Origin of the sequence: Arsenophonus sp. PmNCSU2021_1, from assembly GCF_036919435.1 — a bacterium.
GTDB lineage: Bacteria > Pseudomonadota > Gammaproteobacteria > Enterobacterales > Enterobacteriaceae > Arsenophonus > Arsenophonus nilaparvatae.
Genome location: NZ_JAZHPL010000004.1, coordinates 115343 through 346028 on the forward strand (window position 1 = coordinate 115343; position 230686 = coordinate 346028).

Genomic DNA, 230686 nt, shown 5'->3' on the forward strand with positions numbered 1-230686 from the left:
CGCAATACTTCGGGTGTAACAGCATGAACATCTGTGGCAGTTAGCTGCACATCCTGAGTGAGAGTTTTGCCGTTAATTTTACGCTGATTGGGTGTGGCATTTTTTGCACAATCTACCGTTTCCGTTAAACCAACGGTTTTTGCTGTAACGGGGAAAATAGTTAAGCCACTTCCGGCAACAGGAGCAAGGGGTAAGATATGCTCTCTGACTTTGGTTAAGATTTCCTGTGTGGGGGCAGGATGGTCTACATCATCACTCGCCACCATCACCCCAACCGTGCCGATACCGTTTTTATGTCGATGTGTCCATGCGCGACTTATGCCTAAAACTTCTTTCGCCCAGCGAACATAATCACTATCCGCACCGCCTTGTGGCGTATCGTACCAGCGCGCCATGATGCGTTGTCGCCAACTATCCAGGTCTTCAATATCGGTTCCCGTCCTGATGCTATCGGCATAGCCGGTCGATGATAAACCAGAAATAGGCGTAGCAAGTCGTAGCGCAATGCCGTCCTCACAATTGCCAACCTGACCGCTGCTTTTTGCAACGATGGGCACGCGAAGGACACCCTTTGCTGATGGTGTTGTGGCCGTTGTGGTGTAGATTTGACCATCATCACGGTGTATTTCAGTGTCAGCGGGCATCGATAGGGCATTTTGTACACCTTCCCAGCGAACAAATCCGTTCGCCCTGGTTGCCCCTTTGCGGGGACAACGCTTGATATTACCGTGTCGGGTCAACCAGTCTTCATCGGCTAAATCCGGCAAGATATTGCGCGCTAAATAATCGATATAGCCGTATAGGGTATGAATAGCGGCGGCCTGTACTCTTGCGTAGACTTCGGCATCGAGACGGCGCAACACGCTATCTTCCACGAGTTTCGCACCAATAAAAAAACGCTCTATTTTTAAGTTTAATTCAGCATAATATGTAAATAGATAAAACCTTATAAATTAAATATAACTTATTGTAAATTAAGTGAATTTATGCATTTCAGTAACTTGCAGATTAATCATTACTTTCAAGCCATTTCTAGAATTTTATAGGCCTGTGCGAAACTCGTGTCTTCATTAAATCGCGTGAGCAAATCACCGCGAATGGTGTCTATCAGTTGTGGCAGGGTCGGGCGCGAAAAACCGCTATTTTGCATGGATCACGCTCCACAAATTCTTGATGGTCATCGTTTTTATGTTATGGTCAGGTAGTGTAAGGATAACGGTTGCGGTTAATTTATCGATACCAGAGGGCACCACGTCGACATCAACCCGAAGCGCGATACCGTCGTCTATCATCCAGTTGAGCGCCTGAGCGATATATTCCTTCGCCTTTTGTGCCGTCTGATGCGTTAAGGTCGTGCGTTTCAGCAAATGCAATCGAGAGCCAATCCGGTCATTTTGTACCGTCGGCCAGGTATCACCCCACCACCCAAATGGTGTATCGGTGTCATCATCCGGTTCAGCGCGTCGCCAGGTGAACAGCGAGATAATCACCGCACGGTTTAATCGGTCATCATGTTGAATAGGGATGCCTGTCATCATATTATTTCATGCCTTGAGTGGGTGTGCCGGTCATGCCGCCGCTATCGCCTGAATGAGCATGGCTGTTGTACTGTTTCCTCATTGTGCTTAATGAACCGACTTTATCCTGCACCTCCGCAGCAGACGTAATTGATTTCTCCGCCTTGATTGCACCAGGTGTTTCAATTAATGCGGTATTAAGTACCACCTTGTTTTTAGCATTCAGGATGAACGTTTCTGTTGTCGCTTCGATTAACCGGCCACGCTTAAGCACGATGCTATCGCCTTCGTCGGTATAGATAGCCACTTCACCGCTTTTGAGACCCTTGAGCCGATAGCGTCGGTCTGCAACGTTAATGACAATGCCGTGTGACCGATCGCCAGCGAGAAATAGCGCTACACCTTCTGCACCGGAATGAGCCGTTGAAGTAAAGCCGTAAGGTTCGAGATATTCCATGCCCGCTTTTGTATCGCCTGCTATCATTGCAACATCTACTTGTTGACAGGCTGGCGTACTATTCGGCCTTTGAACGACTGCCCGTGACCAGAGACGCGCAAGGCCACGCTGCAAAGTAGAAAAAATATTTTGCATAATTCACTCATTAATAGGTTAAACTAAGAAAAACAGGAGATTGTGGAATGGGCCAAGTTGCATTTGATACACTACAAGCATCAGAAGAGCTTCAAACCGTTGGACTTACCAGTCAGCAAGCCAAGGCTATCTCGCTTGTCGTACGCAAATCCCATGAGGTTGCTGATGTGGCAACTAAAGCGGATATTGCAGAAGTTAAGCGTGATATATCTGATGTTAGAAAAGAAATAGCTGATGTCCGTAAGGACATGGACCATCGCTTTGAAAAGGTTGAATTACAAATACTAGATGTACGTAAAGATATCAGCATAATAAGCAAAGATTTACTTTTTAAACTGGGTGGGTTGATGGTTACACTGTTTGGCTTGACCATTGCTGCGATGAAGTTTCTTTAAATATCAGCTTCTTCCTCTAGTGCTTTCAATTTCTCAAGTGGTGGAATATAAGCGGCTTCTGGCCCGACTCGCAGTTCACATAACGTACCGCCTTCATCCTGCGTATAAACAACTTCGCTAATGACCAGTTCCCGATTGTTAAAGCTGAGCACGGGATCAAAAACAATAACCCTCTGGTTAGGTTTCCACAGACTGCCGTCACCTTGCCGCCAACCTTGCACCGTATAGGTGGTTTCTTCGGTTCTGGCTGCCCGCTGCCTGGCTTCAAATTCGCTCCGTGCTTTGCAACTGGCCCCGGTGGCATTGCCGGATTGTTGTATATGTTGAGGGCGATAGCGCCTGATTTCGCTATCCCTGGCTCTGGCACGGATTGCGGTTAATGTTGCTTCCCCGAAGTCGTCGTCATCACCCGAGCGTTGGCCTGCAACCTGATATTCCGAAAAACGTTCACGAATACTCTGCTCGGTGTCACAGCTCAGAATATTTTCGCCCCAGACCAGCGCGGTAGTGGCTTTATCATTGCCAACCAAACCAATTTACGAGTTTCGCTCGGGCATATAAAATTCTAGAAATAGCTTCAGAACAATAATTAATCTGTAACTTGCTAAGACGTATAAATTTACTTAAATTACAATAAGTTATTTTTAATTTATGAGATTTTTTCTATTTATATATTATGCTGAATTAAACTTAAAAATAGAGCGTTTTTTTATTGGTACGAAACTCGTGCAATTAACAAATTGCTGTCTTCGTCATCCCAGGCGAGCGCCTGCTGGCTTCCCAGAGCCTTGTTTAATACTTCGTGTACTGTTTCGCCGTAATCGGCCTGAAAAGCCTGTAGCGGCGTTTTGGGGGTCTTTTGGCTAATGACCTTAATGCTAAACGGTTTGGCCAGTTCTGACGCGATTTGATGTAAGGTTTTGCCCGTAAAAAGCGTCGTATTCGCAGCACAGTCGATTAAATCTGCTGTTTTACTACGACCACTGATACCAACCTGGATACTTTTAGCGTCATAACGTATCGGGGTGGCTTCAATCCAGCCGGTGAGGACTTTATCCTGACCGATGAGGACTTCGACAAGTTCACCTTTTTTAATTCACGAGTTTCGCACAAAACTAATTTGGGTACGCTAATAAAACACGGATTTGCTCAGTAATAGCACTTTTGATTACGTCCCAATTTTGTTGATAAAGGGTTATTTTTTCAGATATACGACGTTTATGTTGTTCAAACCACGCAGAAATAGCGAGAAAAATATGATTTCTTTGCGCTCGGCTCGTGCGAGCCTGACAGCGTTCAATACCACAGTTTTGTTTAACTTCTCGATGATAAACTTCAACAGACCAACGGGCATCCATGATAGATTTGAGGTATTGACGGGTGGGATTCTCTTTGTTTGTTACTATGTAATCAATACGGCCGTTTTTGGCTGTAAATTTGAAAACGGTTACCCAACCATATCCTCGCAAGTGTATTGACGTTCCTTCTTCTGAGATGTCTAACTTGTTCAGTTGTTTGTTATGGTTAACAATCCTATTTTTCCTCAGCGTGGTTACCCAGATCCAACCATGAGAGCGAATTGATTTCAGGTTATCCAGGCTAGAATACCAAGCATCCATCACTACGGCTTCTGGCATGATCCCTCTTTTTTTAGCAAGAGTGAGCATTTCGGAAAAGTGCGTGTTTTTTGTTTTTCCATCAGAATCTTTATCATAAATACGATAATTGATAGGAATTGATTCAACCTTCGTCAGATCATGCCAAAGCAAATTAACTAAACCTATGCCAGCAATAACATCATGTTCATTACCTGAATATTGATAATGGACCATCTCTATTTTTTTACTACCACGAGTTTCGCACCAATAAAAAAACGCGCTATTTTTAAGTTTAATTCAGCATGATATATAAATAGACAAAACCTTATAAATTAAATACAAATTATTGTAATTTAATAAAATTTATGTGTTTTAGTAACTTACAGATTAACCATTGCTTTTAAGCCATTTCTAGAACTTTATATGCCTGTGCGAAACTCGTGTAATTCTGGGCTGTAGTGGTACGCTTCCTGATTCCCCAGGCCATTGGCGGGTGATTTCTACATTGAAATCGCGTGAGAGCCGCTCTATGCCTGCTGAAATCTGTACCCGCGTCCAGCCCCCCATTCGCGCCCGTTGACGCGCAATATCACGTGATTACTCATCTTGCGGGTACTCTCAAAGGTTTAACTGGCATAAAGCCAGGATGATTAACTATATTTCGGCTGGTGATATCGGTTTCCCGTGCCGCATTGTCATACCAGTTGGCCGCCAGAACCAGGGCAGGTAGCACCGTTTCGGGTGTTCGAGTAACCGTTTTTTCAACTTGTGCCAGTCGTGTTGCAATATCCCGGTTGGCATCGGTTTTCACCTGTTGCAAGGCAAGGAACAGCGCATCATCAAGCGTTAATGCCTGTTCGTGCTCGATAGTCTGATTCAGGGTTTCTCGCACCGTGACCAATGCATCCCACGTGACCGCCGCGAGTCCTTCTGTGTGGCTGCCTGCCGCATGAGAAACCGCGTGTAATGCGGGATGGGAAATATTGACGTGTATCTGACGTTTCTCACGTTGATTAACCAGTAACATGGCGGTACGTGGTGGTGGGAGTTGTGTTAATCGCCACGTCGCCTCATGGATGGCCGTGGCACGCAACAAAGTGGCAATACGATTACTGCGCCTACGTTCAGACTGTATACTTGGCCTGTCGCTTTTCCAGACGCCGCGTGGCGCTAAATCATGCCCCAGCGTCACACCGGATAACGTCTTGATTTGCTGTGCCAGTGTTGCGGCATCCTGAATAGTACGCCTGCCAGAACGCCACATCCGCTGTATCGCTTCCACAACACTTTTACCGGGTGAGCCAGATTTCAAGAGTACCGAAATATCACCGTGTAGCAGTCTTGATGCTGCGGTAATGCCGCTATCAATAGTGTCAAAAGCTTTGGTGACGTTGTTAATCATGCTTTTAGTCCGTGCTAACACGCCAGCCTGTGCAAAATCCGGTAAACCTTTTAAGCCCACATTAACAAACGTTTCACCAATGCGATCGTTTAAGGCTGAACTGGAAAAAATTAGCGTTTGTCCCGTCGCAATACCTGCTGTTGGGAAAGAAAGCTCGCCAGCCTCAACTACACTAAAACTGACGCGGCACATGCGGCCTTCGCGTCCGCTATGGCTCACTCTCACTTCACCATCGATACAGACCGCGATTTCACCGTAATAGGGATGCACCAACGTTCCAGGCCCTGGCGTGTCGATAGCCGCAATAAGCCGATCTCTGGTCTCGAAAAAATCATCACCGACCAGATAGGCATTGATAGTGAAGCGCCGCGTTGCTCTGCCCAAATCTTCGGTATAGGGCTTATCCCGATTGTGGTATTCGTGAACTTGTACTCGCCGTCCAAAAGTCCCCTCGTCGTCTTCCACCTGAAACGGCACGCCGCGAAAAGATGCTGGTCGTAGTTTATCTTTCCAGTGACTCATCACCCCTCCTTAAAAAGAAAAACCGCCGAAGCGGTCACTGTCTGGAAAATCGGTTATAGCCGACATCGTAACTCAGCCAGGGTAGGGCATTACCAACTGGGGCGACACGCATGTCCTGTGGGGTATTTTCAAAGATAAGCCTAACTTCACCGTCTCTTGTCTCGTTTTTGCCAAATGAATCAAGGGTATTAGGGGGATCTTCCTTAAATTGCCAGTTACCCTTATCATCTTTAAGTAAATGACTGTTGCCAATAATTGAACGGCCAAACTCGCTCCAATCCCGTGCTGTCCTGAGGTTTTGAAACCATTCATTACCCCCAAATACCGCATTAAGACCCTTGTCAACAAGCGGTTCGACGCCCATAGATATCCCCCAAATCAGCCCGGCTTTTCCCAGTACGCCCTTGATGCCAGAAGGACTGTTTTTAGCCAATGTTTTCATCTCACGGGTGACATGCCGAATCGATTTCACCATATCGACAGCCCATTTTGTTGTAACAAAAACCAGAATACCGGCGAGTACGGTTTCCCAACCGCCGATTGCCTGAATAACGCCATCAATATCTTGCCAGACTGCTTTAATAATCGGGCCGATCGTTTCCCAGTTGTCGACAATAAGTCCACCGCCTATGACCATTAACGTGACCAGTTTACCTAGCCTCGACATTTTCATCACACTGTTAAAAAGCCTGAAAGCACGGGTGACAACGCCTACCGCCGTTGCGCTGCCCAGTAGATAAACACCCCACTTAGTGAAGGATTTAATCAGTTCTGGATTGGCTTTTACCCAGGTGCGAAATTGTTCAATCAATGGCTGGATTTTCTTTGTCATTTCGACAATAGTGGGTAAAAAAATTGACCCGATGCTGACACTTGCAACATGCATCTGATTTTTAAACAGTTGGATAGCATTTGCCGTGGTTGCCGCACGGCTAGCATATTCCTTCTGCATCGAGCCGCCGTACTTTTGTTTATCGGCGACGCGATCCAGGTTAACTTCCAGTAATTTAAGGTTGGTGAGTAGTGGCGCAATGGCTCCAAGGGATTCAGAGCCAAACAAATCATTTAATAATGCCATCTGATCTTTTTTAGGCAATTTTTCAAGGGCTTTCAGCACCATCAACATGGAGCCTTTCGCATCTTTCTGCATCTGTGCGGCCAGTTTTTTGGGCTGATTTTTAAGGTGTGTAGCGCGACTTTTTGTGATTTTGTCGCTGATTTCCCTTTGGTTAACGCCAGCATAAAGTTCTTGATGCCGGTTGCCGCCACGTCTGACTCAACACCCATCCCTGCAATGGTTGCGCCAAGTGCTGCAATTTCGCCAGACGCAAGACCGCCAACTTCACCCAACGGGCCAATCCGTGTCACAATTTCAGAGATTTTCGCGGCATTGGCTGGCCCGTTGTTGCCAAGGTAGTTGATTTTATCGGCCAGCGAGACGACATCATTTTGCGTCAACCGAAATGCCGTCCGCCACTGTGCCATCATCTGCCCAGATTGCTCAGCCGTCTGGTCAAAGGCGATACCCATTTTTACAGCGGATTGAGCGAAGGACATTAATTCTTCTTTCGCTATCCCTGCCTGACCGCCTGCGGCCACAATCTGACCAATGCCATCTGCGGCCATCGGCAATGCTGTCGATAGCTTAAGAATATCTTCCGACATCTGTTTAAACTGTACAGGCGTATCAAAATCAACCACCTTGCGGACATCAGCCATCGTCGACTCAAAGTCTATTGCCTGCTTGATAGGGCCAGCCATTGCGGTAACAATCCCTGCCCCTAATGCCGCCGCCCCTGCCATTCCCGCGCTAAACTCCTTCTTGAAGGACTTCATTTCACGCCGCATTCCCTTTAACGGGGCAGAGAGTTTATCGACGGCAGTGATGATTGCTTTTAACTCAAAACTATTAGCCACCCTGTCGCTCCTCGTTGATGCGAACAGCCTCCGCTTCCAGATCAAAGAACTGGCTTAGCGGATGCTGGCGTAATTCAAGGGGATTTAGTCGCCAGAATCAGGCAACGTTATAGAATCGTCGTCTGAGAGAGCCAAGTTCTGGGCACCGGTAAAAAAAACCACGATGATCATCGAGGCGACAAATACATCATGTAGCGCTAGCTGTTGTGCCGAGGAGCGAGGTATCCCCGTCAGTTCAGGCAGATAAGACAGCGCTGAACGCCTATCCAGCCGCATATCGCCTCGTTCAGAGTAACTAAAAGGAATGCCGTATTTTTCAACCTGATCAAACGTGGGTTCATGAATTTCCAATACGGTTACCTTGTTATTGTGTACCTGAATCGGCTTACTCAGTGCTATTGATTTCATTGATAAAATCCTTCGTCTCCGTGAAATTCCATCTCGACCGTGCCTTCGTCAGCATTATGTGAAGATTCGCCGGATAGCCACGCGCCTGACAACACATAGACCCTACCGTTAGCTAATTCAGCGGTAATAGTCATTTCATCTGCTGTCGTGAGTTTTTCTATCGGAAAACTTTGCTCAACTTTAAATTCTGCTTTGATATAAGGCGCTCGATGGATTTCTTTGTAATGTACACCGCCATCAATACCCACTAGATCTTCCCGGATAACCGTATTCATCGGCACTTCTACACTGCCATTCAGTGAGAGTTGTTGGCTGTCCACCTTAAAATAGCAGGTGCCACCTATTTTTCTTTTGCCCGTCATCACACCACCTCACCCTAGTTATATTGCAGCCTGAATTGATTCGCTAACGCAAATACCCGCAGGTGATTGATATAATCCGCCGGAAAGACGACATCAATTCGATTAGCGTCATTTCCGTTACGTTCAACGATAAGATTTTTACGAAAAGCATCAAAATTCTCGACAATGCCTTCTTTTTCCAACTGACGATAAACCGCACAGAGTTCGCCTTTAATCACCGTTGGTGTAGCGATCGCTTGCCCTGCACCGAATCGGGTACCGTCATCAGCCAGTTTTTGCCGCCCGTACTTGCTGGTGATCACCGACTTCAATCGCCGCAAAATATAAGCGCTGGTATAGAGTGTTTCACTGTCCAGATAGCTGTTATCGGCCACGCCGTAACTATTTTTCTGGTAGGTCGTCACATCGCGCTGAATGCGTAATACGCCGCCTTCGACATTGGCGGTGGCGATACCGTGTGAAAGCAGGGATTGCTGCTCCGTCAAGGTGAAGCGTTTGCCCGACGGTGCGGGTAACACCCCGTTTAACTCGCCCGTGTGGGTCGGTCTGGCTGGGTCATTACGCAAAAATATCGCGCACCGTGCCAGTCGTGCCGCAACCAGTTCATCCAGCGCAGTTTGGGTCGCTTTCTCATAGCCTGCAATGGTGAGATGCGGATCATTAAGCGTGTCGCCAAAAGCGACCAGTTCACCGACCGTCCCTTTTTTTGCGGTACAAACATGTCCATATAACTGCTGATAGGGACTCCAGCGCCCGTTCTTGTCGTTCATCGCCGCGCCCATCTTTTGCAAAGAGGCAGCATCAGAGAAAGGCAGCCCAATAAAATCAAATAATAAGTCACCCATTGCGCTGATAACGCTATCCATATCGGGTGAGCCAGCGCCGCCACTCATGGCAGTAATGGTAATATTAACCTGAGTTCGGGATAAGCATTATCAATTATACTTGAAGATACGTACCTGCAACAGGTATCTTTGGTTTAGATGGCATTAAACAATATGCAACCAGTCCGCCTAATAAATTCACTACAAAGTTAGCCGGAGAGCGATGTCGCGTATGCTCTATTTGACAAAGATTTTTTAACTCATCAAATACCGTTTCAATGACAGAACGATGACGCAAGATGGCTTTGTCGAAACAAGTCTGTTTAATAGGCTTCATTTTCTTCTTGATATTCGTTATAAGGCTAATTCCCATCGTTTTGAGTTGCTGTTTCAGTGAAGCCGATAAATACCCTTTATCTGCGTACAAACAACCAGAAAGATCCTTTGTCAGCTCAGGCAATGGTTTCCGATCATCGGTGTTTCCTGGTGTGAGTCGAAAACTGAGTATTTCCCCCAAATGATTGATAATTACATGAAGCTTGAAATCAAAGAACCAACCTGTTGAATTTTTTCCCCGTTCAGCTATCCCATTGAAGACTTTATGTCTGCGGATCCGTAAGTTATCACACACCGCTATCGGAGTAGAATCGGCAACCGATAGCCCCGTGCATTTTCCCTTAATTGACTCAAACAGTGCCGTTAACGCTAAGGCACTACGCGGAAGTAACTCTACACAGCGTGAATAGGATGGCAAGTTAGGAAATTTCTTCCGGAGATATAAGCGGACATAATAGAGATAAAATACCTTGAATTGCCTGAATCGGAGTTGATGAAACAACACAACCAGTGTCATCATTTCCGCCAACGAAAGCTGAGTAGACCGTCTACGACGCTTAGTACCGTTAGTCAGCAAATATTCATGCATTTTTGGCTCGAAGTCTTTGCAAAAATCATCCATCAGGCAATAAAGTTCAGTAAGATTTTCCATAATTGTTTAACAATGCTCTACTCTTTAACCAGACTGTTAGAGTATTTTAACAAAACAGGCTCATTCAACTATTTGAATATCAAGACTTTCTCTTTATTTCTTATCCCGAACTCAGGTTATAGCTAATGTTCTAATTCATAATCAATATGTTTTTAGCGGTTAAATTTTATTTTTGAAGTTTATCAAGTTCATCATCAGATAAACCCGTAGAAAGTTTTACTATATTAAGATCTACGCCATTAGCTAAAAATTGTTTAGCTAACTCAATCTTTGTTTTTTGTATACCTTTTTGTAATCCCTTTTGAATCCCTTCCTGTCTGCCTTCTTGTCTTAATGCTTGAGCAATCGTCATAAGTGCTCCTTCGTGTTTCTCTGATTGTTTGGCTATCTCAGTGATAAATTCCATTGGTTTTTGAGCATTCCCTTCTTGGATGAGATAATTAAACATAGTGATAACTTGATTATCGGTATAATAATTATACGACAACAGTTTAACAATGCTATCCAGTAGCTCGGTCATATCTCGTCTTCGAATGTGTTTTTGGAGTAACTCAAGCAACGCTATTTGCTTGTGTTGCATGATTTCACCATCATCAAGCGTGGTGACATCCGCTAACTTAAAGGGATTGGTGTAGATATGCTCTGCCAGTTTTCTGTCATGAAAACAGTCCAGCCAATTCGTGCTATAGGGGTGAGGGCTTTGCTCACCACAATAAAACAGGATAGGGAAAACTAACGGTAATTGCTTATTTCCCTGTTCTAAATGTTTCTGCATGGCAGCAAGACTATAGCGCATGAGTCGCCATGCAATGAGCTTATCAGGGGTGGATTGGTGTTTAATCAAAACATAGATATATCCGCTTCCTTTCGTGGTGCTGACTGAATACAGGATATCGTTTTGGTAGTTTTTCATCTCACTATCGATGAATGAGCCAGATTCCACTTTTAGGCTGTCTAAATCACACAATGCCTTAATCTCATCTGGTAACCAGATATCGAAGAAATCTTTAGCCGTCTCTTTCTCACTTAAAAACTGCTTGAATACGGCATCATGGGGCGTAGGGGTAAATTTTTTAGTCATTAAGGTTAATGCCTTGTGTTACCTAAAAACTTGATTGACTAGATTATCACAACATCATAATATATTTTTGTTGAGAGTAATTCTCATCTTCTTCCAGTTTCTTTTTAGTAAATTATAGAAAATAGTGTTATTCAATGCGCTGTCATCATTTACGGCGCATTTTTACTGTTCTCCTTCACGCTGGCATCAGAAATCAATTTTAAGCGCCCTAGAACGCCCTATACGGCATTTTTGTTCTTTTAGAATTGCGTACTAACCATGCGTACTGCGTTGCGTACCAAACATTTAAAACCTAGCAAAACTTCACAATAATTGTAAAAATGGTATTCATAACGTACCCGAAAAGCATGTTAAGAGATGACAGGCATAAAATTTCTTACAATGTCAGAAAAGTGTTTTAAATGTGGAGTTTTGATGGGTTCTCATTACAACTTTTTAATTTTGAATGTCTAGTTTTGTAACATTCTCACAACCTGTTTATGTGCTGTTTTTCACTGTATTTACTAACTTCTAACGACATCCTGTTTAAATATTTTTCATCGCGTAATGATGATGGCTAAACCTTCAATGTGTTTAAATTCTTTTTTCAACCTTAACATTTACTAACAACGCATTCACTATTCCAGTATAGTTACAACTTTCATCAGTTTTCTTCTTCAAAGATACACAGTTCCTCGCTAAAGCTGCGGTACGATGTAGCTTCTCATCATCAAACTTCTTGCAGTCATAAATAAATAGGAATAATCAATAGGCAGAATTTATAAAAACACTAGGAGTCTCTTTTAACGTCTACTGCAAAATGGTATATTCTTATATAACGTATACTCCATCAGCTGAAAATTTTTAATAAAAATGGTGAACAGGTTTCAAGTTTATTTGATATCCTGTGAAACGTTCAACAAACAAAGTGCGTTGGAATTTTAAAACAAAATTAGGCATATTATCGCCCCAAAAGCGTAAAAATCTTTTCACTCACATTCATATAATTACTTTCAAATTCACCGCCCCCAATCCGCTTTTTCTACCACTTAACAACACAACACACAAAATAAATTTTGCATAATTATCCCTTTTAATCACGGGTTTCGCACAGGCGTATAAAATACTAGAAATGGCTTAAAATCGATGATTAATCTTCAAGTTACTAAAACACATAAATTTTATTAAATTACAATAAGTTGCTTTTGATTTATAAGATTCTGTCTATTTATATATTATGCTGGATTAAACTTAAAGATAGAGCGTTTATTTATTGGTGCGAAACTCGTGTTAATATGGGATTATATGCAAAAAAAGTATATTTTTTAACCTCTGGGATTAGATGCTCATAAGCTGTTTTCTAGATAGTTATAAACATCTCATTGATATAAAACAAATAAGTCACAAAAGACGCTTATAAAAATCTTTAAATAGTCTTTAAAACATCTTATAAGATGATTATAAATTTCAAAAAAAGATTAAATTTTGAACTAATAAATTCATAACTTGCTCATAATATTCTAATTAGCATTTCATAACTTTATTTTAACTATATTGAAATTTGTAAATTTTTATCAATAAAAAAAATGAAAAATAGCATTTTCAAAATACAAAATTTTAAGTTTTCAAAAATCCTTTTTTAACTCGAAAATCCGCTATCACCTTTTTTGAAACGTCGATATTGCTTATCACGAGTGCGCCAGTTAAAAACAACTCTCACTTTAGCATCATCGTCAGAAGGCTCAGATTCACCATCAACATGAATCAATGACTCATCGGTTTCTGGTTCAGTCGATTTAAATATATTCTTGAGTACACCACCTGATGCAATAAATTTCAGATAGTGAACCTGATTAAAATACTCGAGCATCCACTCACGATTATTAACTAATGTCTCTGGCTTAACCGAATAATTAAATGCCTTTAAGACTTCCACTGCTGCTGTATCTGGAGTTCCTTTCACAGCTCTAACATCAACAATCGGCGTAGTATCCAATTTCATGCATTCACCCCAGATTTCTGACCAGCGAGATTGTCTTGTGTAATTATCTCCACGAAACCAAGAAGAAGATACCATCAAGAAACAATGGAAATGGGGATGAGCATAATCTTTACGCTTAGCTTCACAAGTCACTTCTGTTTTGCGTATCCACCCTTTAACGGGCTTAAACTCTTTACGTTTAGCAAATTTATTCCAAGCCTTACTCATCAACCGTAATTCATCACGTAAAGAGTCAACAGGAACATTCGGCACTGTCAAAGACATAAACACCCAACGGGCTTTAGGATAATCATTCAGAATTTTAGGGAGTGATTTTCTAAACATAGCCATATGCCTCAATGATCTTCTTCCATCACATACCGGACAGTGGCGACAGTGACAGAAATAAACCTCGACTAATTTTATAAGAAATTCACCTGTCTCTTTATCAATATGAGGATAATACTTCAAAATATCAGCACAAGAACTTATTCTTTCTGACCACTTATCGAAATCAGTACCCAATAAAACCTCAGAAAGTAATTCACTTGCTCCCTTCATTTTATCAAATTTAGCATCTTTTGGACTCATTTCTGAAAGTGATATATCATTAGATCTGTCTTTAGTATTTACAGAATTAAGCGGTTCGCATATGCTATACGAACTTCTGACAATGAAGTTAGACATTTAAAAAGCCTTGTTTGGTTTGTTTTTAGCACATACAAATCTACAAGGCTTCTTTATACTTGTCAAATAGTCAATTAAGCCAGTAACTACAAGGGATAATAGACAAAATTACAGCGTGGAATACGTTTCTATATTATTAAATCGCTTAAAAAATAGGCTAAAATTTCAACCCTCAAATCGCTTCCAAATTTAAGGCAAAAATATAGCCAACTGGATAAGCTGGCTAAACGTCGAGGTAAAACTTTTTTAATTATATATTATTTTAGACTCAGTAGTATGAGCACATCCATAGTACGCCTACTCATCAAATTATCAACAAACCTTGTTTCAATACCTCATCTTCGACAATTAACATCATCATCGCTATTATATCGTGCCAATAGGCTTTGCAGGGATGCTACGCATGGGTTATTTGCAATATATCAATCTCTCACCGCTTCGCGGGCTTCGGCGATTTAACTATTGTTATTCTCTGTCACTATTGAGTATCGCCTTCCATGCCTGACGGCATTAAAAATAATAAGACTTAACGACCATTCTTATGCTTAAATTAGATAAAATTAAATGTTTATTTATTGTTAAAAAAGGCGGTATATATTATGGAGAGCAAATGTATGAAATTCTCAATCAATAAAGATCTAGATATTCATTCTAATAGCTTCGATGCTTTCATTGCATACATGGAGCAAAGTAAAGATTTTTGGATTATAAAAGATCATGAATCAAGATTTGTCTACGCTAATGAAACTATGATCCATTATAGCGGACTCCCTAAAGGATTTAACATAGAAGGTTTACTAGACAGTGAATGCCCCGCCCCTTGGTCTGAATTCGAAGACGTTATACAAGCAAACGATAAAAATGTAATGGAAAATAAAAAAACAATTCCAGTACTTAACACATTTGTTTATGGTGGTCGGGATAAAATAGTACAACCATTCATGCTTGAAGTGACACCACTAATCAAAGAAGGAAAATCAATCGGAATAGTGGGAAGAGGTAAAAAATTAGAAATCTTCTCTATGTATCATCTAGAAAATAATAAACTTCCTGACTCGCTATCTTTTGGTAAGCCTACTGATTTATTCACTGACAGAGAATTTGATGTTGTATTCTTCGCTCTACAATCGTTAAGCGCTAAAGAAATTGCTAAGCGATTAAATATATCCCCTGGAACAGTAGAAAATTACCTACATAGCATTTATGAAAAAACAGGCGTTAGCGCATTAAATCAGCTGATAGAATATTGTAGAAATAACGGTTATGATAAATATGCCCCTAACAAATTTATTAATCCTAATCCGTATATACCTTTAGCATAATAAAAAACCAGCCCATGAAGAGTAAGCTGGTTTGAGTTTCCCTGATGTTGGTTAAGTATTTACAAGCATGAAGAATATAATTAAAAATTTTTATATAACGCATTAATACTATTAGCAGCTCACTAAAAAATAAGCACTATGCAAAATATCTACTTGTAACCTCTAAAAAATTCAAAACTGACCAACATTATAAAAACAATACACAAGAATGAATTCCTAACGTATTCAAAAAGTATTTTTAAAGTTAGGCTTACCAACAGTACCAAAAATCAATTTTAAGCACCCTAGAACGCTCTGTGCAGCGTTTTTGTTCTTTCAATCATAAAATCGTATTAACTCAATCTCAAAATTGCTTACAGAGGCTAATATTGAGTTTACATATGACACAAGTATCAGGTACGCATTTCTAGCTACGTACTAACTATGCGTACCAAACATTTAGAACCTAGCAAAACTCAACATGAACATTAGGTTTTATAAGGTTCTACTCTTAGTCTTACCTATAATTTTTTCCTCGCGTAGTGACCTCAATAAAATCTTCACAGCTATTGTAAAAACGGCATTCCTAACGTGTTCAAAAAGTCTTTTTAATGTTGGGTTTTGGTGGGTTCTCATGACAACTTTTGACAACCTATTAGTTTTAGATGTCAAGTTTTGTAACGTTCTCTTTGCTTCATTTTTCAAGGAATGTGAGTAAATAATATTTACGTACAAAGTTCTTTTTAACCTTAACATTTGCTAACAACCCTCTAACCCTTTGATCTACTACAAGTGGTTAAATTGACCCCTGCTAAGATATTCAATTTATCAAGAAAGTTGTAATAACATAGTGGGTAATCCATTGATTTGATTACTGCCGGTCAAATTGACCGTTTGGGATATTCATCCAATAAAAATTTGCATAAAAAAACCAGCAAGGAAGAAGCTGGCTTGAAGTTTTCCCTGGTGCTAGCATGAAGCGGCGGAAATTTTATAATTTTAAATTTGTACTATGATGTCTTGAGCGATTGATACTAATCGGTAGTTACATTTTTCGTACTCTGAATTATTCAGATAGATATCATTTTTGAAACGTGTTAAGGCTCAAAGAATATTGAGCCTTTGAAGTGATTTACTCGTTAATTTTTTCGATACTCAACCTTGCATTTTTCTAGAGCAAAAATAAACAAATGTACTTGAAACATCGCAAGCAAGTTATTGAGTGAGTAAAAATCCAACTTAATTTTTATATCTTCCAAGGTCTGTTTTATTGCTGGATAGCTAACAGAACGTAGATGAGCAATTTCCCCTTGAGATAATCCAAGACAAAACAGTATTGCCGTTTCAAATTGTGCTGGCGTTAGCTCTGGAAACACGTCATGTAATTCAGTAATGTTAGTTAAATCGAACATTCTCATGCTATTCCTTCCATCACGGGCTTACGTCCAGCCCATATAAGCCGATCTTCTTTGAATAGCACGTTGAATATACGACGGTCATTACGGGTGAATGAGACTTTGCTAGAAGGCGTGTTGGAGTTTCTAGGAATGATCCAGTAGGTATTAATGAATTTAGAGCAAGGTTTGGTAATAGCCATAGTTTTGGTCTCTTGTACAAGTTATAAAACCTCACCAATCCGAGATCAAACGGGGTGGTGAGACGTAACAAGGTTGATCTACCGGCGTACAAGAAACCAGCGAACCTTACGGCTCCCTCATTACGTCTCACCATTATCAGGATGTAATTTAGGTTTTCAGACATAAAAAAACCGCATTAAGCGGTAGTCCGCTTGTACATTCAGGAGATCAAACCCGATGCTAGATTTTTCTAGCTAATTGCTACTATAGCTAACCTGAGTTCGGGATAAGCATTATCAATTATACTTGAAGATACGTACCTGCAACAGGTATCTTTGGTTTAGATGGCATTAAACAATATGCAACCAGTCCGCCTAATAAATTCACTACAAAGTTAGCCGGAGAGCGATGTCGCGTATGCTCTATTTGACAAAGATTTTTTAACTCATCAAATACCGTTTCAATGACAGAACGATGACGCAAGATGGCTTTGTCGAAACAAGTCTGTTTAATAGGCTTCATTTTCTTCTTGATATTCGTTATAAGGCTAATTCCCATCGTTTTGAGTTGCTGTTTCAGTGAAGCCGATAAATACCCTTTATCTGCGTACAAACAACCAGAAAGATCCTTTGTCAGCTCAGGCAATGGTTTCCGATCATCGGTGTTTCCTGGTGTGAGTCGAAAACTGAGTATTTCCCCCAAATGATTGATAATTACATGAAGCTTGAAACCAAAGAACCAACCTGTTGAATTTTTTCCCCGTTCAGCTATCCCATTGAAGACTTTATGTCTGCGGATCCGTAAGTTATCACACACCGCTATCGGAGTAGAATCGGCAACCGATAGCCCCGTGCATTTTCCCTTAATTGACTCAAACAGTGCCGTTAACGCTAAGGCACTACGCGGAAGTAACTCTACACAGCGTGAATAGGATGGCAAGTTAGGAAATTCCTTCCGGAGATATAAGCGGACATAATAGAGATAAAATACCTTGAATTGCCTGAATCGGAGTTGATGAAACAACACAACCAGTGTCATCATTTCCGCCAACGAAAGCTGAGTAGACCGTCTACGACGCTTAGTACCGTTAGTCAGCAAATATTCATGCATTTTTGGCTCGAAGTCTTTGCAAAAATCATCCATCAGGCAATAAAGTTCAGTAAGATTTTCCATAATTGTTTAACAATGCTCTACTCTTTAACCAGACTGTTAGAGTATTTTAACAAAACAGGCTCATTCAACTATTTGAATATCAAGACTTTCTCTTTATTTCTTATCCCGAACTCAGGTTATCTTTAAACTCAGCGGCTTCTGTGACAACAACGGGTAAGCCCCACAACGTCGGTGTCGTCAGGGCTGCCGGATTGGAGAGGAGATAACGCCCCAGCGTATCCTTCTTGGCATTATTGGTAAATCCTTTCTGCTTCACGTAATAAATCGTGTTACTTTGCGTCTTTCCACTGGCAATCAAATCACGAATAAACAACCGTTGCTTCGGCTTGGTCAATATGTCTGATTGACGGTCGGGGGCGACAATCGTTCCGGTGACATCCGATGAAATAAGTGCGGCGTTAATCGGTGCTATCACCCGCTTACTGGATTCCATGCCCGAGCCTAAAGCCTGCACGACCTCCATGCCAACCACCTGTTGACCGATAGAACTCACCACGTTCAACGCATTGGCGACCGGCATTTGGGCAAGATGTTGTTCAACTTCGCCTACCTGGGCTTTCAGGGTTTTTTCTGCTTCGCGTAAGGCGTTCAATTCGACCGCCATTTTATCAACGGCTGCTTTGGTTTCTGTGGAAAGCTCACCCGATTTTTGCGCTTCCTTCAGGGCTTTCTCGGCCTGGGCGCTATATTTGCTGCTGGCTTCTTCAATAGAAGCCGTTACTTTCTTAAACATTTCATTAATATCAGACATATTGTCTCCAGTTTAATGGGGTATCGACACCAGACGACGCAAGGCATTATCCAATTGTGTCAAGGTCTCGGAGGAAAGATCAGGGGTAGCGCACAGCGTACCGTGAGAGGGCGTGATAGCGCCCGGCATATCACCCCGTAAAGCTTTAAATAATCGTCGCCGTTCAGCGCGAGGCGTATTGGCTTTCGCCAACAGGGCATCCAGTTTTCTCAGTGCGGCGGTAGGCGAATCGTTATCCTGTTGTGTGCTATCAGCGGGCAGGAAGGCATCCGCAAACCCTTTCTCCACCGCTTCGCCGCCATTAATCCAGGTTTCACTATCCATCATCGAGGTGATCGTTTTTTCATCCATCCCGGTTCTGGCGACGTAAATATCCCGCATGGCAAAATCAAAGGGGGTCATTTTTTCGGCAATGTCGGCAAAGTCATGGCGATTACCGACGGCCATACCCCAGGTGTTGTGGATCATCAGAAAAGCACTTCGCCCGATTTGTATCTCATCGCCTGACATGGCAATTATTGAAGCCGCAGAAGCCGCTAATCCCAATATTTTCACGGTCACTTTGCCAGCATATTCACGGAGTTGATTAAAGATAGTCAGCCCTTCAAACAGAACGCCACCCGGCGAATTGATACACGAGTTTCGCACCAATAAAAAAACGCTCTATTTTTAAGTTTAATTCAGCATAATATATAAATAGAAAAAATCTAATAAATTAAAAATAACTTATTGTAATTTAAGTAAATTTATATGTCTTAGCAAGTTACAGATTAATTATTGTTCTGAAGCCATTTCTAGAATTTTATATGCCCGTGCGAAACTCGTGTGATATTGACGGTAATATCTTTACCTTCCAGTGACCGCAAGATTGCGCCAATCCGTTTAGCGGTGATCCCTTTGCCTGCCCAATCCTGCCCAATCGTCTGAAATATCGATAGCGTATTATCATCCTGGCTTGACGCCCTGATGCTACTGTTCCATTTTGCTAATGCTGACGGGGAAATTTCACTGGTCATTTTCGGACAGGGAAAAACCGCCGGTAATACCGGAAGTGCATTTTTTTTCATCGGGAAAAACTCCAGTTATTCGTTGTCTTGCGTGACGCCAGTTGGGGTCTGAGAAGATGCTTTGTCAGGAAATAATCAGGCATTTATCGCCGCTAGTGCTTTTTCGCCGTCATTTGTCACCGATCATGCAAAACTGATCCACTAACGATCATCTAAAACTGATCCACTTGGTATTATTCGCACATTTTTGTACGGATAATTTATGTTAACCAAGGAGATATTTGTGGATATTCATGTTCGCTTTGCACAAGGACAAAGCCTTCGAAAAATTGCCCGTGAATTGGGCATATCGCGTAACACCGTAAAACATCATTTACAACAACAGACAATGCCAACTTATGCTAAAAGAAGTCAACAACCGACTAAATTAGCACCCTTTAAACCTTATTTGCTTCATCGAATTGAACTGGCTAAACCTGATTGGATCCCTGCAACAGTCTTATTTGATGAAGTAGTTGAAAGCGGCTATCAAGGCGGTATTGCTCAATTACGCCGATTTGTTTGTCAATTTAAACCAAGCATTGTTCCCGAAGCTGTCGTCCGTTTTGAAACACAGCCAGGTCAACAAATGCAAATCGACTTCACCAGCATCCGGCGAGGTAAAAAATCACTAAAAGCGTTTGTTGCAACGCTAGGCTATTCGCGTGGAGTTATGTAAAGTTCTTTGATAATGAACGAGCAGAATCCTGGCAACAAGGTTTACGAGAAGCTTTCGACTATTTTGGTGGTGTACCACAGGAAATATTGTGTGATAACGCAAAATCCCTCATCATCGAACGGGATGCTTATGCAGAAGGTGAACATAAATTACATGTCGAAAGATTACGGGTTTAAATTGTGTGCTTGCAAGCCCTACAGGGCAAAAACTAAAGGGAAAGTAGAGCGCTTTAACCACTATTTAAAAAACAGCTTTATCGTACCATTAAATACCGACCTTCGTGCTCATAATCTTGAACTGGATATTGAGATAGCTAATGCAAGAGTGGGGCCCTGGTTACAACGCGTTGCCCATCAGCGGATTCATGGAACAACGTTAGAGAAGCCAGCAGATAGACTAGCTAAGGAAGTTAAGTATCTTCTACCCTTACCAGCAAGGGTTTGCCAATCTATCCCGCAGACTGATACGCTTAATATCCGTATCGTACCGCCGCTTGAATCTGTCAGTTTGCAACACTCAATCAGCGTATACGAAGCATTGCTGGGAGGTGAACATGTTATTGCATGAACAAATTGAACACCTGTGTGAGTCATTGAAATTAAATTCTATTCCGACTCATTGGTCATCACTTGCCGAACAATGCATTGCCCAAGACAAAAGCTACGGAGAGTTTTTACTGTCCCTATTAAAATGTGAGCAACAACAACGAGATGAACGAACCCGTAATCTTTTGAGTCGGATGGCAGGATTCCCAGCACATAAAGAACTTAATACGTTCGATTTTAAGTTTGCAACGGGGATCCCCAAACAACACATACAGGAATTAAGCGCATTAACGTTTATTGAACGTAATGAAAATGTCGTGTTGCTTGGCCCAAGCGGTGTAGGCAAAACGCATTTAGCTATTGGGTTAGGATTAAAAGCAGTACAGGCCAAGAAGAAAACCCGCTTTACCACGGCAGCTGAACTGATGTTGCAACTCTCAACTGCCAAACGACAAAATAAGCTCAAACAATATCTATCACGTTCGGTGATGGCCCCGAAATTGTTGATTATCGATGAGATTGGATACCTGCCGTTTGGGCGAGAAGAAGCAAACCTGTTTTTCAATGTGATTGCCAAGCGTTATGAGCATGGCAGTGTCATATTGACGAGTAACTTATCATTTGGGCAATGGCCAAATGCTTTTGCTGATGACGCAACATTAACTGCCGCTATGCTTGATCGTTTACTTCATCATTCGCATGTACTGCAATTAAGCGGTGAAAGCTATCGATTGAAAGATAAGCGGCGCTCAGGAGCAATGACTGAGTAAAAGTGGATCAATTTTGATTGATCGGATTTAGCTAAAAAGTGGATCAGTTTTCGGTGATCGTTGACAATTCTCTTGCCCCAGTTGATCGAGGGGCGTCAGGTTCAACTGAACGGTATACAGGTCTCCGCCCCAATCGGCGGCAGATTTTCCAGTCTCCTCACATCATTGCGACTCATCCAGCCATTTTGTCGCGCAGTCGTGTAATAGGCTGCTCGGCGCGTGCTATCGGTTCTGAGTAGTCCTTCAACCGAAAACTCTGCAAAATAATCGTCGTCATTATCCAGCAGGCAGCGGGCGATTTCCTGTTCAATATTGACCAGTAAGGGCCGTAAGGTATTGGTCAGGAAAATCAGGTTCATCCCTTCCACGCTCGAAGCCCAACTGCTTTGTTTTGTAATATGGCCGACCATAAACGGCGGAACGCGATACCAGCGGCAGATTTCTTCGACGCTATGATCGCGGCTTTCCAGTATTTGTGAGGTTTGTGGATCGAGGGTGATACCATTAAATTTCATTCCAGCTTCCAGCAGCATCACTTTGCCGGTATTTTCTGAGCCAGCAAAGGTTTCAAGATGCTTATGAAATCTTTCACGCTGTTCTTCTGTTAAAGACTTTTCAAACGAAATAAAACCGGATGCCGACATGCCTTTCTGGAAATACCGCGCTGCCGTTGTTTCGAGTGACATCGCGGAGCCAAACACCTCACGACCGGTTTTTAACGGCATCATGCCGCAAATGCCGTCTAATCCGAACCCCCGTATGTGCATCATGTCATTATCTGCGATAACTCGCGGTTTTAATGAGGAATAACCGGGCTTGCTGTCGTGGGTATAATGGTATTCTAGTCGCCCGTTATCACGCCGTTTAACAATGATGTTTTGGGGTAATAGTGGGAAGAGGGAGAGCAGACGCTGACCGACCTTCTTTTTTTCAACAAAGGCATTACCGCGTAAACACAAGCTGGCAACAATCATTTGGATAAAACGCGAAGGTGTCATTTCCAGGTTGGGACGACGACACAAGACAGGATAAGCCGGGTGTTGCTGTGCGAGGCTGCGTGAACCATCCGACTCACGGTGATAGAGTTTGAGCGGTAACGTGGATATCGATTCACTCAACAGACGCACACAAGCCTAAACCGCAGAAAGTTGTAGGGCTTTATCCGTTGTCACCACTTGTCCGCTCTTACTCTGGCTATAGTCATGAAACGATGACAGCGTATCCGTTAAATTCTGTGGCACCCCTAGCCAGGTGAGCACCGCGCTTTTAATTTTACCGGGAGATTGATGTTTTTTCACTACAGTCCTACCATAATCGGATTGGTTAAAAAGCCATCCAGATCGCCGCTTTCTTCCTCAACAACCTCGGCGGCCCCGATGGCCATCGCCAGTGCTACCACACCGTCAATACGTCCGTTGCTGCGGCGTTTGCTAAAAACACGATTGCCGTTTTTATCTTCTTCAATAACCATATTCGCGGCGTTCCAACGTAGGCAGGGGTTGAAATCAATACGTAATTCGCCACCGAGAAGACGCTGCTCAAACAATTCAATGGATCGCGGCATCCAAAGTCCGGATTGTTTTGATTTGCCGAAGCCTTGTCCGTGCGGCGTTAATAGCGTATTCACCCCTTCGTTTTCCAGTTCTGGCCGTAAATAATCAATATGATACGCATCGTAGGCAATATGATTGAGGGTATAGCGTGCGGATAATTCGGCTATCCGTTGGGCAACAAAGCTCAGATTAATCGCATTCCCTGGCGGGGCGTTAAGATAACCCGCTCGCAACCAGGAATCGTAAGGCACTCTGTCGACCCTGGCACGTTCCAGTAAGGTGTCTTTCGGTGTCCAGAACTCGACATAAGCCACTTTTTCTTCCGGCCAATAAAGCGCCAGCGCCGTTAAATCCTGCTTGCCGGATAAATCCAGGCCACCGTAGCAGGGGGAGTTTGCCAGCGCCGCTAAATCCAGCGAGGTTTTCTCACACGCCATTCAACTATCACTATTAATCCAGGGATTCTCAGCATCGACCCACTGACAGAAATTAAGACGACGAACCAGGCTTTCTTTGGCAGGCATCCCCCGCGCTTGCGTGACTTGCTCCTGTAAGTAACGGTCGCTGAACGTATGACCGAGTGAAGGATTGGCTTTTTTCCAGCAGCTTGTCTCCTTGAACGGATCATCACCTTCATCCAGCGAACAAATGAACGCGAAAAAGCTATCATCCTCAATGCTACCTTCTGCCACTTTACGGCCGTATTCGTGATAGTCGTAGCACACACTGGTTTTGTCGTGTCCGCTGTTGGTTATCATGAAAATCAATGCCTGTTGGCGGCCTTTTGTGCCCGCCCGCATCATTTCCACGACCTGATTACTTTTGTGTTCGTGAATTTCGTCAATCAAGGCACAGTGAGGACGCGGCCCGGATTGCCCATCATCGGCACTGATAGGCCGGAAAAAAGCACAGGCTTGTAAAAAAGCCAGATTCCACTCCTTACCCGCCCCACCTGATTTCTGAATACGTTCGGCCAGCTTTGGCGATTGGTCTACCATCGCGACGGCGTCACGAAACAGGATCATCGCCTGGTCTTTTTTGGTGGCAGCGGCATAGACTTCGGCTCGCGCTTCATTATCGGCAACCAGGCAATATAGCCCTATCCCCGCTGCAAGTGGCGATTTTCCCGATCCTTTTCCGGCTTCAACGTAGGCCATACGAAAACGGCGTTGTCCTTCGTTGTTTCGCCAGCCAAAAAGGGCACCAACGATAAAACACTGCCAAGGGAGTAAAGTAAACGGCTTGCCTTCATAGATACCGCAGTTCAATTTCAATACGTTGGAAAAAAAACGGATGGCACGCTGTGCGGATCCGACATCCCACAACAGACCCCGCGTATTACCCGTCGATAAATCCCGCAAGTGACGTTGACAGGCATGACGAATATAAGGCCCGGCAAGCTCCTGACCTGAAACTACCGCAGGGGCATAGTCTGTGGCTAAATCAGTGAGCGAAGAATTCGTCGAGTTCGTCCGGGTTTTTTTCTTTGTCATGCGTCCTCACCTTGGTTCTTGCTGCGGGTGTTAAGCCAAATTCAACCAGATAACTTTTAAAGCGTTTATCCGCATCCGACAGCATCGAAACGGCTGGATTCGCCTTGATTAATACGCCGTTTTGAGAATGCACCTCAAACGTTTCACCGTTGCTCTCTATCAAGGCGCGATACCGCAGGATATCAACGTAAATATCACACAGCCTTTCCAGTGCAAAAGCATCGGCAATCGTTAATACGCCCATGCTATTTAACAGCAGCGTTAGCCGCTCCCAGGTTTCTTTTGCCGTATTGGATAAGTGTTTTGGGGGAGGGGCTGAATAGGGTGGTGGGGTAGGCTCTGCGCTATTGAGAGGTCTTCTTCCTGGATTGCCGAATAAATAACCATTTAATTTGACACCGCGTTTTTTGACCAACTGTTCGCCATACTGTTTAATACGTAATAATGCTTGCTTTTCGGTATAGGGATTAAAAAAACCAATATCAAGCCAAGAATAATAGTGTAAATAAGGATGATAAGGTCGAGCACGAACAAAATTTAAAAACTGATTGACATTACGCCGTAATTGGCCAGCTGCATAAATGCCAATATAAGTTTTGTAACTAAGTGTATGGCCTGGCTGTAAAGGAATGGCCTGGGCTATTTTTTGTGTGGCTCCGCCTTCATAAGCTATCATATTGGTTAACGGATTTTCTGGAATGACAAAAAATGAATCACTAATAATTGGAGAACTGACAACCGAACCATAAACAAAAGGCGCCTGCGTCTTAAAAGGCATTAATGACACCATACTCATGTTTAGGGGATTATTTTCAGCGCTGATTTGGATTTCATAACGGCCAAAATTAGCCCGGTCACATAAACACGAGTTTCGCACAAAACTAATTTGGGTACGCTAATAAAACACGGATTTGCTCAGTAATAGCACTTTTGATTACGTCCCAATTTTGTTGATAAAGGGTTATTTTTTCAGATATACGACGTTTATGTTGTTCAAACCACGCAGAAATAGCGAGAAAAATATGATTTCTTTGCGCTCGGCTCGTGCGAGCCTGACAGCGTTCAATACCACAGTTTTGTTTAACTTCTCGATGATAAACTTCAACAGACCAACGGGCATCCATGATAGATTTGAGGTATTGACGGGTGGGATTCTCTTTGTTTGTTACTATGTAATCAATACGGCCGTTTTTGGCTGTAAATTTGAAAACGGTTACCCAACCATATCCTCGCAAGTGTATTGACGTTCCTTCTTCTGAGATGTCTAACTTGTTCAGTTGTTTGTTATGGTTAACAATCCTATTTTTCCTCAGCGTGGTTACCCAGATCCAACCATGAGAGCGAATTGATTTCAGGTTATCCAGGCTAGAATACCAAGCATCCATCACTACGGCTTCTGGCATGATCCCTCTTTTTTTAGCAAGAGTGAGCATTTCGGAAAAGTGCGTGTTTTTTGTTTTTCCATCAGAATCTTTATCATAAATACGATAATTGATAGGAATTGATTCAACCTTCGTCAGATCATGCCAAAGCAAATTAACTAAACCTATGCCAGCAATAACATCATGTTCATTACCTGAATATTGATAATGGACCATCTCTATTTTTTTACTACGTGTTTTGGCAATCAATGTATCATCGGCAATTAGTACGCAAGGGCTTTTTTTGTCTATAGAAGGTTCAACTAATCGCCATAGGTCTTTAGGTCTAAAACATCCACGAGTTTCGCACCAATAAAAAACGCTCTATTTTTAAGTTTAATTCAGCATAATATGTAAATAGATAAAACCTTATAAATTAAATATAACTTATTGTAAATTAAGTGAATTTATGCATTTCAGTAACTTGCAGATTAATCATTACTTTTAAGCCATTTCTAGAATTTTATAGGCCTGTGCGAAACTCGTGACATCTACTTTTTAGCCATCGGCTAACAGTGTCATGAGATAAAGGCGATGGGCTTACTTCTGATAACGCTAAACCAGAGTATCTTAAACTGCTTACTTGTAAGAATGTTTTATAGATATCTTTAATACATGGATAACCCGACAAAATATGAACACCCTGATTTTTTCTTGTTTTTAAATTTATACTTCTTTTTTGGAGATTGCGAAACTCGTGATAAAGACAATATCGTGGTGACTTTGATAGTATCTCTAATATAATTTATTGTGATGGTATTTTTATCCCGCTTAATATCTTGCAGGTTAAAATCTTTTTCCGTTAATTTTTTTCCTGACACGAGTTTCGCACAGGCCTATAAAATTCTAGAAATGGCTTAAAAGTAATGATTAATCTGCAAGTTACTGAAATGCATAAATTTACTTAATTTACAATAAGTTATATTTAATTTATAAGGTTTTATCTATTTACATATTATGCTGAATTAAACTTAAAAATAGAGCGTTTTTTTATTGGTGCGAAACTCGTGCCTGAATTAAAATTAATTTCAAATAAATTATCAGTTTTAATTGCATCATTATTTCTGTTATTTTTAAACCAAAGTAATATACCTTTCTTATTATTGGATAACAGAATTTTTATATTTTTACCCGTCAGTTGATACTCTTTTACCTGTAAAGATTTTACTAAACATAATGACATAAATATACTCAATATAATAACGCTCAATGCTCTCATGCAATAAACTCCTATTGACTGCTAAATTATTTTATTTTGCAAAAATCAAGTCCTAAAGCATGTAACATGGCTTATTACAGCAAAAACCATATCAAGAAAGTGTGAACTGGTTGGCAGTTGTTGGTTTATATGACTAACAGTAAGCAACTAAAGCATCATTTAGCGATATAAAAATAGATAAAAGCACGAGTTTCGCACAGGCGTATAAAATACTAGAAATGGCTTAAAATCGATGATTAATCTTCAAGTTACTAAAACACATAAATTTTATTAAATTACAATAAGTTGCTTTTGATTTATAAGATTCTGTCTATTTATATATTATGCTGGATTAAACTTAAAGATAGAGCGTTTTTTTATTGGTGCGAAACTCGTGAAAAGGTGAATTTCTTAACCAAAAATTCTATTATTAAAATATTTAACAAATGCTTCAATATTTTCTCCAGCTTAAAATTTAATTTATAACATTCAATTTCTTCATAAAATTTCTCTATTTATTTACGACTAGCTAACACTGTTGTTTAGTAGGAGTTTTTATACTAAATAACAGTTGCTAAATTTTATTTACTATATTTTTTATTGGTTGAAATATTATCTTATTGCAATATTTGATATAAAAAAGTTTTACTTTAACTAACTATTTATATTAGTTAATACCACAATGAAAAATTATCCAATATTATATTAATATCTAATAAAATAAATTTTTATATCAATATAAATCGATGTAAAATTACTTTAAGTAAAATATAGTGGGTATTTTTATCGATTATAAGCGGCGATAAACCTTCTCGGCGTCCATCGCAAACAAATTTGACCCAAAAAATAAAAAGACTATTATATATCTCTCGCTTGCTGTTATTATTAGCCCTATTATCGATTACTATAAAAATTTGCAACCATGGATAAATTTACCCGTCCTAAACTAACGCTGCCTAATGGCGCAAATAAATTATTACTGCATTCTTGTTGCGCTCCTTGCTCAGGTGAAGTAATGGAAGCACTAAGTGCTTCAGGTATTAATTATACTATTTTTTTCTATAATCCAAATATTCACCCACAACGAGAATATGAGATCCGCAAAAACGAAAATATTCGTTTTGCCGAGCAGCATAATGTGCCGTTTGTTGATGCTGATTATGATAGTGATAACTGGTTTGCACGTGCCAAGGGGATGGAGCAAGAACCTGAGCCTGGAATTCGTTGCACTATGTGTTTTGATATGCGATTTGAGCGTACCGCTCTTTATGCTGCCGAGCATGATTTTAGCATTATCTCCAGTTCATTAGGTATTTCTCGTTGGAAGAATATGCAACAGATCAATGATTGCGGTAAGCGTGCCGCCAGCCATTACGATGGCCTAACTTATTGGGACTATAATTGGCGTAAACAAGGTGGTTCCGCAAAAATGGTGGAAATTAGTAAGCGCGAACAATTTTATCAACAAGAATACTGCGGTTGTATCTATTCTCTGCGTGATACCAATAAACATCGGCGCACACAAGGGCGGGAGATTATCCGCATCGGAGTTAAATATTATACTGACGACAAACAACCCTAATGAGGCAAGCTATTTCAATAAGCAGGCAAGCGTTAAATACTATATTGGCGACAAATAATAGCAGTGCCTGGCTTCAGCCAGGCACTATTTATCCAATTTGCTAAACTATTTACCAGGCCGTAATGCTGGAAACAGAATGACATCACGAATTGTATGACTATTGGTTAATAGCATGATCATCCGATCAATACCAATACCTAAACCAGCCGTTGGTGGTAATCCATGCTCCAGTGCAGTGATATAATCCTCATCATAAAACATGGCTTCATCATCACCCTCATCTTTCTGACGAACCTGCTCAGCAAAGCGTTCAGCTTGATCTTCTGCATCATTTAGCTCAGAAAAACCATTACCAATTTCACGACCACCAATAAAGAATTCAAATCGATCGGTAATAAATGGATTATTATCATTACGACGAGCCAACGGAGAAACTTCTGCCGGATATTCAGTAATAAATGTCGGTTGGATCAAATGGCTTTCCGCCACTGCCTCAAAAATCTCACACTGCAGACGGCCTAATCCCCAGCCTTTTTCTACCTCTATATTGAGTGATTTTGCGATGATTGTCGCTTTAGCCAGATCATCCAAATCAGCCGGATCAGTTTCGGCCCGATATTTGACTATCGCTTCTTTCATCGTCATTTTGCTAAAAGACTGCCCGAAATCAAATGAATGCTCACCATATGTTACCTGGGTTGTGCCTAATACTTCTTGCGTTAACGTTTTAAATAACTCTTCGGTTAACACAATAAGATCTTTATAATCAGCATAAGCCATATACAGTTCCATCATGGTAAACTCTGGATTATGCCGCGGCGAAATGCCTTCATTACGAAAATTACGATTAATTTCAAAAACTCGCTCGAATCCGCCAACAACTAAACGTTTCAAATAAAGTTCTGGCGCAATACGCAGATACATATCAATATCTAACGCATTATGATGAGTAATAAATGGACGTGCCGCTGCACCACCCGGTATAACCTGCATCATGGGTGTTTCGACTTCCATGAAATCTTTACTAACCATGAAGTTACGTAAAGCCGACAACACACGTGAACGCGTAATAAAAGTCTGGCGCGATTGTTCATTAGCAATAAGATCGAGGTAACGTTGGCGATAACGCGTTTCCTGCTCTGCCAGCCCATGGAATTTATCTGGCAGAGGTCGTAATGCTTTGGTTAATAAATAGACTTCATGCGCATGGATGGTTAACTCACCTGTTTGGGTCTTAAATAATTTACCCTTAACACCAAGAATATCGCCCAGATCCCATTTCTTAAACTGTTCGTTATAAATACCTTCTGGTAAGTCATCGCGAGAAACATAAATCTGAATCCGACCGCCCATATCTTGTAAAGTCGCAAAAGAGGCTTTACCCATGATACGGCGTGTGATCATTCGGCCGGCAACAGAGACGTCAATATTCAGTGCAGTAAGTTCTTCCGCATGGTTCTCATCATATTTACCATGCAAATCGCCAGATAAATACTCACGGCGAAAATCATTAGGAAAAGCAATGCCATTACCACGCAATCCGGCCAGTTTTTCACGCCGAGTTTTTAATTCATTATTTAAATCAAGGGACCGCTCAGTACCCTGTTGTTGTTGAGACATCTTTTTTCCTCATAGGCCAGCTTTTAAGCTTGCTTCAATGAATTTGTCCAGATCACCATCCAGCACAGCTTGGGTATTGCGATTTTCAACACCGGTTCGTAGATCTTTAATTCGAGAATCATCCAGCACATAAGAACGAATTTGGCTACCCCAGCCAATATCAGATTTATTTTCTTCTAATGCTTGTTTATCGGCATTTTTCTTTTGCATCTCTAGTTCATATAATTTTGCTTTTAGTTGCTTCAATGCCTGATCTTTATTCTTATGTTGAGAACGGTCATTCTGACATTGGGTAACAATGCCAGTTGGAATATGGGTTATACGTACCGCTGACTCTGTTTTATTAACATGTTGGCCTCCAGCCCCTGACGCCCGATAAACATCAATGCGTAAATCCGCCGGATTGATTTCAATATCTATATCATCATCTACTTCAGGATAAATAAACGCTGAGCTAAATGAGGTATGGCGGCGACCACCAGAATCAAAAGGACTTTTACGCACTAATCGATGAACACCGGTTTCAGTCCGTAACCAACCAAAAGCATACTCACCAATAATCTTTATCGTGGCAGATTTTAAGCCTGCAACATCACCATCTGACGCTTCAATAATTTCTGTTTTAAAACCTTTTGATTCTGCCCAACGAAGATACATGCGCATCAACATGCTAGCCCAATCTTGCGCCTCAGTTCCCCCTGAGCCTGCCTGTAAATCAAGATAACAATTAGCACTGTCATACTGCCCTGAAAACATACGACGAAACTCTAATTGTCCCAGTTTTCCTTCCAGCTGCGTTAACTCCGCGACCGCCTCATGAAAAGTTTCTTCATCATCAGCTTCAATTGCCAAATCGAGCAAACCAGATACATCGTCTAAACCTTGTATCAAGGCATCAATAGTTTCTACTATTGCTTCAAGAGAAGAACGCTCCTTACCCAATGCTTGGGCTCGCTCTGGTTCGTTCCACACATCAGGCTGCTCAAGTTCTGCATTTACTTCTTCCAAACGTTCTTTCTTGGCATCATAGTCAAAGATACCCCCTCAAGATCTTCGTCCGCTCAGACAGATCCTGAATTTGATTTTTTATTGGATTAATTTCAAACATACCCTTATATCTTATTTATGTTATTTTCATTAAAAGTCATAAAAATATAAACCGCCTATTGTAGCGGCTCTGATTGCTGGATTATAGTTTTTCAGTCAATATGCTTCATGATAACTCATTTTACCAACCAAATAGCCGCTTTTAGTCAGTAAATGCCACTATAAGAATAATGCTTGAAATCTAACTAGTTGCAATTAGTGGCAGAAAAATAGTGATTATAATAAGGGAAATCATAACTATACCTACCACTGTTGATGGTCAAAATAGGCTAAATACTATTCGCAAGGCCATAAATGCTGAATGAGTAACTGGATGTTACGATTACCACGATACTCATTCACATCTAGTTTATAAGCCAATTCGACCATTTTAATACTATTGTCAGGCCAATAAGCGGTATCAATATTAAAGGCGATGCCATCTATCATCGGACCACCAGCCAGTGGTTCTAACATCACTTTTAGATGACAATTACCGACGAGACGTTGTTGCAGCAGGTGAAATTTGCCATCAAAAATTGGCTCTGGAAAAGCCTGTCCCCATGGCCCGCCATTTCTAATTAGTTCAGCAATATCCAACGACAACTCTTCATTATTTAGTTCACCATCACTCCAAATAACCCCTTCAAGCATATCGTTATCCAGTAGTTCTGCCATCAGATTAGCAAAGTTCTCTTGAAACTGAGTAAACTTCTGCTCCTCCAGCGTTAATCCTGCCGCCATAGCATGGCCCCCAAACTTTAAAATTAATCCCGGATTAAGCGTATCTAAGCGTTCAAGGGCATCCCGTAAATGCAAACCATAGATGGAACGCCCTGACCCCTTCAAAATCCCTTCACCAGCCGGCGCGAAAGCAATAACCGGACGATGAAATCGTTCTTTGATCCGAGAAGCCAATATTCCTACTACTCCCTGATGCCATTCAGGATGATAAAGTGCAAGACCACTGGGTATTTGATGACGTTTTTCTTCTATTTGCTCAAAAATCTGCCAAGCCTCTTGCTCCATATCCTGTTCAATTTCGCGGCGGGTACGATTTAAACTATCTAATTCATTAGCCAATTTTCTAGCGTGAACGATATCATCAGTCAATAACAGTTCTACACCGATTGACATATCATCTAATCTTCCCGCTGCATTAAGCCGTGGCCCAATTGAGAAACCTAAATCATTAGCAACCAGACGACTAACATCACGTTTGGAAACTTCAATCAAGGCTTTGATCCCGACACAGCTTCGTCCCGCCCGAATACGGTTTAAACCTTGATAGACTAAAATACGATTATTACTATCCAAGGGAACAACATCGGCTACCGTACCTAATGCAACCAAATCTAATAATTCAGCCAGATTAGGCATCTTACGTGCTTGTTGCTCAAACCAACCAGTCTGGCGCAACGCAGCACGTAATGCTGACATCAAATAAAAACTGACACCAACCCCCGCTAATGCTTTTGATGGAAAGTGACAATCAGCTAAATTAGGGTTAATGATTGCTTCTGCACAAGGCAGGGTTTCTCCTGGTAAATGGTGGTCGGTAATAATCACTTTTATACCGTGTCGTTGAGCAACAGCAACGCCTTCATAGGAAGATATACCATTATCAACGGTAATAATGAGTTGCGCTTTTCTTTTAATTGCTTGATCAACAACCTGCGGGCTAAGCCCATAGGCATCTTCAAATCGGTTAGGAACCAAATAATCAAAATGACGATATCCCATCGCACCCAGCGCTCGCAGTGTCAATGCCGTACTGGTTGCACCATCGGCGTCGAAATCACCGACCACTATAATTCGCCAATGTTCATTCAGAGCAGTGATTAATAACTGAACCGCTGTTTCAATACCATTAAGTGATTGGTAATTAAGCAATCCTTTTGCACCTGTTTCTAACTCATTTTCTGATAACACACCTCTCATAGCGTACAAACGGCGTAATACCGGAGACAAATGAGCAGGAAGGTGGCTATCATCTGCTTTCGGTCGGCGACGAAGCTGTATTTTCATATTTATTGTTAACTCATTATGATTTTTTCTTAAGTTTTTCTAACCCTTTAACTAAATCATCTGCCGTCATATAACCAGGTATTACTGTGCCATCTTCTAACACCATAGCGGGTGTTCCATTGATACCAAGCATATGACCGATATTAAATTGAGCGGCAATATCGACTGTTTTGCATTTTTCAATCGGAGAAATCGTTTCGCCTTTAAAAGCGTCTGTTAATGCTTTTTGTCGATCAGCACTACACCAAATAGATGTCATTGTTTTAGCTGATTCGTGGTGAAGGCCATTACGAGGGAATGCCAAATAACGTATGGTGATACCCTTTTTATTATATTCTGCTATATCTTGATGAAATTTCTTGCAATAACCACAGGTAACATCGGTAAACACGGTGACAACATATTTTTCCTCTGGTGCTTTAAATATGATCATCTGGTCACTCATTGCTTCTATTTTCTTTGCCAAGATCTGATTTGTAACATTAACCGGCATTGGACCACTTAAATCATAAATCGGTCCTTCTAATAAATACTTACCGTCTTCAGTCACATAAACCAGACCTTGGCTAGTAATTACTGTACTTAAACCTACAATAGGTGACGGATGGATATTCTCAGTTTCTATGCCCATTTTATTCAATGTTCTTTTAATTGCCACATCATCAGCCAATGCAGAATGTGACATTGCGGCCAGAAGACCAATTAACCATACGATATTTTTTTTCATTTAGAATTTCCTTGATCCTCAATCAACCTCGAGGATGGTGTTGTTGGTGCAATTGCCTTAAACGCTCTGTGGCAACATGGGTATAGATCTGGGTGGTAGAAAGATCACTATGTCCAAGTAACATTTGTACTACACGGAGATCTGCTCCATGATTCAGCAAATGGGTGGCAAAAGCATGTCTTAATACGTGAGGAGAAAGTTTTTCACTATCAATTCCAGCAATTGCTGCATAATGTTTAATCCGATGCCAAAAAGTCTGACGTGTCATTTGTGTACCTCTTTTACTCGGAAATAATACATCATTAGTCAATCCATTAAGTAAAATTGGACGACTTTCGGTTAAATAAGTTTCCAACCAATAAATAGCCTCTTCACCCAAGGGTACCAATCGTTCTTTATTACCTTTTCCCACTACCCGAATAACACCCTGACGTAAACTAATATCTGTTAATGTTAGCCCAACCAGTTCAGAAACACGTAGCCCACATGCATAAAGCACCTCAAGCATCGTTTTATCTCTTAATTCAATCGGATCATTAGTGATAGGTGCATGCAGTAAATCTTCAACTTGTTTCTCATTGACATCTTTAGGAAGCCGTTTCGGCAATTTAGGTGCCGACAATTGTGCCGTCGGATCATCGGTGCGCAGTTTCTCACGATAGAAATACTGAAATAAGCGTCGCATGGCACTCAGTAAACGAGCAGAACTGGTGGCTTTATAACCGCCCTCTACCCGTTCTGCCAGAAAAGATTGTAAATCCATGATCTCCACCGTAAGCAGATCATTACCATGGCGCGATAACCAATTAACTAATGCTTGTAAATCAGTACGGTAAGAAGAAAGCGTATTAGCGGCTAAATTGTGCTCAAGCCAAACAGTATCGAGAAATTGTTCTATCAACGGATGACTGTCTCTATTTTTTTCAGTTGACACAACAGCACTCCTAGTAAATTAATTGCACCATATTATGCCTCAAAAAATGCTTTCTGCCACAATGTCATCTTCACATTTATGAATATTGTTTCTTTATTAATTAAATTAGAATGATAATTGCATATAACTAATTAAATTAATAATTTAAATCAATATCAACTGATTTATTATAGTATTAAATATTGTCAATTAGGAATAAAAAACTATTGACTCTCATTAGTTTTTTATAAGTGATTACTTATTATCGATATTTAAATTTGTAAAAAATAAAAATCATGATGATATTATTATAAACATTCCATTTTAAAATATAAAAATAAATTAAAAAAACAAATCAACCACTCTATTATTTGATTAATTCCGCTATAACCAATTGATATTTTAATAAGTTGATATTTCAATAATATATCATCCCCAAAAAACGCTATACAAAATAAAACAAAAAATAATCTAATCAATATAAACAGATGGTTAACATGACAAATTATTAAGTTGTTTATTGCATTACGAATATAAATTTTTTAATAACAATCAAATTTATAATTAAAAAGGATAATAAATATGCCAGTAAATATTGTCTATTCTGCCACTCCAACAACTAAAAACTCACATGGCGTAGAAAAAAGAGCAATTGGTAAGTCTATCTTTCTAAACCAAGCTAATGGTACACCTATTTCATTAGCACCAGGCTTACCCGATTTAGAACAACAATTTGCTGAAATGGGGATCGTTGATCTTCGTACTCATGATTGGTACGGTGTTTGTGATATCGATAGTTGCTTTGATACAACAGATATTAATTACCTTGATCAGATAACAAATAATGCGCCAGACAATGTTAAAAAACAAATAAATAATTACGCGGATGATTTTTTTAATCGAAGAACTATTTGCTTAAATGCTCCACAATATTTTTCTGCTGAAGAAGAGCCACTATTCAATTGGCAACCAACCGATACCTATCTTAAAAAATCTTTATCTAACACGAGTTTCGCACCAATAAAAAAACGCTCTATTTTTAAGTTTAATTCAGCATAATATATAAATAGAAAAAATCTCATAAATTAAAAATAACTTATTGTAATTTAAGTAAATTTATACGTCTTAGCAAGTTACAGATTAATTATTGTTCTGAAGCCATTTCTAGAATTTTATATGCCGGTGCGAAACTCGTGTCTAATAAATATTATCAAGGCGAACAAAAGCCGAATATATTATTTAACCTGAGTTCGGGATAAGCATTATCAATTATACTTGAAGATACGTACCTGCAACAGGTATCTTTGGTTTAGATGGCATTAAACAATATGCAACCAGTCCGCCTAATAAATTCACTACAAAGTTAGCCGGAGAGCGATGTCGCGTATGCTCTATTTGACAAAGATTTTTTAACTCATCAAATACCGTTTCAATGACAGAACGATGACGCAAGATGGCTTTGTCGAAACAAGTCTGTTTAATAGGCTTCATTTTCTTCTTGATATTCGTTATAAGGCTAATTCCCATCGTTTTGAGTTGCTGTTTCAGTGAAGCCGATAAATACCCTTTATCTGCGTACAAACAACCAGAAAGATCCTTTGTCAGCTCAGGCAATGGTTTCCGATCATCGGTGTTTCCTGGTGTGAGTCGAAAACTGAGTATTTCCCCCAAATGATTGATAATTACATGAAGCTTGAAACCAAAGAACCAACCTGTTGAATTTTTTCCCCGTTCAGCTATCCCATTGAAGACTTTATGTCTGCGGATCCGTAAGTTATCACACACCGCTATCGGAGTAGAATCGGCAACCGATAGCCCCGTGCATTTTCCCTTAATTGACTCAAACAGTGCCGTTAACGCTAAGGCACTACGCGGAAGTAACTCTACACAGCGTGAATAGGATGGCAAGTTAGGAAATTCCTTCCGGAGATATAAGCGGACATAATAGAGATAAAATACCTTGAATTGCCTGAATCGGAGTTGATGAAACAACACAACCAGTGTCATCATTTCCGCCAACGAAAGCTGAGTAGACCGTCTACGACGCTTAGTACCGTTAGTCAGCAAATATTCATGCATTTTTGGCTCGAAGTCTTTGCAAAAATCATCCATCAGGCAATAAAGTTCAGTAAGATTTTCCATAATTGTTTAACAATGCTCTACTCTTTAACCAGACTGTTAGAGTATTTTAACAAAACAGGCTCATTCAACTATTTGAATATCAAGACTTTCTCTTTATTTCTTATCCCGAACTCAGGTTATTTAGAATAGGAAGAATGCTTAATGGTGGTAAACAAAAACCCACCAATATTGAAAAATATTGTCAATTAGTAAAAAAATTAGTAGAAAGATATAGTATTAACTATCATTTGATAGGTCTGGCTTATCCAATTTCTGAATACGAAATTTGGAATGAACCCGATCTTGGTTTTTTCTGGGCAACACCCGAAAATAATCAGCGCGCAGTTGTCGAATTTTATGATTTTTATTGTGCCGTTGCCAATACAATTAGAGCAGCTGCCCCCTGGGTAAAAATTGGTAGTTGCGGAACAGCATTTGTTTTTAAGAATGAAAATTTTGGCGATAACTTTATTACCTATATAAAAAATAATCATGTTCCTTTTGATTTTTACTCATATCACTATTACGCGATCGATACTGCAAATCCAAAAAACATTTATGAAATCCAAGAGTATGTTCGCAGTACATTAAATAAATATGGCTTCCAGCAAGTTAAATGCTATATAACTGAATGGGCCTTAACAGCTAACGCCAGTAAAATTAATAATACTAAGCTGCAAAGTCATGTTGCTGCTGCCGATTTGCTCTCTTTTTTGATCCACGCAGAAAAGGCTGGCGTAGATAAAGCCTATCTATATCGAGCTGATGGAGCAGAGTTTGGTCTGTTTGATAATAGTGCTTATGCTACCTATGCTGCCCAGGCATTTTGGCTATATAATCAATTTGCTTCTCAGCGTGATTCATCAATTATCAAATTAACAGACACCTCCAAAACTGGCATAACAACAACCGGCGCAATTAATGCCAACAATCAAATAAACATTCTTGTGGCCAATTATACAGCCGATCCCACTAATGTCGGCGAAAGCGGTCAAACAAAGCTACCCACAGGAGTCAAACTGCAATCACAATATTATATTGATACCGCGATCCCTGCTACTTTAATCGATAATGAGCGTTGGTATGGCAGCAATAATGTCCCACCACGTAATAGAAATAAAATGTTATATAATGGTAAACCAGTGCCAAATGGCGCAAATTCGCCCAACCAAAATGACCAATTAAAATACGACGATGTCAACTATCAGCAATCGAGTAAAGGATATATTGTTACCGTAACAGATATTCCTGCTAATTTTAATCACTACACGATTATTTTACATAAAGTATTTAATGGAGGACAACGTCAAACACTTAATGGAGAAACTTTTATTTATGAACCCTATGGTACTATCTCTCAATCCCGAGAGATAGTTATTAAAGATGATGATCCTAGCACAGCAGGAAATAATACATTAGCTTTAATAACGATCGAATTATACTAATTCAATAGTTATTATGCGTCATTTGAAAAAATTTCAAACCTATTATAACAATAAAAATCTGTTACTAGTGGTGAACTCAATAACATTTTTAGTGATTAGATATTACTATCAATTCAAATAATAGGTTTGTTCTTCATAAATTTTATTATTCAGATAAAGATAAAAAATTATGTCGTTAGTAATAAGCTAAAATTTTATTCTTATAATAATAAAAACTATCTTATACACTTTAAGTATATATAAATGTTAAATTGAAAACTAATTATCCCTGCCTATCAGTTATAAAAAAACTGATTTCATTAATTTCATCAAACTATTAATAGAATGAAAATCAATTAATTTTTATGACTAAATTAAATAAAAAAATATTCATCAAATTTAATTATCTTAAATAAAATTTATTATCCTAAATTTTTTCTTCGCTAAATAAGCAAAATAATTATGATAATCATCTTTAACAATATGGAGCTAAACAATGCAAAAACATAAATTTATTATAAAATTTAATAAATCTGTTATCCATGAAAGAAAAGATAATAATAAATTAATTTTAAAACCTACAATATTAAAGGATGAGTTTCTAAATAATTTTAATTACTATTCTATTGTTGATGATGATTTACTAACAATGAAAAACCAGCTGATTAATTGCCAAAACCTTACTGGTATTTGCTACGTTGAAGAAGCTGACAATTTGCCATTAGATGAACTACAACGTTTAGCGGATAAAATAAATAGTTATGATTTTGTTGAATATGCCTATATTGAACATACCGATACGTCCCCACCATTCAGGCAATTATTAGATAATAAGACGGAGCAAATTTATAATACCCCTAATTTTAACCCTCTCCAGGGCTATCAAGGTGGGACAACCTCAAATCATATTGGTATTGATATCGAGTATGCCTGGTCACTTGGTATAGTTGGTCAAGGGCTCCGCTGCGCCGATATAGAAGGTGGATTTTATTTTGAGCATGTTAATTTACAAAGAAAAAGTTTTATAAATTTATCACCTGAGTATCCACTTAAAAATGAACATGGCACCGCAGTTGCTGGAATAATGTATGCCAAAGATATGGGATTGGGTATAAAAGGATTAGTGCATGGAGCAGATACTTTTTATGGTGTTTCAGAAGCGCCAGCAGGACGAGTTAATGGAATTGCTAAAGCATTAAAATACTTAAGGGCGGGAGACGTATTTATTTATGAATTACAATCCATGGGCCACGTAATAAATATGTCCCAGCCGATTACCAAAAAGCGGTTTGGGATATCACAAAAGAAGCCACTGATGCCGGCATTATTGTCATTATGGCGGCTGGCAATGGCGCTGAAGATTTAGATCATAAATTATACACACGAGTTTCGCAATCTCCAAAAAAGAAGTATAAATTTAAAAACAAGAAAAAATCAGGGTGTTCATATTTTGTCGGGTTATCCATGTATTAAAGATATCTATAAAACATTCTTACAAGTAAGCAGTTTAAGATACTCTGGTTTAGCGTTATCAGAAGTAAGCCCATCGCCTTTATCTCATGACACTGTTAGCCAATGGCTAAAAAGTAGATGTTTTAGACCAAAGACCTATGGCGATTAGTTGAACCTTCTATAGACAAAAAAAGCCCTTGCGTATTAATTGCCGATGATACATTGATTGCCAAAACACGTAGTAAAAAAATAGAGATGGTCCATTATCAATATTCAGGTAATGAACATGATGTTATTGCTGGCATAGGTTTAGTTAATTTGCTTTGGCATGATCTGACGAAGGTTGAATCAATTCCTATCAATTATCGTATTTATGATAAAGATCCTGATGGAAAAACAAAAAACACGCACTTTTCCGAAATGCTCACTCTTGCTAAAAAAAGAGGGATCATGCCAGAAGCCGTAGTGATGGATGCTTGGTATTCTAGCCTGGATAACCTGAAATCAATTCGCTCTCATGGTTGGATCTGGGTAACCACGCTGAGGAAAAATAGGATTGTTAACCATAACAAACAACTGAACAAGTTAGATATCTCAGAAGAAGGAACGTCAATACACTTGCGAGGATATGGTTGGGTAACCGTTTTCAAATTTACAGCCAAAAACGGCCGTATTGATTACATAGTAACAAACAAAGAGAATCCCACCCGTCAATACGTCCAATCTATCATGGATGCCCGTTGGTCTGTTGAAGTTTATCATCGAGAAGTTAAACAAAACTGTGGTATTGAACGCTGTCAGGCTCGCACGAGCCGAGCGCAAAGAAATCATATTTTTCTCGCTATTTCTGCGTGGTTTGAACAACATAAACGTCGTATATCTGAAAAAATAACCCTTTATCAACAAAATTGGGACGTAATCAAAAGTGCTATTACTGAGCAAATCCCTGTTTTATTAGCGTACCCAAATTAGTTTTGTGCGAAACTCGTGATACAGTGAATATAGAAATCGTAATGACGATGGTGATAACGGTGCAATTCGTGTTGGTGCAGGTGATAAAAAATACTTGATCCCCACTGATTTCACCACTTATGGCAGCATGATACATGTGCAAGGATGGGGGCTAAATGTTGTCACAACCGGCTATAACGATCTCTACAATACCGGTGAGCATAATAATTATACCCATACTTTTTCGGGGACATCATCTACTACGCCGATTGTTGCTTCCGCTGTTGTGGCGATCCAATCATGGTATAAACAATATATTGGTGAGATTATTAAACCAAAAGACATGCGTTCACTGTTAATCGAAACAGGCACACCGCAAGGATACCATCAAACTAGCACGAGTTTCGCACAGGCATATAAAGTTCTAGAAATGGCTTAAAAGCAATGGTTAATCTGTAAGTTACTAAAACACATAAATTTTATTAAATTACAATAATTTGTATTTAATTTATAAGGTTTTGTCTATTTATATATCATGCTGAATTAAACTTAAAAATAGCGCGTTTTTTTATTGGTGCGAAACTCGTGACTAGTAATAAATGGATAAATATTGGTCCATTACCTAATGTACGCCGAGCAATTAGTACACTACAAAGGCGTTTACAATAAATAAGCGCTAAACATGATCACTAATAATATAATATCTTGCCATGTGGTAATTTTTTAGCAAATTAACTTAAAACCAGATCGCGACATTTATCTTTTAGACTGATTAAGATCTGGTTTTTTATCCCATTATCTGAAAGAAATAAGATTAAATAACCTGAGTTCGGGATAAGAAATAAAGAGAAAGTCTTGATATTCAAATAGTTGAATGAGCCTGTTTTGTTAAAATACTCTAACAGTCTGGTTAAAGAGTAGAGCATTGTTAAACAATTATGGAAAATCTTACTGAACTTTATTGCCTGATGGATGATTTTTGCAAAGACTTCGAGCCAAAAATGCATGAATATTTGCTGACTAACGGTACTAAGCGTCGTAGACGGTCTACTCAGCTTTCGTTGGCGGAAATGATGACACTGGTTGTGTTGTTTCATCAACTCCGATTCAGGCAATTCAAGGTATTTTATCTCTATTATGTCCGCTTATATCTCCGGAAGGAATTTCCTAACTTGCCATCCTATTCACGCTGTGTAGAGTTACTTCCGCGTAGTGCCTTAGCGTTAACGGCACTGTTTGAGTCAATTAAGGGAAAATGCACGGGGCTATCGGTTGCCGATTCTACTCCGATAGCGGTGTGTGATAACTTACGGATCCGCAGACATAAAGTCTTCAATGGGATAGCTGAACGGGGAAAAAATTCAACAGGTTGGTTCTTTGGTTTCAAGCTTCATGTAATTATCAATCATTTGGGGGAAATACTCAGTTTTCGACTCACACCAGGAAACACCGATGATCGGAAACCATTGCCTGAGCTGACAAAGGATCTTTCTGGTTGTTTGTACGCAGATAAAGGGTATTTATCGGCTTCACTGAAACAGCAACTCAAAACGATGGGAATTAGCCTTATAACGAATATCAAGAAGAAAATGAAGCCTATTAAACAGACTTGTTTCGACAAAGCCATCTTGCGTCATCGTTCTGTCATTGAAACGGTATTTGATGAGTTAAAAAATCTTTGTCAAATAGAGCATACGCGACATCGCTCTCCGGCTAACTTTGTAGTGAATTTATTAGGCGGACTGGTTGCATATTGTTTAATGCCATCTAAACCAAAGATACCTGTTGCAGGTACGTATCTTCAAGTATAATTGATAATGCTTATCCCGAACTCAGGTTAAATATTATAAAAAATAGAAAATAGCATAAAAAAAAGCCAGTTTTAACTAGTAAACATATCAAACACAACACCAGGGAAAGTCTCTATTTAACAAGAATAGAATGAACAAATAAGGCGTAGAAATTGCAAGGACTAATTAGAGGATAGGTTAAAAATAATTATTTTCTATCTTTATTGATGATAATATGAGGCATACCAAAAAAACAGCCATATTAATTAACGTTAATGAAATAATATGACTTATAGTTCAACCTATAAATTAACCTTAATTAACTGAATTATAATATTTTTTTAATGTTTTTCTGCTATAATACTCTATTATTACTCGCAAAATGAAAATTGGTCTTTTTTATGGTTCCAGTACCTGCTACACCGAAATGGTTGCAGAAAAAATCCAGTATAATCTAGGTGAAGAATTAGTTGATTTATATAACCTTAAAGATATTTCGCCGCAATTAATGGAAAATTACCAAATTCTGATTTTAGGTATTCCTACTTGGGATTTCGGCGAACTACAAGAAGACTGGCAAGCAATTTGGGATGAACTCTGTTCGTTAAATTTAGCCGGCAAAATTGTATCCCTATATGGTTTAGGCGATCAAATCGATTATAGCGACTGGTTTCTTGACGCACTAGGTATGCTTTATGAGCAGCTATTACGGATGCATGTAAAATTTGTCGGCTTTTGGCCTACAACAGGATATACCTTTAGTAGCCTTAAACCATTAACCACTGATGGTAGCCAATTTGTCGGACTAGCGCTCGATGAAACCAACCAATTCCAATGAACGGATAGAACAGTGGTGTATGCAAATATTAAATGAAATAGAAGCCTTATTATAAGGCTTCTATTTCATATCAAATATCAGGGTACTGCAACAACAATTGATTTAAATTGCGCCACTCCTCTTCTGGCATACTATCTGAAGCAATCCATAACCGAATCCGCTTATTACATTGCAATGAACGAAGAGTAAGTTTTATACCAAATAAGCAAAACCAAGGTTTTTTAACAATCAACCATTCACTTTTCTTCCACTGTATCTTATTACCATTAAGTAAAGCTAAACTACCTTTACAACGACTTATATTTTTTTGACTCCTTACCCAACTTGCCACAATTAATAAGGTCGCTATCAACCAAGTGACCAGATTATTCGGCGGCCAAGATGAAAAGAAAACTAACAAGCCAATTCCCACATGAACACCTGTTGAAAAAAAGCTGTGTCAGCCACGAAACATTGATATTAAATTTCCAAAGAACCACGTTGTTTATTTCTACTCTGTATCAATTGAATCATATGATAAAGACCATCATCATCAGGACGTCCATGATTCATCAACCAGTTGAACAAATCAGGATCTGCACACTCTAGTAAACGAACAAACAGACATTTCTCATCCTCTGTGAGTGAATCATATTCATACTCAAAAAAAGGCATAATGGCGATGTCCAACTCACGCATTCCTCTGCGACAAGCCCAGTGGATCCTGGGTTTATTATTGATATCCATACGATAAAATAACCTTAAAAACTTTTGTGAATAATTTTTGATTCCATATCAGAATTTAGCGTAGCAAATTCTCATCAATATCGAAATGATTTAAGTAACATTTTTGTAAAAACCACAACTAACCACTAACTAAAAACTTTATATAGATAAATTATTCGACATTAATTTTGTTAGTTAATTTTGATAATATTACTTGCTTTGTCTGTTAGCTATTTTACCATTATGACTACTCTTATCCAGGTTACTAGCGGATGAACACATGACAAGCCTAAATAGATTTACACCAGCAACTTGTGAAATAGACCATCAATTACCCTTAACGTTAATGTCACTTAATGATTGGAGTTTCATCACAGCAACAGGGGTTGATGCTGAAAAATATCTACAGGGTCAATTAACCGCGGATATTGCTACATTAACTGCACAACAACATATATTCACCGCCCACTGTGATGCCAAAGGAAAAATGTGGAGCACACTACGTTTATTTCATTATAACCAAGGCCTTGGCTATATTTTACGCACTAGCGTGGCAGCAAAACAACTTACTGAACTGAAAAAATACGCGGTTTTCTCGCAAATAACACTCAGCCAGCAGCACAATACTGTGCTGTTAGGTGCTGCCGGCCAAGAAGTTCGTGACGCATTGAGCAGCCACTTTTCTCTATTACCCGATAAGGAAAAGCCCGTTATTCATCTAGGGCAAACGACTTTACTGCATTTTAGTTTACCGTTTGAACGTTTTTTAATTGTTACTGATAGCGCAACTGCTGCTGAACTAACAAAACATTTCCCCCAACATGGTGATAGTCAGCAATGGTTAGCGTTCGATATTGCCACTGGAATTGCTAATATTGATGTTGAGAATAGCGAACAATTTATTCCTCAAGCCGTTAATCTACAAGCATTACCCGCAAGTATTAGTTTTCAGAAAGGCTGTTATAGCGGGCAGGAAACGGTCGCTCGAGCAAAATATCGCGGCGCCAATAAGCGTGCCATGTTTTGGTTAACCGGGACAGCAAATACGCTGCCAAAAACTGGAGATGCTATCGAGTGGAAAATAGGTGATAACTGGCGGCGCACTGGAACAGTATTAGCTGCTGTTACCATGACAAAAGGTTTTATTAGTGTGCAAGTTGTCATGAATAATGATATGCCTAAAGAGAGTATTTTTCGGCTGGTTGGCGAAACCAATAGTCAGCTCACTATTCAGCCTTTGCCTTACTCATTGTCGGAAGAGGAATAACATATCCGTCGATTGCTAATAAAAAGGTATTCAGATAAGCAGTTTTCATATAGCAAAACAGGGATCCTGAAAATATCCCTGTTATAAAATTAATACCTAATTAATGTAACCTTATTCATTTTATTGGTAAAAAATACTGTTGGATCCCAGTCAGTAGGTTTAGCGTTAGGGTGTAATCCATCAGTCTGGCTGTCAATAACACGCTGATTGGCCATGTTTCAATCAGATGCAATACTGTTATTTCGAGCTAAATCGGCACTACTAGTTCAACCCGGCTTTGATTTAATGTCAAACATGTCATTATAACCCTACCTCTATTATAGAAGGTATAGCGCCTCTCACCCGTATCATTGGTAGCCACATTAACACGAGTTTCGCACCAATAAATAAACGCTCTATCTTTAAGTTTAATCCAGCATAATATATAAATAGACAGAATCTTATAAATCAAAAGCAACTTATTGTAATTTAATAAAATTTATGTGTTTTAGTAACTTGAAGATTAATCATCGATTTTAAGCCATTTCTAGTATTTTATACGCCTGTGCGAAACTCGTGATTAATTTCAATTTGCTCAACTTGAGCAAATCTTTTATCAATAAAAATAGCGCTAAGATATAACTCTAGCGCTATTTTTATTACTGACATCAGAAAAAAATATCGGTTATTACTTTTAATTGATCATTAATGTTGAGCAATAGCAGCTGCCAGGGAACTAATAGGATCTAGCTGATTAATATTATCTATTATTGTTACCACAGTTCCTATTGCAACAGGAAAAGTAACTATAGCATCAGTCAGAATATTAGCTATTTTAACTATACTATCTGCCATTTGTAGTTCTGAATCATTTATCTCCTTTAATGAAAATTTATCAAGTTGACCACCAAAACCACAATCTGTTATTGATGCGTCAATTTGTGAATATGATTGATACAATTCATCTAGCGATGTTTCTAATGTTTTGTCATTATTAATTTTAGAAGTGGTTGTATTTTCCATTTTTTATCCTTTCCTTGGTTAAATAACAGTATAGCTCTTATACATAAAAGTAGTATTACAATAAAAAACATAACAATGAATATCATTCTAATAATATATTTCATAACAATAAAAAATAATAAATCGCTTTCATAGATATTTTTAAACTGAAATCCAATGTTATTTCTATTAATTAACTTACAGTATTTATTAATGATTATTTTCTAATCATAACTTGATTAATTACTCTTTTTTAATCACTATGCTTAATCAATACATAATTTACGATTCATTTTTTGCGGCAACATATTATTTTGTGCTACCCAATCGGAAAGAACAATAAATCTAAGACCAATAATAAGTTTCATATCGTCAGCAGATACTGATGAATTTAAAAATTTAAGCTCTATTCTTGATATCTCAATTTTCTCTGCTGATTCCTCAGTAGGCTTATATTTTTTGTTCTCTTCATCATAAGATATTTTTATTTCGGCTGAATATAAATATAATCTAACAACATCAGATTCTGAATTTAATACGGTATGAGTAAATAATATACCGCTATTTCTATCAGTAATATTGGCAACAGAATGTCTAATCAGTGTCTTCAATGATAAATTGATATATTTTTTTCTTGCTCTGATACATTTTGATATTGCTGTAATATTTTTTCTAATAAATCTTTATAATTATTATTATCATAATAAATTTTATGGGTAGACGAAGTTTCGACAAGAAACAGGGGGCTAGATAAAAGTATTGAAAGATATTTACGATAATTTTCATCATTATTCTCTTTCTTTGGATCAAGGGGACTCCAATCACAAATTTCTTTAATAAAAGATAGGAAAGATGTTACAAAATGCTGCGGATAGTCAATAAGCATTGGTAATAATTTTTCTATTTCATTATTACTATGCATCTCTTTTAATAAAGACTCTTGTTCTAATAAATTTTCAACATTATTACCAATGACTGTTGCTCCACTAGTAACTAAATCTGATTTTAAATTTTCATCTTTAACTATATATTTATTAACAATAGAATTATATGATCCATTCAAAATTGAATATAAATTTTTATCTTTAAATATTCCCATAAAATATCCTTTTATATTTTAATGTAGACACTCAATAATAATTAACTTTTATTCTTAAGCAATAAATAAAATAATAATAGGTAATAGTTATTATTTCTCATTAAAACAATAGTTCATACTTTCTTTTTTATTTTTTGCTTTAGTTTTCATTTTTTTTATCCATTCTTCTAAATCACTTCTGGTCGTATCAAGTAGAATTTCAGCAATTTTCTTATCATAAATAAAAGTATGCATTTTTAGCAAAATATTTTTTATTTGTATGCGGCAAACATATTTATCGGTAGGCTGACTTTTAGTATTACCAGTTTGTCTTTCAAATAAGATATGCGAAGAGTTTATATAAAATTTCACATCATCTTTACTTGCTGATGCGATAACACCTTGGGAAAATAATATATTGGTATTTTTTTGTTCAGAATAAGATAATGCAGCTTTAGCTAACTGAGTAACAGAATTTTTAATTTTATTCTTATCAACACCAGTAATACTATCATATATATTTACAATCTTATCAATGAGATCATTATAGTTCTCTTCTCGATAACTAAGATCAATTAACTTATCTTCCTCCACCATCATTAGCATATTTTTTTTCCTCCGCATAAGCCATATATGCCTCAGCATTACCTGACATGCTAGGTTTTTGCGGATCATAGCCAATGCCACCCATCGCTATGGTACTTATAATAGCAAGACCATTGGCTGGCGATTCTGCTAATTTTTCAGCCGTAATATCCGTCGACTTCCCGTCTCTATTCATTTCATTAAGTTGTTGAGCAACCACTAAATCTTTATCTTGATAAGCGCCAATGATATCTCCTGTGGATAATGTAAGTTTTGAATCACTGTCATAAACTTGATTTGATAATGTCGGTGCTGGTCTTAATGATTTAATCCAATCAATTAGTTTTTTATATTGCTCTTCCATATTTATTTCATTCATAAACACTCCATATTTAATAATGAAAAATTTAATATCAATAATATTTATTTTAAACTTATAAAAAAATCTAATAAAAAATTTAAATAAATAAAATAATTACCATATAATTGCTATAAAAACTCGATACGCTGATCACCAACATCATATTTTATTTTGTTGTTTATTTTAATTTGCATTTTATCACGGATAATAATATTGAAATCAATAACAATTGTCATTAATTATATATGGCTTTATTGAATAAAAATAACTGATTAAAATAGTATTTAGTCAATTACGTTGGTTGCTATTTTATTATTTTTAATCAACCAATTTTTAATAAAACAAACGTAAAAATACAATAAAATAACTTTAGTTAATTAATGTTTTGCCATAACGCACAAAGCTGGGTTTTACAACCTGAACTGGCATTTCATGTTTTTTTATTTGTACAACCGCCTGCATGCCAATATTCAATGGTACTCGTGCTAAAGCTATACTTAACCCCAACGTAGGCGAAAATGTGCCACTGGTAATGATCCCTTCACATAACTTACCTGCTGTATCAGTAAAACGAACCGGCAAATCAGCTTGCAATATTCCCCTATCACGCATCACTAAACCAACTAATTTTTCTGTGCCTACCTGCCGTTGTCTCTCTAGCGCATCTCGTCCGATAAAATAGCGCTCTTCCGGCTGCCAGGCTATTGTCCACTCCATATTAGCCGCTAATGGTGACACCAGTTCACTCATTTATTGTCCATAAAAATTCATTCCTGCTTCCAGACGAAGAGTATCACGTGCCGCCAATCCCGCCGGCTTAATATCTAAATCAATTAATTTTTGCCAAAGTTTGACAGCCTGCTCTTTCAGCAGTGCTATCTCATAACCTAATTCGCCGGTATAACCTACAGTAGTAATAAACCAGTCATCAATTTGTTTACCATAGAAGAGTGGCATATCCATAACCGTAGTTTTCTGCTGTTCATTAAGCAGAGATTGTACTTTGAGTTGTGCATCTGGGCCCTGTATAGCAATGAATGCCAGATCATCTCGTACCTGCACATCAATTAGGTAATTTTCTATATGTTGATTGATCCAAGCTAAATCTTTCTGCCGAGTGGCAGAATTAGCAATTAAGCGATAGTAATCATCATCAAAATAGTAGACAACCAAATCATCGATCACGCCTCCCGATGCATTTAACATACCCGTATAGAGCGCTTCACCAGGCTCCTTCAGTTTTGCTACATCATTGGCTAATAAATAACGTAAAAAATCTCGGCATAGTTCACCATGCAGATCAATAATTGTTAAATAAGAAATATCAAACACGCCAGCTGCTGTCCGAACAGCATGGTGTTCATCAATTTGAGAACCGTAATGCAATGGCATCAGCCAGCCATGAAAATCGATCATGGTTGCATTACATGCTAAATGCTGCTGATATAATGAAGTCTGTTTTATCGTCATTGTTCTATTTTCCTCATTAATAGGTATAGACAAATTAAATTGTTAAATCAAAGTACCTATTAGTAGAGTAAAACATTAAGCTGAAAAACAGAGAACTACAGTAGTAAAAATAATAACCCAAATTGCTAAATTAAATTAATTAAAACAACTATTTCAAACCAGCAGTGTTATTCCCTGTAAAACGATAGATTAAAAGTAATGCACCGATAAGTTACACTATTTCTGATGAATTTGTCGTGACTTTTGCTAACCATTCAGGCATATCATGTGCTCCTAACGCATAGCTTAACAATTTTGGTTTTATGCCTGGTAGTGTATTAGCCAACAGTAATCCAACATCACGAACCATTTTTTTGACTGGATTATTGCCATCAAATAATTGCCGGAGCCCTTGCATACTAGCCAACATCAGTACAGCACTATGTTTACGTTTACGTTCATAACTTTGTAAGTAAAAATACTGCCCAATATCTTTACCTGCGCTATTCAAACGCCGTAATTGTCCAATCAACTCTGCAACATCCATAAAACCTAAATTTACTCCTTGACCTGCTAAAGGATGTATCGTGTGAGCAGCATCACCTAATAAAGCAATACGTTGACCGGCAAAATTTCGCGCATACTGGCCAATAAGTGGAAAAATCTGACGTTCACTAATTAACTGACAAAAACCGAGGCGCATATCTAAAGCTACACTTAACTCTTTTTCAAATGCAGAAACCTCTAAATTTAAGCGTCTATTCGCTTGCATTGCCGGTAATGACCAAACAATTGAGCAAAGATGAGGATCCTGTAGCGGTAAAAAAGCTAAAATGCTATCGTTATGAAAAGATTGACGAGCAGTTAGCATATGGGGCATCTCAGTTCGAATGGTGGCTACCAATGCCGTATGTTCATAATCCCAGAAGCTAAGCGGAATATCCGCTTTTTCCCTTAACCATGATTTAGCACCATCAGCACCAACTACCAACCTTGCCGTTAACATTTGCTCATTATCAAAAGTCATAAATACTTCATTCTCGCCCCAAACAACTTTTTGCAACCTATTGTCTGTTAATAAAGTAATATCTTTGCTTGATTGAGCCTGTTGCCATAATGATCCACGAATAATCGAATTTTCAATGATATATCCGAGACCAGGTAAATAATGCTGCTTGGCATCAAATTGTATATGACCAAAACTATCTTGCTGCCAAACCTCCATTTGCTGATAACTACCAACTCGTTTCTGCACGATGGTTTGCCAAACACCTAAATAATCGAGTAATTTTTGGCTTGCTGCATTGATAGCAGACACTCTGAGTGAAGGCGCTTGTTGCGGATCAAATTGATGTTGCACAGGAGAATTTTCAATAACAGCAATCCTCATCCCGCAACCCCGTAATCCACAAGCCAGAGCAAGGCCAACCATACCACCACCCACAATAACCACATCAAACGATTGCATAGTGAAAATATTCCTTCTTAAATAGCTAGAGATGAAACGATCGTCCCATTGCTTGGTGGGTTAATATGTCACGCATAAGTGGTAGTGTTTCCATTGCCATTAATCCAACATTACGGCCGATAGCACAAATTAGATGATTATTGGAAAATAAATGAACCAGGTTATCGGTTAACTTTATGGTGCTTTGACGATCATCATGACGCTGCATTTGATACTGCATAAGAACCGAGTAAGCTCCCATATCACCACCATGATTGGCTACTTCACTAATTATATTGGCAAGGATCATGACATCACGCATACCAAGATTAAACCCCTGACCAGCAATAGGATGTAAAGTTTGTGCTGCATTGCCAACTAAAACCAATCGATGGCTAATCAATCTTTTCGCTTGCGAAAGTAACAATGGAAAACAGTAACGCTCACTAACGGCCTTAATTTCACCTAACCGCCAGCCAAACCATTTTTGTAATTCTGTCATAAATTGGTCATCACTCCACTGCATAATAGACTGCTGGTTTTCCAATGGGTGACACCAAACCAACGAACTACGCCCTTTAGACATAGGTAACATTGCCAACGGACCATGTTGGGTAAAACGCTCAAAGGCTTGACCCTGTGGTACTTGGCTAGTTAAAATATTAGCAATAATTGCACATTGTTGGTATGACGCGCGCTGCCATTCAATTTGACTGATTTTACCTATCATGGAGTCGCTGCCATCAGCAGCAATTAATAATTTCCCGGTTAATACTTTACCACTCGTTAATTTGACTGATACATGCTCAATTGTGCGCTCAACAGCAATAACTTCATCTAGACAATATAATTCAACACCCGGCGCTTTTTTAAGCTGCTCAAATAAGTAATTTCCTGCATCCTGCAATTCGACAACATAACCAAGTGCAGGAAGGGAATAATCTTTGGCATACATATTTACCGCGCCAGCATGGCCATAGTCAGAAACATGAATATTAGTAATTGGCGTCACATACTTTTTTAATCCGTGCCAGACACCAATTTGATTAAACTGTTGGCAAGTGCCATAAGCCAGTGCAATTGTTCTGGCATCAAAACCAGGATGTGCCTTATTAGGTAACCTTGCTTCAATTAATGAAACTTGAACCTTTCCCTGACTGAAGGCCGAAATAGCAAGTGCTAATGACGCACCTGTCATACCACCGCCAACAATAATTACTTTCATCGTTTCTAATCCCCTGCCTACTTTGCTGCTGCCATCAGTGCTTCTATCTCATCAGGATCTTTAATAGCAGCTGCTGTCAGGTTTTCATTACCTTCTTCAGTGATCACAATATCATCTTCAATACGGATACCAATTCCTCGATAAGCTTCAGGCACATTAGCATCCGGTGCAATATAAAGCCCCGGTTCAACAGTCAATACCATACCCGGCTCTAACGGACGATCGCGATTGTTTCCATAGTCACCAACATCATGGACATCAAGCCCTAACCAGTGACTTAAACCATGCATAAAAAAAGGCAAATGAGCTTTACTTTCGATCAGTTTGTCTAGCTCGCCTTGCAAAAGACCCAACTTAATTAAACCTTCGATCTTAATCTTTATCACCGCCGCCATCACTTGATGAATAGTGACCCCAGGTCGATATAAAGTTAAAGCGCTATTTAGTGCCATCAATACAATGTCATAAATTTCACGCTGCGGTGGGCTGAATTTACCATTGACTGGAAAGGTACGCGTAATATCACTGGCATAACCTTGATATTCTGCACCGGCATCAACCAAAACTAAATCCCCTGCCTTCATCACGGCATCATTTTCGGTGTAATGCAAAATACATGCATTTTGCCCACTGCCGACAATGGTAGTATAAGCAGGCGATTTTGCGCCTTGACTGGTAAACTGATGTTCAATTTCTGCAGCCAGCTGATATTCATACATATCAGGCTGGCAGGTTTGCATTGCTCTAAGGTGTGCATCAGCAGAAATTTTGCTAGCTTCACGCATTAGAGTGAGTTCTTCAGGTGATTTAAATAATCGCATTTCGTGCAGCATTGGCCGCCAATCAATTTGAGTAGATGGAGCTTTTAATTTTTGCCGACTACCTTGCCTTAACCGATTAAGTGCTGCACCAACAATCTGATCGGCATAAGCAAATTCACCTTGCGCATGATAAATAGCGGCTAAACCATTCAATAATTGATAAAGTTGTTGATCAATTTCGGCAAACGGTAATGCCCGATCTACGCCCAGTTTTGCAATCGCGGCTTGCTGGCCTAAACGACGACCAAACCAGGTTTCCATCGCTTGATCACGCACACGATTAAATAGTATGCTCTCACTAGAGGTTTCATTATATTTAATAATAACTAACGCTGCTTCAGGTTCACTAAAACCAGTTAAATAGAGAAAATCACTGTGTTGCCGATAGGGATATTCACAATCTGCATTTCGCAAAGCAGATGGAGCGGCAAAAAAAATAGCCGCGCTGGCAGGTGCCATTTTTTTTAATAACTTATGGCGACGAGATATAAATGGTTGTTGAGTCATGCCTTCTCCCGCAAGCGATTAACAACAAAATAGGTTAGAATATTATGCCTATCAATGTAATGTTGGTTTATCGTTTTTTGCTTTCATTCGCCGATCTTTTACCTCTATAAAGGCAATAAAACAGAGCTGAACTGCGACCTTAACATACTCAATGATCTCTTCCAAAGCCTGTTCTAACTCATTTTGATCGTCATTTTTGTCATAACCCAACATACCAATATTGCGTAAATCCGTAACAATTTCTTTTAATTCTTTTTTTTCCATCAACTTAGGTTGCGTAACCCCCAAGCCTAATAAAAAATGGTTAACCCAACCGGCTAAGGCATCAGCTCGCTCAGACACCTTATCATTTTCAGGTAACAACAAATTAAAAATGAAATCATTATTATCTAAAGATGCAAATGTAAAGTCATAAAGCTCACGGAGTGGATTAGTTAATATCTGTGAAAAAGCTAATCCATCATTGGTTAGTTCATAAATTGACTTTTTCCAGTTATAATCGTGATTACCGCCACAAATTAGGCCCGTAATTAAGCCGTGCATTTCTGCGGCTGTTAAAGCAACATTCTGTTGTTGCAATAGTAGCTCAAGAGTTTGATAATTAGGTAAAGATTTCTGTATTGGCATGTCTGCTCAGTTACGTTAATAATATTGATATGTAATATGCTACCATCAAGGACGGTCGCTATACTAGATAAGTGCACAAATTGCACATATATTACTCATAATTATTCTGATGGCATCAATAGAATTATGGGCAGCGAAATATTACTTGTCTATTTCGTCTCCCCACATAATCAGGAAGGTATAATGTCTACACAACCTGTTGATATTCAAATTTTGGGACGAACATTAAGGGTTAATTGCCCCAAAGAACAACAAAATGCCTTAAAATCGTCTGCGGCTGAGCTAGAGCAACGGCTAAAAGATCTAAAAAATCGAACTGGTGTCACAAATACCGAGCAACTTATTTTTATCGTCGCTTTAAACATTTGTCATGAACTTGCGCAAGAAAAAATCAAAACTCAGGACTACACTGATAATATGGAACAAAAAATCCGTGTATTGCAACATACGATCGAACAGGCATTGCAAGAGCAAGCGCGCATTACTGGACGAACAATTACTCCGTTAGAATAAAACCGATGAATAAAACAACATTGGTACCAAAATAGAGTAAGAATAGGTTGCTTTCTGTATTTACTTTCATACAATAGATACTAAGATATAGTTTAGGATTCTCTGAGATACTCGTCAGCGGGTCAGTCCCCTGAGCCGATATTTCAAATCACTTAGAATATGGCTATCTGTTTATGGTGTGCATGCCTGGTCAGCTATGGAAAGCCTAGCCACTAGGAAGCCTAAAGTTAACGATACTACGTTCACCTTGAACCCCGGGTTCAAGGGCTACAGCCCCCAACGGCATCTTGGAGGCCATCAATGAGCTTACTTTTATACTCACAATGTTACCATTTAAATATACTACTTTAGTCAATAAAAGTTGAATGATACAATTATAAAAAACCGTATTATTTTATTTCTGCCAAATTAATAATTCCCAATTTTATGTCTAATAATCTAGTCGAACGACAGAAAATTATCCGGCAAACAGTTCGCCAATATCGTCGACAATTAACATGCGAACAACAAAATAGCGCAGCAGATAAAATAACTCACCTGGTGTTAGAACACGAGCTTATCCGATCTGCCTCCCATTTGGCGTTACTTCTTTCATTTGATGGTGAAATCAATACTCATCTATTAATTAAAAAACTTTGGACACAAAACAAAAAAGTTTATCTACCTGTTTTGCATCCCTTCAATCGCCATCAACTACTGTTTTTACATTATCGCCCTGACACTCAACTGATAAAAAATCGCTTTCATATCGATGAACCAGCACTTAATGTTATGGATGTGATGCCAATAGCACAGTTAGATATTCTGTTCGTGCCATTAGTCGCATTTGATAAACAAGGACAACGATTAGGTATGGGCGGCGGATTTTATGATAGGTTGCTTGCCAATTGGCGTAAAAAACACTTTTATCCGATTGGATTGGCGCATGACTGCCAATTGGTTGATAAAATTCCTACCGCACCATGGGATATCCCATTACCAGAAATAATTACACCTTCAAAAAGATGGCGTTGGTAAACAATTTAACCGGGATTAACCAGAGTTATATTAAAATCAGCAATTGGTCTTATGGTCAAATAGTTGTTATTAACTGTTTTTTTCCCCTAACAATATTTTGTTGCAACATAGCAATATTATGCTGATAAGAATTACGATAAACATCATAATGGCCGTTGCGTTTATTTAAATATATTCGTTTACCCTGATATTTATCTAAATCTTGTTTATGTTGTTGGATAAAATGCTTTATTTCATCCGCAGATAGGCTATCGATAGTTAATTTAATTTTTTTATTAAAATTTTTTTTATGGTTGATAATTTCTAACTGAGTTGTTCGTGTTTTTTCATCCACGGTAATAAATTTTAATGATATTTTCTCATCAATTTTTATTTTTTGTTGACTATTAGTCAGTTTAGTTAATGCAATAATCGAAATTTCATTATCATTAACAAAAAAACGATTTAACTGTTTTTCTTTCTGCTCATTTTGATGATGAGTAATGTGACTCTTTTTAATAAAACTTCCCATGGCAAAAGTAAAGTTTCCATCTACCTGTTTTTTCACCGCATAGATAGCAGCAAGTTGATTAAAAAACTCCATTAATTTTTGTTTATCGGTAAAATGATAAACTCCTATATTTGAATCAAATACAGTAAAAATCGGCTTATGATCCTTATCATTCTCAATTGTTAACATCACTGAATGACTATTTAAGCCAATATTTAAATAAATACCATCACAATTAGGTCGGAATCTATCACGAGTTTCGCACCAATAAAAAAACGCTCTATTTTTAAGTTTAATTCAGCATAATATATAAATAGAAAAAATCTCATAAATTAAAAATAACTTATTGTAATTTAAGTAAATTTATACGTCTTAGCAAGTTACAGATTAATTATTGTTCTGAAGCCATTTCTAGAATTTTATATGCCGGTGCGAAACTCGTGTCTATTCAATATATCAACAAAAGATTGAGAAGAAGTCTCTAGCAAACAATACCGTTCTATTCCAATTATACTTTCATAGCCAATATTATAATTAGAAAGAAAAAATTCAATATCCCTTGAATATGAATTAATGATATTTGCTTTTGCCTGATTAAACTTGATCAAAATATCTTTTATAGAAAAAATATTTTCTTCTGTACAAATACGTTTCCATTCTACATAAATATCTCTATGCCATTTAAATTGAATCAACTCAATATTTTGATTAATACTTTCTGCATAAAATTTATCAATAAAATAATTAACATCATTTCTCTCAACAAAATGCTTATTACCTCTGCATACCTGCATAATATCTTTATTATTTTCATTAATAACTTGCCTTATCTTAATTATATTTGTTGCATAAAGTAGAGCATATTTATTAATAAAATTATGTAAATAAATTGCTTCATTCAGTAAATCATTAATTTTGGCATTAGCATGTCGTTTTTTAGCTTCAATAATGATTTTTTCGTAATCATCCATATTACTAGTTATTTCTAAATTGCTTAATTGATTTAATTCTTTAATTGATTCTAAGAATTTATCACCTTGCGCGTAACCACCCTGAGCAAACTGGCACATGTACATTAAAGACAAGCCGTAACATATTCCTTCATCAATTTGAAAGCGCTTATCGGTTAAATCTAGTTTAAAATACTTTTCTTTTAAGAGTGCTATATTTTGATTAAAATCCTCAAAAATATGTTTAGTTTGACAAAAAATAATATATGGCCTTTTCATTCCATTAATTGATATAATAACTTCCTTACGGTATCGGTTGCCTAGTTAACTAAATAAAACCTTAAATGAATTTAAATTACAATAAAATCAATAAAAAGTATTTTTTTATAAAATAGAATAAATTGGTTGTATTTTATATTCACAAATAAAATATGTTAAATTAAATATATTAATTAATAAGTAAGTTATTAATTATAGAAATATTCATCTCTAGTCAAATAGACATGTTAATACACAATAAATAAAAATCAGCCCGCCTTAACGGGCAATCTATTGGAAAAAAGTAAATTAGTAAAATTTATTAATTTAATAAAGAAGGCGTGTCCGGATCGTACCAGGTAAAGACTTTAATTTTTGTAATAAACTTTTTGCCGTCGTTGCCGGTTGCGATGTAATATCAATCACAACATAACCAATATTGCCGGTGGTTTGCAAATATTGTGCCGCTATATTAATCTCGTCTTCCATAAAGATCTGATTAATACGATTTAACATCCCCGGACGATTTTCATGAATATGCAATAAACGATTAGTATCCTCAGTATGAATAGGTAATGAAACTTCAGGGAAATTGACAGCCGATAAAGTAGAACCATTATCAGAATATTTTGCTAACTTATTAGCCACTTCAGAACCAATATTTTCCTGTGCTTCTTGCGTTGCGCCACCAATATGAGGGGTTAAAATAACATTATCAAAACCTATTAACGGTGAGCTGAAAGGATCACCATTACTGGCTGGTTCTTTAGGAAATACATCAATTGCAGCACCTGAGATATGCTGACTTTTCAACGCCTCAGCTAAGGCCGGGATATCAACTACGCTACCACGTGAAGCATTGATCAAAATCGCGCCTGGTTTCATCAAGGTTAGTTGTTCTTTGCCAAACATATTCTTAGTACTCGCTATTTCAGGAACATGTAAGCTAATAACATCACCCATATTGAGTAATTCGGTCATAGTAGGAACTTGGCAAGCATTACCTAGCGGCAACTTATTTTCAATATCATAGAAATAAACATTCATTCCAATATTTTCAGCTAAGATACCTAATTGAGTACCAATATGACCATAACCAATGATACCTAATTTCTTACCGCGTGCTTCATAGCTTCCTTTGGCTTGTTTATTCCATATTCCACGATGGGCTTTCATGCTCGCTTCTGGAATACGACGTAAAAGCAATAGTAATTCGCCAAGTACCATTTCTGCCACAGAGCGTGTATTGGAAAATGGCGCATTAAAAACTGGAATGCCCCGCTTAGCCGCAGCCTGAATATCAACTTGATTGGTGCCAATGCAAAAGCAACCGACTGCAATCAATTTTTCAGCCACGGCTAAAACCTGTTCGCTAAGATAGGTACGGGAACGAATACCGATAAAGTGGACATCAGGGATCACTGCGATTAATTCTTCTGTTGATAATGCACCTTCATGATATTCAATATTGTCATAGCCTGCTGCCCGCAGATTATTAATTGCACTTTGATGCACACCCTCTAAAAGCAAAAATTTAATTTTCTGTTTTTGTAAAGATACATTAACCATTTACCCCATCCTATCATTAAGATTACGGCTATCACCTATTTTGTCATACAAACATAACAAAAATTTTCCCAGTAGCAATACTATCATTTACCCAAGCAACGAAATAAATCTCAACTAAAACGCTATAACGAACAAAAAGGAAATTAAAGAGGCAAAAATAAGATTTTTATCATACTAAATCAATTATTATGATATAACTCACTAAATTTGAGAGTAAAAAAATATAAATTTAATCTAGGCAATAAGTACTACCTTAATAGCCGGTCAGCACTTTAAAAACCACCAAATAATTAGCTGTTAGCCGTTAATTTTTTTACTCCAGCTGATGTTGCCAGCAAAATAATATCTGCTGGGCGATTGGCAAATAACCCTACCGTTACTACACCGGCAATCGCATTAATTTTATTTTCAAGCTCTATCGGATCTAGGATCTCTAAATTGTGAACATCAAGAATGACATTACCATTATCAGTAACCACATTTTGCAGATATTCTGGCATGCCTCCTAACCTTACCAATTGACGAGCGACATAAGCGCGCGCCATCGGAATCACTTCAACAGGTAATGGAAATTTACCTAAAATATCAACTTGCTTAGATTTATCAGCTATAGCGATAAATTGCTTAGCCATCGCAGCGATGACTTTTTCACGCGTCAAGGCAGCGCCACCCCCTTTGATCATCATTAGATCTGGATTAAATTCATCAGCACCATCAACATAAATATCAATACCATCCACATCATTACTATCAAGAATAGGAATGGCTAACGCGGTTAATTTGTCTGTAGAAGCAACCGAACTTGAGACTGCACCTTTAATTAAATGTTTTTGTGTCGCTAAGCCATCAATAAAATGCGCAACGGTAGAGCCTGTTCCAACACCAACCAGCATATCTGGTTTTATATATTCCAAAGCAGCCCAGCCGACCATTTTTTTTAATTCATCCTGTGTCATAATTAGTTGCCCTATTATTTTTTATTGCTAAAACCTACTAATTAATTAGTATAACGAAATTTCCCCGGCTATCGATTGGAAAAATATTGCATAGTAAGATATAGAATAACATCTGAATTGAATTTTAAAGAGATTTTTTCGTGATTAAACGCCCTGACTATCGAGCACTACAAGCATTGGATACTGTGATCCGTGAACGCGGCTTTGAGCGCGCTGCGCAAAAGTTATGTATCACTCAATCTGCCGTTTCCCAACGAATTAAGCAGCTTGAGAACCTATTTGGTCAACCATTATTAGTGAGGACTATCCCTCCTCAACCGACTGAGCAAGGACAAAAACTACTCGCGCTATTACATCAAGTGGAATTACTAGAAGAGCAATGGCTTGGTGACGAAAGTAATGGCACAACCCCCTTGTTACTATCAGTGGCAGTCAATGCTGATAGTTTAGCAACCTGGTTCCTACCGGCTCTTAATCCTGTACTACATGACAGCCCTATTCGTCTTAATATTCAAGTCGAAGATGAAACCCGGACTCAAGAGCTGCTACGTAGAGGAGAGGTCGTTGGCGCGATTAGTATTCAACCAGAGCCTTTACCTGGCTGCCTGGTAGATAAATTGGGTGCACTGGATTATTTATTTGTGTCCTCACCGACTTTTGCTGAGCGTTATTTCCCTACCGGGGTAACAAAAGCCTCACTGTTAAGAGCACCTGCTGTCGCTTTTGATCATCTAGATGATATGCATCAAGCTTTTGTGCAACAGAATTTTAACCTATCTCCGGGTAGTGTTCCTTGCCATATTGTGAATTCATCAGAGGCATTTGTTCAACTTGCTAAGCAAGGTTCAACCTGTTGTATGATCCCACATTTACAAATTATTGATGAATTAAATTCAGGTGAACTAGTAGACCTCACGCCCGGACTATGTCAGCGTAGAATGCTATACTGGCACCGCTTTTCGCCTGAAAGCAGGACAATGAAAAAGGTAACTAGCGCCCTGGTAAAAACTGGACGCCAGATATTAAAACAAACAGATAATGATAATGTAGCAAATAACAATTAACGTTTCAATTCAAAAACAACATCAACTTGATCGGTAAAATCAATACTCTGTTGTTCGTAAGTTTGATTGCTATCACTGGCAGCAGCAGCCACCATTTGGTTCATAGCCTTCATTCTTGGCATTGGATAAGGGGTTGCATCAGGTGCTCGATAATTAATACTATAAACTTTGCCTAATTTAACATTAAATCCTGCTGCTAACGCTTCTGCTTGCGCTTTAGCATTGTCAATTGCTTTATTACGAGCTTCATCACGATAGTGTTTAGGATCCTTAACACCAAATTGCACCGAATTAATTTCATTTAAACCAGCTGCTAATGCACCATCCAATAAAGTATTCAATTGATCTAGTTTATATAGTTTAACTTCTACTGAACGTTCTGCAGTATAACCGACTATTTTAGATTTTTCGGCGCTTTTATCATATTCATATTTCGGTTGAGTCGTGATATTTGCCGCATTGATATCGCTACTTTCTATCCTTTACCTTGAGAAAGTCAAAATATTGCTTAACACGTGCGTCAACCGCCGTTTTAGCTGAGGCAGCATTTTTTTCAGTTACAGCAACATTAATTAGTAAAGTGACCATATCTGGTGTGGCTTTAATCGTTGCATTACCTGAGGTCACGATATGTGGCCCATTAGGTAAGGAGTTAGATTGAGCAAGTAATGGTAATGAACTGACTGACATCATCGCTAAAAATATAATCGAACTAAGCTTCACGAGACCTCCTGCACATAATTAATCAACTCTAGATAGACTATTTGCTAGCCAATAATCGTTTATTCTTAACATAATAGAATATTAAAAAGCATAATGGGAAGGTTAATCATAATGAATAATTTTAATCAACGCTAACTAATGCAAATTTAAATAGCGAGATTTTACTAACCAATAAAAATATTGGTGTGAAAGCTAATCTACACCAAAATAATTGGCTAGCTATTTTTGGTTTGATATAAATGAACATCCATTTGTGGAAAAGGTATGCCAATATTATGTGCATCTAACTGTTTTTTAAAATTTTCCATCAAGTCCCAATAGACATTCCATCCATCAGCATTAGTCGTCCAAACACGTACGACAAAATTAAGAGAAGAAGGTGCCATTTCATGTAAACGGATAGTAACACCTTTATCATGCTGAATACGCTCATCTGCCGCAATAACATCACCTAACACTTTTTTAACCTTATCAATATCCGCATTATAGCCGACACCCCCCATAATTTGAGTACGCCGATTAGGTTCACGAGAAGTGTTTATAATATTGTCGTTAATCACTTTGCTATTGGGTATAACAACAATGCGATCATCAGCCGTACGTAATGAAGTTGAAAAAATCTGGACATGCTCAACGGTTCCTTCCACTGCACCTAAAATCACATATTCTCCAGCTCGCAGTGACCTAAAAATAACCAATAACACACCAGCAGCAAAATTAGATAAAGAACCCTGTAAAGTTAAACCAATCGCCAAACCGGCAGCACCTAAAACAGCAATAACGGAGGCAGTTTGCACACCTAACTTACTTAATACTGCTATTAAGGTAAATGCAATAATGCCATAACGAACAATTGCTGATAAAAAATCTCTGACCGTCTTATCTATACCGCGTAATGACATTAATCGATTAGTGATGTGACTGATCCATTTAGCAACAATCAAACCAGCAAATAAAATAACTAATGCAAAAACGATATTTACCGCATACTGAATTAACAAATCCTGATGATTAATAAGCCAACTCTTTGCCTGATCGATCGTTTCTACCACACCATTTTCATCCATCTCAATCCCCCTCGAGAAAATAAATCAATCACGAGTTTCGCACCAATAAAAAAACGCTCTATTTTTAAGTTTAATTCAGCATAATATGTAAATAGATAAAACCTTATAAATTAAATATAACTTATTGTAAATTAAGTAAATTTATGCATTTCAGTAACTTGCAGATTAATCATTACTTTTAAGCCATTTCTAGAATTTTATAGGCCTGAGCGAAACTCGTGTCAATTACTAATCATATATCCGAAACTGTATAATTTTAGATATAACATTGACAAAATAAAACAGCGATTTTGTTATCTTTTAATCGATAATGTTTAATAAAATAAAGTTACGATAGTTTTCCAGCATTTTAATAAAATCATCTAAACCACAAAATGCAATACTCTCGTTATCGTAATAACACATCCCTTCTTCTAAATCTTCTGTTTGAAAATGTAACTGGTTAGCTCGTATCATGATCTCTTTATCATCCATGAACAATGTAAATTCACGTCCGATTTTTTTCCATTGACGCCCGCTGCCTTTAATAGAATGATAACCTGTCTGAATCTGCTCTAACTGACATAAATCACCTTTAATTTCCTCATTCAACCAATAACCAATTGCTTCATGATCCATTGAAAATCGAGCAATGATATGGCCAGTGACATCCTGTTGAAATTCATAATCCATACCTGATCTCCGTCCTGTTCCTCGAGTGTATTTTTTATTGATATCAGTCCAAATATTATCATTACCATAAAAATACTTTATTTTAGCAATAACACGAGTTTCGCACAGGCCTATAAAATTCTAGAAATGGCTTAAAAGTAATGATTAATCTGCAAGTTACTGAAATGCATAAATTCACTTAATTTACAATAAGTTATATTTAATTTATAAGGTTTTATCTATTTACATATTATGCTGAATTAAACTTAAAAATAGAGCGTTTTTTTATTGGTGCGAAACTCGTGAATAATATAAATACACTATTACATATAGAGGTGGCTATTTAAAAATTGGCGATTAATAAGTAATATTGTTTCAGCCACTAAAGAGACGAGACTTAGCTAATTTTATGTAACAACGCCATTTTTAAGAGAGTTTATAGTTATATTGTCTTGTAAGCATATTTCTAAATATGTAACCTTCAATTATGGCCGTTCAAAAATTATTTTCTTCGTAAAATGGGTAAATGATGGCTGTAATTCTCTACAGTTGGAATTTAATATTTAATAAAAGGATTTAAGTTATGGATGTTAAAGAAATTAATGATAAATTAGATAAAATTATAAACCAAGCATATAAAGATGATAGAATTAATAACGAAGAAGTTCAGAATATTCGTGACATTGCCGATCTTGTTTTTGAAAAAATTGTCATTGAAGCGGCTAACACTGGTAAAAATAATTCCATAACAGCATTCCAGAAATCATGCGATGTAACGGTTAAATTAATGCAAGATTCTTTTTTTAAATTGAAAAAAGAAAATCTTAACAGCAGTCAAAAAGATCTAGTTAAAACAGCATTTAATGCACAACTTACTTACATAAAAGCAAATTTTGATCGCTTTTTTAATTCCCTTTAACAAATCTAATCTGAAGTTGTCTGGTAAATAATCAATTTTCTAAATAATAGATACAAATTCTAAAGAGGCATAAATTTTTCAGATAGCAGATAGATGAATCTAAACGCTATACCCTATCTCTGACTAATTACAGCAAGAAATAGGGTATATGAAAAATTATTGTTTTAAACGGTGGACTGGATGATTATTGTTTCTGCTTTTTTTGTATATTGAGGCAATAAGTCAAAATTTAAGTATTGGTAAATATTTTGATTCTTATTCCCCATGCCATTAATCAATTGCAGATACTCTTCTACCGTTGGTAAGTATCCCAATAATGAAGCAACTGCTGCCAACTCTGCTGAAGCAAGAAAAACCCTTGCGCCAGTTCCTAGTCGATTAGGGAAATTACGGGTAGAGGTTGAAACCACAGTTGCTCCATCCAGAACACGTACCTGATTACCCATACATAGTGAGCAACCAGGAATTTCAATCCGTGCCCCACTTTTACCAAAAATATTGTAATAACCTTCTTCGATTAGCTTAGCAGCATCCATTTTAGTCGGCGGAGCAATCCATAAACGGGTGGGAATTTGTCCTTTATATTGCTCTAGAAGCTCACCTGCTGCACGGAAATGACCAATATTAGTCATACAGGAGCCAATGAAAACTTCATCAATTTTTTCATTCGCCACGGAAGATAATAAACGTGCATCATCTGGATGATTTGGTGCACATAAAATGGGTTCGATTATTTCATTTAAATTAATTTCAATAACTGCTGCATAATCTGCATCTGCATCAGCCGTTAATAGTTGCGGATCAGCCAACCATTTATTCATTGAACTAATGCGACGTTCGAGAGTACGGCGATCACCATACCCATTCGCAATCATCCATTTCAATAATACCATGTTAGATTGTAGATATTCGATAATGGGCTCTTTATCTAACTTGATAGTACAACCCGCAGCTGAGCGTTCTGCCGAGGCATCCGCTAATTCAAACGCTTGTTCAACTTTTAATTGGGGTAAGCCTTCAATTTCTAATATTCGGCCTGAGAAAATATTTTTCTTACCTCGTTTTTCGACCGTCAATAAATCCTGTTGGATCGCATAGTAAGGGATAGCATGAACTAAATCACGTAAAGTAATACCTGGCTGCATTTGACCTTTAAAGCGGACTAATACCGATTCAGGCATATCTAAAGGCATAACACCGGTCGCCGCAGCAAAAGCAACTAATCCGGAACCAGCAGGAAATGAAATACCGATAGGAAAACGCGTGTGTGAATCACCACCCGTTCCCACTGTATCCGGCAACAGCATCCTGTTTAACCAAGAATGAATAATACCATCACCGGGACGCAAAGAAACACCGCCACGATCCATAACAAAATCAGGTAAAGTATCATGGGTGGTTACATCGATAGGCTTTGGATAAGCGGCAGTATGACAAAATGACTGCATAACCAAATCGGCTGAAAAACCTAAACAAGCTAAATCCTTAAGCTCATCTCGGGTCATTGGTCCTGTAGTGTCCTGCGAACCAACCGACGTCATCTTCGGTTCACAATATTCACCAGGACGAATTCCAAGCTTATTACAAGCACGACCAACCATTTTTTGTGCCAGGGTAAAACCTCGGTCACTTTGTATAACTGATTCTACCTGGCGAAATACTTCAATCGCAGGCAAGCCCAAAAACTCCCGCGCTCTTGCTGTCAGTCCACGGCCTATAATCAGCGCAATCCGCCCGCCGGCTCGAACTTCATCAAGTAAAACGTCGGTTTTTAATGCAAAAGTTGTTAATAAGGCATTAGTGGCATGACAGCGAATTTCTCCTTTATAGGGATAAATATCAATCACATCTCCCATATTCAGTGAAGTCACATCAACTTCAATCGGCAGGGCGCCCGCATCTTGCATCGTATTAAAAAATATTGGTGCAATTTTTCCACCCAAAACAATGCCGCCATTACGTTTATTTGGTATAAAAGGAATATCTTTGCCCATAAACCATATTACTGAATTGGCTGCTGATTTTCGCGAAGAGCCTGTACCGACAACATCACCAACATAAGCTAATGGAAAACCTTTTTTACACAATGTTTCAATCTGTTTGATAGGCCCAATGACACCAAGCTCATCGGGTATAATTCCATCACGGGTATTTTTAAGCATTGCCTGTGCATGTAACGGAATATCTGGTCGTGACCAGGCATCAGGTGCTGGTGATAAATCATCAGTATTGGTTTCCCCCGTTACCTTAAAGACAGTTACAGTCAGTTTCTCTGCTAATGCAGGTTTATCAAGAAACCATTCGGCATTTGCCCATGAATCTATAACTTGGCGCGCATATTGGTTGCCCATATTTGCTTTTTCTTCTACGTCATAGAAGTTATCAAACATTAACAAAGTATGGGACAATGCTTTGGCTGCTATTGGTGCCAACTGTTCATCATCCAGCGCATCAATTAATGGAGAGATATTATAGCCACCCTGCATAGTGCCTAATAACTCTGTCGCTTTTGCTGGTGTAAGTAAGGGGGAATATGTTTTTCCTTTAGTAATAGCAGCTAAGAAGTCAGCTTTCACGTAAGCAGCTTCATCAACACCCGGAGGAATACGATTACTTAACAGATCTAATAGGAAATTTTTTTCAGTTTCAGGTGGGGTTTTTATTAGTTCAACTAATTTAGCAACTTGGGTAGCATTTAGTGGCTTGGGTATTATTCCTTGTACTGCACGTTCAGCTACATGCTCACGGTACTCTTTTAGCACGACGTTCTCCTCAATTGATTTTAATTTATATACCTGGCTGTCTACATCTCAAATAAAAAATGAAGGACCTGGTCAGAGGAATTGGCTTAACATAATTTTACTTCTATCAATTATGCCCAGTATGGAACATCCAGAATAACAGAATTTAATTATACTGTTAATTTATTTACATACCTCCAACATTCATCAGAGTCAATAAATATTGCTGCGGTTTTTTGATCTCATGTATTGCTATTCTAGGTAAAAAATTTTATCCATTAGTAGCAAAAATGGTTTGTTTTTTATAGACAATTGCAATAACTAGTTAATTTTATTAAATAATAAATATTTCAATTGAATAAAATATTATTCTTACTTTTCAAGCAAAAAATAGCTCCCTTATAAATCAATATAGCTAACAAAATAAATAATAAACTGATTTAATTATAAAAAATCATTGTATTAACATTAATAATGTACTCAAATATGTACACACTGGAAAATTAATATATAAAATATTAATTATGAACTATCATTCATCACCTATATTTTTAATCTAATTATCTTTTTCAAATTTATCATGTTGTACGACTTCTAGTTTATTGTAAAGCGCATCTAGTTTTGCTTCTATCACCGTCTGCCCTCTTACGTAATCCTCACGTCGTACATACTGTATTGGTAATTCAGCCTTAAAAGTAAGAAATTCACGCTCTAAAGAGTTTAAATTTTGTAGACTGATTTCTAAGCGGCTGAAACGCTCCATTTGCCGCTTTTCCATCTGCCCTAAAAAGAGTCGAGCAATACTAAAGAGGAAGCCCATAAACCCTAATAATAGTCCCACCAATGTCCAAAACTCTACTTCCAGTTTCATGATTTCTTTGCCTCCAGTAAATTAAGGAGCTCATTTACCTGCACTTTCAACGCTTGACATTGCTGACCCATGTCGATGAGCCAGGCAAGTAAGTCTTGCTGAGTGAGTTCAGAGGCGTAACCTGGTTTTAACTGTGGAAACGGTTCTGGACGTTGATTGAGCACTGGGGGTATCGGTGTCACTGTCGGTGGACACACCAAAGGCGGCATTGACTTGCTGCACGAAACCGTTAGTAAAATGACTGGGAAGAGCATGCCATTGCCCCATTTCATCAATAAATTGGGAAGTAACATCATGGAGTTGTCTTTTCAGTTGTTGTTGATGAGATTCGAGTGTTTTTAATTGCTGTAAATAATGCATTTCCATTTTATGGGCGGTTTGTATTTTTTGCTGGTAGTCCGCCAGTTTTTCTGTCAGGACCAATTTTTCTTGCTCAAATACTTTTTTTTGCTGTTCCTGACAGTCAGCGAGGCGCTTATCATACTCGCGGTTCTGTTGCGATACCCCTTCTCTATAGCCTTTTGACCAACCTTGCTGATAACTGTAATAATGGGCACCAGACAATAACAAACCGATGACTACGAACAAGCTGGTTTTACCAGTGATAAAATTACCTAACACACATTCCTCCACCCCAAACAAGATAACGTGGCGACAAAGTGAGCAAAATATGACGCGGATAGTGTCGATTTTCTTGCCATGCAGACTGACGACGGCCGGCGTTAACTAATTCTACCTCTCCAAACCAACGCAGTATGTTAAAACCCTGATGTTTTGCAAGCTGCACATCACGCTTTACCCAACCTAACCCGCCGTTGTAAGCAGAAAGCGTCATTGCCATGTGTTCACAACTATTATCTGCCTGTACTCGTTCCCATAACCAGCGATCGTAGTGCACCAATGCACGGATACTCCATGTTGGATTCAAGGGGGTTTTTTCGTCTAAACGGGGTATTAAATTACCCAACCATTCGGTGGTGGCTGGCATAAATTGAGCGAGACCCTGTGCACCAATGGCATTAGTAATATCAGGTTTCCAACTGCTTTCGTGATGAATTTGCGCAGCAAAATCAGCAATAGGTGCATTCAATCCCCAAACCAAACGGGCATTACGTATCAATGTATCACGGTATTGTAGAGCCGTTCGTGAAGGGGAAGCAGCGACAGAATCAAATATACTTGAAAGCAATAACAACAGAATAAGCCGTAATATAACTAGTGGGCTGTATCCACTCATTTTTTATAATCCCATTGCCACACTGAGACATACTGCCGCTACAATTATAGCCCGACGCAATTGTGCAGCAGCAAACACATGATCGCAGCCATACCTAACAGGATGACGATCTTGTGTAACCTCAAGGTAGTTACGGTGCAAATATTGACCAGGACGGGCTTTAGGGAATAATGAACGATCAAGCCAATATCCAGCGACTGCCGCTAGGGTAATTAAAGACAGCTTGTAGAGTACCACCGGCAGTTGTTGAGGTGAGACCAGACCAATTACCACCAGTAATCCTGCGGCAGTTATTAACCAACCACTGAGACGGGGCTTCTTTAATGAAAATGAGCTAAATTTCTTAGATGAAGGCATGACTAATCGTATCCTTTCAAGTACACCATGTAGCCAAAACCGCTATCGTGATGCTATTTTATGAATTATGATAATACCATAAACATAAAACCATAAAAGGATTATTTGATTTCAATACCTGAATTTATTCAGGGCTTTTAGGCCAATCAATCTCAGGCGCGGTTGAGGTATCAGTACGATAGACATTTAATCGATAAAGTTTCCAATTCCTGAGCTGTGTTATTTCGTCCTCTGTTGCCATCTCCAAATCAACCGCATCTTGTAAGGGGATAATTGCGTCAGTTGCCCCCTGCATTAGCCCGCTTTTTTTATCCTCAGCTTCTGCGATTAATTCTTTCTTTGGTCTAGGAGGGATATCAACCCAAATTGGGTCACCATTTTCACTTGCCCCTAACATTTTACCAAGTGGGGCCTCCGAAAGCGCAAATTCACGATAAACGCTTTCAGGGACAGGTTTAGCATTATAATCCCAGCTACCGGCATTGATATAATCCATTTTCATTGAGCCTGCATACCAGGCTAACTCACTTGCACTAAAATACATTTGGTCTTCAAATCGATATGATGTCTCCATTTTATACTCCTATCGCCATCCAATAATAACCGTCCATAAACGTATCGCTATTACCCGATATATGTCTTACATAATAATTAAATCCCTTTTTCGTTACATCATAAGCAATTCCTATATACATAACGCCAGAGCTTGTATTATGCGCTTTAGAGCTCGTCGTTATACTATAGACAGATGAAGAAAATGCAGTAGGAAAATTAATGGTATAAGAATTCCCTTCTTGACCTTCTTGACCTTCTTGACCTTCTTTACTTCGATATCCCCATTGAATAATCAGGCCCGTATTTGGATCTTTCAGCCAACCATTTGCAGATTTTTTTACCGTCCATTTAGCCGAATTTATTTTTGCATCGACTTCTGTTTTAGTATAGCACGAGTTTCGCACCAATAAAAAAACGCTCTATTTTTAAGTTTAATTCAGCATAATATATAAATAGAAAAAATCTCATAAATTAAAAATAACTTATTGTAATTTAAGTAAATTTATACGTCTTAGCAAGTTACAGATTAATTATTGTTCTGAAGCCATTTCTAGAATTTTATATGCCCGTGCGAAACTCGTGTATAGTTATCTTCCTGTATCGCCAGCGTGCCATTTTTATCTGATGGAATATCGATAACTCCTCTATTTTTGCCTGAAGCATCTCGGTACACGAAATACGCATCATTGGGCGAAGTCTCCAAGACAAGGTGCTGACCATCGCTTTTAGTCAGGACAAGACTGGCGTAATTATTATTCCTATTTATATTTACACGCCCAGCACTAAATGGTTCTTGAGAATCTTTCTTGGCAAAACTATTCGTACAGGCATTTTGACTTATCACATCGGTTGTTGAGTTACCTGTCGTTTGAACAACTTTATTTTTATCAAACTTCTTATTTAATGCGGTGTTAATTTCTTGTTTAGTATACGAATCAAGCACAATCCGCATCCAGGCACCAACGTTAATTCCACCCGTCGAATCAGGTGTTGAATTTGGCGATACCGGTTTGGGCAGTTGACCATCCCATCGGTAGTAACCGCCGTCTTTCTCATAATGTAATGCCTGGTAACGAGCAGTTATCTCAAATCCTTTTTCAAATGAATCGACTAATACATAACCAAGCGCGCCTGTTGCACTTGGATCAAGTAAAGTCGGTTTGCCATTCGCATCCAAACCCATTTGTTTATTTTTACGGATTGCGATATCAGGGAATGGCGGCATATCAATATCATTAACCCGTAAAGATCGAATGTCCTTATCTTTTATGGCTGATTTCATTAACCCAAAGTTAACCGCATCGTTATCACTCTTTGGTTGGCTGATGTTTGAAACCCGATAATTTTTAGCATCAAAATAGTTTGATAACATGCTTGGTCGTTTTAAAAACAGTGATAAATTACCTAATACCCGTTGAATCAACATAGTAAGATAATCAAAGGCATTTTCATGGATTTCAGCATAGAAGCGCCCTTGATTGCGAAATGACACATTTTGCTTTGCGGGTAAATCTCTTGCTATCAATAGCTTATTGCCGTTTACCAAGGCTGACTTTAAGATGACTCTGCCACCTTTGTTACTATTAACACCTGTTACCGTATAATCAGTATTTAATGTCAGCTTCCTTTCATTATCACCATTGCCATCAGTAACAGTGATAACCAAGTGCTCATCATTAAATACCCTAAACGTATAATCAAACTCAGTAGTCACACCGTTTCCAATATACACGAGTTTCGCACAAAACTAATTTGGGTACGCTAATAAAACAGGGATTTGCTCAGTAATAGCACTTTTGATTACGTCCCAATTTTGTTGATAAAGGGTTATTTTTTCAGATATACGACGTTTATGTTGTTCAAACCACGCAGAAATAGCGAGAAAAATATGATTTCTTTGCGCTCGGCTCGTGCGAGCCTGACAGCGTTCAATACCACAGTTTTGTTTAACTTCTCGATGATAAACTTCAACAGGCCAACGGGCATCCATGATAGATTTGAGGTATTGACGGGTGGGATTCTCTTTGTTTGTTACTATGTAATCAATACGGCCGTTTTTGGCTGTAAATTTGAAAACGGTTACCCAACCATATCCTCGCAAGTGTATTGACGTTCCTTCTTCTGAGATGTCTAACTTGTTCAGTTGTTTGTTATGGTTAACAATCCTATTTTTCCTCAGCGTGGTTACCCAGATCCAACCATGAGAGCGAATTGATTTCAGGTTATCCAGGCTAGAATACCAAGCATCCATCACTACGGCTTCTGGCATGATCCCTCTTTTTTTAGCAAGAGTGAGCATTTCGGAAAAGTGCGTGTTTTTTGTTTTTCCATCAGAATCTTTATCATAAATACGATAATTGAATTGATAATGGACCATCTCTATTTTTTTACTACGTGTTTTGGCAATCAATGTATCATCGGCAATTAGTACGCAAGGGCTTTTTTTGTCTATAGAAGGTTCAACTAATCGCCATAGGTCTTTAGGTCTAGAACATCTACTTTTTAGCCATCGGCTAACAGTGTCATGAGATAAAGGCGATGGGCTTACTTCTGATAACGCTAAACCAGAGTATCTTAAACTGCTTACTTGTAAGAATGTTTTATAGATATCTTTAATACATAGATAACCCGACAAAATATGAACACCCTGATTTTTTCTTGTTTTTAAATTTATACTTCTTTTTTGGAGATTGCGAAACTCGTGTATATTGATTTGCGCTTACTTCAGTTACTACAGTCATTGGTTATCTCTCCCTATCGCTTATAAATATAATAGCGCAAATAAACCTTATAAGATAGATTGTTTATTTTTAGTAATGGGATCTCCTATTTACATCTTTATTATGTAATTTCATTCCATTAACATAGGTTATAATTATGAAAAATATTATTAATTTCCCCGCTCCCGAAAACTATGCAGAAATAGTTAATACTGACAGTGGGGTTAAGGCGTTAACCACAAAATCTAATATTGAGGAGTTACTACGTAAATTGGAGTATAAAGGTTATGATGTCAGTGCTTCTCTTATTGAACTGACGACTATGTGTAACTACATTAACCAAAATATGAAAAGTAAAGCAACGATAAAAACTCATGTGGAATATATCCTTAATGAGTTAAACAAATAGTCTTTTATTAATAATTAAAGCCCCAATTTAGGTGCTTTTTTATGCATCAAGCTCGAAATAGGAAAAGTAAGCATAAACTGATAACTATAGTTTACACTTTGAAGTTTTGATATATACTGAGCAGTTGAATGGAGACTATTCAATGAGTATTGACATCAAAACAACGAATATCTTTGACGACTGGATTAATAACTTAAAAGATTTACGCGCAAAAACTAAAATTCAAATAAGAATTAAGCGGTTGCAATTTAGGAACTTTGGCGATGTGAAACCTATAGGTGAAGGACTTTCTGAACTGAGGATAAATGAAGGAAAGGGATATCGAGTGTATTTAAAAAATCAAAATAATGTAATTGTGATTCTATTGTGTGGTGGAGATAAGAATACTCAACAGAAAGATATCCAAAAAGCCAAGTTAATCGCAAAAGCAATAGAGGATATAACTAAATGAAAATTGAATTAAAAAATTATGATATTGCTGAACATCTAAATAGCGAAAAAGAAATACAAATGTATTTAAATGAAATATTAAAAGAAGACGATCCCGCCCTAGTTCTTTCTGCATTAGGTGATATTGCAAGAGCAAAAAATATGACACAACTGGCAAAAGAAGTAGGTATGACTCGAGAAGGTTTATACAAAGCCCTTTCAGGAAAAGGAAATCCAACATTCTCAACGACTTTGAAAATTATAAAAGCTCTAGGTCTACAAATAGAACTGCACACAGCATAACTTAATTTGAGCCTGTACATAAATTTGTGTAATTGCCTGATTTTGATATGTTCAATCCAGCATCAAATGAAGGTTAATTTATGGACGAAAAACAATTGCAGGCTCTGGCTAATGAATTGGCCAAAAATCTCAAAACCCCTGACGATCTCAGCCAGTTCGATCGTCTGCTGAAGAAAATCAGCGTTGAGGCGGCTCTCAACGCCGAAATGTCCCACCATCTGGGCTACGATAAAAATCAGCCCAAACCGGGTGCCAACTCCCGCAACGGCTATTCCACAAAGACCGTTACCACCGGCGATGGTCCTCTGGAACTACGCACTCCGCGCGATCGTGACGGTTCTTTCGAACCGCAACTGGTGAAGAAAAACCAGACCCGGATCACCGGGATGGATAACCAGATTTTATCGTTGTACGCCAAAGGGATGACCACCCGCGAGATAGCGGCTGCGTTCAAAGAACTGTATGACGCGGATGTCTCACCGGCGCTGGCCTCGAAGGTCACCGATTCCGTGATGGAGCAGGTTACCGAATGGCAAAATCGCCCACTGGATGCAGTCTATCCTATTGTTTATCTTGACTGTATCGTCCTGAAGGTCCGGCAGGACAGTCGCGTCATCAATAAATCCGTGTTTCTGGCCCTGGGTATCAACATCGAAGGTCAGAAAGAACTGTTGGGTATGTGGCTGACCGAAAACGAGGGCGCGAAGTTCTGGCTCAGTGTGCTGACAGAACTAAAAAACCGTGGTCTGAACGATATCCTCATCGCCTGTGTCGACGGTCTGAAAGGCTTTCCGGACGCCATCAACACCGTGTATCCGGAAGCCCGCATTCAGCTGTGCATCGTGCATATGGTGCGTAACAGCCTGCGGTTCGTCTCCTGGAAGGACTACAAAGCCGTCACACGCGACCTGAAAGCCATCTATCAGGCTTCCACGGAAGAAGCAGGCCAGCAGGCGCTGGAAGTGTTCGCCAGCGCATGGGACAGCCGCTACCCGCAGATAAGCCGGAGCTGGCAGACAAACTGGGCCAACCTGGCGACGTTCTTCGCTTACCCGGCAGACATCCGCAAGGTGATCTACACAACGAATGCCATAGAGTCGCTGAACAGCGTGATCCGGCATGCCATCAAAAAGCGTAAGGGTGTTCCCGACGGATGACGCAGTGAAAAAGGTGGTGTGGCTGGCAATCCAGGCGGCGTCACAGAAATGGACAATGCCGCTGAGGGACTGGCGTATGACGATGAGCCGCTTTATTATCGAGTTCGGTGACCGCCTGGACGGTCACTACTGAGAAAAGGCATTTACACAGAATCGTGTACAGGGTCCTTAATTTTTCTATGTTTTATCTCCTTCCAAAAACATAAACAAATTGGTATATTTACTTTTTCCCAATGATGCGCCATAGTGAATATGCACTAGCTAATCTGGTGTCGGTATTAGAACCCCGCTAGCTACTCACAGCGCATGACACGCGTTAGCGTGTTTTTTGTTGCACAACCTTCGCACATCATAATCAATGGTGGGCTGGATGGGGCAGCCGCAAGGCTGGCCGTTTCTGTGAGTCCGGTCGTTCTAACCCTGTTCAGTTCACCACCAATATGAGATTAGAACCTCTGGGTGGTGATTAACAAATATCTCACAGGAGTAGTCAAATGGCTAATCTTAATATATCTACATCTAATCTCCCTTCTATCATTCATAACAATGTACCAGTTATCACAACAGAACTTTTAGCTGATTTATACGGTACAGCTATTACTAATATAAAAACAAATTATTCACGTAATATAAATAGATTTATATGTTACAAACATTACTTTAAAGTTACGGGTATCGAACTTAAAAAATTGCAAGTTACTTTAAGTAACTTACAAATATCTAATAAAACTAGGAGTTTAATGTTATGGACTGAACGAGGAGCCGCTCGCCATGCAAAAATGTTAGATACTGATCGTGCTTGGGATGTGTTCGAAATTTTAGAAGACACTTATTTTACTAAGTCACGAGTTTCGCACCAATAAAAAAACGCGCTATTTTTAAGTTTAATTCAGCATGATATATAAATAGACAAAACCTTATAAATTAAATACAAATTATTGTAATTTAATAAAATTTATGTGTTTTAGTAACTTACAGATTAACCATTGCTTTTAAGCCATTTCTAGAACTTTATATGCCTGTGCGAAACTCGTGTAAGTATAAATTCAATAACAACCTCACCAATACTCTAGCAAGTAATTCAACGACAGAAGATCTTATTGCATTAGTGGATAAATTACAGAAAGTCATCCATGAAGGTGATTTTATTCCTGCTGGTCAGGCCATTCATGAATATAATCTACCTAAAACAGGTAAAACTCTCTCTAATATCATCAATGACTTTATCAACTATCCTAAGAAAGATACGCTCCATATCCTCTTAGCCTGGCTAAAAAAAGATGGACATAACCTTGAAGAAGCAGAACGGGTGTTAATGCATGTTCGTGATTATGTACTCAAGATGACTAAAGCTGTTAACACTATTCAAACACATGCACAGTACATTGATTCAACTGTAAATAAGTTGCTGTAACTGTAATTAAGCCCCGAACTATCGGGGCTTTTTTTAGATTAGAACTATAAAAACTTAAGCGAATTACTTAATTTCTCTAAAAGAATAGCGGATTTTCCACTTAATTTATTTTCATAAAAATTAGCTGAAAATTTTACTATTCTATTTTTATGCATTGTTATTAAAGTTGTTTCTCTTGTAAGCATATCTCTAGACATTTTAATTATAGCTGAATAACGAATAGCCTTTAGTCCACCTATATGATCATCACCAACCGCAATTATATCTAAGTCATAATTTTCGGATGGCATAGCACCTTCCAGTAACATGTTTGCAAATTGCTTTTTCTTTTCAGGGGTATCAAATGCTTCTACAAACTGCTTATCATTATGAAATGGCGTATTATTACCAGCTTCATTGCCATAAGAAATTTGCACCTGAACTAAATCAGAGCAATCAGAGCAAACAAAAACCTCTCCTACAGGAGTACTTTTAACCACCCAACCATTACTATCAATAGTATAAAAGTTATTTTTAGTATATCCATGACAAACACTAGAAATTAACAAAACAAAAAAATCATATATCGCACATTTAATCCTTTTAATTTCTAGGGCCTGTCATCAAATGTCGGGATAAACGTGTATGATATGCCCCATATATGATTATCCACTTCGGCCAAAGAGAAAGAGATGACGCGTCGCTATGCACTTCGAGATGATCAATGGGCTCGGATTGAGACATTCCTTCCTGGACGGAAAGGCCATGTGGGCATGACCGCACGTAACAACCGGTTGTTCGTAGAGGCGGTGATCTACCGTTATCGAACAGGTATTCCTTGGAGAGACCTGCCCGAACGTTTTGGCGACTTTCGTATTGTGCACTTACGTCACTCACGCTGGAGCAAGACTGGCGTATGGGAGCGCATTTTCAACGCCCTGGCGCAGGATGCTGACAACGAGTATGCGATGATTGACTCGACTATAGTGCGGGCCCATCAGCATAGCGCTGGAGCAAAAGGGGGGATACAGACAAACAAGCTATCGGGCGTAGTCGCGGTGGGTTAAGCACCAAAATTCATGTCACAGTCGATGCTCTCGGTAACCCTACAGGCTTTCATCTTACGCCGGGCCAGGCCCACGACCTAGAAGGTGCCGATGTGTTGCTTGAGGATACACAAGGCCAAACGATTATTGCCGATAAAGGCTACGATGCTCAAGAGCGCCTTGTCCAGCCATTGAAAGACAAAGGCAAGGCGGTAGTGATCCCATCTCGCTCGAACCGAAAACAACACCGCACGTATGACAAACACCTCTACAAAGCTCGCCATTTAGTCGAAAACTTCTTTGCTCGACTGAAGCAGTATCGCGCTATTGCTACCCGTTACGATAAAACCGCCATCAACTTTCTTGGCGCTATCCATCTGGCCGCTGCCGTCGTCTGGCTTATTTGATGACAGGCCCTAGAAAACTTTTCAGTTATAGCGCTTAATGTGCCAAAGAAAAAAACAAAAACCAAAGGCCAGAAGAATAAAAGAATAGCTTGCCAGTATCCCCATCCTTCAACTGCCTCCATAACCCCAATTATTGTACCGAGTATAGGTAACCATCCAATAATGAGGGCAAGGATGATAGATATAACTATATTCCAGCCAAGCCAGTCATGAAAACCCGCTATAGCAGCTGCTATCTGGATGACATTTAATATCCAATAAATAGGAACAAACAATGCTTTCATTTATTACCTCGGTATTTTATCCTGTGGTTTCCACCAGTAAGTCTGATTAAACTCCTTTTTAGCCCTTTTTTCCATTCTACGCAAATAGCCAGGTGAAAAGAGTTCTTGAGCCCGATTAAAAATAAGATGGTCTGTAGCCGCTTTTGTATACCATAAATTAGCAAATGGCGTTAATCCTTTGATCATTTTTACAATATCGCCACCGGTTTGTACTGGCTTACCCTCAACTGCATTTAAAGGAACACCTTGTACAAGACGAATAAAATCATCAATAATACCGGCAACGGGGCCTGCTAACGATTGAATCGCCCCCTGACCATATCGGGTGTGATCGGAAAACAAAAAATCACCATAGAGGCCTAAACCACCGCCTTTTAACATTGCATTTAACCAAAACTTATACCCGTCTTCATTAAACATCTCTCTTGGATTTTTGCCTGACGCAACATCATTAATTTGCATCGATAAAGCGCCTAAAAATGTGGTACTGGCTAAATAAGCGGCTCTGCCACCCGCTGATGGTAGACTCATCGCCCTAGTCCAATGACGAGCCACCATCGCAATGGGGAAAGATTTAAATAAAAATAAACTACGCGTTAATTCACCCAGTACAGAACCTCTTTGCAATGTTGCGTAGGTTTTCATAGTATCTCTTGCACCAGGGGTAACGACCGCCATATCCACTTCTTCTGTCACAATACCTAACAATTTTCTGGCCGCTTCAAATTTAACCCGTTCTGGATTGCCAGAAGCGGTTAATTTTTCATTGGGGATATGCATGACGCTCTCAGAAGTTAACATCGTATTATTACCATTGCCCCAATCTTCCTGCTCGGCTAATTTCCATATTGACCAGTCACGCTCATTAATTCCTTTACTTTTCAAAATGGCAAAATCATCACGGCTAACCTTGGCTATATTGGTGTGCCTTTTTACCAGACTACCAATACTGCCCATCATGGTGACACCATAAGCGCGTTTATTCGCATCCGTCCAGGCACTTAAGCCACTGGCTCGCATAACTGCATTAGCTAACCAACGGGAAGATGACGGTCCCATGTTATCAGTTGCCCAACAATTAACGCTGCCCAATAAAGTTTCCATCGCTAACCCCGCCCGACGCGCTAAGCGTAGTTCTTCTTTATTCGCCGGATTAAAGGCTGCTAATTGATTTTTTAATAATTGAGCTGCTGGCAGATTATTAACCTTAGCTGTTAGGTACATGGTGCCAACGTCGGTAAAAGAAGTCAGAAAGGCAGAGCCCAGCCGACTAGCAACCAGGATATTACGTAAATCTTGCGAGAATTTAGCGATCCTAACATTGGCAACCGGTAATGTTTTTCCGGCCACAAAGTTATATAAATTTTCCGTATTTCGCATCAACCTATCTATTTTTCTTGATTTAGAAGGGTTTTTTATCGCTTCATTACTAGACAGTTCATTTAACAAACTTTTAAAAACGTGATCAGGATTAGGGCCATAGGTTTCTACTAAGGCGATATCTTTACTAAGCCCGTTTAGATGCCCTACCATGATATCCCAAAGCGCTTTTCCACCATAAAGTTTTTGGTAGTCTAAATAAGCCTCAGCATCTTTAAAATGGATCTGGCGAGCAGCATTACCCCTATTGGCTCGCATCCCTTTGCCAACTATTGGCCGATCACCAATCTTGTTTAATCCACCCGTCGCAATCGTTTCATATGCATGACGAAGAAATTCAGCTAACTCCATATCGTTCATCAATTCACCGTTTTCCTTAACGTCACGAGTTTCGCACAAAACTAATTTGGGTACGCTAATAAAACACGGATTTGCTCAGTAATAGCACTTTTGATTACGTCCCAATTTTGTTGATAAAGGGTTATTTTTTCAGATATACGACGTTTATGTTGTTCAAACCACGCAGAAATAGCGAGAAAAATATGATTTCTTTGCGCTCGGCTCGTGCGAGCCTGACAGCGTTCAATACCACAGTTTTGTTTAACTTCTCGATGATAAACTTCAACAGACCAACGGGCATCCATGATAGATTTGACGTATTGACGAGTGGGATTCTCTTTGTTTGTTACTATGTAATCAATACGGCCGTTTTTGGCTGTAAATTTGAAAACGGTTACCCAACCATATCCTCGCAAGTGTATTGACGTTCCTTCTTCTGAGATGTCTAACTTGTTCAGTTGTTTGTTATGGTTAACAATCCTATTTTTCCTCAGCGTGGTTACCCAGATCCAACCATGAGAGCGAATTGATTTCAGGTTATCCAGGCTAGAATACCAAGCATCCATCACTACGGCTTCTGGCATGATCCCTCTTTTTTTAGCAAGAGTGAGCATTTCGGAAAAGTGCGTGTTTTTTGTTTTTCCATCAGAATCTTTATCATAAATAAGATAATTGATAGGAATTGATTCAACCTTCGTCAGATCATGCCAAAGCAAATTAACTAAACCTATGCCAGCAATAACATCATGTTCATTACCTGAATATTGATAATGGACCATCACTATTTTTTTACTACGTGTTTTGGCAATCAATGTATCATCGGCAATTAGTACGCAAGGGCTTTTTTTGTCTATAGAAGGTTCAACTAATCGCCATAGGTCTTTAGGTCTAAAACATCTACTTTTTAGCCATCGGCTAACAGTGTCATGAGATAAAGGCGATGGGCTTACTTCTGATAACGCTAAACCAGAGTATCTTAAACTGCTTACTTGTAAGAATGTTTTATAGATATCTTTAATACATGGATAACCCGACAAAATATGAACACCCTGATTTTTTCTTGTTTTTAAATTTATACTTCTTTTTTGGAGATTGCGAAACTCGTGAACGTATTTATTGCGATCTAATTTACCAATAACATCTGACGTCCATTTTTCTGCTGTCACTTTGGCTACTCTATCCCTGGCATGCCCTTGTGGTAAGCCCCATCCTTCCAGATAACCAATATTACCACCCGCATCATTAAAGTGATTTCTCAACATATTTGTGACATTATTCCATGCTTCTGCTCCTTTTTTTGCTTTAATATTTTTTGTCTCTTGTCCCATAATTTCATAAATAAGCTCTTTAACTGCTTGCTCATTTTCAAGTAAATTGAAAAACCGCCCATCAACGGCTTCAAATGCTTCTTGCAATTGACTTAATGCATAATTAAAGGTTGCTTTGGCTCTGGTTTCCACTGATACAAAATTGCTTTTTCCATCGGCACTAAAAGCGATTGTTCGATTTAATGCTTCAAGTTTGCTGCCAGCAAAGCTATTGATATGGCTATCCAATCGCTGTCTGGCTAAAATCGTTAATGCCACACGTCTTTTTTTAAGATTAGCCTCATGTTGCAATTCTTCCGCCGCCAATTGCCCTGCACGTTGTAATCGTTCTGATTCGCTTAACAGCCGCCAGGAGGCCGGATCATTTCTGGCCAGATTCCGCATACTTTTAATAATCCGCTGCTCAATATTATTGATTTCAGCGGTGCTTAATGGACGTTTAGCGGCATTTTGCACGGCCTGAATACATTCAGCTCGCATAATTATTTATCTCCCAAGAAAACAGCGAATCGCAACGTCAAATAAACTGGCATCATGTTTAGCATTATCAACCTGACGATTAACTTCATTATATCACGAGTTTCGCACCAATAAAAAAACGCTCTATTTTTAAGTTTAATTCAGCATAATATATAAATAGAAAAAATCTCATAAATTAAAAATAACTTATTGTAATTTAAGTAAATTTATACGTCTTAGCAAGTTACAGATTAATTATTGTTCTGAAGCCATTTCTAGAATTTTATATGCCCGTGCGAAACTCGTGTATATAAATCTGTTGCTTTTACTCTTGATGTATTGCCAGAGTCATCCATAAAGTCTATTTCTAACTGAGGGTACTCTTTTATTGCTAATTCAGCGCCTTGATAATCAGCCTCAAAATTAGTCGCAACTTTATTACCCGTAACCAATTCTTCTGTTTTACCCATCACGAGTTTCGCAATCTCCAAAAAAGAAGTATAAATTTAAAAACAAGAAAAAATCAGGGTGTTCATATTTTGTCGGGTTATCCATGTATTAAAGATATCTATAAAACATTCTTACAAGTAAGCAGTTTAAGATACTCTGGTTTAGCGTTATCAGAAGTAAGCCCATCGCCTTTATTGTCAACGATCACCGAAAACTGATCCACTTTTTAGCTAAATCCGATCAATCAAAATTGATCCACTTTTACTCAGTCATTGCTCCTGAGCGCCGCTTATCTTTCAATCGATAGCTTTCACCGCTTAATTGCAGTACATGCGAATGATGAAGTAAACGATCAAGCATAGCGGCAGTTAATGTTGCGTCATCAGCAAAAGCATTTGGCCATTGCCCAAATGATAAGTTACTCGTCAATATGACACTGCCATGCTCATAACGCTTGGCAATCACATTGAAAAACAGGTTTGCTTCTTCTCGCCCAAACGGCAGGTATCCAATCTCATCGATAATCAACAATTTCGGGGCCATCACCGAACGTGATAGATATTGTTTGAGCTTATTTTGTCGTTTGGCAGTTGAGAGTTGCAACATCAGTTCAGCTGCCGTGGTAAAGCGGGTTTTCTTCTTGGCCTGTACTGCTTTTAATCCTAACCCAATAGCTAAATGCGTTTTGCCTACACCGCTTGGGCCAAGCAACACGACATTTTCATTACGTTCAATAAACGTTAATGCGCTTAATTCCTGTATGTGTTGTTTGGGGATCCCCGTTGCAAACTTAAAATCGAACGTATTAAGTTCTTTATGTGCTGGGAATCCTGCCATCCGACTCAAAAGATTACGGGTTCGTTCATCTCGTTGTTGTTGCTCACATTTTAATAGGGACAGTAAAAACTCTCCGTAGCTTTTGTCTTGGGCAATGCATTGTTCGGCAAGTGATGACCAATGAGTCGGAATAGAATTTAATTTCAATGACTCACACAGGTGTTCAATTTGTTCATGCAATAACATGTTCACCTCCCAGCAATGCTTCGTATACGCTGATTGAGTGTTGCAAACTGACAGATTCAAGGGGCGGTACGATACGGATATTAAGCGTATCAGTCTGCGGGATAGATTGGCAAACCCTTGCTGGTAAGGGTAGAAGATACTTAACTTCCTTAGCTAGTCTATCTGCTGGCTTCTCTAACGTTGTTCCATGAATCCGCTGATGGGCAACGCGTTGTAACCAGGGCCCCACTCTTGCATTAGCTATCTCAATATCCAGTTCAAGATTATGAGCACGAAGGTCGGTATTTAATGGTACGATAAAGCTGTTTTTTAAATAGTGGTTAAAGCGCTCTACTTTCCCTTTAGTTTTTGCCCTGTAGGGCTTGCAAGCACACAATTTAAACCCGTAATCTTTCGACATTTGAAGCATTTCGACATGTAATTTATGTTCACCTTCTGCATAAGCATCCCGTTCGATGATGAGGGATTTTGCGTTATCACACAATATTTCCTGTGGTACACCACCAAAATAGTCGAAAGCTTCTCGTAAACCTTGTTGCCAGGATTCTGCTCGTTCATTATCAAAGAACTTTACATAACTCGCACGCGAATAGCCTAGCGTTGCACCAAACGCTTTTAGTGATTTTTTACCTCGCCGGATGCTGGTGAAGTCGATTTGCATTTGTTGACCTGGCTGTGTTTCAAAACGGACGACAGCTTCGGGAACAATGCTTGGTTTAAATTGACAAACAAATCGGCGTAATTGAGCAATACCGCCTTGATAGCCGCTTTCAACTACTTCATCAAATAAGACTGTTGCAGGGATCCAATCAGGTTTAGCCAGTTCAATTCGATGAAGCAAATAAGGTTTAAAGGGTGCTAATTTAGTCGGTTGTTGACTTCTTTTAGCATAAGTTGGCATTGTCTGTTGTTGTAAATGATGTTTTACGGTGTTACGGGATATGCCCAATTCACGGGCAATTTTTCGAAGGCTTTGTCCTTGTGCAAAGCGAACATGAATATCCACAAATATCTCCTTGGTTAACATAAATTATCCGTACAAAAATGTGCGAATAATACCAAGCGGATCAGTTTTAGATGATCGTTAGTGGATCAGTTTTGCATGATCGGTGACATTTATCTCATGACACTGTTAGCCGATGGCTAAAAAGTAGATGTTTTAGACCTAAAGACCTATGGCGATTAGTTGAACCTTCTATAGACAAAAAAAGCCCTTGCGTACTAATTGCCGATGATACATTGATTGCCAAAACACGTAGTAAAAAAATAGTGATGGTCCATTATCAATATTCAGGTAATGAACATGATGTTATTGCTGGCATAGGTTTAGTTAATTTGCTTTGGCATGATCTGACGAAGGTTGAATCAATTCCTATCAATTATCGTATTTAACCTGAGTTCGGGATAAGCATTATCAATTATACTTGAAGATACGTACCTGCAACAGGTATCTTTGGTTTAGATGGCATTAAACAATATGCAACCAGTCCGCCTAATAAATTCACTACAAAGTTAGCCGGAGAGCGATGTCGCGTATGCTCTATTTGACAAAGATTTTTTAACTCATCAAATACCGTTTCAATGACAGAACGATGACGCAAGATGGCTTTGTCGAAACAAGTCTGTTTAATAGGCTTCATTTTCTTCTTGATATTCGTTATAAGGCTAATTCCCATCGTTTTGAGTTGCTGTTTCAGTGAAGCCGATAAATACCCTTTATCTGCGTACAAACAACCAGAAAGATCCTTTGTCAGCTCAGGCAATGGTTTCCGATCATCGGTGTTTCCTGGTGTGAGTCGAAAACTGAGTATTTCCCCCAAATGATTGATAATTACATGAAGCTTGAAACCAAAGAACCAACCTGTTGAATTTTTTCCCCGTTCAGCTATCCCATTGAAGACTTTATGTCTGCGGATCCGTAAGTTATCACACACCGCTATCGGAGTAGAATCGGCAACCGATAGCCCCGTGCATTTTCCCTTAATTGACTCAAACAGTGCCGTTAACGCTAAGGCACTACGCGGAAGTAACTCTACACAGCGTGAATAGGATGGCAAGTTAGGAAATTCCTTCCGGAGATATAAGCGGACATAATAGAGATAAAATACCTTGAATTGCCTGAATCGGAGTTGATGAAACAACACAACCAGTGTCATCATTTCCGCCAACGAAAGCTGAGTAGACCGTCTACGACGCTTAGTACCGTTAGTCAGCAAATATTCATGCATTTTTGGCTCGAAGTCTTTGCAAAAATCATCCATCAGGCAATAAAGTTCAGTAAGATTTTCCATAATTGTTTAACAATGCTCTACTCTTTAACCAGACTGTTAGAGTATTTTAACAAAACAGGCTCATTCAACTATTTGAATATCAAGACTTTCTCTTTATTTCTTATCCCGAACTCAGGTTATTTATGATAAAGATTATGATGGAAAAACAAAAAACACGCACTTTTCCGAAATGCTCACTCTTGCTAAAAAAAGAGGGATCATGCCAGAAGCCGTAGTGATGGATGCTTGGTATTCTAGCCTGGATAACCTGAAATCAATTCGCTCTCATGGTTGGATCTGGGTAACCACGCTGAGGAAAAATAGGATTGTTAACCATAACAAACAACTGAACAAGTTAAACATCTCAGAAGAAGGAACGTCAATACACTTGCGAGGATATGGTTGGGTAACCGTTTTCAAATTTACAGCCAAAAACGGCCGTATTGATTACATAGTAACAAACAAAGAGAATCCCACCCGTCAATACCTCAAATCTATCATGGATGCCCGTTGGTCTGTTGAAGTTTATCATCGAGAGGTTAAACAAAACTGTGGTATTGAACGCTGTCAGGCTCGCACGAGCCGAGCGCAAAGAAATCATATTTTTCTCGCTATTTCTGCGTGGTTTGAACAACATAAACGTCGTATATCTGAAAAAATAACCCTTTATCAACAAAATTGGGACGTAATCAAAAGTGCTATTACTGAGCAAATCCGTGTTTTATTAGCGTACCCAAATTAGTTTTGTACGAAACTCGTGCCCATTTCATCATTTGCTATCTGCACTTTATCTCTGGGTTTAGGCGTTGAAATATAAGAAAGGATTTTCTCATCAAAAGCATTATCAAACGCACTATCAGAAACCCGAAACGTCTCTGTTTGATTAGCATGAATCGCCACATCTTCTTTAATACCCAGAACGTCCCTCACAGCGGAATTGATGAAGGTTCTGTTGATCGGTTTAGATAAAAATTCTGCCCCATCTAACAGGCTACCCACATCAACAGAACGACCTTGTGATAAATCATTCATTGCTTTTCCCATTGCCGCAACATGCGCATTCAGTGACATTGCGTTAATAGGAACACCTATTGTTGTATCACGTTCAATATGTACTTGTTGATTAGCCGTTAATGCAGAATCAACATCAATGGTTTCAAAATCAGGGGACTTAATATTTTCTCCACGACTATTGATAAACCGCCCCATACCCCCAAACGCCGCACCCAGCACGGCATCAATGGCAATAGCCTGTTTATCCAGAATGTCATACTGGGAAGCCATCTCATCATACCCCCCTTCTTTTAGCATTTTGGCAGCAAAGCTCCGTTGAGCTATACCCATTGCAATATTAGAACTGGACGCAAAAAGAATATCAGGGGTGGCTTTTGCGGCTGAGGCGGCGATATTTCCTAACATACCACCTTTTGATGAGAGTTGTGCCGCTACCGCTTCAGACAATACCCCACCGCCACGTAAGCCTAAAGACATCGGCAAAAACAGCCCACCTGCCGTAAAGATTGCATCACTCGTGGCTTTATCAATGGCCGTACTTTTATTGACACCCTCAGCTGTTAATTTTTCATATTCAGAAAACCCTTGTACTCCCCCAACGGCTAATGCAGCGGCGGTTGTACCGCCTGACATTGAGGCAACAACCGCCTGACTGCCAATATCAAAAAGACTAAATAATACCTGGCCTGCCGTCCCCGTTGTAACCGGATCGGGTGTTAAATTTCTTACTTGTTGTTCTGCCAGTTTGCGTTGTTCTTTAATAAACGCTTCAGAGGTATCATGAATACCAAATTGGTCATTCACAAATTGAGCAACGGGCGAAACAACAGCATCAACCAATCCCCAAAGCGCCTGATCGGGCTTGGCAACCAAAGCTGTATACAATCCTTTAACACTTAAAGAAAGAAACGCATCAAAAAAGCCAGGTTGATGATGGGTTGTGCTATGGATAGCATCATCTAATAGTTGATTATCAACCACCGGATCTAAACCAAAATAACTCATAATGGCACATCCCTTATTTTTTCTTGTGAAACATCAATAATAACAGGTTGACCGTTCTTGTCCCTTAAAGGCCCACTACCATGGATGATTAAATATTCACTCTCTCTAAGGTTTTTTAATTGAAAAACAGGAAGCGATGAATAACTATATTTTATATAATTTGTGCTTAAAGCAGGGGCAATTCCTTCATAATTTGCATCTATAGTCGCTGCAATTCTGTTCCATTCATTTTTTACTGCTTTATCAAATTCATCACTGCTCATTCCCCAGGGTAACATAATCTTCCCCATACCCTGGTAATCATAAATGCCACCGGTTGCGATATTAATAGCTTGTGTCCAGGCATCTTTGTCCAGTTCACCGTTAATATCACCCTTTTTTGACATTAACGCCGCATAGACATCTTTAGCGACTTCAAATGCTTTCTTGGCACCCCCTATATCATCGGCAAAAACCTCACCAACCTCATCTGAAAACGTTTCTCTTAACTCGGTATCTTTAGGAAAGATGAACTTTTCAACCCCTTTGTCTGCTTTTCTAACCGAACTCCCCTGCACAATTAACTGAGCGGCTTCTGTCGGTGTGACAGTAATATCACTATTGAATCGATTATGTTGTGTCGTTATTCTTGAGGGTTTATTCATGATAATACCGGCAACCGCAAGCGAGGTATCCGATGTACTAATTTGCTTTAATGCGGCTGTATAGCTGGTGTTGTCTTTAAGCCCCTGACGGATGGCATCCAGATATTCTATTTTCTGACTGGCCGGTGCCTTGTCTAATAGCTGAGATAAAATAGCTTGTTCCTGAGCGGAGAAGATGGTGAGCGGTGTCTGATAGTCCTTTGCTATCTCAGTAACATGCGCTGATCTTTGATTAAGTGAATCAGTAAGCGCTCGAATAGTAGAAAAATCTAGGGTGTTTACTTGTTCCCTATCAATACTAAACTGTATCGGATCGGTTTCTCTTATTTTATTAACTGTACGAATAGCTTGATCTAACAGATCGTAACGTTTCCAGTTATTAGCCGCATCATCATCACCGATTGTCTTTTTAGACGCCAATAAAGCTTTTTGCGCTTGCGGAGAAAGATATTGCACCGTTGCAATATCCGCAGCCAATGCTTGATTCTGTTGAAATTGTTCATACGCTTTAATACCGTCATGTTCACCATGCGCATATTTAAAGTCATTCAGTGAAGGCGGATTGCCATACCTTAATCCCCGTAACGCCATTGCATTGGCATCTTTGACTTTATCATCTAACGTATTCTTAAATTCCTGCCGCTGTTTATTTTGTACCGTTTCCCCTTGCTTACGTAGCTGGTATTGCTGAACAGGAGTCAATAATGACCACCAGGGATCACCGCTACCTTGTGCTTTACTTCTCTCAGGTAGGTATTGGGATTTATCAGGTTCAGGGAGTCGAGTTAATCCTAATGCCGCTTGTAAGCCGGTATTTATCTGTGCATCAGTTATGCTATGTTTGCCTTCATGATGCATGATAGCTGTTGCCAGCGATTTCAACGTCGCAATATTCGTGACATCAATCGGCACATTGGGATCGATGTTCATTCTGGTAGCAACATCCGCAATATAAGCCTCGGTGTTATTCCCGTCATTTTTAGGTGCCCAACGAGGAATAATCTTATTGACGGTAATAAACCCTTTATCTCGATACGTCAGTAAGTTTTTTCCTAATGCTCGGATACCATGCTCAGGCGTAGCAAATTGAATATATTCGCCATCATCCCCAATTTGCCCGTCCCAGGTATTATTCGAAATTCGTAAATTACCAGGATTATTATTACGGCCACCCCGATTATCAACGGGATTACCGGGCACCCGCATAGTGCCATCCACATCAGAAGGCTCACCAATACGATGTAAGGTTTGAATCGCATCATTTGCCATGGCGTTTTGCCCTGCTAGCCAGGCAACATTATTTTTAAATTGGGTAACGTTGGCAATGATTTCTTCTTCACTCTGTCCCCGAAAACGGCCAAAGGTCACAATATTATGCTCTCCCAGTGTCATATGACTCAGAAACGCTTTCGGGTCATGAAAACTCTCTGCTGCTTTCTTTTTTATGATTTCCATCGAACCCTGATACGTACTGGTTTCAAATGCCTGAATCTGGCCTATTTCAAAGCGATTAATCTGCGTGGCATATTGACGATTCAAGACATTGGCCTGTTTGTTAAAATCTTCTCTGGCCCCTTCCGGTAATGAAGCCATCAGTTCTTCTCTTTTGATTTTGAGATTTGCCATGACTTCATCTGACTGCCCCATGGCATTACGACCTTGTTTGCTATACAACCCTGTTTGGGGATGATTCAGTTGCTCGTCGGCATAGGTTTGCCATTGCAGTAACGCATCCTGTGACAAAGCCACATTAGCCCGTTGTTTAGCCTCAGCAAAAACCTGGGCGTATTGACCAACGGCCTCCCCAATCCCAGCACCAAAATCATTGGGGGTAGAACGAATCGTCAAACCATTATTGGGCACTGATGATGATTGGACTTGACGATCTTTATAAGTGGGGACAATTGGCATGATCCCTTCTCTACTGTTCTTTATTCACCCGCCGTGCGGTAAACACTATAGGCTTTTATCGGTGCCGTTAGTAAGGTGTTCATCGCCCCCATATTGCCTTGCCAGCGTGATAGTTTGGCATTAAGACGATCATTTCTAGCCTGCATTTGGTAACCATAAGCTTCACGTTGCGAGTTATTGACCAGGGTCAGCGCGTCCAGTTCGCCCATTGCAGCCGTATCACCAAATAAATCCAGTGACCCCGTTGAGCCCAAATCAACACCACTGGCCGCCATAGCTGCGGCTTGGGATCCCTCCAATTGCCGTGTTCGTGAAAGCTGCTTTTCTGCTTCGGCATTACCGCGATTAATCGCATCCGGTGCCATCTGCTCATTCAGTCTAGCGTTTTGATTAGCCACATCCGCATTAAATTGGCCAGACTGATATTGACTGTAAGCTTGCATACCGGATGAAACAAGCGTAGCGGCAGCTAACGCGGCGGGATGACACATGACGGTGCCCTCATAACAAAACGGTGAAAAGGATAGTTGAGAACCCCAACCGGTTTAGCGTCGTCAATTTTAAAACCAAGCCAATGTAACCAGGCTTTAGCGACATGATTACGTTCATCAACATAATTTATGAGTTCAGGATAAAGCGTTAACATCCCATTAAGAACAGGACGGCAGTGCCTTAAAAAGATTTTCTGATATTTTTCCAACCAATCCGAACCAACCAACCACGGCACCCCAATGCCATTTAAAATAGAGCCAGGGGAAACCCCAAAAATCGTGACAACCTGATTATCAATGATGCCAGCCCATGACTGTCTTGATTGGGCGAGGCCTTTTTCTAACACCTCACGCGGCGACATCATGGATATAGCATAAAATTCATCAATATCGGCTTGGCGAACATGCGGTAATAACCGCTCAATATGTTCTTTTGTCGCCTTAATAATCTGTACATCATGCTGTTTGGCCATATTCAGAACCTACCAACATCTAAACGCGGGATCACCGCCAAAATAGACAAGGGAAGCGGATCCGTTTGTCGTACATAAACCCGACCGTTTTTGCTCCAGGTAGCATCCAGATTGATTTCAACAATGCCTGTCGCATCCTCAACCGGATTATCATAAAATTCAAATTCTCGCTGGGCGTATTCATACAAGCGCGCTTTTTCAGTGCCGGCCCAGATACCCCGACTACTGTGAACAATCAGGCTGGCTGATTTCATTAATTTCTTTTTATCCAGTAAGGTCTCCTGGCCATTAATATGAATATCGAGCGTTTCCATTTCACTGATGTAAGGCAAACCCACATGCACAACCACCGCAGGATCATCTAACATGATTGCGCCATTTTTCACCACCTCTGGTGACAAAACATTCGCATCCGCTAAGATATTGACCGTTTTATCTTCTAAATGGGCTAAGCCCGAAAACACAAATCGCGCGAAACCCCATTGATGGGTGGGGTTGTTTTGCAATATCACCGGCACATCCCTATTCGGCGATACGCTGACCTGATTGCCATTGATAACCGTAATAATGCGACAGCGTAATACTTTGTCTTCATCGTCTTCAGAATAGGGAAGATGAATTTCATTATTGATATCACTTGCTTTAAATATCCTGTTACCGTCAGCGTAAAATTATTCTGATACGACCAATCCTTTGCAGTGGTCATTAGCGTCACAGACTTAGCGGTATCCCTATTACGCCCATCATAAGACAAGCCGGAATCAACAAAAAAAGCCTCTTCGGTCTTGCTAAACCATCGACTTGATAACCGTTCCACATAACGAACGGTACTGCCCTTTATTTTCCGACAAACAACAAAGTACACCGCATCTTCAGTGCCTTCACTAATGCTACAGGTTGATTCGAATTGCCCATCGGTATGTTGGGGTGCCCAGGCAAAGACCTGTTGCTCTCTCAAATAGGTCAATGTCAATAATTTTCCATCATCACGAATACACCAGGCAATGGAATAGGGAACAATTGAAAAAGCCCAGTCAATAATCTGGCGTTTTTGAAAGAGATGGTTGGCTAGAATAGTCAGATCGGTTCCCTGATAGCCATCCACATCAAATGAATAGGCTAAATCACGCACAGCGCTACCTTTCTCCTGAATATATAACGCAATATTCGCGACGGATATCGGCGGCACATTGCTACATCCATTCGCGCCTTGCGAAGAAAAGGAAAAACTACTCGGCGTTAACACTTTATTTTGATCGCCGGTAATTTGATATTCGCCCCCTGACGTTAATGCCATCAGTGAGCCCACATCAATTAAATGGCGAATTTCATTAACCTGACGACCGGCATAGGTGTAAATAATCCGATCATCATCTTGAATCGGATTATTGCGGCCAAAGTCTTTGTAATCCCCACTGCGACTAGCCCAGACAGTTTGCGGATAGGAATAAGAACTGGCAAAAAATAGCCGTTGCTGATAATACACCACGGTACTTGGATAACCATTAACCGCATTCCAGGCAAATCGGGCCCATTTATAACTGGCTTTATCTTTACCTACCGCATTGGAAGGAACATAAGATATCACCGTGCCGGTTGCCGTTTTACCATCACTGCCGACCGACTCAATTTTTACAATGCCAAAACCACTATGAAGATATTGCCATTGGATCCCCATTTCACCGCCCCAGCCATCCCAGGCCATACCTTCTGTATGCGAAGGTCTTAACGTGCCGCTTTTGCCTGCCGTATTAGCACGATAGTAATTATTGCCTGCTCGACGCTGATTTTCTTTGGCAGTCTTTTTATCCGTTTCCCAGACTGGAACTGCATCGACTGACGGTTGCTCCAAATAAAACGCCTTACCTACCTGCTCTTTGCCAAAAATAGCATGGGTCGAAGTCAGCGTAATTTTTCCCGTACTCGCACTGGCATAAACTTTTCTCCCTTTATCGGTATTAATCTCTTCAAAAGGGCCATTACGTGTTTCCACTGATACCAATTTCCAATCGTCATGATTATAGCGTTGCAATTCCATCGGTGGGTAATTGGCATGAACAATCGTCATGACATCGGATGATTGGGTAAACTTCAAATTAAATAAATCTGCTTCCACATAAGGGGTTGGTAGTTCAAATATCTTACCCTTATTGGGACCACTGGAATACAACACTTGACCACCCTCTTTAAAAACGCGCAGATATTTATCGCCAAATTCCAGCGCATAAGTTTGTACGATGCTAAACTGAAACGGGATAAGCCGGCATTTTTTATTGGCATATTTAGTCGTGGCAATAAAACGGGTACCTGGCCGATTTTCAATTCCCCCAAACTGACGAACCAGAAAGTTTTCACACTTTCGTAATGCTAACGTATATTTAGCAAGATCAACCCGCCCATATAGACTAGGGGCAATTTCACCGCCTGAAAAACTGGGTTGAATAAGACTCAATGGCATTAGGATAACCTCGCCGCTGTAAATTCATCGATATAATCCGTCGGTTCGGATGATTCACTTAATGAGTGAGCCGCCGCATTTTGAATCGCTAATTGGTACAACTGAAAAGATTCATTGCCAATACTGGCATTTGATGCCAATGAGCGTGCCAATTCTGCCGATAATCGCCAGGCTAATGCATCCACGAGTTTCGCACCAATAAAAAAGCGCTCTATTTTTAAGTTTAATTCAGCATAATATATAAATAGAAAAAATCTCATAAATTAAAAATAACTTATTGTAATTTAAGTAAATTTATACGTCTTAGCAAGTTACAGATTAATTATTGTTCTGAAGCCATTTCTAGAATTTTATATGCCCGTGCGAAACTCGTGGCATCAATAAAAATAGGATCAAACATATTAACGTCAGTGACTTTAGCCACATAACGCAACCAGGCTTTAGGTTGATCACAATAAAGTAATTTGCTGACCCCTGCTTCATCTGAACCAACCTCAAAATGAATCGCCTGATCGGGACGGCTATATTTTTCACCCAGCCTAATGATGGTAATCGCTTTCATGCAATCAGTTGGATAACGATAAGCGTACTGCCATTCAGGCGGCGGGTTTCCGGTATCCGCTAATGCCATCCTTTTTAACGCAAAGTTCCAGGGAAAATCAGTCAGTACCGTATCGCGGCAATGAGGATAATGTAATCAACATTGTTCGGCTTCTTTGCTTTTTTCACGAAAGCTATTAATAAAACGGCTATTTCCCATCCGACTTAACGCTAAATTGCAGATTTCAATTTCTGATGCCATCATTTTACCTCTAATAAAAAAGGCGCATAAGCACCCTTTCGTATAAGGCTACACCCCTAATTCTTTTCGTTTAGCGTCTATCTCGCTGCGCAATTTATCTGCCCCCGATTTAGGGTGTGGATTTTTGTTAAATAATTGCTGATATTCATCACGCAGTGAGGCGAGTTCTTGCTCAACCTCTTCACTTTTTTGCGTATCATCTTCAATTAGTTGCGCGTTATCTCCCTTTTTTTCAGGTGTTTTTTTCGACTGAGAAGGTATTTTACTCTTGACAAGTTCAAGGTTATTACCTGCCACGCCGTCATATTCAACCGTTTCACCAGGATACAGCAGCCGACCATTAATAAAGGATTTTTTCAATACGTTATAGTGTGACATCTCACCTCCAGCCTATTGACTGACGGCGTGATAAATGGGATGCGCATCAACCGTCAGATTAATTCCTGCGGTAAATTTACCTGCGGTTAATGGCCCCTCGGTCACCACATAACGAAGCCGTAAATATTTTAATGAACCCGATGGGACTTTATTCACTATTCGCTTGCCGGCTTTTAAATCCGCAACCGGAAGCGCCACCGATTCAAAAAGCGATTTTGCATCAGAGAAATCACTCTTCTTAGCGGTTTGTAAAATAAACTGCACGGTTGCATTACCCGCCGCGTTAGCTTGCTCAATCACCTGCACAAACAGTTCCAAGGGCTCACCAAGACCAATATCCCGAAAATCCCCACTTATGGGGGCTAAATTCAGCGTATTCGTTCCCTCTCCCGTTGTCGTCACCGCCTGCTCTAATGAAAACAAGGTCTCTTTATCTAAAATCATGGTATTACTCTCCTAGTTATTTAACCTGGCTTTCTGTTGTTAAAATAGAATCAACCCGACGGACAGGAATTTCATCAAATGAAACCACCTTTTTTCCTGCAATTTCCTGCATCGAAATATTGACGTTTTTGCTATTTTTAATTTGTCGACGCATCCAGCTACGTATTGACTGATTGCAATAAATAGCGGGACGACCGAGTGAAAGGTTAGGGATTTTTTCAATGGCCTGGATAAATAAATCCGGTAAATCAAGCGAACCGGCAGCTTCAGGATCTTTCTTTAGTTTAGTCATATCAATATTGGCAATTCGGACAACATAACGCCAGTCACGAACCGTTAACCCATTTTTCCATTGAAAATGTGTTCGATAACCTTCATATTTACCTTTATTAGCATCCTCAAGTGTCACCTGTCCCTTGCTTTGCTGTTTTAACAAGATAAAATCGACGATTAGTTAATTAAAACCGACGGCTGCGCGAAGTTCAGCAACTTTATCTGTTTTTTCCCATGGGAGTTGAGGACGGCCAAAATGTCCATACGCTGCTGTTTGACGGTAAATAGGCTGTAATAAATTGAGCATTTTGACTAGACCATAAGGACGTAAGTCAAAGATTTTATGCACTAAATGAACCAGCGTTTCATTGGCTATTTTTTCAGTACCGAAAGTTTCGATCATGATGGATGTCGGTTCAGCGATACCAATCGCATAAGAAATTTGAATTTCACAGCGATCAGCAACTCCCGCGGCAACAATATTCTTTGCTACGTAGCGCGCTGCATAGGCAGCAGAACGATCGACTTTAGACGGATCTTTGCCAGAAAAAGCCCCGCCACCATGGCGAGCCATGCCACCGTAAGTATCGACAATAATTTTACGGCCAGTTAAACCACAATCACCCATTGGACCGCCTATAACAAAACGACCTGTTGGATTAATAAAATAGTTAGTATTTTGCTGTAACCATTCTGTCGGTAATACTGGCTTAATAATTTCTTCCATTACCGCTTCTGATAAGGTGTCTTGGCTAATTTCTTCAGCATGCTGAGTAGATAAGACAATAGTATCAATGCCCACTATTTTATTATTTTCATATTGGAAAGTGATTTGGCTTTTAGCATCTGGACGTAACCAGGGCAAAGTACCATTTTTTCGCACTTCGGCTTGGCGTTCGACTAAGCGGTGAGCATAAGTAATTGGTGCTGGCATAAGAACATCGGTTTCGTTATTAGCGTACCCAAACATGATCCCTTGATCGCCTGCGCCTTGTTCTAAAGGATTTGCACGATCGACTCCTTGATTAATATCAGGAGATTGTTTGCCAATTGCACTGATAACAGCACAGGAATTGGCGTCAAAACCCATATCGGAGCTGGTATAGCCAATTTCGCGTATCGTGCGCCGCGTAATTTCTTCAATATCTACCCAGGCGCTGGTCGTAATTTCACCGCCAACCATTACCATACCTGTTTTTACATAGGTTTCACATGCAACGCGTGCTTTTGGATCCTGTTCAAGAATTGCATCAAGAACTGCGTCTGAAATTTGATCTGCAATTTTATCAGGATGACCTTCTGATACTGATTCAGAGGTGAAAAGATGTGTGGTCATAGATGTTTTATTACCTTAAAAATTCTGAGAAACTGAATTAGATGTATTACCATCCAGACGTCTATTCTAATGTTAATTTTGCGCTATTGCTAGCTGTTTTTTATCTTTGTTGATGGCAAAAATCTGATTTGCTAGATATAGATAAATATGTTCACGAGTTTCGCACAAAACTAATTTGGGTACGCTAATAAAACACGGATTTGCTCAGTAATAGCTCTTTTGATTACGTCCCAATTTTGTTGATAAAGGGTTATTTTTTCAGATATACGACGTTTATGTTGTTCAAACCACGCAGAAATAGCGAGAAAAATATGATTTCTTTGCGCTCGGCTCGTGCGAGCCTGACAGCGTTCAATACCACAGTTTTGTTTAACTTCTCGATGATAAACTTCAACAGACCAACGGGCATCCATGATAGATTTGAGGTATTGACGGGTGGGATTCTCTTTGTTTGTTACTATCACGAGTTTCGCACCAATAAAAAAACGCTCTATTTTTAAGTTTAATTCAGCATAATATATAAATAGAAAAAATCTCATAAATTAAAAATAACTTATTGTAATTTAAGTAAATTTATACGTCTTAGCAAGTTACAGATTAATTATTGTTCTGAAGCCATTTCTAGAATTTTATATGCCCGTGCGAAACTCGTGACTATGTAATCAATACGGCCGTTTTTGGCTGTAAATTTGAAAACGGTTACCCAACCATATCCTCGCAAGTGTATTGACGTTCCTTCTTCTGAGATGTCTAACTTGTTCAGTTGTTTGTTATGGTTAACAATCCTATTTTTCCTCAGCGTGGTTACCCAGATCCAACCATGAGAGCGAATTAATTTCAGGTTATCCAGGCTAGAATACCAAGCATCCATCACTACGGCTTCTGGCATGATCCCTCTTTTTTTAACAAGAGTGAGCATTTCGGAAAAGTGCGTGTTTTTTGTTTTTCCATCAGAATCTTTATCATAAATAAGATAATTGATAGGAATTGATTCAACCTTCGTCAGATCATGCCAAAGCAAATTAACTAAACCTATGCTAGCAATAACATCATGTTCATTACCTGAATATTGATAATGGACCATCTCTATTTTTTTACTACGTGTTTTGGCAATCAATGTATCATCGGCAATTAGTACGCAAGGGCTTTTTTTGTCTATAGAAGGTTCAACTAATCGCCATAGGTCTTTAGGTCTAAAACATCTACTTTTTAGCCATCGGCTAACAGTGTCATGAGATAAAGGCGATGGGCTTACTTCTGATAACGCTAAACCAGAGTATCTTAAACTGCTTACTTGTAAGAATGTTTTATAGATATCTTTAATACATGGATAACCCGACAAAATATGAACACCCTGATTTTTTCTTGTTTTTAAATTTATACTTCTTTTTTGGAGATTGCGAAACTCGTGATGTTGATGTTTTATTCAATTTGATTTTGCATTTTTCTTATAATAAAGGTATAAACAGCGCGATAACTGATGAACCTTTTTTCTCATCAGGCGTTATGCGGTAGTATCGGTATTGATACTACTTCTCAATTTAAAATGGTTACGTTCTGAGGCTGAATGTTATAACCATGTTTTGAGGTGAATGGGTAATGTTCCATTATCAGCAAATAGCAAATTACCAATCATCACAGCTTAATGTCTGTGTAGCCGCTTCTATTTCCTTTCTCTATATTATGGCTTCTAGTCGAAATTATAGGTCGTACTCGAGACAGACTAAAATCATTCATTGATAAGTTGTTTTGCAACTATTAAATAACAGAATGATTGCTGAGTTGTCATGAATCCTTTTTTAATAAAATAAGAGTTATTGCTGTTTCCTGGAAATTTTAAAATTTGCACAGAATATTATCTCATTAGATAGGATATGTTGGGGAAAAAGTGAAGCTCATACTCCATTTCAGGAGATAAGTATGAATAACAATATCGCGCGTAAAATGCAACAAACTTATAATATTGCATATTGGGGAGGCGGCTATTACCAGGTTAATGAACAAGGTAATATTACTGTGTGTCCTAATCTTGACCAACCAGACGCGAAAATTGATTTAGCCGCCTTAGTTGAACAAGTACAGGAAGAACAGCAAAATCTGCGTTTGCCGGCCCTGTTTTGTTTTCCGCAAATTTTACAACATCGATTGCGGTCAATTAATGCTGCATTTGAACGGGCGCGTCGTGATTATGGCTATCAAGGTGATTACTTTCTTGTCTACCCAATTAAGGTAAATCAGCAGCGGCGAGTGATTGAAACTTTAGTGAGATCATGAGAACCCTTAGGTTTAGAAGCCGGCTCTAAAGCAGAATTAATGGCTGTATTAGCGCATGCAGGTATGACGAAATCAGTGATTGTTTGTAATGGCTATAAAGATCGGGAATATATTCGTTTAGCGTTGATCGGCGAAAAGCTTGGCCATAAAGTCTACTTAGTGATTGAAAAAATGACTGAAATTGCCCTAGTTTTGGATGAAGCTAAAAGGTTAGATGTTATTCCTCGGTTGGGAGTACGAGCGCGTTTGGCGTCACAAGGTTCGGGTAAATGGCAAGCGAGTGGTGGTGAGAAATCAAAATTTGGTTTGGCCGCGGCTCAGGTTTTGCAGTTGATTGATACATTAAGAAGTGAAGGGCGCCTGGAAAGTTTGCAATTATTACATTTCCATTTAGGTTCTCAGATGTCTAATATTCGCGATATTGCCACAGGCGCTAGAGAGGCAGCTCGTTTTTATGTTGAGTTACATAAATTAGGTGTCAAAATTGAGTGTTTTGATGTTGGTGGTGGTCTTGGGGTTGATTATGAGGGGACTCGGTCGCAATCGGATTGTTCTGTCAACTATGGTTTAAATGAATACGCCAATAATGTTATCTGGGCGATAGGTGAAGCTTGTGATGAACATGGGTTAGAGCATCCAACGGTGATCACTGAATCTGGTCGAGCGTTAACCGCGCATCATACCGTATTAGTTTCCAATATAATTGGTGTTGAACGTAATGAATTTACTAAGATCACGCCACCACCGAAAGATACCGAATTATCGCTGATTTCCCTGTGGGAGACATGGAATGAAATGCAACAGGGAAATAGCAGTTCATTACGTGAATGGCTGCATGATAGTCAACTTTCGTTATATGATGTGCATACCCAATATGCCCATGGCATGTTAAATTTGACAGAGCGTGCTTGGGCTGAAGAGCTTTATCTTAATATTTGTCGTCGTATTCAGCAGGATTTAGATCCCAGTAATCGAGCTCATCGTCCTATTATCGATGAGTTACAAGAGCGAATGGCTGATAAGTTATATGTTAACTTTTCGTTATTTCAATCTATGCCGGATGCCTGGGGTATTGACCAACTTTTTCCAGTATTACCGATTCAAGGATTAAATGCGCCATTAGAACGGCGGGCGGTTTTATTAGATATTACCTGTGATTCGGATGGTATTATTCATCACTATATCGATGGTGATGGTATCGCTGCTACTATGCCGATGCCTAATTATGATCTGGAAGAGCCGCCGATGATAGGCTTTTTTATGGTCGGTGCTTATCAAGAAATATTAGGCAATATGCATAATTTGTTTGGCGATACAGCAGCGATTGACGTCTGTATTGATAATTCAGGGGAAGTCAGGTATTTACAAAGTGAAGAGGGAGATTCGGTGGCGGATATGCTCCATTACGTCAAGCTTGATCCTAACATGTTATTGACGCTTTTTCGTGATCAAGTCAATAGTAAAGATTTGACGAAAAGTTTAAAGGAGCAGTTTCTGGCTGAATTTGAAACAGGATTATATGGTTATAACTATTTAGAAGGTGAGTCAATATAAGTTAGCCAAGGTTATTGAGCGATAAGGGAATAAATCTTAACGGTGCATCGTCAATCTCGTCCTTTAAGACAGGGAGGATGCCAGGTAGAAGCGCAGTAGCCTTAATAGTGAAAGTTATTCACTAATAAACAGTTTGAGATAAATTATATGATCAATAATACATTAAATAATCAAGAAGATAACTCTTTGGTTTCTAATGCCTTTGGTTTCATGCGTTTTCCACTCCATTTTTCACCTTATGATAGTGATGCACAATGGGTGATCACCGGTGTTCCCTTTGATATGGCGACATCAGGTCGGGCGGGCAGCCGTCATGGGCCGGCTGCTATTCGACAGGTATCAGCAAACCTGGCATGGGAGGGTAAACGTTGGCCATGGCAGTTTGATCTCAACGATCAGTTAAAAGTAGTTGATTGCGGAGATCTGGTATTTGCTTTTGGTGATGCACAGGATATGAGCGATAAGTTGCAGGCACATATCGAAAAGTTATTGGCATCCGGCAAAAGATGTTTAACCTTTGGTGGTGATCACTTTGTCACGTTACCTTTACTGCGTGCACACGTAAAGCATTTTGGCCCCATGGCGTTGGTTCATTTTGACGCTCATACCGATACTTATAGTAATGGCAGTCAATTTGATCATGGTACCATGTTTTACCATGCGCCAAATGAAGGATTAATTGATGCCACACACTCCATTCAGATTGGTATTCGGACCGAATATGATAAGCACAATGGCTTTACAGTGTTGGATGCAGCTTATGTGAATGACGCACCGCTGGAAGATATTATTGCTCAGATAAAATCGACAGTGGGTGAATTACTGGTTTATTTGACCTTTGACATTGATTGTTTGGATCCTCCCTTTGCGCCCGGTACAGGAACGCCGGTTGTCGGAGGGTTAACCAGTGATCGTGCCTTAAAGTTGTTGCGAGCTTTACAACCATTGAATATTGTTGGCATGGATATTGTGGAAGTTGCTCCGGCTTATGATCATTCACAAATTACTGCCTTAGCGGCGGCTACCATCGCACTGGATATGCTTTATATTCAGGCTAGCAAAAAGCGTTAACTAATCTATATAATTTTACAACAAAAATGTGCCATTTATGGCACATTTTTATTTGCGCTAAAGTCAACTAATTATCTATCAAATTGAATGAATATTAGTTAAGACATGCAATCAATCTGAATTTATTTTTTACTTATTAAAGTAAGTTATGTGACTGTTTTTTATGCAACAAAATAGGTAAAATATCACTTTTTAAATGGCAGGAATAAAGTATAAATGCATCGTATATCTAATAATTTAATATTAAATGCTGCCTATCCTAGACAAATGGCGGACAACCTGTTCCTTCCACTAGTTGTCAGAAAAACCAACCAAAAAGTGGTATTCCAGCAACGCATTTAAAAACCCTTTCTAACTATGCGATTCAAAAAAATCTAATTTATGGTATTCGACCCATTAGTCCATATGCGACCTCTTTAATTGAAGCCGGTTATCCCACTAAGCCGCTTATGATTACACGAGTTTCGCACAAAACTAATTTGGGTACGCTAATAAAACACGGATTTGCTCAGTAATAGCACTTTTGATTACGTCCCAATTTTGTTGATAAAGGGTTATTTTTTCAGATATACGACGTTTATGTTGTTCAAACCACGCAGAAATAGCGAGAAAAATATGATTTCTTTGCGCTCGGCTCGTGCGAGCCTGACAGCGTTCAATACCACAGTTTTGTTTAACTTCTCGATGATAAACTTCAACAGACCAACGGGCATCCATGATAGATTTGACGTATTGACGGGTGGGATTCTCTTTGTTTGTTACTATGTAATCAATACGGCCGTTTTTGGCTGTAAATTTGAAAACGGTTACCCAACCATATCCTCGCAAGTGTATTGACGTTCCTTCTTCTGAGATGTCTAACTTGTTCAGTTGTTTGTTATGGTTAACAATCCTATTTTTCCTCAGCGTGTTTACCCACATCCAACCATGAGAGCGAATTGATTTCAGGTTATCCAGGCTAGAATACCAAGCATCCATCACTACGGCTTCTGGCATGATCCCTCTTTTTTTAGCAAGAGTGAGCATTTCGGAAAAGTGCGTGTTTTTTATTTTTCCATCAGAATCTTTATCATAAATACGATAATTGATAGGAATTGATTCAACCTTCGTCAGATCATGCCAAAGCAAATTAACTAAACCTATGCCAGCAATAACCTCATGTTCATTACCTGAATATTGATAATGGACCATCTCTATTTTTTTACTACGTGTTTTGGCAATCAATGTATCATCGGCAATTAGTACGCAAGGGCTTTTTTTGTCTATAGAAGGTTCAACTAATCGCCATAGGTCTTTAGGTCTAAAACATCTACTTTTTAGCCATTGGCTAACAGTGTCATGAGATAAAGGCGATGGGCTTACTTCTGATAACGCTAAACCAGAGTATCTTAAACTGCTTACTTGTAAGAATGTTTTATAGATATCTTTAATACATGGATACCCCGACAAAATATGAACACCCTGATTTTTTCTTGTTTTTAAATTTATACTTCTTTTTTGGAGATTGCGAAACTCGTGTAAAGGGAAAACTGCCGATTGGGGTCTACAAGCCGGATTTATTTGTGTTGATCAAAATTTTAGTAAGCTTGTTGGACAGTCAGAACAGGTGCAAAAATACAATGCTTTGATCAGTAAAAATATACAAAATGGTGAAGCAATTGGTGTGCCTTTGACTATAACTCGCGATAGGATCAACGAACTGATCGAGTTAGGTTGCCTTGAGTCATCTCGCTCACGTGGCGATCGCATGATTTTATTAGCACGCTCACCAACTGGGCAGGAATATCAATTTGAAGCTATTCCTCAATCTAATAATCATAACCACTATCGAATAGAAATAGCCGGGAAACCGATTTATGTGTTAAGTGAACCGGAAATACAAGAATTTTTTGTCCCTGATTATGATTTATTACTAGTCGCTACTCATTTCCGTGATTTTGGTGCGTTTGATAACATTTATAGCGCGGCAAAACATTTGATACCTAAAAGTAAAATATTTGATACGATCAAAAAACATACAAAAGTAAGCTATTTGATACTAATCTTTTGTACAATGCCGAAAATAAAGTGTTGAAAAATGCTCCTACAGTCTGTCTAGTATTCACTTGTTCACATATTAACCATAACTGGATGGTAATTATTTTCTTGTACAGCGAAACAACAAGACTTTCTTACTTTTACTCACTACGTCACCTATCAAGGAGATTTTCCATGACCAATTCTTCGACCTATATACCGCCAAAAATATGGCAACAACCCCTATCTAGTGGTACGTTTGCTAATATCAACCGCCCTGTTTCCTGCTCAACTCACGAAAAAGAGCTACCAATCGGCAAGCATCCGATACAACTCTATTCTCAGGGTACACCAAACGGTGTTAAGGTCACGGTAATGCTGGAAGAGTTGCTGGCACTTGGTCATACCGGTGCCGAGTACGATGCTTGGCTAATTTCTATCCGCGAAGGAGAGCAATTCTCTAGCGGTTTTGTCGAAATAAATCCTAATTCTAAGATACCAGCACTGCTTGATCACAGCGGTGAAAGACCGTTGCGGGTGTTTGAATCTGGCTCAATTCTACTCTATCTGGCAGAAAAATTTGACGCGCTGCTACCACGTGATTCAGCAACACGCACTGAAGCCTTAAACTGGCTGTTCTGGCAGATGGGCTCTGCTCCGTTCGTCGACGGCGGTTTTGGGCACTTCTACGTCTACGCACCGGAAAAATTTGAATATCCGATAAATCGCTATGCAATGGAAACCAAGCGCCAGCTAGATGTATTAAACGGCCATTTGGCTGAAAAACGTTATTTAGCGGGGGGAGAATATAGCATCGCTGATATTGCCGCTTGGCCTTGGTATGGCTGGCTGGTGCAAGGCACTTTGTACGATGCAGGCGAATTTCTGTCAGTGCAGAATTATCACCATGTCAAACGCTGGGCTGATGAGATTGCTGCCCGATCCGCAGTGATCCGTGGTCGTAAGGTCAATCGTACAGGTAATGACGGTGTCTCGGAACGCCATCAGGCATCAGACTTGGATTAACATCATTCTCAATTTTCATCAGAGGGACTTTTGCCTGTTCGAGCGGTATGATCAACTGGACAATATTTGTAGATGCTGGTTAATGAAACGCCATACAGTAATGTAAGCTGTTTTCTACTCTGACCGGACTCAAGTAATTTTTTAGCTTGCTGCTGCTGTGCAGAAGATAATGAGCAAGGTCTACCACCGATACGGCCTCTGCTTCTCGCGGCGGCTAAACCCGCCTGAGTTCGCTCAACAATCAGTTCCCGCTCCATTTGTGCCAACGCGCTCATCACATGAAAGAAAAAACGCCCTGCGGATGAAGAGGTGTCGATAGAATCCGTCAAACTATGAAAATGAATCCCTTTATCTTCTAGTTCAGAGATTAAACCGATTAAATGTTTGATGCTGCGGCCTAGTCTATCCAGTTTCCAAACCACCAACGTATCGCCCGCTTTTAAGCAATTTAAAGCGCGTTTTAATCCGGGTCTCTGGTCTGTTTTTCCGCTGATTTTATCCTCAAAAATCTGGTCACAATTTGAGCAAATCAAGGATTTTTGCTGTAAATTGTCAACGATCACCGAAAACTGATCCACTTTTTATCTAAATACGATCAATCAAAATTGATCCACTGTTTTACTCGGTTATTGCTCCTGATCGCCGCTTATCTTTCAATCGATAGCTTTCACCGCTTAATTGCAGTACATGCGAATGATGAAGTAAACGATCAAGCATAGCGGCGGTTAATGTTGCGTCATCAGCAAAAGTACCAGGCCATTGCCCAAATGATAAGTTACTCGTCAATATGACACTACCATGCTCATAACGCTTGGCAATCACATTAAAAAATAGGGTTGCTTCCTCTCGCCCAAACGGCAAGTATCCAATCTCATCTATGATCAACAACTTCGGGGCCATCACCGAACGTGATAGATATTGTTTGAGCTTATTTTGTCGTTTGGCAGTTGAGAGTTGCAACATCAGTTCAGCCGCTGTTGTAAAGCGAGTTTTCTTCCTAGCCTGTACTGCTTTTAATCCTAATCCAATAGCTAAATGCGTTTTACCTACACCACTTGGGCCAAGCAATACGACATTTTCATTACGTTCAATAAATGTTAATGCGCTTAATTCCTGTATTTGTTGTTTAGGAACACTCGTTGCAAACTTAAAATCGAACGTATTAAGTTCTTTGTGTACTGGGAATCCTGCCATCCGACTCAAGAGATTACGAGTTCGTTCATCTCGTTGTTGTTGCTCACATTTTAATAGGGATAGTAAAAACTCTCCGTAGCTTTTGTCTTGGGCAATGCATTGTTCTGCAAGTGATGACCAATGACTGGGAACAGAATTTAATTTCAATGACTCACACAGGTGTTCAATTTGTTCATGCAATAACATGTTCACCTCCCAGCAATGCTTCATATACGCTGATTGAGTGTTGCAAATTGACAGATTCAAGGGGCGGTACGATACGAATATTAAGCGTATTAGTCTGCGGGATAGATTGGCAAACCCTTGCTGGTAAGGGAAGAAGATACTTAACTTCCTTAGCTAATCTGTCTGCTGGCTTTTCTAAAGTTGTTCCATGAATCCGCTGATGGGCAACGCGTTGTAACCATGGACCCACTTTTGCGTTGGCTATCTCGATATCTAGTTCAAGATTATGAGCACGAAGGTCGGTATTTAATGGCACGATAAAACTGTTTTTTAAATAGTGGTTAAAGCGCTCTACTTTCCCTTTCGTTTTTGCCCTGTAGGGCTTGCAAGCCTTCAATTTAAAACCGTAATCTTTCGACATTTGAAGCATTTCGACATGCAATTTATGTTCACCTTCTGCATAAGCATCCCGTTCGATGATGAGGGATTTTGCGTTATCACACAATACTTCCTGTGGTACACCACCAAAATAGTCGAAAGCTTCTCTTAAACCTTGTTGCCACGATCCTGCTCGTTCATTATCAAAGAACTTTACATAACTAGCACGCGAATAGCCTAGTGTTGCAACAAACGCTTTTAGGGATTTTTTACCTCGCCGGATGCTGGTGAAGTCGATTTGCATTTGTTGACCTGGCTGTGTTTCAAAACGGACGACAGCTTCGGGAACAATGCTTGGTTTAAATTGACAAACAAATCGGCGTAACTGAGCAATACCGCCTTGATAACCTCTTTCAGCTACCTCATCAAATAACACTGTTGCAGGGATCCAATCAGGTTTAGCCAATTCAATTCGCTGAAGCAAATAAGGTTTAAAGGGTGCCAGTTTACTCGGTTGTTGACTTCTTTTAGCATAAGTTGGCATTGCCTGTTGTTGTAAATGATGTTTTACGGTGTTACGGGAAATGCCTAATTCACGGGCAATTTTTCGAAGGCTTTGTCCTTGTGTAAAGCGAACATGAATATCCACAAATATCTCCTTGGTTAACATAAATTACCCGTACAAAAATGTACGAATAATACCAAGTGGATCAGTTTTAGATGATCGTTAGTGGATCAGTTTTGCATGATCGGTGACAGTAAATCGGTGTTTTGGTCATTTTTTGACATCCTTATATAGCCAATTTTTGCCATTTTTAACCTTTTCTCAGACCCGGTAAGCCTTGTAATCGCTGGTTATTGTCTAAATTTTACCTAATTTCTCGATTTAATAAAACCTTGGTTTGTTGGAAAAAGAAAATCGGTGGATTAATAAACAGATTTTTAACACGTTAATTAGCGGTAATCTTGACGGTAACGCTGCGTCAGCAACACGTCTACAAACAGCCAGAAAAATCGCGGGAGTAGCCTTTAATGGAAGTGCAGATATCAGTATACCAGCAGGCAATGTCGGCGCTTATACCAAAGTCGAAGTGGATAGTCGTATCAATGCGAAAGGCGCAAAAAATACCGCTCATCTTGTCACCAACGGATGGTGGAAATGCGGGGATACCGGGCTTATCAGGCAATGGGGTATCACGCCACCACTGTATGCCGGACAGATTTATACCCTGACGTTGCCTTGTCCGGTTCCTCATGCCATCTTATCGGCGACAGCGACAGTGAAATTGAAAGGTATTGCCGCAGAGGGTAATTTAGGCACCTATGTTGAAATAGAAGGAAAATCGTTAATTATCAGTGCTGATTATACAAGGACAGCGATTCAAGCGCCTAGAACATGGGAGTTGGTTTGTTACTAACTCTAGATTATCACACTACTTCACGAGTTTCGCACCAATAAAAAAACGCGCTATTTTTAAGTTTAATTCAGCATGATATATAAATAGACAAAACCTTATAAATTAAATACAAATTATTGTAATTTAATAAAATTTATGTGTTTTAGTAACTTGCAGATTAACCATTGCTTTTAAGCCATTTCTAGAACTTTATATGCCTGTGCGAAACTCGTGTACTTTTTTGGTGCTTCCGGCCATGCAATATCCGGCCTTTTGCTGATATCGACAGGGTTTAGCAGCACGCGGTACGTTTTCCACGCGACAAGCTTGGCCCTTTCTGCCTCTGTGGCCATATCGAGGTCTACCGCATCCTGTAGCGGAGCAATAGCGATGCTCGCCATCTGCATCAACTCTGCTTTCTCAAACTTTGCTTTCACAACACGTTCACCCTGAGTCGGGATGCGGCGAACCACTTTTTTACCATCAAAAAGCCAGTCACCGGAGATATCCACCCCACTAGGCAGTTCATCGACGTCGACAACGGTAAACCCTGCGGGGTACAGGCTGGACACATCTTTGGCAATAGAGCGAATGATGCCGGTATCGGGTTCTATGCAGAGTTTGTATTTTTTGGTGAACAGGTTGAGTGATTCATAGAAATCGTGACCGTCTTCACTCTTAAAATACTGGACACCATGACCATAGGGCATGTTATCCGGGGAATAGCGGGAGACATTTTTTAATTCCATAGTGACCTCATTTTGAATCAGAAATGTCAGAAATCGTGCGCCATGCGCCATTGATTTTAATCTGCAACGGGCAATAACGAACCTGATAAACATGTGTACCCGAAGAGCCGTCACCACTCAGTGTCACCCCTACCATGACACACCCCTTCGAGGCATCAGTGGATACACCTTCTGGTGTGTAGATTGCGCTCACGGCACCACGCTGTACATCCCGAACATACCGGGCGTCTGATTCCTCCTTGGTGTAAGCCTGACCCACCCCCTTGGGCTGGAAGGTTTTTTTCAGGTAAGCGTCCAGCCACTGATTTCCCCATTGACTGCCGTAGATATTGCCGTCATGGGCTATCCTTGCAGCTCCGGCATACACGGAAGAAGGGGCATGAAAACCGCCATCTTTATGGAAAACGTACTCACCACCACCGTCACTGCCGTTGTTCAGTCGAACACCATCACCGCCCTTGTCTTTGAAGAGCCACATGCGAACGCTACCATCCTGATTATGAATACCCAGATGCTTGCGATCATCCCCCTTCAGTGAGAGTACACCACCTTGTGAAATAATGTCGCCATTGACCGTTCCGCCGGTTCGTTTGTCCAGTGCGTTTTTTGCACAATCTACCGTTTCCGTTAAACCAAGGTTTTCTAGAAAAAGATTCTTGTCTGGGATGTCGGCCCCATTCTCATTTTTTGCCAACTTTTGGCTCAGAAGTTGGGTCACGCTTTCGGCAAATTTCGGGTTATTACTGATGGCCTGGGCCAGCTTGTTCAACGTATCTAAATCGGAAGGCGCATGGTCGACCACCGCATTCAGCCTGTCATTGACAATTTTTACCGCTTTGGGGGTTGCGGCTTCCGTTTCACTGCTGCTCTGATTGGCATTGCTGAGCTTGACAAAACCTTTTTCACTTACGCTCGCATCCGGGTGGTTTCGGGAGCGTGTATGCGCCCTTAACGCCGCTTCCGCCGCTTTTAATTGCTGCTTTAACCAGGCGGTGCGATTCGCCAGTTCACGCGCGGGCCGGTTGGTAATACCGTCTGGCCCACCCAATACCGGGTCGGAGGTCTCTATCTGGTAGATACCGTCCGCCCATTCGGCCTGTTCTTTTAAATAGCTCATGTCTTTTTTCTCCATCGTGCTTATTCCATCATGGGTGGATTGTTGGTCACAGTGTAGTCTTTTTTCGTGTATGGATTAACTGTTTTTGCATACTTTTAACTGCTGCCATGATTATAGCGCCCATGGTAGGTCGTCTGAGCGTTATAGCGCAGCGGCACTGCCGTATAATCCAGCGCCACCAGTTCGCTCCGCGCCGGCGCAAAGGCCGCCAGCGTCTCGCGCAATTTTGCTGCCTGGTCATTGGTGATCAGCTGGTTAAGAATGACCCGGTACAGTGCCCAGTGAGTCTCGCCATCGGGATACGCGGTGGCCTGTTCAGGTTTAAGGGCTGCTCCCCCTTCGGTTATCGTCACCTCCCCAAATCCCAGCGCCCGTATCATGGCACGAATCGACCAGGGGGTGCCCTTATAGCGATGCAGCGTGATGGCCGATTTCAGCATCGCCCGGCGCGCATCATCCGATTCTGCCAGAGACCAGCCATTGACCCCGGTTAACGCCAGCTGCTCTGCCAGCCAGGGCAAGGCCGACGCCTCGGTCATATCCAGCAGATAAACCAGCAGCGGCGTCAGGTCAATCTGCTGCAACCGCGCGGCCTGTGCCGCCAGCGCCTGAAAATGGCTCTCTGCCGCCAGCAGCGGCGGTAACAGGCTGTTATCGGTCATCGCCGCTCTCCGTGCCCAGGGTCAACTGAATGTCGCTACAATGCGCCCATTGCTGCGCGGCCAGTACCGTCGGCTCAAGGGTAGTGAAACTCGTGAGCTGCACCCGGTAAACGCCGGGGACCGAGAGTGCCGCGATAATCTGGCTGGGCACAATATCCCGACCCAGCTGTTTAGCCTGGCTTGCCGCATACTGCTCAGCGGCCTGCCGCGCCTGTTTCAGTACCGGCTCGCCCGGCTGGCTGGCATAACAGGTCAGTTGCGCACTAATCGTATAGTCAACCTTTTCAGGGGTCAGCACCTGCACTGTATCATTCAGCGGGCGCACCCGCTCTTCCGAGCACAGGGCCGTCACCAGGCTGAGCACCGTCTTGTCCGGCAGCCCGCTGGTCAGCAGCGGATATAGATTGACCGTGCCGGGTTTCGGGCGGGTCACCGCCACATCACAAATCCCCGGATGGGCACTCATGGCATGAAAACGGTACGCTTCACGGGAACCGGCGGTACTGAAGGACGCCGGAGCCAGACGGATACGGTTGCGTAGATGCTCATCATCCTCCGCGTCTGAGCCGCCTTCGCTTGGCGTGGTATTGGTGACCTGAATATCCCCGTCATCGATGGCCTCCATCAGGGTGCTGATTTGCGCCGGTTGCCAACCGTTACCCTTTGTTCCCGCCTCGCTGCAGGTCGCACTCACCGTCACCGTGGATGCCGTCGGCGTCAGCCTGACTTCGCTGTCGGTGGTAAATAGCAGGCTGTCCGTGGCGCTGAGCCGTGTGCCGGCTGGTATCGGTATCGTCACCGAGGGCGGGGCCGCCAGTGAAAATTCCACCGTGGTGCGTGCCCGTTGAGCCGGTAGACGGTAAACGCCGACCAGCTCGGCCAGATAATCCAGCATTGGCGCACGGGCAAAGGCCACCAGGTTTTGTTCGGCGGCGGATTGAATGGCACTGCGCACCAGGGTTTCCCGGTAGGCGAACAGGTCAATCAATAGCCGCTCAGCCTGCGCCGGCCACAGGGTCTTGCCGCTGGCCGCTTCATAGTCCGTGATCATCTCGCGGGTAATGGTCTGCGCATCCGCTGCAATAAAAACCGGCTTCTCGAGGGTTAACGCCATGCCACCTCCGTTTGTGCGTTGACCTGACTGCCCGGCAGTCGCCAGCGCAGCAGGAGATTCACCCGCTCACCCTGCGCATTAAGCCGCACCTGATGTAATTCGCATCGGGGCTCCCAGCGCCTGATGGCCTCCACCGTTTCCCGTACCACATGCGGCAAGGCCCGCTCAACCGGCATATCCAGATAGCGATGCAGGTCACTGCCAAAATCCGGTCGATGCGGGTCGCTGCCTTTTGGGGTGCCTAAAATCAGTCGCAGGCACTGCTGAATATCTTCGACGCCACTGACCCGCTCACCCGATGCATGCAGCGCGGGTTGCCAGTCTGCGGCGCTGAGGACGGTCATTGTGTTCATCAAACGCGTTCCTCCCTCACTTATAACGGCTTGCCGGTGGGTTTACCGTCATGCCCGTTGCTATGTTGATGCTCTTGCAGCGACACCCGACCTGCCTGGATATCGCCGCTGGCCTGGAGCGTGCCGTCAATGATGGCTGTCGCGCCACTGCCGCCCGAACCGCTCATGCCGCCCTGGTACGTCAGTTGCTTTTGCACCGTCAGGTTGCCCGTCGCGACCGTATCGGGTGCATCCAAAAACAGGGTTTTACTTGCCTTCACCGTCGCATTTTGCGTTTGAATCAGCACCGTGGTCTGGGTGGTCAGCGTCAGGGCCTGTATCTCGCCCCCGATAGCCATCGCGTGGTTTTTGCGGTCATACTCGACAAAAGTCCCGTCGGCAAAATCCACCCGACGTTTATCGCGGTTTGCCACCGTGGGGGGGTCTACCTCGGAATACACCGCCCCTAACACCACGCCGTCATCACCGTCAGCATCCAGCAGCAGACTCCACCTGTTCACCTAAATCCGGTAGCCCGTAATCCTTGTTATCCTGGGTGTTGCGTTGCAATACCGGCAACCAGGCGGTGCGCAGGTTATCACAGGTCGGCAGCCGTACCCGTACCCGGACGTTTTGCTCATCAATCTGGCTGATGGTACCGAACATCAATTGCAGTGCTTTCATGGTGGCTTTTCTCCGATTGTCATCTCTTTTTCACTCAGCGGCCCCACGCTGCCATCGGCTTTCACCCCCATCACCGGTGGGGTCGCCGACTGATCCGCGCGAATCGTTTTCCTGTTCATGCGCGCCATCGGCCCCTGGCCCAAGGTGAGTTCACAGGTGTACCCGCTTTGGCGCGACAGGGCATGGCGGACTTCGGTGATAAGCCACACCCCGGACAGGCGACCAAAATCGGCCAGGCGCACGGTTAACCCGGCTTGATACGCCGTATTGCCCGCCAGCGCTACCGTCGCCACCCGTTGATATTCATTATGCCGGTTCAGCCCCGCACACACCTTGGCAGTCGCTTCTTCCCGGCTCCGTGCCCGGCTGTGCAGTCTTAAGGTATCGGCGCTGGTTGAACGTCCCTGTTTTTGAGGCGCCGTTTCTCGCGCCACGTCGCCTATCGTGCCATCGGCCTTGATACCGACCGTGACCAGTTGTTTGCGCTGGCTGTCCTGGTATTTCACCTTGCCCTGCTGGTAGATACGGTTAAGCGTATCGCGCAGGCTGTAATGACTGACGGCTTGCGGGGTAATGACGTTAACTGGCGAGGCTTCTCGCAATCTGATGCGCTCAGAAAAAATCAGCCTGCTCGGCGTGACTTTAACGATATAGCCGTACTCCTCCGCCAGCCGGCGCAAAAAAGCCAGGTCGGTTTCATGTTGCTGCGTGACCCTGTCAAGGGGCAGCGGCGCAATCAGCCCTTCCAGTGTCAGGTGGTGTTTTTGGGCAATCCGCCGGGCGATGGCCGCCAGGCTGGTCTGCTCAAACGCCCGGTAGCTCCGGGTTCGCAGCGCGGTGGTCACCGAAGCGGATAACCCACGCAGCGACACCGTATCCGGCGGGCCACTAAGCTCTATTTCATCAATCGAAAAGGTGCCACAGGGACGTAATGGCGCGCCGACCCTGCCGAGCGCCAATGAGAGCGTGTCGCCTTTACCCGGATACCAGGCCCCACGCCAGCGCCCGGCGCTGTCTTCCAGTTCGACCGTCAGCTCATCAGACTGGCCACTGAGCTGATCGGTAAAGCGGATCCCGAGCACGTCCGGGGTGATATCGTGCGTGATGTCCTTTTGGCCATAATGCAGGGTCCAGGTCGGGGCCGGTACCGCCTGCTGTCGTTGTGTCATTAACGCAACCATGGCGGTGTCTCCTCAACGCTGTCCTGTGCGTTAATCAACGGGATAGCCAGGGTGATGCCGGCAGGCAACACCGGTGTAATGGGGATATCAGGATTGGCGGCAATGATCCGCACATAGCCCAATGCGTCACCGTAATAGTAGGCGGCCAGCGTATCCCAGCGCTCGCCCTCACGGGTAATATGCTGCCAGACACCTGGCTTATGTTCTTCTTCCTGTTGGCTTGCAAACATCGTCCTGTTCTCCTTTAGCGGCGCGTCACCAGATGGCTCGTCAGACGGCTCAGCAGCGGGGTGACGTCGTTCCAGGTACTGAGGGCACCGCCCACCTGACCGGCCACCGTATCCAGTGCACCGGGCAGTGCCTGGCCGGTACCGGGGGTCAGAGCACTGAGCGTGTTTTTCGCCTGGCTGGCCGTGGTCGCCACCTTGCCCGCCGCTCGGGTCAGCTGACTGGCCGCAGGAAAATGGGCTTCCAGGCCGGCCAACAACGGCTGCGCCTGTATCAACGGGGTGGCCACCTCACCTAAGCTAGTAATGACCCCAGGGAGGCGCGTTAACGCCGCGACCGGATCCGTTTTCATCTGGCGCACCACCCGGATCGCCTGTGAGGCCGTGGCCAGTGCCGACTGCGCCTGACGGGCCAGACCCACCGCCCGCGATAGCGGTGTACCGGTGGCTATTGCCCGGGTTAGCCCGGCGGCTTTTCTGTTCAGTGTCGTGGCCATCGCCGGCGGCTTAAGTGGTTGGCGCAGATCGCCGGTAAATTCACGCAGACTGATATCGACCTCCAGGCATTGGGCGATACCGTCGGCATGCGCCAACACCGTACGACCGGTAAGCGTGGTGATCACAAAATGCCCCAGGTACTCGCCATTGCCGAGCACAAACGCCAGTGCCTGGTGGGCACGACAGGCGGCCTGTAGCCGTTGCCATTGCGCGGTCGGTTGACAGTACTGCTGATGAAACCGCACGCTTAAACTGTATTCATCGCACTTGTCGCCGACCCACTGCAGACCCGGTTTACGGCCAATGCGCGCCTGCTCGGCAAACTCACCGCCAAGGATGGCTTCCAGCGCGGTAAAGCCGGTCTGTAACTGCACTTCAATCTCACCGAGTATCGCCAGCATCAGTGAAAGGCCCGCCGTTGTTGTTGGTGCATCAGCTGCGCCAGGCGTTTTTCCAGCTCACGCACACTGATAGCCAATGCATCACGCAACGCCGCCGGGGTCGTCTGCGACTGACCGTTCATCACAATCTGCGGCGCAAAGGTGATCTGCATGCCTGAAAAAGCCTTCCCCTGACCGGCAGGGGAGATCGGGGTATCAGGCCAGTGGGGCACACGCGGGGACGGCGGTTGCATCAGCGGCATCAGGCCGCCGACGGCGCGTTCTAACGCGGGCGTGGTGCGGGTAATGCCCAGCACCGCCCCCTGCACAATATTGTCCCCCAATCCGGCGAAAACACGAGAAGGGCTGTGGATCCCCAGCGTTTCCTTAAACCAGCCCGACACACTGTCACCAAAATGGACAATCGTCTCTTTGGCGGCGGTTAAACGACTCTTGATCCCGTTGACCAGACCCTCAATCAGCTGGCGACCCGCATCGGTAAAATGGGCGGGCAGTTCAACATGGAAATAGCTCATCACCCCGGCAAAGGCTTTATAGAACAGACCCACTGGCGACCAGTTAAGGATAAGTGCCCCAACGCCCGCAATACCGCCGGAAAACGCCTGTTTCACCTCGGCCCAACGGGCCTGAAAGAAAGCGCTTATCGGCGTCCAGTAGCGGACAATCAGGTAAGCGCCGGCGGCAATCGCGGTGATAGTCAGGCCGATAGGGGTAAACATCAGTGCCCGCCCCAGCCACAGCAGTGCGTGTCCGGCGAGGCGCAGGCCCGTCACCAGTCCGCCGGCCAACACCTTACCTAATCGTCCCGCACTGCCCGCGAAGCGGCTTAAGCGCCCACCCATGCCAAAGGCGGTGCTGAGTAATAACCAACCGGTACGCAGCCGGGTAAACCCGCCCCACAGCAGGCGTATCGGCGAACCCAGCAGATTGAACGCCAACCTTGTGGCCAACAATCCCCCCTTAAACAACAGGAGCGCGCCCACCGTTTTAGCCATACCACTGACCAGCTGGGGGTGGGTTTTGACCCAGGCATTGGCGGCGTTCACATAAGGGAGTACCGTGGCGGCTAAATTCTCTACCGCTGGTTTTAGTGCATCACCGAGACTCAGCGACAAATCCTGACTGGCAATGCCTAACTTTTTCATCTGTTCAATGGGGGATTCAAGCCGTTTTTTATAGTCACTGCCTAATACATCCTTGTCCGCGGCCGCCAGGGCCTGGGCGCGGATTTGCCGGTACTTGTCCATATTGGCCAGCATCGGACGCACAAAGGCCATCACCTGCATATCGGCAAACAGTTCACCTAAGCCAAAGTTCTGCTGCAGGGCCAGTAACGCTTTATCGCGGGCGGTATCGTCCTGCAGCGCCATCGCTGATTTAAATTGCGCCAGCGCCTCGGGACTCTTTTGCGCCAGATAGGTTTGCAGGGTATTCATCATCCCTTCAATCGGCGAAATCCCGTGCGCTTTTTGCTGCATGAGTGATTTTTCAATATCGATACCGACATCACCAAAACGTTTTTTAGTTTCAGGGGCGTACAGTTTTTCCAGAAAGTTATTGAAATTGTTCGCCGCTTTATCGGTGCTACCGGCACCCATTTTGGCTACCTGCAAGGCAGCGACCATCTCGGCCACCGCCGCTTTACCCTGGGCTATGTTGGCCATTTGTGGTGCCAGCTCCGGCAACCACTTCACCTGGTCAGCGATTTCAAATGACCCAGCCTTACCCCCTTGCGCCATGATGTTCTGTACCACAGCAAAATCTTTCGCGGCAATGCCCAACCACTGCTGGGTGGTCACCGCCGCCTGTGCCCACAGTTCAGCGGAGGTGCGGGTGGCGGTTGCGCCGCGGGCGATGTGTGGCAGGTAGGCGCGAATAGCGTCCAGGCTGTCAATGTTATTGCCAATAAGCGCACGGGTGGCGGCCTGTAAATCATCCTGCGTCTGGTTGTATTGCTGGCTCCAGGCGCGGATATCTTTACCCAGCGCCGCCTGGGTGGCACCGTCGTAACCGGCGGTGATACCCATATCGACCAGATTGTCCTGAAAGGTCATCGACTGCTTGACAGACGGCGCGACCGCGCCCACCGCTGCCGCCGTGGTGGCCCCTAACGCCAGTCCTTGCCCCATCAGGGCCTGTCGTTGTTGCCCGGCAATCTGACTGGCCATCATAGTGTGATGCAAACGGCGATGCTGTTGCTCGAGACGGGAAAGTGTCTGACCCACCCGACCCAGCTCGCTATTAAGGTTACGCGCAGCCTGACCGCCCAACTGACCGTAGCGGGTCATTGCCTGGGTCAGTTGTTGCTGACGAGTCTGCAGACGACGGGTGGTGTCCCCTAACAGATTGAGGCTACGTCGGGAGTCACCCATCGCCGAGCGAAAGGCACTGGCCACCGCCCCCTTAATCACCACCCCAATCGAAAATGTGTTGGCCACCGAGTCACCTGCCTGTGTTACGTCTGATTAACGGTTAAGTACTTGTCCCGCGTTGCCCGTGCTCCTGCCGGATTTGGGCGGCGGCTTCCTGTAAATAGTCCTCAAATTCCACCACGGTCAGCGCATCCAGCTCACTCGGCTGCCAACGGAACCATCTCGCCAACAGGGCCTGCGCCTGACGCAGCGCCTTCGGCGAGTGCATCCAGCCCCGCAAACTGGCGAAAGTGGTCTTGCAACTGCTGATAATCCACCAAATCCATATTGTCGATATCTTCCGGTATCAGGCCGGTCATACGGGCAATCAACAGACTGTCCCAGTCATTGGCGTTTTCACTTAAGCGGCGTACCGCCTTGATGTCACTGACCTTGAGCCGGTTTAAGCTGACCTGGGTTAGCCTTTCACCACTGCCCAGGGCATAAGGGTATTGCAAGGTGTAATGTAAAGACGGTGTCATGAGGGTTATTCCTTACCTGTTACTGTCAAGCGCCCAGATTGGCGCGATAATCGGTGAGCATATCTTCACCGTTGATTTTAAAAATATTGGCGATCACATCCAGCTCCAGCAGCACCTGGCCATCCATCACCTGCTTGATATAGCTGCAGGTAAAACTGCTGCTCATCTCCGGCACCTCATGCTGCTTAAAGCTGCCCAGACTATTTTTGCTGAACATCACCGTCATAAACACCGCGACGGGTAATTCATCCTGGCGACCCTGTGCCGGGTTATAGCGCTGCAGGCTACCGCGACATTGCAGCGGATACGCCTTGAAGGGATTGGCGGTACGCAGCGCCACTTCTTCATACAGGCTGGTCCAGTGAATCTCCCCTTCCAGCTTGTCAAACCCCGCCGGTAACTGAATTTTGCCTATCATCCCCAGCGCCTGATGCTCCTGCTGCACCACGTTGATTTCCGGTAGCTTGATTTCTTTTTCCCGACCTATCAGGCTATTGCCGTCCAGGTAGACGTTGGCATTGGTCATAAAATGCAGTGCATTGCCCGCCATCATCTCCTCCTTATCGTTATCTTATTGACCCTGTGCGTCACGCTCATGTGGAAACCCCACTTTTCAGGAAGGTGAGATAGTCATTAGTGATTTCCGTCTCAAAGGTCAGGTGCTCCATCGGCGGCGGTGGGGTGTATTTGTAATTCAGTTTCAACTGTCCCAGACTGAGCGCATCCTTGGTGTTCTTCGCCGGGTCATACCAGCAGTGAAAACCCAGCAGCGCCCCATCGGCAATCAACCTCCGACCATAGCCATTCACGGATTCGGTCAGCGCATCAATCAGCCCCTGATTAATGGGGCGATCAATATATTGCAGACTGAAATGGCGGATAGATTCATTAATCATATCCCCGGTGCGCCGCACATTTTCAAAATTCTTCAGATGCGTCACGGTCGGCCAGGCCGCGGTGCGATTGCCCCACAGGCGTAATCCGCTACCAAAGCGGTTAAACACCGTGGTAATGCCGTTCTGGTTAAGCAGATTGACCTCGCTATTGGCATCATCAATGCGCGCACTTAACGGGCGCTCAATCCCGACAATGCCCATCAATTCCTGATTGGAAGACGACCACCAGAACCCTTTTTCCCGGTCAATTTTTGCCCGCAGGCCCGCCGCGCGCGCTGAGAGCGGCTCCAGACGATTCTGATTCGTCGCCTTGTCATAGACCTTGACCTGCGGATAACACAGGCGTACCCGGTCAGAGGCGGTATTAAAATTAATGGTGCCTTGTGGCCCGCGTCCGGCTATCGCCTGGGCAAACGTCGTCCCCGCAGGCGCATCAATATAGGCGATGGCTTCACAGGGGTGCGCCAGGGCAATCATGGCGGCAGCCACCGCATTTTGGTGCGAGAAGCCGGGCACAATCAGCAGCTTTGGGCGAAAGCCAAACAGGCTGTCGGCATTTTCCAGTGCTTTCATGCCGGTACGCTGGTCGGCGGCATTGGTGGCACCCAAAACGTCAGCGGCGGTGATTTTTGAGACATCCGGGGTGTTATAGGTCACACTGACGGTGGCCCCCTGGGCAATACCGCCGGTGGTAACACGGGTGACGTTGCCCGTTGCGGCGGCCATGGTATAGTCGGTCGCCACCTGATAGGGGGTCTGCCCATCGACGCTTTTCACCACCATATCGCCCACGGGTAACTGGCTCAGTGTGGCACTGTGGTGCGTGCTATCGAAGGTGACACTTTCTGCGGTTATCGTTTTCTGATGGCTTTTGGGGTCAAACACATTGACCACCAAAACGGTCCCGACACCGTGGTCATAGATAGCGCGCAATGCCTGTGGCAGGGTAAATCCACTTCGCTCATCGCCAAACTGCGCCGCATCCTCTTCCGACAGGCACAGGGTCAGGGTATTGACCGGGCCTTTGGGCGCGGTACCGACCAGGCCAATCACGGACGATTTTCCCGTTTTGACCGGACGGGTCCCGCGTTCAATTTCCAGCGTATCGACGCCGTGATGGTGTTCTCTACTCATGGGGTGACCTCGTTACTTTTGGTGTCTGCTGGTACTTTGCCGCGTTTTCTGGCGGGCATCGCTAACGATGAGCTGACCGGCACTTCGACGGGTTTGGCCTCATCAGGGCGGGGAGCAGCGGTGTCGCCCGATGAGGTGATTGCCGGTGCCAACGGTGCAGCCACGATGGGTTTGACGGGGGTTTCTGCTTCCTGACCCAGAAAGGTTAAATAGCCCTGGGCTTCCAGCCCCAGCACATAATCGTTATCCATCGGCAAGGTCACTTCCTGACCCGGCCAGAACATCACATCCAGGATGCGGCCATCCGGTAAACGTAATGAAGCACCCCCCATCTGTTCGCCGTCATAACGATAACGGGCCGGTTTGCCGGTCGGCTGTTGAGCCTGTTGTGATCGTTGTTCAAAATCAGTCAACGGTTTTGCCGGTTCAACGGGCGGATCGGGATAATCAAAGCCCAGAAAAGTCAGATAGCCCTGCGCTTCCAGCGAGACAATAAACGGATGATCGACCGGCACATCGACCACCTGACCGGGATAAAACATCACATCCTGGGTACGGCCATCAGCCAGACGCAGGGGGGCCCCATTCGGGGATTCACCGTTGTAGCGAAACTTCGCCATAGACCACCTCATTACTTTCTGTCTTCATGAACTCTTCCCGAGTACGCGGTAAGGCGTCGTGCGGGGCGTCCTGCACAAACCAGGTTTCTGTCGCGACCGTCAGCGCGTATTGCCATAAACCCTCCGATTGCCCCAAAAAAACCTCATCAATCAGCCACAGTGGGCGGCGACAGTCCGGCGGCATAAAGCCGCCCACCGCCTGACGCAGGGTATCGAGCAGGGCAATCGCCCCCTCGTTACCGTTAAGCTGGCGCATCACCAAGGTCAGCGTGAAATGCAGCACCCGCGGCTGAAACACCCTACCCACATCCTGAATGTCGCCAAAACGCGAGCGGGCAAAACTGAGCAGCACCGCGCCGAGCGGATGATTGAGATGAAAGCGTTCCGGCTGCTCAGGAAAGAAGGTGACGTCCAGTTGCGGCAACCGCTGTTTCAGCAGGCCCAGGAGGGCGCGCATGATATCGAGCGTCATTCAAAGTCCTCCAGTAAGCCGCCGGGGCCGCTAAAGCGCGCCGGACGGGCGCGGACATGAAAAGCCCCCGGCTCGGGGAGCACCTGACCACTTGCGGCGATACCTAACGTCAATTTTCCGTCACGCAAGGCTTCCAGCATTTTCAGGCTGCCGCGATACACCTCTTTTATCGCCTCGGGCAGTTGGCCTTCGGGACGACGCAGGTACAATCGATGCGTCACCAGATTGACCGCCATATCGCGCAGTACCGTGGGAACGGTCTGCAGCGGCAAGACGTAACGCCCGCGCAGATCAGCATCAATCAGCTCATCGGCATAGCGGATAGCGTCGCTCAGCACCTTGTCGTGAATCACATTGGGCAGGCTACCCATCAGCGCTTCGCCTGAGACATCCTGCGTCAACCGAACCAGCGTATGGTGTGAGAGCAATTGCCCGATATCCTCCAACGTGCAGTAGGCCATCAGATACCTCTGACCATGCGGATAATCTCGCCAGCGGCGGTGGCGGCATCCAGGGCCACGCCCACCGTTGAAGCGGGCAGCCCGCCACCGGTTAATGCGCTTTCTGATACCACCCGGCCTTCACTGTCGGCCTTGAGCAGTTCACCGGCGCTAATCGCGGCACCGGCTTCTACCGCCATGATGCCCAGCACATTAATCGGTACGCTGTCGCCTTTTTTACCGGAGACCTCGGCGACACCGAGTTCCGTCCCGGTGCCCTTAAAGGGTTTTGCCGTGATGCTCACCAGACGATGGACGGTTAACTCCTCCACTGCCACCACGGTCGTGGTGAGTACCACCTGTTGCGTCACCATGTTTTACGCTCCTTTAATGCCACTAATCAGATACCCGGCCTCACTGCCCACCACCGCGACCTTGTAAATATCGGTGTAGCGGATATTGACCACCTTGCCGCCAACACTGTCAAAGCGGTCGGCCAGGGGCATTCCCTGCCGGCGGAAGGTATAGCCAAAGGACGGCCTATGCTCATCCGCGCTATCACTGCCCGCAGAGGCGGGACTGACCACATGCAGCATCAGGTTATCTTTCCACAGGTCGGTGGTGGTTTTACCGTCTTTCGCCAGCTGAACCGGCGCGCCAATCAGCACCTCATCCACCTGGAATAAATCTTTTAACATCTCGGTGGTGATACGTTTGCGTTCATTCCCACCCAGCGCGTCTTGCAGCACCTTATGAAAGCGCAACAGCGCCATCACGCTCGCCCCCATGGTAATGACGTTGGGTCGCAGTCCAATATTGGCCCGCACCACTTCCATTCCGGCTTCAATATCTTTCAGCGGATCGCCTTTTTCTTTATTCCAGGCGGCATCGCCGGTCAGGGCCTTTTTTGCATTGCTGGCATAGACCGAGGTCGATTGCGCCAGCTCCGCCACATACTGCTCACGGCGCAGCAAAATACCGTCGGTGGCGCGTTTAATCGCCTTGATTTCTTCATTGAACATCGATTCCGCCTGTTCGCGGTAATCGACCGGCACCGCTAAATCATGCTCATCGAGCACGATATCGGTAAACGCCTGTTTTTCTCTTAACAGGATATTGCTGTTGGCCCCGACCGCGCGTTTGGTTTCATACAGCGCCAGCCGTCCTTTACCAAAGGTCGGTACCTTAACGCCTTCTTTTTCTACCCTGACGAGAGGAAACAGCTTCTCTCCAATCAGGCTGGCATTGCGGTATTCAGCGGCAATGTGGGTCAGCACCGGGTCGTTGGCCCGTTTGCTTTTTAAATAATCAGACATGGGACTCTCCTGTCAGGCAGCGTTTCACCGCCGCTTCGTAAGGCATGGACTCACGCGCCTTAAGCGCCATCGCCTGTTGATGCAGCGCATCCGGATCGGCGGCCTGCTCAGTAAAGGCAGCGCACCCTTGCGGTGTAGCGCGTCTGCCCGGCACCGCCTGTGGGCGAAAATCAACCAGCGGGGCGGATGAGGTCAGCAGCGATTTAACCGCTTCTACGAGCGGACGGGTGTGACTGCCTTCGGTAAACTCCAGCGGTTTTTCGCTGTGGGTCAACGCATCCAGTAACGCGACAATCACCGGCTGTCCCGCCGGGGCCAGTCGTCCGTCGTTCATCAGCGTTTCGGCAAAGGCCACATTGGCGTCATGAGCGACTTTAGCGGCCTGCGCGGCTTTTTCGGCCTGATGAGCGCTGAGCTGTTGCTTTAACGCCGCGTTCTCAGCTTCCAGCTGTTTTTCGGTTTCGGTTTTTTCCACAGTAAGGCTCTCCGTTGTGGGATAAGGGTTGACAACCCCAGGCTCAGAAAAGGCCAGGGTCTCGGTGGTTAGCGCAGGGGGTTCAGATGGAGTACCCACATAGTGGCTCAGTAACGCCCGTAGCCGAAGTAGCAGCGAGTCGTGGCTGTCATCCCGATCTTCGGTAAATTCCACCACCCCGTCCTCGGTATCTGCAAAAGAGACCGCGCGTAGCCCTTTGACAGCGGGCGGCTGTGCGCCAAGAAAACCGACATGGCGTAAATACAGGGCACCCGGTGCCGGATTATTCGGCGCGTGGGGTAAATAGAACGACGCCGAGATTTTTTTGTAGCGGCCCGCCGTCACCAGTTCAGAAAAAGCCGGATCAACCTGCTGCGGCTCTGCCAACAAATCACGTCCTTGCGCCGACAGCTGTTTGATCCAGCCGTAAGCGGGCGCATCGGTAGTCGGGTGACCGGTCACTATCGGGGCTTCATGTAACGCCGGATCGTAGGCATCCGCACAGGCGCGTAAATCCTGCTCGCTGACGTTCAGTACCTGCCCGTGGCTATCCGTATGCCGACCGCGCGTAAAAATATGCAGGGATTTCATGGCACCTCCATTAACATCATGGCAGCAGTGTATGCCAGGTCGGCGCATTTCCCTTTTAAAGGGCTTTAAAGATTTTCATTTGAATATTTTTGATGACAGAAGAATGCGGCGGCGGCTATCGGGGATAACCGCGTCAGGAAGGGGTTTATAAAGCTTTATAAAGGGCGGAAACGTCCTCGGGTATCGCGTTGTATCCTTTAACCACCCGAGCGCGTCAGGCAGCGCTTAGCGGAGGCTAGCCTGTTGCAAATAATCAAGCACCTCATCGAGCAGCTGGCGTTTGACTTCAGCCTGTAGCTGTCCCCCCTCGGATACCGGCAGGTAAGGGCGCGGGGGCAGCGTCACTGACCCACCCCGCCCCGCTTTCCCGCCCTGTTGATGGATACGTGCATAAACGCGATTCGTGCCGACCCGTGCCTGATGCGCATCATAGTCCGGCGTCACGCTGCGGCGTAAATACCCGTCCTGGGAGAGCGTCATGCCCTGGCGGGCGAGGGCCGCAACCGACGGCTGCCAGCGTGGCCGCCCCTGCGCCTCAAAGTTCAGGTCAGTAGCGGTTTTCAGCGTTTCAGACCAGCGTCGCATCAGCGGGGTCAGGTCGTAAGCGGCGTTCTCCAGGCGCTTTAGCGCCTGTTTCAGGTCGTTATCGGTTATCTCAACCGACAGGAGAGTGGGTTTCATTGAGTGCCCCCGAGTGCTTTGCTAGCGACGGCGTGTAACGGCCCCTGATAGCGGGTTAAGTCCGGTCGATACCCTTCACCGGGGTTATACGACCAGCCGATATCCGGGGAAAACACCGTATGATTGTCAAGTGTCAGCTGGGCCACCGGCTGCATTTCGCCGGTTTTGCGCGAGACGACTTGCAACGACCAGCGCAGACGGTCGCCGGACGTTTCCACCGTGAGTCCTCGCGCTTTGATGTCCCGTTCAGACAGGGCTATCACGCTGCAGCGACAGCGCCAGCCATTGGGCGGGTAGAGTGCACGCCATACCGGGTCATCGGCAGGAAACACCCGGCCATGCAGCGCCAGGTGGCTTTTGCGGGTGCGGTTATCGCGTATTGCCACATACATCCAGTAGGGACGCGCCGCAACATTCTCCCGCATTTCTGCCCAGCGCCCGGCGTTGTACAGGGTAGTGAGATTGGTGCGGTAAATCGTCTCCAGTCGCGGCGGGCTGCCTAATTGCACCGTGACCGGCTGCCCGCTCACGGGGTCGGTGCTATCCTGCTCCCCCCACCATCCCTTGGCCTGCAGTACCGGGGTCAATTCCTGAGCAAACCACTGGCCGGTTTTGCCTTCCGCCAAGGTGGTTTCCAGCGCCTGATAAATGTCCTGCAGAATATCCAGTTGTGTCACCTTGGCCACCGTCGCGCTCTGGGCATGGGCCTGCTGCCAGACATCCTGCCAGTCCCAGGAAAAGGTAAAGCCTTTGGCTTTCAAGTAGGCTATCGCCCGTTTGGGCGGCAGGCTAAACAGTGCCGTCAGTGCGTTATCATTGAATGTCGGCATGTAACCTCCCCCAGACGTTGGCAACAAACATCACCCTGGCCAGGGTTTCCTGTAGCGCCTCTGCCTGCATCTCGGGGTAGAGTGCGGCCAGTTTTCCCCTCAGTTCGCGGGGAGCCACACCGGATTGTACGGCTTGAAATAACGGTGACAGTAGTGGTTGTAGCGTCTTATCTAACGAGCCATCTTTCATCAGGCTGTCTAGGGCACGGTCAAGCTGTGCCTGGGCATCGGATGCGGTCTTGGTGTCGTTCTCGGCAAAGGTCAGCGGCGGTGCGGCGGAAGAGGTGGCGTGTGGCGCGCTTTCCATCAGCAAATCGCCCGGTTGCAGGCCATATTCACGCTGATAGTATTGCGCGCTGAAAAAGCCTGCCGTTTGCGCCAGACTCTGGTCACGTTTGGCCTGCACCTCATCAATGGTCTCCTGCTCCCACAGTCGCCAGGTCGGCACCGGCACATCACCAAAGTTCAGTTCAACCAGCCAGCGAATCACCTGATTCACCGCACTCATCACCATCACCGCATCGCCATCGCGGATATCGGCGGCCACTTCCAGCCCGGCCTGGGCCGAGGCGTGATTGGTTTCGGCTTCGGTAGTCTGGTTCTGGCCCAAGAGCGCAATGGTAATTTCACTGCGCGCCATCTCAATCAGGTCTTTATACAGACGGCTCGACGCACCTTTGGTGGCGGGCTCCTTGAATTCAATACTGCTGTCATCCGGGATAACCGCCACCGCATCCTGCACCATCTGCTCGAGGGAGTGCAGCAGCGGGCTGATATGCGCCTGGTCCTGGCTACGCGGATGATACCCCACTACCCAGGGGGTGCCGTATTTTTCACTAAAGCGCATCCAGAACGACCAGCCGGCCTTCTTGAACGTCACCGGCCAGAAGCACAGCGACAGGTCGGCAAAGCCGTAAGGGTTATCAAAGGTGGCGTCTTGCGTGGCCACCACAAATTTGCGCGGCGGTAATAACTCGCCCGCCAGTCCCGACTGCTGGGCCTGAAAGCGCAGGCGATTCTCGGTATCAAAGGTAAACCACTCCGGTGGCTTGCCCACCACATCGGTGACCACCAGATGGCGACCGTCTTTTGCCCAGGTCAGTTCGGCGGGTTGATAGCCAAAAAAGGCCGCCTCCAGCAGCTCCCCAATGAGGCGGTTCATGTCCCACTGTGCCAGCCTCTGTTCAATAAAACGCACCACAGGCGCAGGTGCCTGCCCCGGCTCCAGTCCGCGCTCCAGGCATTTGACCGCCGATTTACGCCGCCGGATACTGCTACCCACCAACGGCTCAGCGCGTAACTGGCGGTAGACGCTAATCGCCTGGCCTCTGGCGCGTAATATCGGGTCGGGATTGGGTAAATGGCCGAACAGTTGACCCAGGCCCGCCGGACTGCGGGCGCGGGTCGCGATGTCACTGAACAACGCTTTTTTATCGACAATCATCAATATCCCTCCAGCAAGGATGAGGCCTGACGTGGGCAACAGGAGTAAGCCCGTACTGGCCCCTGCGGCTGGTCGGCAGCGTTAAGCGCTAAAAACAGCGCCCAGGCACGGTCAGCGTGCCCGGCGGCATCGCTCTCGGCCACAAAACGCGGCGCGCCAGTCGGACTCATCACTTTTTTCAGTTTATGCAAATCGGCCCGTAGCGCCCCGTCTCCTTGCGGCAAACGCAAGCGCCGGTCTTCAAACACCTCTTTACCGCGTGTTGCCAGCGTCAGCTTGTTGCTGGGCGTGAATAACACCCCTTCGACCCGCGTGCTGCCATGACGGCGTTTGGCATCTTCCACCGGCTTTTCGCCGAGACCAGTCTGGTCGATGCAGCACCGCAGTACCCGGTAGTGGGCAAAGACCGCATCGAGCAGCGCATCCTGTTCGGCAAAGGGGGCACGCTTGCGGGTAATGATGTCGCGCGTCCAATACACATCGCCCACCTGTTCAATCACCCATATCACAAACAGGTCATGGCGCAGACCGATATCGATACCGACAAAACAGGGGCCACCCTGATAGTGCTCAGGCTTGCCCGCCTGCGGGTGTTCAACGCCATCAATCAGGTCATAGGAAAGCCAGGCGGCGGCTTCATCCAGCCAGTGCAGTTCAAATTCCTGCGCCCAGGCGTCTTCATCATTGAGCGCCTGTTTGAGGGCGGCCACATCCCGTGGCAGGCCGTCTTTGACCGCCTGGTAAATATCGACCCGATGGCGCGACCAGACGCTGTCCAGCGACGGGTCGGTCATCAGCTCATAAAACTTGTTGCCCTTGCCATTGGGGGTGGAGGTGACGCGCAGCTTGTAGCCGTTCGATATCACCGGAAAAAGCGCCGCCCAGATTTTGCGACTGTCGGCATGAAAGGCAAATTCATCGAGAAACACATTAGCGGCAAAGCCGCGCGCCGTATCGGGGTTAGCCGGGAGTGCAGTAATGCGTGAGCCGCCGGGCAGCACCGCCTCCAGCAGGGTGTAACGTTCGCTGCCTGGGCCTTTTACGCTGCCTTCAATTTCACGGATAGCCAGACCGTAGGCCTGACAATGTTTTTTCACCCCTTCTTCCATCGCCTCTTTGGCCTGGCGCTCACCGCGCGAGAGAATGACCCAGCGGGTGCGACCGCCACGGGCCTCGGTCTCAAAGCAGTCGTCAACCAGCTCTAGCGTGGTGGTAAAGGTTTTGCCGGTCTGACGGGCAAACTGGCCGATTTTAAAGCGCGACCGGTCGAGCAGCCAGTGCTGTTGGTAAGGGTAGAGTTCAGCATTTTTGCTCATGCGATAATCCCATAAATTTCTTCACGCACCCGCTTCAGGGTCTCCAGACTGACATGTCCCTTGCCTTGCTGCGCTGCTTCCTGCTCCAGCGTGGCCATTTCCGCGCTGATTTTTTTAAGCTGGCCTTGCAGTTTTTTCAGGCTGACGCTGGCATGAATAATCGGGGCCAAATTTTTCGCCATGCGGGCAAAACGTTCAGCCCGTTCAACCGGCGACCCCGCTTCTTCCTTGATGGTTTGTGCCTCCAGCAGGCTATTGAGTAATTCAGTCTGCACCAACGCCATAATGGATTCTGAGCGGGTATCCTGGTCATCGGGCGCACCCTTGGTCAGTTGCCGCGCCGCTTCAGTCGCGTCACGAATGGCGGCAAAGCGGCGTTGTACCTTCTGGCCATAACGAGAAATTTGCGCCCGACCGATGCTATAGCCTTTCTCACGCAGCAAGGCTTCCAGCTCCCGGTAGCCACTGAAATTACGCTCGGTCAGCGCCCGGTCGAGCCATTCACGCACCGAGACGGGCAAGACTTCGATATGACTGCGCGGTGCCATCGTCACTCCCTCCAGTATTTGGCCGGGCGGGCAATGCCGGGGATATCGTCGGTGACGTATTCCACCAGATTGACCCCTTCCGGCGTCAGCGTGGCCGTCCATGAACGTGCGGGCGGTCGGGTCAGGCGAACCAGACTGAAGCCCTCAAGGAACAGCAACTCTTTTTGCAGCTCCAGCATGGTCATGTCCGGGTAAAGCGAATGGCCCACATCCCACAGTAGCCGGTCATTGGCCGGATACGGCCGCGCCTTGTTGACCACCTGCAGTAACACCCAGCGCAACCCTTCGCGGCGTGCCTGTTCGGTCTCTATCATTCTTATCCTCCTGCCACCTGACGCAGTTGTATCGTTTCCAGCTTCTGGTAAATCGCGTCTAACCGGGACTCCACCACCTGCTGATAATGAATAAATTCGTCGCGCCGGACGTAACGTTCCGGCACCTCCACTTTGAATTCCAGTACCTCGCGCTCAAGGCGTACCCCTTTATCGGACGCCTCGCGCATCAACCGCTCCAGTGATGCAAACCGTTCGGCCTGACGCTTTTCGGTCTCGCGGATAAACCAGCGGGCCAGCCCCGCGAGAAAGCCCGCCAGCCCAAACAGATAGCTCACCAGTACCCAAAAATCGACCTGTAATGTCATGGTGTTAATCCTTCAATATAATCCAGTAATCCATTGACCTGTGCCCGCCAGACCTGACATTGCTGCCCGTTGTCGGTGATATTGGCGAGGATATCACGCTGGGTAACTGGACTCGGGGTGTGTCGCTCGCCAGGGGTCTCAGCTGACCGGGTCGGGTTGCCAGTGCCGCCGGTAAGGGCGGCAACGCCTGAACCATCAACGTCTGACAGCCCGAGGGCGGCGTTGTAGTGCTGCACGAAGCCACGAGTAAATACGCAGGACATAGCATGAGGCTGGCCTTTTTCATCCCGCCAATGTTGGGTAACATCCTCTATCCGCCTTGTTAAGTGTTGGGTTTTGTCACGAAGTTGCGCAATGCGATTCAGGTAGTCCTGTTCAGCCTGATGCGCCAGCTTCACCTGATGGGCAAATCGTTGTTGCAGGGCTTGCAGGCTTTGCGCGGCCTGCTCGGCGCGCTGTTTTTCCTGCATGGCAAACGTCTCGCGCAGCTGACTGAGGGTTGCCACGCACCGTTCGGTTGCGCGACCTGCGCCTTGCGTGTAGCCGTGCCACCAGATACCCGACAGCAGCGCCATTACCAGAACCCCGCCGAGGCTTTTCAGGCTGACTGCACTAAACACAGCTTGCCCCTCCCCAGGTCAGGTAACGCGGTGCCAGGCTTTTTAAAATACGGCGGGGATAATGGCGATTCTCACGCCAGGCACTCACGCGACGTCCGGCATTGACCCGTTCAATGTGGTGAAACCAGCGCCCACTGTCGTGACCGAGACGTTTGGCCAACTGAAGGTCACGCTGCACCCAGCCCAAACCGCCGTTGTAGGCCGACAGGGTCATCGCCATACGTTCACAGCGATTGACCGCCGATAATCGTTGCCATAGCTAGTTATCAAAACTCACCACCGCACGTAAACTCCAGCTGGGATTGAGTGGCGCTTTGGCCGCCAGTGCCGGCATTACCTCCCCAATCCAGGCCGTGGTCGCGGGCATAAACTGCCCCAGACCCTGCGCACCGATACGGTTGGTGATGGCCGGCTGCCAGCCACTTTCGTGCTCAATCTGGGCGGCAAAATCCGCCACTGGCGCATTAAGCCCCCACACCAGACGGGCGTTGCGTATCAGCTCAGCCCGGTATGGCAGTGCGGCTTGTGGGGGACGCGCCGCATCGGCATCAAGCGCGCCACCAAGGAGCACTATCAGCAAAAGGAATAACAGCCATCCGGGGTCGCCCTGCGGACGTTGATAGCGGTTCATGGTCATAACCCCATCGCCACACTCAGACACACTGCTGCCACAATCACCGCGCGACGCAGTTGGGCTGCCGCAAACACCTGATGGCAGCCGCCGCGTACCGGATGTCGACCCTGTGCCACCTCCGGGTGGTCATGGTGCAGATATTGACCGGGGCGGGCCTTGGGGAACAGCGAACGGTCAAGCCAGTAACCCACGACTGCCGCCAGGGTGATTAAGGCCAGCTTGTAGAGCACCACCGGCAATTGCTGCGGTGAGACCAGGCCAATCACCAGCAACAAACCAGCCGCAGTGAGCAACCAGCCGCCGAGGCGTGGGGTTTTAAAGGGGGGTAACATCAATTTTTTTCGGGTTTTCATGGCGGTCTCCCTCAATATCAGGCAGACAGTGTGACAAGGCAGTGCGCCAATCGCTTTTAAAGCGGTTTACTAGTGGGGATAGCCGGTAGTCGCTAGATTACGCTCAGCAATTGCCCCGAATGGGGCAAGGGAAAAAGCGCGACCCGCCCTGTGAGTCAACCGTGGCGCTTTCCGTTCTCGAGAACAGGAAAGAGTCTACACGAATTTCCATTAGTGAAAAAGGCTTACAGTGAATGCAACAATATTTTTTACCGATACTGCCCTGGATGGGCGGTAAACGGCGGCTGGCAAAACAGATTTTACCGCGCTTCCCGGCGCATACCTGCTACGTCGAGCCGTTTTGTGGCGCAGCGGCGCTCTTCTTTATGAAGTCACCCAGCAAAGCGGAGGTCATCAACGATATCAACGGTGAGCTGGTCAATCTCTATCGGGTGCTGAAACACCATCTGGAAGAGTTTATGCGCCAGTTTAAATGGGCGCTGGTCAGCCGGGCGATGTATCACTGGTTGAAAATGACCCCGACCGAGACCTTAACCGATATCCAGCGGGCAGCCCGCTTCTACTACCTGCAAAAACAGGCGTTCGGTGGTAAGGTGGCGGCGCACACCTTTGGCGTGACTACCACCACGGGGCCACGCCTGAATCTGTTACGCATGGAAGAAGAGCTGTCGCTCGCGCATCTGCGGTTATCACGCACCACCATAGAACAGCTGGACTGGGCCAGCTGCATTGCCCGTTATGACCGTCCGCACACGCTGTTTTACTGCGACCCGCCGTATTGGGGGACCGAGGGCTATGGCGTGGATTTTGGTCTGGCGCAATATGAAAAACTGGCGGGGATGGGACGAGACCTAGCGGGCATGATGATTATTTCGGTTAATGATATTCCCGAGATGCGGGCAGTGTTTCGAGGCTTTGCGATGGAGAGCGTCCCGATTCGGTATAGCCTTAGCAGTAATCAGCCCACCCAACGACGTGAGCTGATTATTACCGTCAAATAACCCTCTCCACTGCAACGGAGAGGGATGGGTCATGCGCGGCTGCGGGCGGCTTTTTTCTCTGCCATTGCTGTCAGGGTGCGTTTAGCCACTTCGCGGGTTTCACCCGGAATATGTCGAAAGGCAGTTAATACCTCTGCCTCTTCCTCATCCCGCACTACATCGAGCGCACTGGCTTCATCGCTGCGCTCACCAGTCATCACATAAAGAAGATCGACTCCTAACGCTTTCGCCGCGATTAAGTAGCCCGCATCAGGATGTCGTTCGCTTTTTTCATAGTTGTATTGAGTGAGCTTTTTAACCCCGCACCGTTCGGCGAAGATTTCCTGGCTAAGCCCCAATCGCAGGCGCTCGGATTTGAGGCGTTCTCCCACGCCTTCTAGCGTCAGCGTGACCCACTGCTGTGCATCAACGGGTGTTTGTTCATCGCTTGCAGCAACCGACGAGGTTTTGCCCGCCAGTTGCTGGCTTAGCTGTTGCAGTTGCTTCTCTTTTTCGGCGACCAGTTGTTGACTGCGTTTAAGGGCTGCCTCATCTTTACGTAACGCTGCCTTTAACTCCCTGACTGACATGCGGTCAACATCATCCAGTGTCAGACCCGCGATGGTGCCGCCTTCGGCCAATTCCGCCAGATCATCGTCGTCTTCCAGCATGAGTTCATAGAGTTTTGAACGGCCTAAACCTGAAAACGTATTCACCTTTGACTCAAGTGTCGGTGAAAGATATTTCAATGCTGCTTGTGCCATTTTTCGTGCTATTCGATATTCAAGACCTAACTGCTCTTGTACTATCTTCATGAATGTTCCATGTGGCTCATTCTCCTTAAGAATAATCAGCCGTTTCCCCGCCTCCAGCATGGCTTCGGCACTTTGCGCCATATAGAAGCGGGCTTCATGCACAATCCTTTCCCGTTCATAGGGTAGCCCATCCCCAAAACGTGCCATTACTTCCTGTTGGGCGCTGTTTTCTGCATTTTTTTCAGGGTATGCAATTGCCCCCCCCCCCCCCGCAATCGTGATATTGTCCGCCGTAGTTACAGACAGGCTGGTTGCCGCTTTTTTCTTTGCCATACAGGTCTCCTTTAGGCCGATAACAGCCAGTGGTTTTTTACGGCAATAAAGAACATACAAAAACAAACAAAAAAGACTTTACATTATTTTGAATGCCATTGTATATTTATTTTTAACTTTTTATGACGGAGGTAACACCATGTCACTGCAACACCCCGCCGACTTTAAGCGCAATTTTTATGATCGTGTCTATCAGAACTACCCGACGGTGGCGGCGTGGGCACGCCAATCCGGCTTCAAACCCTATCAGGTTTATATGTTGCTTGATGGCTCCTGCCAGGGCTGGCGCGGGGAAGCCCGCAAAATCAAACAGGCGATTGAACAGATAATGGGTTCTCCCATGCCATCGGGAAAAAAGCGCCATAAAAAATAACATTCGCCCGTTTCACTGACGGTAACACAATTTCCATTAATGAAAAAGAGGCATCCGATGAAAAACACCTTATTACTGCACCCTTCTTCACGCACACGACGGGCGCTGCGTATTTTGAAAGCCATGAAAGGGCATTACCGCGATGGCCTGTCCAATAAAGCCCTGGCGGCGCTAATCAATGACTCTGCGGCCAATATCAGTCGCACCCTGCCATTTTTAGTGGAAGAAGGAATGATTGAGAAGCGCTTCAATGGGAATTACGGCCTCGGTGAGGAATTGATACAGATTGCCCTGGCCTTTTTTGATGAAACCGAACGGGCGCAAATCAAGATGGCAGAAAGGCATGGCCGCTGCGTAGCATCAGCGTCAAAACCGTAAGAGGAAAAAATAATGGGTAGAAAAGCGTTACCGATAACGGCTGAAATTGCCCCCGAACAGCCTTTGGCACCGGATTTAATGAACAACCTTAATGCCCTGGCTGAACATCAGCAGGCCATTATGGATAAGTACGGCGAGGGGTTGCCCTATGAACGCGAGCGCATTGTGCATGAAGCGCGCTTCTATATGGCACAAAGTGCCGAAGCCATGCTGGAGGCGGGGAAACGGCTGATTATTCTTAAGGAGAATGAGCCACATGGAACATTCATGAAGATAGTACAAGAGCAGTTAGGTCTTGAATATCGAATAGCACGAAAAATGGCACAAGCAGCATTGAAATATCTTTCACCGACACTTGAGTCAAAGGTGAATACGTTTTCAGGTTTAGGCCGTTCAAAACTCTATGAACTCATGCTGGAAGACGACGATGATCTGGCGGAATTGGCCGAAGGCGGCACCATTGCGGGCTTGACGCTAGACGAAGTTGATCGCATGTCGGTGCGGGAACTAAAAGCAAAACTGCGTAAAACGGAAAAGTCACTTGAAGCCAGCCGCCGTCTGGCCAATGAGAAAGATCAAAAGATCAATGAACTGAGCGAAAAACGCCTGCTTAATCAGCATCGCCCGTTAGGGGAAGAAGGCATACGCCAGCTCCGTGAAGAAATTGGCCTGGTGGGCTTTGATGTTAAAGCCATATTAATGGGGCGCTTTCGGGAAGGGCTGGAAAAACTGAGCAGCCACAGTGGTGATATCACATCCCACGCCGACTATTTAGCGGGCTTGCTTAATGATATTGAGTTTGAAATCAATGTGTTACGTAGTGATTTTTCGTTACCCCACCACGCAGTATCAGCGTTGGTGCCTGACTGGACAAAAGCCGATGCGGATGCCGACGATGCGGATTTTCAGTTACCGGAACACCTGCGCGGCACCGGACAGGATAATGTCGAGGAGGTGGTGCAATGAACCCCATCCTGACCGAACGTCTGTTAACCATTGCCCAGACTGCTGAAAGAGCCGGGCATGGCGGCAAAGACGCGGTGTATCAGACAGGCTGTCAGGCACTCGGTATTTCCAAAGCCACGCTGCTGCGAAAAATCAAACAGGTCAGTTATAAACCGCCGCGCAAGCAGCGGGTGGATTATGGTACCAGCGCCCTGACACGCGACGAAGCCCTGCTGATATCCGGCGTCATCATGGAATCTGAACGCAATAATGGTAAACGCCTCTACAGTCTACAGCAAACGGTTAATGACCTGCGGGCGAACAACCTGATTGATGCCGGGTATATTGATAATGAAACTGGCGAGTGGTTTCCGCTGTCGGTCGATGCCATCAGCCGGGCACTGTACCATTATCGCCTGCATCCCAACCAGTTACGGGTACCTGCCCCGTGCGTTCAATTAAAAACCGGGCATCCCAATCATGTCTGGCAGCTGGATGCGTCGCTGTGTGTGCTCTATTACCTGAAAAATCCCGCCAAAGGGCGCACCACGCGCGATAGCGGCCTGCGCATGATGAGTGAGGCCGAGTTTAACAAGAACAAGCCCAAAAATCTGGCCCGTATTGTCAATGACCGCGTCTGGTCATTTGAACTGACCGACCACACCAGCGGCTGGATTTACGCCGAGTACCGCTTCGGCGGCGAAACGGCACAAAACTTTACCGATGTGCTGATTAATGCCATGCAGGAGCGCAGTGGGGCCGACGTATTACATGGTGTACCGCGTATCCTTTATACCGACCCCGGCTGCGCGCTGGTCTCAGCCACGATGCGCAACCTGTGCAAAACCCTCGGTATTCAACTTATCGCCCATAAAGCCCGTAATGCCCGCGCCACCGGCTCAGTGGAAAAGGCGCGCGATATTCTGGAGTGTAGTTTTGAATCCGGCCTGCGGTTTGTGCAAGTCGATAATATTGATGAACTGAACCACCGGGTCGGGTTATGGCGTAAAAAGTATAACCGTACCGCGCTGCATCGCCGTACCGGCATGACCCGTACCGACAGCTGGCTACGGATCACTCCGCAGCAGTTAATCAAGGCACCACCCGTTGAAGTGTGCCGCGAACTGGCGGTGAGTCTGCCGGAAAACCGTAAGGTCAATGACTATCTTCGCGTGTCATTTGGGAGCAAAGAATATGACGTTAGGGGTGTGCCGGGTGTTTGTAACAACGATTGGCTACAGATAGTCCGTAACCCTTGGCGCGACAGTGAAGCACAGGTGGTGATAATCAATGAGGACGGCATGGAAGTCTTTTACCGGGTACCGGAAGTGGTGAAAGACGAGTACGGTTTTCCCCTCAATGCCCCAACATTAGGCGAATCCTTCAAGGCATTACCCCACACCCCGGCGCAACACCATCTGGCGGAAGTCGAGCAGGCGATGTATGGCACCACCTGTCCCACCGAAACCGCTGCCGCGCAAAAAGCCAAAGCGCTGCCACTGGGCGGTCGCTTTAACCCTTATCTGGACAATGAACGCGATACCCCACCCATTTACCTGCCCAAACAGGGCCAGGCTTCCACGGTTTGCGCGCCACGTTTTGAAGAACGTTTAAACCCGGTCGTGGTGGTTCAACAGTTGCGCGCGCGTTTCCAGGCGGCGGGCAAGACCTGGCGCAGTGAATTTTACACCACGCTAACCCAACGCTTCCCGGACGGCATACCCGCTGACCAGGTCGACGCGCTGGGTGATGAGCTGATGGCCCAGTCCACCGAGGTGGTGGTCAGTCTGGCCAGTCACGGTTAACGGGAGGCCATCATGCTGAAACTCAAAACCCTGTTACAACACCACAACCTGACCCAGGCAGCACTGGCCCGTGCGCTTGACCTTTCCGAGGCGACGCTGGCGCAAATAGTCAATCACCATCAGTGGCCGAAACAGGATACCGACGCACTAAAACACCGCATCCGTGGCTGGCTAAGTGACCAGGGCATCGCGGCGGACGACTGCTTTGACGGGGTCACATCCAGCAGCAAGGAAAAGCACACACCACCTAGCAACGAGGAAGACACCATGTTACTGAAAAAACAGGTATTACTGACTGCCACCAAAAAGCATTTTGGGCTGTTTCGTGCCCCATTTGACGACAACGCGGTACAAGGTCATGAAGATGTGTTTTTAACCCCTGAAAGTCGTTATGTGCGCGAGGCGTTGTACCAGACCGCCAGCTATGGCGGCTTTATCGCGGTTATCGGTGAATCCGGCTCGGGTAAAAGCACGCTGCGACGTGACCTGACTGACCGCATCTATCGGGAAAACGCCCCGGTGGTGGTGATTGAACCCTACGTGCTGGCGATGGAAGACAACGACCATCAGGGCAAAACCCTGAAAGCCGCCAGTCTCGCCGAGGCTATTGTCCATACCCTGGCCCCACTGGAAAAACTCAAACGCTCGCCGGAGGCCCGCTTTCGTCAGCTACACCGACTATTAAAAGAGAGCAGCCGCGCCGGGTACAGCCATGTACTGGTGATTGAAGAAGCCCATTGCCTGCCCATCCCGACCTTAAAGCACCTTAAACGCTTCTTTGAGCTGGAAGACGGCTTTAAAAAACTGCTGTCCATCGTCCTGCTGGGACAACCCGAACTGGGCGACAAGTTATCCGAGCGCCTGTTAGCGGTCAGGGAAGTGGTACAGCGCTGCGAGGTAATTGACCTGCCGCCGCTAGATGAACACTTGAACGACTTTCTTGATTTCAAGTTTAAACGCGTCGGCGGCGACCTTAGCAAAGTCCTTGGCCCGGATGCGATACCGGCACTGCGTCAACGCCTAAGCTGGCTGCGCCCGAAAAAAGACACGCCGGTCAGCCTGCTTTACCCCTTGGCTATCGGCAACCTGCTGACCGCCGCCATGAACCTGGCCGCGCAAAACGCCATCCCGGTTATCGACGCCAATATTATTCACAGTGTGCATTAAAGGAGGCTTTTATGCTGAACCCCGCCGTGACCATTAAAAACCCGTCAGCGATGACCTACCAGGCCATCCAGCAGCAGTTCAGGCAATGCCTGTCGGTGATGGATAAACTCAGCCAGGAAGGTTTTATCGTCAGTCAGTTTACCGTTGATGGCTATAGCCGTCCGACCCTTACCCTGCTGCATGACCGACGGTGTGATGCGTTATATAAAAACGGCCATGCCGTTCGCTATGCCCTGGGTACTGACCGTCAGGGCCGCTGGGAAAAATACCAGTTCCTGCAAGATAACTGCCGAATCACCTGGGAGGTACGTTAATCATGACAACACGCCCTGTCCGTATTACCGCTCGCCAATCGGTTTATTTGGCAAAGACCGTCGATATGCCGGAACAGGACGATGAAACCTATTTGTCGATTTGCGAGAACTGCCGTGATTTTGATGAACAAGACCAGCGTCTTGGTGAAATCGCGACCCGATACAACATGAATTTATTTGAGCATATTCAACACAGTGACGCCCTGGAAGACATTATTTTCGAGCGCGTTTAATTCCCGACGTTGTTAATGAAAAGGTAAAAAAGATGGCAAAGAAAATAACGCGGCTTAAAGCCGCGGCGGGTGCCTGCACGCCGCAAACCCGTGAGCAGGTAATAAACGATATTAAAAATCTGGGCGATATCCAGCGGGAAATGACCCGACTGGAGACAGAGATTAATGATGAAATTGCGCGGTTAACCCATCAACATGCGGCTGATATTGAAGCCAGGAAAGCCCGCATCACCCTGTTGCAAAGAGGTATCCAGACCTGGTGCGAGGCCAACCGTGAGGCGCTTACCCAAAACGGCAAAACCAAAACCGCCAACCTGATAACCGGCGAGGTGTCATGGCGTAACCGCCCACCGTCCGTTTCGGTAAAAGGGGTGGATGATATCATTCAGGCGCTGGAAGAAAACGGACAGACCGACTGCATTATTCGCAAAGCACAGCTTGATAAAAATGCCCTGCTCAAAAATCAGGACACTATCCAGCGACTGAATATTCCCGGCATTACGTTTCGCAATCAGCTTGAGGATTTCATTATTACGCCCTTCGAGCAGGAGGTGACCTCATGAGCTATCAGGAAATAAAACCTCTGCGCCGCCAAATTGAAAGGCACATAAACCGCGCCATGCATCACCTGCAGGCAGACCATTCTGCCGCCGCGTATTGTGAATTTCAAAATGCCTTCGAGATATTGGCCGAACTCATCGTCGCCTTAGATAAGGAAAACACGTTATGACCATTACCTGCATCAGCTGCCATCAGGCAACGCGACGCCTGAATCCTACCCAGGCCGAGATCATCCAACAACCGGAAAGCGGCGAGTGGGGGATTGACCTGTTACTGACCTGTCCACACTGCGGACAGCGGTATAGCGCCTGGGTACTTAATTGGGATGTCGTGCCGCTAAAAGGTATCACGGCAAAGTCGCCATCAACACCACCCCATCATCAAACGCACGAGGTAAATAAACCATGAACCTTGACCTTTGGTTAGTTTTTTTAGGCGGTGCCTTGCTCAGTGCCGTATTACCCGGCGCTGGCGCTATCCTCACGCTTAACCATGCCTTCCAGCGGGGATGGTGCAAGACGCTACCGCTTATTGCCGGTCAGGCGACCGCATTAGGCTTGATGGTACCCATTGTGGCACTAGGCACGGAAGCGTTGCGCGCTTCAGCGACAGCCTGGCTGTTACTGAAAGGCATTAGCGTACTCTGGCTACTGTTTGCCGCCTACCGAACCTGGCGCGCACCAGTCATCATGGATGCTTACGATGTCGTGACATTGACCCGCTGTGCGCAACGGTTCTGCTGGGGTTTTCTGACCGATATCACCAACGCCAAAGCGCTCGCCTTCCTACTTGCCACACTACCGGTCTTTCTTAATCCGTCCCAATCGTTAGGGCCACAAATTACCCTTATGACTCTGACGATGGTAATGGTCGATGCGCTGATGATGACGCTTTACGCGCTCATTGCCGCCCGCTTGCGGCCTTATTTTCAATCGCCCGAAACCCGCAAACAACAAAACCGCCTGTTTGCCGGTTTCTTGGTGTTCATTGCGGTCAGCCTTTGTTTTATTGAACATCCGACCTTAATTCAGTGAAAGAGGATAAATTATCATGTGGATATTAATTTTAGCCCTATACGCCAGTCCCTATGCCGGTAATGCTTTTTCCACGCTGCATACACAGGCGTTTGACACGGCAACCGCCTGTCAACAGGCCGCCAAACAGTTCGCAGAAAAATTTGAAACCTTCAAGGATATGGATGCCAAGGCGATTTGCGTGAAGAAGTCATAGCGGAAAAGCGGCGTTTACTGCATTCAATTGTATAATAACGATATTCATTTTATAATCCTTCAAAACCCGAAGGATTATTTTTTTATTCATGGCATAAGGAATCCTGACCCCGACCACAACGATAAAGGACGCCTCCGATGACCCGACAAAAATACCTGCAGTTAATCCATATTGCCGCCCACCACCTCAAACTGGATGACACGACTTACCGCCAGATGCTGCACAGGCTAACGAGGAAAACATCAGCAAAAGCCCTGAATATCGGTCAACTGGCGCAAGTGTTAAACGCCCTAAAAGCCAAAGGTTTTCGTATCCAGCCGACTCAACCCACGACGAAAAAGCAGACCGACCGTCCGCAAATCCAGAAAATGCAGGCCCTGTGGCAGGCAATGGCCGATGAGGGCATTGTCCGGGATGCGTCAGCAACAGCCCTGGCCCACTTTGTTAAACGGGAAACCGGCGGTGATTCGCCTTACTGGCTAGATAGCCAACAGGCCAGCCAGGTTATCGAGAAACTCAAGCAGTGGCAAAAACGCGTGGCAAGGACAACCTCATGCTAGAGCATACCTTTCGCAGTAAAGGGCCGGAGTTACTGGTTGAGCTGGCCGACCACACGGCGCAGATCGTCAGACAGATTATCGATGTTGACCCCGCTGTTGCCAGCCAGATAGGCGATGCCGTCGCCAGTCAAATGATGGCGGTATGGGGCGGGCAAAATGTCTATTTCCCGATGGGGCTGATGTGGAAAATAAACCAGCGCGACCGGGAGATATTTGCCGACTTCAATGGCCATAACCACCGCGCCCTGGCACGCAAGTACGAAGTCTCGCTACAGTGGATTTATTCCGTGATAAAACGGGTTAAAAAAGAAGAAATTGCTCGCATCCAGGGCAATCTGTTTGAAGATGAAGATAAGCCGTCTCGATGACTGTTTCTCGTTTCACATAGTGAAACGTCGGAGAGAAAAATATAACCTATACACCAGATAGTGAGCATTGGTTTAATGCTAACCAAACAATAGAAGGATATTTCATATGCTCGATTCATCACTGCTAAATCTGCCCTGGGCAACATTGGTGACGCTGGCTTCTGGCTATGTTGGATACTTTATTGCCAATGTTGGTCTGAAAGAGCACCACAAAACCGTTGACATAACGTTTTCGACATTAGTTTTTGGTCTTATATCTGCAACCGCTTATGAATCCGTCACCGTATATGCGGTTTACTGGTCAACCCTTGTAGCGCTGGTTACCGCAATAATAACAGGAGCCGTATGGCGTAAATACGGGCGTAGATGGATGTACAAGCTCATGCGCGCCTTAAACATCTCATGGTCTGATGGCACCCATTCCGCGTGGCAGCAGCTGTTCGGGCAGATTGAGTACCGAGCCACTGAAGTGTTTGTTATTCTCAAGGATGGCAGCGGGTTATTATCGCGGCCTCTGGCTCGTTTTGAAGGGCTCCCTAATGGGCCGTTTGCGCTGGGCAATACGGGAGACGTCATTCTTTATGTAACACACCATAGCGCACCAGATAGTGATGAATGGCGCGAGTTTGCTGGTGTGATCGATGACTCCTGGGGGGCGCTGGCGACCTACATTCCTGCAGAGCAAATAGCTAGGGTGGAAATTAGGAGGAACAAGATTAAAACTGCATCCACGCCTCCTAAGGTTTAGCTATCACTCATTTTTTAGGACGGATACCAGGCGGGTTATTTGACTGTTGCGATGGGGTGGGTTTATTCTCCTTGCTGGCATCTTTTTCAAACGTGACTACTCGGTCATTTTTGGGATTCTCTGTAAAGTCGGAACTATCATGATTGTTGTTCTTGGTCGTCATGGAAACTTCCTCTAAATGAAATCAATCGTAGTAGATTCGATTCTATACTCAACATACTTCAAGATGCAGGCGACTATTCAGCAAAAAGCACGGGTAGTAAGGCCGTTAAGCTTCCTTTCCCTGCATCTTGAAGTTTATTGAGTATAGTTCAGTAAAGAGGATGGTTTCAATTAATGGGTTTTAAAACATGATTTCTGTTTCACTATGTGCAACTTAATCCCTCTGACTTGTCCCAGATAGATCCAGTTTGTCCCAGGTAGATCCACATTTATCGCACGTTTCCCGTTTAAATATCTCACGTCCTATCAGTTTGCCAAGACACATAGTATTGTCCTTAATCCCGTAAAAGCGCAAACCAAAGAAACAGTGAATACCAAGAAAAAAGGGAAAGAAGAAATCAACCAGGAACCTGAAAATAATAAAGAGGGTATCGATGAGTCAACGGAACAAACACCTGCCAACGATCCAACAATTCCGCAATGATTTTCCTCAGTTTAACGATGAGGTTAAATTTCCTGATTCACAAATTCAGCTTCGTTTAAATTTAGCCGACAAATTTCTCAGTGAAAATGTCTCAGGGAGTGATGTCTTTCCTTATTGGGTGGGGTTATTTGTTGCGCATTATCTCACGCTTTATGCCATGGATGCACAGTATTTAAAGGTTGGCGGCCTTGCTGGCTCAAGTTCAGGGGTTGCTGCTTCGGAATCGGTCGATAAAGTGAGTGTCAGTTATGACAATAGTATGACACTCAACCCCAACGCAGGATTTTGGAATAACACCCGTTTTGGCGCGGAATTTTATCAGTGGGTACTGATGTTTGGCGCAGGAGGACGGCAATTGTGAAAAGTGGCGTCATCTTACGCATTGACAACACGGGTAAATTGTTTGATGCCCTCGCTCAACTTGGCAAAAAAGAGGTACTGGTGGGTATTCCGGCTGAAAATAGCAATCGCAATGACATTCCCTTTAGCAATGCAGCGATTGGTTATCTCAACGAGTTTGGCTCACCGGCTAAAAACATTCCGGCTAGGCCACATTTAATACCCGGTATTCGTTCAGTTCACGCCAAAACTAGCGACGAACTTAAAATAGCCGCTAAAGCCATTCTGGATGCTCAGCCGGATAAAGCAGAACAAGCGTTAAATCGAGCAGGTCAAATCGCCGTTCAAGGCGTGCAAGCCGTCATTACTCAAAGCAAATTTGTGCCATTGGCGGACAGTACATTAACCTGAGTTCGGGATAAGGAATATAAAATTTTTCATTATATATTCAATTAGTTAACTTAAAATAATTACATAAAGTAGTGCTTAATTTTGGCTTTTTCATGATTTTAGCAGAGAAAATAGCTTATTTTTTTAACTTACGATCATTAAAAATTTTTCCGTTTTTTATCATTTTATTGATTTTAAAAGGTTTTTATTAATAAGTGAGCTATTTTTATTTTCCCATAACTACTGCTTATCCCGAACTCAGGTTACATTAACTGCCAGAGCACGACGAGGACGTAAAGGCGCAGCGAAAGAGCTTGAGAATCGAAGAACCGGTTTACTGCCAGATAATACTAACGCGAGACCGCTGATTGACACCGGTATCTATCGTCGTTCAATTACCTATGTTGTGAGAAAGAAAAATGCCAATGCTTGATGTTACGCGGGTATTACTCAATCCCCGTTTTAATGACCCTACGCTCACCTATACTCGACGGGAAATTTTGATTGATGATGAAGGTATTACTTCGACAAAAGAAAGTACGTATCCTTTTTCAGGTGTCGTTACTGTAGATAGTTCAATTGAGGCGCAAATACGGACATCGGGTCAACTGGTGAGTGGTCGAATACTGGTGGTGACCACAACCCGATTGATTGCAGGTGAAACTCATCATATTGGTGATATTGTCACTTATCAGGGGCGCAACTATCTGGTGAAATCCGTCGATCCTTACACCGCTTATGGTGCGGGATTTGTTCAGGCGCATTGTGAACTGATGCCGTTTGACGGAGGTACCGCGTATGAGCAATAACAGCAGTACCGAGGCAGGTTGGCTAACGCCCTTTGATGATAACGCTTTGTATAATGAAGGCTTAGATCGCCTGTTAACGCGTTGGGTTTGTGGCGTTTCTGGGTTGCCAGCAAAACACGTTTTACCTCGCTGGCAACGCGAACCGGCACCGTTGCCATCCCCTGATACCAACTGGTGTGCGTTTGGCCTCATCGATATTGAGAGTGAGGCGAATCCCGCCTTAGTCAATCAAAGCGATGAATCAAACGAACTTTGGCAGTACGAAACCTTAACGTGTATGGCCTCTTTCTACGGAAGAGAAGGTATGGTTTATGCCACGCGATTTCGTGATGGCATTATGCTCAGTCAAAACAATGCTGAACTAAATAAATTCAATCTTACACTCGGTAGCCACAGTCAAATTAGGGCGTTTCCAGAGCTTATCAATAATCAGTGGGTAAATCGTTTTGATTTCACCGTTCATCTACGTCGCAAAGTGGTACGTCGCTATCACATAAAATCCGTGAAAGATGCCGACGTTACATTTTTTGGAGAAAAATAAATGTCTAAAGGTTTACCCGTTTCAAGGGTGGTTAAGGTCACGCTTGATATGTCACCACGTGCCGCAAGCAGCCGCAATTTCGGTTCACTGCTGATTGTCGGTGACTCACCCGTTATCGATCCGCTTGAGCGATTATGGGCGTATTCCAATATTGAGGAAGTCGCCAATGATTTTGGTACAACCGCACCCGAGTATCAGGCGGCTTCACTCTATTACCAGCAGTCACCAAAACCCGTCGATCTATATGTTGGCCGATGGGTGAAATCAGCTTCACCAGCCTTGTTGCGTGGGAGCATATTAACCGAGGAAGAATCAACAATAAGTAATTTCACTTCCATTACTGACGGCGCAATGGTTATCAGTGTTAACGGCAAAAACGTGAAGTTAAGTGCGGTTGATTTTTCGCAAGAAACCAATTTAAACGGTGTCGCTGCAAGAATTAGTGAAAAAATGACTACCTCCACGATGACATGGAGCAGTAATGATCGCCGATTTGTTGTCACCTCCAATACGGCTGGCAAAACAAGCGCAGTGGGTTTTGCTTCCTCGCCAGAATCAGGCACTGACTTATCGGCGTTGTTGAAACTCACCCAAGAGAGCGGCGCAACACCGGTTTCAGGTATGGACGGTGAAACTATCGTTGATGCAGTGACAACCTTGGCAGATTTTTCGAGCCACTGGTATGGACTGGTGGTGACGTCTACCCTTTCTACCGATGAAGTGAAAGGCATTGCCAACTTTATTGGGGCAGCAGGGAGCGCCAGAGTGTTTGGTTATACCACCCAAGATACCGCCGTACTGGATAGCACGAAAGCGGATGATATTACCTCCGTGTTAAAACAAGCGAAATATCAACGGGTGTTTACCCAATACTCATCATCAACACCCTATGCGGCAGCATCGGCTTTTGGTCGGGCGTTTTCCGTGAACTTCAACGGCAATAACACCACGATCACCCTCAAATTCAAACAGGAGCCTGGTATAAAAGCAGAAACATTAACCACCTCACAGGCCAATACGCTGGCGGCCAAAAACTGCAACGTGTTTGTCAATTACGATAACGACATTGCCATTATACAAGAAGGCGTGATGGCTAATGGTGATTTTTTCGATGAACGCCACGGTCTGGATTGGTTGCAAAATTTTGTGCAAACCAATTTGTACAATCTTCTCTATACCAGTACCACCAAAGTCCCTCAAACGGAGCAAGGCAGCACGACACTTTTGACCAATGTTGAGCAATCCCTGGCTCAGGCGGTCACCAATGGACTACTCGCACCGGGCGTATGGAACGGTGGCAATATAGGTCAATTGGCTAACGAGGATACACTTACCAAAGGGTATTATGTCTATATTCAACCGCTTGCGGAACAGGCGCAATCCGAGCGAGAAAAACGCAAAGCGCCGCCGATTCAGGTTGCCTGTAAGTTAGCGGGTGCGGTGCATTTCGCTGATGTCTTAATCACCATTGTTCGATAAGGAGAAAAAATGGCTGCTTATAGTTTTGTTGATGTTTCCGCCACGCTGACCGGCCCCACTGGGGTGATAGATTTGGGTTCTGGCTCGGCGAACTCGGAAGAAGGCATTGTGGTGACGATGACCGAGGCCAAAAACACCATGACCATTGGTGCTGATGGTGAAGGGATGCATACCCGACATGGCGGAAAATCCGGCACCATTACTGTGACGCTGATTAAGGCTTCGCCAGTTAATAAAAAACTGATGATTGCCTATAACGCGCAAAGCGTGTCATCTACCCTTTGGGGTAATAACGTGATTGTGATACGTAATCCGGTATCCGGCGATATCATCACCGCGCGCAGTTGCGCATTTCAAAAACTCCCTGATTTACAAAATGCAAAAGAGCCAGGGACGTTAGCCTGGGTCTTTGACTGCATCAAGATCGACGCTTTATTAGGAGAATTCTAATGGAAATAGAAATTAACGGTCATGAGTATCGCGCGACAAAACTCAGTGTGTTTGACCAACTTAAGGTAGCGCGAAAATTGTTACCCGTGTTATCCGGTTTAACGGGTGAATGGCAAAAGTTACAACAAGGGGAAATGCCAATGGCAGCGGTGTTACCCGCTATGGCAAATGCCATTGCCCAAATGAACGATGAAGATTGTAACGCGATTTTGCACCCTTGTTTAGCCGTGGTTTCACGAAAAAATACCAGGATATGGACACCCATTTTTCGCCAAGGCGAATTGATGTTTGATGATATTGACTTGAAGACCCTGCTTGAGATTGTGGCACAGGTGATTGGAGACTCCCTCGGTAATTTTTTTCACGCACCCCAAGGCGACGAGACAGCCAGCCTCCCACCACAGGATTAACCCTCGATTCAATGCCGGATGGTAAGGACTTCTTACGCCTTCCTGTTAAGTATGGCTACATTAAATTCGACAAATTAAAAGATGGCTCAATTGATTTGGCAGATTTAGCTGAAATGAATGAGTGGATAGACATCGAACAGGATAACGAAGCGCGAATTGCGCGTTGGAGAAATCGTCATGGCGAATGTTGAAACGTTGCGGGATTTTCTCATCAGCCTCGGTTTTAAGGTTGATGACAGTGGCCTGCGAAAATTTCAATCCGTTGTTACCGGTGTGAGTGCCAATGTTGTCAAACTGGGGGCAACTGTTGAAGGGGCTGCACTTGCCGTCGTGGGATTTACCACGCAAATTGCGGCAGGACTAGATAAGATGTACTGGGCGTCACAGCGTACAGGCGCCAGTGTTAACGGTATAAAAGCATTAGGGTATGCCGCCAGTCTCACCGGCAGTAGCGCAGAAGCGGCAAGCGGTTCACTTGAAAATCTGGCGCGATTTTTAAGGAATAGTCCGGGTGCGGAAGGATTTTTAAATCGTCTTGGGGTGCAAACACGAGACGCCAATGGCAATTTGCAGGATATGAGCGCTATTTTCACCCGTGTGGGGAATAAACTGGCTTCGATGCCCTATTACCGCGCCAATCAATATGCTCAACTACTCGGTATTGATGAAAATACCTTGATGGCAATGCGTAGAGGCATTAATGCCTTTTCTGCGGATTACCAGCGGATGCTTAAGCAAACCGGATTTAACGCAGACGTTGCTGCCAAACATTCAAACCAGTTTATGACCTCGATGAAAGGATTGACGGGGTTATTTGGTATTTTGCGCGATAAGGTTGGGTCAAACCTGGCAGGGGGATTGAGCCGAGAGATAGATAATCTACGCAAAAGCCTGCTGGATAATTTTCCTAAAATTGAGAAGATATTAACGAGTATAATCAAAGGCATTATTCGAGCCGGTGAAATGGTGGGGCGCGTTATCTGGCGAATGAGTCAGGCGATCGGGCAGATTTTTGACTGGTGGCGCAACTTAGACGAAAAATCTAAAAAACTCATCACGACCTTTAGCGGATTGGCAGCGGCTATCTGGGTGCTCAATCGCGCATTCTTTGCCTCGCCCATCGGGATTATCACCGGCCTGATTGCTGCTTTACTGTTACTTTGGGAAGACTACCAGACATGGAAAGAAGGCGGAAAATCCTTTATCGACGGGTCAAAGTGGGAAAGTGAAATCGATCTGACAAAAGCCGCCTTCACCTGGTTAGGTGATAAACTGAATTCACTCGCCCAATTGGTGGGTGGTTGGCAAAATGCGCTTGAGCTATTGGCTATTTTTATCGCTGGTGCATGGGTGAGCAAGGTGTTAGGGGCTTTTGGCAAAATTGCCAAATTACCTATCCCGCCTTGGCTAAAATTATGGGGTCTCTATGCGGGGTATCTGATTTCAGATAAAGATAATATCAGCGATAGCGCAAGCGCGTCATGGGATTACAACACCCGACAGGTGAAACGCGCGATTGGTAACGGTTTGGATTATCTAGGTTTTGATAATAGCTGGGCAACCAAAAATCAAGGCAGCAATATCCGAGATAATATCGCTGATGTGCCTACCGGCGACATGCCAAGGGGTATTCGTAACAACAATCCGGGTAATCTGAATTTTGTTGGGCAACGCGGTGCAGTACGTGAATCACCTAACGGAAGATTCGCCAAATTCAATACCGCATTTGAGGGCTTACAAGCCCTTTCTTCACAGCTTAATCGCTACGCTGAAAGAGGCTTAAATACCGTTGAAAAAATTATTAGCACCTGGGCTCCCGCCAATGAAAATAATACTCGTGCCTATATTGATAAAATATCCGGTAAATTAGGGATTTCCCCTGACACGGTATTGAATCTATCTAATCCGGCGGTCATGACATCGCTCATGTCTGGCATCGTTGAGCACGAAAATGGTCGCCAGCCGTATAGCCAGGCAATGCTCTATCAAGCCGCGAATGCGGGTATGGGAAATAACATTGACCAGAATATCACGATTAATGTTGAAGGTGCACCTGACCCATACGCCACTGCCAATGCGATTGCCGATAAACAAACGGGCATTAACGCCAGACTGATTGGACAATTAACCCAGCGAGCCTACTGATGGATATGCTTTCTACGCTTTTTTCTCAACGTTCGCGCAAAATTGGTTTACTGGTGCCGGATGTCATTATCTCAGAAAAACATCACGACACCCTTGAAATCACCGAGCATCCGGTTGAACTCGGCGCGGAAATAGCCGATCACGCTTACAAACGTCCGGCGGAAGTCACGATGGAGGTGGGTTTTTCAAGTGGGGGATCGCTGCTGGATTTTTGGGACACATCAAAATTGGGTATTAGCGTAGGGTTAAGCGCACCAGAAATTTACCAGCAAATTTTAGCGCTTCAAGCCAGCCGTCAACCGTTTGATGTCATAACCGGTAAGCGCAAATACCAGAATATGCTCATTCGGGCGATTGAGGTGACCACCCATAAACACACGGAAACCGTGTTGATGGCGATATTAACCTTACGGGAGCTTAACATCACCCAAACCCAAACGGTTAATATCAAATCTACCGATGCAAAAAATATGCGGGAAGGGAATGCAACGAGTGGCGTGAGTAATACCGGTATGAAAACGCCAAAACCCGTAGATAATCGCAGTCTATTACAGCGAGGAGCCGCATTTTTTAATGGAAATTAACGAAATACCGCTTACCCCCACCAACCAGCAATTTACGATTAAGCTATCCGATACCGTGTGGCAATTTCGCCTTATCTGGCGTGAAAGTGCAGGATGGGTACTGGATATGCTCACGGTTGATATTCAACCGGTGATACAGGGTATTCCGCTAGTCGTGGGTGAAAATTTACTTGCCCAATATAGCCATCTTATCAGTGAAGGGAAGCTGGTTTTGCTCTCTGATGAGGAAAGTGACATCAACGCCAATACCTTGGGCACCACCGTAAAATTATACTGGATCACGGACTGATTGTTATGTTAAAAAACTGGATACGAAAATGCTCACTGATTGTGTCCGATGAAAAGGGTGAAGGCATTGAGTTATCGGATTTTCGCACCACCTTCAATATTACCTGGTCGGATACACGCTATCCTCGCACGGGTGTCTTTAAAGTCTGGAATCTGAGAAAAGAAACCGTCAGTCAAATTCAGGCGAAGGAGTTTGTTAACATTCAGCTTATGGCGGGGTATCAGGATAATACGGGTCTGATATTTACTGGAAAAATCCGCTACACGATTTCAGGTAGAGATAATCCTACTGACACGTTTGTTATTGTTCAGGCGATTGATTCTCATGAGGCATATGACTACGCCACGTTAAATACTACCTTAAGCGCAGGCCATACACAGGCAGAGCAACACAATGCGTTACTCACAGGGCTTGCCCCTTATGGGATTGTCAAAGGGGTTACACCTGAGTTTGATAGTACCCGTTTTCCGCGGGGAAAAACCTATTTTGGCATGGTCAGAGATGCCGCAGATAATCTGGCGGGGCAATGCCTTGCCTCATGGCAATACATTAACGGGCAGCTTGTGATGGTGCCAGAAAATAAGTACATTCAAGAGGCAATAGTGCTTAATAGCGCCACTGGCTTGATTGGCTTGCCGCAGCAAACGATTGAGGCGGGGGTCAATGTGCGTTGTTTGATTAATCCAAATATTCAAATCAATGGACTTATCCGTCTTGATCAGGCGTTAATCTATCGCACGATGTTGCCTAACAGCGATATCGCTTTGGGGTACAGCAAGTTAAGCGAAAACGATGACGGCGGCTTACGGCAAACCCAAGGCGCTGTTTCACAACCGGCCAGTCTTTCCACCGATGGGGATTATATTGTGAAAAACATCACGTATACCGGTGATACGCGCGGCAAGCCGTGGTATATGGATTTGGTGTGTATTGCCAAGGGATCAAATGACCGAATCGATATTAAAAAGGTGGGATAATGACTATTTCCGTATCAGAGCGTATCGGTGACCAACAACAACTACTTAAAGTCTTCAGTCATGCGATTTCTTCTCAACTTCGCGTCGCAATGCCGTGTATTGTTCAATCATTCGATGCGAGTAAAGTCACTTGTGTTGTACAGCCAGCGATAAAGGGAGCCTTGACCGATAGCCAAGGACAGGTGCAGTCGGTGAATTTGCCCCTGCTAGTTGATGTGCCGGTAATATTCCCACGCGGGGGCGGTGTGACAATGACCTTCCCCATCAAAAGCGGTGATGAGTGTCTGGTGGTCTTTGCGGATAGATGCATTGATTTTTGGTGGCAAAATGGCGTGATACAAGAAGCGATTGATCCCAGACAGCATGATTTATCGGATGCCTTCGCTTTTATCGGTGTGCAATCACAAAAACAGAAGATACGTCAAATTAGCACGGATGCGATGCAGTTAAGAAGTGACGATGGCGCAACCTATTTTGAAGTAAACCCGACGACACAAAAGATTAAAATTGTTGCACCAAACGGGCTTGAAATCGTCACCCCAGATGCTATTTTTTCGGAGAGGGTGACCATTAAAGGATTACTCAGTTGGTTGGGCGGCATGGTCGGTTCAACGGCCTCCGGTGTGGCCGCAAAAATTACCGGTGCGATTGAATTTTTCGGCACATTGACATCTAATGGCAAAAGGATTGATGAAACACATACCCACAAAGGCGTCAAAGCCGGTGGGGAGAGTTCAGGTGAGGTAAATTGATGCGTTATCGACGAGAAACAAGCAATAGCGACTATAGTTTTGGTCAAGGGGATAACACATTTTTAACCAACAGCCCTGATGCCGTCGCCCTGGCGATTAAAACCCGCTTGTCCCTCTGGCAGGGACAATGGTTTTTAGACAGCGAAGAAGGGATGCCCTGGTTGCAATCGGTATTAGGTAAGCCTTATTTGGAGGCCTACGGTATGACTATCAAACAGCGCATACTGGATACGCAGGGCGTAACCACGTTATCCGATTTCAATGTCAATCAAAATTCACCCCCCCGAAAACTGACTATCACGGCAAAAGTACAAACCCAATACGGCGAAACTTCTTTTACCTACGAGGCATAATGTTAAATCTTGATACGTTAGCGTTGTCAGCGAAAGTGACTGACGACGGCATCAGTGCGCCGGATTATCAGACCATACTGATGCGATTAACCGATTTTTTTCATGAAATTTATGGGCAGGATGCGTATTTAACGCCGGATAGCAAAGACGGCCAGATGATAGCCATTTACGCGCTCGCCATTCACGATGCCAATAATGCGCTTATCGCCACCTACAACAGTTTTAGCCCAAGCACGGGTAAAGGCGCTGCACTATCAAATAATGTCGCCATTAATGGCATTTCACGCCATGCATCGGGTTATTCGAATGTGGATGTTGTATTAACGGGTCAGGTGGGTACGGTGATAAAAAATGGCCGTGTACGCGATAAAAACGGCAATATCTGGCGGTTACCGGAAACGGTTACGCTCGATACGCACGGCGAAACTACTGTCACTGCCGTTTGTCTGGTTAAGGGGAAGGTCACCGCATTAGTAGGCGAAATTACCGAGATAGCCACGCCTACGCGAGGATGGCAGACGGTGAATAATCCCAAACCCGCCACGCAAGGCAGACCGATTGAAACGGATAACCAGCTACGGGAGCGACAACGAAAATCGGTATCACTGCCGTCACGCACCGTACTGGAAGGTATACAGGGCGCGATTAGCTTGATATCAGGGGTGACAAGACAACGCGGTTTTGAAAATGACACCGGTGAAACCGATAAAAACGGTATTTTTGCGCATTCAATCGCCATGATAGTCGATGGTGGCGATGTCACCACGATTGCCAACGCAATCGCGCAAAAGAAAACACCGGGCGCGGGCACTTATGGCGATACAACGGTAACGGTCAAAGACCGTTACGATATGCCTATCACGATTCGGTTTTCCCGCCCTAAAACGGTTGATGTGCATGTTGAAATCGACTTAACGGCGTTTTTAGGATTTACCACGCTCACCGGCGATAAAATCCGGCAGAAAGTATCGGAATATATTAACCAGCAACTCATTGGCGACAACTTGTATCTGACCCGCCTCTATTCGCCCGCGAATCTGCCTAGTGACGAAGAGGGTAAAACCTTCGATATCACAGCAATAAAAATCGGACGAACAGAAGAAGCGGTCAAAGAAGAAAACTTGATGGTGGCTTTTAATGAAGCCGTTAGTTGTCGTGAGAATAACGTCAAACTAGTGGTGACCTCATGAGAGATTACACCGAATACATAACCCCGCAACATCGTCCAGCTGAAAAGTTTACGCAACATATTGCGCTGATGACGCGCGCGCTAAGTGATATTGCAGCCTTAGCCTCACAGCTTAATGCCTTTTTCAGTATTGATACAGCAACAGGTAAACAACTGGATGCCGTCGGCGAATGGATAGGCTTATCACGTTTTGTCAAAACGCCGATAAAAGGCGTCTATTTTTCACTGGATACCGAAAAGGTCGGCTTTGACCAGGGGAGCTGGAAACGGCGCTTTGATGCTGACAGTGGTTTTACCGAACTGGATGATGAAACCTATCGCTTCATTTTAAGAGCAAAAATACGCGCGAATCACTGGGATGGCACAAGCGAGATGCTCTCAGAAATTTATCAGGGTGTCATTCCTGATGAAACGGTAAAAATCTTTTTTATCGACAATCAAGATATGTCGATGGATGTGTATCTGACCGGTGGGGTGATACCGGAAGTGACAAAAGCGGTTATCAAACAGGGGTATCTTAACATCAAGCCCGAAGGGGTAAGACTCAACGCCTATACCGGTTCAGAGGGGGATAACGGCATTTTTGGCTTTGATGTCAACAATCGTTATATCGACGGATTTGATACGGGAAGCTGGTCAGTCAAATTATAGGAAACAAGATGGCAAAAAATGAAATATTACCGTTTGGTATCGCAGACGGCGCTAACGTATTGCCAGCAGAGGAGTATCAGAAACTCACCGCCCGCAATAACGGGTTTAGTGCAGGTGTTGCGCGTTCACAGGAACTTAACACCGTCTGGCGGCAGGCATCGATGATAGCGCACGTGGTGGCACAGTTTATTGCGGAAACCAATAACAGTGATGTACTCGACGACGGCAACGTCGATAAACTGAAAGCCGGACTCATCAGTGCCTTATCGAAAAATGTGAATAATACCGTACCCGCCGCCACAAAAACCGTGGCAGGGATAACGAAACTTAGTAGCGCCACGAATAGCGATGATGAAACGCTGGCTGCCACCCCCAAAGCGGTCAAAATTGCTTATGACTTGGCGAAAACGGTGAGTATTGACGGTATTTATCCAGTCGGAGTTGTGCTGTGGTTTGCGCAGAATAAAAACCCCAATACCTTATTTCCTAATACGAAGTGGCAATACATTGGTGAAAATAAAACCATTCGTTTAGCAAAATCCGATGGTTCTAATGTATTAACTACCGGAGGCGCTGACGCTATTAAGCTAACCGAAGCACAATTACCCGCGCATGGGCACACTTTTTCAGCAACTACCAGTAGCTATGATTATGGTAATAAAAATACGAATGCAACGGGTGATCACGTGCATACTTACAACAAATCTAAAGCAGATGGAGGAGGATCTTATTCCACCTCAGGTAATGGCGGTGCATGGGGTACATTGAGTACAAATTCAGCAGGTGCCCACGCCCATACTGTTACTCTTGGTCCACATTCACATACTGTTTCAGGTACAACCGGAAAGATGGGAAATGGTAGCGAAATTAATATCACCAATGCTTTTGTTACTTTGATGGGTTGGTACAGGATTAGCTAAGGAATCAACATGTTCAGAATTTTTAAAGCCTATACTTACACGAGCGATACACATGAGTTGCTTGGTCCTTGTGATGCTTACACGGATGAAACGCATGATATATTGCCTTTTCATACCGAGAAGAAACCGATTGATAAAAAAGAAGGTTTCGCTGTTGTTTTTAATGAACAAAATCAGGAATGGGAATATCACGAAGATCATCGAGGCTTGGTGCTATTTGATACGAAAAACCGTCAATCTGTCACCATTGTTAAATTGGGAAAAGTACCGGAATATTTAACATCATCAACCCCTAAAAGCGAATTTGATGTCTGGGATGGTGAAAAATGGGTCAAGGATGTTGAAGCTGAAAATTTAGCAAAAAGACATAAATTGGAAGGCATCAAACAACAAAAATTATATGATGCCACTATTGAAATTGCTCCTCTTCAAGATGCCATAGATTTAGATATGGCGACCGAAGAAGAGGAAAAACGACTGATAGCCTGGAAAAAATATCGGGTATTAGTTAATCGTATAGATACATCAACAGCAGATAATATAGTTTGGCCTGAAAAACCTGATTGATTACCACATCAATTAAGCAAAATATATTAGATAAATATTTTTCTCCATAGATAAATAAAATACGCCAGAAGAGCTGTGAGGTATTTTTTTTGATATAAGGTATGTTTGTATTGGTATTTAAATAAATGTGATTTATTAGCTTTTATTTGAGGGATTCTCATCCATGGGGAAACATTTTTAGCATCAAGGAAATGTTTTGATGAAGGGTAATTTGTTGCCCATTCGTGCCAAGGTTTGGTAAATCCTATGTAATGAATAAAGACAACACTGTCATTTATTCTTTGATTTTTTTTTCTTAACTCGTAATCAATTTTACAAAAAGTGTTCCATTTTGAGTCGATAAAAATCGTCTTGTCAATCAAGATTAAATTCAAAGCATCTTGATCTAGATAAGGTAATTTTTTTTTGGATAACAATTCAATGGCTTTATTTGAAACATCTAATTTAAACCACTGAGAAGTGCTAATTAACATTAGTCCGGTGTTGAAATAATTTTTATTTAAACCAGATGTTTCTGGTGACATATTTCTTTTAGCTCTATCAGCAACAACTGCTGCAATTTGGGTTTCACTGAAATTAATTTTAGTAAGAAAAGTTATATTACCTTTACAGACAATATCAGCGTCTAGATAAAGTAATTTGTCAATTATTGAGGATAAGTAATCGACAAGAATTAATCTAAAATAAGTAGCATGTGACCAATTTTTGGTTGTTGGCAGCTTTTTCAGTTCTTCGCATTCAAGAAGATATATCGTTATTTTGGTATTATATTTTTTTGCTAGTTGTGAGAATAAACTTTCTTGCTCGTCATCAAAAAAATCAGTAAAAACATGAAAATGAAAATCTATATCTTTGTTATGCATTAGTATCGAAGTGATAGAGACTCCAGTTCCAAATAGAAAGTTTTTATCTACTCCATAAGCTACATTAAAGACATCGTTTGAATACCTTAATTCTTTCTCAGACAGATTAATAACTTTCGTTACCAATTTAGTAGCTTCAAACTCGTTTTTATTAATCATTATTCACTCTTAACAAACAGCCTCATTTAAGGGGCATCATATTAACAGCGTTGAGGGAAGTTGTTAACCATTAGTTGTTGGTTGCGTGTAAGTGGCTTTGTGAGAGATAGCGGTTTTGTTTTTGGTAGTGTGGCAAAGATAGCACACGGGGGGTGAAAAAATAATTTGTACATAACTGTGTATATAAAAATAAAATAGATACATGAATGTTATTTAAATTATTGATTATTAATTTTTAATTTGAAATTAATGAGATTTAAATAGAGAATCTTATAAATCAAAAGCAACTTATTGTAATTTAATAAAATTTATGTGTTTTAGTAACTTGAAGATTAATCATCGATTTTAAGCCATTTCTAGTATTTTATACGCCTGTGCGAAACTCGTGTCAATTATCGGATTTATGATAACCTGAGTTCGGGATAAGCATTATCAATTATACTTGAAGATACGTACCTGCAACAGGTATCTTTGGTTTAGATGGCATTAAACAATATGCAACCAGTCCGCCTAATAAATTCACTACAAAGTTAGCCGGAGAGCGATGTCGCGTATGCTCTATTTGACAAAGATTTTTTAACTCATCAAATACCGTTTCAATGACAGAACGATGACGCAAGATGGCTTTGTCGAAACAAGTCTGTTTAATAGGCTTCATTTTCTTCTTGATATTCGTTATAAGGCTAATTCCCATCGTTTTGAGTTGCTGTTTCAGTGAAGCCGATAAATACCCTTTATCTGCGTACAAACAACCAGAAAGATCCTTTGTCAGCTCAGGCAATGGTTTCCGATCATCGGTGTTTCCTGGTGTGAGTCGAAAACTGAGTATTTCCCCCAAATGATTGATAATTACATGAAGCTTGAAACCAAAGAACCAACCTGTTGAATTTTTTCCCCGTTCAGCTATCCCATTGAAGACTTTATGTCTGCGGATCCGTAAGTTATCACACACCGCTATCGGAGTAGAATCGGCAACCGATAGCCCCGTGCATTTTCCCTTAATTGACTCAAACAGTGCCGTTAACGCTAAGGCACTACGCGGAAGTAACTCTACACAGCGTGAATAGGATGGCAAGTTAGGAAATTCCTTCCGGAGATATAAGCGGACATAATAGAGATAAAATACCTTGAATTGCCTGAATCGGAGTTGATGAAACAACACAACCAGTGTCATCATTTCCGCCAACGAAAGCTGAGTAGACCGTCTACGACGCTTAGTACCGTTAGTCAGCAAATATTCATGCATTTTTGGCTCGAAGTCTTTGCAAAAATCATCCATCAGGCAATAAAGTTCAGTAAGATTTTCCATAATTGTTTAACAATGCTCTACTCTTTAACCAGACTGTTAGAGTATTTTAACAAAACAGGCTCATTCAACTATTTGAATATCAAGACTTTCTCTTTATTTCTTATCCCGAACTCAGGTTATGATAAAGATTCTGATGGAAAAACAAAAAACACGCACTTTTCCGAAATGCTCACTCTTGCTAAAAAAAGAGGGATCATGCCAGAAGCCGTAGTGATGGATGCTTGGTATTCTAGCCTGGATAACCTGAAATCAATTCGCTCTCATGGTTGGATCTGGGTAAACACGCTGAGGAAAAATAGGATTGTTAACCATAACAAACAACTGAACAAGTTAGACATCTCAGAAGAAGGAACGTCAATACACTTGCGAGGATATGGTTGGGTAACCGTTTTCAAATTTACAGCCAAAAACGGCCGTATTGATTACATAGTAACAAACAAAGAGAATCCCACCCGTCAATACCTCAAATCTATCATGGATACCCGTTGGTCTGTTGAAGTTTATCATCGAGAAGTTAAACAAAACTGTGGTATTGAACGCTGTCAGGCTCGCACGAGCCGAGCGCAAAGAAATCATATTTTTCTCGCTATTTCTGCGTGGTTTGAACAACATAAACGTCGTATATCTGAAAAAATAACCCTTTATCAACAAAATTGGGACGTAATCAAAAGTGCTATTACTGAGCAAATCCGTGTTTTATTAGCGTACCCAAATTAGTTTTGTGCGAAACTCGTGAGCGAGAGAAATTGTTTAATATCTGCACCAACAATAAAAGTGGGTTTTTGTGAAATCAGAATAAGCCCTTTTAATTGACTTAGGATCTTTTTGTTTTCCAGTGAATCAATAGCTTTGTTTAGTGAATCAACGGTTTCTAAATCAAATTTATTAATGGTATTTGGCGAATTAAATACCAATTTTGCGATACCGGGTTTTATCCAGTCAACCTGAATAGTATTACTTTGATAGAGCATACTGTTCTCCTATGATTTTCATCTGGTACGACCAGGGATTAGCAGTGTGATTTTTTTGTTAAAAAAATGCAAATTAAGTATAAAAAATATGCTAGCCTGATCACACAAATTGTATGGGTTATTGAAAACCGCGCTAATACTTACTTATTTGTTTTTATTGATAAAAATGAGACACTTTAGTTGGGGAAAAGCATTTATTAAATTAATGATAATATTTAATCTGATATTTTGCTGAATATTAGAGATAAAAATAACAGGTGAACTAAAAATGGAAAATTTTGCTAGTCAATATCAAGAACATATTAAAACATTACAGCAACGTACCCAGAATGTTTTGAAAAATAATAAATTGAATGCCTTACTTATCCATTCTGGAGAGCCGAAAGGCGTTTTTCTTGATGACTACCATTATCCATTCAAAGCTAATCCACATTTCAAAGCTTGGCTACCTATTACTCAAATTGCCCATTGTTGGTTATTAGTTGATGGAGTTAGCAAACCTAAACTGTGGTTTTATTCTCCAATTGATTATTGGCATAGTATTGATCCTCTACCGGACAGCTTTTGGCTAAAAGAGTTTGAGTTGTTCCATTTAAAGGAGGCTAATGATATTAAAAAATGGTTATTTCAGTTAGATAAAAAACATACTGGTTATATTGGTGAATCTATTGATCTAGCTAAAGAATTAGGTATTTCAGCGATTAATATTAATCGCAAATCGGTATTAGATTATTTTCATCGGGCTTATAAGACCAATTATGAATTGAGTTGCTTACAACAAGCGCAGAAAATGGCAATAGCTGATCATCATGCCGCTAGTGAGGATTTCTATCAGGGAGCGAGTGAATTTGATATTAATGTTAGTTACTTGCAGGCAACAGGTCAGCGAGATATCGATGTGCCATACAGTAATATTATTGCACTCAATGAAAATTGTTCAGTACTCCACTACACTAAATTGAAGTATCAGCCACCAAAGAAAATGTATAGTTTTTTTAATTGATGCGGGCGCTGAATATCACGGTTATGCAGCAGATATTACGCGTACTTATGCGGCTAAAAATAATGATGAATTTGCTAATTTGATTAACGGCTTGGATAGTAAACAGCAGATATTGATCGATACAATTAAAACCGGTATTCGCTATACTGAATATCATCAACAGATGCATCAACATATTGCATCTTTATTGCTAGATCATGGCATTATTTGCAATATCAGTGTAGAGACAATGATAGAAAAAGGCCTTACAACACCATTTTTCCCGCATGGCTTAGGCCATCTTTTGGGATTACAAGTTCATGATGTTGGTGGATTGATGCAGGATGAAACGGGAAAGTCTTTGGCTGCACCAGAATGTTATCCTTTCTTACGTTGTACTCGGATCTTACAACCTGGTATGGTATTAACTATTGAACCTGGTCTCTACTTCATGGAGACACTATTAGCTCCTTTGCGCGAAGGATCGTTTAGTAAATATTTTAACTGGTCTAAAATTGCGTCCTTTATGCCCTATGGTGGTATTCGTATCGAAGATAATATCATCATATATGAGAATAAAGTTGAAAATATGACACGTAATTTACATTTAAAATAATGAATGCTTATTTTGATACCCGCAGAGTCGGTTGTTGTTACCGAAGAGATTAAAAAAAGCCGTTTCATTACTTATTTGGAACATACTGATGGAATTGCAGAAGCAAAAAATTTTATCCAAACTATCAAACATAAATACCCTGATGCTCGCCATCATTGTTGGGCCTATGTTGCTGGTAGGCCTGATGATTGCCAAAAATTAGGCTTTTCCGATGATGGTGAGCCAACAGGAACGGCAGGTAAGCCGATGATCACTCAGTTATTAGCTAGCCATATTGGTGAAATTACTGTCGTTGTGGTGCGTTATTTTGGCGGTATTAAATTGGGAACTGGGGGCTTGGTTAGAGCTTATGGTAACAGTGTTCAACATGCACTTAACCTCTTAAACACCCAGCAAAAAGTGCTACAAAAATATTATTTAATACATTGTGAATATGTGCATATAAAAATGATTGAGCAATTAATACAACAATCAGCAGGGCAGATCCTAGCGCGAGAATATAGTGAAAATGTGATATTAGAAATTTCACTACCTATCAATGTTGAACAAAAGTTTGCGGATAAATTACGTAATTTAAGTAGAGGCGCATTAAATTTAACCCCTAAATCTTAATGTTATGACTAGATTCTCAAGGAACCACTCATGCATTTTCGAGCAATAACCCGAATTGTTGGGCTACTTGTTATCTTATTTTCTGTCACTATGATTATTCCCGGCATAGTGGCATTGATTTATCGAGATGGAGCAGGGCGCGCCTTTAGCCAAACTTTTGTTGCGGCATTAATTATCGGATTGTTACTATGGATACCAAATAGAAATAATCGACATGATCTAAAACCTAAAGAAGGTTTTCTGATAGTCGCCCTTTTTTGGACCGTGTTAGGTAGTGTTGGAGCACTACCTTTTATTTTTTCTGATCGGCCTCATCTTTCGGTTACCGATGCTTTTTTTGAATCTTTTTCCGGTTTAACAACAACTGGAGCAACCACATTGGTTGGGTTAGACACTTTACCCAAAGCAATACTCTTTTATCGACAGATGCTACAGTGGTTAGGTGGTATGGGAATTATTGTTTTAGCGGTAGCCATATTACCTTTATTAGGTGTAGGTGGAATGCAGCTTTATCGGGCAGAAATGCCTGGCCCACTTAAAGACAATAAAATGCGTCCAAGGATTGCAGAAACGGCAAAGACACTTTGGTTAATCTATGTTTTGCTTACTATAGTCTGCGCGATAGCATTATGGGGCGCTGGCATGGATGTTTTTGATGCTATCTCCCATAGTTTTTCTACTGTCGCTATTGGTGGATTTTCTACTCATGACCAAAGTATTGGCTACTTTAATAGCCCTGCTATTAATACCATTATTGCTATTTTTTTGCTGATTTCTGGCTGTAATTTTGGTCTTCATTTTGCCGTATTATCTGGTCGTAGTCTGACAATTTACTGGCGTGATCCTGAATTTAGAGTATTTATCGGTTTTCAAATAGTTTTGATAATCATTTGTACGTTAGTACTTCTATATTATTCAGTTTATGACTCTCTATTACAAACATTTGATCAAGCCTTTTTTCAGGTTGTCTCTGTCGCAACAACAGCCGGTTTTAGTACCGATGGGTTTGCAAATTGGCCGCTTTTTCTACCGATATTGTTACTTTGTGCTGCTTTTGTCGGTGGGTGTGCAGGATCAACCGGAGGTGGATTAAAAGTTATTCGAATTTTACTATTATTCTTGCAGGGTTTACGGGAGTTAAAACGGTTAGTACATCCAAATGCTGTTTACACGATAAAATTAGGCTCCAGGGCATTACCTGAACGTATTATTGAAGCTGTTTGGGGTTTTTTTTCTGCTTATGCATTGGTTTTTATTATAAGTTTATTATTGTTAATTGCTACCGGTGTAGATGAGTTTTCAGCTTTTGCCGCAATTGCGGCAACACTGAATAATTTAGGGCCAGGATTAGGCTCGGTAGCTGAAAACTTTACTACCATGAATCCAACGGGAAAATGGATCCTAATAGTCACTATGTTATTTGGTCGATTGGAAGTGTTCACTTTACTTGTTCTTTTCACTCTAACCTTTTGGCGGGAATAATCATTTATATAATTTTATAGGTAACACATGAGCTATTTGCTACTTTATTCTGGTGAAAATGGTCAGACTAAAAAAATAATACTTAAAATTACTGAATATTTACGTAAAGAAGGTAAGCAATGTGATGTTAGAGATTTAAATATGGATAAAAATTTTAATCTTTCTGTCTACCAAAAAGTATTAGTCGGTGCTTCAATCCGTTATGGTCATTTTAATCCTGCAGTGTTGAGTTTTGTGCAAAATCACCAAAAAGAGTTGAATACTATGCCAAGTGCATTTTTTGGCGTTAATTTAACGGCCAGAAAACAGGGCAAAGATACACCTGACACAAATGTTTATGTACGTAAATTTTTAGCTAAAATTCCGTGGCAACCAACTATTACTAATGTGTTTGCCGGAGCACTACGTTATCCCCAATATAAATGGTTAGATCGTATTATGATCCAATTTATTATGAAAATAACAGGTGGAGAAACGAATACAAATAAAGAGGTTGAATATACTGATTGGCAAAAAGTCGAATACTTTGCGCGTGAATTTAATGCGCTTAAATAAAAATTTGATTAAAAATTGCTATTTTTTCTGCTTTTTGTCGAAAAAAAGAGCAAACGACTAAAGTTTACAAATTATTGCTTGCTAGCTGCGTAAAACTGCCTATAATGCGCCCCCACTGAGTCAGTATAGAACGAATCAAATCGAATTGAATTTTCTTGACGCAGGGTAAAGAAAAGTAGAAATAACTACTTGACTTTACAGGTGAAAAGCGTAATATACGCCACCTCGCGGCTCAGGTCGGACGCTCTTTAACAATTAATCAGACAATCTGTGTGGGCACTCGCAAGACATCATCAAAAAATATTTGATTTTAAAGTCTTGAAGAGTGACAAACAGTTAATTCATATATGAACTAATATGCAGTAACGTTATTTTGGACGGCAGCGGCGAAGGTGGTCAAACATCGGCAAAGCGGGTTGAACAAAAGGGCGTTACGGTCAGTAAAACATTCTTTGAGCATCAAGCTTTTAATTGAAGAGTTTGATCATGGCTCAGATTGAACGCTGGCGGCAGGCCTAACACATGCAAGTCGAGCGGCAGCGGAAGGAAGCTTGCTTCCTTGCCGGCGAGCGGCGGACGGGTGAGTAAGGTATGGGGATCTGGCCGAAGGCGGGGGATAACCACTGGAAACGGTGGCTAATACCGCATAATCTCTAAGGAGCAAAGTGGGGGACCGTTCTGGCCTCACACCTTCGGATGAACCCATATGAGATTAGCTAGTAGGTGGGGTAATGGCTCACCTAGGCGACGATCTCTAGCTGGTCTGAGAGGATGATCAGCCACACTGGGACTGAGACACGGCCCAGACTCCTACGGGAGGCAGCAGTGGGGAATATTGCACAATGGGCGCAAGCCTGATGCAGCCATGCCGCGTGTATGAAGAAGGCCTTCGGGTTGTAAAGTACTTTCAGTCGTGAGGAAGGTGTTAAGGTTAATAACCTTAGCAATTGACGTTAGCGACAGAAGAAGCACCGGCTAACTCCGTGCCAGCAGCCGCGGTAATACGGAGGGTGCGAGTGTTAGTCGGAATTACTGGGCGTAAAGGGCACGCAGGCGGCTAATTAAGTTGGATGTGAAATCCCCGGGCTTAACCTGGGAATGGCATTCAAGACTGGTTAGCTAGAGTCTTGTAGAGGGGGGTAGAATTCCATGTGTAGCGGTGAAATGCGTAGAGATGTGGAGGAATACCGGTGGCGAAGGCGGCCCCCTGGACAAAGACTGACGCTCATGTGCGAAAGCGTGGGGAGCAAACAGGATTAGATACCCTGGTAGTCCACGCTGTAAACGATGTCGATTTGGAGGTTGTGGTCATGAACTGTGGCCTCCGGAGCTAACGCGTTAAATCGACCGCCTGGGGAGTACGGCCGCAAGGTTAAAACTCAAATGAATTGACGGGGGCCCGCACAAGCGGTGGAGCATGTGGTTTAATTCGATGCAACGCGAAGAACCTTACCTACTCTTGACATCCAGCGAATCCTTTAGAGATAGAGGAGTGCCTTCGGGAGCGCTGAGACAGGTGCTGCATGGCTGTCGTCAGCTCGTGTTGTGAAATGTTGGGTTAAGTCCCACAACGAGCGCAACCCTTATCCTTTGTTGCCAGCGAATAGTGTCGGGAACTCAAAGGAGACTGCCGGTGATAAACCGGAGGAAGGTGGGGATGACGTCAAGTCATCATGGCCCTTACGAGTAGGGCTACACACGTGCTACAATGGCGTATACAGAGAGAGGCGAGCCAGCGATGGGAAGCGGAACTCAGAAAGTACGTCGAAGTCCGGATTGGAGTCTGCAACTCGACTCCATGAAGTCGGAATCGCTAGTAATCGCGGATCAGCATGTCGCGGTGAATACGTTCCCGGGCCTTGTACACACCGCCCGTCACACCATGGGAGTGGGTTGCAAAAGAAGTAGGTAGCTTAACCTTTTTGGATGGCGCTTACCACTTTGTGATTCATGACTGGGGTGAAGTCGTAACAAGGTAACCGTAGGGGAACCTGCGGTTGGATCACCTCCTTACCTAGATAGATGGAATGTGAGTGTTCACACAGATTGTCTGATGAAGATTGAGCAGAAGGTATCATTAGGCTTGTAGCTCAGGTGGTTAGAGCGCACCCCTGATAAGGGTGAGGTCGGTGGTTCAAGTCCACTCAGGCCTACCAACATTGCTGACGGAAGTGGCTGAAAGGCAAGGTTAGCAGTAAGGTGTAATGATACGACAATCTTAATGGGGCTATAGCTCAGCTGGGAGAGCGCCTGCTTTGCACGCAGGAGGTCAGCGGTTCGATCCCGCTTAGCTCCACCATATTGCAAGATAAAAATAGAAAAAAGTTATTCAGAGCAGGCTGGCAATAGTATGCTGCGAATAATAATGCTCTTTAACAATCTGGAACAAGCTGAAAATTGAAACACACATTATTGAAAAAATAATGTGGAGAACTCTCAAACTCCAATTTGAAGTGTTATTCAAATAGGCAGACGAGTGGCATGGCGAGCAGGGTGAAATTTGCGGCGTAGGCGCGCAGTCAGCGCAGCGTACATAAGTACGTGAGCATGACGAGCACCGCACAACAAAAAATTTCGCACGGCGCAGCCATGACGCCTGTGTATTATTTGATAAGAGACACCTTCGGGTTGTGAGGTTAAGCGAATGAAGCGTACACGGTGGATGCCTAGGCAGTCAGAGGCGATGAAGGACGTGCTAATCTGCGAAAAGCGTCGGTAAGCTGATATGAAGCGTACTAGCCGGCGATGTCCGAATGGGGAAACCCAGTGCATTAATGCACTATCGTTTGATGAATTCATAGTCAAACGAGGCGAACCGGGGGAACTGAAACATCTCAGTACCCCGAGGAAAAGAAATCAACCGAGATTCCCCCAGTAGCGGCGAGCGAACGGGGAGCAGCCCAGAGTCAACATCAATATTTACCGCAGGAGAAGGGTCTGGAAAGGCCAGCAATAAAGGGTGATAGCCCCGTATCTGAAACGGTAAGTGTTGTGAACTCGAAGAGTAGGGCGGGACACGTGTTATCCTGTCTGAATATGGGGGGACCATCCTCCAAGGCTAAATACTCCTGACTGACCGATAGTGAACCAGTACCGTGAGGGAAAGGCGAAAAGAACCCCGGCGAGGGGAGTGAAATAGAACCTGAAACCGTGTACGTACAAGCAGTGGGAGCACCTGAAAGGGTGTGACTGCGTACCTTTTGTATAATGGGTCAGCGACTTATATTCTGTAGCAAGGTTAACCGCATAGGGGAGCCGTAGGGAAACCGAGTCTTAACTGGGCGTTAAGTTGCAGGGTATAGACCCGAAACCCGGTGATCTAGCCATGGGCAGGTTGAAGGTTGGGTAACACTAACTGGAGGACCGAACCGACTAATGTTGAAAAATTAGCGGATGACTTGTGGCTGGGGGTGAAAGGCCAATCAAACCGGGAGATAGCTGGTTCTCCCCGAAAGCTATTTAGGTAGCGCCTCGTGAATTCATCTTCGGGGGTAGAGCACTGTTTCGGCTAGGGGGTCATCCCGACTTACCAACCCGATGCAAACTACGAATACCGAAGAATGTTATCACGGGAGACACACGGCGGGTGCTAACGTCCGTCGTGAAGAGGGAAACAACCCAGACCGCCAGCTAAGGTCCCGAAGTCATGGTTAAGTGGGAAACGAAGTGGGAAGGCTTAGACAGCCAGGATGTTGGCTTAGAAGCAGCCATCATTTAAAGAAAGCGTAATAGCTCACTGGTCGAGTCGGCCTGCGCGGAAGATGTAACGGGGCTAAACCATGCACCGAAGCTGCGGCAGCGACATTTAGATGTTGTTGGGTAGGGGAGCGTTCTGTAAGCCGTAGAAGGTGCACTGAGAGGTCTGCTGGAGGTATCAGAAGTGCGAATGCTGACATAAGTAACGATAAAGCGGGTGAAAAACCCGCTCGCCGAAAGACCAAGGTTTCCTGTCCAACGTTAATCGGGGCAGGGTAAGTCGACCCCTAAGGCGAGGCTGAAAAGCGTAGTTGATGGGAAACGGGTTAATATTCCCGTACTAAGGGTTACTGCGAAGGGGGGACGGAGAAGGCTAGGCTATCCGGGCGACGGTTGTCCCGGTTTAAGCGAGTAGGTGGGTAGTGTAGGCAAATCCGCACTGCTACAACACTGAGACGTGATGACGAGCCACCAAGGTGGTGAAGTAGTTGATGCCCAGCTTCCAGGAAAAGCCTCTAAGCGATAGGTAATCATTAATCGTACCCCAAACCGACACAGGTGGTTAGGTAGAGAATACTCAGGCGCTTGAGAGAACTCGGGTGAAGGAACTAGGCAAAATGGTGCCGTAACTTCGGGAGAAGGCACGCTGGCATTAGGTGAAGGGTCTAGCATCCGGAGCTGAAGCCAGTCGAAGATACCAGCTGGCTGCAACTGTTTATTAAAAACACAGCACTGTGCAAACACGAAAGTGGACGTATACGGTGTGACGCCTGCCCGGTGCTGGAAGGTTAATTGATGGGGTAAGCCGTAAGGCGAAGCTCTTGATCGAAGCCCCAGTAAACGGCGGCCGTAACTATAACGGTCCTAAGGTAGCGAAATTCCTTGTCGGGTAAGTTCCGACCTGCACGAATGGCGTAATGATGGCCAGGCTGTCTCCACCCGAGACTCAGTGAAATTGAACTCGCTGTGAAGATGCAGTGTACCCGCGGCAAGACGGAAAGACCCCGTGAACCTTTACTATAGCTTGACACTGAACATTGAGCCTTGATGTGTAGGATAGGTGGGAGGCTTTGAAGTGTAGACGCCAGTCTGCATGGAGCCAACGTTGAAATACCACCCTTTAATGTTTGATGTTCTAACTTGGGCCCGTAATCCGGGCTGAGGACAGTGTCTGGTGGGTAGTTTGACTGGGGCGGTCTCCTCCCAAAGCGTAACGGAGGAGCACAAAGGTTGGCTAATCACGGTCGGACATCGTGAGGTTAGTGCAAAGGCATAAGCCAGCTTGACTGCGAGCGTGACGGCGCGAGCAGGTACGAAAGTAGGTCTTAGTGATCCGGTGGTTCTGAATGGAAGGGCCATCGCTCAACGGATAAAAGGTACTCCGGGGATAACAGGCTGATACCGCCCAAGAGTTCATATCGACGGCGGTGTTTGGCACCTCGATGTCGGCTCATCACATCCTGGGGCTGAAGTAGGTCCCAAGGGTATGGCTGTTCGCCATTTAAAGTGGTACGCGAGCTGGGTTTAGAACGTCGTGAGACAGTTCGGTCCCTATCTGTCGTGGGCGAAGGAAGATTGAGGGGGGCTGCTCCTAGTACGAGAGGACCGGAGTGGACGCACCACTGGTGTACAGGTTGTCATGCCAATGGCATCGCCTGGTAGCTAAGTGCGGAAGAGATAACCGCTGAAAGCATCTAAGCGGGAAACTTGCCTCAAGATGAGTCTTCCCTGACAGTAATGTCCTATAAGGGGTGTTCGAGACGAGGACGTAGATAGGCTGGGTGTGTAAGCGTAGCGATACGTTGAGCTAACCAGTACTAATGACCCGAGAGGCTTAACCTGACAACACCGAAGGTGTTTTGAGAGAGAGAATTTTAGCTTGTTTTGAGATTGAATCTGGTCGGATTTTACTGAAGGCCGAGGTGTGTTCGCTACTGAGGTAGGTGAGCAGACTGTAAGGCAGCGAAATAAGACGGGATAAATAGAAAAGAATTTGTCTGGCGGTAATAGCGCGGTGGTCCCACCGGACCCCATGCCGAACTCAGAAGTGAAATGCCGTAGTGCCGATGGTAGTGTGGGGTCTCCCCATGTGAGAGTATGGAACTGCTAAGCTTAAAATATTAAGGCCACCTAATTAAGGTGGCTTTTTTTATCTGAAAAATAGCTATATTCAATATAAAACTTGCATAACGACTTTAATACTAATGCAATTTTTTATATCAATAATAAAAGTGATATTTATATTAATTTTAATAATTTCATTTGTTCATAATTAATTACGCGAATTATCTTGTAATATATTTATTTGATATTAGCGACATTATTATTCTATTTTTTAACAAAATTGAGCCTATAAACATTTATCTATTGAATATTTGATATAAGATTAAATAACCTCAAAAAAAGGATAATGATTAAGGTAAACATATGTTAGCTGAATCGATGCTAAGTATTGTTGTTGCTGTATTTAATGGCGAACCATTTTTACCAAAATTTTTTAATTGTCTTGAACAACAAAAATTAGAAAACTGGGAACTTATTTTAGTCAATGATGGTTCAACGGATAATAGCACTTTATTATTAGAGGAATGTATAGAGCGATTTCCGAATACTAAGATTTTACATCAGGAAAATCTCGGCGTATCTGTCGCACGTAATGTGGGAATGAATATTGCTACAGGTAAATATATAGCCTTTCCTGATATTGATGATATTATTCATTTAGGTATGTATAACCGTCACGAGTTTCGCACCAATAAAAAAACGCTCTATTTTTAAGTTTAATTCAGCATAATATATAAATAGAAAAAATCTCATAAATTAAAAATAACTTATTGTAATTTAAGTAAATTTATACGTCTTAGCAAGTTACAGATTAATTATTGTTCTGAAGCCATTTCTAGAATTTTATATGCCCGTGCGAAACTCGTGGTAATGAGAAAATATCATAATGCTCATTATTATTTTAAAATAAATCGATGATCTAGATGTTAAACTTATACCAGAGTTTAGTATTCTTACTCGACAAATGTGATGCATTTAATGGATCAAATAGTTTTTTGCTTTACAATGAAATATTTTATGGATATTAAATAAATTTCCCAAGTAATGAATAATGTTTGCCACTGTTTGTTTAAACAAACAGTGGCAATTTTTTGTATCGTCGTTAAAAGAAAGTTGATATCATTTTTATTAAAAGAAAAAATAACATTTTTTAATAAAGCATATTTAAATAAAGTGAACAAATGGTTGCAAATGCTAATATAAAAGAGTCAATATGAATATAATTAGTTGTAGACAAATAGTATGGATAATTAATGTTAACATTAATTGAATTATTATCATCAGTGGCTTTATTGGTATGGGGCACATATATTGTCCGAACTGGTATTATGCGAGTTTTCGGTAGCGATTTACGCCGAATATTAGGCAAAAGTATCGGTAAAAAATCGCGCGCATTTTTGGCGGGTATTGGTGTCACTGCTTTAGTACAAAGTAGTAATGCGACGGTATTATTAGTTATTTCTTTTGTGACACAAGGGTTAATTTCTATCACGCCAGCTATGGTTATTATGTTGGGTGCTGACGTCGGTACTGCGATAATGGACCGGGTGTTAACTTTTGATTTGGCATGGTTATCACCATTGTTAATTTTATTTGGTGTCATTACTTTTCTTAGTCAGAAAAAAAATCGTTCTGGTCAATTAGGGCGAGTTGCGATTGGCCTAGGTCTGATTTTATTAGCTTTAAAGCTTATTGTTGGTTCAGCAACACCAATTACTCATGCATCCGCTATCCAAGCAATTTTTACCTCTTTAAGCGGTGATACCATTTTAGCACTACTAGTTGGTGCGGTATTTGCTATGTTCACCTATTCCAGTCTGGCAGCGGTTTTGTTGACAGCAACATTAAGTGTAGCCGGACTCGTACCGCTTTATATTAGCCTCTCGATTGTTATTGGCTCTAATATCGGTAGTGGTTTATTAGCTATGATAGGTAGTAGCCAGCAAAGCGGATCGGCACGGCAAGTGGTTTTAGGCAGTTTATTATTCAAGCTTATTGGTGCAATAATGATTTTACCCTGGATTAAACCATTAGCTGCCTGGATTGGTCATTATAATTTTAATGCCTCTGAAGTGGTGATCTATTTTCATGTATTTTATAATTTACTGCGTTGTTTAGTAATGCTGCCATTTGTCGAATTCATGTCGCGTTTATGTCAACGTCTTATTCCTATTTCCCCTGTAGAGGTCGAGGTTTTTGCACCTCGTTATTTAGACAAAGCGGCGTTGGAGACACCTTCATTAGCGATTGCCAATGCGGTAAGAGAGACACTACGTATGGGGGATATTGTTGAGCAAATGGTTCAACGTTTGGCTGAAGTTCTAAAGGGCAATAAAATACAGCGGCGTTATATTGTACACCTGGAAGAAGAGATCGATATGCTACATAGTAGTATTAAACTCTATTTGGCTCAAATTCAGCAAAATCAACTAGGGGAAGCTGATTCTCGTCGCTGGGCTGAAATTATTGATACTGCTTTGAATTTACAGCAATCAGCCACCATCATTAATCGTATGGCAACAGAAGTGGTTAAAAAAATATTTGATAAGCAACATTTTTTCTCCCCTGCCGGTACTAAAGAACTGAATACTCTGATGGAACGATTACAGAATAATTTGAGTTTAGCTATGTCGGTATTCGTATCTGGAGACATAGATAATGCGCGTCGATTCCGATTATTAAATCAACGTTATGCTTATGCGCATGTTGAGCGCCTACATAAGCTAAATGTAGAAAGTCTCGATACCAGCAACTTACATGTTAGTTTACTTGGGGATATGAAAAGATTAAATTCGCTTTTTTGTGCTATCGCTTATCATGTATTAGAAGATGTAAGTGAAAACCGCGCTGAACAAATTAATCCTGAAAGTGATAAAAATATATAATTAGTTATTCATTAAATAATAATTGAAACACCAATGACAGAGAGATGATTTAAATCGTTATCTTCATCGGACTTTGTCATTTGAAAATCAATTATTTATGCTAAATAAAGTTGCAATTAAATATTGTTACCGACTTCCATTCTCATCTCTCATTCACTTAAAACGAAAGTGGTAACAATGTTATTTAAATAATTAATTATTTTGCTAAAAACTTATCGTATCAGATTTAACGAAATTTGCTGGCTTGATAAACCTTGAATTTACCTGTTTGAGCAAGTATTTCATGGCGACCAAACGCTTTATCTAACCAATCTGGATAAGGTAAGAAGGCATTGGCAACCATTCTAAATTTTCCACCTGGTTTTAGATGATTTGATGCTTGTTTGATGATTGCTTCAGCGGCTGAATAATCCGTTTTTAATCCATCATGAAACGGCGGGTTGCAAATTATCCAGTCGTAACTATCTTCAATCGCAGAGTAGATATCACTTGCTATAACATCGCCAGTTAAGCCATTTATTTTTATGGTTTCAATAGAAGATGTGACCGCCGCAGCATGAGTATCGCAGAGAGTTAATTTTATGCCAGGGTTTCTCTTGCCAATAACCGTTGCAAGTACACCGGAGCCGGATGCGATATCTAATAATTTACCCTTGATAGGTTTATCAAATGTAGAAAGAAGTAGTTGACTACCGGCATCCAGCGCTTGTTGACTAAATACGCCAGGTAGGGTTTTGGTAGTTATATCAGCGACCTTATAGATGTTCCACCAATCATTTAAATGAAAGTGTGGTTGTTTTTCTAGCTGGCAATAATAGAGACTACAACGCCGTGCTGCATCAATTTTGCGTACATTGCCTATTTCTTCTAGAATTTTATTGGAGCTATTTACACCACTACGATTTTCACCAACAATAAAAATATCACTACCTACTGGTAAAACTGAGCAAATATTGTGTAGTTGAAAATGGGCTTCTTGCTTGTTTTTAGGCCAAAAATAGATCAGTGTATTAAATTGTTTCGCCACTGTTTTTTCAAGCGTTAAGTCATAATGGGCTTTTTCGCCTAGCGCTTTGTTAAATGATAACCAGTAGTGATATTGATTAGTTAAAATATGTAAAATTTCAGCGCTCATTTCAGCGCTAATATTATCTTGTAAGTTACCAGCGATTAAAACACGACGGCCGATAAAGTATTCATCATGGCGTAAAATCACTTCACTAGCGGGCGTCAGTGAAGACATAAATGTTGGCTCCTGTATTAGATTAGGTTTCCTTTTATCAACTATAAAAGGAAAATATTCGCCGTAAGCGTAAAAATATCGCTCATAGGATCGTAAATTTTGATAAATTTGTGAGATATGAACTTATTATCGCGATTGTATCACTATTATTAGATTTCAATCCAATGGTTACTTGTTATCTACTATTTAGTGATCATATTGTTTCTTGATAACTTAATAATTTGTCTATTTACCCTATTTATTTGCAGTTTAGATTCAACAAATAAATATAGTTAGAGAGAAAGAGTAATTGTGTTTATATTGCTAGGTTTTGCAATGTTATTATTTTGATTTATATGACTCGGTTTGATATGGTGGCTTGGTATATATTGTGGTGGAGTAGTTTGATGACGATTAGAGATCAATTACTAAAGCAGATGGGAATTGTGCAATGGACATTACGCGATCCTGCGCTACTGCGTGGTGAACATGCAGTGTGTATTCCTGACGCTACCCAATTAATTATCATCGCTGATGAACGCATTGATTTAGGTAACCTTTTTGTCAAAGATATTTTACGAGCGATGATGATAGACAGTCGTCAGGTATGCTGTTTATTAACTAAAGAGGTATCGCTGTTACCAAAAGAAATTCTTTGGCCTTGCTGGATCATAGGCAAACAATTACCTGTTAGTTCAAAAACATGGGTTATTCATACTTTACCATTGCCAGAAATTTATTCTGATCCTCAGTCAAAACGCGCTTTGTGGGCGCAAATATGCCAGCATGAAAATAATTTCGAATTTAGAACAAACTGATTTAGTCTCTGCTTTTGCTATTGAAAACATCAGTCATGCTTTTCCGTGGAGTGAAAAGGTATTCTACAGTAATCAAGGAAAGCAATATATTAATTTAAAAATCAGTCTTGAAAATCAATTGGTTGGTTTCGTCATCACACAATATTTGCTTGATGAGGCAGCCCTCTTTAATATTGCTATTCATCCTGATTATCAAGGACAAGGTTATGGTGAGTGTTTACTACGCTATTTGATCGAACATTTGGCAACCAAAAATATCAAAACTTTGTGGTTGGAAGTCCGGCAATCAAATCATGCGGCAATTCAGCTATATGAAAAACTGGGTTTTCATATTGTCACAATAAGAAAAAATTATTATCCGGCGGAAAAAAAACGTGAAGATGCAGTGGTTATGGCGTTAACTATTTTGCCTGATAGTATGCCTGCCTTATAAATTTAAATACTTAATTAAGATAAAAAAAATAGTTTAGATTCGATAATAGTACCATTGATAGGCGCTATTGAGTGGTAATTTGTGTACCAATATTCGCTTAATAGGCCTATTTGTAATGAAACAACATACACGAGTTTCGCACCAATAAAAAAACGCTCTATTTTTAAGTTTAATTCAGCATAATATGTAAATAGATAAAACCTTATAAATTAAATATAACTTATTGTAAATTAAGTAAATTTATGCATTTCAGTAACTTGCAGATTAATCATTACTTTTAAGCCATTTCTAGAATTTTATAGGCCTGTGCGAAACTCGTGAACATAGAGAAATTATCCCGCTTTTTTATAAAAAATTTAAATGTATAGGTGATCAGTGTTTGTCTCATTGTTGTCGTGGTTGGACGATTAACATTGATAAGAATACTTATAAAAAATATAAAACTGGCCATCAAATTGAGATCAAAGAGATCACTGATAAACATCTGATTAAATATCCTAAAGGTAGTGGTACTAAAAAGTACTCTTTTATTGCACTTGATAAAGATGACAAATGTCCATTTTTTGGTGGTGACAAATTGTGTCGGATTTACAAAACGTTAGGACCCAGCGCATTGAGTTACACTTGCCAGACTTATCCGAGATTAAAAACGCAATTTGATGGTTATACGCAACATTCGTTGAGTTTTTCTTGCCCAGAGGTAGTTCGTTTAGTGTTATTTCAGCCGGATTCGATGAAATATGAACACGAGTTTCGCACCAATAAAAAAACGCTCTATTTTTAAGTTTAATTCAGCATAATATATAAATAGAAAAAATCTCATAAATTAAAAATAACTTATTGTAATTTAAGTAAATTTATACGTCTTAGCAAGTTACAGATTAATTATTGTTCTGAAGCCATTTCTAGAATTTTATATGCCCGTGCGAAACTCGTGATGAAGAGAACACGGTGATTGAAAAAGTTAGAATTACTGAAAAGCGAGTTATTGATCAAAGTAGAGTAATGACGCAAGAGCATCAAATTATACAGCTATTTTGTAGTTATTTAATTATGGCTGAAAGTCCTTTTATTGAAGATAATCTTTATGCGCTTACGCAGTTTATTGTGTTTTTACAATCAATTGATTATCAAACACGAGTTTCGCACAAAACTAATTTGGGTACGCTAATAAAACACGGATTTGCTCAGTAATAGCACTTTTGATTACGTCCCAATTTTGTTGATAAAGGGTTATTTTTTCAGATATACGACGTTTATGTTGTTCAAACCACGCAGAAATAGCGAGAAAAATATGATTTCTTTGCGCTCGGCTCGTGCGAGTCTGACAGCGTTCAATACCACAGTTTTGTTTAACTTCTCGATGATAAACTTCAACAGACCAACGGGCATCCATGATAGATTTGAGGTATTGACGGGTGGGATTCTCTTTGTTTGTTACTATGTAATCAATACGGCCGTTTTTGGCTGTAAATTTGAAAACGGTTACCCAACCATATCCTCGCAAGTGTATTGACGTTCCTTCTTCTGAGATGTCTAACTTGTTCAGTTGTTTGTTATGGTTAACAATCCTATTTTTCCTCAGCGTGTTTACCCAGATCCAACCATGAGAGCGAATTGATTTCAGGTTATCCAGGCTAGAATACCAAGCATCCATCACTACGGCTTCTGGTATGATCCCTCTTTTTTTAGCAAGAGTGAGCATTTCGGAAAAGTGCGTGTTTTTTGTTTTTCCATCAGAATCTTTATCATAAATACGATAATTGATAGGAATTGATTCAACCTTCGTCAGATCATGCCAAAGCAAATTAACTAAACCTATGCCAGCAATAACCTCATGTTCATTACCTGAATATTGATAATGGACCATCTCTATTTTTTTACTACGTGTTTTGGCAATCAATGTATCATCGGCAATTAGTACGCAAGGGCTTTTTTGTCTATAGAAGGTTCAACTAATCGCCATAGGTCTTTAGGTCACGAGTTTCGCACGGGCATATAAAATTCTAGAAATGGCTTCAGAACAATAATTAATCTGTAACTTGCTAAGACGTATAAATTTAGTTAAATTACAATAAGTTATTTTTAATTTATGAGATTTTTTCTATTTATATATTATGCTGAATTAAACTTAAAAATAGAGCGTTTTTTTATTGGTGCGAAACTCGTGTAGGTCTAAAACATCTACTTTTTAGCCATCGGCTAACAGTGTCATGAGATAAAGGCGATGGGCTTACTTCTGATAACGCTAAACCAGAGTATCTTAAACTGCTTACTTGTAAGAATGTTTTATAGATATCTTTAATACATGGATAACCCGACAAAATATGAACACCCTGATTTTTTCTTGTTTTTAAATTTATACTTCTTTTTTGGAGATTGCGAAACTCGTGTCAAATAGAAGCAAATTATCCAAAAGTTGAAAATATATTTATGTCATTAGTGGAAGGATTAATTAATGGAGAAATATATCAACAGAGAAAACAGCTAACATCCTCAGTGGGGCATCAATTAAAGTTTTCTTTATTACACGAGTTTCGCACAGGCATATAAAATTCTAGAAATGGCTTAAAAGCAATGATCAATCTGCAAGTTACTAAAACACATGAATTTTCTTAAATTACAATAAGTTGTATTTGATTTATAAGGTTTTATCTATTTATATATTATGCTGAATTAAACTTAAAAATAGAGCGTTTTTTTATTGGTGCGAAACTCGTGTATTATTGATTATGTCACGTTTTTTTACTACCACCGCTCGCTCTAAACATTATTTATTACCCGCTTTTAGCAAAACTATGCATTTTTTTGATTTAGAGTCAGAATCGCTAAATGAAAATATGGCGGTTAATTGGGAAAAACTGGATAGTGAATGGCAAAAAATTCTATCAACTAGTTGCTTAGCTGAACCATATGTATTAAAGAACTATTTTCTTTATCGAATATATAATGAAAAATTTGGCTTATATAATTTAAAAAAGAGTTTACGATCACCTTACTATTATATTGTTGATTATTTTTATATTAAAACATTATTGTCTGTCCAGTCAGCTTATGATATTGAGGTGTCAATGGAGAGTATTCAATTAATGTTTTGTCATTATTCGACCGTAACTCAGCATACTTTTAATTTACACCAACAGCTTGATGAGTTAATTGATAAACTTAATTATGGTGATGATTTATCTTGTTTGCTGTTATTAAATTAATTACCTTTTTTTGAAAAATTTTTTCAATGCCATCTTAAATTGATGGCATTTTTATATTATTTCATATTTTTATTAGGTAATGATTACATTTATATTATTCACTTTCATAAATAATATTAACTTATCAAATATTAATTTAAATTTTTATACCAGTGAGTTTAAGTTGCTTGTTATATAATATTATTTAGCTTACCTTTTATCAGCATAAATTGTCTAATGTGATAATCCTATTTTGTAATTAATTATTTTTATAAAGTATTAGAATCTATTTTTAATATTAAACTACCTTAATAAGGAGAGATTATGTCGACGAAATATCCTATTATTTTAGTTCATGGATTTTTGGGTTTCGATAGAATAGCTGGCTATCCATATTTTTTTTCTATTGAAAGTCGATTGCAAGAACAAGGTTATAATGTATATATACCTACGTTGTCTGGAGCTAATTCAAATGAAGTAAATGGAGAGCAACTTTGGGAATTCATCGATGAGATCAAAAGAAAAGCAGGCTGTGAAAAAGTCAACTTGATTGCTCATAGTCAAGGGGCTTTATATGCACGTTATGTTGCTGCAAATTATCCAGCCAGTATTGCTTCAGTAACAACAATGAATGGAGTCAATTATGGTTCTGAAATCGCTGATCTGCTTAGAAAAATTTTGCTACCAGGCATGTTAGCAGAAAGATTAGTTACTACTACTGCTGAAGTATTTTTCAAATTTATTTCTCTTTTGTCATCGGGTACATTGAAACCGCAAGACGGTGTCAAGGCATTAGAATCATTGACGACAAAAGTGGTCAATGAATTTAATAAAAAATATCCGCAAGGTTTGCCAACAGAATGGGGAGGGGGAGGGGAAGGTGATGAGGTTGTTAATGGCGTGCATTACTATTCATACGGTAGTTTTATTAAAAATTCATTGCTTGATATAGGAATAAATATGTTTGATATTTCTCATCTACCATTGCGACAGTTGAATAAACTTTTTGTAAAAGAAAATGATGGGCTTGTAGGACGTTATAGTATGCGGTTAGGTAAATTAATCCGTGATGATTATAATATGGATCATTTTGATATCGTTAATCAAATTGCTGGATTTGTTTCAAATAAATATGATGTCCCTCAAATTTATGTCAATCATGCACAAATATTAGCAAAAAGAGGCTTATAAAATAAAATAGTAAAGAACACCATTTGGTAATAATATTAATCGTTTATTTATTAAAATTATTCTTAATAGCTATTAATCATATGTATTATAAGAGTAATATGTTAATATCTGACATATTATGTAAAAATTTTTCATTTAATCGTCTTGTTTATTCTAATAAATATTTTAATTAGTGACTTTAATATAATCAGTAATAGATTTTCTGATTTAATTAAATAATCTATATTTAGTTAAAAACAATTTTCTTTACTTTTTTTATATTTAATTTTATCGGCTAACTAAAAAATATTTTTTAATGAGTTAATAATTGTTTTCAAAATGGCTTTGTCAGTGTAGAATTTTTGCCAATTTTTTATACATCATGTTGTGTAGTTATAATGAAAGAGAATAATTTTTGTCAGAAAATAGCGCGGCGCAGAACCTTTGCTATCATTTCTCACCCTGATGCAGGGAAAACCACGATCACAGAAAAAGTACTGTTGTTTGGCCAAGCTATTCAAAAAGCGGGCACAGTGAAGGGGCGTGGTTCGAATCAACATGCAAAATCTGACTGGATGGAAATGGAAAAACAGCGCGGGATCTCGATTACCACTTCGGTAATGCAATTTCCTTACCAAAATTGCTTGATTAATTTGCTTGATACCCCAGGGCATGAGGATTTTTCGGAAGATACTTATCGGACCTTAACGGCGGTCGATTGTTGTTTGATGGTGATTGATGCAGCTAAAGGCGTTGAAGATCGTACGCGTAAATTGATGGAAGTAACACGGTTACGTGATACACCTATTTTAACCTTTATGAACAAATTGGATCGCGATATTTGCGATCCAATGGAATTAATGGATGAGGTTGAAAGTGAATTGAGTATCGCTTGTAGCCCGATTACCTGGCCAATTGGTTGTGGCAAGTTATTTAAAGGGATTTATCATCTTTATCGTGATGAAACTATTTTATACCAGAGTGGGCAAGGGCATGCTATTCAAGACGTTGTTGTTATTAAAGGATTAAATAATACCGAATTGGACAAAGTTATTGGAGACGATTTTGCTGCTCAGCTACGAGAAGAGCTTGAACTAGTAAAGGGTGCTTCTCATGAATTCAATTTAGACGCATTTTTACAAGGCAAGTTAACACCCGTCTTTTTTGGCACCGCTTTAGGTAACTTTGGTGTTGATCATATGTTAGATGGTTTGGTCAATTGGGCGCCAACTCCTATGCCTCGGCAGGCTGATAGTCGTATCGTTAATGCCGAGGAAGAAAAATTTTCTGGTTTTGTGTTCAAAATACAAGCCAATATGGATCCCAAACATCGTGATCGGGTGGCTTTTTTGCGGATTGTGTCAGGTTGTTATCAAAAGAGTATGAAACTTTATCAGGTACGAAATAAAAAAGAGGTGGTTATTTCAGATGCGCTTACTTTTATGGCCGGTGATCGTTCCCATGTTGAAGAAGCGTTTCCAGGTGATATCATTGGCTTGCATAATCATGGCACTATTCAGATTGGTGATACTTTTACCCAGGGAGAAGTGTTAAAATTTACCGGTATTCCTAATTTTGCGCCTGAACTATTCAAACGCATCCGTTTACGTGATCCGTTAAAGCAGAAACAGTTACTTAAAGGATTGGTTCAGTTATCCGAAGAGGGTGCGGTTCAGGTATTTCGTCCTTTGGCCAATAATGATCTTATTGTTGGTGCTGTTGGTGTGCTTCAGTTTGATGTGGTGGTAGCGCGCTTGAAGAGTGAATATAATGTTGAAGCTATTTATGAGTCAGTAAATGTGTCAACCGCACGTTGGATCGAATGTGATGACGTAAAAAAATTAGAAGAGTTCAAACGTAAAAATGAACAAAACCTGGCTTTAGATGGTGGAGATAACCTCAGTTATATTGCCCCAACGATGGTAAATCTTAATCTAACCCGCGAACGCTACCCTGAAATTCGGTTCTGCAAAACGCGAGAGCATTAATTTATGGCATATTGATTTTTTATTACATTACCCTCACTTGTTATTAGTGGGGGTATGACTATTTTTCAATTGCTGTATTTATTGGTTTCTCCCAAATTTTTAAGCCGCTAAAAATCTCACTATTAAACCCAATAGTAGATTTTGAATAGCAGATTGTATTTAGAGGGTCTACTATCAGTCACATTGGGTAATATTGAGCCTTTAGCCTTCGAGGATAATGCATTTGACCTCGGTAAAATAGCATTAGTCTGTGAGGGGGGTGGACAGCGTGGTATTTTTACCGCCGGTGTATTGGATGAATTTCTCCGTGTTGGTTTCAACCCATTTAACATCATGATAGGGACATCGGCAGGCGCACAGAATTTATCGGCCTATCTTTGCCAACAGAGTGGTTATGCCCGTAAGGTGATCACTGATTATACCACTAAATCTCAATTTTTTAATCCACTACGTTTTATTCGTGGTGGCCATATGATTGATTTAGATTGGCTAATTGATATTACCTCCCGTGAATTACCCCTTGATTTCTCTACTGGATTATCTTACTTAGACAGCGGGCGTCAATTTTTAATCAGTGCTTGTCGCTACGAGGATTTTAGTCCGGTTTATTTTCAACCAACACAAGATAGTTGGCTAGATATTATTCGGGCGTCAAGTGCTATCCCCGGCTTTTATCGCCAGGGAGCAGTATTTAATGGGGAGCTTTATCATGATGGTGGTATAACGGCTTCAATTCCTGTTGAAGAAGCTTATCGTCGTGGGGCAAAAACAATTGTGGTAATTAGAACGGTTCCTTCGGGAATTTATTATACATCTGAATGGTTAAAGAGGATGACTCGCTGGTTGGAACACCGCAATATACGGCGGATGGCTAAGATGATAAAAGTACATATTAAAAGCTATCAACAGACACAAAAATTTATTGCTGCGCCACCACCACCAGGTATCCAAATTTTTGAAATTTATCCACCGAAACCTTTAATGAGTTGTGCATTAGGTAGCCGTGCTTCAACCTTAGAGACTGATTATCATATTGGGCGTCAATGTGGCAGCTATTTTTTAACTAGTTTAAAACACTATTTTTCTAATGATAATTTAGCATCTTACCCGTATTCTATTGAAAATAATCAGTTTGCTAATCCGGCATCTTTGTCTGCGGAGATAATTTCGAATCAACAAGATGAAGAACCAAAATCAGGTGATGAAGGATTAGCCATTGATGTTCGTTGACACCCATTGTCATTTTGATTTTCCTCCTTTTATCCATGATATTGAAGATAGCTTTTCGCGCGCGGTGAAAGCTGGCGTGACTGATATCATTGTCCCGACGGTTGGTATTGAGAATTTTGAGCGAGTATATTCACTGGCACAACAATATCCGCATTTATATGCTGCATTGGGTTTTTATCCTTTGTATATTGCAGATTTTTTACTTGATCATTTTGCTAAATTAGTGGCATTATTGCAGCAAAACAGCAATAAATGTGTTGCTATTGGTGAAATAGGTTTAGATTATTTTGTTACTAATGCTGCGGTTAAGCAACAACAAGCATTGCTGATCCAGCAATTACAGCTGGCTAAACAGTATGATTTACCGGTTATTCTTCATTCGCGTAAAAGTCATGATCAACTAGCTGCTTTATTAAGACGATTTGACGTGCCGAAAAAGGGGGTAATTCATGGATTTGCTGGCAGTTTGTCGCAAGCTAATGCTTTTATCCGTTTAGGTTATTTTATCGGTATTGGTGGCGTTATCACCTATCAACGGGCTAAGAAAACCAGAGCAGTAGCTGCGCAATTGCCGCTGTCGTCATTAGTACTTGAAACTGATGCCCCTGATATGCCATTAGCTGGATTTCAGGGGCAGGTTAATCGTCCTGAAAGAATAGGTTTGGTATTTGAGGCACTATGTAACCTTCGGCAAGAGTCAGCAGAGGAAATTGCAACACAGCTTTATAACAATAGTTTGCAACTCTTTAATATTAAAAAAGAGCAGACTAATATGGCTAAATAATCATACCAATAAGTTATTTAATTATAATTATGGTATTTTTTAGATAATTTTTGCCGGCAATATCGCTTTTCGTAAGTGATATGTGTCGCAAAATTTATTTTTTCGTGATTTTTCGTTATGATTATTTGTGATACCGACTGTCAGTTATTAATGCGAAATCGTTATAATGTCTGCGCATTAAACTGGCAGTTTATTTTTTAAACTATATAAATTTTCATTTGTTATATAATACACAGGGATATTATTCATGCAACTCATTATGAGCCTGCTAGGGATGGTAGTATTGATTTTCATCGCTATCATTTTTTCCAGTAACCGTCGGGCAATTAAATTCCGTACCGTATTTGGTGCTTTTGTTATTCAAATGGCAATTGGCGCATTTGTTCTTTATATCCCTGCCGGTCGCCGCACTTTGGAAACTGTATCAGATGCAGTCTCTAGTGTGATTGGTTATGGACAAGTTGGCATGGATTTTGTCTTTGGTGGTTTAGTCTCTAATAAAATGTTTGAACTGTTTGGCGGTGGTGGTTTTATTTTTGCCTTACGTGTCTTACCGGTCATTGTTTTCTTCTCGTCATTGATAGCCGTACTTTATTATCTTGGTATTATGCAGTTTTTTATCAAAATCTTAGGTGGACTTTTGCAATGGATATTAGGCACCTCACGTACTGAGTCACTATCAGCGACCGCTAATATTTTTGTCGGTCATACAGAGGCGCCTTTGGTTGTCAGACCCTATATTGCCACCATGACAAACTCTGAGTTATTTGCTGTTATGTGTGGTGGATTAGCTTCGGTTGCTGGCTCGGTATTGGCCGGCTATGCGCAAATGGGGGTGCCAATGGAATATTTGATCGCAGCATCTTTTATGGCAGCACCAGGGGGATTGTTATTTGCCAAATTGATGGTACCGGAGACAGAGAAAACTCACGATGCAGTGAATATGGTCAGTGTGGCGAGCGGCGAAGAACGCCCAGTTAACATTATTGATGCTGCCGCCACTGGCGCTTCTTCCGGCATGCAACTCGCTCTAAATGTCGGTGCGATGTTGCTGGCATTTGTTGCATTAATAGCGTTACTTAACGGTATTTTGTCGGTGATTGGTGGCTGGATCCATATACCAGGCTTATCATTGGAATTGATCTTAGGCTGGATCTTTGCACCAATTGCCTATTTGATTGGTATACCCTGGCATGAAGCGACAATTGCTGGTTCTTTTATTGGGCAAAAGTTAGTGGTCAATGAATTTGTTGCTTATATGAATTTTGGCGAATACTTAAAACCTGATAGTGAAGTTATTGCCGCCGGTAAGCAAGTACTTTCTGAACATACTAAAGCCATAATCTCTTTTGCATTGTGTGGTTTTGCTAATTTAGCGTCAGTAGCCATATTACTGGGTGGTTTAGGTGGAATTGCCCCGAACCGTCGTAAAGATGTTGCTCGATTAGGTTTGAAAGCGATATTAGCCGGTTCGTTATCTAATTTGATGAGTGCCACTATTGCTGGCTTCTTTTTATCGTTAGCGACTATGTAACTTAATCTGCTTGGTATATTAAACATTGAACGATTGTTTAATCGCTAAAGCAATAATGTCAGTAGCTTTGAGAATTATATGATGGAATTAAAACTTGCTGCACAACGCGCATTAAATTTGATGGATTTAACTCTGCTAAATGATGACGATACTGATGAAAAAGTGAAGATTTTATGCCATCAAGCCAAGACTGCACAAGGAAATGCTGCCGCGATATGTATTTATCCTCGCTTTATTCCATTAGCACGTAAGATACTAACCGAACAAAAAACCCCGAATATTCGCATTGCCACGGTAACTAATTTTCCATTTGGTGGTTATGATGTTGCGATTGCTACAGCTGAAACACAAGCTGCTATTGCTTATGGGGCAGACGAAGTTGATGTTGTTTTTCCCTATCGAGCATTAATAACCGGTAATAAGCAAATTGGTTTTGACCTGGTTAAAGCGTGTAAAGAAGTTTGTCTACCGAAAGGTGTCTTACTGAAAGTTATTATTGAAGCCGGTGAATTAAAACAGCCTGATTTTATTCGACAGGCAACAGAAATTGCTATTGCTGCCGGCGCTGATTTTGTTAAGACATCAACGGGTAAGGTTGCGATAAATGCCACCCTAGAGAATGTTGAAATTATACTTAAAGTTATTCGAGATATGGACGTTGCTAGTCAGGTGGGTTGTAAGGTGGCAGGTGGCGTTCGTACGGTAGAAGAAGCTGCCCAATATCTGGTTTTAGCCGATCGAATCATGGGAAAAGAATGGGTAAATATTCGTCATTTTCGTTTTGGAGCGTCAAGCTTATTGTCTAGTCTATTAAATACATTAGGATGCCCAATAGATAATTTTACTGGCGACTATTAATTTTTATTGATCTTTTTATGCACTGTTTCAGTAATTATTGGCTGGCAGAAAAATGAAAATGTCTATTTTAATAATCTATGAAAATGATTGTTAATAAAAGAAATTTTTAGATAATAGCATCGATTAGTATTTTGTATTTATTGACGATAGTAAATAGTTATTATGAGCTCGAATTATGGAATGCGTTATTTTTTGTTTAATAATGGATTAATTGAATTTGGACTAACCAAGGGTAGTTATGAAACGTGTATTCATTATGGTGCTTGATTCTTTTGGTATTGGCGCTACGCCGGATGCGGATAGATATGGTGATGCTGGGGCGAATACTTTAGGCCATATTGCGGCCGCTTGTGCGCAAGGGAAGGCTGATAAGGGTCGTAAAGGTAAACTCTTTTTGCCCAATTTATCGCGTTTAGGGTTAGCAAAAGCCGCTGAGGGGTCATCAGGAGCATTTCCAATCGGCCTGGATGAAGACGCTGAGATTATCGGTGCTTATGGTTATGCGAGTGAGTTATCTTCCGGCAAAGATACCCCATCAGGTCATTGGGAGATCGCCGGGGTACCGGTTTTATTTGAATGGGGATATTTTAAACAGCAAAAAAATAGTTTTCCGCAACGATTATTGGATATGTTAGTTGAAGCGGCTAATTTGCCCGGTTATCTGGGAAATTGTCACTCGTCAGGCACGGTGATCTTGGATCAATTAGGTGAAGAGCATATGAAAACAGGTAAACCTATTTTCTATACTTCAGCCGATTCAGTCTTTCAGATAGCATGTCATGAAGAGACTTTTGGGGTTAAAAATCTTTATCAGCTTTGTGAAATAGCGAGAAAGACGCTAGATGAAGGTGCTTATAATATTGGACGTGTTATTGCTCGTCCTTTTATCGGCAATAAAGCTGGCTGTTTTCAGCGTACCGGTAATCGTCGAGATTATTCAGTTGAACCACCTGCACCAACCATCCTGCAAAAGCTGGTTGAAGAAAAAGCCGGCCAGGTGGTTTCAATTGGCAAAATTGCAGATATTTATGCCAATGTCGGTATTACTAAGCAAGTGAAAGCAACCGGTATTGAAGCGCTATTTGCGGCAAGCCTTGAGGAGATCAAAAAAGCGGCCGACAATACCATTGTGTTTACTAATTTTGTTGATTTTGATTCTTCATATGGACATCGTCGTGATGTTGCGGGTTATGCGGCAGGACTAGAGTTATTTGATAGTCTTTTACCTGAAATGCTGGCATTAATTGAGAATGAGGATGTTTTGATTATTACCGCAGATCATGGTTGTGACCCGACCTGGCTAGGAACTGATCATACGCGGGAAAATATTCCTATTTTAATTTATGGTCCGAAAGTAAAACCTGGGGCACTAGGTCATCGACAGACCTTTGCTGATATTGGTCAAACCGTTGCGCAATACTTTGGTTTATCGCCAATGGCATATGGCAAAACGCTATTTTAAGTATGATGGGAAATATTTGTTCATATTCCCGATTTTATCGATAAGTAATAAAAGGAAATTTATTTATGGCCACCCCACATATTAATGCTGAGATGGGCGATTTTGCGGAAGTTATGCTGATGCCAGGCGATCCTCTACGCGCAAAACATATTGCAGAAAATTATTTGACCGACAGCCGTCAGGTAAATGATGTTCGTGGTATGTTAGGTTTTACTGGTAATTATCAAGGTCGTAGCATTTCTGTGATGGGGCATGGTATGGGGATCCCTTCCTGTTCAATTTACATGAAAGAGCTAATTACTGACTTTGGTGTTAAAACAATAATACGAGTAGGATCCTGTGGCGCTATTAGCCATCAAGTAAAGTTACGCGATATTATTATCGGCCTGGGAGCATGCACCGATTCTAAAGTTAATCGACTAAAATTTGATGATAATGATTTTGCGGCTATTGCGGATTATCAGCTGGTTCATAATGCTGTAACTGCGGCTAAAGCAAAGAATTTCAACGTTCTGGTAGGTAATATTTTTTCTACTGATCTTTTTTATACGCCTCAAATGCAAGTGTTTGATACAATGGAAAAATATGGCATTTTGGGGGTGGAAATGGAAGCTGCTGGTATGTATAGCATTGCGGCGGAATATGGTGTCAAAGCACTAACTATTTGTACGGTTTCTGATCATATTCGTCGAGGCGAAAAGACAACTTCAGCAGAACGGCAAACGACATTTAATGAGATGGTTGAAATTGCGTTAGAATCAGTATTATTACTGGATTAAAAATAAATCATTAAATTTAAATCAAGCAAGAAAGCAGATTTTAATCTGCTTTCTTTTTAGCAATTTTTATTTCTTTTGCTGATTGTTTGCCGAGCGACTATTGCTTATTGATAAAAAAGGTAACTTTGGCCAGTGTATTGAAATTGATTTAGATAAAATATTAGCCAGAACAAAACCGATAGTGAGTGCTAAAAGTAACATAATCCTTAATAAATTAGCCATATTATCTATTTGTTTAGATCCTATACTAAATTGATGAGCATCAATGGTTAAACGTAAAAAGCCTTTTGGTTTTTTGGTATCGAAGATTGGAACAACCAATTGATAGTTAACATAGTTGTGGCATGGAGGGTGATTAAGGGATAATCGCTCTCGTAAAGCAACTTTTTCACCTGCATGCTGAATTTTGGTTCCATCATTAAGATAAACACTTGCATCGAGAATATGTTCATTAATAGTTAATTGGTTAAGAATGGCCAGGATCTGTTTATTATTAAAATTCTTACCATCACTTTGTATATAATTGGATAAGCTAAAAGCAACTTGTTCAGCATGTGTATGAGCCAATTCTTTAAACTGCTCGACTCTGATTTTCTGATGTAACTTACTAAAATAACTAACCTTTTGGATTAGAATAATGAGTAAGAAGAGGCAAATTAAAATGATAACAGTTTTATGTAATCGAAACTTTAATTTCGTTTTAATCATAATCGGCTCTTTTAAACTTAGTTCATTATCATATTGCCAGAGGTTAAGATGATAGGATAGTTTGAAAAGCCGTTTTTTTGTTGGCTAATTGTTGTGATTGGATGACAGGAGTATGAATTAATGTCGACGAGTTTAACCTATTGTTATTTGCCTAATGAGATCCAAAAATGGCCTGGATTACCGCTTTCACTAAGTGGTGAAGAGGTTATGCCTTTGGATTATCGGGCTGGAGATAGTGGTTGGTTGCTTTATGGACGAGGACTGAATAAGCAACGTATCAGTCAATTTCAACAACGCTCTGGTAATGCGATTGTGATTGTTTCTTCTTGGCGTATTGATGATTATCAAGTCGTTCGTATCGCGGGTAGCTTAAGCGCAAAAATAAAGAAAATAGCTGAAGAGTGTGGTTTAGATGTTGTACCGCTGGGTAATATTCCCCGTTTACGTGTGCCAGGCTTGTTGGTGATGGATATGGATTCAACGGCAATTCAGATCGAATGCATTGATGAAATTGCTCGTTTGGCGGGAGTTGGCCAGCAGGTTGCTGAAATTACAGAACGCGCAATGCAAGGGGAAATTGATTTTAGTGAAAGTTTAAAAGCTCGGGTTAAGTTACTTGCTGGAGCCGACATGCAAATTTTGCAAAGTGTATTAGAGCATATGCCACTGACACCAGGCTTAACCAGTCTTGTCCGTAAGTTGCAGGCATTTGATTGGCATGTTGTTATTGTTTCAGGTGGATTTAATTTTTTTACTAATTATTTGAAGGAAAAATTAAAATTAACCGCTGCGGTGGCTAACAAACTTGAAATTAAAGATAACAAATTGACCGGTAAGGTGAATGGCAACATTGTGGATGCTAAAGTCAAAGCACAAACCTTAATAAAATTAGCTAGACAATTCTCTATTCCAATCGAGCAAACCGTTGCTATTGGTGATGGCGCAAATGATGTAAAAATGATCCGTAAGGCGGGATTGGGTATTGCTTATCATGCTAAATCTAAAGTACAGGCCAGGGCAAAAGTAGCGATTCAACATGCAGATTTGATGGGTGTACTTTGTGTTTTAAGTGGTGGCTTAAAGCATGAAGAGCGTTAACGATCAAATCAATAAATAAAAGAGGCAATAACGGTGGCAAAAGCAATAAAAAGAGCATTTGTCTGTAATGAATGTGATGCAGATTATCCACGCTGGCAAGGCCAATGTATCGCTTGTCATACCTGGAATACGATCACCGAGGTAAGATTAGCTGCCAGTTCTACTTCGCGAGCAGAACGCCTTAATGGTTATGCTGGTAGTGCTACAGGTAACCAAGTACAGAAATTGTCTGCCATTAGTTTAGAAGCATTGCCACGTTTTTCTACTGATTTCAAAGAATTTGACCGTGTTCTCGGTGGTGGTGTGGTACCTGGTAGCGCGATTTTAATTGGTGGTAACCCAGGTGCTGGTAAAAGTACATTGCTTTTGCAAACTATGTGTCGGCTTTCATCACAGATGAAAACTTTATACGTCACCGGTGAGGAGTCTTTACAGCAAGTGGCGATGCGAGCGCATCGATTAGGGTTACCGTCCGATAATCTCAATATGTTATCTGAAACCAGTATTGAGCAGATTTGTTTGATTGCAGAGCAGGAACAGCCAAAATTGATGGTGATTGATTCTATTCAGGTCATGCATATCGCGGATATACAGTCATCACCTGGTAGTGTGGCACAAGTCCGAGAAACTGCGGCTTATCTTACCCGATTTGCCAAAACACGAGGGATCGCCATTATCATGGTAGGGCATGTCACAAAAGATGGTTCTTTGGCCGGCCCGAAAGTGCTTGAACACTGCATTGACTGTTCGATAATGCTCGATGGTGAAGCAGATTCACGATTTCGTACCTTAAGAAGTCATAAAAATCGATTTGGTGCGGTTAATGAACTGGGTGTATTTGCCATGACAGAAAAAGGGTTAAAGGAAGTGAGTAACCCATCGGCTATTTTTCTCAGTAGAGCAGAAGAGATCACTTCGGGCAGCTCGGTGATGGTTGTTTGGGAAGGAACGCGACCATTGCTGGTGGAAATTCAGGCGCTAGTGGACTATTCAATGCTAGCTAATCCGCGACGCGTTGCTGTCGGTTTAGAGCAGAATCGATTAGCGATTTTGCTGGCTATTTTGCATCGGCATGGTGGATTACAGATGTCGGATCAAGATGTTTTTGTTAATGTTGTTGGTGGGGTTAAAGTGACGGAAACCAGTGCTGATCTTGCTTTACTCTTTTCTTTAGTATCCAGTTTCCGTAATCGTCCATTGCCGCGTGATGTTGTGGTTTTTGGTGAGGTTGGATTGGCGGGTGAAATCCGTCCAGTACCTAGTGGCCAAGAGCGGATTATTGAGGCGGCAAAACATGGTTTTAAACGAGCGATTGTTCCTTATGCTAATGTGCCCAAAAAACCATTACTCAATATGCAGTTATTTGGTGTGAAAAAACTGTCAGAGGCATTAACGGTTATGGAAAACTTTGATTAACCGGAGAAGCGATGAAACAGTTTGATTATTTGAAACAGGCTATTAAACAAACAGGTTGTACTTTACAACAGATTGCGACTGCTTGCGGCATGACAAAAGGTTATTTAAGCCAATTAATTAATGAAAAAATTAATAATCCTAGCGCGCGCAAAATTGCCGCATTGCATCGTTTTTTAAATATTGAATATCCATTAAAGCCTAAACGTATTGGTGTGGTATTTGGTAAGTTTTATCCATTGCATACAGGCCATATTTACCTGATACAGCGTGCGTGTAGTCAAGTTGATGAATTATATGTCATTCTTTGTCATGATGAACCTCGTGATCGGGTGCTTTTTATCGATAGTTCGATGTCACAGCAACCGATAGTAAGCGATCGGCTACGATGGTTATTACAAACTTTCAAATATCAAAAAAATATTTATATTCATTCCTTTGATGAGCAAGGCATAGAACCATACCCACATGGCTGGCAAGTATGGAGCGAAGGAATGAAAAAATTTTTAATGGCAAAGAATATTCAACCACAATTTATTTATTCTGGCGAAGTGGATGATATTGCGCATTATAAAAAATATCTTGGTGCAGAAGTGGTGCTTATTGATCCTGAGCGCACATTTATGAATATTAGTGGCAATCAAATTAGGCAAGCGCCATTTCGGTATTGGGAATATATTCCAACGGAAGTAAAACCATTTTTTGTGCGTAAGGTAGCCATATTAGGTGGGGAATCAAGTGGTAAATCGACTTTAGTTAATAAGCTTGCGAATATTTTTAACACCACCAGTGCATGGGAATATGGTCGTGATTATGTTTTCTCTCATTTAGGTGGCGATGAGATGGCGTTACAATATTCTGACTATAACAAGATAGCATTGGGTCATGCAAAATATATTGATTTTGCCGTTAAATATGCTAATAAAGTTGCCTTTATCGATACTGATTTCATTACCACCCAAGCTTTTTGTAAACGATATGAGGGGAAACCACATCCTTTTGTGCAAGCATTAATTGATGAATATCGTTTTGATCTGGTTATTTTATTAGAAAATAATACCCCATGGGTTGCTGATGGATTACGCAGTTTGGGTAGTGATGAGGAACGTATAACATTTCAAAATTTATTGATTGAACTACTGATTGAAAATCAAGTGGAATTTGTGGTGGTTGATTCGCCTAATTATGATGAGCGTTTTTTACGCTGTATTGAGTTGGTTCAGCAACTGCTTATGATGGATGAAAAATCTCCGAATTTTTAAATGATAAGGCTTGCTTTAGCAAGCCTTATTTTATTTGGCCTATTTATTTGCTCATCTTTTTATATTTGATGCGATGAGGTTCTAGCGCATCAGCGCCCAATGTCCGTTTTTTATAATCTTCATATTCACTAAAATTACCTTCAAAGAAAGTGATTTTTCCTTCATCTTGATAATCAATAATATGAGTGGCAATACGGTCAAGAAACCAGCGATCGTGGGAAATAACTAATGCACTGCCAGGAAATTCCAGTAATGCGTTTTCTAACGCGCGTAATGTTTCGACATCCAAATCGTTAGTTGGCTCATCCAGTAGTAGCATATTACCACCAACCTGAAGTAGTTTTGCCAAGTGTAAACGGCCACGTTCACCACCAGATAGTTCTCCAACTCGCTTACCCTGATCAACTCCTTTGAAATTAAAGCGTCCGACGTAAGCTCTACTTGGAATTTCGAAATTACCGATACGCATAATATCTTGTCCGCCGGAAACCTCTTCCCACACGGTTTTATTATTGTCCATGGTGTCACGAAATTGTTCAACTGAGGCAACTTTAACGGTTTCACCTAAGGTTATTGTGCCAGAGTCAGGTTGTTCTTGACCTGAAATCATGCGAAAAAGGGTTGATTTTCCCGCGCCATTTGGGCCGATAATACCCACGATAGCCCCTTTAGGGATCGAGAAACTAAGGTTATCAATTAAAACCCGATCACCATAGGATTTATTGAGATTTTCAACCGTTAAAACTTTGTCTCCTAGACGAGGCCCTGGCGGAATGAATAGCTCGCTGGTTTCATTACGTTTTTGATAGTCAACACTGTTTAACTCTTCAAAACGGGCTAAACGGGCTTTTCCTTTTGCTTGCCGGCCTTTAGGATTTTGTCGGATCCACTCAAGTTCTTTTTCGATCGATTTGCGGCGAGCCGCTTCGTTGGAAGCCTCTTGTGCTAAGCGAGTCTCTTTTTGTTCTAACCAAGAGGAATAATTACCTTCCCATGGAATACCCTCTCCGCGATCAAGTTCCAGGATCCAACCTGCCACGTTATCTAAGAAGTAGCGATCGTGAGTGATAGCAACAACAGTGCCTTCGTAATCATGTAAAAACCGTTCTAACCAGGCGACGGATTCTGCATCCAAATGGTTAGTTGGTTCATCAAGTAATAGCATATCGGGTTTTTCCAGCAGTAAACGACAAATAGCTACCCGACGCCGCTCTCCACCTGAAAGTTGTTCTATTTTTGTTTCCCAGGCTGGCAGGCGTAATGCATCGGCTGCACGTTCCAACTGGTTATCTAAATTGTGTCCGTCATGTGATTGCAAAATGGCTTCTAACTGGCCTTGCTCTTTTGCCAGTTTATCGAAGTCAGCATCAGGTTCAGCATAGGCCGCATAGACTTCATCAAGGCGAGTAAGAGCATTTTTTATTTCACTAACTGCCTCTTCGACTGCTTCACGTACGGTATGATCAGGATTAAGTTTTGGTTCCTGGGAGAGATAGCCAATTTTGATCCCTGGATTGGGGCGTGCCTCACCTTCAATTTCAGTATCGATACCAGCCATAATACGAAGTAATGTTGATTTACCCGCTCCATTAAGGCCAAGAACACCAATTTTGGCACCTGGAAAGAAACTAAGAGAGATATTTTTTAAGATATGTCTTTTCGGTGGGACAATTTTTCCCACTCGATGCATGGAATAGACGAACTGTGCCAATTTATTCTACCTTTTAGCTAATTGAATAATTTTAAATATCAACGGGTTGCTTATCTCATTTGAAGAAAATATTCAGGCACTTAATTAAACTCTGCCTAAATTACGATTAATAATATTAATAAGATCTAATCAAAAATTTATTGCAGATCTTTAGCATAAAGTTTTATTAAAATAAATGATTACCTTATTCATATTGTAATGAGCCATGTAATTAAGCGGGTAGGTTGCTGAGTGGTTATTATACACGATCCTATTTACTAATATTAATAGTTTAATTTTTATGTAGGATATTGTTCATCAAGCGTACTGGCAATCATTTTGCAATCCTAAGGAATTATATTTTTATGATTTATTTTCTTAAATTAGTTCAGTAATTATGTTTGTTTTGGATAATAATATTTTATATAGATATAGTTATCTTAGACAGGAGTAAATAATGGCGTCGAGAAATGGTGGCCAGAGATAATATTGCTGATAATACTCTGGTTACCTTTCCATGTTCTGGGTGATTCATTAGCCGCTCAACGTGAGCGTTATCAGGCAATTAAGCAAGCCTGGGATGCTAATGATAATCATCGAGTCGCAAGTTTGATGCCAACATTAACCGAATATCCGCTTTATCCTTATCTGGCATATCGGCGATTGACGCAAGATCTTAATACCATTTCTGGAGCGCAAGTAGAGACTTTTATTAAACAATATCCCCATTTTCCCCTCAATCAAAAGTTGTCTACCCTTTTTGTCAATCAGCTTGCCCAGCGTAAAGAATGGCATAGCTTACTAGCTTTTAGCCCTTCACCGCCGAGGCCGATTATTGCTCGTTGTAATTATTACACGAGTTTCGCACCAATAAAAAAACGCTCTATTTTTAAGTTTAATTCAGCATAATATATAAATAGAAAAAATCTCATAAATTAAAAATAACTTATTGTAATTTAAGTAAATTTATACGTCTTAGCAAGTTACAGATTAATTATTGTTCTGAAGCCATTTCTAGAATTTTATATGCCCGTGCGAAACTCGTGTATTACTATGCCAAATGGCAAACAGGTAATAAGCAAGCGGCGTGGCAGGGAGCGAAACAGATTTGGTTACACGGCTATCTACTACCCCAAGCGTGCGAACAGCTTTTTACCCGTTGGCAACAAGCTGGACAATTAACCACTGAATTGATTTTGCAACGTATTTTTTTAGCTATTAAAAGCAATGATGCTGCTTTGGTTACCAGCCTAGTCAATCGGTTGCCAACTAAAGATCAAATTATCGGCCAGCGCTTGGCCAAATTACAGCAAGATCCCTCTTTAGTGGTGAAATTTGCCAGCCTGGTCAAGCCATCGGCGTTTAATCGACAAGTGATATTGTTGTTTTTTAACCGCTTTGCCAGCCAGTCGGGAGAGAAAGCCAAGGCTGCGATACCGATTATTATCCAAGCACAGAAAATGAGCCCTTTACAACAGCAGCAATTGAAGGATGATATCGCCTGGCAATTATTCGGTGAGGTGACGTTACAACAAGCTAAGTGGCGTGATACTGTTATTCAACACTCATCTTCAATTTCTTTACGTGAACGAAGGGTGCGTTTAGCGCTGGCAAGCAATGATATGGTTTCGCTTGCGCAATGGTTAAAGCGATTATCTAAAGAAAGCCGAAATAAGGAAGAGTGGCAATATTGGCAGGCTATTACTCTAATCGCTCAAGGTAAGCCTAAGCAAGGTAAAAAGATATTATTCAACTTGGTGAAACGGCGCGGATTTTATCCTATGGTTGCGGCACAAAAATTGAACATTCCGTATCCTATAAATATTGCGATTGCCGCTAAACCTGAAAATGATATCGATTTATTGCCTGAGGTACAGCGAATAGGTGAATTGTTGTTTTGGAAGAAGGAAAATTTAGCCCGCACTGAATGGATTAATCTGCTTATCAGACGGAAAAAAATCCGCCAACAGCAACTAGCACGCTATGCATTTGAACATCGGTGGGCTGATTTGAGTGTACAGCAGACAATTATTGCCAAACTATGGGATCATTTAACAGAGCGTTTTCCTATCGCCTGGGAACGTGAATTTGAACGGCACATAAAAGATAAAAAAATTGATAAAAGTTTTGCCATGGCGATTGCCAGACAAGAAAGTGGTTGGAATCCACAAGTGCGTTCTGCTGCGGGTGCGATTGGTTTGATGCAATTAATGCCACAGACAGCACAAAAAGTGGCAAAATTGAATGGCATTGCAGATTATACCGATAGTAGTAAGTTAATTGATCCAGAAAAAAATATTGAGCTTGGTACCGCATATTTGGAGACAGTTTTTCAGCAATTTGGATTTAACCGGGTATCAGCTTGTGCTGCTTACAATGCTGGACCTGCCAGAGTGGCGCGTTGGTTAGCAATCAGTAACGGAAAATTAGATGTTATCTCTTTTATTGAAAGTATCCCATTTTCTGAAACGCGACGTTATGTTAAAAATGTACTTGTCTATAATCTTTTTTATCAATATTTTCTCGGTAACTCAGTTAAAATATTAACAAAAAGCGAATGGATGATGAACTATTAGTGCTCTTTATGTCCATCACCGAGCTGTTTATGTTATGCTATTGTACTAGTTAAATAGTATGGCGGTATATATTATGGAAAACTATCTTATTGATCCAGCCCTTCAACCTGAAGAAAATAGTGATTGGCAACGCTTTGTCGAATTATTGCGTAGTGCTTTCCAACAAGAGTTACAGCAACCCATTTTACAATTATTTTTAACCCCAGATGAACGTGTGGCATTGGGGACTAGAGTTCGGATTATTCAGGCATTAATGGACGGTGAAATGAGTCAGCGAGAGCTTAAAAGTGAGTTAGGTGTCGGAATTGCAACCATCACGCGGGGTTCTAATAGTCTGAAGAGTGCGACTAAAGAGGTGAAAGTTTGGTTGGAACAGCAGTTACTCAAGCCATAAACATCTTTTATTAAATTGTAAAATGTACACCTTTAGCCACTTTTTATACGATTTGGTTACGCTGACATGAGCTAGCTGTCATGTAGCACATTAAGTTCTTTATAAATTTCATGTTGGATAGGTGCTAATGCTAAAATAAGCGCTTGTTGGTAGACACTGGTACGGCTGAGTAAACCATTGGTAAAAAAACCAATTGCCCCTTCGTTGTGTTTAATATTAGCCATACCAGTGATATTCGCCATCACATCGCCTAACTCGCGGCCTTGTTGAATACTAAACAAAATTTGCTCCGGTAACATAATACTGGCAGAACGCGATTCACCGCGAATTTGTTTATGTTCAATGGTTATCCAGGCAAAAGTCATTTCATCTTCAACCCCAGCTTCAATACCTACCCAAAAATCGGCTTCGGGCCGAACTTGACGTGAAGCCATAACACGCTGGCGTGCACCTTTGCGGGTTTCCGTATTACCAATTGGTTGTTGGGCTACATTACTACTAACATTGATACTTTCTATTTGATAATTGCCAGCACCAAAAACAGCTTCAAATGCTAAATGGATAGCGTTTATTTTGGCCGGATTTGCGGTTGCTGCGATTACTTTATACATTAATTAGTATCCTTTAAAATATTATTTTGTGAAGTATAACGGAAAATTATTATGTTACAGGTCTATCTTGTTCGCCACGGAGAAACTGAATGGAACGTGGCTCACTGTATTCAGGGACAATCTGACAGCCCACTCACTGAAGTTGGCATTAGACAAGCTAAATTGGTTGCTGAAAGAGTGAAATCAATTGGCATCACTCACATTATATCCAGCGACTTAGGGCGCACGCAGAAAACGGCAGAAATTATCGCGCAAGCTTGCCATTGTAACATTATTCTTGAGCCACGGTTAAGGGAATTGAACATGGGGATCCTTGAAGGGCGGGCAATTAGTTCGTTAAGTGACGAAGAAGAGCGTTGGCGTCGAAATTTAGTTAATGGCTCTCCTGGAGCACGTATTCCCGATGGTGAATCTATGGGAGAGATAACAGAACGCATGTTTACTGCGCTAGAGAAGTGTCGTTCTTTACCAGCAGGGAGTATACCTTTATTGGTTAGTCATGGGATAGGGTTAGGAGCATTACTTACACTAGTTTCGCACAAAACTAATTTGGGTACGCTAATAAAACACGGATTTGCTCAGTAATAGCACTTTTGATTACGTCCCAATTTTGTTGATAAAGGGTTATTTTTTCAGATATACGACGTTTATGTTGTTCAAACCACGCAGAAATAGCGAGAAAAATATGATTTCTTTGCGCTCGGCTCGTGCGAGCCTGACAGCGTTCAATACCACAGTTTTGTTTAACTTCTCGATGATAAACTTCAACAGACCAACGGGCATCCATGATAGATTTGAGGTATTGACGGGTGGGATTCTCTTTGTTTGTTACTATGTAATCAATACGGCCGTTTTTGGCTGTAAATTTGAAAACGGTTACCCAACCATATCCTCGCAAGTGTATTGACGTTCCTTCTTCTGAGATGTCTAACTTGTTCAGTTGTTTGTTATGGTTAACAATCCTATTTTTCCTCAGCGTGGTTACCCAGACCCAACCATGAGAGCGAATTGATTTCAGGTTATCCAGGCTAGAATACCAAGCATCCATCACTAGGGCTTCTGGCATGATCCCTCTTTTTTTAGCAAGAGTGAGCATTTCGGAAAAGTGCGTGTTTTTTGTTTTTCCATCAGAATCTTTATCATAAATAAGATAATTGATAGGAATTGATTCAACCTTCGTCAGATCATGCCAAAGCAAATTAACTAAACCTATGCCAGCAATAACATCATGTTCATTACCTGAATATTGATAATGTGTCAACGATCACCGAAAACTGATCCACTTTTTAGCTAAATCCGATCAATCAAAATTGATCCACTTTTACTCAGTCATTGCTCCTGAGCGCCGCTTATCTTTCAATCGATAGCTTTCACCGCTTAATTGCAGTACATGCGAATGATGAAGTAAACGATCAAGCATAGCGGCAGTTAATGTTGCGTCATCAGCAAAAGCATTTGGCCATTGCCCAAATGATAAGTTACTCGTCAATATGACACTGCCATGCTCATAACGCTTGGCAATCACATTGAAAAACAGGTTTGCTTCTTCTCGCCCAAACGGCAGGTATCCAATCTCATCGATAATCAACAATTTCGGGGCCATCACCGAACGTGATAGATATTGTTTGAGCTTATTTTGTCGTTTGGCAGTTGAGAGTTGCAACATCAGTTCAGCTGCCGTGGTAAAGCGGGTTTTCTTCTTGGCCTGTACTGCTTTTAATCCTAACCCAATAGCTAAATGCGTTTTGCCTACACCGCTTGGGCCAAGCAACACGACATTTTCATTACGTTCAATAAACGTTAATGCGCTTAATTCCTGTATGTGTTGTTTGGGGATCCCCGTTGCAAACTTAAAATCGAACGTATTAAGTTCTTTATGTGCTGGGAATCCTGCCATCCGACTCAAAAGATTACGGGTTCGTTCATCTCGTTGTTGTTGCTCACATTTTAATAGGGACAGTAAAAACTCTCCGTAGCTTTTGTCTTGGGCAATGCATTGTTCGGCAAGTGATGACCAATGAGTCGGAATAGAATTTAATTTCAATGACTCACACAGGTGTTCAATTTGTTCATGTAATAACATGTTCACCTCCCAGCAATGCTTCGTATACGCTGATTGAGTGTTGCAAACTGACAGATTCAAGGGGCGGTACGATACGGATATTAAGCGTATCAGTCTGCGGGATAGATTGGCAAACCCTTGCTGGTAAGGGTAGAAGATACTTAACTTCCTTAGCTAGTCTATCTGCTGGCTTCTCTAACGTTGTTCCATGAATCCGCTGATGGGCAACGCGTTGTAACCAGGGCCCCACTCTTGCATTAGCTATCTCAATATCCAGTTCAAGATTATGAGCACGAAGGTCGGTATTTAATGGTACGATAAAGCTGTTTTTTAAATAGTGGTTAAAGCGCTCTACTTTCCCTTTAGTTTTTGCCCTGTAGGGCTTGCAAGCACACAATTTAAACCCGTAATCTTTCGACATTTGAAGGATTTCGACATGTAATTTATGTTCACCTTCTGCATAAGCATCCCGTTCGATGATGAGGGATTTTGCGTTATCACACAATATTTCGTGTGGTACACCACCAAAATAGTCGAAAGCTTCTCGTAAACCTTGTTGCCAGGATTCTGCTCGTTCATTATCAAAGAACTTTACATAACTCGCACGCGAATAGCCTAGCGTTGCACCAAACGCTTTTAGTGATTTTTTACCTCGCCGGATGCTGGTGAAGTCGATTTGCATTTGTTGACCTGGCTGTGTTTCAAAACGGACGACAGCTTCGGGAACAATGCTTGGTTTAAATTGACAAACAAATCGGCGTAATTGAGCAATACCGCCTTGATAGCCGCTTTCAACTACTTCATCAAATAAGACTGTTGCAGGGATCCAATCAGGTTTAGCCAGTTCAATTCGATGAAGCAAATAAGGTTTAAAGGGTGCTAATTTAGTCGGTTGTTGACTTCTTTTAGGATAAGTTGGCATTGTCTGTTGTTGTAAATGATGTTTTACGGTGTTACGGGATATGCCCAATTCACGGGCAATTTTTCGAAGGCTTTGTCCTTGTGCAAAGCGAACATGAATATCCACAAATATCTCCTTGGTTAACATAAATTATCCGTACAAAAATGTGCGAATAATACCAAGTGGATCAGTTTTAGATGATCGTTAGTGGATCAGTTTTGCATGATCGGTGACAATAATGGAGCATCTCTATTTTTTTACTACGTGTTTTGGCAATCAATGTATCATCGGCAATTAGTACGCAAGGGCTTTTTTTGTCTATAGAAGGTTCAACTAATCGCCATAGGTCTTTAGGTCTAAAACATCTACTTTTTAGCCATTGGCTAACAGTGTCATGAGATAAAGGCGATGGGCTTACTTCTGATAACGCTAAACCAGAGTATCTTAAACTGCTTACTTGTAAGAATGTTTTATAGATATCTTTAATACATGGATAACCCGACAAAATATGAACACCCTGATTTTTTCTTGTTTTTAAATTTATACTTCTTTTTTGGAGATTGCGAAACTCGTGTATGTAATCAATACGGCCGTTTTTGGCTGTAAATTTGAAAACGGTTACCCAACCATATCCTCGCAAGTGTATTGACGTTCCTTCTTCTGAGATGTCTAACTTGTTCAGTTGTTTGTTATGGTTAACAATCCCATTTTTCCTCAGCGTGGTTACCCAGATCCAACCATGAGAGCGAATTGATTTCAGGTTATCCAGGCTAGAATACCAAGCATCCATCACTACCGCTTCTGGCATGATCCCTCTTTTTTTAGCAAGAGTGAGCATTTCGGAAAAGTGCGTGTTTTTTGTTTTTCCATCAGAATCTTTATCATAAATACGATAATTGATAGGAATTGATTCAACCTTCGTCAGATCATGCCAAAGCAAATTAACTAAACCTATGCCAGCAATAACATCATGTTCATTACCTGAATATTGATAATGGAGCATCTCTATTTTTTTACTACGTGTTTTGGCAATCAATGTATCATCGGCAATTAGTACGCAAGGGCTTTTTTTGTCTATAGAAGGTTCAACTAATCGCCATAGGTCTTTAGGTCTAAAACATCTACTTTTTAGCCATCGGCTAACAGTGTCATGAGATAAAGGCGATGGGCTTACTTCTGATAACGCTAAACCAGAGTATCTTAAACTGCTTACTTGTAAGAATGTTTTATAGATATCTTTAATACATGGATAACCCGACAAAATATGAACACCCTGATTTTTTCTTGTTTTTAAATTTATACTTCTTTTTTGGAGATTGCGAAACTCGTGACTTAATCGCATACTGGGTGTGCCGACTTACGCTGAAAGGCGTTTACGTTTACGTTTACGTTTACGTTTACGTTTACGTAACTGCTCTATTTCAAAGGTAGATTTTCAGGAAACGCCTTGGTTGGCCAATGGTTGGGTAGTAGAAACCGCAGGGGATATCTCTCATTTAGTTGAGCCAGCATTAGATGAACAGCAAATTTAACTCTGGTAATAATTAAATAATGTAAGAATAATTTTGCCAAGGGAAATATTCCCTTGGATTTGATTAGGGAGTAACTATTATAATCAATTCGTTTTAGCTGGTGGAAGGCGTTCTTTTAATCGGCACAAAATAATCAAATGAGACCATATGGTTTTCTGGATTATTGTAGTTACATTCAGGATTATTAGGATCTTTCAGCTGATAATGTTCTATATCGTGTCCCGCGCGACGGATTAGATTGAGATTAGGCATATAAACACCATAAATCATATATAAAAATTGTTTTAGATCACTTTTTGTTGGTTTTCCTTCAAAAGTAAAGCGGGCATAATCACCGCCTTCGATGATAACTGAATGGTATAAATTATTTTCATTATCAGCATATTGCGGTTCGACTGCAGTGATATATGAAACCGTTTGTTCATCATCCTTTTCTGAGCTATGCACGACACGATATAATCCATAAACTTCATTAGGTATAATTTTTGTTTTATCTTGATAATATTGCCAGAAATGTTGGCGCATTTCAGCACAGGCAGTAGACCATTTTTCTAATATATATGAGCAAGTTTGTTCTATTCCCATTAAATGTTTCGGTGCTAGTGTGACAAAGGACACATTTGGTAATTTTTGTTCTTCTAGAGTGATTGGTGGTTGCATACCTGTAGCACACCACTCTTCACTGCGACGATAGAGAGCTGGTGTAATGCCAAATTGTTTTTTAAACGCACGAGTAAAGGTTTGCTGTGAATCAAAACGGTATTGCAGTGCAATATCAAGAATTGGCCGACTAGTCAGCCTAAGAGCAACAGCCGCACGGGAAAGCCGGCGAGCACGGATATAAGCGCCAATAGCTTGCTGAGTAATGTTTTTAAACATCCGCTGTAAATGCCATTTTGAATAACCAGCTTTAGCTGCGACGTTATCGAGAAATAGCGGCTGATCTAGATGTGTGTCTATCCAATACAGTAAATCGCGGATAATATTGCTTTGATCCATAGAAGTACCTGGTTTAAATAATCACCTATAAATAGTATAAAGACTTTATTATAAACATCCATTTAATACTAAATTGCTTTATATAGCTATTTTATTATTTTTATGGATATTAATAATGTAAAAATAATTTTATTATTTAATGAGTGTTATTAAGGAAAATTGATATCATGCGAAATTTGTCAAAATTACTATCTATTTTAATAATATTTTTTCTACCAAATTCAATATTGGCAGAAGAAATCGGTGCGGTTGATACGGTATTTAAACTTTTTGGTCCTGATAATAAAATTGTTATTGAAGCATTTGACGATCCGGATATTAATAATATAACTTGTTATCTGAGTCGAGCAAAAACAGGCGGTATTAAAGGAGGTCTCGGCCTGGCAGAAGATACTGCTGATTCGGCAATTTCTTGTCAACAGGTTGGGCCAATAATTATAGATGACAAAATTAAATTAAATAATAAAAAGGGGCAAGTTGTTTTTCAAAAACGTACTTCATTGATTTTCAAAAAACTACAAGTAGTACGTTTCTACGATAAACAACGTAATGCACTTATTTATTTAACTTATTCAGACAAAATAATTGATGGATCGCCTAAAAATGCTATTAGTGCTGTGCCAATTATGCCATGGCATTAATATATTTATTAAACCCCCCAACACCTAAAAAAGGGGTTTAATATGTTATATTTATTCTTCAATATCACCACAGAAGCGATAACCTTCACCATGGATGGTGGCAATAATTTCTGGTGTATCGACTATCGATTCAAAGTGTTTACGAATACGGCGGATAGTCACATCAACAGTTCTATCGTGGGGCTTTAATTCACGTCCGGTCATTTTTTTCAATAGTTCTGCACGTGTTTGAATTTTGCCTGGATTTTCACAAAAATGTAACATAGCTCTGAATTCACTACGTGGTAATTTATATTGATCACCAATCGGGCTAACTAAAGAGCGACTGTTAATATCCAGTTCCCAGCCATTAAATTTATAATTTTCTACCTGGCGGCGTTCACCACTGATTTCGCAAAGATTCATTGTGCGCGAAAGTAAATTTCGGGCACGAATTGTTAATTCGCGAGGGTTGAAAGGCTTAGTTATATAATCATCGGCCCCAATTTCTAATCCTAATATCTTATCAACTTCATTATCACGCCCGGTAAGAAACATCAGCGCAACATGAGCTTGTTCACGTAATTCGCGCGCAAGTAGCAGACCATTTTTGCCTGGCAAATTAATATCCATAATGACCAGGTTAATATCATTATCAGATAAAATATTGTGCATTTCGGCTCCATCAGTAGCTTCATGTACAATATAGCCTTCTGCTTCGAAAATGCTTTTTAAGGTATTGCGTGTGACAATCTCGTCTTCAACAATCAAAATATGTGGGGTTTGCATATGTGCTACCTAACTCTCTACAATATAAATTACCAGATTTACACACTAATGTTTCAAGAGCATGCTTTCTCTAATTTCGTTTTATAATACTAATGAAAGCTTAGCGAATATCATTAAAGTTCATATAATTTTTTTGTAACAAAAAAACAATTATGCCGAACCTAAAAGAAATTTACTAAACAATTCTTTTCTCATTTTATGTTAACAGCAATATAACAGCTAAAAGCCTATTTACCACCTAAAAAAATGACTTTTGTTGATACACGTCAAAATCGAAATAAAGCTATTATAAAGATTATTACTTAAATTATATGATTTTTTGTGTTATAAAATATTGTATTTAAATTAAAATAGGCACTAATGTAATTTATATGAAAAATATAAACGCCAAGCTTCATATTATTATTTATCTGTTAACATACAAGCGTTGCTGATTGTAAATAGATAAAAATTCTCATTTATTCGGTTATGTTTGTTTTTTTATCTGCTTAAAGTGAAATGTATTCTATTGGTAATAGTTACTTAACAAAGAAATGAATATGTTTAATTAGTTTTAGTAATTAAAGAACAAATTATTTGACTTTGCATTAAAATTGTTTTAACCAGTATATAGCTAAATATTTTTTAATAGAAACTTAGGACAGTGATGCGTAAGACCAGCTTCAATACCACCATTATTACCACTACCGTAACCATTGGTTATGGGGCGGGCTGACGCATAACTAAAATCAAAATCGAACATAAAGCCCGCATCCAAGCAAATGATGCGGGTTTTTTTAACGCAATTTCAGGAGGAAAAAACCAGTGCGTGTGCTCAAATTTGGTGGAACGTCGGTTGCTAATGATAATAAAATGCTCAACGTTGCTAATACACGAGTTTCGGAATCTCCAAAAAAGAAGTATAAATTTAAAAACAAGAAAAAATCAGGGTGTTCATATTTTGTCGGGTTATCCATGTATTAAAGATATCTATAAAACATTCTTACAAGTAAGCAGTTTAAGATACTCTGGTTTAGCGTTATCAGAAGTAAGCCCATCGCCTTTATCTCATGACACTGTTAGCCGATGGCTAAAAAGTAGATGTTTTAGACCTAAAGATCTATGGCGATTAGTTGAACCTTCTATAGACAAAAAAAGCCCTTGCGTACTAATTGCCGATGATACATTGATTGCCAAAACACGTAGTAAAAAAATAGAGATGGTCCATTATCAATATTCAGGTAATGAACATGATGTTATTGCTGGCATAGGTTTAGTTAATTTGCTTTGGCATGATCTGACGAAGGTTGAATCAATTCCTATCAATTATCTTATTTATGATAAAGATTCTGATGGAAAAACAAAAAACACGCACTTTTCCGAAATGCTCACTCTTGCTAAAAAAAGAGGGATCATGCCAGAAGCCGTAGTGATGGATGCTTGGTATTCTAGCCTGGATAACCTGAAATCAATTCGCTCTCATGGTTGGATCTGGGTAACCACGCTGAGGAAAAATAGGATTGTTAACCATAACAAACAACTGAACAAGTTAGACATCTCAGAAGAAGGAACGTCAATACACTTGCGAGGATATGGTTGGGTAACCGTTTTCAAATTTACAGCCAAAAACGGCCGTATTGATTACATAGTAACAAACAAAGAGAATCCCACCCGTCAATACCTCAAATCTATGTGGTATTGAACGCTGTCAGGCTCGCACGAGCCGAGCGCAAAGAAATCATATTTTTCTCGCTATTTCTGCGTGGTTTGAACAACATAAACGTCGTATATCTGAAAAAATAACCCTTTATCAACAAAATTGGGACGTAATCAAAAGTGCTATTACTGAGCAAATCCGTGTTTTATTAGCGTACCCAAATTAGTTTTGTGCGAAACTCGTGTAGTTGTCAATTCAGGAAATACATTGCTGAATTGTTCTATTTGATTTACGTCAACGATTCTCATGCTATGCCCTCCATCACTGGCTTACGTCCAGCCCAGATAAGACGATCATCCTTGAATAACACGTTGAATATACGACTGTCATGACGTGTGAATGAGACTTTGCCAGAAGGTGTATTGGAATTTCTAGGAATAATCCAGTAGGTATCAATAAATCTAGCGTACGGTTGAATGGTAGCCATAATTGCGGCCTCTCTTACAGTTTTAAAATCCTCAACTCCCTGCTGTTAATCAGGGTGGCGAGACGTAACAAGGTTAACAGACCGGCGTAAGAGAAACCGGCGAGCCTTACGGCTCCCCTGCTACGCCCCGCCATAATGCGGACGCAACTTAGGTTTACTAGGGACGTAAAAAAACCGCGTTTAGCGGCTGGTGTCCGCTCTTACTTCGGGCTGTTAATCCCGATTGCCCATTAGGGGCAACGGCATCACTATAGCGTTTAGAATGTGATATTGGCAAATTGTTATTTGTTTTTTATGATTATTTTGTGGTACAAATGAGCGTAAATGCTATGATAATTTTGAGGTAATTTATGACAGAGAATACATTGGTAAGGGCTAGAATTAATAGTGAAATCAAAGATAAAGCGGCTTCTGTTCTCGCTGATATGGGGCTAACGGTTTCTGATGTAGTGCGTATTGTTTTGACAAAAGTCGCCAAGGAGAGGGCGCTGCCTTTTGAAATGTGTTCTCCTAACCAGCAGACGATAAAGACACTGCAAAATAGTGAACGTGCTAAAGATGTGTATTACGCCAAGGATGCGGATGACATGTTTAAACAGCTTGGTATCTAATGCGACAGGTATACTATTCTGGTCAATTCAAAAAAGATGTAAAGCAAGCGCAAAAACGCGGCAAGAGCATGAGAAAGCTTAAGTTTTTAATTTCACTGATAATTGAAAATAAGCCTCTTCCCGCACGTTATCGAGATCACCCTCTGAAAGGCCAATGGCGCGGTTTTCGTGATGCTCATGTAGAACCAGATTGGATATTGATTTACAGGGATGATGATAAATTTGTGCGATTTGAACGAACAGGAAAGCATTCAGATTTATTTAATGAATGAGTATATTAACATTTTCAGATAATGTATTTGGTAGTGTCAATGCCAACTGAATTCTGATCCACTTTGCTAAAGTAAAACTGATCCACCCCCTTTAATTTACTCGCTAAGTTCTGGTTTCAATTTTTTATGTAGCTGACCGCTTTTTAGCTTGTCTTTTAACCGATAACTTTGTCCACTAATCTGTACAATATGTGCATGGTGCAGCAATCTATCCAGCATAGCCGCTGTTAGCGTCTCATCGTCACCAAATGTACTTGACCACTGAGCAAAAGACAGATTACTACACGAGTTTCGCACAAAACTAATTTGGGTACGCTAATAAAACACGGATTTGCTCAGTAATAGCACTTTTGATTACGTCCCAATTTTGTTGATAAAGGGTTATTTTTTCAGATATACGACGTTTATGTTGTTCAAACCACGCAGAAATAGCGAGAAAAATATGATTTCTTTGCGCTCGGCTCGTGCGAGCATGACAGCGTTCAATACCACATAGATTTGAGGTATTGACGGGTGGGATTCTCTTTGTTTGTTACTATGTAATCAATACGGCCGTTTTTGGCTGTAAATTTGAAAACGGTTACCCAACCATATCCTCGCAAGTGTATTGACGTTCCTTCTTCTGAGATGTCTAACTTGTTCAGTTGTTTGTTATGGTTAACAATCCTATTTTTCCTCAGCGTGTTTACCCAGATCCAACCATGAGAGCGAATTGATTTCAGGTTATCCAGGCTAGAATACCAAGCATCCATCACTACCGCTTCTGGCATGATCCCTCTTTTTTTAGCAAGAGTGAGCATTTCGGAAAAGTGCGTGTTTTTTGTTTTTCCATCAGAATCTTTATCATAAATAAGATAATTGATAGGAATTGATTCAACCTTCGTCAGATCATGCCAAAGCAAATTAACTAAACCTATGCCAGCAATAACATCATGTTCATTACCTGAATATTGATAATGGACCATCTCTATTTTTTTACTACGTGTTTTGGCAATCAATGTATCATCGGCAATTAGTACGCAAGGGCTTTTTTTGTCTATAGAAGGTTCAACTAATCGCCATAGGTCTTTAGGTCTAAAACATCTACTTTTTAGCCATCGGCTAACAGTGTCATGAGATAAAGGCGATGGGCTTACTTCTGATAACGCTAAACCAGAGTATCTTAAACTGCTTACTTGTAAGAATGTTTTATAGATATCTTTAATACATGGATAACCCGACAAAATATGAACACCCTGATTTTTTCTTGTTTTTAAATTTATACTTCTTTTTTGGAGATTGCGAAACTCGTGTGATATTGAAATTGAACCTATATTGCCCGCCTCTTTTGATGTTAGTGGTAACGTTAACCATTTTCTTCAACAATTAACACAATTAGATCAAAATTTTAAAATAAGGGTTAGCCAAGCAACGGCACAGGGAAAGGTTCTTCGTTATATCGGGTTAATTAAAGACGGTTGTTGTCAGGTAAAAATGGTGGCAGTCGATGAACACAATCCACTTTATAAAGTTAAAAATGGTGAAAATGCTTTAGCATTTTATACCCGCTATTATCAGCCCATTCCATTAGTATTAAGAGGTTACGGTGCGGGTAATGATGTTACTGCCGCAGGGGTATTTGCCGATATATTACGGACGTTAACAAGGAAAATAGGAGCATAAAATGGTCAAGGTTTATGCACCCGCATCGATAGGTAATGTCAGTGTTGGGTTTGATGTGTTAGGTGCGGCTATCTTTCCGGTAGATAATAGGCAATTAGGTGATTGTGTCTCGGTCGTGAAGGCAGATAAGTTTAATTTGAAAAATAGCGGATCTTTTGTTGGCAAATTGCCCCAGCTGCCGCAGCAAAATATCGTCTATCAGGCCTGGCAACTGTTTTGTCAAGAATTGGGTGAATTTCTCAATGTTGAAATGACATTAGAAAAGAATATGCCGATTGGTTCTGGATTAGGCTCTAGTGCCTGCTCAGTGGTAGCAGCGCTGATGGCATTAAATGAATATAGCGGTCGCCCTTTTGATAAAAACAGCTTGTTATTAATGATGGGACAATTGGAAGGGCGTGTCGCTGGTAGTATTCATTATGATAACGTTGCGCCCTGTTATTTGGGCGGTATGCAACTGATAGTCGAACAAAATAATGCGCTGAGTCAATCAATCCCTATTTTTGCGGATTGGATTTGGGTGATGGCTTACCCAGGAATCAAGGTTGCCACAGCAGCAGCGAGGGCGATTCTGCCGAGCCATTATCAACGGCAGGATACGATTAATCATGGTCGATTATTAGCCGGTTTTATTCATGCCTGCCATACCCAGCAAACTGATTTAGCGATCGATATGTTACAGGATGTGATCGCTGAGCCTTATCGTGCTCAAATATTGCCCGGTTTTATCGCAGCCCGCAAAAAAGTAAAAAATATCGGCGCAGTCGCTTGTGGTATCTCTGGCTCTGGGCCGACATTATTTGCAATTTGCTATGAAAGAAAGACAGCAGAAAAAGTAATGCAATGGCTGACACAATATTACCTACAAAATGGAACAGGTTTTGTGCACATGTGTCGTTTAGATCAAGTTGGTGCAAGAGTGATAGACTAAAAATGAAATTATATAATTTAAAAAATCAAAGTGAGCAGGTCAGTTTTGTGCAGGCAGTTAAACAAGGGCTTGGTCAGCAGCAGGGCCTTTTTTTCCCGCTTAATGTACCAAAACTGAATGATGAACAGCTAGCTAAATGGTTACAGTGCGATTTTATCACCCGTAGTAGCTATATTTTATCAGCCTATATTGGCGATGAAATGCCGTTAGAACAAGTGACAGAGTGTGTTAAACAGGCGTTCAATTTTCCGTTAGTTGTTAGACCAATAGAAGAAAATATTGCCGGCCTGGAGTTGTATCATGGCCCAACCTTAGCATTTAAAGATTTTGGTGGCCGATTTATGGCACAAATATTGGCACAAATTGCCAGTAACCAACCCATTACTATTTTAACCGCTACTTCAGGTGATACTGGCGCCGCCGTAGCCCATGCTTTTTATCGTCTTAAAAATGTTCAGGTTATTATTCTCTATCCAGAAAATAAGATCACGCCTTTACAGGAGAAATTATTCTGTACACTAGGGGAAAATATCCACACTATCGCAATCAAGGGTGACTTTGATGATTGTTAAAGGCTGGTAAAACAGGCTTTTGATGATGAAGAATTAAAACGGCTATTATGTTTAACCTCCGCGAATTCTATTAATATTAGCCGGTTATTGGCGCAAATTTGTTATTATTTTGAGGCTGTTGCACAGTTAGCGGTTGAAAACCGTCAACAGTTAGTTATTTCCGTACCCAGTGGTAATTTTGGTAATTTAACCGCCGGCTTATTTGCCAAAGCAATGGGGCTACCGGTGAAGCGTTTTATAGCTGCTACTAATGTTAATGATACTGTTCCACGCTATCTGTCTGAGGGCAAATGGTTGCCTAATCAAACGATAGCGACTCTGTCAAATGCAATGGATGTCAGCCAACCCAATAATTGGCCACGGATAGAGACACTTTTCCAGCTGCAAAAATGGGAGCTTGATGAGCTTAGTCATGGTGTTGTTGATGATAGAATGACTGAAAAAACCGTTCAACAACTGGCTAGTAAAGGCTATATATCTGAGCCACATAGCGCAGTTGCTTATCGTATTTTACGTGATCAGTTGCAAGATGATGAATATGGGCTGTTCTTAAGTACCGCCCATCCAGCAAAATTTAAACAGAGTGTCGATCGTATTCTTGCTAAAACATTACCATTACCAGCTGTTTTAGCAAAACGAGCTAATTTACCGATATTTTCCCATCAATTACCCGCTGATTTTGCTTTGTTGCGTAAATTTTTATTTATGCATGCGACTTAATAACAATGATCTGAAATGGAAGCGTTAGCTTCCATTGTTAACCATGTTGTGATCGTTTAAACACTAGCTGATTATCTTTGGAAGCAGCGTTATCAAATTGATAACCGGCTAAGTTAAATTCAGTCAGTTGTTCAATATTTTTTAGTTGATTTTGAATAATAAAGCGACTCATTAATCCGCGCGCTTTTTTCGCATAGAAACTGATGACTTTATATTTCCCCTGTTTTTCATCTAGAAAAATAGGTTTCACAATATAAGCATCCAGTTTTTTGCTATTAACGGCATTAAAATATTCATCTGAAGCTAGGTTAATCAGAATATTATCACCTTGCTTGCTTAAGGCCTGATTAAGATTTTCAGTAATGATATCCCGCCAAAAGGCATAAAGATCTTTTCCTTGTTTATTATTGAGTTTAGTTCCCATTTCCAATCGGTAAGGTTGCATCAGATCAAGAGGCCGTAATACACCGTATAAGCCTGATAGAATACGAAGATGTTTTTGGGCAAAGGTGAAATCTTTTGGCTTAAAATTTTCCGCTTGCAGGCCGGTATAGACGTCACCTTTAAAAGCTAAAATAGCAGATCGGGCATTTTCTGGGGTAAAATTAGCATGCCACTGTCCAAAACGCGCTGCATTTAAACCGGCTAATTTATCACTAATATGCATTAGACTGGCAATTTCCGCCGGTGTCAGTTTACGACATATCTGAATCAATTGCTCAGCCTGTGATAATAGGGTTGGCTGACTATATTCTGTGGTGGCAAGCGGACTTTCATAATCAAGTGTTTTGGCAGGTGAAATCGTGATAAGCATAATTAATACCTAGTAAAATTCATAAATAAACAACTTTAATCAAAATAGTAAATGGCTATCATTGGGCTTATTTGTAGCATTTAACGTTAATTATTGCTATTTAAACGATAGTAGGGTGTGAAAATAAGCTAACAAAATTTGTTATCGACAACAAAACAATGGAGGTGAATTTATTTGTTGTAATATCAATGAATGATATTATCACAGCAAGATAGGATTTTGAGCCTCGGCTTCATCTCAATAACAACGGGATTAAAAAAATGACCGATAAATTAACCTCTTTACGAAAAATAACGACGGTTGTAGCAGATACAGGTGATATAAGCGCAATAAAGTTTTATAAACCTGAAGATGCAACAACTAACCCTTCTTTGATCCTTAATGCGGCTCAGATCCCAGAATATCAGCCTCTCATTGATGAAGCGATCTCATGGGCACGGCAACAAAGTCAATCACGTGAGCAACAAATTATTGATGCGTGTGATAAATTGGCTGTTAATATTGGGTTAGAAATCCTGCAATTAATTCCCGGAAGAATTTCAACCGAAGTTGATGCGCGCCTTTCCTATGATACCGAAGCCTGTATTAATAAAGCGCGGCATATTATTGAGCTTTATAATCGTGCCGGCATTAAAAATGAGCGTATTTTGATAAAATTGGCTTCAACCTGGCAAGGGATCCGCGCGGCAGAGCAGTTGGAAAAAGAGGGTATTAACTGTAATCTAACGCTATTATTCTCTTTTGCTCAGGCACGAGCTTGTGCTGAAGCCGGTGTTTATCTGATTTCACCTTTTGTCGGTCGTATTCTTGATTGGTATAAAGCGAATACCGATACAAAAGAGTATGCGCCACAAGAAGATTCTGGCGTTATTTCTGTTACACAAATTTACAATTATTATAAGCAGCACGACTATAAAACGGTTGTCATGGGGGCAAGTTTCCGCAATAGCGGTGAAATTTTGCAACTGGCAGGCTGTGATCGTTTAACAATTTCTCCAGCATTACTTAAAGAGCTTTCTGAAGCCCAAGGTGAAGTGTCCCGCAAATTGGCATTTAATGGTCAAATTCAGTCACCGCCTAAGCCGATGACAGAAGCAGAATTCTATTGGCAACATTATGCAGATGCCATGGCAACGGACAAACTGGCGGATGGTATTCGTAAATTTGCTATTGATCAGGAAAAATTGGAAAAAATGGTTGCCCAGCAGCTGTAATTAACATTTCTCTGTTATAACCTAAAAGCCTAGTGGATTATCGTACTGGGCTTTTTGCTTTTACTTGCTGGTCTGATTGTGCTCAAGGGCAGTAAACAATATTATTTGCCTTTGTATCGCTACAGCATAAGTTGAATAGATTTAGTATTAAACATCTTGTTTTCAATATCGAATTTGAGGATCTCATGGATAAATTGCGCATAGGTTTGGTTTTTGTTTCAGATCGGGCAGCCAATAAAATTTATCAAGATCAGGGGATCCCTGCACTTAAAAACTGGCTTTCAATGGCTCTAAAAACCCCTTTTACGGTTGAGCCACGTTTGATCCCTGATGAACAAAAAATTATTGAACTTACACTCTGTGAGCTGGTTGATGAATTTGCTTGTCATTTAATTTTAACCACCGGTGGCACTGGCCCAGCGCTACGTGACGTAACACCGAATGCGACACTGGCGATTGCTGATCGGCAAATGCCTGGTTTTGGTGAACAAATGCGGCAAATTAGTTTGCATTTTGTGCCAACGGCGATCCTCTCACGCCAAGTTGGTGTGATCCGCAAGCAAACATTGATTTTGAATTTACCTGGACAACCAAAATCAATTACAGAAACATTAGCCGGTTTAAAAGATGAACATGGACGTGAAATTGTTGCCGGAATTTTCGCTAGCGTGCCTTACTGTATCCAATTACTAGAGGGTCCCTATGTTGAAACCGATCCCAACGTGATTAAAGCATTTAGACCTAAACCAGCCATGCGATAAAATGGATTAATCTGGCTATTTTCGGCATTAGGAAATAACTTTAGTAATGATTAAAGCTGCTGTTAAATTGCGCTGCCATCAATTAGCGTCAATTTTAAAGCCAAAAATTCTCTAGTGTCGTCATAGTGGCGAATAGAGCAGGGTGTTAATAAAGCAGTATAAAACTGCTTTATTAATGTGGCAGGATGCTGTTTAAGGCCTATTACCAATAGGTAATATTGTACGGCCAAATTGTTCATTAATGACTTCTGCCATAGCAAGGTAAAAAGCGCTGGCGCCACAAATGATACCTTCGTAACCAGCAATAGTAAGAATGGTTTGATTTCCATACATATTACCGATTGCTAACAGCGCAAAAAGTACGGTCAGACTAGCAAAAATGAATTGTAGTGCGCGATTAGCCTTTAACGTGCCAACAAACATAAATAAGGTAAATATACCCCACAATGCCAAGTAAACTGCCAGAAAATCTGCGGATGTTACTTGCACCGACGCTATTTCAGGCAGCATTAATAAACCAACTAAGCTGAGCCAAAACAAGCCATAAGATGAGAATGCTGTTGCGGCAAAGGTATTTCCTTTTTTATATTCAAAAATACCGGCAACAATCTGGGCAATACCACCATAGAAGATACCCATACTTAGTATTACTGAAGTTAATGGAAAAAATCCAGCATTGTGAATATTTAATAAAATTGTTGTCATACCAAAACCCATCAAACCTAATGGGCCTGGATTGGCAATATTATTTGAACTCATACATTCCTCTAAATGTCATTAAATATATAATATTCAATAGGATATAAATTTTTATATGCTATCAGGGCTTACATAAAGCAAGTATAATAGGTAGTGTTTGGTTCAAAACAAAGATTAAAATGATTTTTCATTTAAAAAATATTTTTTACTTTCCCCTTGATGAATATTTTTATGTCCCCACTTTAATGAATAGCGTAGTTACCAATGGTCAATCTATCAACCTGTCACAAGGTGTCTCGTTAGGTAGATTTTTTTTGAGGTCAGGGAAAAAATCCCTTGAAAAAAATTCATTGAGCCTCATATAGGTTGGTAATTAGATTGGTTAAGAATTCCCTTTGGAGGCTGTTTAGATGGGTAAAATTATCGGGATTGACCTGGGTACAACTAACTCTTGTGTAGCTATTATGGATGGCACAAATGCGCGGGTATTGGAAAACAGTGAGGGTGATCGTACCACACCTTCTATTGTTGCATATACTCAAGATGGTGAAATTCTTGTGGGGCAGCCGGCAAAACGTCAGGCTGTGACAAACCCACAAAATACATTTTTTGCCATTAAGCGTCTGATTGGACGTCGCTTTGAAGATAAAGAAGTTCAACGTGACATTTCTATTATGCCTTATAAAATCATTGCTGCAGATAATGGTGATGCTTGGTTGGATGTTAAGGGGCAAAAAATGGCTCCTCCTCAGGTTTCCGCTGAGGTGTTGAAAAAAATGAAAAAAACGGCTGAAGATTATCTGGGTGAACCCGTTACTGAAGCTGTTATTACTGTACCAGCTTATTTTAATGATGCTCAGCGTCAAGCAACTAAAGATGCAGGTCGCATTGCTGGTTTAGATGTAAAACGTATTATTAATGAACCAACAGCAGCGGCGCTTGCTTATGGTTTAGATCGTGAACTAGGTAACCGTACCATTGCGGTATATGACTTAGGTGGTGGTACTTTTGATATTTCAATTATTGAAATTGATGAAGTTGATGGTGAAAAAACCTATGAAGTGCTGGCCACTAATGGTGATACTTACTTAGGTGGTGAAGACTTTGATAATCGTCTGATCAACTATTTGGTCGATGAATTTAAGAAAGAACAAGGTTTTGATCTACGCAATGATCCACTAGCAATGCAACGCTTAAAAGAAGCAGCAGAGAAAGCCAAAATTGAGCTCTCTTCTGCTCAGCAGACTGATGTCAATCTGCCTTACATTACTGCAGATGCAAGTGGTCCTAAGCATATGAATATTAAGGTGACTCGAGCGAAACTTGAATCACTGGTGGAAGATTTGGTTAAGCGCTCAATGGAGCCGCTGAAAGTTGCACTGCAAGATGCCGGCTTAAATGTTAATGACATAAACGACGTCATTCTGGTTGGTGGTCAGACGCGCATGCCAATGGTGCAAAAAGCGGTTGCTGACTTTTTCGGTAAAGAACCCCGTAAAGACGTTAACCCTGATGAAGCGGTTGCTATGGGTGCGGCGGTGCAAGGTGGTGTATTAGCTGGTGATGTGAAAGATGTCTTGTTACTTGATGTAACTCCACTATCTTTAGGTATTGAAACCATGGGTGGTGTAATGACAGCGTTAATTGCCAAAAATACCACTATTCCGACTAAACATAGTCAGGTGTTTTCAACTGCAGAAGATAACCAGTCGGCAGTAACCATTCATGTATTGCAAGGTGAACGTAAACGCTCAGGTGATAACAAATCATTAGGGCAGTTCAATTTGGATGGTATTCAAGCGGCACCGCGTGGTATGCCACAAATTGAAGTTACCTTTGATATTGACGCTGATGGTATCTTACATGTATCAGCTAAAGATAAGAATACTGGCCGCGAGCAAAAGATTACCATCAAGGCATCTTCTGGTCTGAAGGAAGATGAAATCCAAAGAATGGTAAGCGATGCAGAAGCAAATGCGGAATCAGATCGTAAGTTTGAAGAATTAGTTCAGGTACGTAATCAGGCTGATCAATTGATTCATGGTACGCGTAAACAAATTGAAGAAGCGGCTGATAAGTTACCTCCTGATGATAAAGCTAACATAGAGAAAGCCATTTCTGAGTTGGAAACTGCGGTGAAAGGTGAAGATAAGGCCATCATTGAAGAGAAAATTCAAGCTTTAGTTCAAGCTTCGGTCAAGCTACTCGAGTTAGCTCAACAGCAGGCTCAAGCAGGTACCGCTGATGCTGGCGCAGGCGCCCAACCTAAACAGGATGATAATGTTGTTGATGCTGAATTTGAAGAAGTCAACGACAAGGATAAAGATAAAAAATAGTGGCCCTTAGTCGGCGCAGTAATGGTGTTAAGGATCATTTCCTCTGTTACTTTACTGAAAACCGAGTACGGGCGTTGGGGGAACTCTACAGCCCGTTTCCGTGTGTTAAGGGTAAAATAAATATGGCAAAAAGAGATTATTATCAAGTTTTAGGCGTTACTAAAACCGCTGACGAGAAAGAGATCAAAAAAGCGTATAAACGTCTGGCAATGAAGTATCATCCAGATCGCAATCAGCGTGACAAGGAAGCAGAAAGTAAGTTTAAAGAAATTAAAGAAGCTTATGAAATTTTAACTGATGCGCAAAAACGCGCTGCTTATGATCAATATGGACATGCAGCTTTTGAACAAGGTGGCATGGGCGGTGGATTTAGCGGCGGTTTTGCTTCGGGCGCTGATTTTAGTGATATTTTTGGTGATGTATTTGGTGATATTTTTGGTGGTGGTAGGCGTCAGCGATCGGCTCGTGGGGCTGATCTCCAGTACGAAATTACCTTAACCTTAGAGGAAGCAGTTCGCGGGGTCAGCAAAGAGATCCGTATCCCGACTTTAGAAAAATGTGATGTTTGTAACGGCAGTGGCGCTAAACCAGGCACTAAACCAGAAACTTGCTCAACTTGTCATGGGGCAGGTCAGGTACAAATCCGGCAAGGATTTTTTGCAGTTCAACAAACTTGTCCAACTTGCCATGGTCGTGGTCAAATCATCAAAGAACCTTGTATTAAATGTCATGGTCATGGCCGAGTAGAGAAATACAAAACTTTATCAGTAAAAATTCCACCAGGGGTTAATACAGGCGATCGTATTCGCTTAAATGGTGAAGGTGAGGCTGGAGAAAACGGCGCGCCAGCCGGTGATCTATATGTTCAGGTCAATGTCGCAAGACATGCTATTTTTGAGCGCGATGGCAATAACTTATATTGCGAAGTACCCATTAATTTTGCGATTGCGGCTCTAGGTGGTGAAATTGATGTACCGACACTTGATGGTCGGGTAAGTCTCAAAATTCCAGCTGAAACACAAACAGGAAAAATTTTCCGCATGAAAGGAAAAGGTGTGAAGCCTGTTCGTGGTGGTATGACGGGAGATTTAATGTGCCATATCCTGGTGGAAACGCCGGTTAAACTAAATGAAAAACAAAAAGCATTGTTGAAGGAATTTGGTGAATCTTTGAATGGCGAAAGTGATGGCAGGAACAGCCCTCGTTCAAAGAGTTTCTTAGATAGTGTGAAAAAGTTTTTTGATGATCTGACCAAGTAACGATATTTAGCTAAATAGATAGAGTATCGATAGTCAGTGATCGGTGCTTTTTTTATTGATTAAAAATAAGAACATTCAATTTGATTTACGGAATAGAAGAGGTAGTTATAAAATTGCAGGTTAATTGTGGTTATTTAATTAATGTAAGTTATTTAATTCGTTCAATTTATGCAAATTATATTTAAAAAATTTTAATTTTCAAGATTAATTTTGCCTGTTTTATGCAAGTTTCCTGCTTAAATTTCTATATAAAAATAAATTAAGATTAATTCCAACAAGTTAAACGTGAGCTTAACAAAACTTTCTATACAATTTAGTTTTATTTTTAATTAATTTATTGGATGGGAAATAGTTATGGCAGCATTATTTGGAATAAGAATCAGAGATCCGTTTAGACAATTTTCTTTTAACAGACCCGCTATCACTACACAAAATTGTGAAGAATATTTGACAAATAAATTAACTAGCAGATTTGAATCTGAATTAAAAAATAGTAACTACGTTCATAGAATTGATAAAAGACTTATTAGTGCGGCTAATCTATATTGTTCTGTAGATAGCAGTGAATTAGAAGCGATTTTTAATCGAAAATTTATTGCACTCAATTTGGATAAGGTAGATATAGGAAATTTGCAAAAATTTCAGCATTTATTAGATTGCATTAAGGGGGTAAAAAATACAGGAGAATTGGGCTGTTCAGTATCTAAAAATATTAGTGATTTAATAGAACTAAAATCTATCTATGTAAATAAAAATAATAATATAGATGATAAGAGTCCAAATATTGAGAATAAAATTGGTCATACAACAATAGAATATCAACAGGAAGATGAAGGAGAAGGTTTAACAGCAGCTGAATTCAATCGAATAGAATGTTATCTTGAACAAAATCGATCACTCGCAGAATTAAAGGGTAAAGAATCAGAATATTTTATTAGGGTTTATCAAGAAATAAAAGAAAATAGGGATAAGAAAAATGAACAATTAATTGTTACTAATCAAACCGGCCAGCCATTGCAAAGCGGAACGACAGAGTTAAAAATGGAATTGGTAGTAGATAAAGAAATAGGACAAAATATAGCGAGTGTGGAATTAAAGCAAAATAATAAGATAGGGACAAAAGAAGCCGTAGGTTCAACTTTCTGGCAAAAATTAAGCCAAAAAACCAGCCAATTATTTGCAACATCATGGAGTTTTATCAAAACTAAACTTATCGGATTTTTATTACCTGCTTTTTTAGTACCAAGATTAACTAATTGTTTTTCAATGCTAGCCTAATTTTAAACAGCTAATCGGCTAAATAGCGTCAAAATAGTTAGTAACTGCTCGGTATAAACGAATTATTTACGTTAAAAAAAATGGTTTTCCGAATTGTATGGATTAGCGTAAAATTGATTAAGTTAATTAACACTGAGGTTATAGTAATGACAGCAATTATACGACAGTTTTTAAAATTAGAAGCAGCAAGTGGGGTGCTGTTAATTATTGCTGCCATCTTAGCTTTGATTATGGCTAATACCCCATTGCAAGGTATTTACCAGCAATTTCTTAATATTCCCATTGCGGTTAAAATCAGCGTATTAGATATTGATAAACCTTTTTTATTGTGGATCAACGATGGTTTAATGGCCATTTTCTTTTTGGTGGTTGGCCTGGAAGTTAAACGAGAACTGATAGAAGGCTCGTTAGCTGGTCGTGATAAAGCGATATTTCCCGCTGTTGCTGCGGTAGGCGGTATGTTATTACCCGCTTTGGTATATCTATTTTTTAATTTGAATGAAATTGCCCGGCAGGGTTGGGCGATCCCAGCGGCGACAGATATTGCATTTGCATTGGGTATCATGGCACTATTAGGTAAACGTGTACCAACAGAGTTAAAAGTATTTCTACTGGCGTTGGCGATTATTGATGATCTTGGCGTAATTATCATTATTGCTCTCTTTTATACTAAATCTGTTTCTATCATGGCCTTAGGGTTAGCTATGCTTTCTCTATTGGTATTAATATGGATGAATTGGCGTAAAGTTGAAAATACTTCTGCTTATTTGGTTGTTGGTGTCATATTATGGGTTTGTATTTTAAAATCAGGTACCCATGCAACGTTAGCTGGTGTCATTGTGGGCTTTTTGATACCGCTTAAAGGGGGACAAAATAATTGACCCTCTGAACAGTTATAACATCTTTTACATCCTTGGGTTGCTTATTTAATTTTGCCATTATTTGCTTTTGCTAATGCAGGCATACAACTTGATGGTGTTACCCTAACTAATCTTGCCAGTGCTTTACCGATCGGTGTCGCGTTAGGTTTATTAATTGGTAAACCAACAGGTATTCTTCTTTTTAGTTGGCTAGCGTTAAAATTAGGCGTTGCAAAATTACCCGCCAAAAAAAATTAACCTTAAGCAGATATTTGCTGTTTCAGTACTCTGTGGTATTGGCTTTACCATGTCAATTTTTATTGCCAGTTTAGCATTTGAAGGTTTAGATAATTTTAGTACTTATGCACGGTTGGGGATCCTAATCGGTTCGACGCTAGCGGCTATCTTAGGATTATTATTATTGAATAGTGTATTACCTAAAAAGCCAATTAGCACTAAAGCAGCTAATCATGCAGGATAACGTTAATTTTAAGTTATATTTGCGTGAAATAAATAGTATTTTTGTGTTCGCAATACAATATTTTATTTTTGTAGCGAGAGTATCTTATTTAGGTAAAATGAAATGAATCGTTTATCTTCTAATGTTCAGAAAATAACGAATATAAACAGTTATCGGTGGTACAAAAAGGAATCGATATGAGAGTGTCGCATCTCAATTTTAATCATCTCTATTACTTCTGGCATGTTTGTAAAGAGGGATCGGTTGTTGGCGCCGCTGAAGAACTTTATTTAACGCCTTAGACAATAACGGGTCAGATTAAGGCATTAGAAGAACGTTTGAATGGTAAATTATTTAAAAGGCAAGGCAGAGGGCTGGTTCCTTCAGAACTAGGGCAACTAGTTTTTCGTTATGCTGATAAAATGTTTGTGCTAAGCCAGGAAATGCTAGATATTGTTAATTATAGTCGTGAAACGAATTTGTTATTTGATGTTGGTGTTGCTGACTCTTTATCGAAACGGCTGGTAAGCCGTGTCCTTGAAACAGCTATTGTTGAGCATGAGCGGATCCATTTACGCTGTTTTGAATCGACACACGAGCTTTTATTGGAGCAATTAAGTCAACATAAGTTAGACATGATCTTATCTGATTGCCCGGTTGATTCGTCCCAACAAGAGGGGTTATTTTCCGTCAAGCTTGGAGAATGTGGCGTTAGTTTTTTCTGTCGCAAACCAATACCGGAGAAACCTTTTCCACTGTGTCTAGAAGAGCGGCGATTATTGATCCCAGGTCGGCGTTCTATGTTAGGTCGTCACCTGCTTTCTTGGATCCAAAATAATAATTTGCAGGTAGAAATCCTGGGCGAGTTTGATGATGCTGCATTGATGAAAGCATTTGGCATGTATCATAACGCAATATTTGTTGCGCCATCGCTCTATGCTAGTGAGATTTTTTTAGATAATGAAGTAGTTGAAATTGGTCATATGGATAAAGTAAAAGAAGAATATTATGTTATTTTTGCTGAACGTATGATCCAGCATCCAGCAGTGCAACGTGTTTGTAATAAGGATTTTTCTGGTCTATTTGATCAAAGCTTTTATAAACAATAAGAGCCATTTTTTAATAATAATAAAAAAACCGGCTGAAGCCGGTTTTTTAGCAAAATCAAAATAAATTACATTGATTTGATTTGCGCTACTAAATTTGCTTTATGACGTGCAGCTTTATTTTTGTGGATCAAGCCTTTGCTAGCATAGCGATCAACAATAGGGTGCATGTCGTTAAATGCTTTTTGTGCTGCTTCTTTATCGCCAGTAGCGATAGCGGCATAAACTTTTTTGATAAAAGTACGCACCATAGAACGACGGCTAGCATTATGCTGACGACGTTTCTCTGATTGTATGGCACGTTTCTTAGCTGATTTGATATTAGCCAAGGTCCAACTCCCAAATATTTATTCTATCGAGGACAATCTAAAGGCCGAGGAATATGCCTTCTTAGCCTTCATTTGTCAATGAATTTGTGTAAATAGGCATCGTGTACAGCAATGCGATCTGTTGTGATGACTCGGGATTTTACCAGTTTACTGATTAAGAATACAGTTTTAAATGTGAAAAACCGGATGAAATTATAGGAAAGTGGTTAGATTAAGTATTTTTTTACTGACAAACAACCATTTATTATCTTTGTTATAAATATTAATCAAATGGTGACTTAACCTTCAAGGTAGTAAGCGGTATAATCCAGCAATTTTTATTATATTGAGCCGATTATGAAGTTAGTACGTGGTATACATAATATTCGCGCATATCATCATGGTTGTGTGTTGACTATTGGCAATTTTGATGCTGTTCATCGAGGGCATCAGGCATTATTGAAACATTTAAAACAACAGAGTCAGCGTCTTGGGCTGCCAACGATGGTCATGATTTTTGAACCTCAACCATTGGAGTTTTTTTTTGGGCGCAAATGCGCCAGCACGTTTAACGCGTTTACGTGATAAGATAAAATACTTTACCGAATATGGCGTTGATTATTTACTGTGTGTTAAATTTAATCCAACATTTGCTTCATTGACACCGCAGGCTTTTGTTTCACAATTGCTGGTGGAAAAATTGGGGGTTAAATTTTTGGCGATAGGTGATGATTTTCGTTTTGGCAAAGATAGACAGGGTGATTTTAAATATCTTCGTGAAGCCGGGGAACAATATGGTTTTGAAGTCGCCAATACTGAAAGTTTTTGTGACGCTGGCCAGCGAGTTAGTAGTACGGCTGTCAGGCAAGCACTATTAAGTGATAATCTTACCCTTGCTGAGAATCTTATGGGACACCCCTACCGATTGAGTGGTCGAGTGGTACATGGTCGCCACCTTGGTAGTGCGATCGGGTTCCCGACCGCGAATATACCATTTAAATGTTTAGTTATGCCTGTTAAAGGCGTTTATGTGGTAGAAGTATATGGATTAGCCGATCACCCTTTGCAGGCAGTGGCAAATATTGGCACACGCCCAACCGTGAATGGGGTTGATCAGCAAATTGAAGTTCATTTAATAGATGTTCATATGGATTTATATGGACGTCATATTGATGTTGTATTGCGTAAAAAATTGCGTAACGAGCAGCGATTTGCTTCTATTGATGAATTAAGACAGCAAATCGGTAAGGATATAATGGCTGCGAGACAATTCTTCCAGTCGTCATAATTTAGATATTTAGCAGAAAATTGGAACTGAGTGAGAATTTAGATGAGTGACTATAAAAATACCCTGAATTTACCGGAAACAGGGTTCCCTATGCGCGGTGATCTCGCTAAACGAGAACCACAAATGTTAGCCCGTTGGTATAAAGAAGGTTTGTACCAAGCTATTCGCCAGGCCAAAACAGGCAAACAGATGTTTATATTGCATGATGGTCCTCCTTATGCAAACGGTAGTCTTCATATTGGTCACTCAGTTAATAAAATTCTCAAAGATATTATCATTAAATCTAAAGGACTGGCCGGATTTGATTCGCCATATATTCCTGGTTGGGATTGCCACGGTTTGCCAATTGAACATAAAGTTGAACAAATTATCGGTAAACCCGGTGACAAGGTTTCTGCAGCTGTTTTTCGTGAAGAATGTCGCAAATATGCCAAAGAACAAATTGAGGGCCAGAAAGCTGATTTTATCAGAATGGGCGTACTTGGTGATTGGGAACAGCCTTATTTAACCATGGATTTTAGTACTGAAGCCAATATTATTCGTGCGTTAGGTAAAGTGATTGAAAATGGCCACTTAGTGAAAGGTGCTAAACCGGTTCATTGGTGTACTGCTTGCGGTTCTTCCTTAGCGGAAGCGGAAGTTGAATATTATGATAAATCATCACCTTCCATTGATGTAAGCTTTAGCGCGGTGGATGCTAACGCTGTTTATAGTAAATTTGGCGTAAAATCGTCGGCTTTGCCGGTTTCAGCCGTGATCTGGACGACCACACCTTGGACGTTACCCGCCAACCGTGCGATTGAGGTTAACGCTGATTTTGAATATCAATTAGTGAAAGTCAATAATAATGAATGTTTAATTTTGGCAAAATCACTGGTTGAAACAGTAATGCAGCGTATTGCAGCAACAGAGTGGCAAATTTTAGCACAATGTAATGGCTCTGAATTGGAATTACTGCGCTTTCATCACCCATTTATGAATTTCGATGTGCCTGTTATTTTAGGTGATCACGTTACTTTAGACGCGGGTACCGGGATTGTACATACGGCACCAGGCCATGGTCCGGATGATTATATTGTTGGGCAGAAATATAAACTTGAAATAGCAAATCCCGTCGGTCCAAATGGGTGTTATTTACCTAATACTTATCCTGGTTTGGACGGTGTTTTTGTATTTAAAGCAAATGAATTAATTATCGAACTTTTAGCGGCAAAAGGGGCATTGCTACATAAAGAAATATTACAGCATAGTTATCCTTGTTGCTGGCGGCATAAGACACCGGTTATTTTTCGTGCTACACCTCAGTGGTTTGTTAGTATGGAAAAAAATGGTTTACGTGAACAATCGCTAAAAGAGATTAACGGGGTTAAATGGATCCCAGATTGGGGACAAAGCCGGATTGAATCTATGGTTGCAAATCGTCCAGATTGGTGTATTTCTCGTCAGCGCACCTGGGGTATGCCGATGGGATTATTTGTGCATAAGCAGACAGAACAATTACATCCACGGACGTTAGAATTGATTGAAGAAGTCGCTAAACATGTTGAAAAAGCAGGTATCCAGGCATGGTGGGATCTTGACCCCGTTGCCCTATTAGGAAGTGATGCAGCTGATTATGTTAAAGTCCCGGATACGCTTGATGTCTGGTTTGATTCTGGTTCTACACACTATGCGGTTGTAGATGTTCGCCCTGAATTTAAAGGCCATTCTGCTGATTTATATTTGGAAGGCTCTGATCAACATCGTGGTTGGTTTATGTCGTCTCTAATGCTATCAACTGCGATGAAAGGAAAAGCGCCTTATCGAGAAGTATTAACCCACGGTTTTACGGTTGATGGACAAGGTCGTAAAATGTCAAAATCTTTGGATAATACCATTAGCCCACAAGACGTCATGAATGATTTAGGAGCTGATATTCTGCGGCTATGGGTTGCTTCAACCGATTATACTAGTGAGATTGCTGTTTCAAATGAGATTTTAAAACGTTCTGCCGACAGCTATCGGCGTATTCGTAATACAGCACGCTTTTTATTAGCCAATTTGAACGGTTTTGATCCTACTTCACATCAAGTTAAACCAGAAGATATGGTGATATTAGATCGCTGGGCAGTAGGGCGGGCGAAAGCCGCTCAAGCGGAAATCGCTATGCATTATGCTAATTATGATTTTCATGCAGTCGTTCAGCGTTTGATGCAGTTTTGTTCAGTTGAAATGGGTTCTTTCTATTTAGATATTATAAAAGATCGTCAATATACGGCAAAAAGTGATAGCTTGGCACGTCGTAGTTGTCAGACAGCCTTATTTCATATCATAGAGGCCTTGGTACGCTGGATTGCGCCGATCCTTTCTTTCACGGCCGATGAAATTTGGCAGCAATTGCCTACTAGACAGAGCAAATATGTCTTTACTGATGAATATTATGCTGACTTGTTTGGCTTGGATGTTAATGAAACGCTTAATGATGAATTTTGGAATAAGTTATTGATTATCCGTAGTGAGGTTAATAAAGTTCTCGAACAAGCGCGTGCAGACAAACTTATCCGTAGCTCGTTGGAGGCTGCAGTGATTTTATATACTGATAGAGAACTGTCTGAAATACTTAATCGTTTAGGTGATGAGTTACGTTTTGTATTGTTAACTTCACAGGCTAAAGTAATTGATATTAGCCAAGCCCCAGTTCAGGCACAGAATAGTGAACTGAGTGGATTGAAAATTGCTTTCCAGCAGGCGGAAGGTGATAAATGTCCTCGTTGTTGGCATTATGCAACGGATATTGGTCGGGAGGCGGAGTATGCAGAATTATGCGGCCGCTGTGTTACTAATGTAGCCGGTAACGGTGAAATACGTAAGTTTGCCTAATGAAAAATCCTATTTGCTCTACTGGCTTACGCTGGTTATGGTTAACGGTTGTGATATTAATTGTTGATCTTGGTAGTAAGCAACTCATTTTGAATAATTTTCAATTATATGAGTCGATACCATTAATGCCTTATTTCAATTTGGCTTATGCTCAAAACCCTGGTGCAGCATTTAGTTTTTTAGCTGATAAAGGGGGATGGCAGCGTTGGTTCTTTGCCTTGGTTGCGATTGTCATTTGTGTGGTGCTTATCGTAATGATGTATCGCCAAAGCGTGAATAAAAAATTGAGTAATATTGCTTATGCATTAGTTATTGGTGGAGCACTAGGGAATTTGTGCGACCGCTTAGTCCATGGCTTCGTAGTTGACTTTATTGATTTTTATGTTGGTGACTGGCATTGGCCAACATTTAACATTGCGGATATGGCGATTTGTCTTGGTGCGGTATTCATCATTCTTGACAGTTTCATCAATACAGATAAAAAAGCGAGTGGGTCTTAGATTATCGTTCGTTTACGTTGATAACAGGTTGATTTATTTTTAACAGTGGGTTTTTATTGTCATGTTAACCTTAGTACAAGCAAATAGTGCCGTGTTGCTGCATTTCACGATCAAACTTGAGGATGGTTCAATTGCTGATTCAACCTATAATCAGGATAAACCGGCACTTTTTCGCCTTGGCGATAAAAGCCTATCGCGAGCACTTGAAAAACAATTAATTGGTTTAAGTGTTGGTGAAAAAAAGACATTTATTTTAGGCGGAGAGGACGTTTTTGGTAAACCAAACCCAGATATGATCCAATACTTTATGCCAAAAGATTTTATTCAGGTCGGTATACCTGAAGTCGGTGCCATCATATTATTTACCACGATAAATGGCAGTGAGATGCCAGGGATCGTAACAGCAGTGACGGAAGAGTCTATCACTGTTGATTTTAATCACCCGTTAGCGGCTCAGAATATCATTTTTAACATTGAAGTGTTGGAAATTGACCCGAAATGGGAGGAATCAAATGCAAATATTGCTGGCTAACCCTCGGGGTTTCTGTGCAGGTGTTGATCGAGCAATTAGTATTGTTGATAGAGCACTGGCGCTTTATGGTGCGCCGATTTATGTTCGTCATGAAGTTGTCCATAACCGTTATGTGGTAGACAATTTACGGCAATGTGGTGCGATTTTTATTGAGCAAATCTCTGAAGTCCCTGATGGTGCTATTTTGATCTTTTCTGCTCATGGTGTCTCTCAAGCAATTCGACAGGAAGCTAAGCAACGTCATCTGACCATGTTATTTGATGCAACTTGTCCATTGGTGACTAAAGTGCACATGGAAGTTGCGCGTGCCACTCGTAAAGGTAAAGAAGCGATTTTAATTGGTCATGTTGGGCATCCTGAAGTAGAAGGCACAATGGGGCAATATAATAATCCGGCTGGAGGTATGTATCTGGTTGAATCGCCGGCGGATGTCTGGAAATTACAAGTAAAAGATGAAAATAACCTCTGTTTTATGACCCAGACTACCTTATCTGTTGATGATACTGCTCATGTTATTGACGCGCTAAATACTCGTTTTCCAAATATTATCGGGCCACGCAAAGATGATATCTGTTATGCGACAACCAATCGTCAGGAAGCAGCGCGTGAATTAGCTAATAAGGCTGATATTGTACTAGTTGTCGGCTCTAAAAATTCTTCTAATTCCAATCGTCTTGCTGAATTGGCTCAAAGAGCAGGCAAGCCGGGCTACCTGATTGACTCTGCTGATGATATTCAAGAACATTGGCTGGAAAATATGCAGATTATTGGTCTTACTGCTGGCGCATCTGCACCAGATATTCTTGTTCGTCAGGTTATTGAACGCTTAATGGTTTTAGGTGCCAGTGAAATGATCGAACTTTCTGGTCATGAAGAAAATATTGTTTTTGAAGTACCAAAAGAGCTACGTGTTGAAATCAAGCAAATATAATAATAGCAATTTGGGCATTTTATTAAATGAATTTTTTAGCGCAGCAATTTATCTATTAATTAAGCCAACTCTAATGGCTTTTTTTGTCACTGACGGTTGCTGTACGCGTTAAGCTAGGATGATTGTTAACCTTATCGAACTCAGGATACTTAATCTGCTTTTAATCAAGAGAGATAAACATGACTAATTCAGATATTCGTGTTGCCATCGTTGGTGCGGGTGGGCGCATGGGACGTGAACTAATTAAAGCAGTTTCACAACAGAATGGCGTTGTTTTAGGAGCTGTGTTAGAAAGAAAAGGTTCAAGTATAGTAGGTACTGATGCTGGTGAATTAGTCGGCATTGGCGGTTTAAATGTTATAATTAGTGATGATCTAATTAATGTTTTAGATAAATTTGATATTTTGATCGATTTTACCCGTCCCGAAGGTACGCAAAATTACCTGTCAGTTTGTAAAAAATATGCCAAAGCGATGATTATTGGCACTACAGGTTTTAATGAAACTGAACAGAAGTCGATTGAAGAAGCGGCGAAAACGATCCCTATTGTATTAGCAGCCAATTTTAGTGTTGGCGTTAATTTGATGTTGAAGTTATTAGAAAAAGCCGCAAAAGTGATGAGCGAATATAGTGATATTGAAATTATTGAAGCTCATCACAGGCATAAAGTCGATGCTCCCTCAGGAACAGCCTTAGCAATGGGCGATGTTATTGCCAAGTCAATTGGCCGTGATTTAAAAGATTGTGCAGTGTATGGTCGCCAAGGTATTACTGGTGAAAGAAAAAATAACAGCATTGGCTTTGCAACGATTAGAGCTGGCGATATTGTTGGCGAGCATACGGCGATTTTTGCTGATATAGGTGAAAGAATAGAGATAACTCATAAAGCATCAAGTCGGATGACGTTTGCAAATGGGGCTGTGAAGGCCTGTTTGTGGTTAAAAGGGGAAAAAAATGGTTTATATAGCATGAAAGATGTATTAAATTTAGAAAATATTTAATTTTTTATATATCTATCTATTTGATTAATAAAGGTTAATTTTAATATCATGATTTTTTTGGCGGTTATTAAGTTTTTTATTTGATAACCTTTATTTCTATTATTTAAAATAAAAATTTTATTGACTTAAGATGATTTTTTGCACATTTACTATAATGAAATTTATCTAAACCATACTTTTACAATTATCATGCTATGCAATCGATTATTTTGCTAAGATAATTTATCATTTTACTAGTTACATTGATTTTTCATTATAAATTAACTAAAAAAGTAATAAAAAATTATTTTTTACTAGACAATCACTCTTCTCATCATTAGATTGGGGACAATTTGCCAAAAATTTGCTTAAATTCCATTTTGGCACGAATTTATTGGCTTACACATGAATAAATATGCTCAATAAATGTTTTTTATTCTCCTGGAGGGTATTTTGATTAAGCCAGCTATATTGGTTCTGGAAGACGGAACCCAGTTTCATGGTCATTCCATTGGGGCTGAAGGAATTGTTGTTGGAGAAGTAGTTTTTAATACATCAATAACTGGATATCAAGAAATCCTCACTGATCCTTCCTACTCCCGCCAAATTGTTACACTCACTTATCCCCATATTGGAAACACAGGAATTAACCCAGATGATGAAAAGTCCGCAATCATTCATGCTCAAGGGCTTGTTATACGTGATTTACCGTTAATTTATAGTAACTTTCGTGGAAAAGAGACTTTATCTGATTATTTAAAACGCCATAAAACAGTCGCCATTGCTGATATTGATACCCGTAAGCTTACGCGGCTATTAAGGGAAAAAGGCGCGCAAAATGGTTGCATTATTACTGGTGAAAATTTAGACATCGATTTAGCATTAGAAAAAATTAAATTATTTGGTGGAATAAAAGGGCTGGATTTAGCTAAAGAAGTTACTACTAAAGACATTTATACTTGGCAGCAACAGAGTTGGCATCTTGGTGCCGATGGATTATCGGCTACTAAGGCACGCGAGCAACTGCCTTATCATGTCGTTGCTTATGATTTTGGTGTTAAACGAAATATTTTACGTTTACTCGTTGATCGTGGCTGCTATTTGACGGTTGTGCCAGCAACAACAGCGGCTGATGAAGTATTAAAAATGGCACCTGATGGCATTTTTCTTTCTAATGGTCCGGGTGATCCAGCAGCCTGTGA

Annotated in this window: 216 protein-coding genes, 2 tRNA genes, 3 rRNA genes, 1 other RNA gene, 46 pseudogenes and 1 other annotated feature (2 of these 269 cut by a window edge); of the genes and pseudogenes, 124 read left to right on the forward strand and 144 right to left on the reverse strand. The window is 41.6% G+C overall.

The features are described from left to right. The 4 genes from V3224_RS29755 to V3224_RS04985 form a co-directional block, all read right to left on the reverse strand. Positions 1–875, reverse strand: the 5' portion of a protein-coding gene (locus V3224_RS29755) for a baseplate J/gp47 family protein (RefSeq protein ID WP_442889892.1). Its footprint begins 463 nt before the window's first position; 875 of the gene's 1338 nt are visible here — the first part of the coding sequence; its start codon is at positions 873–875; its stop codon lies off the left edge, out of view. Positions 876–1021: 146 nt separating this feature from the next. Beyond that, positions 1022–1150, reverse strand: a complete 129-nt coding sequence (locus tag V3224_RS04975) for a hypothetical protein (RefSeq protein WP_334468974.1) — start codon at positions 1148–1150, stop codon at positions 1022–1024. Beyond that, positions 1140–1538 carry a phage GP46 family protein gene (locus V3224_RS04980; RefSeq protein WP_334468976.1) on the reverse strand — a complete coding sequence of 133 codons (399 nt, stop codon included), beginning with the start codon at positions 1536–1538 and terminating at the stop codon, positions 1140–1142. The genes V3224_RS04975 and V3224_RS04980 overlap by 11 nt, the downstream gene beginning before the upstream one ends. Position 1539: 1 nt before the next feature. Continuing rightward, on the reverse strand, positions 1540–2109 hold the full coding sequence (locus tag V3224_RS04985; protein WP_334468979.1) for a phage baseplate assembly protein V: 570 nt from the start codon (positions 2107–2109) through the stop codon (positions 1540–1542). Positions 2110–2156: 47 nt separating this feature from the next. Between V3224_RS04985 and V3224_RS04990 the strand changes: the two genes are divergently transcribed. Further along, a complete protein-coding gene (locus V3224_RS04990) occupies positions 2157–2504 on the forward strand; it encodes a hypothetical protein (RefSeq protein WP_334468981.1) in 348 nt (115 codons plus the stop codon). Here the strand turns inward: V3224_RS04990 and V3224_RS04995 are convergent. From V3224_RS04995 to V3224_RS05050, 12 genes and pseudogenes are all read right to left on the reverse strand, one after another. After that, a pseudogene (locus tag V3224_RS04995) lies at positions 2501–3040 on the reverse strand (phage baseplate assembly protein); the annotation flags it as partial. The gene V3224_RS04990 and the pseudogene V3224_RS04995 overlap by 4 nt on opposite strands. A 173-nt stretch (positions 3041–3213) precedes the next feature. Next, positions 3214–3600 carry a phage baseplate assembly protein gene (locus V3224_RS05000; RefSeq protein WP_334470302.1) on the reverse strand — a complete coding sequence of 129 codons (387 nt, stop codon included), beginning with the start codon at positions 3598–3600 and terminating at the stop codon, positions 3214–3216. 19 nt (positions 3601–3619) lie between these two features. Further along, positions 3620–4351: pseudogene (locus tag V3224_RS05005) on the reverse strand (IS701 family transposase); the annotation flags it as partial. Between the two features lie 195 nt (positions 4352–4546). Continuing rightward, a pseudogene (locus tag V3224_RS05010) lies at positions 4547–4707 on the reverse strand (phage baseplate assembly protein); the annotation flags it as partial. Further along, complete coding sequence (locus V3224_RS05015; RefSeq protein ID WP_334468985.1) at positions 4704–6026, reverse strand: DNA circularization protein; 1323 nt, start codon at positions 6024–6026, stop codon at positions 4704–4706. The gene V3224_RS05015 and the pseudogene V3224_RS05010, both read right to left, overlap by 4 nt. Before the next feature lie 34 nt (positions 6027–6060). Then, positions 6061–7943 (reverse strand): annotated as a pseudogene (locus V3224_RS05020) (phage tail tape measure protein). An 84-nt stretch (positions 7944–8027) separates the two neighbouring features. After that, the gene (locus V3224_RS05025; RefSeq protein WP_334468988.1) at positions 8028–8351 is read right to left on the reverse strand and encodes a phage tail assembly protein; all 324 of its coding nucleotides are present in this window, start codon (positions 8349–8351) and stop codon (positions 8028–8030) included. After that, positions 8348–8713 (reverse strand): phage tail tube protein, encoded by a 366-nt coding sequence (locus V3224_RS05030; protein ID WP_334468990.1) that lies wholly within the window; start codon positions 8711–8713, stop codon positions 8348–8350. The genes V3224_RS05025 and V3224_RS05030 overlap by 4 nt, the downstream gene beginning before the upstream one ends. A gap of 14 nt (positions 8714–8727) precedes the next feature. Then, positions 8728–9627, reverse strand: a pseudogene (locus V3224_RS05035) (phage tail sheath subtilisin-like domain-containing protein); the annotation flags it as partial. Positions 9628–9652: 25 nt separating this feature from the next. Further along, the gene (locus V3224_RS05040; RefSeq protein ID WP_334468992.1) at positions 9653–10525 is read right to left on the reverse strand and encodes an IS982 family transposase; all 873 of its coding nucleotides are present in this window, start codon (positions 10523–10525) and stop codon (positions 9653–9655) included. Positions 10526–10691: 166 nt separating this feature from the next. Then, on the reverse strand, positions 10692–11606 hold the full coding sequence (locus V3224_RS05045) for an Rpn family recombination-promoting nuclease/putative transposase (protein WP_334468994.1): 915 nt from the start codon (positions 11604–11606) through the stop codon (positions 10692–10694). A 1618-nt stretch (positions 11607–13224) separates the two neighbouring features. Beyond that, positions 13225–14253, reverse strand: coding sequence for a protein rep (locus tag V3224_RS05050; protein WP_334468995.1), 1029 nt, complete (start codon positions 14251–14253; stop codon positions 13225–13227). Positions 14254–14852: 599 nt separating this feature from the next. Here V3224_RS05050 and V3224_RS05055 point away from each other — a divergent pair. Further along, the gene (locus V3224_RS05055; RefSeq protein WP_334468997.1) at positions 14853–15575 is read left to right on the forward strand and encodes a helix-turn-helix transcriptional regulator; all 723 of its coding nucleotides are present in this window, start codon (positions 14853–14855) and stop codon (positions 15573–15575) included. 1118 nt (positions 15576–16693) lie between these two features. Here V3224_RS05055 and V3224_RS05060 read toward each other — a convergent pair. The 6 genes and pseudogenes from V3224_RS05060 to V3224_RS05085 form a co-directional block, all read right to left on the reverse strand. Further along, complete coding sequence (locus tag V3224_RS05060) at positions 16694–16972, reverse strand: helix-turn-helix transcriptional regulator (RefSeq protein ID WP_334468999.1); 279 nt, start codon at positions 16970–16972, stop codon at positions 16694–16696. Then, a complete protein-coding gene (locus tag V3224_RS05065; RefSeq protein ID WP_334469001.1) occupies positions 16969–17151 on the reverse strand; it encodes a hypothetical protein in 183 nt (60 codons plus the stop codon). The genes V3224_RS05060 and V3224_RS05065 overlap by 4 nt, the downstream gene beginning before the upstream one ends. 280 nt (positions 17152–17431) lie before the next feature. Further along, complete coding sequence (locus V3224_RS05070; protein ID WP_334467716.1) at positions 17432–18304, reverse strand: IS982 family transposase; 873 nt, start codon at positions 18302–18304, stop codon at positions 17432–17434. A gap of 124 nt (positions 18305–18428) precedes the next feature. After that, a pseudogene (locus V3224_RS05075) lies at positions 18429–19055 on the reverse strand (hypothetical protein); the annotation flags it as partial. Between the two features lie 12 nt (positions 19056–19067). Further along, positions 19068–19688, reverse strand: a pseudogene (locus V3224_RS05080) (head maturation protease, ClpP-related); the annotation flags it as partial. 161 nt (positions 19689–19849) lie between these two features. Next, positions 19850–20122, reverse strand: coding sequence for a hypothetical protein (locus tag V3224_RS05085; protein WP_334469002.1), 273 nt, complete (start codon positions 20120–20122; stop codon positions 19850–19852). 202 nt (positions 20123–20324) lie between these two features. On the opposite strand from V3224_RS05085, the pseudogene istA (V3224_RS05090) reads away from it, so the two are divergent. Together istA (V3224_RS05090) and istB (V3224_RS05095) are read left to right on the forward strand one after the other, a co-directional pair. After that, positions 20325–21347: pseudogene (gene istA / locus V3224_RS05090) on the forward strand (IS21 family transposase). Next, positions 21334–22095 (forward strand): IS21-like element helper ATPase IstB, encoded by a 762-nt coding sequence (gene istB, locus V3224_RS05095; RefSeq protein WP_334467780.1) that lies wholly within the window; start codon positions 21334–21336, stop codon positions 22093–22095. Before istA (V3224_RS05090) ends, istB (V3224_RS05095) begins: the two are co-directional and overlap by 14 nt. Before the next feature lie 66 nt (positions 22096–22161). Here the strand turns inward: istB (V3224_RS05095) and V3224_RS05100 are convergent. From V3224_RS05100 to V3224_RS05125, 6 genes and pseudogenes are all read right to left on the reverse strand, one after another. Then, positions 22162–23393: pseudogene (locus V3224_RS05100) on the reverse strand (phage portal protein); the annotation flags it as partial. Beyond that, a pseudogene (locus tag V3224_RS05105) lies at positions 23393–25141 on the reverse strand (terminase large subunit). The pseudogenes V3224_RS05100 and V3224_RS05105, both read right to left, overlap by 1 nt. After that, positions 25092–25556, reverse strand: a complete 465-nt coding sequence (locus tag V3224_RS05110; RefSeq protein ID WP_334470304.1) for a phage terminase small subunit P27 family — start codon at positions 25554–25556, stop codon at positions 25092–25094. Before V3224_RS05110 ends, V3224_RS05105 begins: the two are co-directional and overlap by 50 nt. A 466-nt stretch (positions 25557–26022) precedes the next feature. Next, positions 26023–26874 (reverse strand): annotated as a pseudogene (locus V3224_RS05115) (IS701 family transposase); the annotation flags it as partial. A gap of 151 nt (positions 26875–27025) precedes the next feature. After that, entirely contained in the window at positions 27026–27193 is a 168-nt protein-coding gene (locus V3224_RS05120; RefSeq protein ID WP_334469005.1) for a hypothetical protein, read from the reverse strand. Between the two features lie 324 nt (positions 27194–27517). Then, on the reverse strand, positions 27518–27781 hold the full coding sequence (locus V3224_RS05125) for a hypothetical protein (protein WP_334469007.1): 264 nt from the start codon (positions 27779–27781) through the stop codon (positions 27518–27520). A 901-nt stretch (positions 27782–28682) separates the two neighbouring features. On the opposite strand from V3224_RS05125, the gene V3224_RS05130 reads away from it, so the two are divergent. After that, on the forward strand, positions 28683–29342 hold the full coding sequence (locus tag V3224_RS05130) for an epoxyqueuosine reductase QueH (protein WP_334469009.1): 660 nt from the start codon (positions 28683–28685) through the stop codon (positions 29340–29342). A 105-nt stretch (positions 29343–29447) separates the two neighbouring features. Here the strand turns inward: V3224_RS05130 and lysS are convergent, their stop codons facing one another. The 5 genes from lysS to xerD form a co-directional block, all read right to left on the reverse strand. Further along, entirely contained in the window at positions 29448–30962 is a 1515-nt protein-coding gene (lysS, locus tag V3224_RS05135) for a lysine--tRNA ligase (protein WP_334469012.1), read from the reverse strand. 9 nt (positions 30963–30971) lie between these two features. Next, a protein-coding gene (prfB, locus tag V3224_RS05140; RefSeq protein WP_334469014.1) for a peptide chain release factor 2 occupies positions 30972–32070 on the reverse strand; the annotation gives its coding sequence in 2 pieces (ribosomal slippage) (positions 30972–31994 and positions 31996–32070; 1098 coding nt in all). Between the two features lie 275 nt (positions 32071–32345). Further along, complete coding sequence (gene recJ / locus V3224_RS05145) at positions 32346–34082, reverse strand: single-stranded-DNA-specific exonuclease RecJ (protein WP_334470306.1); 1737 nt, start codon at positions 34080–34082, stop codon at positions 32346–32348. Positions 34083–34092: 10 nt separating this feature from the next. Beyond that, positions 34093–34803, reverse strand: a complete 711-nt coding sequence (gene dsbC / locus V3224_RS05150; protein ID WP_334469017.1) for a bifunctional protein-disulfide isomerase/oxidoreductase DsbC — start codon at positions 34801–34803, stop codon at positions 34093–34095. A 22-nt stretch (positions 34804–34825) separates the two neighbouring features. Further along, complete coding sequence (xerD, locus tag V3224_RS05155) at positions 34826–35737, reverse strand: site-specific tyrosine recombinase XerD (protein ID WP_334469020.1); 912 nt, start codon at positions 35735–35737, stop codon at positions 34826–34828. Between the two features lie 561 nt (positions 35738–36298). On the opposite strand from xerD, the gene V3224_RS05160 reads away from it, so the two are divergent. Beyond that, positions 36299–36775, forward strand: coding sequence for a hypothetical protein (locus tag V3224_RS05160; protein WP_334469022.1), 477 nt, complete (start codon positions 36299–36301; stop codon positions 36773–36775). Between the two features lie 210 nt (positions 36776–36985). On the opposite strand, the gene V3224_RS05165 is transcribed toward V3224_RS05160, so the two are convergent. Next, positions 36986–37858, reverse strand: a complete 873-nt coding sequence (locus V3224_RS05165) for an IS982 family transposase (RefSeq protein WP_334467716.1) — start codon at positions 37856–37858, stop codon at positions 36986–36988. 134 nt (positions 37859–37992) lie between these two features. Between V3224_RS05165 and V3224_RS05170 the strand changes: the two genes are divergently transcribed. From V3224_RS05170 to fldB, 6 genes and pseudogenes are all read left to right on the forward strand, one after another. Further along, complete coding sequence (locus V3224_RS05170; protein WP_334469025.1) at positions 37993–39282, forward strand: GH39 family glycosyl hydrolase; 1290 nt, start codon at positions 37993–37995, stop codon at positions 39280–39282. Between the two features lie 475 nt (positions 39283–39757). Further along, positions 39758–40627 carry a hypothetical protein gene (locus tag V3224_RS05175; protein ID WP_334469027.1) on the forward strand — a complete coding sequence of 290 codons (870 nt, stop codon included), beginning with the start codon at positions 39758–39760 and terminating at the stop codon, positions 40625–40627. 84 nt (positions 40628–40711) lie between these two features. Further along, positions 40712–41685: pseudogene (locus tag V3224_RS05185) on the forward strand (IS701 family transposase). A 64-nt stretch (positions 41686–41749) separates the two neighbouring features. Next, positions 41750–42103: a S8 family serine peptidase gene (locus V3224_RS05190; RefSeq protein ID WP_334470310.1), complete on the forward strand. Its 354-nt coding sequence runs from the start codon at positions 41750–41752 to the stop codon at positions 42101–42103. Positions 42104–42602: 499 nt separating this feature from the next. Continuing rightward, positions 42603–43475, forward strand: a complete 873-nt coding sequence (locus V3224_RS05195; RefSeq protein ID WP_334467716.1) for an IS982 family transposase — start codon at positions 42603–42605, stop codon at positions 43473–43475. 361 nt (positions 43476–43836) lie between these two features. Next, a pseudogene (gene fldB, locus V3224_RS05200) lies at positions 43837–44347 on the forward strand (flavodoxin FldB). Positions 44348–44362: 15 nt separating this feature from the next. On the opposite strand, the gene V3224_RS05205 reads toward fldB, so the two are convergent. Beyond that, the gene (locus V3224_RS05205) at positions 44363–44704 is read right to left on the reverse strand and encodes a protein YgfX (RefSeq protein ID WP_334469032.1); all 342 of its coding nucleotides are present in this window, start codon (positions 44702–44704) and stop codon (positions 44363–44365) included. A gap of 47 nt (positions 44705–44751) precedes the next feature. Continuing rightward, positions 44752–45018, reverse strand: coding sequence for an FAD assembly factor SdhE (gene sdhE, locus V3224_RS05210; protein ID WP_032115279.1), 267 nt, complete (start codon positions 45016–45018; stop codon positions 44752–44754). A 259-nt stretch (positions 45019–45277) separates the two neighbouring features. On the opposite strand from sdhE, the gene ygfZ reads away from it, so the two are divergent. Next, complete coding sequence (ygfZ, locus tag V3224_RS05215) at positions 45278–46264, forward strand: tRNA-modifying protein YgfZ (RefSeq protein WP_334469034.1); 987 nt, start codon at positions 45278–45280, stop codon at positions 46262–46264. Positions 46265–46948: 684 nt separating this feature from the next. Here ygfZ and V3224_RS05220 read toward each other — a convergent pair. The 10 genes and pseudogenes from V3224_RS05220 to V3224_RS05265 form a co-directional block, all read right to left on the reverse strand. Next, complete coding sequence (locus V3224_RS05220; RefSeq protein ID WP_334469037.1) at positions 46949–47266, reverse strand: hypothetical protein; 318 nt, start codon at positions 47264–47266, stop codon at positions 46949–46951. 245 nt (positions 47267–47511) lie between these two features. Beyond that, positions 47512–47856: a hypothetical protein gene (locus V3224_RS05225; protein WP_334469040.1), complete on the reverse strand. Its 345-nt coding sequence runs from the start codon at positions 47854–47856 to the stop codon at positions 47512–47514. Continuing rightward, positions 47853–48344: a hypothetical protein gene (locus V3224_RS05230; RefSeq protein ID WP_334469042.1), complete on the reverse strand. Its 492-nt coding sequence runs from the start codon at positions 48342–48344 to the stop codon at positions 47853–47855. The genes V3224_RS05225 and V3224_RS05230 overlap by 4 nt, the downstream gene beginning before the upstream one ends. A 90-nt stretch (positions 48345–48434) precedes the next feature. Next, positions 48435–48929 (reverse strand): hypothetical protein, encoded by a 495-nt coding sequence (locus V3224_RS05235; RefSeq protein WP_334469044.1) that lies wholly within the window; start codon positions 48927–48929, stop codon positions 48435–48437. After that, positions 48904–49287 carry a hypothetical protein gene (locus V3224_RS05240; protein ID WP_334469046.1) on the reverse strand — a complete coding sequence of 128 codons (384 nt, stop codon included), beginning with the start codon at positions 49285–49287 and terminating at the stop codon, positions 48904–48906. Before V3224_RS05240 ends, V3224_RS05235 begins: the two co-directional genes overlap by 26 nt. 351 nt (positions 49288–49638) lie before the next feature. Beyond that, positions 49639–50739, reverse strand: a pseudogene (gene gcvT, locus V3224_RS05245) (glycine cleavage system aminomethyltransferase GcvT). 211 nt (positions 50740–50950) lie between these two features. After that, the gene (gene ubiI, locus V3224_RS05250; RefSeq protein ID WP_334469049.1) at positions 50951–52186 is read right to left on the reverse strand and encodes an FAD-dependent 2-octaprenylphenol hydroxylase; all 1236 of its coding nucleotides are present in this window, start codon (positions 52184–52186) and stop codon (positions 50951–50953) included. 25 nt (positions 52187–52211) lie between these two features. Further along, entirely contained in the window at positions 52212–53390 is a 1179-nt protein-coding gene (gene ubiH, locus V3224_RS05255; protein WP_334469052.1) for a 2-octaprenyl-6-methoxyphenyl hydroxylase, read from the reverse strand. A 17-nt stretch (positions 53391–53407) separates the two neighbouring features. Beyond that, entirely contained in the window at positions 53408–54718 is a 1311-nt protein-coding gene (gene pepP / locus V3224_RS05260; protein ID WP_334469054.1) for a Xaa-Pro aminopeptidase, read from the reverse strand. Positions 54719–54769: 51 nt separating this feature from the next. Next, on the reverse strand, positions 54770–55345 hold the full coding sequence (locus tag V3224_RS05265) for a YecA/YgfB family protein (protein ID WP_334469056.1): 576 nt from the start codon (positions 55343–55345) through the stop codon (positions 54770–54772). 183 nt (positions 55346–55528) lie between these two features. On the opposite strand from V3224_RS05265, the gene zapA reads away from it, so the two are divergent. From zapA to V3224_RS05280, 3 genes are all read left to right on the forward strand, one after another. Next, the gene (gene zapA, locus V3224_RS05270) at positions 55529–55858 is read left to right on the forward strand and encodes a cell division protein ZapA (RefSeq protein ID WP_032115267.1); all 330 of its coding nucleotides are present in this window, start codon (positions 55529–55531) and stop codon (positions 55856–55858) included. Between the two features lie 96 nt (positions 55859–55954). Then, positions 55955–56156, forward strand: a non-coding RNA gene (ssrS, locus tag V3224_RS05275) — 6S RNA. A gap of 128 nt (positions 56157–56284) precedes the next feature. After that, positions 56285–56875: a 5-formyltetrahydrofolate cyclo-ligase gene (locus V3224_RS05280; RefSeq protein ID WP_334469059.1), complete on the forward strand. Its 591-nt coding sequence runs from the start codon at positions 56285–56287 to the stop codon at positions 56873–56875. Between the two features lie 55 nt (positions 56876–56930). Here the strand turns inward: V3224_RS05280 and V3224_RS05285 are convergent, their stop codons facing one another. The 4 genes from V3224_RS05285 to rpiA all read right to left on the reverse strand — a co-directional run bounded on the left by V3224_RS05285 (position 56931) and on the right by rpiA (position 61098). Continuing rightward, on the reverse strand, positions 56931–57554 hold the full coding sequence (locus V3224_RS05285; protein ID WP_334469061.1) for a hypothetical protein: 624 nt from the start codon (positions 57552–57554) through the stop codon (positions 56931–56933). A 230-nt stretch (positions 57555–57784) separates the two neighbouring features. Beyond that, positions 57785–58594, reverse strand: coding sequence for a hypothetical protein (locus V3224_RS05290; protein WP_334469063.1), 810 nt, complete (start codon positions 58592–58594; stop codon positions 57785–57787). A 306-nt stretch (positions 58595–58900) separates the two neighbouring features. Beyond that, positions 58901–60142 (reverse strand): phosphoglycerate dehydrogenase, encoded by a 1242-nt coding sequence (gene serA, locus V3224_RS05295; RefSeq protein WP_334469065.1) that lies wholly within the window; start codon positions 60140–60142, stop codon positions 58901–58903. Positions 60143–60432: 290 nt separating this feature from the next. Further along, complete coding sequence (gene rpiA, locus V3224_RS05300) at positions 60433–61098, reverse strand: ribose-5-phosphate isomerase RpiA (RefSeq protein ID WP_334469067.1); 666 nt, start codon at positions 61096–61098, stop codon at positions 60433–60435. Between the two features lie 143 nt (positions 61099–61241). On the opposite strand from rpiA, the gene V3224_RS05305 reads away from it, so the two are divergent. After that, positions 61242–62162, forward strand: coding sequence for a LysR family transcriptional regulator ArgP (locus V3224_RS05305; protein WP_334470312.1), 921 nt, complete (start codon positions 61242–61244; stop codon positions 62160–62162). On the opposite strand, the pseudogene V3224_RS05310 reads toward V3224_RS05305, so the two are convergent. From V3224_RS05310 to V3224_RS05320, 3 genes and pseudogenes are all read right to left on the reverse strand, one after another. After that, positions 62159–62885, reverse strand: a pseudogene (locus V3224_RS05310) (oxidative stress defense protein). The gene V3224_RS05305 and the pseudogene V3224_RS05310 sit on opposite strands and share 4 nt — an antisense overlap. A gap of 215 nt (positions 62886–63100) precedes the next feature. Further along, complete coding sequence (mscS, locus tag V3224_RS05315; RefSeq protein WP_334469070.1) at positions 63101–63952, reverse strand: small-conductance mechanosensitive channel MscS; 852 nt, start codon at positions 63950–63952, stop codon at positions 63101–63103. A 300-nt stretch (positions 63953–64252) separates the two neighbouring features. Then, positions 64253–64624, reverse strand: a complete 372-nt coding sequence (locus V3224_RS05320; RefSeq protein WP_032115260.1) for a YacL family protein — start codon at positions 64622–64624, stop codon at positions 64253–64255. Positions 64625–65186: 562 nt separating this feature from the next. On the opposite strand from V3224_RS05320, the gene V3224_RS05325 reads away from it, so the two are divergent. Beyond that, positions 65187–65522: a hypothetical protein gene (locus tag V3224_RS05325; RefSeq protein WP_334469074.1), complete on the forward strand. Its 336-nt coding sequence runs from the start codon at positions 65187–65189 to the stop codon at positions 65520–65522. Between the two features lie 164 nt (positions 65523–65686). Here V3224_RS05325 and acnB read toward each other — a convergent pair whose 3' ends face one another. The 9 genes from acnB to V3224_RS05370 all read right to left on the reverse strand — a co-directional run bounded on the left by acnB (position 65687) and on the right by V3224_RS05370 (position 73918). After that, on the reverse strand, positions 65687–68284 hold the full coding sequence (acnB, locus tag V3224_RS05330) for a bifunctional aconitate hydratase 2/2-methylisocitrate dehydratase (RefSeq protein ID WP_334469076.1): 2598 nt from the start codon (positions 68282–68284) through the stop codon (positions 65687–65689). 535 nt (positions 68285–68819) lie between these two features. Further along, positions 68820–69134: a hypothetical protein gene (locus V3224_RS05335; protein WP_334469079.1), complete on the reverse strand. Its 315-nt coding sequence runs from the start codon at positions 69132–69134 to the stop codon at positions 68820–68822. 108 nt (positions 69135–69242) lie between these two features. Beyond that, entirely contained in the window at positions 69243–69755 is a 513-nt protein-coding gene (locus tag V3224_RS05340) for a hypothetical protein (RefSeq protein ID WP_334469081.1), read from the reverse strand. Continuing rightward, positions 69745–70371 (reverse strand): transglycosylase SLT domain-containing protein, encoded by a 627-nt coding sequence (locus tag V3224_RS05345; RefSeq protein ID WP_442889910.1) that lies wholly within the window; start codon positions 70369–70371, stop codon positions 69745–69747. Before V3224_RS05345 ends, V3224_RS05340 begins: the two co-directional genes overlap by 11 nt. A 3-nt stretch (positions 70372–70374) precedes the next feature. Further along, on the reverse strand, positions 70375–70728 hold the full coding sequence (locus V3224_RS05350) for a putative holin (protein WP_334469085.1): 354 nt from the start codon (positions 70726–70728) through the stop codon (positions 70375–70377). A 124-nt stretch (positions 70729–70852) separates the two neighbouring features. Then, a complete protein-coding gene (locus tag V3224_RS05355; RefSeq protein ID WP_334469087.1) occupies positions 70853–71302 on the reverse strand; it encodes a tail fiber assembly protein in 450 nt (149 codons plus the stop codon). 1 nt (position 71303) lies between these two features. Then, positions 71304–71687, reverse strand: coding sequence for a gp53-like domain-containing protein (locus tag V3224_RS05360; RefSeq protein WP_334469090.1), 384 nt, complete (start codon positions 71685–71687; stop codon positions 71304–71306). A gap of 146 nt (positions 71688–71833) precedes the next feature. Next, the gene (locus tag V3224_RS05365; protein ID WP_334469092.1) at positions 71834–73015 is read right to left on the reverse strand and encodes a hypothetical protein; all 1182 of its coding nucleotides are present in this window, start codon (positions 73013–73015) and stop codon (positions 71834–71836) included. Between the two features lie 15 nt (positions 73016–73030). Next, positions 73031–73918: a transposase gene (locus tag V3224_RS05370; protein ID WP_334469094.1), complete on the reverse strand. Its 888-nt coding sequence runs from the start codon at positions 73916–73918 to the stop codon at positions 73031–73033. A 242-nt stretch (positions 73919–74160) separates the two neighbouring features. On the opposite strand from V3224_RS05370, the gene V3224_RS05375 reads away from it, so the two are divergent. The 6 genes and pseudogenes from V3224_RS05375 (at position 74161) to V3224_RS05400 (ending at position 77715) form a co-directional block, all read left to right on the forward strand. Further along, the gene (locus tag V3224_RS05375; RefSeq protein WP_334469096.1) at positions 74161–74412 is read left to right on the forward strand and encodes a hypothetical protein; all 252 of its coding nucleotides are present in this window, start codon (positions 74161–74163) and stop codon (positions 74410–74412) included. Positions 74413–74554: 142 nt separating this feature from the next. Next, the gene (locus V3224_RS05380) at positions 74555–74863 is read left to right on the forward strand and encodes a type II toxin-antitoxin system RelE/ParE family toxin (RefSeq protein WP_334469098.1); all 309 of its coding nucleotides are present in this window, start codon (positions 74555–74557) and stop codon (positions 74861–74863) included. Continuing rightward, positions 74860–75144: an addiction module antidote protein gene (locus tag V3224_RS05385; protein ID WP_334469100.1), complete on the forward strand. Its 285-nt coding sequence runs from the start codon at positions 74860–74862 to the stop codon at positions 75142–75144. Before V3224_RS05380 ends, V3224_RS05385 begins: the two co-directional genes overlap by 4 nt. Positions 75145–75224: 80 nt before the next feature. Further along, positions 75225–76434: pseudogene (locus V3224_RS05390) on the forward strand (IS256 family transposase). A gap of 361 nt (positions 76435–76795) precedes the next feature. After that, positions 76796–77149 (forward strand): annotated as a pseudogene (locus tag V3224_RS05395) (ORF6N domain-containing protein); the annotation flags it as partial. 173 nt (positions 77150–77322) lie between these two features. Next, entirely contained in the window at positions 77323–77715 is a 393-nt protein-coding gene (locus tag V3224_RS05400) for a hypothetical protein (protein WP_334469102.1), read from the forward strand. Between the two features lie 44 nt (positions 77716–77759). Here the strand turns inward: V3224_RS05400 and V3224_RS05405 are convergent, their stop codons facing one another. After that, complete coding sequence (locus V3224_RS05405; protein ID WP_334469104.1) at positions 77760–78263, reverse strand: hypothetical protein; 504 nt, start codon at positions 78261–78263, stop codon at positions 77760–77762. 123 nt (positions 78264–78386) lie between these two features. On the opposite strand from V3224_RS05405, the gene V3224_RS05410 reads away from it, so the two are divergent. Further along, positions 78387–79147, forward strand: a protein-coding gene (locus V3224_RS05410) for an IS5 family transposase (protein WP_334468159.1) whose coding sequence is annotated in 2 segments (ribosomal slippage) — positions 78387–78722 and positions 78725–79147 — 759 coding nt in all. Because the reading frame shifts where the segments join, the coding sequence is not laid out codon by codon here. Here V3224_RS05410 and V3224_RS05415 read toward each other — a convergent pair. From V3224_RS05415 to V3224_RS05435, 5 genes and pseudogenes are all read right to left on the reverse strand, one after another. Continuing rightward, a complete protein-coding gene (locus tag V3224_RS05415) occupies positions 79078–79431 on the reverse strand; it encodes a hypothetical protein (RefSeq protein WP_334469106.1) in 354 nt (117 codons plus the stop codon). The genes V3224_RS05410 and V3224_RS05415 overlap by 70 nt on opposite strands. Before the next feature lie 3 nt (positions 79432–79434). After that, positions 79435–81189, reverse strand: a pseudogene (locus V3224_RS05420) (hypothetical protein); the annotation flags it as partial. Between the two features lie 23 nt (positions 81190–81212). Then, positions 81213–82187 (reverse strand): IS701 family transposase, encoded by a 975-nt coding sequence (locus tag V3224_RS05425; RefSeq protein ID WP_334470314.1) that lies wholly within the window; start codon positions 82185–82187, stop codon positions 81213–81215. Positions 82188–82259: 72 nt separating this feature from the next. Beyond that, positions 82260–82958 (reverse strand): annotated as a pseudogene (locus tag V3224_RS05430) (hypothetical protein); the annotation flags it as partial. Positions 82959–83212: 254 nt separating this feature from the next. Then, positions 83213–83407 carry a hypothetical protein gene (locus V3224_RS05435; protein ID WP_334469108.1) on the reverse strand — a complete coding sequence of 65 codons (195 nt, stop codon included), beginning with the start codon at positions 83405–83407 and terminating at the stop codon, positions 83213–83215. A 69-nt stretch (positions 83408–83476) separates the two neighbouring features. Here V3224_RS05435 and V3224_RS05440 point away from each other — a divergent pair. Next, positions 83477–83581: pseudogene (locus V3224_RS05440) on the forward strand (IS701 family transposase); the annotation flags it as partial. Positions 83582–83648: 67 nt separating this feature from the next. Here V3224_RS05440 and istB (V3224_RS05445) read toward each other — a convergent pair. Both istB (V3224_RS05445) and istA (V3224_RS05450) read right to left on the reverse strand, forming a co-directional pair. Then, a complete protein-coding gene (gene istB, locus V3224_RS05445) occupies positions 83649–84410 on the reverse strand; it encodes an IS21-like element helper ATPase IstB (protein ID WP_334467780.1) in 762 nt (253 codons plus the stop codon). Next, entirely contained in the window at positions 84397–85437 is a 1041-nt protein-coding gene (istA, locus tag V3224_RS05450) for an IS21 family transposase (protein WP_334469113.1), read from the reverse strand. The genes istB (V3224_RS05445) and istA (V3224_RS05450) overlap by 14 nt, the downstream gene beginning before the upstream one ends. 89 nt (positions 85438–85526) lie before the next feature. On the opposite strand from istA (V3224_RS05450), the pseudogene V3224_RS05455 reads away from it, so the two are divergent. Next, positions 85527–85799, forward strand: a pseudogene (locus V3224_RS05455) (IS701 family transposase); the annotation flags it as partial. A 29-nt stretch (positions 85800–85828) separates the two neighbouring features. Here the strand turns inward: V3224_RS05455 and V3224_RS05460 are convergent. Further along, positions 85829–86701, reverse strand: a complete 873-nt coding sequence (locus V3224_RS05460; RefSeq protein WP_334467716.1) for an IS982 family transposase — start codon at positions 86699–86701, stop codon at positions 85829–85831. A gap of 118 nt (positions 86702–86819) precedes the next feature. Between V3224_RS05460 and V3224_RS05465 the strand changes: the two are divergent. After that, a pseudogene (locus V3224_RS05465) lies at positions 86820–87422 on the forward strand (transposase); the annotation flags it as partial. Here V3224_RS05465 and V3224_RS05470 read toward each other — a convergent pair. From V3224_RS05470 to V3224_RS05530, 13 genes and pseudogenes are all read right to left on the reverse strand, one after another. Further along, on the reverse strand, positions 87419–88699 hold the full coding sequence (locus V3224_RS05470) for a hypothetical protein (protein WP_334469116.1): 1281 nt from the start codon (positions 88697–88699) through the stop codon (positions 87419–87421). The pseudogene V3224_RS05465 and the gene V3224_RS05470 sit on opposite strands and share 4 nt — an antisense overlap. Further along, positions 88696–91254 carry a hypothetical protein gene (locus V3224_RS05475; RefSeq protein WP_334469118.1) on the reverse strand — a complete coding sequence of 853 codons (2559 nt, stop codon included), beginning with the start codon at positions 91252–91254 and terminating at the stop codon, positions 88696–88698. The genes V3224_RS05470 and V3224_RS05475 overlap by 4 nt, the downstream gene beginning before the upstream one ends. Before the next feature lie 20 nt (positions 91255–91274). Beyond that, positions 91275–91745 (reverse strand): hypothetical protein, encoded by a 471-nt coding sequence (locus V3224_RS05480; RefSeq protein ID WP_334469121.1) that lies wholly within the window; start codon positions 91743–91745, stop codon positions 91275–91277. Beyond that, positions 91724–92218, reverse strand: a complete 495-nt coding sequence (locus tag V3224_RS05485) for a hypothetical protein (RefSeq protein WP_334469123.1) — start codon at positions 92216–92218, stop codon at positions 91724–91726. The genes V3224_RS05480 and V3224_RS05485 overlap by 22 nt, the downstream gene beginning before the upstream one ends. A gap of 2 nt (positions 92219–92220) precedes the next feature. After that, a pseudogene (locus V3224_RS05490) lies at positions 92221–94676 on the reverse strand (hypothetical protein). Then, the gene (locus V3224_RS05495) at positions 94676–94861 is read right to left on the reverse strand and encodes a hypothetical protein (RefSeq protein WP_334469126.1); all 186 of its coding nucleotides are present in this window, start codon (positions 94859–94861) and stop codon (positions 94676–94678) included. Before V3224_RS05495 ends, V3224_RS05490 begins: the two are co-directional and overlap by 1 nt. Positions 94862–94998: 137 nt before the next feature. Beyond that, positions 94999–95307: a hypothetical protein gene (locus tag V3224_RS05500; protein WP_334469128.1), complete on the reverse strand. Its 309-nt coding sequence runs from the start codon at positions 95305–95307 to the stop codon at positions 94999–95001. Between the two features lie 219 nt (positions 95308–95526). After that, complete coding sequence (locus tag V3224_RS05505; RefSeq protein ID WP_334469131.1) at positions 95527–95856, reverse strand: hypothetical protein; 330 nt, start codon at positions 95854–95856, stop codon at positions 95527–95529. Between the two features lie 12 nt (positions 95857–95868). After that, positions 95869–96300: a Bbp16 family capsid cement protein gene (locus tag V3224_RS05510; protein ID WP_334469133.1), complete on the reverse strand. Its 432-nt coding sequence runs from the start codon at positions 96298–96300 to the stop codon at positions 95869–95871. Positions 96301–96316: 16 nt separating this feature from the next. Next, a complete protein-coding gene (locus V3224_RS05515; RefSeq protein ID WP_334469135.1) occupies positions 96317–96736 on the reverse strand; it encodes a major capsid protein in 420 nt (139 codons plus the stop codon). 18 nt (positions 96737–96754) lie between these two features. After that, complete coding sequence (gene metK / locus V3224_RS05520) at positions 96755–97909, reverse strand: methionine adenosyltransferase (RefSeq protein WP_334469137.1); 1155 nt, start codon at positions 97907–97909, stop codon at positions 96755–96757. Positions 97910–98079: 170 nt separating this feature from the next. Beyond that, positions 98080–98370: pseudogene (locus V3224_RS05525) on the reverse strand (transposase); the annotation flags it as partial. A gap of 140 nt (positions 98371–98510) precedes the next feature. Then, positions 98511–99251: an IS701 family transposase gene (locus tag V3224_RS05530; RefSeq protein ID WP_334469142.1), complete on the reverse strand. Its 741-nt coding sequence runs from the start codon at positions 99249–99251 to the stop codon at positions 98511–98513. Between V3224_RS05530 and V3224_RS05535 the strand changes: the two genes are divergently transcribed. From V3224_RS05535 to V3224_RS29760, 4 genes and pseudogenes are all read left to right on the forward strand, one after another. After that, the gene (locus V3224_RS05535) at positions 99236–99424 is read left to right on the forward strand and encodes a hypothetical protein (RefSeq protein ID WP_334469144.1); all 189 of its coding nucleotides are present in this window, start codon (positions 99236–99238) and stop codon (positions 99422–99424) included. The two genes, V3224_RS05530 and V3224_RS05535, sit on opposite strands and share 16 nt — an antisense overlap. A 405-nt stretch (positions 99425–99829) precedes the next feature. Further along, positions 99830–101737: pseudogene (speA, locus tag V3224_RS05540) on the forward strand (biosynthetic arginine decarboxylase). A gap of 147 nt (positions 101738–101884) precedes the next feature. Then, complete coding sequence (gene speB, locus V3224_RS05545; protein WP_334469147.1) at positions 101885–102808, forward strand: agmatinase; 924 nt, start codon at positions 101885–101887, stop codon at positions 102806–102808. A 314-nt stretch (positions 102809–103122) separates the two neighbouring features. Then, a pseudogene (locus tag V3224_RS29760) lies at positions 103123–103323 on the forward strand (anthrax toxin-like adenylyl cyclase domain-containing protein); the annotation flags it as partial. Here the strand turns inward: V3224_RS29760 and V3224_RS05550 are convergent. After that, the gene (locus V3224_RS05550; RefSeq protein ID WP_334469150.1) at positions 103283–104257 is read right to left on the reverse strand and encodes an IS701 family transposase; all 975 of its coding nucleotides are present in this window, start codon (positions 104255–104257) and stop codon (positions 103283–103285) included. The pseudogene V3224_RS29760 and the gene V3224_RS05550 overlap by 41 nt on opposite strands. A 55-nt stretch (positions 104258–104312) precedes the next feature. Between V3224_RS05550 and V3224_RS05555 the strand changes: the two genes are divergently transcribed. Together V3224_RS05555 and yghU are read left to right on the forward strand one after the other, a co-directional pair. Further along, positions 104313–104882 (forward strand): anthrax toxin-like adenylyl cyclase domain-containing protein, encoded by a 570-nt coding sequence (locus V3224_RS05555; protein WP_334469153.1) that lies wholly within the window; start codon positions 104313–104315, stop codon positions 104880–104882. A 137-nt stretch (positions 104883–105019) separates the two neighbouring features. Beyond that, positions 105020–105850 carry a glutathione-dependent disulfide-bond oxidoreductase gene (gene yghU / locus V3224_RS05560; RefSeq protein ID WP_334469155.1) on the forward strand — a complete coding sequence of 277 codons (831 nt, stop codon included), beginning with the start codon at positions 105020–105022 and terminating at the stop codon, positions 105848–105850. An 8-nt stretch (positions 105851–105858) separates the two neighbouring features. Here the strand turns inward: yghU and V3224_RS05565 are convergent, their stop codons facing one another. The 3 genes from V3224_RS05565 to istA (V3224_RS05575) are packed head-to-tail and all read right to left on the reverse strand — an operon-like array spanning position 105859 to position 108257. Further along, the gene (locus V3224_RS05565) at positions 105859–106413 is read right to left on the reverse strand and encodes a recombinase family protein (protein ID WP_334469158.1); all 555 of its coding nucleotides are present in this window, start codon (positions 106411–106413) and stop codon (positions 105859–105861) included. A gap of 55 nt (positions 106414–106468) precedes the next feature. Further along, positions 106469–107230, reverse strand: a complete 762-nt coding sequence (gene istB, locus V3224_RS05570) for an IS21-like element helper ATPase IstB (RefSeq protein ID WP_334469160.1) — start codon at positions 107228–107230, stop codon at positions 106469–106471. Beyond that, complete coding sequence (gene istA / locus V3224_RS05575; protein WP_334469161.1) at positions 107217–108257, reverse strand: IS21 family transposase; 1041 nt, start codon at positions 108255–108257, stop codon at positions 107217–107219. The genes istB (V3224_RS05570) and istA (V3224_RS05575) overlap by 14 nt, the downstream gene beginning before the upstream one ends. A gap of 235 nt (positions 108258–108492) precedes the next feature. Here istA (V3224_RS05575) and V3224_RS05580 point away from each other — a divergent pair, with 235 nt between their 5' ends. Beyond that, positions 108493–109005, forward strand: coding sequence for a gp53-like domain-containing protein (locus V3224_RS05580; protein WP_334469164.1), 513 nt, complete (start codon positions 108493–108495; stop codon positions 109003–109005). Between the two features lie 170 nt (positions 109006–109175). On the opposite strand, the gene V3224_RS05585 is transcribed toward V3224_RS05580, so the two are convergent. The 30 genes and pseudogenes from V3224_RS05585 to V3224_RS05730 form a co-directional block, all read right to left on the reverse strand. After that, complete coding sequence (locus tag V3224_RS05585; protein WP_334469167.1) at positions 109176–109733, reverse strand: tail fiber assembly protein; 558 nt, start codon at positions 109731–109733, stop codon at positions 109176–109178. 7 nt (positions 109734–109740) lie between these two features. Then, positions 109741–110865, reverse strand: a complete 1125-nt coding sequence (locus V3224_RS05590; RefSeq protein ID WP_334469170.1) for a tail fiber protein — start codon at positions 110863–110865, stop codon at positions 109741–109743. Positions 110866–110945: 80 nt separating this feature from the next. Beyond that, positions 110946–111512, reverse strand: coding sequence for a phage tail protein I (locus V3224_RS05595; protein ID WP_334469172.1), 567 nt, complete (start codon positions 111510–111512; stop codon positions 110946–110948). Beyond that, positions 111502–112626, reverse strand: coding sequence for a baseplate assembly protein (locus tag V3224_RS05600; RefSeq protein ID WP_334469174.1), 1125 nt, complete (start codon positions 112624–112626; stop codon positions 111502–111504). Before V3224_RS05600 ends, V3224_RS05595 begins: the two co-directional genes overlap by 11 nt. Continuing rightward, positions 112617–112979 carry a GPW/gp25 family protein gene (locus V3224_RS05605; RefSeq protein WP_334469176.1) on the reverse strand — a complete coding sequence of 121 codons (363 nt, stop codon included), beginning with the start codon at positions 112977–112979 and terminating at the stop codon, positions 112617–112619. Before V3224_RS05605 ends, V3224_RS05600 begins: the two co-directional genes overlap by 10 nt. Positions 112980–112999: 20 nt before the next feature. Further along, positions 113000–113642: pseudogene (locus V3224_RS05610) on the reverse strand (phage baseplate assembly protein V). Next, a complete protein-coding gene (locus V3224_RS05615; protein WP_334469178.1) occupies positions 113639–114823 on the reverse strand; it encodes a phage late control D family protein in 1185 nt (394 codons plus the stop codon). The pseudogene V3224_RS05610 and the gene V3224_RS05615 overlap by 4 nt, the downstream one beginning before the upstream one ends. Next, positions 114811–115053 carry a tail protein X gene (locus V3224_RS05620; protein ID WP_334469180.1) on the reverse strand — a complete coding sequence of 81 codons (243 nt, stop codon included), beginning with the start codon at positions 115051–115053 and terminating at the stop codon, positions 114811–114813. The genes V3224_RS05615 and V3224_RS05620 overlap by 13 nt, the downstream gene beginning before the upstream one ends. Before the next feature lie 14 nt (positions 115054–115067). Beyond that, entirely contained in the window at positions 115068–115949 is an 882-nt protein-coding gene (locus tag V3224_RS05625) for a phage tail protein (RefSeq protein WP_334469182.1), read from the reverse strand. After that, complete coding sequence (locus V3224_RS05630; protein WP_334469184.1) at positions 115949–118387, reverse strand: phage tail tape measure protein; 2439 nt, start codon at positions 118385–118387, stop codon at positions 115949–115951. Before V3224_RS05630 ends, V3224_RS05625 begins: the two co-directional genes overlap by 1 nt. Before the next feature lie 34 nt (positions 118388–118421). After that, positions 118422–118550 carry a hypothetical protein gene (locus tag V3224_RS05635; RefSeq protein WP_334470379.1) on the reverse strand — a complete coding sequence of 43 codons (129 nt, stop codon included), beginning with the start codon at positions 118548–118550 and terminating at the stop codon, positions 118422–118424. Then, positions 118519–118842: a phage tail assembly protein gene (locus V3224_RS05640; RefSeq protein ID WP_334469186.1), complete on the reverse strand. Its 324-nt coding sequence runs from the start codon at positions 118840–118842 to the stop codon at positions 118519–118521. The genes V3224_RS05635 and V3224_RS05640 overlap by 32 nt, the downstream gene beginning before the upstream one ends. Positions 118843–118867: 25 nt before the next feature. Next, a complete protein-coding gene (locus V3224_RS05645; protein ID WP_334469187.1) occupies positions 118868–119392 on the reverse strand; it encodes a phage major tail tube protein in 525 nt (174 codons plus the stop codon). Between the two features lie 43 nt (positions 119393–119435). After that, entirely contained in the window at positions 119436–120872 is a 1437-nt protein-coding gene (locus V3224_RS05650; RefSeq protein WP_334469190.1) for a phage tail sheath subtilisin-like domain-containing protein, read from the reverse strand. Continuing rightward, positions 120869–121492, reverse strand: a complete 624-nt coding sequence (locus V3224_RS05655; RefSeq protein ID WP_334469192.1) for a hypothetical protein — start codon at positions 121490–121492, stop codon at positions 120869–120871. Before V3224_RS05655 ends, V3224_RS05650 begins: the two co-directional genes overlap by 4 nt. Beyond that, complete coding sequence (locus V3224_RS05660; RefSeq protein ID WP_334469194.1) at positions 121467–121964, reverse strand: Gp37 family protein; 498 nt, start codon at positions 121962–121964, stop codon at positions 121467–121469. The genes V3224_RS05655 and V3224_RS05660 overlap by 26 nt, the downstream gene beginning before the upstream one ends. Beyond that, positions 121961–122425 carry a gp436 family protein gene (locus tag V3224_RS05665; RefSeq protein ID WP_334469196.1) on the reverse strand — a complete coding sequence of 155 codons (465 nt, stop codon included), beginning with the start codon at positions 122423–122425 and terminating at the stop codon, positions 121961–121963. Before V3224_RS05665 ends, V3224_RS05660 begins: the two co-directional genes overlap by 4 nt. Continuing rightward, on the reverse strand, positions 122425–122778 hold the full coding sequence (locus tag V3224_RS05670; protein ID WP_334469198.1) for a capsid cement protein: 354 nt from the start codon (positions 122776–122778) through the stop codon (positions 122425–122427). Before V3224_RS05670 ends, V3224_RS05665 begins: the two co-directional genes overlap by 1 nt. Positions 122779–122781: 3 nt before the next feature. Beyond that, the gene (locus V3224_RS05675; RefSeq protein ID WP_334469201.1) at positions 122782–123720 is read right to left on the reverse strand and encodes a hypothetical protein; all 939 of its coding nucleotides are present in this window, start codon (positions 123718–123720) and stop codon (positions 122782–122784) included. After that, positions 123713–124786: a peptidase gene (locus V3224_RS05680; protein ID WP_334469204.1), complete on the reverse strand. Its 1074-nt coding sequence runs from the start codon at positions 124784–124786 to the stop codon at positions 123713–123715. Before V3224_RS05680 ends, V3224_RS05675 begins: the two co-directional genes overlap by 8 nt. 225 nt (positions 124787–125011) lie before the next feature. Continuing rightward, positions 125012–125467, reverse strand: coding sequence for a phage virion morphogenesis protein (locus V3224_RS05685; RefSeq protein ID WP_334469206.1), 456 nt, complete (start codon positions 125465–125467; stop codon positions 125012–125014). Beyond that, entirely contained in the window at positions 125464–126297 is an 834-nt protein-coding gene (locus V3224_RS05690; protein ID WP_334469209.1) for a phage head morphogenesis protein, read from the reverse strand. The genes V3224_RS05685 and V3224_RS05690 overlap by 4 nt, the downstream gene beginning before the upstream one ends. After that, positions 126281–127741: a DUF935 domain-containing protein gene (locus tag V3224_RS05695; protein WP_334469212.1), complete on the reverse strand. Its 1461-nt coding sequence runs from the start codon at positions 127739–127741 to the stop codon at positions 126281–126283. The genes V3224_RS05690 and V3224_RS05695 overlap by 17 nt, the downstream gene beginning before the upstream one ends. Further along, entirely contained in the window at positions 127741–129057 is a 1317-nt protein-coding gene (locus V3224_RS05700) for a phage terminase large subunit family protein (protein WP_334469215.1), read from the reverse strand. Before V3224_RS05700 ends, V3224_RS05695 begins: the two co-directional genes overlap by 1 nt. After that, positions 129054–129605: a DUF3486 family protein gene (locus V3224_RS05705; RefSeq protein ID WP_334467720.1), complete on the reverse strand. Its 552-nt coding sequence runs from the start codon at positions 129603–129605 to the stop codon at positions 129054–129056. Before V3224_RS05705 ends, V3224_RS05700 begins: the two co-directional genes overlap by 4 nt. A gap of 2 nt (positions 129606–129607) precedes the next feature. Next, a complete protein-coding gene (locus V3224_RS05710; protein ID WP_334467722.1) occupies positions 129608–129919 on the reverse strand; it encodes a hypothetical protein in 312 nt (103 codons plus the stop codon). Between the two features lie 2 nt (positions 129920–129921). Beyond that, on the reverse strand, positions 129922–130245 hold the full coding sequence (locus tag V3224_RS05715; protein ID WP_334467724.1) for a hypothetical protein: 324 nt from the start codon (positions 130243–130245) through the stop codon (positions 129922–129924). After that, positions 130242–130751, reverse strand: coding sequence for a hypothetical protein (locus V3224_RS05720; RefSeq protein WP_334467726.1), 510 nt, complete (start codon positions 130749–130751; stop codon positions 130242–130244). The genes V3224_RS05715 and V3224_RS05720 overlap by 4 nt, the downstream gene beginning before the upstream one ends. 106 nt (positions 130752–130857) lie before the next feature. Continuing rightward, positions 130858–131502, reverse strand: a pseudogene (locus V3224_RS05725) (transglycosylase SLT domain-containing protein). After that, entirely contained in the window at positions 131499–131852 is a 354-nt protein-coding gene (locus V3224_RS05730) for a putative holin (RefSeq protein WP_334467728.1), read from the reverse strand. The pseudogene V3224_RS05725 and the gene V3224_RS05730 overlap by 4 nt, the downstream one beginning before the upstream one ends. A gap of 233 nt (positions 131853–132085) precedes the next feature. On the opposite strand from V3224_RS05730, the gene V3224_RS05735 reads away from it, so the two are divergent. Then, positions 132086–132853 carry a DNA adenine methylase gene (locus V3224_RS05735; protein WP_334469218.1) on the forward strand — a complete coding sequence of 256 codons (768 nt, stop codon included), beginning with the start codon at positions 132086–132088 and terminating at the stop codon, positions 132851–132853. Between the two features lie 29 nt (positions 132854–132882). Here V3224_RS05735 and V3224_RS05740 read toward each other — a convergent pair whose 3' ends face one another. After that, entirely contained in the window at positions 132883–133920 is a 1038-nt protein-coding gene (locus V3224_RS05740; RefSeq protein WP_334469221.1) for a helix-turn-helix domain-containing protein, read from the reverse strand. A 139-nt stretch (positions 133921–134059) separates the two neighbouring features. Here V3224_RS05740 and V3224_RS05745 point away from each other — a divergent pair, with 139 nt between their 5' ends. The 15 genes from V3224_RS05745 (at position 134060) to V3224_RS05815 (ending at position 142602) form a co-directional block, all read left to right on the forward strand. Beyond that, positions 134060–134293 carry a hypothetical protein gene (locus V3224_RS05745; RefSeq protein WP_026821883.1) on the forward strand — a complete coding sequence of 78 codons (234 nt, stop codon included), beginning with the start codon at positions 134060–134062 and terminating at the stop codon, positions 134291–134293. A gap of 57 nt (positions 134294–134350) precedes the next feature. Beyond that, positions 134351–134671 (forward strand): IclR family transcriptional regulator, encoded by a 321-nt coding sequence (locus tag V3224_RS05750; RefSeq protein WP_334469232.1) that lies wholly within the window; start codon positions 134351–134353, stop codon positions 134669–134671. Between the two features lie 12 nt (positions 134672–134683). Then, positions 134684–135637 (forward strand): DUF3102 domain-containing protein, encoded by a 954-nt coding sequence (locus V3224_RS05755; RefSeq protein WP_334469234.1) that lies wholly within the window; start codon positions 134684–134686, stop codon positions 135635–135637. After that, positions 135634–137421 (forward strand): integrase catalytic domain-containing protein, encoded by a 1788-nt coding sequence (locus tag V3224_RS05760; RefSeq protein WP_334467737.1) that lies wholly within the window; start codon positions 135634–135636, stop codon positions 137419–137421. Before V3224_RS05755 ends, V3224_RS05760 begins: the two co-directional genes overlap by 4 nt. A gap of 12 nt (positions 137422–137433) precedes the next feature. Next, positions 137434–138588 carry an AAA family ATPase gene (locus V3224_RS05765; RefSeq protein ID WP_334467739.1) on the forward strand — a complete coding sequence of 385 codons (1155 nt, stop codon included), beginning with the start codon at positions 137434–137436 and terminating at the stop codon, positions 138586–138588. An 11-nt stretch (positions 138589–138599) separates the two neighbouring features. Next, positions 138600–138902 carry a hypothetical protein gene (locus V3224_RS05770; RefSeq protein ID WP_334467740.1) on the forward strand — a complete coding sequence of 101 codons (303 nt, stop codon included), beginning with the start codon at positions 138600–138602 and terminating at the stop codon, positions 138900–138902. A 2-nt stretch (positions 138903–138904) separates the two neighbouring features. Next, the gene (locus V3224_RS05775; protein WP_334467742.1) at positions 138905–139135 is read left to right on the forward strand and encodes a hypothetical protein; all 231 of its coding nucleotides are present in this window, start codon (positions 138905–138907) and stop codon (positions 139133–139135) included. Between the two features lie 32 nt (positions 139136–139167). Continuing rightward, positions 139168–139698, forward strand: a complete 531-nt coding sequence (locus V3224_RS05780) for a host-nuclease inhibitor Gam family protein (protein WP_334467744.1) — start codon at positions 139168–139170, stop codon at positions 139696–139698. Next, positions 139695–139865 carry a hypothetical protein gene (locus V3224_RS05785; protein ID WP_334467745.1) on the forward strand — a complete coding sequence of 57 codons (171 nt, stop codon included), beginning with the start codon at positions 139695–139697 and terminating at the stop codon, positions 139863–139865. Before V3224_RS05780 ends, V3224_RS05785 begins: the two co-directional genes overlap by 4 nt. Next, a complete protein-coding gene (locus tag V3224_RS05790; RefSeq protein ID WP_334467747.1) occupies positions 139862–140104 on the forward strand; it encodes a hypothetical protein in 243 nt (80 codons plus the stop codon). Before V3224_RS05785 ends, V3224_RS05790 begins: the two co-directional genes overlap by 4 nt. After that, a complete protein-coding gene (locus V3224_RS05795) occupies positions 140101–140730 on the forward strand; it encodes a LysE family translocator (protein ID WP_334467749.1) in 630 nt (209 codons plus the stop codon). The genes V3224_RS05790 and V3224_RS05795 overlap by 4 nt, the downstream gene beginning before the upstream one ends. A 16-nt stretch (positions 140731–140746) precedes the next feature. After that, a complete protein-coding gene (locus V3224_RS05800; protein ID WP_334467751.1) occupies positions 140747–140926 on the forward strand; it encodes a hypothetical protein in 180 nt (59 codons plus the stop codon). A 137-nt stretch (positions 140927–141063) separates the two neighbouring features. Further along, complete coding sequence (locus V3224_RS05805) at positions 141064–141486, forward strand: gp16 family protein (protein ID WP_334467753.1); 423 nt, start codon at positions 141064–141066, stop codon at positions 141484–141486. Then, positions 141480–141854 (forward strand): Mor transcription activator family protein, encoded by a 375-nt coding sequence (locus V3224_RS05810; RefSeq protein WP_334467755.1) that lies wholly within the window; start codon positions 141480–141482, stop codon positions 141852–141854. The genes V3224_RS05805 and V3224_RS05810 overlap by 7 nt, the downstream gene beginning before the upstream one ends. Before the next feature lie 106 nt (positions 141855–141960). Continuing rightward, positions 141961–142602, forward strand: a complete 642-nt coding sequence (locus V3224_RS05815) for a hypothetical protein (RefSeq protein ID WP_334468105.1) — start codon at positions 141961–141963, stop codon at positions 142600–142602. 7 nt (positions 142603–142609) lie between these two features. On the opposite strand, the gene V3224_RS05820 is transcribed toward V3224_RS05815, so the two are convergent. Continuing rightward, positions 142610–142765 (reverse strand): hypothetical protein, encoded by a 156-nt coding sequence (locus V3224_RS05820; protein WP_334467759.1) that lies wholly within the window; start codon positions 142763–142765, stop codon positions 142610–142612. A 433-nt stretch (positions 142766–143198) separates the two neighbouring features. Between V3224_RS05820 and V3224_RS05825 the strand changes: the two genes are divergently transcribed. The 18 genes from V3224_RS05825 (at position 143199) to V3224_RS05910 (ending at position 156093) form a co-directional block, all read left to right on the forward strand. Beyond that, positions 143199–143609, forward strand: a complete 411-nt coding sequence (locus V3224_RS05825) for a DUF4054 domain-containing protein (protein WP_334469236.1) — start codon at positions 143199–143201, stop codon at positions 143607–143609. Then, the gene (locus tag V3224_RS05830) at positions 143606–143998 is read left to right on the forward strand and encodes a hypothetical protein (RefSeq protein ID WP_334469237.1); all 393 of its coding nucleotides are present in this window, start codon (positions 143606–143608) and stop codon (positions 143996–143998) included. Before V3224_RS05825 ends, V3224_RS05830 begins: the two co-directional genes overlap by 4 nt. 398 nt (positions 143999–144396) lie before the next feature. After that, positions 144397–144786 (forward strand): head-tail adaptor, encoded by a 390-nt coding sequence (locus V3224_RS05835; protein WP_334469239.1) that lies wholly within the window; start codon positions 144397–144399, stop codon positions 144784–144786. Then, a complete protein-coding gene (locus tag V3224_RS05840; protein ID WP_334469241.1) occupies positions 144776–145327 on the forward strand; it encodes a phage neck terminator protein in 552 nt (183 codons plus the stop codon). The genes V3224_RS05835 and V3224_RS05840 overlap by 11 nt, the downstream gene beginning before the upstream one ends. Next, a complete protein-coding gene (locus V3224_RS05845; RefSeq protein ID WP_334469242.1) occupies positions 145328–146806 on the forward strand; it encodes a DUF3383 domain-containing protein in 1479 nt (492 codons plus the stop codon). It begins immediately after the preceding gene. A gap of 9 nt (positions 146807–146815) precedes the next feature. Next, positions 146816–147256 carry a phage structural protein gene (locus V3224_RS05850; RefSeq protein ID WP_334469244.1) on the forward strand — a complete coding sequence of 147 codons (441 nt, stop codon included), beginning with the start codon at positions 146816–146818 and terminating at the stop codon, positions 147254–147256. Next, positions 147256–147666: a phage tail assembly chaperone gene (locus V3224_RS05855; RefSeq protein WP_334469246.1), complete on the forward strand. Its 411-nt coding sequence runs from the start codon at positions 147256–147258 to the stop codon at positions 147664–147666. Before V3224_RS05850 ends, V3224_RS05855 begins: the two co-directional genes overlap by 1 nt. Positions 147667–147677: 11 nt before the next feature. Further along, complete coding sequence (locus tag V3224_RS05860; protein WP_310509987.1) at positions 147678–147857, forward strand: DUF6889 family protein; 180 nt, start codon at positions 147678–147680, stop codon at positions 147855–147857. Then, the gene (locus V3224_RS05865; protein ID WP_334469250.1) at positions 147844–149811 is read left to right on the forward strand and encodes a lytic transglycosylase catalytic; all 1968 of its coding nucleotides are present in this window, start codon (positions 147844–147846) and stop codon (positions 149809–149811) included. The genes V3224_RS05860 and V3224_RS05865 overlap by 14 nt, the downstream gene beginning before the upstream one ends. Beyond that, positions 149811–150395 (forward strand): phage baseplate protein, encoded by a 585-nt coding sequence (locus V3224_RS05870; protein WP_334469252.1) that lies wholly within the window; start codon positions 149811–149813, stop codon positions 150393–150395. Before V3224_RS05865 ends, V3224_RS05870 begins: the two co-directional genes overlap by 1 nt. Beyond that, positions 150385–150684, forward strand: coding sequence for a phage baseplate plug family protein (locus V3224_RS05875; protein WP_334469254.1), 300 nt, complete (start codon positions 150385–150387; stop codon positions 150682–150684). Before V3224_RS05870 ends, V3224_RS05875 begins: the two co-directional genes overlap by 11 nt. Before the next feature lie 5 nt (positions 150685–150689). Beyond that, the gene (locus tag V3224_RS05880; protein ID WP_334469256.1) at positions 150690–151661 is read left to right on the forward strand and encodes a phage protein; all 972 of its coding nucleotides are present in this window, start codon (positions 150690–150692) and stop codon (positions 151659–151661) included. Then, entirely contained in the window at positions 151661–152413 is a 753-nt protein-coding gene (locus V3224_RS05885; protein ID WP_334469258.1) for a Gp138 family membrane-puncturing spike protein, read from the forward strand. The genes V3224_RS05880 and V3224_RS05885 overlap by 1 nt, the downstream gene beginning before the upstream one ends. Continuing rightward, entirely contained in the window at positions 152413–152766 is a 354-nt protein-coding gene (locus V3224_RS05890; RefSeq protein ID WP_334470318.1) for a hypothetical protein, read from the forward strand. Before V3224_RS05885 ends, V3224_RS05890 begins: the two co-directional genes overlap by 1 nt. Beyond that, the gene (locus V3224_RS05895) at positions 152763–153956 is read left to right on the forward strand and encodes a baseplate J/gp47 family protein (protein ID WP_334470320.1); all 1194 of its coding nucleotides are present in this window, start codon (positions 152763–152765) and stop codon (positions 153954–153956) included. The genes V3224_RS05890 and V3224_RS05895 overlap by 4 nt, the downstream gene beginning before the upstream one ends. Further along, positions 153953–154606 carry a DUF2612 domain-containing protein gene (locus V3224_RS05900; protein ID WP_334469260.1) on the forward strand — a complete coding sequence of 218 codons (654 nt, stop codon included), beginning with the start codon at positions 153953–153955 and terminating at the stop codon, positions 154604–154606. Before V3224_RS05895 ends, V3224_RS05900 begins: the two co-directional genes overlap by 4 nt. Positions 154607–154614: 8 nt before the next feature. After that, positions 154615–155526, forward strand: a complete 912-nt coding sequence (locus tag V3224_RS05905) for a tail fiber protein (RefSeq protein WP_334469262.1) — start codon at positions 154615–154617, stop codon at positions 155524–155526. 9 nt (positions 155527–155535) lie between these two features. Next, positions 155536–156093 carry a tail fiber assembly protein gene (locus V3224_RS05910; RefSeq protein ID WP_334469264.1) on the forward strand — a complete coding sequence of 186 codons (558 nt, stop codon included), beginning with the start codon at positions 155536–155538 and terminating at the stop codon, positions 156091–156093. Positions 156094–156119: 26 nt separating this feature from the next. Here the strand turns inward: V3224_RS05910 and V3224_RS05915 are convergent, their stop codons facing one another. Next, complete coding sequence (locus tag V3224_RS05915) at positions 156120–157115, reverse strand: glycosyltransferase (RefSeq protein WP_334469266.1); 996 nt, start codon at positions 157113–157115, stop codon at positions 156120–156122. 436 nt (positions 157116–157551) lie between these two features. Beyond that, entirely contained in the window at positions 157552–158424 is an 873-nt protein-coding gene (locus V3224_RS05920; RefSeq protein ID WP_334467716.1) for an IS982 family transposase, read from the reverse strand. A 111-nt stretch (positions 158425–158535) separates the two neighbouring features. Here V3224_RS05920 and V3224_RS05925 point away from each other — a divergent pair. Beyond that, positions 158536–159141: pseudogene (locus tag V3224_RS05925) on the forward strand (transposase); the annotation flags it as partial. Between the two features lie 17 nt (positions 159142–159158). On the opposite strand, the pseudogene fadB reads toward V3224_RS05925, so the two are convergent. Further along, a pseudogene (gene fadB, locus V3224_RS05930) lies at positions 159159–159395 on the reverse strand (fatty acid oxidation complex subunit alpha FadB); the annotation flags it as partial. 268 nt (positions 159396–159663) lie between these two features. On the opposite strand from fadB, the pseudogene pepQ reads away from it, so the two are divergent. The 11 genes and pseudogenes from pepQ (at position 159664) to V3224_RS05985 (ending at position 172287) form a co-directional block, all read left to right on the forward strand. Further along, a pseudogene (gene pepQ / locus V3224_RS05935) lies at positions 159664–160993 on the forward strand (Xaa-Pro dipeptidase). Between the two features lie 3 nt (positions 160994–160996). Further along, positions 160997–161605: an IMPACT family protein gene (locus V3224_RS05940; protein ID WP_334469270.1), complete on the forward strand. Its 609-nt coding sequence runs from the start codon at positions 160997–160999 to the stop codon at positions 161603–161605. Between the two features lie 30 nt (positions 161606–161635). Beyond that, positions 161636–163087 carry a Trk system potassium transporter TrkH gene (gene trkH / locus V3224_RS05945; RefSeq protein WP_334469272.1) on the forward strand — a complete coding sequence of 484 codons (1452 nt, stop codon included), beginning with the start codon at positions 161636–161638 and terminating at the stop codon, positions 163085–163087. Positions 163088–163114: 27 nt separating this feature from the next. Continuing rightward, positions 163115–163642: a menaquinone-dependent protoporphyrinogen IX dehydrogenase gene (gene hemG, locus V3224_RS05950; protein ID WP_334469274.1), complete on the forward strand. Its 528-nt coding sequence runs from the start codon at positions 163115–163117 to the stop codon at positions 163640–163642. Positions 163643–164110: 468 nt separating this feature from the next. Continuing rightward, positions 164111–165655, forward strand: a 16S ribosomal RNA gene (locus tag V3224_RS05955). A 66-nt stretch (positions 165656–165721) separates the two neighbouring features. Continuing rightward, positions 165722–165798 (forward strand) — tRNA-Ile (locus V3224_RS05960). 67 nt (positions 165799–165865) lie between these two features. Beyond that, positions 165866–165941 (forward strand) — tRNA-Ala (locus V3224_RS05965). Positions 165942–166276: 335 nt separating this feature from the next. Beyond that, a 23S ribosomal RNA gene (locus V3224_RS05970) occupies positions 166277–169180 on the forward strand. A 154-nt stretch (positions 169181–169334) separates the two neighbouring features. Next, positions 169335–169450: ribosomal RNA gene (rrf, locus tag V3224_RS05975) — 5S ribosomal RNA — on the forward strand. Together the 16S, 23S and 5S rRNA genes with 2 tRNA genes alongside form the textbook arrangement of a ribosomal RNA operon. Before the next feature lie 315 nt (positions 169451–169765). Beyond that, positions 169766–170071, forward strand: a pseudogene (locus tag V3224_RS05980) (glycosyltransferase); the annotation flags it as partial. A gap of 584 nt (positions 170072–170655) precedes the next feature. Further along, positions 170656–172287 carry a Na/Pi cotransporter family protein gene (locus tag V3224_RS05985; protein ID WP_334469276.1) on the forward strand — a complete coding sequence of 544 codons (1632 nt, stop codon included), beginning with the start codon at positions 170656–170658 and terminating at the stop codon, positions 172285–172287. Between the two features lie 226 nt (positions 172288–172513). On the opposite strand, the gene rsmC is transcribed toward V3224_RS05985, so the two are convergent. Beyond that, positions 172514–173530, reverse strand: coding sequence for a 16S rRNA (guanine(1207)-N(2))-methyltransferase RsmC (gene rsmC, locus V3224_RS05990; protein ID WP_334469278.1), 1017 nt, complete (start codon positions 173528–173530; stop codon positions 172514–172516). 386 nt (positions 173531–173916) lie between these two features. Here rsmC and V3224_RS05995 point away from each other — a divergent pair, with 386 nt between their 5' ends. The 4 genes from V3224_RS05995 to V3224_RS06010 all read left to right on the forward strand — a co-directional run bounded on the left by V3224_RS05995 (position 173917) and on the right by V3224_RS06010 (position 175954). Then, positions 173917–174327 (forward strand): DNA polymerase III subunit psi, encoded by a 411-nt coding sequence (locus V3224_RS05995; protein WP_310510235.1) that lies wholly within the window; start codon positions 173917–173919, stop codon positions 174325–174327. Beyond that, positions 174296–174760 carry a ribosomal protein S18-alanine N-acetyltransferase gene (gene rimI, locus V3224_RS06000; protein ID WP_334469282.1) on the forward strand — a complete coding sequence of 155 codons (465 nt, stop codon included), beginning with the start codon at positions 174296–174298 and terminating at the stop codon, positions 174758–174760. The genes V3224_RS05995 and rimI overlap by 32 nt, the downstream gene beginning before the upstream one ends. A 334-nt stretch (positions 174761–175094) precedes the next feature. After that, positions 175095–175544, forward strand: a complete 450-nt coding sequence (gene fliB / locus V3224_RS06005; RefSeq protein WP_334470322.1) for a flagellin lysine-N-methylase — start codon at positions 175095–175097, stop codon at positions 175542–175544. Positions 175545–175711: 167 nt separating this feature from the next. Then, positions 175712–175954 (forward strand): hypothetical protein, encoded by a 243-nt coding sequence (locus V3224_RS06010; protein ID WP_334469284.1) that lies wholly within the window; start codon positions 175712–175714, stop codon positions 175952–175954. On the opposite strand, the pseudogene V3224_RS06015 reads toward V3224_RS06010, so the two are convergent. Further along, positions 175914–176737: pseudogene (locus V3224_RS06015) on the reverse strand (IS701 family transposase); the annotation flags it as partial. The gene V3224_RS06010 and the pseudogene V3224_RS06015 overlap by 41 nt on opposite strands. 173 nt (positions 176738–176910) lie before the next feature. Next, the gene (locus V3224_RS06020) at positions 176911–177084 is read right to left on the reverse strand and encodes a hypothetical protein (RefSeq protein ID WP_334469286.1); all 174 of its coding nucleotides are present in this window, start codon (positions 177082–177084) and stop codon (positions 176911–176913) included. Positions 177085–177139: 55 nt separating this feature from the next. On the opposite strand from V3224_RS06020, the gene V3224_RS06025 reads away from it, so the two are divergent. From V3224_RS06025 to deoD, 10 genes are all read left to right on the forward strand, one after another. Beyond that, positions 177140–177313, forward strand: a complete 174-nt coding sequence (locus V3224_RS06025; RefSeq protein ID WP_334469288.1) for a hypothetical protein — start codon at positions 177140–177142, stop codon at positions 177311–177313. A gap of 179 nt (positions 177314–177492) precedes the next feature. Beyond that, positions 177493–177969 carry a hypothetical protein gene (locus V3224_RS06030; RefSeq protein WP_334469289.1) on the forward strand — a complete coding sequence of 159 codons (477 nt, stop codon included), beginning with the start codon at positions 177493–177495 and terminating at the stop codon, positions 177967–177969. 303 nt (positions 177970–178272) lie between these two features. Beyond that, the gene (locus V3224_RS06035; RefSeq protein ID WP_334469291.1) at positions 178273–179139 is read left to right on the forward strand and encodes an esterase/lipase family protein; all 867 of its coding nucleotides are present in this window, start codon (positions 178273–178275) and stop codon (positions 179137–179139) included. A gap of 377 nt (positions 179140–179516) precedes the next feature. Continuing rightward, positions 179517–181106: a peptide chain release factor 3 gene (gene prfC, locus V3224_RS06040; RefSeq protein ID WP_334469293.1), complete on the forward strand. Its 1590-nt coding sequence runs from the start codon at positions 179517–179519 to the stop codon at positions 181104–181106. 153 nt (positions 181107–181259) lie between these two features. Then, on the forward strand, positions 181260–182336 hold the full coding sequence (locus tag V3224_RS06045) for a patatin-like phospholipase family protein (protein ID WP_442889941.1): 1077 nt from the start codon (positions 181260–181262) through the stop codon (positions 182334–182336). Further along, positions 182326–183120 carry a TatD family hydrolase gene (locus V3224_RS06050; RefSeq protein WP_334469296.1) on the forward strand — a complete coding sequence of 265 codons (795 nt, stop codon included), beginning with the start codon at positions 182326–182328 and terminating at the stop codon, positions 183118–183120. The genes V3224_RS06045 and V3224_RS06050 overlap by 11 nt, the downstream gene beginning before the upstream one ends. A 247-nt stretch (positions 183121–183367) precedes the next feature. Beyond that, a complete protein-coding gene (locus tag V3224_RS06055) occupies positions 183368–184654 on the forward strand; it encodes a NupC/NupG family nucleoside CNT transporter (RefSeq protein WP_334469298.1) in 1287 nt (428 codons plus the stop codon). Between the two features lie 78 nt (positions 184655–184732). Then, entirely contained in the window at positions 184733–185512 is a 780-nt protein-coding gene (gene deoC, locus V3224_RS06060; protein WP_334469300.1) for a deoxyribose-phosphate aldolase, read from the forward strand. 238 nt (positions 185513–185750) lie between these two features. Beyond that, positions 185751–186974: a phosphopentomutase gene (gene deoB, locus V3224_RS06065; RefSeq protein ID WP_334469302.1), complete on the forward strand. Its 1224-nt coding sequence runs from the start codon at positions 185751–185753 to the stop codon at positions 186972–186974. Positions 186975–187039: 65 nt separating this feature from the next. Continuing rightward, a complete protein-coding gene (gene deoD / locus V3224_RS06070) occupies positions 187040–187753 on the forward strand; it encodes a purine-nucleoside phosphorylase (RefSeq protein ID WP_334469304.1) in 714 nt (237 codons plus the stop codon). A gap of 66 nt (positions 187754–187819) precedes the next feature. On the opposite strand, the gene V3224_RS06075 is transcribed toward deoD, so the two are convergent. Beyond that, positions 187820–188461, reverse strand: coding sequence for an AhpA/YtjB family protein (locus V3224_RS06075; protein ID WP_032115064.1), 642 nt, complete (start codon positions 188459–188461; stop codon positions 187820–187822). A 120-nt stretch (positions 188462–188581) separates the two neighbouring features. Here V3224_RS06075 and serB point away from each other — a divergent pair, with 120 nt between their 5' ends. Genes serB through nadR form a run of 3 tightly spaced genes read left to right on the forward strand, consistent with a single transcriptional unit; the run spans position 188582 to position 192234 of the window. Beyond that, positions 188582–189559 (forward strand): phosphoserine phosphatase, encoded by a 978-nt coding sequence (gene serB, locus V3224_RS06080; RefSeq protein WP_334469306.1) that lies wholly within the window; start codon positions 188582–188584, stop codon positions 189557–189559. 33 nt (positions 189560–189592) lie between these two features. Then, entirely contained in the window at positions 189593–190975 is a 1383-nt protein-coding gene (radA, locus tag V3224_RS06085; protein ID WP_334469308.1) for a DNA repair protein RadA, read from the forward strand. An 11-nt stretch (positions 190976–190986) separates the two neighbouring features. After that, complete coding sequence (nadR, locus tag V3224_RS06090) at positions 190987–192234, forward strand: multifunctional transcriptional regulator/nicotinamide-nucleotide adenylyltransferase/ribosylnicotinamide kinase NadR (protein ID WP_334469310.1); 1248 nt, start codon at positions 190987–190989, stop codon at positions 192232–192234. Positions 192235–192277: 43 nt separating this feature from the next. Here nadR and ettA read toward each other — a convergent pair whose 3' ends face one another. Next, positions 192278–193945 (reverse strand): energy-dependent translational throttle protein EttA, encoded by a 1668-nt coding sequence (ettA, locus tag V3224_RS06095; protein ID WP_334469312.1) that lies wholly within the window; start codon positions 193943–193945, stop codon positions 192278–192280. 468 nt (positions 193946–194413) lie between these two features. Between ettA and V3224_RS06100 the strand changes: the two genes are divergently transcribed. The 3 genes from V3224_RS06100 (at position 194414) to trpR (ending at position 196894) form a co-directional block, all read left to right on the forward strand. Continuing rightward, positions 194414–194833: a hypothetical protein gene (locus tag V3224_RS06100; RefSeq protein ID WP_334469314.1), complete on the forward strand. Its 420-nt coding sequence runs from the start codon at positions 194414–194416 to the stop codon at positions 194831–194833. 134 nt (positions 194834–194967) lie between these two features. Further along, positions 194968–196500, forward strand: a complete 1533-nt coding sequence (gene sltY / locus V3224_RS06105) for a murein transglycosylase (RefSeq protein WP_334469315.1) — start codon at positions 194968–194970, stop codon at positions 196498–196500. A gap of 73 nt (positions 196501–196573) precedes the next feature. Continuing rightward, positions 196574–196894, forward strand: coding sequence for a trp operon repressor (gene trpR, locus V3224_RS06110; RefSeq protein WP_409013907.1), 321 nt, complete (start codon positions 196574–196576; stop codon positions 196892–196894). Between the two features lie 71 nt (positions 196895–196965). Here trpR and yjjX read toward each other — a convergent pair whose 3' ends face one another. Then, positions 196966–197505 (reverse strand): inosine/xanthosine triphosphatase, encoded by a 540-nt coding sequence (yjjX, locus tag V3224_RS06115; RefSeq protein WP_334469317.1) that lies wholly within the window; start codon positions 197503–197505, stop codon positions 196966–196968. Positions 197506–197556: 51 nt separating this feature from the next. Here yjjX and gpmB point away from each other — a divergent pair. Beyond that, a pseudogene (gpmB, locus tag V3224_RS06120) lies at positions 197557–198039 on the forward strand (2,3-diphosphoglycerate-dependent phosphoglycerate mutase GpmB); the annotation flags it as partial. A gap of 10 nt (positions 198040–198049) precedes the next feature. On the opposite strand, the pseudogene V3224_RS06125 reads toward gpmB, so the two are convergent. From V3224_RS06125 to V3224_RS29770, 5 genes and pseudogenes are all read right to left on the reverse strand, one after another. Continuing rightward, a pseudogene (locus tag V3224_RS06125) lies at positions 198050–198766 on the reverse strand (IS701 family transposase); the annotation flags it as partial. A gap of 60 nt (positions 198767–198826) precedes the next feature. After that, entirely contained in the window at positions 198827–199588 is a 762-nt protein-coding gene (gene istB, locus V3224_RS06130) for an IS21-like element helper ATPase IstB (protein WP_334467780.1), read from the reverse strand. Beyond that, positions 199575–200615: an IS21 family transposase gene (gene istA / locus V3224_RS06135; RefSeq protein WP_334469320.1), complete on the reverse strand. Its 1041-nt coding sequence runs from the start codon at positions 200613–200615 to the stop codon at positions 199575–199577. Before istA (V3224_RS06135) ends, istB (V3224_RS06130) begins: the two co-directional genes overlap by 14 nt. 55 nt (positions 200616–200670) lie before the next feature. Continuing rightward, positions 200671–200973 (reverse strand): annotated as a pseudogene (locus tag V3224_RS29765) (IS701 family transposase); the annotation flags it as partial. 69 nt (positions 200974–201042) lie between these two features. Next, positions 201043–201729, reverse strand: a pseudogene (locus tag V3224_RS29770) (IS701 family transposase); the annotation flags it as partial. A gap of 70 nt (positions 201730–201799) precedes the next feature. On the opposite strand from V3224_RS29770, the pseudogene V3224_RS06145 reads away from it, so the two are divergent. After that, a pseudogene (locus V3224_RS06145) lies at positions 201800–202000 on the forward strand (hypothetical protein); the annotation flags it as partial. A 93-nt stretch (positions 202001–202093) separates the two neighbouring features. On the opposite strand, the gene robA reads toward V3224_RS06145, so the two are convergent. Beyond that, positions 202094–202999 carry an MDR efflux pump AcrAB transcriptional activator RobA gene (gene robA / locus V3224_RS06150; RefSeq protein ID WP_334469324.1) on the reverse strand — a complete coding sequence of 302 codons (906 nt, stop codon included), beginning with the start codon at positions 202997–202999 and terminating at the stop codon, positions 202094–202096. 167 nt (positions 203000–203166) lie between these two features. Between robA and creA the strand changes: the two genes are divergently transcribed. Continuing rightward, positions 203167–203640: a protein CreA gene (gene creA, locus V3224_RS06155; protein ID WP_334469326.1), complete on the forward strand. Its 474-nt coding sequence runs from the start codon at positions 203167–203169 to the stop codon at positions 203638–203640. A 51-nt stretch (positions 203641–203691) separates the two neighbouring features. Here creA and arcA read toward each other — a convergent pair whose 3' ends face one another. Together arcA and V3224_RS06165 are read right to left on the reverse strand one after the other, a co-directional pair. Continuing rightward, positions 203692–204408, reverse strand: a complete 717-nt coding sequence (gene arcA, locus V3224_RS06160) for a two-component system response regulator ArcA (RefSeq protein ID WP_334469328.1) — start codon at positions 204406–204408, stop codon at positions 203692–203694. Positions 204409–205021: 613 nt separating this feature from the next. Then, positions 205022–205150 carry a hypothetical protein gene (locus V3224_RS06165; RefSeq protein ID WP_255424661.1) on the reverse strand — a complete coding sequence of 43 codons (129 nt, stop codon included), beginning with the start codon at positions 205148–205150 and terminating at the stop codon, positions 205022–205024. Then, positions 205062–205189, forward strand: a sequence feature (Thr leader region). (Overlaps the previous gene by 89 nt.) Positions 205190–205348: 159 nt before the next feature. On the opposite strand from V3224_RS06165, the pseudogene V3224_RS06170 reads away from it, so the two are divergent. Next, positions 205349–206270: pseudogene (locus V3224_RS06170) on the forward strand (IS701 family transposase). On the opposite strand, the gene V3224_RS06175 reads toward V3224_RS06170, so the two are convergent. Then, entirely contained in the window at positions 206230–206352 is a 123-nt protein-coding gene (locus V3224_RS06175) for a hypothetical protein (protein WP_334469333.1), read from the reverse strand. The pseudogene V3224_RS06170 and the gene V3224_RS06175 overlap by 41 nt on opposite strands. Then, positions 206349–206531: a hypothetical protein gene (locus V3224_RS06180; RefSeq protein ID WP_334469335.1), complete on the reverse strand. Its 183-nt coding sequence runs from the start codon at positions 206529–206531 to the stop codon at positions 206349–206351. Before V3224_RS06180 ends, V3224_RS06175 begins: the two co-directional genes overlap by 4 nt. 350 nt (positions 206532–206881) lie before the next feature. Between V3224_RS06180 and V3224_RS06185 the strand changes: the two genes are divergently transcribed. After that, on the forward strand, positions 206882–207142 hold the full coding sequence (locus V3224_RS06185) for a type II toxin-antitoxin system RelB/DinJ family antitoxin (protein ID WP_334469337.1): 261 nt from the start codon (positions 206882–206884) through the stop codon (positions 207140–207142). Then, the gene (locus tag V3224_RS06190; RefSeq protein WP_334469339.1) at positions 207142–207414 is read left to right on the forward strand and encodes a type II toxin-antitoxin system YafQ family toxin; all 273 of its coding nucleotides are present in this window, start codon (positions 207142–207144) and stop codon (positions 207412–207414) included. Before V3224_RS06185 ends, V3224_RS06190 begins: the two co-directional genes overlap by 1 nt. A gap of 96 nt (positions 207415–207510) precedes the next feature. Here the strand turns inward: V3224_RS06190 and V3224_RS06195 are convergent. Further along, a pseudogene (locus V3224_RS06195) lies at positions 207511–207696 on the reverse strand (ATP-binding protein); the annotation flags it as partial. A gap of 19 nt (positions 207697–207715) precedes the next feature. Next, positions 207716–208637, reverse strand: a pseudogene (locus tag V3224_RS06200) (IS701 family transposase). Positions 208638–208707: 70 nt separating this feature from the next. Between V3224_RS06200 and thrA the strand changes: the two are divergent. From thrA to thrC, 3 genes and pseudogenes are all read left to right on the forward strand, one after another. After that, positions 208708–209076 (forward strand): annotated as a pseudogene (thrA, locus tag V3224_RS06205) (bifunctional aspartate kinase/homoserine dehydrogenase I); the annotation flags it as partial. A gap of 1 nt (position 209077) precedes the next feature. After that, positions 209078–210007: a homoserine kinase gene (gene thrB, locus V3224_RS06210; RefSeq protein ID WP_334469342.1), complete on the forward strand. Its 930-nt coding sequence runs from the start codon at positions 209078–209080 to the stop codon at positions 210005–210007. Between the two features lie 2 nt (positions 210008–210009). Then, positions 210010–211299 (forward strand): annotated as a pseudogene (gene thrC, locus V3224_RS06215) (threonine synthase). A gap of 37 nt (positions 211300–211336) precedes the next feature. Here thrC and yaaA read toward each other — a convergent pair. Further along, positions 211337–212113 (reverse strand): peroxide stress protein YaaA, encoded by a 777-nt coding sequence (yaaA, locus tag V3224_RS06220; RefSeq protein ID WP_334469344.1) that lies wholly within the window; start codon positions 212111–212113, stop codon positions 211337–211339. A gap of 260 nt (positions 212114–212373) precedes the next feature. Between yaaA and tal the strand changes: the two genes are divergently transcribed. Both tal and mog read left to right on the forward strand, forming a co-directional pair. Next, complete coding sequence (gene tal / locus V3224_RS06225; protein ID WP_334469346.1) at positions 212374–213327, forward strand: transaldolase; 954 nt, start codon at positions 212374–212376, stop codon at positions 213325–213327. Positions 213328–213512: 185 nt separating this feature from the next. Next, entirely contained in the window at positions 213513–214088 is a 576-nt protein-coding gene (mog, locus tag V3224_RS06230; RefSeq protein ID WP_334469348.1) for a molybdopterin adenylyltransferase, read from the forward strand. A gap of 192 nt (positions 214089–214280) precedes the next feature. Here mog and satP read toward each other — a convergent pair whose 3' ends face one another. Further along, positions 214281–214847: an acetate uptake transporter gene (satP, locus tag V3224_RS06235; protein WP_334469349.1), complete on the reverse strand. Its 567-nt coding sequence runs from the start codon at positions 214845–214847 to the stop codon at positions 214281–214283. A gap of 350 nt (positions 214848–215197) precedes the next feature. Here satP and dnaK point away from each other — a divergent pair, with 350 nt between their 5' ends. The 5 genes and pseudogenes from dnaK to nhaR all read left to right on the forward strand — a co-directional run bounded on the left by dnaK (position 215198) and on the right by nhaR (position 222089). After that, on the forward strand, positions 215198–217123 hold the full coding sequence (gene dnaK, locus V3224_RS06240; RefSeq protein WP_334469351.1) for a molecular chaperone DnaK: 1926 nt from the start codon (positions 215198–215200) through the stop codon (positions 217121–217123). 122 nt (positions 217124–217245) lie between these two features. Then, on the forward strand, positions 217246–218382 hold the full coding sequence (gene dnaJ, locus V3224_RS06245) for a molecular chaperone DnaJ (RefSeq protein ID WP_334469353.1): 1137 nt from the start codon (positions 217246–217248) through the stop codon (positions 218380–218382). A 354-nt stretch (positions 218383–218736) separates the two neighbouring features. Further along, positions 218737–219660: a hypothetical protein gene (locus V3224_RS06250; protein WP_334469355.1), complete on the forward strand. Its 924-nt coding sequence runs from the start codon at positions 218737–218739 to the stop codon at positions 219658–219660. Positions 219661–219806: 146 nt separating this feature from the next. Beyond that, a pseudogene (nhaA, locus tag V3224_RS06255) lies at positions 219807–221001 on the forward strand (Na+/H+ antiporter NhaA). A gap of 176 nt (positions 221002–221177) precedes the next feature. Then, a pseudogene (nhaR, locus tag V3224_RS06260) lies at positions 221178–222089 on the forward strand (transcriptional activator NhaR). Positions 222090–222154: 65 nt separating this feature from the next. On the opposite strand, the gene rpsT reads toward nhaR, so the two are convergent. Continuing rightward, the gene (gene rpsT / locus V3224_RS06265; protein WP_334469357.1) at positions 222155–222415 is read right to left on the reverse strand and encodes a 30S ribosomal protein S20; all 261 of its coding nucleotides are present in this window, start codon (positions 222413–222415) and stop codon (positions 222155–222157) included. A gap of 336 nt (positions 222416–222751) precedes the next feature. Between rpsT and ribF the strand changes: the two are divergent. The 7 genes and pseudogenes from ribF to carA form a co-directional block, all read left to right on the forward strand. Further along, positions 222752–223682: pseudogene (ribF, locus tag V3224_RS06270) on the forward strand (bifunctional riboflavin kinase/FAD synthetase). A gap of 42 nt (positions 223683–223724) precedes the next feature. Further along, positions 223725–226541, forward strand: coding sequence for an isoleucine--tRNA ligase (ileS, locus tag V3224_RS06275; protein ID WP_334469359.1), 2817 nt, complete (start codon positions 223725–223727; stop codon positions 226539–226541). Then, positions 226541–227041 carry a signal peptidase II gene (gene lspA, locus V3224_RS06280; protein WP_334469361.1) on the forward strand — a complete coding sequence of 167 codons (501 nt, stop codon included), beginning with the start codon at positions 226541–226543 and terminating at the stop codon, positions 227039–227041. The genes ileS and lspA overlap by 1 nt, the downstream gene beginning before the upstream one ends. A 61-nt stretch (positions 227042–227102) precedes the next feature. Continuing rightward, positions 227103–227573 (forward strand): FKBP-type peptidyl-prolyl cis-trans isomerase, encoded by a 471-nt coding sequence (gene fkpB, locus V3224_RS06285; RefSeq protein ID WP_180816583.1) that lies wholly within the window; start codon positions 227103–227105, stop codon positions 227571–227573. After that, on the forward strand, positions 227554–228504 hold the full coding sequence (gene ispH / locus V3224_RS06290) for a 4-hydroxy-3-methylbut-2-enyl diphosphate reductase (RefSeq protein ID WP_334469364.1): 951 nt from the start codon (positions 227554–227556) through the stop codon (positions 228502–228504). The genes fkpB and ispH overlap by 20 nt, the downstream gene beginning before the upstream one ends. Before the next feature lie 179 nt (positions 228505–228683). Then, positions 228684–229505 carry a 4-hydroxy-tetrahydrodipicolinate reductase gene (gene dapB / locus V3224_RS06295; protein ID WP_334469365.1) on the forward strand — a complete coding sequence of 274 codons (822 nt, stop codon included), beginning with the start codon at positions 228684–228686 and terminating at the stop codon, positions 229503–229505. Positions 229506–229937: 432 nt separating this feature from the next. Continuing rightward, a protein-coding gene (gene carA / locus V3224_RS06300; protein WP_442889955.1) for a glutamine-hydrolyzing carbamoyl-phosphate synthase small subunit crosses the window boundary here: on the forward strand, positions 229938–230686 show its 5' portion. 418 nt of this gene lie beyond the right edge of the window; the window shows 749 of its 1167 coding nt (coding positions 1–749); it begins with the start codon at positions 229938–229940; its stop codon lies beyond the right edge, outside the window.

Excerpts from the sequence above, each read along its gene's own strand:
- V3224_RS04975 (WP_334468974.1), bottom strand. The coding sequence starts at position 1,150 with ATGCAAAATAGCGGTTTTTCGCGCCCGACCCTGCCACAACTGATAGAC.
- V3224_RS04980 (WP_334468976.1), bottom strand. The coding sequence starts at position 1,538 with ATGATGACAGGCATCCCTATTCAACATGATGACCGATTAAACCGTGCG.
- V3224_RS04985 (WP_334468979.1), bottom strand. The coding sequence starts at position 2,109 with ATGCAAAATATTTTTTCTACTTTGCAGCGTGGCCTTGCGCGTCTCTGG.
- V3224_RS04990 (WP_334468981.1), top strand. The coding sequence starts at position 2,157 with ATGGGCCAAGTTGCATTTGATACACTACAAGCATCAGAAGAGCTTCAA.
- V3224_RS05015 (WP_334468985.1), bottom strand. The coding sequence starts at position 6,026 with ATGAGTCACTGGAAAGATAAACTACGACCAGCATCTTTTCGCGGCGTG.
- V3224_RS05025 (WP_334468988.1), bottom strand. The coding sequence starts at position 8,351 with ATGAAATCAATAGCACTGAGTAAGCCGATTCAGGTACACAATAACAAG.
- V3224_RS05030 (WP_334468990.1), bottom strand. The coding sequence starts at position 8,713 with ATGACGGGCAAAAGAAAAATAGGTGGCACCTGCTATTTTAAGGTGGAC.
- V3224_RS05040 (WP_334468992.1), bottom strand. The coding sequence starts at position 10,525 with ATGGAAAATCTTACTGAACTTTATTGCCTGATGGATGATTTTTGCAAA.
- V3224_RS05045 (WP_334468994.1), bottom strand. The coding sequence starts at position 11,606 with ATGACTAAAAAATTTACCCCTACGCCCCATGATGCCGTATTCAAGCAG.
- V3224_RS05050 (WP_334468995.1), bottom strand. The coding sequence starts at position 14,253 with ATGTCTAACTTCATTGTCAGAAGTTCGTATAGCATATGCGAACCGCTT.
- V3224_RS05055 (WP_334468997.1), top strand. The coding sequence starts at position 14,853 with ATGGAGAGCAAATGTATGAAATTCTCAATCAATAAAGATCTAGATATT.
- V3224_RS05060 (WP_334468999.1), bottom strand. The coding sequence starts at position 16,972 with ATGAGAATGTTCGATTTAACTAACATTACTGAATTACATGACGTGTTT.
- V3224_RS05065 (WP_334469001.1), bottom strand. The coding sequence starts at position 17,151 with ATGGCTATTACCAAACCTTGCTCTAAATTCATTAATACCTACTGGATC.
- V3224_RS05070 (WP_334467716.1), bottom strand. The coding sequence starts at position 18,304 with ATGGAAAATCTTACTGAACTTTATTGCCTGATGGATGATTTTTGCAAA.
- V3224_RS05085 (WP_334469002.1), bottom strand. The coding sequence starts at position 20,122 with ATGAAAAAAAATGCACTTCCGGTATTACCGGCGGTTTTTCCCTGTCCG.
- istB (WP_334467780.1), top strand. The coding sequence starts at position 21,334 with ATGTTATTGCATGAACAAATTGAACACCTGTGTGAGTCATTGAAATTA.
- V3224_RS05125 (WP_334469007.1), bottom strand. The coding sequence starts at position 27,781 with ATGAGAGCATTGAGCGTTATTATATTGAGTATATTTATGTCATTATGT.
- V3224_RS05130 (WP_334469009.1), top strand. The coding sequence starts at position 28,683 with ATGGATAAATTTACCCGTCCTAAACTAACGCTGCCTAATGGCGCAAAT.
- lysS (WP_334469012.1), bottom strand. The coding sequence starts at position 30,962 with ATGTCTCAACAACAACAGGGTACTGAGCGGTCCCTTGATTTAAATAAT.
- dsbC (WP_334469017.1), bottom strand. The coding sequence starts at position 34,803 with ATGAAAAAAAATATCGTATGGTTAATTGGTCTTCTGGCCGCAATGTCA.
- V3224_RS05160 (WP_334469022.1), top strand. The coding sequence starts at position 36,299 with ATGCCAGTAAATATTGTCTATTCTGCCACTCCAACAACTAAAAACTCA.
- V3224_RS05165 (WP_334467716.1), bottom strand. The coding sequence starts at position 37,858 with ATGGAAAATCTTACTGAACTTTATTGCCTGATGGATGATTTTTGCAAA.
- V3224_RS05170 (WP_334469025.1), top strand. The coding sequence starts at position 37,993 with ATGCTTAATGGTGGTAAACAAAAACCCACCAATATTGAAAAATATTGT.
- V3224_RS05175 (WP_334469027.1), top strand. The coding sequence starts at position 39,758 with ATGCAAAAACATAAATTTATTATAAAATTTAATAAATCTGTTATCCAT.
- V3224_RS05195 (WP_334467716.1), top strand. The coding sequence starts at position 42,603 with ATGGAAAATCTTACTGAACTTTATTGCCTGATGGATGATTTTTGCAAA.
- sdhE (WP_032115279.1), bottom strand. The coding sequence starts at position 45,018 with ATGGATATCAATAATAAACCCAGGATCCACTGGGCTTGTCGCAGAGGA.
- ygfZ (WP_334469034.1), top strand. The coding sequence starts at position 45,278 with ATGACAAGCCTAAATAGATTTACACCAGCAACTTGTGAAATAGACCAT.
- V3224_RS05220 (WP_334469037.1), bottom strand. The coding sequence starts at position 47,266 with ATGGAAAATACAACCACTTCTAAAATTAATAATGACAAAACATTAGAA.
- V3224_RS05230 (WP_334469042.1), bottom strand. The coding sequence starts at position 48,344 with ATGGGAATATTTAAAGATAAAAATTTATATTCAATTTTGAATGGATCA.
- V3224_RS05235 (WP_334469044.1), bottom strand. The coding sequence starts at position 48,929 with ATGCTAATGATGGTGGAGGAAGATAAGTTAATTGATCTTAGTTATCGA.
- V3224_RS05240 (WP_334469046.1), bottom strand. The coding sequence starts at position 49,287 with ATGAATGAAATAAATATGGAAGAGCAATATAAAAAACTAATTGATTGG.
- ubiI (WP_334469049.1), bottom strand. The coding sequence starts at position 52,186 with ATGCAATCGTTTGATGTGGTTATTGTGGGTGGTGGTATGGTTGGCCTT.
- ubiH (WP_334469052.1), bottom strand. The coding sequence starts at position 53,390 with ATGAAAGTAATTATTGTTGGCGGTGGTATGACAGGTGCGTCATTAGCA.
- pepP (WP_334469054.1), bottom strand. The coding sequence starts at position 54,718 with ATGACTCAACAACCATTTATATCTCGTCGCCATAAGTTATTAAAAAAA.
- V3224_RS05265 (WP_334469056.1), bottom strand. The coding sequence starts at position 55,345 with ATGCCAATACAGAAATCTTTACCTAATTATCAAACTCTTGAGCTACTA.
- zapA (WP_032115267.1), top strand. The coding sequence starts at position 55,529 with ATGTCTACACAACCTGTTGATATTCAAATTTTGGGACGAACATTAAGG.
- V3224_RS05280 (WP_334469059.1), top strand. The coding sequence starts at position 56,285 with ATGTCTAATAATCTAGTCGAACGACAGAAAATTATCCGGCAAACAGTT.
- V3224_RS05285 (WP_334469061.1), bottom strand. The coding sequence starts at position 57,554 with ATGTTAACAATTGAGAATGATAAGGATCATAAGCCGATTTTTACTGTA.
- V3224_RS05290 (WP_334469063.1), bottom strand. The coding sequence starts at position 58,594 with ATGAAAAGGCCATATATTATTTTTTGTCAAACTAAACATATTTTTGAG.
- serA (WP_334469065.1), bottom strand. The coding sequence starts at position 60,142 with ATGGTTAATGTATCTTTACAAAAACAGAAAATTAAATTTTTGCTTTTA.
- rpiA (WP_334469067.1), bottom strand. The coding sequence starts at position 61,098 with ATGACACAGGATGAATTAAAAAAAATGGTCGGCTGGGCTGCTTTGGAA.
- mscS (WP_334469070.1), bottom strand. The coding sequence starts at position 63,952 with ATGGATGAAAATGGTGTGGTAGAAACGATCGATCAGGCAAAGAGTTGG.
- V3224_RS05320 (WP_032115260.1), bottom strand. The coding sequence starts at position 64,624 with ATGGATTATGAATTTCAACAGGATGTCACTGGCCATATCATTGCTCGA.
- V3224_RS05325 (WP_334469074.1), top strand. The coding sequence starts at position 65,187 with ATGGATGTTAAAGAAATTAATGATAAATTAGATAAAATTATAAACCAA.
- V3224_RS05335 (WP_334469079.1), bottom strand. The coding sequence starts at position 69,134 with ATGAAACTGGAAGTAGAGTTTTGGACATTGGTGGGACTATTATTAGGG.
- V3224_RS05345 (WP_442889910.1), bottom strand. The coding sequence starts at position 70,371 with ATGAGTGGATACAGCCCACTAGTTATATTACGGCTTATTCTGTTGTTA.
- V3224_RS05350 (WP_334469085.1), bottom strand. The coding sequence starts at position 70,728 with ATGCCTTCATCTAAGAAATTTAGCTCATTTTCATTAAAGAAGCCCCGT.
- V3224_RS05355 (WP_334469087.1), bottom strand. The coding sequence starts at position 71,302 with ATGGAGACATCATATCGATTTGAAGACCAAATGTATTTTAGTGCAAGT.
- V3224_RS05375 (WP_334469096.1), top strand. The coding sequence starts at position 74,161 with ATGAAAAATATTATTAATTTCCCCGCTCCCGAAAACTATGCAGAAATA.
- V3224_RS05380 (WP_334469098.1), top strand. The coding sequence starts at position 74,555 with ATGAGTATTGACATCAAAACAACGAATATCTTTGACGACTGGATTAAT.
- V3224_RS05385 (WP_334469100.1), top strand. The coding sequence starts at position 74,860 with ATGAAAATTGAATTAAAAAATTATGATATTGCTGAACATCTAAATAGC.
- V3224_RS05415 (WP_334469106.1), bottom strand. The coding sequence starts at position 79,431 with ATGAAAGCATTGTTTGTTCCTATTTATTGGATATTAAATGTCATCCAG.
- V3224_RS05435 (WP_334469108.1), bottom strand. The coding sequence starts at position 83,407 with ATGGGTAAAACAGAAGAATTGGTTACGGGTAATAAAGTTGCGACTAAT.
- istB (WP_334467780.1), bottom strand. The coding sequence starts at position 84,410 with ATGTTATTGCATGAACAAATTGAACACCTGTGTGAGTCATTGAAATTA.
- istA (WP_334469113.1), bottom strand. The coding sequence starts at position 85,437 with ATGTTAACCAAGGAGATATTTGTGGATATTCATGTTCGCTTTGCACAA.
- V3224_RS05460 (WP_334467716.1), bottom strand. The coding sequence starts at position 86,701 with ATGGAAAATCTTACTGAACTTTATTGCCTGATGGATGATTTTTGCAAA.
- V3224_RS05470 (WP_334469116.1), bottom strand. The coding sequence starts at position 88,699 with ATGAGTTATTTTGGTTTAGATCCGGTGGTTGATAATCAACTATTAGAT.
- V3224_RS05475 (WP_334469118.1), bottom strand. The coding sequence starts at position 91,254 with ATGCCAATTGTCCCCACTTATAAAGATCGTCAAGTCCAATCATCATCA.
- V3224_RS05480 (WP_334469121.1), bottom strand. The coding sequence starts at position 91,745 with ATGTGTCATCCCGCCGCGTTAGCTGCCGCTACGCTTGTTTCATCCGGT.
- V3224_RS05485 (WP_334469123.1), bottom strand. The coding sequence starts at position 92,218 with ATGGCCAAACAGCATGATGTACAGATTATTAAGGCGACAAAAGAACAT.
- V3224_RS05500 (WP_334469128.1), bottom strand. The coding sequence starts at position 95,307 with ATGGCATTAGCGGATACCGGAAACCCGCCGCCTGAATGGCAGTACGCT.
- V3224_RS05505 (WP_334469131.1), bottom strand. The coding sequence starts at position 95,856 with ATGTCACACTATAACGTATTGAAAAAATCCTTTATTAATGGTCGGCTG.
- V3224_RS05510 (WP_334469133.1), bottom strand. The coding sequence starts at position 96,300 with ATGATTTTAGATAAAGAGACCTTGTTTTCATTAGAGCAGGCGGTGACG.
- metK (WP_334469137.1), bottom strand. The coding sequence starts at position 97,909 with ATGACCACACATCTTTTCACCTCTGAATCAGTATCAGAAGGTCATCCT.
- V3224_RS05535 (WP_334469144.1), top strand. The coding sequence starts at position 99,236 with ATGGATAACCCGACAAAATATGAACACCCTGATTTTTTCTTGTTTTTA.
- speB (WP_334469147.1), top strand. The coding sequence starts at position 101,885 with ATGATCAATAATACATTAAATAATCAAGAAGATAACTCTTTGGTTTCT.
- yghU (WP_334469155.1), top strand. The coding sequence starts at position 105,020 with ATGACCAATTCTTCGACCTATATACCGCCAAAAATATGGCAACAACCC.
- istB (WP_334469160.1), bottom strand. The coding sequence starts at position 107,230 with ATGTTATTGCATGAACAAATTGAACACCTGTGTGAGTCATTGAAATTA.
- istA (WP_334469161.1), bottom strand. The coding sequence starts at position 108,257 with ATGTTAACCAAGGAGATATTTGTGGATATTCATGTTCGCTTTACACAA.
- V3224_RS05585 (WP_334469167.1), bottom strand. The coding sequence starts at position 109,733 with ATGGAATTAAAAAATGTCTCCCGCTATTCCCCGGATAACATGCCCTAT.
- V3224_RS05590 (WP_334469170.1), bottom strand. The coding sequence starts at position 110,865 with ATGGAGAAAAAAGACATGAGCTATTTAAAAGAACAGGCCGAATGGGCG.
- V3224_RS05595 (WP_334469172.1), bottom strand. The coding sequence starts at position 111,512 with ATGACCGATAACAGCCTGTTACCGCCGCTGCTGGCGGCAGAGAGCCAT.
- V3224_RS05600 (WP_334469174.1), bottom strand. The coding sequence starts at position 112,626 with ATGGCGTTAACCCTCGAGAAGCCGGTTTTTATTGCAGCGGATGCGCAG.
- V3224_RS05605 (WP_334469176.1), bottom strand. The coding sequence starts at position 112,979 with ATGAACACAATGACCGTCCTCAGCGCCGCAGACTGGCAACCCGCGCTG.
- V3224_RS05615 (WP_334469178.1), bottom strand. The coding sequence starts at position 114,823 with ATGGTTGCGTTAATGACACAACGACAGCAGGCGGTACCGGCCCCGACC.
- V3224_RS05620 (WP_334469180.1), bottom strand. The coding sequence starts at position 115,053 with ATGTTTGCAAGCCAACAGGAAGAAGAACATAAGCCAGGTGTCTGGCAG.
- V3224_RS05625 (WP_334469182.1), bottom strand. The coding sequence starts at position 115,949 with ATGCTGGCGATACTCGGTGAGATTGAAGTGCAGTTACAGACCGGCTTT.
- V3224_RS05640 (WP_334469186.1), bottom strand. The coding sequence starts at position 118,842 with ATGACACCGTCTTTACATTACACCTTGCAATACCCTTATGCCCTGGGC.
- V3224_RS05645 (WP_334469187.1), bottom strand. The coding sequence starts at position 119,392 with ATGGCGGGCAATGCACTGCATTTTATGACCAATGCCAACGTCTACCTG.
- V3224_RS05650 (WP_334469190.1), bottom strand. The coding sequence starts at position 120,872 with ATGAGTAGAGAACACCATCACGGCGTCGATACGCTGGAAATTGAACGC.
- V3224_RS05655 (WP_334469192.1), bottom strand. The coding sequence starts at position 121,492 with ATGGCGAAGTTTCGCTACAACGGTGAATCCCCGAATGGGGCCCCCCTG.
- V3224_RS05660 (WP_334469194.1), bottom strand. The coding sequence starts at position 121,964 with ATGACGCTCGATATCATGCGCGCCCTCCTGGGCCTGCTGAAACAGCGG.
- V3224_RS05665 (WP_334469196.1), bottom strand. The coding sequence starts at position 122,425 with ATGGCCTACTGCACGTTGGAGGATATCGGGCAATTGCTCTCACACCAT.
- V3224_RS05670 (WP_334469198.1), bottom strand. The coding sequence starts at position 122,778 with ATGGTGACGCAACAGGTGGTACTCACCACGACCGTGGTGGCAGTGGAG.
- V3224_RS05675 (WP_334469201.1), bottom strand. The coding sequence starts at position 123,720 with ATGTCTGATTATTTAAAAAGCAAACGGGCCAACGACCCGGTGCTGACC.
- V3224_RS05680 (WP_334469204.1), bottom strand. The coding sequence starts at position 124,786 with ATGAAATCCCTGCATATTTTTACGCGCGGTCGGCATACGGATAGCCAC.
- V3224_RS05685 (WP_334469206.1), bottom strand. The coding sequence starts at position 125,467 with ATGAAACCCACTCTCCTGTCGGTTGAGATAACCGATAACGACCTGAAA.
- V3224_RS05690 (WP_334469209.1), bottom strand. The coding sequence starts at position 126,297 with ATGCCGACATTCAATGATAACGCACTGACGGCACTGTTTAGCCTGCCG.
- V3224_RS05695 (WP_334469212.1), bottom strand. The coding sequence starts at position 127,741 with ATGATTGTCGATAAAAAAGCGTTGTTCAGTGACATCGCGACCCGCGCC.
- V3224_RS05700 (WP_334469215.1), bottom strand. The coding sequence starts at position 129,057 with ATGAGCAAAAATGCTGAACTCTACCCTTACCAACAGCACTGGCTGCTC.
- V3224_RS05705 (WP_334467720.1), bottom strand. The coding sequence starts at position 129,605 with ATGGCACCGCGCAGTCATATCGAAGTCTTGCCCGTCTCGGTGCGTGAA.
- V3224_RS05710 (WP_334467722.1), bottom strand. The coding sequence starts at position 129,919 with ATGATAGAGACCGAACAGGCACGCCGCGAAGGGTTGCGCTGGGTGTTA.
- V3224_RS05715 (WP_334467724.1), bottom strand. The coding sequence starts at position 130,245 with ATGACATTACAGGTCGATTTTTGGGTACTGGTGAGCTATCTGTTTGGG.
- V3224_RS05730 (WP_334467728.1), bottom strand. The coding sequence starts at position 131,852 with ATGAAAACCCGAAAAAAATTGATGTTACCCCCCTTTAAAACCCCACGC.
- V3224_RS05735 (WP_334469218.1), top strand. The coding sequence starts at position 132,086 with ATGCAACAATATTTTTTACCGATACTGCCCTGGATGGGCGGTAAACGG.
- V3224_RS05740 (WP_334469221.1), bottom strand. The coding sequence starts at position 133,920 with ATGGCAAAGAAAAAAGCGGCAACCAGCCTGTCTGTAACTACGGCGGAC.
- V3224_RS05745 (WP_026821883.1), top strand. The coding sequence starts at position 134,060 with ATGTCACTGCAACACCCCGCCGACTTTAAGCGCAATTTTTATGATCGT.
- V3224_RS05750 (WP_334469232.1), top strand. The coding sequence starts at position 134,351 with ATGAAAAACACCTTATTACTGCACCCTTCTTCACGCACACGACGGGCG.
- V3224_RS05755 (WP_334469234.1), top strand. The coding sequence starts at position 134,684 with ATGGGTAGAAAAGCGTTACCGATAACGGCTGAAATTGCCCCCGAACAG.
- V3224_RS05760 (WP_334467737.1), top strand. The coding sequence starts at position 135,634 with ATGAACCCCATCCTGACCGAACGTCTGTTAACCATTGCCCAGACTGCT.
- V3224_RS05765 (WP_334467739.1), top strand. The coding sequence starts at position 137,434 with ATGCTGAAACTCAAAACCCTGTTACAACACCACAACCTGACCCAGGCA.
- V3224_RS05770 (WP_334467740.1), top strand. The coding sequence starts at position 138,600 with ATGCTGAACCCCGCCGTGACCATTAAAAACCCGTCAGCGATGACCTAC.
- V3224_RS05775 (WP_334467742.1), top strand. The coding sequence starts at position 138,905 with ATGACAACACGCCCTGTCCGTATTACCGCTCGCCAATCGGTTTATTTG.
- V3224_RS05780 (WP_334467744.1), top strand. The coding sequence starts at position 139,168 with ATGGCAAAGAAAATAACGCGGCTTAAAGCCGCGGCGGGTGCCTGCACG.
- V3224_RS05785 (WP_334467745.1), top strand. The coding sequence starts at position 139,695 with ATGAGCTATCAGGAAATAAAACCTCTGCGCCGCCAAATTGAAAGGCAC.
- V3224_RS05790 (WP_334467747.1), top strand. The coding sequence starts at position 139,862 with ATGACCATTACCTGCATCAGCTGCCATCAGGCAACGCGACGCCTGAAT.
- V3224_RS05795 (WP_334467749.1), top strand. The coding sequence starts at position 140,101 with ATGAACCTTGACCTTTGGTTAGTTTTTTTAGGCGGTGCCTTGCTCAGT.
- V3224_RS05800 (WP_334467751.1), top strand. The coding sequence starts at position 140,747 with ATGTGGATATTAATTTTAGCCCTATACGCCAGTCCCTATGCCGGTAAT.
- V3224_RS05805 (WP_334467753.1), top strand. The coding sequence starts at position 141,064 with ATGACCCGACAAAAATACCTGCAGTTAATCCATATTGCCGCCCACCAC.
- V3224_RS05810 (WP_334467755.1), top strand. The coding sequence starts at position 141,480 with ATGCTAGAGCATACCTTTCGCAGTAAAGGGCCGGAGTTACTGGTTGAG.
- V3224_RS05815 (WP_334468105.1), top strand. The coding sequence starts at position 141,961 with ATGCTCGATTCATCACTGCTAAATCTGCCCTGGGCAACATTGGTGACG.
- V3224_RS05820 (WP_334467759.1), bottom strand. The coding sequence starts at position 142,765 with ATGACGACCAAGAACAACAATCATGATAGTTCCGACTTTACAGAGAAT.
- V3224_RS05825 (WP_334469236.1), top strand. The coding sequence starts at position 143,199 with ATGAGTCAACGGAACAAACACCTGCCAACGATCCAACAATTCCGCAAT.
- V3224_RS05835 (WP_334469239.1), top strand. The coding sequence starts at position 144,397 with ATGCCAATGCTTGATGTTACGCGGGTATTACTCAATCCCCGTTTTAAT.
- V3224_RS05840 (WP_334469241.1), top strand. The coding sequence starts at position 144,776 with ATGAGCAATAACAGCAGTACCGAGGCAGGTTGGCTAACGCCCTTTGAT.
- V3224_RS05845 (WP_334469242.1), top strand. The coding sequence starts at position 145,328 with ATGTCTAAAGGTTTACCCGTTTCAAGGGTGGTTAAGGTCACGCTTGAT.
- V3224_RS05850 (WP_334469244.1), top strand. The coding sequence starts at position 146,816 with ATGGCTGCTTATAGTTTTGTTGATGTTTCCGCCACGCTGACCGGCCCC.
- V3224_RS05855 (WP_334469246.1), top strand. The coding sequence starts at position 147,256 with ATGGAAATAGAAATTAACGGTCATGAGTATCGCGCGACAAAACTCAGT.
- V3224_RS05860 (WP_310509987.1), top strand. The coding sequence starts at position 147,678 with ATGCCGGATGGTAAGGACTTCTTACGCCTTCCTGTTAAGTATGGCTAC.
- V3224_RS05865 (WP_334469250.1), top strand. The coding sequence starts at position 147,844 with ATGGCGAATGTTGAAACGTTGCGGGATTTTCTCATCAGCCTCGGTTTT.
- V3224_RS05870 (WP_334469252.1), top strand. The coding sequence starts at position 149,811 with ATGGATATGCTTTCTACGCTTTTTTCTCAACGTTCGCGCAAAATTGGT.
- V3224_RS05875 (WP_334469254.1), top strand. The coding sequence starts at position 150,385 with ATGGAAATTAACGAAATACCGCTTACCCCCACCAACCAGCAATTTACG.
- V3224_RS05880 (WP_334469256.1), top strand. The coding sequence starts at position 150,690 with ATGTTAAAAAACTGGATACGAAAATGCTCACTGATTGTGTCCGATGAA.
- V3224_RS05885 (WP_334469258.1), top strand. The coding sequence starts at position 151,661 with ATGACTATTTCCGTATCAGAGCGTATCGGTGACCAACAACAACTACTT.
- V3224_RS05890 (WP_334470318.1), top strand. The coding sequence starts at position 152,413 with ATGCGTTATCGACGAGAAACAAGCAATAGCGACTATAGTTTTGGTCAA.
- V3224_RS05900 (WP_334469260.1), top strand. The coding sequence starts at position 153,953 with ATGAGAGATTACACCGAATACATAACCCCGCAACATCGTCCAGCTGAA.
- V3224_RS05905 (WP_334469262.1), top strand. The coding sequence starts at position 154,615 with ATGGCAAAAAATGAAATATTACCGTTTGGTATCGCAGACGGCGCTAAC.
- V3224_RS05910 (WP_334469264.1), top strand. The coding sequence starts at position 155,536 with ATGTTCAGAATTTTTAAAGCCTATACTTACACGAGCGATACACATGAG.
- V3224_RS05915 (WP_334469266.1), bottom strand. The coding sequence starts at position 157,115 with ATGATTAATAAAAACGAGTTTGAAGCTACTAAATTGGTAACGAAAGTT.
- V3224_RS05920 (WP_334467716.1), bottom strand. The coding sequence starts at position 158,424 with ATGGAAAATCTTACTGAACTTTATTGCCTGATGGATGATTTTTGCAAA.
- V3224_RS05940 (WP_334469270.1), top strand. The coding sequence starts at position 160,997 with ATGCTTATTTTGATACCCGCAGAGTCGGTTGTTGTTACCGAAGAGATT.
- trkH (WP_334469272.1), top strand. The coding sequence starts at position 161,636 with ATGCATTTTCGAGCAATAACCCGAATTGTTGGGCTACTTGTTATCTTA.
- hemG (WP_334469274.1), top strand. The coding sequence starts at position 163,115 with ATGAGCTATTTGCTACTTTATTCTGGTGAAAATGGTCAGACTAAAAAA.
- V3224_RS05985 (WP_334469276.1), top strand. The coding sequence starts at position 170,656 with ATGTTAACATTAATTGAATTATTATCATCAGTGGCTTTATTGGTATGG.
- rsmC (WP_334469278.1), bottom strand. The coding sequence starts at position 173,530 with ATGTCTTCACTGACGCCCGCTAGTGAAGTGATTTTACGCCATGATGAA.
- V3224_RS05995 (WP_310510235.1), top strand. The coding sequence starts at position 173,917 with ATGACGATTAGAGATCAATTACTAAAGCAGATGGGAATTGTGCAATGG.
- rimI (WP_334469282.1), top strand. The coding sequence starts at position 174,296 with ATGAAAATAATTTCGAATTTAGAACAAACTGATTTAGTCTCTGCTTTT.
- V3224_RS06030 (WP_334469289.1), top strand. The coding sequence starts at position 177,493 with ATGTCACGTTTTTTTACTACCACCGCTCGCTCTAAACATTATTTATTA.
- V3224_RS06035 (WP_334469291.1), top strand. The coding sequence starts at position 178,273 with ATGTCGACGAAATATCCTATTATTTTAGTTCATGGATTTTTGGGTTTC.
- prfC (WP_334469293.1), top strand. The coding sequence starts at position 179,517 with ATGAAAGAGAATAATTTTTGTCAGAAAATAGCGCGGCGCAGAACCTTT.
- V3224_RS06050 (WP_334469296.1), top strand. The coding sequence starts at position 182,326 with ATGTTCGTTGACACCCATTGTCATTTTGATTTTCCTCCTTTTATCCAT.
- V3224_RS06055 (WP_334469298.1), top strand. The coding sequence starts at position 183,368 with ATGCAACTCATTATGAGCCTGCTAGGGATGGTAGTATTGATTTTCATC.
- deoC (WP_334469300.1), top strand. The coding sequence starts at position 184,733 with ATGATGGAATTAAAACTTGCTGCACAACGCGCATTAAATTTGATGGAT.
- deoB (WP_334469302.1), top strand. The coding sequence starts at position 185,751 with ATGAAACGTGTATTCATTATGGTGCTTGATTCTTTTGGTATTGGCGCT.
- deoD (WP_334469304.1), top strand. The coding sequence starts at position 187,040 with ATGGCCACCCCACATATTAATGCTGAGATGGGCGATTTTGCGGAAGTT.
- V3224_RS06075 (WP_032115064.1), bottom strand. The coding sequence starts at position 188,461 with ATGATTAAAACGAAATTAAAGTTTCGATTACATAAAACTGTTATCATT.
- serB (WP_334469306.1), top strand. The coding sequence starts at position 188,582 with ATGTCGACGAGTTTAACCTATTGTTATTTGCCTAATGAGATCCAAAAA.
- nadR (WP_334469310.1), top strand. The coding sequence starts at position 190,987 with ATGAAACAGTTTGATTATTTGAAACAGGCTATTAAACAAACAGGTTGT.
- trpR (WP_409013907.1), top strand. The coding sequence starts at position 196,574 with ATGGAAAACTATCTTATTGATCCAGCCCTTCAACCTGAAGAAAATAGT.
- yjjX (WP_334469317.1), bottom strand. The coding sequence starts at position 197,505 with ATGTATAAAGTAATCGCAGCAACCGCAAATCCGGCCAAAATAAACGCT.
- istB (WP_334467780.1), bottom strand. The coding sequence starts at position 199,588 with ATGTTATTACATGAACAAATTGAACACCTGTGTGAGTCATTGAAATTA.
- istA (WP_334469320.1), bottom strand. The coding sequence starts at position 200,615 with ATGTTAACCAAGGAGATATTTGTGGATATTCATGTTCGCTTTGCACAA.
- robA (WP_334469324.1), bottom strand. The coding sequence starts at position 202,999 with ATGGATCAAAGCAATATTATCCGCGATTTACTGTATTGGATAGACACA.
- creA (WP_334469326.1), top strand. The coding sequence starts at position 203,167 with ATGCGAAATTTGTCAAAATTACTATCTATTTTAATAATATTTTTTCTA.
- arcA (WP_334469328.1), bottom strand. The coding sequence starts at position 204,408 with ATGCAAACCCCACATATTTTGATTGTTGAAGACGAGATTGTCACACGC.
- V3224_RS06165 (WP_255424661.1), bottom strand. The coding sequence starts at position 205,150 with ATGTTCGATTTTGATTTTAGTTATGCGTCAGCCCGCCCCATAACCAAT.
- V3224_RS06175 (WP_334469333.1), bottom strand. The coding sequence starts at position 206,352 with ATGAGAATCGTTGACGTAAATCAAATAGAACAATTCAGCAATGTATTT.
- V3224_RS06180 (WP_334469335.1), bottom strand. The coding sequence starts at position 206,531 with ATGGCTACCATTCAACCGTACGCTAGATTTATTGATACCTACTGGATT.
- V3224_RS06185 (WP_334469337.1), top strand. The coding sequence starts at position 206,882 with ATGACAGAGAATACATTGGTAAGGGCTAGAATTAATAGTGAAATCAAA.
- V3224_RS06190 (WP_334469339.1), top strand. The coding sequence starts at position 207,142 with ATGCGACAGGTATACTATTCTGGTCAATTCAAAAAAGATGTAAAGCAA.
- thrB (WP_334469342.1), top strand. The coding sequence starts at position 209,078 with ATGGTCAAGGTTTATGCACCCGCATCGATAGGTAATGTCAGTGTTGGG.
- yaaA (WP_334469344.1), bottom strand. The coding sequence starts at position 212,113 with ATGCTTATCACGATTTCACCTGCCAAAACACTTGATTATGAAAGTCCG.
- tal (WP_334469346.1), top strand. The coding sequence starts at position 212,374 with ATGACCGATAAATTAACCTCTTTACGAAAAATAACGACGGTTGTAGCA.
- mog (WP_334469348.1), top strand. The coding sequence starts at position 213,513 with ATGGATAAATTGCGCATAGGTTTGGTTTTTGTTTCAGATCGGGCAGCC.
- satP (WP_334469349.1), bottom strand. The coding sequence starts at position 214,847 with ATGAGTTCAAATAATATTGCCAATCCAGGCCCATTAGGTTTGATGGGT.
- dnaK (WP_334469351.1), top strand. The coding sequence starts at position 215,198 with ATGGGTAAAATTATCGGGATTGACCTGGGTACAACTAACTCTTGTGTA.
- dnaJ (WP_334469353.1), top strand. The coding sequence starts at position 217,246 with ATGGCAAAAAGAGATTATTATCAAGTTTTAGGCGTTACTAAAACCGCT.
- V3224_RS06250 (WP_334469355.1), top strand. The coding sequence starts at position 218,737 with ATGGCAGCATTATTTGGAATAAGAATCAGAGATCCGTTTAGACAATTT.
- ileS (WP_334469359.1), top strand. The coding sequence starts at position 223,725 with ATGAGTGACTATAAAAATACCCTGAATTTACCGGAAACAGGGTTCCCT.
- lspA (WP_334469361.1), top strand. The coding sequence starts at position 226,541 with ATGAAAAATCCTATTTGCTCTACTGGCTTACGCTGGTTATGGTTAACG.
- fkpB (WP_180816583.1), top strand. The coding sequence starts at position 227,103 with ATGTTAACCTTAGTACAAGCAAATAGTGCCGTGTTGCTGCATTTCACG.
- ispH (WP_334469364.1), top strand. The coding sequence starts at position 227,554 with ATGCAAATATTGCTGGCTAACCCTCGGGGTTTCTGTGCAGGTGTTGAT.
- dapB (WP_334469365.1), top strand. The coding sequence starts at position 228,684 with ATGACTAATTCAGATATTCGTGTTGCCATCGTTGGTGCGGGTGGGCGC.